Raw genomic sequence first — 224069 nt, 5'->3', positions numbered from 1 at the left:
CTTGTGCGGGGCGAGCAGCGCCGCCACGTGGTCGGCGAGGTCCGCCTCGGCGGGCGGCCTCCCGCCGTCCCGCGGCACCACCCAGGCGACGATCCGCTCGCCCAGGTCGGCGTCGGGCTCGCCCGTGACGGCCGCCTCCAGGACCTCGGGGTGGTCCAGGAGCGCGTTCTCGATCTCGCCGGCCCCGATCTTGTAGCCGCCGCTCTTGATCAGGTCGGTCGCCTTGCGGCCCACGAGCCGCACCGCGCCGTCCGCCTCGCGGACCGCCATGTCGCCGGTCCTGAACCAGTCGCCGTCGAACGCCGCCGCCGTCGCGTCCGGCCGGCCGAGGTAACCGGAGAACAGGTTCGGCCCGCGCACCTGCACCTCCCCGACGGTCTCCCCGTCGGACCCCGGCAGCACGGAGCCGTCCTCGCCCACCAGCCTCAGCTCCACCCCCGCGAGCGGCACCCCGACCGTCCCCGGCCGCGGCTCGCCGCCCGGCACCACGCTGGTGATCATGAGCGTCTCGGTCATCCCGTACCGCTCCACCACCGTCCGGCCCGTCGCCGCCGCGATCCGCCGGTGGTCGTGCACCGGCAGCGCCGCCGAACCGGAGACGAGCAGCCGCGCGCCCGCGAGCGCCGCCGCCAGAGCGGCGTCCCCGTCGAGCGCGTCCGCCACCCGGTGGTACATCGTCGGCACGCCGAACAGCATCGTCCCGCCCCCGCCCCCCAGCTCCCGGGCCACCGCCTCCACCGAGAACCCGCCCAGGTGCCGCACCTCCCCGCCCCGCCGGAGCGGCCCGAGCACGCCCAGCACCAGCCCGTGCACGTGGAACAGCGGCAGCGCGTGCACCAGGACGTCGTCCGCCGTCCACGACCACGCCCCGGCCAGCGCGTCCAGGGACGCGGCCACCGCCCGGCGGGACAGCAGGACGCCCTTCGGAGGGCCCGTCGTGCCGGACGTGTAGACGACGAGAGCGGTCGCCTCGGGGTCGTCCGGCTCCGCCACCGGCGGGCCCGCGACCCCGTCCAGCCCCACCTCGATCCGCGAAATCCCCGCCAGCCCCGCCGGCAGCTCCTCCCCGGGCCCCGCGAGCACCGCGCCCGGGGCGCTGTCGCCCAGGATGTGCGCCAGTTCCCGCTCCCCGGTCCTCGGGTTCAGCGGTACGACGGCCACGCCCGCCAGGAGCGCGCCGACCACCCCGACCACGGTGTGCGCGGTCGGCGTGGCCCAGACCGCGACCCGCTCCTCGCCCCTCACCCGCGCCGCCAGGGCCCCGGCGGCCCGCGCCAGTTCGCCGTACGTCAGGCTCTCCGCGCCGAAGCGCAGGGCGGGCCGGTCGGAAGGGTCCTCCAGGGCGGGAAGGAAGGCACTCACCGGTCGAACTCCTCGGGTCGTCGAGGGCGAAGGTCGCCGGGAGGCATTCTGCCGGGACGTCAGGACCGCCCGACCGTGACCTTCGTCGCCTCCCGCTCGGGCTCCTCACCGCCGGGCCGGATGCCGCGCATGCGCCCGTACGCGTACACACAGCCCGCGAGCGCGAGGTCGGACAGGAGCATGAAGCCGATCGAGTACGAGTCCTTGGCGCTGTAGATCGCGCCCATCACCAGCGGCGGCACGAAGCCGCCCAGGCCGCCCATCGCGCCGACGATGCCGGTCACGCTGCCCACCTGCGCCTGCGGGGTGACCTGGGAGACGAGGGCGAAGACCGAACCGCTCGCCGTGCCCAGGCCGGCCGCCATGACGAGCAGGGCGGTCGTGCCGCCCGGGTTCAGCGGCGGGTCGAAGGCCTGGACGATCGCGAACAGGGCGGCCGTGCCGAGCGCGCCGGCCGTCACGAGCGCCGGGTGGAAGCGGTCCGAGAGCCAGCCGCCGATCGGCCGGAAGATCACGGTGACCAGGGCGAACCCCGCCGCCTTGGTGCCCGCGTCCGTCGGGTCGAGCTCGTACCAGGTCTTCAGGTACGTCGGCAGGTAGACGCCGAACGCCACGATGCCGCCGAAGCCGATCGCGTACAGCGCCGACAGCTCCCACGTCACCCGCAGCCGCGCCGCCGAGCCCAGCCGGGTCGCGAGGGAGGCGGTGGGCACCGGCCGGTCGGGCCGGTCGGTGATGAGGAAGAAGGCGAGCACCGCGTACGCGGCCAGCGCGACCGCCACCACGACGAACGGCAGGTTCTCCCCGTGCTTGGCGATCCGGGGCGTGAAGTAGCCGGAGAGCGCCACGCCGCCCATGCCCATGCCGAACACGCCCAGCGCCAGGCCCCGCTTGGCCGGCGGGAACCACGAGTTCACCAGCGGGATGCCGATCGCGAAGGTCGTCCCGCCCAGGCCGAGGAGGAAGGCGACGACCAGCAGCAGGCCGTAGGTGTCCTTCACCACGATCAGCAGCAGCACGGGGATGATGGTGAGCGCCGAGACGAGCGGGAACATCCGCTTCGCCCCGTACCGGTCGGTCAGGGCGCCCGCCGGGACCCGGCCGACCGAGCCGACCAGGACCGGCACGGCGACGAGGAACGACTGCTCGAACGAGCTGAGTTCGAGCCGGTCGCCGTACCAGCTCGCGAGGGGTGCGATCAGGTTCCACGCCCAGAAGGTCAGCGTGAAGCCGATGGTGGCCATCACCAGATTGCGGTAGGCCGCCGCGGTCGGGGGCTTCGTCTCGGTGGTCACCCCACCAGTCAAGATCGGGACCAGGGGCCGGGCGCGCCGGACTGCTCCGTACGGGTGCCCCCCCAGGGCCTGTCGATCAGGCCGGATCAGGGAGCGGGGTCCGGTGCGAGCGTGCCGGGCCCCGCGCGCCCGGCACGATCGGCAAGACGCCCCCTAGGGCCACGTCACGGTCGTCGGCGGCGAGCCGTCGTCCTCGACCCGCAGCCGGAGGCCGTCGGGCGCGGCCGAGACCTCGACGGTGACGGCGGTGACGCCGGAGCGGCGGTGGGCGGCGGCGAGCGCGCCGCGCAGGGCGGCGAGGAGCCCCGCGGCCCGGTCGTCCTCGGCGAGGGTGTCGACCGCGCCGGAGAAGTGGACGGACGGCTGGAAGCCGAGGAGGACCGCGGCGCCGCCGGTCTCGCGCAGAACGCGGCCCCGGAAGGACGCGGGCGCGTCGGCGGGGGGCTGCTGGAGGGCGAAGATGGTCGTGCGGACCTCCTGGATCGTCGAGTCCAGCTCGTCGACGGCCCGGCCGAGCAGCGCGTCCTCCTCGGACGAGCCGGACGCGCGGCGGCGGGTCGACTCCAGCATCATCTCCGTGGCGAACAGCCGCTGGACGACGAGGTCGTGCAGGTCACGCGCGATCCGGTCCCGGTCCTCGTACACGGCGAGCCGCTCGCGGTCGTGGCGCGCGTCCGCGAGGACCAGCGCGAGCGCCGCCTGCGAGGCGAACTGCGAGGCCAGGAGCCGGTCCACCGCCGAGTACGGCGGGTCGCCGCGCCGCCGGGGCAGGGCGAGGGTGCCGATGAGCTTCCCGCCGCTCTGCAACGGCAGCATCATCGACGGGCCGAAGCGGGAGCGGACGGCGGTGGTCATGCGCGGATCGGTCGCCGAGTCCTCGACGAACACGGGCTCCCCGCCGAGGAGCTGGACGAGGACGGGGGAGCCGGGCACGATCGTCGTGCCGACCAGGTCGCCGGGGTCGTCGGTGGTGGAGGCGGCGACGATCTCCATGCCGCCCTCGGCGGTGGGCTGGAGGACCACACCGGCCGAGGCGCCGGCGAGGATGCGGGCCTGCTCGGCGACGGTCGTCAGCGCGTTCTCGGCGGACGCACCGGTGAGCAGGGCCGTGGTCACGGCCGCCGCCCCCTCGATCCAGCGCTCCCGCTGCCGCGCGGTCTCGTACAGACGGGCGTTGCCGATGGCGATGCCCGCCTGGGAGGCGAGCACCCGGAGCAGGGCGAGGTCCTCCCCGGTGAAGCCGCCCGTCCGCTTCTCGGTGAGGTACAGATTGCCGAAGACCTCGGTGTGGACCCGGATCGGGACGCCGAGGAAGGCGTTCGTCTCCGGGTGGCCCCCGGGCACGCCGGCGGAGCGCGGATCGGCCGTCGGGTCGTCGAGCCGGAGTGGCTGCGGGTCCTGGACGAGGACGCCGAGGAGTCCGGTGCGGCCCTCGGGAAGACGGCCGATGTACTGCCGTTCCTCGTCGGTCATGCCGGAGGTGAAGAGCTCGGTGAGCCGCCGGCGCTCGGGGTCGACGACCCCGAGCGCCCCGTAGCGGGCCCCGGTCAGCTCGGTGGCGGAGTCCACGATGTGCTGGAGGGTGGTGCGGAGTTCGAGATCCGTGCCGACGCTGAGGACCGCTTCGAGCAGCATGGGCAGACGGGGCGAGTCCTCGTCCGTTTCCTCATCCATGATCGTCATGGTCTCATTGTCGTACGAATCATACGGTTTGGCTGGTTTGCGTACGGCCGTGAGGGCGCGCCCGCTCAGTCCTCGTCGGCGAGCGGGTCCCGCTCCGCCAGCGGGTCGAGGACCATCGGCTGGACCTTGCCCTCCAGCATGGCGCCGAGGCCCAGGACCGCGCACACGTCCGGGCGTTCGGCGATGTGCACCGGCATCCCGGTGGCCTCGCGCAGCATCTGGTCGAGCCCCGGCAGCAGGGCGCTGCCGCCGACCATCATGATCCCGCGGTCCGCGAGGTCGGCCACCAGGTCGGGCGGGCAGTCCCGCAGCACCTTCCCGATGCCGTCGAGGACCGCCGTCAGCGGCGTGTGGATCGCCTCCCGCACGGCGGCGGTGTCGACGGTGACCGAACGGGCCAGGCCCGTGGCGACGTCCCGGCCGTGGATCTCCGTCCAGGCGGGACCGTGGGCGGTCAGGCCGTTGCCGCTCAGGGCGAGTTGCAGCGGTCTGACCGACTGGCTCGGCAGCATCAGCTCGTGATGGTGGCGCAGGTGCTGGATGACCGCGTGGTCGATGGCGTCGCCGCCGACCGGCATCCGCTCGGCCGTCACGATCGCGCCGAGCGACAGCACCGCGACCTGCGTCGTCGCCGCCCCGCACACCATGATCATGGTCGCGGTCGGCTGCTCGACCGGAAGGCCGCAGCCCACCGCCGCCGCGATCAGGGTGTCGACCAGCTCGACCCGGCGCGCCCCGAGACCGACGAGGGTCTCCACGGCGGCCCGCTGCGCCAGCGGGTCGCTGTCGTGAGGGGTGCAGGCGGCCGCGCGCAGCCGGGGCTTGCGGCGCAGCTGGCGGCGCAGCTTCTCGCCCAGGAGGTGGCGGAGCATCCGCTGCGCCATGTCGATGTCGACGACCGTGCCGCCCGAGACCGGGCGGACCACCCGGATGTAGTCGGGGGTGCGGCCGGTCATCTTCTCCGCCAGTGCGCCGACGGCGATCAGCGCTCCGGTACGGGTGTTGACGGCGGCGACGCTCGGCTCGTCGACGACGAGTCCGGCGCCCTTGACGAAGACCCGGGTGCGGGCGGCGCCCAGGTCGACGGCGACATGGCAACGACGCAGCTGCTCAAGGCTGACGGTCACGGCGGATCCTCCGGAGTGCGGTGCTGGCACGGGCGAGGTGGTTCGCGTTTCGCGTTCCTGTTCGCATCGTCCGGCCGTCCGGGGCGCCGCGCGCGCTGGGCTGCGCCGCCCGGGGCCCTGGGCGCGGGCGGTGACGGAGGATCCGGTGCGGGTGCGACCGGACCGGAGGCGATCCTTCCCGAAGCGGGAGAATCGCGACGCACCGCCGGCGACCTGCGGTTTCCTCACAGGATCCTCACGTACTCGCCCCCCTGTCGCCGCACGCGGCCGCATAGCCTGCGGGCCCCATGGACTACTGCCACGCGTGCCGGCGGCATCTCAACGGGGCCCTCGCCTGTGCCGGGTGCGGGACTCCTGTCGAGGAACTGCGGTACGAGACCCCCCACATACCGGCCCACCCGCCGGTTCCCACGCCGGTCCCCACCCCGGACCCCGCGTACGCAGACCGGACCTACGGCGACCACGCGTACGGCGGCGCGTACACCGACGAGGCGTACGGCGGCGCGTACGCCGATCCCGCGTACGGCGGGCCCGCGTACGCCGATCCCACGTATGCCGACCAGTCGTACGGCGGCGCGTACGCCGGCCGGGCCTACCCCGGTCACGCGTCCGATCGGCACGCGTCCACCGCCGACGCCTCCCCTGAGCGCGCCTCCACCGACCACGCCTCCGCCGACCACGCCTCCGTCGGCCACGTCTCCACCGAGCCCGCGGCGGCCGAGCCGAACGCGCCCGCGCCCGAGCACGTCTACGAACTGGACGTCGTCGAACCGCCGCGACCGGGCGCGGGCGGCCGCCGCGCCGCCCGGGCCGCCGCGCGGGGCGACGCGGAGCGGGGCCGTACCGCCGCGCGCGGGGGACGGCGGGCTCGGTCGCGCCGGGGCCGTACGGTCCTGGTCGGGACGGTGGGCCTGGTCCTCGCGGCCGGCACGCTGAGTCTGGCCCGGCTCGCCCTGGAGCAGCCGCCGGAGGACGGCGCTGCCACGGCCGTCGAGGAGCTGGACGTCACCGCCACCCCGCTCGCGCCCGAACCGCTCGACAGCACCGAGCCGCCGGACGGCGCGGGTCCGTCCCCGGTCGCCGGCGCGTCCACCTCCGCTCCGACGCGCCCCCGTCAGGTGAGCGCGGGGTCCGGAACGGGCGGCCGAGGGGGGTCGGGATCGGCGTCCGGCGCGGGATCGCTGCCCGGTACGGGCACGGGCACGGGCTCCGGTACGGGCACGGGTCCCGGTACGGGGCAGGGTGGCGGCGGCGACCCGGTCGAGGCGCCGACGGCATCCGGCTCGCCCTCCGCGACACCGTCCGCGACGGCGGGCGACCCGGCGCCGACCGGCTCGGGCACGCCCGGCGGTCCTTCGCCGTCCACCAGTGGCCCCACGCCGGGCGGCACCCCGACCCCGAGCCCCACGCCGACCTGCACCCGCTTCCTCTGGTGGTGCGTGTAGGGCCGGGGATTCGTACGGGTCCTGGGGGTCGCCCTGCCGATCAGGCCGGGCTCGCGGGGGCTGATCGACAGGACGCCCCCTACGACACCCGCTACGCCGCGCCCTCGCCGAGCATCCGCCTCAGCAGGTCCCGCAGCAGGGTCCGATCGGTCTCGGAGAGCTCGCCGAGCGGTTCGCGGGCGAAGCCGAGGGAGTCGCGCAGCCGACGGGCGGTCTCCCTGCCCTGGTCGGTGGGGACGGCGAGCTTGACGCGCCGGTCGTCGGGGTCGGGGCGGCGCTCCACCAGTCCGCGCGCCTCCAGGCGGTCGACGATCCCCGTGATGTTGGAGGGCTCGCACTTCAGCTTCTGCGCGATGCGGCGCATCGGCAGCGGGTCGAGCGAGAGCAGGCCGAGGACCCGGGCCTGGGCGCCGGTCAGCGCGTGCTGCGCGGCCGCCTGCTCGTACTCCTCGTAGTAGCGCGCCACGACGGTGCCGATCAGCTCGACGACTTCGAGGGTCAGGGGGTCCGTGCGTGAGGTGGCCATGGGGGCCAGTCTACCCAGATACTTGACAACATGAAATATCTAGGCGCATGGTTGTTTGAGGTAGTAAACCTTTTGTGATCCAAAGCTTTTCTGGAGGCCGTGCTCATGTCCGTACTTCCCGCGTCCAGCCGTGAGTGGCACCTCGTCGCCCGTCCGCACGGCTGGCCCGTCCCCGCCGACTTCGCCCTGCGCGAGACCCCGGTCACCGAGCCCGCCGAGGGCCACGTCCTCGTGCGCAACCTCCACTTCTCCGTGGACCCGTACATGCGCGGCCGGATGAACGACGTGAAGTCGTACATCCCGCCGTTCCGGCTCGACCACCCCATGGACGGCGGCGCGGTCGGCGAGGTCGTCGCCTCCAACGCCGAGGGCTTCGCCGTCGGCGACCACGTCCTGCACGGCCTCGGCTGGCGCGAGTACGCCGACGTCCCCGCCAAGGGCGCCACCAAGGTCGACCCGGCGCTCGCCCCCCTCTCCTCCTACCTGGGCGTGCTCGGCATGACCGGCCTCACGGCCTACGCCGGCCTCTTCGAGGTCGCCTCCTTCAAGGAGGGCGACGCCGTCTTCGTCTCCGGCGCCGCCGGGGCCGTCGGCAGCCAGGTCGGCCAGATGGCGCGGCTCAGGGGCGCCTCCCGCGTCATCGGCTCCGCCGGCTCCGACGAGAAGGTCAAGTTCCTCGTCGAGGAGCTCGGCTTCGACGCCGCCTTCAACTACAAGAACGGCCCGGTCAAGGACCAGCTCCGGGAGGCCGCGCCGGACGGCATCGACGTCTACTTCGACAACGTCGGGGGCGACCACCTCGAAGCCGCGATCTCCTCGCTCAACGTGCACGGCCGCGCCACCATCTGCGGCATGATCGCCCAGTACAACGACACCGAGCCGGTCCCCGGCCCGCGCAACATGGCGATGATCATCGGCAAGCGGCTGCGGCTCCAGGGCGTCCTCGTCGGCGACCACTACGGCCTGCAGGACCAGTTCGTCCAGGAGGTCGGCGGCTGGCTCGGCTCCGGCGAGCTGAAGCACCGCGAGACCTTCGTCGAGGGCATCGAGAACGGCGTGGACGCCTTCCTCGGACTCCTCCGCGGGGACAACACCGGAAAGATGATCGTCTCGGTGACCCGTTAGTCTTCCCTCAGCCGTCGCGATCGTGGGCGCGAGTCGCGGCGAACAGCAGAAGGAAGTACCCGGCATGTCCATCCAGCACTCCGACGTCCTCTACACCGCCGTCGCCACCGCCGAGAACGGCCGTGACGGCCGTGTGGCCACGGACGACGGTCAGCTCGACGTCGTCGTCAACCCGCCCAAGGCCATGGGCGGCTCCGGCGCCGGCACCAACCCCGAGCAGCTCTTCGCGGCGGGCTACAGCGCCTGCTTCCAGGGCGCGCTGGGCGTCGTCGCCCGCAACGAGAACGCGGACGTCTCCGGCTCGACGGTCACCGCCGAGGTCGGCATCGGCAAGAACGACGACGGCTTCGGCATCATCGTCAAGATCTCGGCGACCATCCCCAACGTGGACGCCGAGACCGCCAAGAGCCTGATCGAGAAGGCCCACCAGGTCTGCCCGTACTCCAAGGCGACCCGCGGCAACATCACGGTCGAGCTGGCCGTCTGACCCGCCGGCCCGCACACTGGGCGAGGGCCGCACCCCGACCGACCGGGGTGCGGCCCTCGCCGCGTTCCGTCCCCGGCGGCGGGGTCCTGGACGCTGCCCGGTCCTCGGAGGGGTGCCGCCCTCGCCGCGTTCCGTCCCGGCGGCGGGTCCTGAACGCCTCCCCGCCCTTAGGGCCGGGCGGCTGCGGCATCATGTCCGTGTCCAGCGGACGGGGGAGTCGAGTGTCGTCGCACAACGGGCCGGAGCAGGCCGGCCACGGGCTCATCGGCGGGCGGTACCGCCTGGGGGAGCGGCTCGGGCAGGGTGGCATGGGCGTGGTCCGCAGGGCCACCGACGAACTGCTCGGGCGACCGGTGGCGGTCAAGACCCTGGCGCTCGACGACGGCGCCGATCCGGCGGGCGCCCTGCGGGAGGCGCGGGTCGTCGCCCGGATCCGGCACCCCCATGTGATCGTCGTCCACGACGTCGTCCAGCACGAGGGCCGGCCCGCCCTGGTGATGGAGCTGGTCGACGGCGGGTCGCTCGCCGACCGGCTGGCCGCCGGCCGCGTGCTGTCCCCGCGGGAGACCGCGCGGCTCGGCCTCGACCTGCTCGACGCGCTCGGCGCCGCCCATGCCCTCGACGTCCTGCACCGGGACGTGAAACCGGCCAACGTCCTCCTGGAGAAGGGCAGCGGCCGGGCGGTGCTCACCGACTTCGGCATCGCCAGCCTCCCCGGCGCCACCACGCTCAGCGGGACCGGCGTCTTCGTCGGGACCCCCGAGTACACCGCGCCCGAGCGGATGCAGGGGGGCGACGCGGGACCGGCCTCCGACCTGTGGTCGCTCGGCGCGCTCCTGTGCGCGGCGGCCACCGGCACCTCGCCCTTCCGCCGGGACTCGATCGGCGCCGTCCTGCACGCCGTCGTGTACGAGGAGATCCGGCCGTCCGAGCGGATGGGGCCGCTCGTCCCGGTCGTCCGCGGCCTGCTCGAACGCGACCCGGACCGGCGCCTGGGAGCCGCCGAGGCCCGCCGGATGCTCGCCGCCTGCGCGGCGGGGGAGGAGCCGGCCGACGGTCCGGTGCCCGGGGGACCGGCGGCCGCGCGTGACGCCGGCCCCACCGGCCCCACCGGCCCCACAGGCCCCACCGGCACTCCCCGGCGGCCCTTCCCGGCGGAGGCCGCCGACGTCCACCCGCCGGCCACGCCCGCCGTCCACCCGTCGGCCACCCCGTGGCAGCCCACGCCTCCGGAGGTGCGCGCCCCCGCCGTCGGGGCCGGGCGGCGGGGCGCGTTCGCGCTGCCCTTCGTGGTCGCGGCCGTCGCCGCCTCCGTCGCGGCGGTGACGGTGGCGGTGCTGCTGGCCGGACAGGACGAGCCGTCGACGGGCGCCGGGCCCGCCTCCGGGGGACCCGCCTCCGTGTCCCCGGAGCCCGGATCCGACCCCGTACCCGCCGGGTACGCGACCGTCGAGGACGAGGCGGGCTTCACCCTGGCCGTCCCCGCCGGGGCGCGCCGCTCGACCGACGGGGAGCGGGTGTTCTACACGACGGAGGACGGGGCCTCCTGGGTCGGGGTCAGGATCAGGGCGATCCCGGCCGGCGGAGCGATCGGCGTGATGCGCGACGCCGACGCGAGCGGCCCGAGGACCAACCCGGGCTACCGCGACGCCGCGGTCGAGGAGACGCGGCACAAGGGGCTGCCCGCGGCCCGCTGGGAGTTCACGTGGGACGGCTTCACCAGCACGGAGGGGCCGCGGCGCACCGTGGACGTCTGCTGGGAGCAGGCCGGGACGCTGTACGACGTGTGGGCGTCGGCCCCGGTGGACCGGGCGGCCGAGGCGCGCCGGCACTTCGACACGGCCCTCGGCTCCTTCCGCACGTCCGGCCGCTGACCTGCCCCGGCGGCCCCCGGAGGCACCGATAGGGTGACCCCCATGCGTGATCTCGGGGTGGGTCTCAAGTACCTGGTGCAGGGTCAGAAGTGGGTGGGCCGGCACGGGCGGTGGTTCGGCTTCGGGCTGTTGCCCGGCCTGGTGACCCTCGTCCTCTACGTGGGCGCGCTGATCGGTCTCGGATACGGCGCCGACGACCTGGCCGCCTGGTCGACGCCGTTCGCCGACGACTGGACCTCGCCCTGGCTCGATCTCCTCCGCGGCACCCTGACGGCGCTCGTCTTCGTCTTCGGGCTGTTCCTGGCGGTCATCACCTTCACCGCCGTGACCCTCCTCATCGGCCAGCCCTTCTACGAGTCCCTCTCCGAGGCGGTCGACCGGAGCGAGGGCGGCGAGGTGCCCGAGTCCGGGCTGCCGCTCTGGCGCGAGCTGTGGATCTCCGCCCGGGACAGCCTGCGGGTCGTGCTGAGGGTCGCGTTCTACGGCGTCCTGCTCTTCGCCTGCGGCTTCATCCCGGTCGTCGGCCAGACCGTCGTGCCCGCCCTCGGCTTCTGCGTCTCCGGCTTCTTCCTCGCCGAGGAGCTGACGGCCGTGGCGCTCCAGCGCCGGGGCGTCGAACTCAAGGAGCGGCTGACCCTGCTGCGCGGGCGCCGGCTCGCCGTCCTCGGCTTCGGCGTACCGCTGACGCTCGCCTTCCTGGTCCCGTTCGTCGCCGTCTTCCTGATGCCGGGGGCCGTCGCGGGCGCCACCCTGATGGTCCGCGACCTGCGCGGCGAGACGGCCGCCGACGACGACCCCGAAGAAAACGATCAAGACGGCGGCAACCTTCCTTCCCCCGGTGGCGACAAGGGGGTGCACCACCTCCCCCACTGAAGAAGGAACACATGACGTCACACAAGCGGAAGACGGGCCGCCGTCGCGCGGTCATCGGCGGCCTGAGCGCCCTCGCCGTCACCGGCGCGGCCGTCGTCACCAGCACCCTGCTCGCCCCGGCGGGCGCGGCGGGCGCCGTGGCCGCCTGGCCGCAGGCGAAGGGAAGCAAGCCGGTCGCCGCCACCATCGAGGTCTCCGGCACCTACGACGGAAAGCTCCAGCGCTTCTACGGCACCGGCGACCTCGGCTCCGACGGCCAGAGCGAGAGCCAGAAGCCGGTCTTCGTCCTCAAGGACGGCGCCGTGCTCAAGAACGTCGTCATCGGCACCCCGGCCGCCGACGGGGTCCACTGCCTCGGCAGCTGCACCCTCCAGAACGTCTGGTGGGAGAACGTCGGCGAGGACGCCGCCACCTTCAAGGGCACCTCGCCGTCCGCGGTGTACGCGGTCCACGGCGGCGGCGCGAAGAGCGCCTCCGACAAGGTCTTCCAGTTCAACGGCGCCGGCAAGCTGGTCGTGACGAAGTTCCAGGTCTCCGACTTCGGCAAGCTGGTCCGCTCCTGCGGCAACTGCAAGAAGCAGTACAAGCGGACGATCCTGATCAACGACGTGGACGTCACCGCGCCCGGCAAGTCGATCGTCGGCGTCAACGCCAACTACGGGGACACCGCGACCCTGCGGAACATCCGGATCCACGGCGACGCCAAGAAGAAGATCAAGCCGTGCACCCGCTTCACCGGCAACGACACCGGCAAGGAGCCCAAGGAGATCGGCACCGGCCCGGACGGCACCACCTGCCGCTACTCGGCCGGCGACCTCTCGTACCAGTAGCCCCGAAGGCCGCGCCCGGTCCTCGGGGGCTCAGCCCTCGACGACCGGGTGCAGTTCCGGGCGGGCGTCCCACCAGCTCCGGTAGAAGGCGTTGTTGTCGACGTTCGCCAGGTAGGCGCGGGCCGCCGCCCGGTACATCAGCTCCGCGTGCCGGGCGGGGACCGCGGCCCGGTTCCAGGCGAGCCGGATCCGGCCGGTGACCGGGTCGCCCTCCAGGGGGCGCAGCACCGTGCCCTCGGCGTGCGGGGCGGTGGGCTGGCTCATCGAGACCGCCCGGCCGGCCGCGATCAGGCCGTAGTGCATCTGCCGGTCGGCCACCCGGTGCCGCAGCACGGGCGTGAAACCGGCCTTCGCGCAGGCGGCGGCGAGCGCCTCGGGGCCGCCGTCGTCGTCCTCCACCAGGGTCATCCAGGACTCGCCGGCCAGCTCGGCCAGCGCGATCCGGTCCTTGCCGGCCAGCGGGTGCGCCGCCGAGAGCCGTACGCAGAAGGGTTCCCTGGGGATCAGCGTCCGGGCCGTCGTCCCCTCGGGCAGCGCCACCTCGTGGTCGTTGACCTCCCCGTACAGGACGGCGTCGTAGCGCCCCGCGCCGAGCTGCCGGGTCAGGGTCGTCGCCGAGTGCTCGACGGTCACCGAGACGTCCTGGCTCGCCGTGCCCAGGTCCGCCATGACCTGCTCCAGCTCCCCGAGCAGCCGGTCGACGAGGACGAGCAGGATGCAGCCGAGGCGCAGCGGGGTGTGCGGGGCGACGGCCCGGGCGCCGGCGGCCAGCGCGTCCATCTCGCCGAGGACGAGGCGCGCCTTGGAGAGGACGAACTCGCCCAGCGGAGTGGGCTCCACGCCGTGCCGGCCGCGGAGGAACAGCTCCCCGCCCGCGACCCGTTCGATACGGCGCAACTGCGCGGAGAGGGCCGGCTGCGAGACCCCGAGCCGACCCGCCGCGCGGCCCAGACTGCCCGCTTCCGCTATCCGGCAGACGGCCTCGAGATGCCTCAACTCCAGCTGCATTTCAGCAGCGTACGCAGCACGGCGCGGGCGCACCATAACCCGCGTCTTATGCCGCGTGAGATGTCCCGAACTGGCCATGTCCACGCCCATACTCGGCGCGACGATCCGTCTCCCCCACGACGATCCCCACCCCGATCGGAGCAGACGTTGCACCCCACCAGACTCACGGCGACCGTGGCCGCCCTGGCCCTGTCGGCGAGCCTCGCGACCGCCCTCGCCGGCACCGCCACCGCGGCCCCGCAGGCGCAGCCCGTACCCCCGGGACACGGCAAGTCCCTCGCGCTCGCGGCCGCCGACGGCGCCGCGGCGAGCGGTCTCGACGAACTGCGGCACGGCGCCGACGAGGACCTCGTCCGGACGTCCGTCACCCCCTGGGCGAACGGCCTGTACTACGCGTCGTACGAGCGCACCTACCGCGGCCTCCCGGTCGTCGGCGGCGGCGACGCCGTCGTCGTCTCCGACAGCTCCGGCAAGGTCCGCGAGGTCACCGGCGCCCCCGCCCCGACGATCAAGGTCTCCACGCGGGCCACGGTGACCGCCGACGCGGCCCTCGCCACCGCCCGCGCGCAGCTGGCGTCGGTCGAGAGCGCGAGCACCCCCGAGCTGACCGTCCTCCTCAAGGGCGGCAAGGCCGTCCTGACCTGGCACACCCTGGTCATCGGCCGGACCGCGCAGGACGCCCCCAGCTCCCTCGACACCTACGTCGACGCGCGCACCGGGGCCGTCGCCCGCGCCACCGACAAGATCCTGCACGCCGACGGCCGCGGGTACCACAACGGCAACGTCACCATCGACACCGCCGCCTCCTCCATGACCGACACCAGCCGCGGCGGCTTCAAGTGCGGCGGCCAGAACGGCAGCGCGTACACGGGCTCCTCGCCCTGGGGCAACAACGGCGCCAACGACCTGGTGACCGCCTGCGTCGACATCATGTACGCGGCGCAGAAGGAACACTCCATGCTCAAGGAGTGGTTCGGCTACAACGGCCAGAACGGCCAGGGCGGCATGGTCCCGGCCCGCGCCGGACTCTCCGAGGTCAACGCGTACTACGACGGCACGAAGACGACCTACGGGCGGGCCCAGACCGGCTCCAACCAGCTCACCGGCATCGACGTCGTGGCCCACGAGTACGGTCACGAGATATTCGACCGGACCCCGGGCTCCGCCGGCTCGTCCAACGAGAACGGCGGCATGAACGAGTCCACCGGCGACATCTTCGGCGCGCTCACCGAGCACTACGCCAACAACCCGAACGACACCCCGGACTACACGGTCGGCGAGAAGGTCAACTTCTTCGGCGACGGCAAGCCGATCCGGAACATGTACAACCCCTCGCTCGTCGGCAACGACCCCAACTGCTACCCGCAGCTGACGTCCGGCACCGAGGTGCACGCCGCGGCCGGCCCGCAGAACCACTGGTTCTACCTGCTCGCCGAGGGCTCCAACCCGGGCGGCGGCAAGCCCAGCAGCCCCATATGTTCCGGCGGTCCGTCCTCGGTGACCGGCATCGGCATCCAGAAGGCCGGCAAGGTCTTCATGGGCGCGCTGCTGATGAAGACCTCCTCCTGGAACCACCCCGCCGCCCGCAAGGCGACCCTGAGCTCGGCCAAGAACACCTACGGCAGCGCCGAGTGCAACGCGGTCAAGGCGGCCTGGAACGCGGTCGGCGTCCCGGCCCAGTCCGGTGAGACCGACTGCGGCGGCACCACCACCCCGGACTTCTCGCTCGCCCTGAACCCGTCCTCGGGTTCGGTCCAGCCGGGCGCCTCGGTCACCTCCACGGTGAACACCTCCACCACCGGCGGCAGCGCGCAGACCGTCCAGCTCTCCGCGAGCGGCGCGCCGAGCGGCGTCACCGTCTCCTTCAGCCCGTCCTCGGTCACCTCGGGATCCTCGTCCACCATGACCGTCCAGGTCGCGGCGGGCACGGCCAACGGCACGTACCCGATCACCGTCACCGGTACGGGCTCCGCGACCCACACGGTCACCTACCAGCTGTCGGTCGGCACCACGACGCCGCCCACCGGCTGTGACGACGCCGAGTACACCTACCAGGGCACCCTGGCCTCCGGTCAGGCCCAGGCCCAGCCGGACGGCTCGTACTACTACTCCGCCACCGCCGGCACCCACGTGGGCTGCCTGCGCGGCCCGGCCGGCACCGACTTCGACCTCTACCTGCAGAAGTGGAACGGGTCGGCCTGGGCGGACGTGGCCGTCGGCGGCACGGCGAGCGCCGACGAGAACACCAGCTACTACGGCACCGCGGGCTACTACCGGTACGTGGTCCACGCGTACAGCGGCTCCGGCGCGTACACGCTGGGCCTGAGCACCCCGTAACGGGGACGGGGCGCCGTCACGGACCGGGGGTTCCGTGACGGCATTCCGGAGCCGGGCGGCCGTATGTCCCACGGCCGCCCGGCCTCCGCGCGCTCCGACCGCTCCCGTACGGTCGGGCCCGGTTCCGCGCGCTCCGGCCGCTTCCGTGGGGCCGGGTCCGCTCTCGTGGGCCGGGTCCGCTCTCGTGGGGCCGGGTCCTCTCTCGTGCGGTCAGCCGACCTCGGCGAGTACGAAGCCCGGCCCGGTCCCGCCCGCGTCGGCGATCCGCTCGCCGTCCGGGCCCCAGGCCCCGGCCCGGCCGCCGCCGACCCCGTCCTCGTTGGGGCCCAGGACGTTGCCGAGGACCACGTACAGGCCGAAGTCGCGGGCCCGCGCCGGATACACCTTCTCGAACGAGTCGTTGTCGGCGGACAGCACCGAACTCGCCAGGTACACCGCGCAGTCGTCGGCCGCCGCCCGCTCGGCCAGTTCGGGGAAGCGGTTGTCGTAGCAGGTGGCCGTGGCGAACCGGACCCCGTCGAGCGTGAACCGCCCGTCCACGGCGCCCGGTTCGAAGACCTCGGCCTCGACCCCGTACAGGTTCCGCTTGTCGTAGCGGGCGAGGAGCGAGCCGTCCGGGCCGATCACGAGCGTGGTGATCCCGGCGCCCGTGCCGCCCGGACCGCCGGTGCGCACCGGCCCGTTGACCACGGCCGCCGCGCCGGCGGCCCGGCACGCCTTCCGGACGGGGGCGAGGCGGGGGTCGTCCTCGGCGAGGACCAGACCCGGGGTGTCCCGGATCAGGGAGGGCTCGTACCCGGTCAGGCAGAGCTCGGCGAAGACGACCACGCGGGCCCCCTCCGCCCCGGCCGCCCGGACCAGACCGGCGATCGTACGGACGTTGGCGTCGATGTCCCCGGCGACCGGGGCGAACTGGGTGGCTGCGATGATCACGGCGGCCATCATCCCGCGCCCCTTTGTAAGGGTCAAGCGTGGACGGGGGGTATTAGCGCCTCGGCCGTCTCGCGCAGCACGCCGAGGAAAGCGGTCGCCGCCGCCGTCGGCGTGCCCGGCGCGGCCGCGCAGATCCGGCGGTACGGCACGTCGTCCGGGTGGATCGTCACGAGCGCGACGTCCCGGCGCACCGAGGCCGCCGCGAGCGCGGGCACGAGCGTGACCCCGAGGTCCGCCGCGACCGCCCCCAGCTTGGCGATCCAGTCGTGCGCGAGCAGACCGGTGCGCGGCCGGAACCCGGCGGCGACGGCCGGACGGAAGAGCGTGTCCTCCAGGCGCTCCTGGCCCGTGATCCACTCCTCGTCGGCGAGTTCGGCGAGCCGCACCGCCCGCCGCCCCGCGTGCCGGTGGCCCTGCGCCAGGGCCACCAGCATCGGCTCGTCGAGCAGGTGGTGCAGCGTCACACCCGGCGGCGGGGGAGCGGCGGGCGCCGGACCGACCACCGCGAGGTCCTCCTCCCCGGCCGCGACGAGCCCGAGGTGCTTGACCGACGGCCCCTCGACCCGCGTGACCACCACCCCCGGATGCCGCTCGCGGAACGCGGCCTGCGCGCGCGGCACCAGGGAGGCGGTGGCACTGGAGAAGGCCCCGAGCCGCAGCAGGCCGCCGTCGAGCGTGCGCAGCGAGGCCAGTTCGGCCCGGGCGGCGGCCAGCCGGTCCCGTACCGCCTCGGCGTGCGGAAGCAGCACCCGGCCCGCCTCCGTCAGCCGCACCCCGCGCGGCAGCCGCTCGAACAGCTCCGCCCCCATCTCGTCCTCCAGCGACTGGACCTGACGGGAGACCGCGGACTGCGTGAAGCCGAGGGCGTGGGCGGCGGCGGTGAAGGAGCCGGCGCGGGCGACGGCGAGGAACGCCTCGTACAGGCCATGCGAGACAGGCATGGCCACCATGCTAGACATTCGCTTGTCGCATGAAGGAGGCGGTCCTAGCGTCGGGGGCATGGACAACACCGCCCCGCAGAAGATCGCCTTCCTCGGCCTGGGATCCATGGGCCTGCCGATGGCCCGCCGCCTCCTCGACGCCGGACACCCCCTGACCGTGTGGAACCGCACGCCCGCCAAGGCCGACGCCCTCGTCGCCGACGGAGCCGTCCGGGCCGCCGGTCCCGCCGAGGCCGTCCGGGACGCCGACGTCGTCGTCACGATGCTCGCGGACCCGGCCGCCGTGCTCGCCGTCGCGGACCGGCTGATCCCGGCCCTGCGCCCCGGCACCCACTGGATCGACACCTCGACGGTCGGCCCGGACACGGTCGCCGCCCTGGCCGCCCGGCTCCCCGCCGGGGTCACCCTGATCGACGCGCCCGTCATGGGCAGCGTCGACCGGGCCGCCACCGGCGAGCTCCTGATCCTCGCGGGCGGCGACACCGCGCCCGTCGCCACCGTCCTCGACCTGCTCGGCGCCACCACCCCGTGCGGCGGACCCGGCACCGGCGCCGCCCTCAAGCTCGTCCTCATCAACGCGGCCATCGGCGGCGTCGCCCTCGTCGCCGAGGCCCTCGCGCTCGCCGGCGCCCTGGGCCTGCCCCGCGACCTCGCCCTCCGCACCCTCGGCGCGGGCCCCCTCGCGGGAGCCGTCGGGCGCGCCACCGCCACCGGCTCGTACTTCCCGGTCGCCCTCGCCGCGAAGGACGTCGCCCTCGCGACGGCGCTGGCGAAGCTGCCCGTCCTGGAGGCGGTCCACACCGCGCTGACCGGGGACCCGGCCCTGCTCGGCGAGGACCTGGCGGCCGTGGCCCGCTGACTCCCCTCAGGCGCCGCCGCCGCCCCGCAGCAGGCGCAGGAAGTCGCGGAAGGCGCCCGGCATGTCCACCGCCGACGGGTCCAGGAGCCACTGGTACTGGAGGCCGTCCATGACGGCGGTGAGCAGCGGGGCCGCCTGCTCCGGGGTCAGGCCCCCGGGGAGCCGGTCGCCGAACTCCAGCCGCAGCACGTCCGCCATGTTGGCCCTGACCTGCGCGTAGCGCTCGGTGAAGAAGACCCGCGCGGGGTGCCCGTCGGTGACGCTCTCGCCCAGCAGGGCGGAGAAGGTCTGCACGATCCCGGGCCGCATCGCGTTGTACTCGACGAGGGACTCCAGCAGGTCGAGCCGCCAGCCCTCCCGGTCCCGGCCGCCGCTGGTGTCCCAGCGGTCGCGCTCCTCCAGGACGGCGACGAGCAGCGCCTCCTTCGTGGGGAAGTAGTGCAGCAGTCCCTGCTGGGTCAGCCCGACGCGCTCGGCCACGGCGCCGAGGGTGGCCCCCCGGTAGCCGCGCTCGGCGATCACCTCGAGCGTGGCGCGCAGGATGTCCGCGCGCCGCTCCTCGCTCCTGGCCCGCACCATCGCCGGGGCCTCCTCTCGCAGGTTCGTCCCGACAGGACGGTACCGCTTCGCCCGCCCGCGAAAGTAACGGAGTTATAACGTCACCTACCGATCTACAGGTAGGTGGGTGCACGATGGGCGCATCGGGGTCATCGGTACGTCAACGAGGAGGTACGGCCATGGCGGAGACCAGTGCGGAGACCGTGAGGAACGCGGCCGTCGAGGCGGCGCTCGGCAAGCTCGACCTGGACGCCAAGACGGGGCTGCTCGGCGGCCAGGACATGTGGTCCCTGCCCGCCCTGCCGGAGATCGGCCTGCGGTCCCTGGTCATGTCCGACGGCCCCATCGGTGTCCGCGGCGTCCGCTGGACCGCCGACGACCCGTCCGTCGCGCTGCCGTCCCCGACCGCGCTCGCCGCCGCCTGGGACCCGGCGCTCGCCCGCCGGGCCGGCCGCCTCCTCGCCCAGGAGGCCCGCCGCAAGGGCGTCCACGTCCTCCTCGCGCCCACGGTCAACCTGCACCGCACCCCGCTCGGCGGCCGCCACTTCGAGGCCTACAGCGAGGACCCCTTCCTCACCGGAGCCGTCGGCACCGGTTACGTCCAGGGCGTCCAGGACGGCGGCGTCGGCACCACCGTCAAGCACTTCGTCGCCAACGACGCCGAGACCGACCGCTTCACCGTCGACAACAAGGTCGCCCCGCGCCCGCTCCGCGAGGTCTACCTCGCCCCCTTCGAGGCCATCGTCAGGAACGCCCACCCCTGGGGCATCATGACCGCCTACAACCAGGTCAACGGCGTGACGATGACCGAGCACCGGTACCTCGTGAACGAGGTCCTGCGCGGCGAGTGGGGCTTCGACGGCTACAACGTCTCCGACTGGATGGCCGCCCGCTCCACCACCGGCGGCATCGAGGGCGGCCTCGACGTCGCCATGCCCGGCCCCGACACCGTCTACGGCGCGGCCCTCGCCGCCGCCGTCCGCGCCGGCGAGGTCGAGGAGTCCGCCGTCGACGCCGCCGTGCGCAACGTCCTGCGGCTCGCCGCCCGCGTCGGCGCCCTCGAAGGCGCCCCGCCGGTCGTCACCGAACCCCCGGCCCCGATCGACGGCGACGCCCTCGCCCGCGAGATCGCCCGCCGCGGCTTCGTCCTCGTACGCAACGAGAACGCGACCCTGCCCCTCGCGGCCGGCCGTACCGTCGCCCTCTCCGGCGCCGCCGCCCGCGACGCCCGCGTCCTCGGCGGCGGCTCCGCACAGGTCTTCCCCGACCACGTCGTCTCCCCGCTCGACGGCCTCACCGCCGCCCTGCCCGACGGCGCGCTCACCTTCACCGTCGGCGCCGACCCCAGCGAGGAACTCGCCCCCGCCGAGCAGGGGTTCACCCTCCGCGCCCGCTGCCGCGACGCCGAGGGCCGGCTCCTCGGCGAGGGCTCCCTGCCCAACGGCCAGGTCCAGTGGATCGGCGACGACCTGCCGGCCGGAGTCACCCACGAGACCCTCGCCTCCATCGAGGTCGTCGGCACCTACACCCCGCGCGAGAGCGGCGAGCACTCCTTCGGCACCCGCGGCCTCGGCGCCTTCACCCTCTCCGTCGCCGGCGAGACCGTCTTCGACGGCGTCCAGGCGATGGGCCCCGAGACCGACCCCTTCGAGGCCTTCTTCGGCTCCCCGGTCGAGCGCGCCAAGGTCGCCCTCACCGCCGGCGAGACCGTCGAGGTCTCCCTCCTGCACACCCTCGACAAGGAGTTCGCGGCCCCGCTGCCGGCCGTCATGTTCTCCTTCGTCCACCTCGGTCCGCGCCGTGACCCCGACGAACTGATCGCCGAAGCCGTCGAAGCCGCCCGCGCCGCCGACACCGCCGTCGTGGTCGTCGCCACCACCGAGCGCGTCGAGTCCGAGGGCTTCGACCGCAAGGACCTCGCCCTCCCCGGCCGCCAGGACGACCTCGTACGGGCCGTGGCCGCCGCCAACCCGAACACCGTCGTCGTGGTCAACGCGGGCTCCCCGGTCGAACTGCCCTGGCGCGAGGACGTGGCCGCGATCCTCCTGAGCTGGTTCCCCGGCCAGGAGGGCGGCGCCGCCCTCGCCGACGTCCTCACCGGCGCCGAGGAGCCCGGCGGCCGCCTCCCCACCACCTGGCCCGTCGCCCTCGCCGACGCCCCCGTCACCGAGGTCACCCCCACCGGCGGCGAACTCGACTACGCCGAGGGAGTCTTCGTCGGCTACCGCGCCTGGGACAAGGCCGGCGCCGTCCCCGCGTACCCCTTCGGCCACGGCCTCGGCTACACCACCTGGTCGTACGACTCCCTGAGCGCGGCCCCGGACACGGTCACCGTCCGCGTCACCAACACCGGCGGCCGCCCCGGCCGCGAGGTCGTGCAGGTCTATCTCGCCCCCGTGTCCGACGCCGTGGAGCGGCCGGTCCGCTGGCTCGCCGGCTTCGCGAGCGTCGAGGCCGCCCCCGGCGAGAGCGTCGAGGCCGTGATCGCGCTGCCCCGCCGCGCCTTCGAGATCTGGGACGAGGAGAAGAACGACTGGACCCTCGTCACCGGCGCCTACGAGGTCGTGGCCGCCCACTCCCTCGCGGACGCCCGCCTGACGACCGCCCTCGACATCTGATCCCGGGCGTCCTCACGACCGGCCCCGGGGCGGCACCTGACAACCGCCCCGGGGTCCTCACTCCTTCGTGATCCGCCGGTACGCGAGTTCCGCGAGCCGCGCCTGCCCGTCCCTGCTCGGATGGAACCAGTCCCAGGGGCTCAACTGACCGCCGCCGAACCGGAAGCCGAAGACCGCCCCGCCGTCGTACCGGCAGCGCGCGTCCCCGGCGCAGACCTCCTCCAGGACCCGGTTGTACGCCACCACCCGGTCCCGCACCTCGGCCCGCCGCCGCTCCGCCGCGGGACCGAGGTCCTCGGCGTCCGCGAGCATCGAGCCGCAGATCCCCAGCTTCCACACCTGGACGCCGACCGGGCTGACCCGCCCCGTCGACCACAGGTGCCGCAGGTCGGGCACGCTCGACACGTACACCTGCGCCTTCGGCGCTCCCGCCCGCAGCCGGGCCAGCGCCGTCTCGAAGGAGGCACGGAAGTCGGCGACCGGGGTCATGAGGGCGGGCGTGGGCCGGCAGGCGTCGTTCGCGCCCATCATCACCGTCACCAGCTCGGGCTTCTCCGCCGCCGCCCCCGCCATCTGCTCCGGCAGCTCCGCCATCCGGGCGCCCGTCCGTGCCAGGTTCCAGCTGTGGGTGGCCACCTTCGCCGGGCCGAGCAGCCGCAGCGCCAGACTGTTCACCGCCGCGTCCGTCCCGGTCGCCCAGGACGCCTCGGGGCAGTCCGCCAGGACCGAACAGGCGTCGAAGGCGCGGGTGACGGAGTCGCCGACGGCCGCCACGGAGGCGGGGGAGACGTCCCACAGGGGCGCCGCCTTCGGAACCGGTCTCGCCGCGGGGGCCTTCGCCACCGGCTCCCCGGCCGTGCAGCCGCCGAGTGCTCCCGCGCACAGCAGCGCCGCCGTCGCGGCCGCGGCAGCGGTACGGAATCGGCGTCGGCCACGCATCCCCGGCCCCTCCTTCGGCGTCCTCGCGAGTGAAAGCTTCGTGTCCACCCGCCCCCGGACCGACCGTACGTCACACCGATGCCGGTGCGGCACGGTAGCTTTTCCCCCGTCGAACCAGAGGCGTCTTTGCCGACCGGCTCCGGTAAATTACATCACGTCACTTCCTGTCCCCTTTTTGGCGGTTTGTGACGTTTTACTCCTGATGCTGTTTACTGAGGCCGCTGGGAAAGGCGAACCTCGTCCCACACTGGAGGTCCCGGTGACGACACGTGGAGTCCTGTACGTACACTCCGCACCGCGCGCGCTCTGCCCGCACGTCGAATGGGCGGTGGCGGGCGTCCTCGGTGCGAGGGTCCAGCTCGACTGGATCCGCCAGCCGGCGTCCCCCGGCACCTGGAGAGCCGAGTTCTCCTGGCAGGGCCAGACCGGCACCGCCTCCAAACTCGCCTCCGCGCTGCGCGGCTGGCAGATGCTCCGCTTCGAGGTCACCGCGGAACCCTGCCCCACCGCCGAGGGCGAGCGCTACAGCGCCACCCCCGACCTGGGCATCTTCCACGCCGTCACCGGCATGCACGGGGACATCCTGATCCCCGAGGACCGGCTCCGGGCCGCCCTCGCGCGCTCCCTGCAGGGCGAGACCCAGCTGGAGGCCGAGGTCGCCAAACTCCTCGGCAAGCCCTGGGACGACGAGCTGGAACCCTTCCGGTACGCGGGCGAAGGCGCCCCCGTCCGCTGGCTGCACCAGGTCGTCTGACGGGCCCTCACCGACACGCTGTGGATTCCGCCCGGGGCGCGGGGGGCGCGCCGGAGGGGAACGCGTGACACGTGACGGCGTGACACGTGACGGTGTGTCCGGTGCCCTGTTCGGTGCCGCGACGGTCTTCACAGCGGCCGGAGTCCTCGGCGGCTCCTGGCCCACGGGCCGGGCGGCCCTCGTCTGCGCCCTCGTGTGCGCCGCCCTGGGAGCCACGCTCCTCGCCACCCGGCACGGCCGCCGCACCGCCCCGCAGATCCAGGACGCGGTGCCGCTCCCGCCCCCCGGCACCGACGACACCGCCGCCCGCGCCCCGATACGACGGACGCCGGGACCCGCGCCCCGGACACGCGAATGGCCCACCCCCGTCCGGGGGTGGGCCATTCGCGTGTCAGCGGTGGGTCAGACGGTACGGAACGCCAGGACGACGTTGTGGCCGCCGAAGCCGAAGCTGTTGTTGATCGCGGCGATGGTGCCCTGGGGCAGCTCGCGGGGCTCGCCGCGGACGATGTCCGCCTCGACGTCGGGGTCGAGTTCGTCGACGTTGATCGTCGGCGGGGCGAGGCGGTTGTGGAGCGCCAGGACGGTGGCGACGGTCTCGATGCCGCCGGCGCCGCCGAGGAGGTGGCCGGTCATCGACTTGGTCGCGGAGATCGCGACGTGGTCGAGGTCGTCGCCCAGGACCTTCCGCAGCGCCTTGATCTCGGCGACGTCACCCTGCGGCGTCGACGTGGCGTGCGCGTTGAGGTGGACGACCTCGGACGGCTTGAGGTCCGTCGAGTCGAGCAGGTTCTGCATCGCGGCGGCGATGCCCCGGCCGGTCGGCTCGGGCTGCGCGATGTGGTGGCTGTCGGCCGACAGACCCTGGCCGAGGACCTCGCAGTAGATGCGCGCGCCGCGCGCCTTCGCGTGCTCCTCGGACTCCAGGATCACGACGCCCGCGCCCTCGCCGAGCACGAAACCGTCACGGCCGGTGTCGTACGGGCGGGAGGCCTTCGTCGGCTCGTCGTTGTTCTTGGACATCGCCATCATGTTGGCGAAGGCGGCGATCGGCAGCGGGTGGATCGCGGCCTCGGTACCGCCGGCGATGACCACGTCGGCACGGCCGGTGCGGATCATCTCGACGGCGTAGCCGATCGCCTCGGCACCCGACGCGCACGCGGAGACCGGGGTGTGGACGCCCGCCCGGGCGTTCACCTCCAGACCCACGTTGGCGGAGGGGCTGTTGGGCATGAGCATGGGCACGGTGTGCGGGGAGACGCGGCGGACGCCCTTCTCCTTCAGCACGTCGTACTGGTCGAGCAGCGTGGTGACACCGCCGATGCCGGACGCGATGACGGAGCCGAGCCGCTCGGGCACGACCTTCTCGTCCTCGCCGGCCGGGGCGGTGAAGCCCGCGTCGGCCCACGCCTCGCGGGCCGCGATCAGCGCGAACTGCGCCGAGCGGTCCAGCTTGCGGGCCAGCGGGCGGGGAAGGACGTCACCGGGGTCGACGGCGGCCGTCGCGGCGATCTGCACGGGCAGTTCGGCGAACCGCTCGCCCTCCAGGGGCTTGACGCCGGAGCGTCCCGCGAGCAGACCTTCCCAGGTCGACGCGGAGTCGCCACCCAGCGGTGTGGTTGCGCCGATACCGGTAACGACCACGGTGCGATTGGTCGAGTTCACAGGAATTCGTTCTCCATGTGTGTGATGGTCGGAATACGGCGCCACCGCGGGGTGGCGGACCGAGTCAGCAGGGGCCGAATCAGGCCTGGTGCTTCAGGATGTAGTCGGCAGCGTCGCCCACGGTCTTGAGGTTCTTGACGTCCTCGTCCGGGATCTTGACGTCGAAGCGCTCTTCGGCGGCGACGACGACCTCGACCATGGACAGCGAGTCGACGTCCAGGTCGTCGGTGAAGGACTTGTCCAGCTGGACGTCCTCGACCGGGATGCCCGCGATCTCGTTGACGATCTCGGCGAGGCCTTCGACGATCTGGTCCTGGGTGTGAGCCATAGTGGCGCTCCTTCTTGCGGTTACTTCGGTAAAAGGGGGGCTTCCGGACGGATCCGGTGCCTAGGGGAGGGTAACGACCGTCGCGGCGTACACGAGACCCGCCCCGAAGCCGATGACGAGCGCGGTGTCGCCGCTCTTCGCCTGCCCGGTCGCCAGGAGCCGCTCCATGGCGAGCGGGATCGAGGCGGCCGAGGTGTTGCCGGTGGTCTCCACGTCACGGGCGACCGTGACGTGCTCCGGCAGCTTCAGAGTCTTCACCATCGAGTCGATGATCCGCATGTTCGCCTGGTGCGGGATGAAGACGTCGAGGTCGTCCGCCGAGATGCCGGCGGCGTCGAGCGCCTGCTGGGCGACCTTCGCCATCTCGAAGACGGCCCAGCGGAAGACCGCCTGGCCCTCCTGCGTGATGGCGGGGAACTTGACCTCGCCCTGCTCGTTGAGCGGCAGCTTCGAGACGTCGTCCACGCGGAAGTCGTTCCACGGGACGGTCTGCTTGATCGTCTCGGACTTGTCGCCCTCGGAACCCCAGACGGTCGGGCCGATGTGCGGCTCGTCCGAGGGGCCGACGATCACGGCACCGGCGCCGTCGCCGAACAGGAAGGCCGTCGCACGGTCCTCCAGGTCGGTCAGGTCGCTGAGCCGCTCCACGCCGATGACCAGGACGTACTCCGCCGAACCCTCGACGATCATGCCCTTGGCGAGCGTCAGGCCGTAGCCGAAGCCCGCGCAGCCGGCGGAGATGTCGAACGCGGCCGGCTTGCCCGCGCCCACCTTGTCGGCGATCTCGGTGGCGACGGCCGGAGTCTGCTTGAAGTGCGAGACCGTGGAGACGATCACGGCACCGATCTGCTCGGCGGTGATGCCGGCGTCCGCGATGGCCTTGCCCGAGGCCTCCACCGACATCGCGGTGACGGTCTCCTCCGGCGAGGCCCAGTGGCGGGTGGAGATGCCGGAGCGCGAGCGGATCCACTCGTCGGACGAGTCGATCTTCTCGAGGATCACCTCGTTCGGCACGACCCTGGTGGGGCGGTAGCCGCCGACACCGAGGATCCGCGCGTACGGGGCGCCCTTGCTGGGCTTGATCTTCGACATGCTTCTCGACACTCCTTGTCAGACGGCCGCGTGCTCAGCGATGAGCGTACGGGCCGCGTCGAGGTCGTCGGGAGTCTTGAGGGCGACGGTGGCCACGCCCGGCAGGGCGCGCTTGGCGATGCCGGTCAGGGTGCCTCCGGGGCACACCTCGATCAGCGCCGTGGCACCGAGCTCCTGGAAGGTCTCCATGCACAGGTCCCAGCGGACCGGGTTCGCGACCTGGCCGACCAGACGGGCCACGACCTCGGCGCCGTCGGTGACGACCTGCCCGTCCTTGTTGGAGACGTAACGGGTGGCCGGGGCGGCCGGGGACAGCCGCGCCGCGGCCTCCTCCAGCTTCGCCACGGCCGGAGCCATGTGATGCGTGTGGAAGGCGCCGGCGACCTTGAGCGCGACGACCCGGCGGACGCCCTCGGGCTTGTCCGCCTCCAGGGCGGCCAGCTGCTCCAGGGTGCCGGCGGCCACGATCTGGCCGGCGCCGTTCACGTTGGCCGCGGTGAGGCCGAGCTTCTCCAGATGCGGGACGGTCACCTCGGGGTCGCCGCCGAGCAGCGCGGACATGCCGGTCGCGGTGATCGCGGCGGCCTCGGCCATCGCGAGCCCGCGGGTCCGCACGAGGCGCAGCGCGGCGGTGTCGTCGAGCACGCCCGCGAACGCGGCGGCGGTGAACTCGCCGACACTGTGGCCGGCGACGACGCCGGGCGACACGTCGCCGAGCGCCGCGGCCGACAGCAGGCCGGCGGCGACGAGGAGCGGCTGCGCCACGGCGGTGTCACGGATCTCGTCCGCGTCCGCCTTCGTGCCGTAGTGGGCGAGGTCGAGCCCGATGGCGTCGGACCAGGCCGCGATGCGGTCGGCGGCGCCGGGGAGTTCGAGCCAGGGAGTCAGGAAGCCGGGCGTCTGAGCGCCTTGGCCGGGAGCGACGAGTACGAGCACCCTCACACTCTCTCTTGCGGACGGCTCCCGGCGCCCGTGGGGACAAGGACGAAGAACCGTCGGGGGAATTGTTGGTCTTCGACAAAAGTCTAGGACTGCGGATCTCCGTCAGCCAAGCGCCCCAGGATGAGGGCGATGCGCAGGGTGAAGGCCGAGCGCACGTCGGAGGGCGACCAGCCGGTGACGTCGGTCACACGTCGGAGCCGGTAGCGCACGGTGTTCGGGTGGACGAAGAGCATCCGGGCCGCGCCCTCCAGGCTGCTCGCCTGCTCCAGGTAGACACTGAGGGTTTCCAGCAGCGCCGAGCCCGCCTCCTCCAGCGGTCTGTAGATCTCCTCCACCAACTGTTCGCGCGCCGAAGGGTCGGAGGCGATCGCGCGCTCCGGGAGGAGATCGTCCGCCAGAACGGGGCGGGGAGCGTCCTGCCACGCCGAACACGCCTTGAGGCCGGCCGCCGCGGCCTGCGCGGAGCGGGTCGCCGCGAGCAGGTCGGGAACGACGGGACCGGCCACGACGGGACCCGCCGCGTACGGCCCGATCAGCGCCTTCGCCACGGCCAGCGGATTGTCGTTGCCGCCCGCGATGACGACGAGGCGGTTGCCCAGGACCCCGGTGAGGACCTGGAGCTTCGCGTGCCGCGCGGCACGCCGGATCGCCTCCACCGTGAGCTCGCTGTCCCCGTCGGGGGCGGTGCCCAGGACCACGCACACATGGTCGGGCGAGTTCCAGCCGAGCGCGGCGGCCCGGGAGACGGCGCCCTCGTCGGCCTCGCCCGAGAGCACCGCGTTCACCACGAGCGACTCCAGGCGCGCGTCCCACGCGCCCCGGGCCTCGGCGGCCTGCGCGTACACCTGGGCGGTGGCGAAGGCGATCTCCCGGGCGTAGACGAGGAGGGCCTCACGGAGCACGGACTCGTCGCCGGGGGCGGCGACCTCCTCGATCGCCGACTCCATGACCTCGATCGTGGTGCGGACCATCTCCACGGTCTGCCGCAGCGTGATCGCCCGGGTCAGCTCGCGGGGCGCGGTGCCGAAGACGTCCGTCGAGATCGCCTGCGGCGTCTCGGGGTGCCGGAACCACTCGGTGAACGCGGCGATACCGGCCTGGGCGACCAGGCCGATCCACGACCGGTTCTCGGGCGGCATCGCGCGGTACCAGGGCAGCGTCTCGTCCATGCGGGCGATGGCCCCGGCGGCGAGCCGACCGGAGGACTGTTCGAGGCGCTTCAGGGTCGCAAAGTGCGGATGGGCGGCGTTCACGGGTTCTGGCACGGGGACAAGACTGCCTTATCGGGACGCCGGCATGCGGGGTCGGGGCGGGTTCGCCCCCGGCGACGGCTACGGTGGCCACCGTGATACGCATCCAGCGCGCGGCCGAGCGGTACGCCGGGGGCGACCCGGCGGCCGGCATCGAAACCCGGCACGCCTTCTCCTTCGGGCCCCACTACGACCCGGACAACCTCCGCTTCGGCGCGCTCCTCGCCTGCAACGAGGAGCGGCTCGCGCCCGGCGCCGGCTTCGACGAGCACCCCCACAGCCACACGGAGATCGTGACGTGGGTCTCGGAGGGCGAACTCACCCACCACGACTCCGTCGGCCACCGGACGGTCGTCCGCCCCGGCGACCTCCAGCACCTCCGCTCCGCCGGCGGCGTCCGGCACGTCGAGCGCAACGACGCCGGCGTCCCCCTCGTCTTCGTCCAGATGTGGCTGGCCCCGCTGACGCCCGGCGGGGAGCCCTCGTACGGGGTGGTGCGCGGGCTCGGGGATGCGTACGACCTGCCGGCGGCGGACGCCCGGCTGCACGTCCACCGCCTCGGGCCGGGCGACCGGTCCGCCGTACCGGACGCCGATCTCGTCTACGTCCATGTGGTCCGGGGGCGCGTGCGCCTCGGCCGCGGGGAGCGCGCCGAGGCGCTCGGCCCCGGCGACGCGGCCCGCCTCACCGACGCCGGCGACCTCGAACTGGCCGCGGCGCACGACGCGGCCGCGGCGACCGCCACGGAGGGCACGGCCGGCGCGGAGGTGCTGGTCTGGGAGATGCGGGACGGGCGCAAGGCCCTGGGCTGAGGCGTCAGCGCAGGGCGCTCTTCGCCCGCCACTGCGCCCAGTTCAGGTTCCACGCCCCGTAGCCGTTGCCCTCGGCGACGACGCCCTTGGTCTCGGCGCCCTTGATCTCGAAGGGGTCGCCGACGTTCACCGAGGCGTAGAACGAGGCCGCGTCCTCCTTGCTCATGCCGATGCAGCCGGAGCTCTTGTTGGCGCTGCCGAAGTAGGCCGCGTTCCACGGGGCCGCGTGGGCGTACATGCCCGACCAGGTCAGCCGCATCGAGTAGTCGACCATCTTGTCGTAGGCGTCGCCGAGTCCGACGGTCTCCGAGTTCATGTTGATGGTGCCCTCCTTCGCCATCAGGACGGCCGTGCCGCGCCAGGACCGCTTGTCGCCACCGGGGGTGCCGCCGGAGACCGGGATGGTGCGGACCGTGCGTCCGTCCCGTACGACGGTCAGCCGGTGGGCGTCGAGGTCGACCCTGACGATCTGCGAGGCGCCGACGGTGAAGCCGGTGCGGTAGTCGCGCACGAACCAGCCGCCGCCGGAGTCGGTGCCGTTCAGGTCGGCTTGCAGGGTGACCTTCGTGCCCGGCTTCCAGTACTCCTTGGGACGCCAGTCGGCCCGGTCGCGCCCCGAGTGGTCCTTGATCCAGCCCCAGGAGCCCTCGGTCGCGTTCGAGGTGGTGACCTTGAGCTGCCGTTCCACGTCGGCCTTCCGTGTCACCGGCAGGTCGAAGACGATCGACAGCGGATGTCCGACGCCCACGGTGGTGTTCTTGCCGGGGGCGAGCGTCAGCTTGTTGACCTTCTCCGGCTCGGGGGTGGTGAAGGAGGACCGGGTCGTGGACTCCGCGCCGTCGCCGGTACGGGAGGTCACCTCCACCGTGTACGAGGTCCCCGGCACCGCCTTGCGGTCCGACACCCAGCTCGTACCGCCCGCGCCCGTACGGCCCTTGAGCGTTCCGCCCTCCGCGTCGACGACCCGCACCGCGGCGATCGTGCCGCCCGACGCGTTCACGGTCACGGGACTCCCGGCCGCCGGGGACACGACCGTCACCTTCGCCACGGGCGCCGCGGAACCGTGGTCCCGCGCCCCCGACCGGCCGCCGCCGTCCGCGGCCTGCGCCGTGCAGGCGGTGAGCGAGGCGACGAGCGCGACGGCCGCGAGGCCGGGACCGGCGGAGCGCGTACGGGCCGAACGCGTGTCGGCGGAACGAGCAGGGGCGGAACGCGTATCGGTGGAACGCGGACGGCGTGTGCGTATCGGCAGCACGGAAGACCTCCGTGGAGAGGGGAGAAGGGCGGGATGTCCGGACTGTAGGTCGGCCGCGGCGCCCGCGGGGCGCCGGACGGCCATGTGACAAGGGCTGCGGCGCAACGGTCACGGTCCGGTCACATACGACGCGCCGCCCCGTCGAATTCGGCTGTGAGCCTGCTGTGCGCCCCACCACCGAGGGGCGGAACCAGGAGGCTCCCGTTGTGTCCGCTCTGCTCGTGACGGCCGCACCCACCGACCGCCGCGCCCCCGCCGGCCCGGTCAGGATCGGCCCCGTGACCCCCGAGGTCCACCGCGCGTTCCTCGCCTCCCGGGCCGGGGCGGACGGGCCCAGCTTCCTCCAACTGCCCTCCTGGGCGCAGGTGAAGGACGGCTGGTGCCACCAGCTCGTCGGCTGGGGACCCGAGTCCGGCGGCCTCACCGGCGTCGCCCTCGTCCTCCTGCGTCCCTTCCCCGGCACCCGCAAGTACTTCGCGTACCTCCCCGAAGGGCCCGTCGCCGACTGGGCCGACCCGGACCTCGACGGCTGGCTCGGACCGCTCCTCGGCCATCTGCGGGCCTCCGGCGCCTTCGCCGTCCGCATCGGGCCCGGACCCGCCTACCGCCGGTGGAACGCCGCCACCCTCAAGGCCCGCACCGGAAGCGGGCGCCGACTGGCCGACGTGCTCGCCGACGAGGTCGACCCGCTCGGCACCGTCGTCGCCGACCGGCTCAGGGCCCGCGGCTGGCGCCGCTGCGGCGGCGACTCCGGGGACGGCGCCGACGCCCAGCCCCGGCACGTCTTCCAGGTCCCCCTCACCGGCCGCTCCGCCGACGACCTCTGGGCCGGCCTCAACCAGGAATGGCGGCGCAACGTCCGCAGGGCCCGCAAGTCCGGCGTCGAGATCACCGTCGGCTCCGCCGCCGACCTCCCCGAGTTCCACCGGCTGCTCCGCGTCACCGAGGAGCGCGACGGCTTCCGCCTCGGCCGCTCCCTCGCCTACTACGAGCGCCAGTACGCCGTCCTCAACGCCGAACGTCCCGGCCGCATGAGGCTCTACCTCGCCCGCCACGAGGGCGAGGTGCTCGCCGCCCACACCATGATCACCGTCGGCGGGCGCGTCTGGTACCAGACCGGCGCCTCGGCCGACCACCGCCGCGAGGTCCGCCCCTCCAACGCGCTCCAGTGGCGCATGATGCTCGACGCCCACGCCGCCGGCGCCGCCGTCTACGACCTGCGCGGGGTACCCTCCACCCTCGATCCCGACGACCGCGCCCACGGGCTCCTGCGCTGGAAGCTCGGCACGGGCGGACAGGTCGTCGAGACCCTGGGGGAGTGGGAGATTCCGATGCCGGGCACGACCAACCAGGCGCTCTTCCGCGCCTTCCAGGCCTATCTGGCCCGCCGATGACCGCCACGCTCACCGCGGCACCCGCCGGGCCGAAGTCCTCGGTCCTCCGCAGCGGCGCGCTCATGGCCGCCGGCTCCCTCGTCTCCCGCGCCACCGGCTTCGCCCGCGCCTCCGTCGTCGCCGCCGCCCTCGGCGCCGGATACGTCGCCGACGGCTACGCGGTCGGCAACTCCGTCCCCACCATCGTCTACATGCTGCTGCTCGGCGGCGCCCTCAACGCCGTCTTCGTCCCCGAACTGGTCAAGGCCGCCAAGGAACACGAGGACGGCGGCGTCGCCTACACCGACCGCCTCCTCACCCTCTGCGCGCTCGCCCTCACCGCCCTGACCGCCGCCGCGGTCGTCGCCGCGCCCCTGATCGTCGACGTCTACACCGACTACACGGGCACGCAACGCGAGATGACCCTCGCCTTCACCCGCGCCTGCCTGCCGCAGATCCTCTTCCTCGGACTGTTCACGCTCCTCGGCCAAGTCCTCAACGCCCGCGGCCGGTTCGGCGCCATGATGTGGACCCCCGTCCTCAACAACGTGGTCGTCGTCGCCGTCTTCGCCCTCTTCCTCGCCGTCAGCGACGGCGGCACCCTCACCCCCGGCGAGACCGCGCTCCTCGGCTGGGGCACCACCGTCGGCATCGCCCTCCAGGCCCTCGCCCTCGTCCCCTCGCTGCGCGCCGCCGGCTTCCGCTGGCGCCCCCGGCTCGACTGGCGCGGCAGCGGCCTCGCCGCCCCGCTGCGCTCGGCCGGCTGGCTCGTCCTGCTCGTCCTCACCAACCAGGCCGCCTACTGGGTCACCACCTGGCTCGCCACCTCGGCCGGCTCCCTCACCTCCGGCGGCTCCGGCCTCGCCGCGTACAACAACGCCTACCTGCTCTGGACCGTCCCGCACGGCATCGTCACCGTCTCCCTCGTCACCGCCCTGCTGCCCCGCATGAGCGCGGCGGCCGCCGACGGCGACCTCGCCGGCGTCCGCCGGGACGTCTCCCACGCCCTGCGCACCAGCGCGGTCGCGATCGTCCCCGCCGCGTGCGCGCTCCTCGCGCTCGCCGTACCGCTGATGACCCTCGTCTTCCGGTACGGCGCCACCACCGGCGACGACATCCGCTCCATGGCCTGGATCCTCATGGCCTTCGCGCCCGGCCTCGTCGCCCTCTCCGGCCAGTACGTCTGCACCCGCGCCTTCTACGCCCTCCGCGACACCCGCACCCCCTTCCTCCTCAACCTCGTCATCGCCGGGCTCAACGCGGGCCTCTCCCTCGCCGCCCACCACCTCCTCCCGCCCCACTGGGCCGTCGCCGGCATGGCCGCCGGCTACTCCCTCGCCCTCTGGGCCGGCTGGGCCCTCACGGCGTACGTCCTCCGGAGCCGACTGCGCGGCACGCCCTCCGGCGGTACGGCGCCCGCCCTCGCGCGGCTGCTCCTCGCCGCGGTGCCGGCCACCGGGTACGCCCTCTTCGCCGTCGACCTCACCGACGCGGCCGGCCCCCTCGTCTCCGGCCTCGCCGGCGCCCTCGCCCTCCTCACCACCCTCGCCCTCCTCACCCCCCTCCACCTCACCCCCCTCCCCTCCCTCCGCCCCCGCCGCTAACCCATCCCTACCGAGCCCCGCGCCCATGCCCCCCGTGCCCAGGCCCCCCCCGCGTGCCCGCGCCCACCGCCGACTGGGCCCACCGCCGGCTGGACCCGCGTCCGCTGCCGGCTGGGCCCGCGCCCGCCGTCGTGTGGGGCCCGCGCCCGCTGCCGTGTGGGCCCCCGCCACCGGGTACCCCCGGCTGCCGGGTGCGCCCCCCGCCGCCGAGCACCCCCGGCCGCCGGGTGCCCCGGCCGACTGCCGGTCCATCCCGCGCCCGCCGCACCCGTGAGCCGGGCCCGCCCCCCGCCCGGGCTGTCGCCCACCGCGGTGTGGGCCTTCGCCCGCTGCCGTGTGGACCCGCACCCACTGCCGTGTGGGCCGTCGCCCCACCGCCGTGTGGGCAATCGTCCCGCTGGGCGGGACGGGTGGGCACACGGGACGGCGCGCCTTGGCGGCGCCTCCGCCCCTTGCGCCTGGACCCGCACCGGTGGTGCACCGAGCAAAGGGTGCGGGTGCAGGCGCGGAAGCCTGGGCCCGGCAGGGGGCGCCGTCCGTTGTGCCCACCCGTTCCGCCCCAGCGGAACGATTGCCCACAACGGGCGGGGCGCAGCCCGCAACGGGCGGGGCGCGGCCCACAACGTGGGGGCGAGGGCGCAGCCCGGGGGCGGGCGCCGCCCCAGCGGAACGGTGGCCCACAACGGGGTGGGCGGAGGCGCGGGGGCGGGCGCCGCCCCAGCGGAACGGTGGCCCACAACGGGGCGGGCGGAGGCCCGGGGGTGGGCACCGCGCCGGCGGAACGACCGCCCACGACGGAGGGACTTGGGCACCGCCCAGCGGACCGGCGCCCACAACACGGGGCGCGGCCCGCAACAAGGGGGACGGCCCGCAAGGGGACCGCCCCCGCCAGGACTCGTCATCGACCTTGGGATACTCCAGACATGCCCCGCGTGCTGCTGATAGAAGACGACCCCTCCGTCAGGGAGGGCGTAGAGCTCGGCCTCCGCCGCCGCGGCCACGACGTCCGCACCGCCCCCACGGGCGAGGCGGGCCTGGCCGCACTGGGCGAGTTCAGGCCGGACCTGCTGCTGCTCGACCTGATGCTGCCGGGGATGAACGGCGTGCAGGTCTGCCGCCGGGTGAGGGAGAGCAGCCAGCTGCCGATCATCATGCTCACGGCCCGCGGGGACGACTTCGACGTGGTGGTCGGCCTGGAGGCGGGGGCGGACGACTACATCGTGAAGCCGGCCCGTACGGAGGTCATCGAGGCGCGGATACGGGCGGTGCTGCGGCGCATCGAGGAGCCGGGGCCGGGCGGCCGGTCGGCCGTCGAGTTCCACGGGGAGCTGGCGATCGACCGCGCGGGACTGACCGTCGCGAAGGCGGGTGAGCGTGTCGCGCTGGCGCCCTCGGAGCTGAAGCTGCTGCTCCATCTGACGGCCGCGCCCGAGCAGGTCTTCAGTCGGCAGCAGCTCCTGGAACACGTCTGGGAGCACAGCTACCACGGGGACGCCCGGCTGGTCGACGCCTGCGTCCGCCGACTGCGGAACAAGATCGAGGACACCCCGGGCGAGCCCCGCTACATCCAGACCCTGCGGGGCTTCGGCTACCGCTTCGGCCCGCTGTGAAGGCCTGCGTGAGCCCGGAGCCGGGTCCGGAGCCCGAGGCACGGGCGGGCGCGGGGAGGCCCGCGATACCCGGCCAGCCCGGGGCCACTGGCGCGCCCGGGGACACCAGACCCGGCAGGGACACGAGACCCGGCAGGCACACGGCGGCACCGGCAACACCGGCGGCACCAGCGACACCGACGGCACCGGCCCCCCCGACCGCCCCCCGCCGCCGCGCCAGGCCCCGCACTCCCCGCCTGCGCCCGCACCCCTTCGGACTGCGGACACGGCTGGTCCTGGCGTTCCTGCTGGTCGCGGCCGTGGGCTGCGGCACGACCGCCGCGCTGACGTACCGGGCCGCGCGGAACGCCGTCCTGGAGCAGACGCAGGACACGGCGGTCTCCGCGTTCCGCGAGCAGGTGGACGCGCTGGGCATCACGCTGCCGGTGGACGCCGATTCGCTGCGGGACTCGTTGATGCTGATCGCGCGTCAGGGCAAGCCGCGCCCCTGGCGGGTCTACGCCGAGTACGGCACCGTCCGGGTCTCCTCGACCGACCGCCCCACGTCCTCCGTGGTCACACCCGAACTGCGGGCCCGGGCGACGGCGCGGACGGCCACGGCGCACGGCAGCTTCCAGCGGGTGGTGAAGAACGGCACGCCGTATCTGACGATGGCGGTCCCGGCGGTCTTCCGGACCCATGCGACCGAGGGGGCGGCCCAGCCCACGGGCCTCGTCTTCTACGCCGTGATGGAGCTCGACGAGGAGGAGGCCAGCATCGAGGCCATGGTCGAGGCCGCCCGGGACGGCGCCCTGCCCGCACTCGCCGTCGCCCTGATCCCGGCGCTGATCGCCGCGCGCGGGGTGCTGCGCCCCGTACGGGAGCTGCGCCACGCGGCCCACAGCATGGGGCGCGGCCGGCTGGACACCCGTATCCACGCCAAGGGGCGCGACGAACTCGCTGACCTCGCCCGCACGTTCAACGAGTCCGCGGCGGCGCTGGAACGTTCCGTCGCCGAGCTCCGGGACGCCGAGGCGAGGGCCCGCCGCTTCGCCTCGGACGTCTCGCACGAACTGCGCACCCCGCTCGCCGGCATGCTCGCGGTCACCGAGGTCCTCGACGAGGACGCTGGTCTCCTCGACACCGACACGGCCCGAGCGGTCCGTCTGATCAGCTCCGAGACCGGCAAGCTCGCCGTGCTCGTCGAGGACCTGATGGAGATCTCCCGCTTCGACGCCCGTGCCGCCGAGCTGAATCCGGACGAGGTCGACGCCGCCGACTGCGTGCGCAAGACCCTCCAGCACCGGCACTGGACGGATCCGGCGCAGGTCGTCACGTATCTCGACGAGGGCATCAGGGCCCGTCTCGACCCGCGCCGCTTCGACGTCGTCGTCGCCAACCTCGTCGGCAACGCGCTGCGGCACGGCGCGGCGCCGGTGACCGTGCGGCTGTACGCCGAGGGGGACCTGCTCGTGACGGAGGTCGCCGACCGGGGACCCGGCATCCACCCGGACGTCCTGCCGCACGTCTTCGACCGCTTCTACAAGGCCGACCGGGCCCGTACCCGCTCGGCGGGCAGCGGTCTGGGGCTGGCGATCACCCTGGAGAACGTGCGCCTGCACGGCGGCACCGTGGAGGCCGCCGACGATCCCGCGGGCGGCGCGGTCTTCACCGTGCGGATGCCGCTGTGAGCCGCCGGACGGTCGCGAGGCTCCGGACGGTCGCGAGGCTCCGGACGGCCGCAGCGGCCCTGCTCGGCATCGTGTCGCTCGCCGCCTGCGGCATCCAGGAGACCGACGTCGTCGAGGCGGGTGGCGCCGCGACCGTCGCCGTCCACCCCGCGCCCGGCGGCAACCGGGTGGTGCTCTACTTCCTCGGGCCGGACGGCGGGACGCTGCCGGCCGTGCGCGACCTCGACGGGCCGTTCTTCGACTCGACGGCCGTCCCCGGTCCGGGGTCCACCCCGGACCACGCCGACGGCAGCGGTACGGGCACGGACGGGCGTCCCGGCACCGGGCGGAACGCGCGGATCCTGACCGACAAGGTGCTCGCCATGCTCGTGAACGGCCCGAGCGCCGGGGAGGCGGCCGTGGGGATGACCACCGACCTTCCCCGCGCCGGGTCCGCCCCGCACGCCGAGGCGGACACGTCCGAGGAGGTCGCCGAGGGCCGCCGCCACCTGCGGCTGAGGTCCCCGTTCCCCGTCGGGGACCTGACGGACGCGGCCGTCCAGCAGCTGGTCTGCACGACCGTCTACGCGGAGGACCCGGCGGGGCTGGTCGAGGTGTCCCTGCTCGGCCCCGACGGGGCCCTCCCCGCGGCCCGCTGCGAGGCCTGAACCGGCGCCCGGCGGCCGTCCCCGGCCCAGCGGGCGCCGGCTCAGCGGGCGCGCAGCTCCGCCAGGACCGCGTCCGTGAAGGGCGGCCACGCCTCGACCGCCCACGGCCCGAAGGGCCGGTCGGTGAGGGCGACGCAGGCGGCGGCCGCGTCCGGGTCGATCCACAGGAAGGTGCCGGCCTGCCCGAAGTGCCCGAAGGTGCGCGGCGAGGACGTGGCGCCCGTCCAGTGCGGCGACTTGGAGTCGCGGATCTCGAAGCCGAGGCCCCAGTCGTTCGCCTTCTGGCGCCCGTAGCCGGGCAGGATGCCGGTGAGGCCGGGGTACGTGACGGTCATCGCGTCCAGGACGGTCCGGGCGTCGAGCAGCCGCGGGGCCTGCACCTCTGCGGCGAACCGCACGAGGTCGTCCACGGTCGACACGCCGTCCTTCGCGGGCGAGCCCTCCAGCGTCGTCGACGTCATGCCGAGCGGCTCGAGGACCGCTTGGTGCAGGTACTCGGCGAAGGGGATGTCGGTCGCCTTGGCGACGTGGTCGCCGAGCGCCTCGAAGCCGGTGTTGGAGTAGATCCGGCGGGTGCCGGGCGCGGCCATGACCCGGTTCTCGTCGAAGGCGAGCCCGGAGGTGTGGGCGAGCAGGTGGCGGACGGTCGAGCCCTCGGGCCCGGCGGGTTCGTCGAGGTCGATCGCCCCCTCCTCGTACGCGACGAGGACGGCGTACGCCGCGAGCGGCTTGGTGACGGAGGCCAGCGGGAAGCGCTGCCCGGTGGGGCCGTGGGACCCGGCCACGGTGCCGTCCGCGCGGACGACGGCGGCCGCCGCGGTGGGGACGGGCCAGTTCTCGATCGACGCCAGGCTCGGCAAGCTGCTCATGGCGCCGAGCCTACTTGCTTCGAGTGCACTCCAACGTTTTAGCGTGGGGGCATGAGCGTGATCGCGAGCACGGACCCGCGGACGAGCGGCACCCGGGCGCACTACACCATCAGCGAGGTCGCCGCCCTGACCGGCCTCTCGGCGCACACCCTGCGCTGGTACGAGCGGATCGGCCTGATGCCGCACGTCGACCGTTCGCACACCGGCCAGCGCCGGTTCACCGAGCGTGACCTCGGCTGGCTCGCCTTCGTCGGCAAGCTGCGGCTGACCGGGATGCCGGTCGCCGACATGGTCCGTTACGCCGAGCTGGTCCGCGAGGGCGACCACACCCGTGACGAGCGGCGCGAACTCCTGGAGACCACGCGGCGCGACGTCCTCTCCCGGATCACCGAGCTCCAGGACACGCTCGCCGTGCTCGACATCAAGATCGGCCATTACGGCACTGCATGCGGAGGCACATCTTCATGACCAGCGTGACCAGGATCGACACCGTCCGGCTCGGCCAGGACGGCCCCGAGATCGGCGTCCAGGGCTTCGGCGCCATGGGCATCAGCGAGTTCTACGGCGACACCGACGAGGCAGCGGCCCGCGACACGCTCGACGCGGCCCTGGAGGCCGGCGTCACCCTCATCGACACCGCCGACATCTACGGCAGCGGCGCCAACGAGGAGTTCCTCGCACCCTTCCTCGCCGCCCACCGCGACGAGGTCGTCCTCGCCACCAAGTTCGCCATCGAGCGGCGCGCCGACGACCCGACCCACCGGGGCGTCCGCAACGACCCCGCGTACATCAGGAAGGCCGCCGAGGACAGCCTGCGGCGCCTCGGCATCGAGACCATCGACCTCTACTACATGCACCGCCGCGACCCGGGGGTCCCCTTCGCCGAGTCCGTCGGCGCGATGGCCGAGCTCGTCCAGGAGGGCAAGGTCCGCCACCTGGGCCTGAGCGAGGTCACCGGGCCCGAGCTGCGCGAGGCCCACGCGGTCCACCCGATCGCCGCCCTCCAGTCGGAGTGGTCGCTGTTCTCCCGGGACGTCGAGCGCAGCGCCGTCGCCGCCGCCGCCGAGCTCGGAGTGACCTTCGTGCCGTACTCGCCGCTCGGCCGGGGCTTCCTGACCGGGGCGTTCGCCGACGCGTCGAAGGACCTTCCGGGCGGCGACTACCGCGCCCACCAGCCCCGCTTCACCGGCGAGAACGCCGAGCGGAACGCGGCCCTCCTCGACCCGGTCCGCAAGATCGCCGCCGCGCACGGGGCGACCCCGGCCCAGATCGCCCTCGCCTGGGTCCACCACCGGGCCTCCGTCCACGGCCTCACGGTCGTCCCCATCCCCGGCACCCGCAAGCGCTCCCGCCTCCTGGAGAACGCGGCCGCCACCCGCATCACCCTCACCGCCGCCGAACTGGCCGAACTGGAGCCGATCGCCGGCCTGGTGGCAGGGGACCGCTACCCGGACATGAGCCACACGGCCGTACACCGGGAGGTCTGAGCCGCGCCGCGCCCGCCCCACGCGCCCCGTGGGGCGGGGCCGGATCACGCGAGCCCCAGGGCGAAGACCGCGAAGCCCGCCGCGAGCAGCCCCGCCGCGGTGCGGCGGGCCGGGCCGGACTTCGCCCACGGGGACTCGAAGCCCCGCGCGTACCGCCCGACGAGGACGAGGAGCCCGGCGAAGACCGGCATCCAGGCCAGCCGGGCCAGGATCCAGCCGACCGAGTCGGGCGCCCCGACGAGCCCGGGGACCTCTCCGAGGTACGAGGCCGGGATCGCCGCCGTCAGCATGGCGGTCTGGTGCCAGCACAGGATCGTCATCGCCGACAGGTTGACGATCACGACGGGTGCCCACAGCGCGGGCCGCCTCAGGAACCGGCCGAGCCGGTCGCGGAGCAGGATCGCCGCGCCGCTCTGCGCGGCGGCCAGGGCCAGCACGAGCAGCGACGGCGGGTGCGAGTTGGTGCGGGCCTCGCCGGGGACGCCGACCATCGACGCCGGGTAGCCGAAGAACACCAGGAGGGCGGCGAACAGCGCGGCCCCGCCGAGCAGCAGCGCCCAGGCGTGGCGCCGGGTGACCCGGCCCTCGCCCCACGAGACGCCGAGCTGATAGGCGAAGAGCCAGCCGGGCAGGATGTTCAGCAGGCCCAGCCAGGACGGCACGGCGTCCGCGTACGGCCCGTACCGCAGGAAGTCGACGACGGCCACCGAGCCGAGCAGCGGCGCCGCGGCCCGGACACCGAGCCTGCGGGCGGCCCGCACGCAGTACGGGGTGAGCGCGGTGACCACCGTGTACACGCCGACGAACCACAGCGGCTGGATCACCAGCGTCGACGCCGTCCGCAGGGTGTCCACCGGCACCCCGACGCCGAAGTGGAGCAGCGGGAGCAGCGCCGCCCACACGGCGGTGACCCCGAGCACCGGACGGCCCAGCCGGGCCAGCCGGCCCTTCAGCCACGCGCCCGTGGAGCCCTCGCGGCGCCGGTACGACAGGACCGAGGCGTAGCCGCCGACGAGGAAGAAGATCCCCAGCATCTGCAGGATCCAGCTGACCGGGGCGAGCCCGCCGAAGGTGCCCAGCGGGCTGGCGTTGTGGATGGCCCCGTCGGCGGAGAGCGTGAACCCGCCGAGCAGCCAGTGCCCGGTCGGCACGGCGAGCAGCGCGAGGGCGCGGAGTCCGTCGATCGCCCGGTCGCGGTGCGCGGGCGTACCGGACTCGATCCTCGATGCCGTCCTGCGGGCCGGTGTCGTCAGCATGCTCATCGGACGTCCCCCTCGGCGATCGCGGCGAAGGCGCGCAGCGAGCCGGTGCCGGCCGCGAAGTAGCCGCCGTGGCCCACGGCGTCGTCGGCCGGGATCCGGCGGGCCCCGAAGTCCGGGTCGGTGGGGTCGGCGCCGTGTCCGAGCCCCGCGAACTCGACGTTCGGGATCCGGTCGATCCAGTCGGTGGGGTCCTTCGCGGCCCAGACCCGGGCGGAGGTGCCGAGCTCGGCGACGTTCTCCGCGCGCATCCCGGGGGAGCCGAGGACGACGAGGTCCTCGGCCTTCAGGCCGTGGGCGGCGAGACCGCAGACGACGGAGCCGTAACTGTGGCAGAACACCGACGGTTCGGCCGCGCCGACGGCCGCGAGACCGTCCGCGAACCGGGTCAGCCGGTCCGCCCCGGCCTCCGCGAGCCGGCCGGTCGCCGCGTCGAGGCCGACCCCGACGGGGGTCGTGTACCCGGCCCAGGCGACGACCGCCGTGCGGCCGCCGGTCGCCCGGTGCAGCGCGGTCGCCATGTCCGCGAGCGGCCGGACGTGTCCGGCGTCGACGTCGGACCCGGGCACGATCACGGCCACGTGCTCCGCCCGCGCCAGGTCCCCGTACACCAGGGCCACCTTCCCCCGGCCGCGCGGATCGTGGGCGAGCACCCTCGCCCCGCCGAACTCCCCTCGTCCGGAACGCTCGTTGGCCTCGTACCGCAGCTCCAGCGGCGCACCGTCCAGGTTCCCGACCACCGCCGGGTACGTCCGGGCCAGTTCCCTCTGTCGTACGGGGGTCAGGCCCGCGAAGTACCGCGCCACCTCGGCCGGCCCCGTCCGCTCCGGGTCCGGCAGCCCCGCCGCCCGCCACGCCCCGGTCCCGGCCGGCGGCCCCGTCACGACCTGCTGGGCGTTCCCGGACGCCCAGCCGGCCGTCCCCGCTATCGCGGTGGCCACCAGGGCCACGGTGGTCAGGGTCCTCGCAAAGCGGCGCATGGGGTCGCCCTCCCTCTCCGGTACTCGCTCGTTCGTCGGCGAGAGGAAGGTAGGAAGACGACGGGTGACGGCACGTCACACCGCGGAGCCAACTCCCGGCTGATACCGGAGTAGGGGGTGGAGGAGCGGCCAACCCCAGGGGACGGGTGGGGTTTTCCCCCGGTGGGCGGGGCCCTCGGAGGTTCTCCCCCGGCAGGCGGGGCCCACCGGGGCTCTCCTCCCGGTGGGCGGTGGCTGCGGGTTTTCCCCTCGGTGGGGGCCCTCCTGGGCGGGGGCGGCCCTCCCCGCGGGTTTCCGCGGTCGCGCGGCCGGCGTCCGGGAAGGGCCGCGGTTTTCCGCCGTCGCTCAGCTCGCGCCCGGGGTCACCAGGCCCGACTCGTACGCGAAGACCACCGCCTGCGCCCGGTCGCGGAGGTCCAGCTTGGCGAGGACGCGCCCGATATGGGTCTTCACCGTCTGCTCGGCGAGCACCAGGTGGTCCGCGATCTCCTGGTTGGACAGGCCCCGGGCGATCAGCTCCAGGACCTCGGTCTCGCGCGGGGTGAGTCCGTTGAGGCGCAGCGCGGTGGTGTCGCGGCGCGGCGCCGGGCGGGACGCGGCGAAGTCGGCGATGAGGCGCCGGGTCACGGAGGGCGCGAGCAGCGCCTCGCCGGCCGCCACCACCCGTACCGCCGCGATGAGATCGGCGGGCGGCGCGTCCTTCAGGAGGAAGCCGGACGCGCCGGCCCGCAGCGCCTCGTACACGTAGTCGTCGACGTCGAAGGTGGTCAGCATCAGCACCTTCGGCCGGTGGACGACACCGGCCGGCGGATGCAGGATCTCCCGCGCCGCCGCGAGCCCGTCCAGCTCCGGCATCCGCACGTCCATCAGGACCACGTCCGGGTGCGTCGACCGGGCCACCGCCACGCCCTGGCGGCCGTCCGGGGCCTCGCCGACCACGTCGATGTCGGGCTGGGCGGCGAGCAGCGCGGCGAAACCGGCCCGCACCATGGCCTGGTCGTCGACGATGATCACGCGGATGGTCACTCGGGTCCTCCGGGGTCGTGGCGGTCGGCGGCCCGGGGCGCGCCGCCGGTCAGGCCGGGTCCGCGGGCGGCGCCGGTTCCGGCGCCAGGGGCAGCCGGGCGGCCACCCGGAAACCGCCGTCCGGCAGCGGCCCGGTGTCGAGCGAGCCGCCGGTCAACCGTACGCGCTCCCGCATGCCGACGAGTCCGTGCCCGGTGCCCGCCGCGCCGCGCTCCACCGCGGAACCCGGCTCCGTCGCGGGCCCGTTGACGACGAGGACCGTCAGCCATCCGCCGTCCGCCCGGACCGACACCCGGGTCGACGCCCCCGGCGCGTGCCGGACGACGTTGGCCAGCGCCTCCTGCACGATCCGGTACGCCGACAGGTCGACCGCCTGCGGCACGTCCCCGAGGTCGGCGGCGAGCCGCAGCTCGGCCGGCACCCCGGCCCGTACCGTCGCCTCGACCAGCTGCTGCACCCGGTCCAGGCCCGGCTGCGGGGTCCGCTCGCCCTCGCCGCCGTCACTGCGCAGCACGGAGAGCAGCCGCCGCATCTCGGCCAGCGACTCGCGCGCGCTCGCCGCGATCGAGGTGAACTCCTCGCGGGCCGCCTCCGGAAGCTCCGGAATGCGGTACGGGGCGGAGTCTGCCTGCACGGTGATCACCGACATGTGGTGGGCCACCACGTCGTGCAGCTCGCGCGCGATCCTGGCCCGCTCCTCCAGGAGCGTGCGCCGGGCCCGCTCCGCCTCGCTGATCGTCTCCTGCTCCGCGAGCCGCCTTTGCGCGTCGCCCCGGGCGCGCACCGCGGAGGCGAGGAGCAGCAGCACCCCGCTCAGGACCAGCAGCAGGGTGTGGATGCTGGTGTACCCGGCCGGCCCGAACGCCTCCAGGACGTACCCCGCCACACCGGTGGCGAGCCAGACGCCGAACAGCGCCCGGCGGGACTCCCGCAGGCCGAGCGCCACCATCAGCGCGCAGTAGCCGATCAGCACCGTCGGCGGCCACGGCCAGTAGTCCGCCCGCCCGCCGTCCGCGGCCAGCAGCACCAGCGCGCCCAGCACGTCCGCGACGAAGACGATCCACCAGGCCTGGAGGGGCCGGGCGACGGCCAGCAGCAGCGGCAGCGTCTGCGCGGTGCCGAGCGCCCCGGCGAGGGCCCCGTTGACGTCGTAGTCCCCGATGAACAGCACGATCGTGGAGGGGAGCAGCGCCGCGACGAACGCGAGCGCGACGACGTACGGCAGCAGCCGCACCCACCGCGACGAGGCGTCGGCCAGCAGCGGCGCCCCCGGCGTCGCCGGCGTGGTCAGCGCCGCCCCGAGCCCCTGGAACATCTCGCTCGTCCGGACGCCGAGCCGACGCAGCCACCGGTCGCCGGTGGGCGGTGCGGGGCTGTGGTCGGCGGCCGGGCGGGGCCGGTCGCCGGTGGGCGGTGCGGGGCTGTGGTCGGCGGCCGGGCGGGGCCGGTCGCCGGTGGGCGGTGCGGGCCGGTCGTCGGTGGGCGGCTCGGGCCGCGGTTCGGTAGCCATGACCCGCTCAGGGTAGGCAGCGACCCCGGCCCCCGACGTCATACCGGGGACCGGGGTCCGGGCTGATACCGGGGTATGACACCGGCCCCGGGCCGTGTCACCGCCCGGTCCTCCGGGCGGCCGCGTCACAGCTCCGCGAGGAGCTCCGCCTTCTTCGCCGAGAACTCGGCGTCGGTCACGAGCCCCGCCTGGTGCAGCTCGCCCAGGTGCCGGATCCTCTCCGCGACCGCCCCGGGGTCGCGGCTCGCACCGTCCCGCATGACCGCCGGAGCCGCGGCGGGGGCGGGAACGCGCTCGGTTGCCCGGCCCCGGATCGCGGCGAGGACCGCCGCGGCGAAGGGCAGCGACAGGTGCACCGGCCCGTAGCCGAGGCCGAAGACCACGGACGCCGGGTCCAGGTCCGGCTGAGGAGCGCGCGGCGGGCCGCCCCGGGGCACCAGGCGCAGGTACCCGTCGAGGACCTCGGGGGAGCGCCACTCCACCCCGCAGAGGTCCCGTACCGAGAACGTCTGGTCGCCCGCCTTCCACTTCTCGGTGGACGCCCCCGTCCAGGACCAGCGGAACGAGACCTCCGAGACGCCGTCGAAACTGGCCCTCCCGTCGTACGTCTTGAAGGACTGCGGCCCCTGCGGCGGCGCCACCAGGAAGCGGTCGACGGGCGTCGGGGCGGTCAGGACGCGGTCGACGTGCGCCGGGGCCCCCGCGGCCCCGACGTCCGTCAGGCCCGGGTCGACCGAGCACAGGGCGTCGACCGGACCGGTGGCGTCGATCGAGCGGGGGGCGTCGACGAAGTCCATGGTGCCGATCGGGCCGGGAGCGTCGGCGAAGCTCCCGGCGCCGATCGGGCCCGGGGCGTCGGCGAAGCCTCTGGCGCCGATCGAGCCGAGGGCGTCCACGGCGGCTCCGCCGTCCATGGTGCCCGTCGTTCCCATCGCGTCCGCCGGGAGGCACGCCCGCAGTTCGTCCCGGTAGTACTCGGCGAGCGTCTCGCGGTCCGCCGGCAGCACGAGCCGGTACGGGTCGCAGGCCTCCTTGAGCTGACCCGCGGCCGCTTCCATCAGCGGATCGGCGCCCGGTCTCGGCACGGCGTGCAGGACCACGGTGCCCCGCTTGCCGGGCGTCAGCGTCACGGACGCCAACGCCTCGTGCGGTACTCGTCGTTCGCGCAGCACACTGAGGAGCTTCGGCGTGCGGTTCCCCCGATCGAAACGGATGAGGAGGGCGTCGCTCTCGAACTCCCAGGTGGCATGATTTCCGGCCAGCACATCACCCATACGCCTCATCGTAAGCGGCGCTTGCCGCTGCGTCGCCCCTGCGAAAGGTCCGGAAATCGCGTGATCTACGCGCGTCAGGACCCTTCCGCGCCGGATATTCCGTCGTGGCAAGCGCTGTCGGCACGTGCGCAGACGAGCCTCGGGAAGGCGCCGACGCCTATCGCGGCGAAGTTCCCGAGGCTTTCGGTGCCCGGCTCGAAATAGCCGCTGTGGCCGACCGCCCCGTCCGCCGAGAGCAGGCGCGCCCCGAACTCCGGAGCCACCGGATCGGCGCCGTGCCCCACGCCGCCCAGCTCCAGGTGGGGCACGTCCGCGATCCAGTCGTCGGCGTCCCGCATCGCCCACACGCGCGCGTGGGTGGAGAGTTCGGCCGCGGTCCGCACCCGCATGCCGGGGCTCCCGGCCACGGCGAGGTCCGTCACCCGGGCGGGCAGCCGGGGCGCGGCGACCCCGCAGAGCACGGAGCCGTAGCTGTGGCAGAACAGCGCCACGCGCGCGTCCCCCGGCAGTGCCCCGGTCAGCTCCACCAGCCGTACGGCCCCGCCCTCGGCCAGCCGGCCGGTCACGGCGTCGACGCCCACCACGGCGGGAGCCGTGTAGTCGGCCCAGGCGATCACGGCGACCCGGGCGCGGGGCGCGGCCTTCAGTTCGGCGGCGTAGAGGGCGCTGGCCATGCCCTCCGGGGCCCCGTACCGGCCGTGGGTCTTCTGGAACGTGAGGAGGTTGGTGTCGACGCCGGGCACGATCACCGAGACCCGCCGGGCCCGCTCCAGGTCGCCGAGTACCTCCGCCGTCCGCCCCGTTCCGGTCGGGTCGAAGGCGAGTATCTGGCGGCCCGGCCGCAGCAGGGACGCGAAGCGGTCGAACCGGCGGCGCGCCTCGTGCCGCCCCTCCGCCGAGAGCCGGGTGTCGTCGACCCTCTCCTGCTCGGCGGCCAGCGCCCGGCCGAGCGTGATCCGGTTGGCGCCGTAGCGCAGGGCGACCGGGGCGCCGTTGAGGTTGCCGACGACGAGCGGGTGCCGTTCGGCGAGCCGCGCTCCGCGCGCGGGGCCGAGTCCGGCGAAGAACGCGGCGACGGTGCGCGCGGGCGTGGTGGCCGGGTCGGGCAGCGGGCGGTGGTCGATGCGGTCGTGCGCCCACGCGGCGAGCGCGGCCCCGCGCGACGGGCCCGGCACCGGCCGGTGCCGGATCGTCGTCCACCCGCTGGTCGCGAGGAGCACGAACACCACGCCCAGCGCCAGCAGGGCGCGCACGGCGGTCAGGGTGGGGGAGGCATCGGCTGAGGTCACGGGGCGCCACCCTACGGGGCGAACATGACGGGGAGGCTGGGGCCCCGGCCGTCCCCGGCACCGGACGCGCCCGCGTCCCGCGCTCGGTGGGCGCCACCCCGCGGGGCGGGCGGTACGGGCCCCGGGCCGTCCGGGGCGCCGGGCGTCGCCCGCGTCCGGCGGTCCGGTTCGCCGTGCTGCGGGGCGGGCGTTACGGCGCGGTGCCCGGCCCCTCGGCGTCCGGGCTCCGCCAGCGCGGGGCCAGTGCCGGGCCGAGCTGGTCGAGGTACTGCTCGGTGAGGGCGCGGATGGCGTCCAGGCTCTGGTCCGTGCCCCGGCCCCACAGCTGACCGGTCACCCGCATGACGCCGCTGAACGCCGCCACCGCGATCCGGGGGCGCGGATCCTCGTCGACGTCGAGGCCCTCGCGGTCGGCGATGATCCGGGAGATCGTCTCCTCCATCTCCGTGGAGCGGCGCAGGTGGACGGCGAGCAGCGCGGGCGTCGACTCGATCATCCGGAAGGTGCGCAGGTACAGCTCGACCGGCACGACCTCGGTGATGGCGTCGCCGATGGAGTCCCAGGCGCCGAGCACGGCGTTGCGCATCGCGTCGAAGGGCCCCTCGTCCGGCGGCCGCTCCCCGAGGGTGCGGACGAAACGCTCCTCCACCATCTGCTGGACGGCGAAGGCGGCCTCCTCCTTGGAGGAGAAGTACCGGAAGAAGGTGCGCTGGGAGACCTCGACCTCCTCGACGATCTCGTCGACGGTGGTCGCCTCGTACCCCTGGTCCGTGAAGCGCTCCAAGGCCACCCGGATCAGCGCGTCGCGTGTGCGCTGCTTCTTCCGTTCGCGCAGGCCGGGCACGGTCAAGTCAAGGTCCTCTTCTCCCGCGTTCCGTACGGCTCAGGGTACCTGTGAGCTACGTGACAGTTACCGACGCGTGAACCGCTTTGTCAATTGTCAGTGACTGTCACTAGCCTCGTTCGCATGACTAGTCAGACCACCGTGGAAAAGACCCCGCAGGGTCGAGAGGGCGTCCGGGAACCCGTTTCGGTCCCGGCGAAGGGGCTGCGCGGTCACCCGTGGCTGACCCTCTTCGGCGTCGCCGTGGGCGTCATGATGGTGGCGCTCGACGGCACGATCGTCGCCATCGCCAACCCCGCCATCAAGACCGACCTCGGCGCCACGCTCGCCCAGGTCCAGTGGATCACCAACGGCTACCTGCTCGCGCTCGCCGTCGCCCTGATCACCGCCGGCAAGCTGGGCGACCGCTTCGGCCACCGGCAGACCTTCCTCATCGGCATCGCCGGCTTCGCCGCCGCCTCCGGCGCGATCGGCCTCTCCGACTCGATCGGGGCCGTGATCGCCTTCCGCGTCCTGCAGGGCCTCTTCGGCGCCCTGCTGATGCCGGCCGCGCTCGGCCTGCTGCGCGCCACCTTCCCGGCCGAGAAGCTGAACATGGCGATCGGCATCTGGGGCATGGTCATCGGCGCCTCCACCGCCGGCGGCCCCATCGTCGGCGGCCTGCTCGTCGAGCACGTCAGCTGGCAGTCCGTCTTCTTCGTCAACGTGCCGGTCGGCGTCGTCGCGCTCGGCCTCGGCCTGCTCATCCTCAAGGACCACCGCGCCGAGAACGCGCCGCGCTCCTTCGACGTCGTCGGCATCCTGCTGCTCTCCGGCGCCATGGCCTCCCTCGTCTGGAGCCTCATCAAGGCCGGCGAGTCCTGGGGCTGGACCAGCGGCAGGACCTGGGGCTGCCTGATCGGCGCGCTGGTCCTGTTCGCGCTCTTCGCCTTCTGGGAGACGAAGGTCAAGGAGCCGCTGATCCCGCTGGGCATGTTCCGTTCCGTGCCGCTGTCCGCCGGTGTCGTCCTGATGGTCCTGATGGCGTTCGCCTTCATGGGCGGTCTGTTCTTCGTGACCTTCTACCTCCAGGGCGTGAAGGGGCTCAGCCCGGTCGACAGCGGCCTGCACCTGCTGCCCCTGACCGCGATGATGATCGTCTCCTCGCCGCTGGCCGGTGCGCTGATCACCAAGTTCGGCCCGCGCGTGCCGCTGGTCGGCGGCATGGTCTGCACGGCCGTCGCGATGTTCGGCATGATCACGCTCTCGTCCGGCACCGGCACGTTCGTCATGTCCCTCTGGTTCGCCCTGCTCGGCCTGGGCCTCGCCCCGGTCATGGTCGGCGCCACCGAGGTCATCGTGGGCAACGCGCCGCTGGAGCTGTCCGGCGTCGCGGGCGGTCTGCAGCAGGCGGCCATGCAGGTCGGCGGCGCGCTCGGTACGGCGGTGCTCGGTGCCGTCATGTCCTCCAAGGTCTCCGGTGCCTTCGCGGAGAACTGGAAGGAGGCCGGCATCCCGGTCCCGGCCGACCCGCGCCTGGAGCAGGCGGCCGAGTTCGGCATGGCGCCGCCGGAGCTGGCGAAGGCGCCGGGGATGACCCCCGACCTCTTCGACGAGATCTCCGGCGTCATCCACGACACCTTCCTCGACGGCATGGGCCTCGCCTTCACCGTCGCCGGCGCGGTCGCCGTCGTCGCGGCCCTCGTCGCCACCCTCACCAAGCGCGGCGAGAACGCGGAGGCGGGCGGCATGGGCGGTCACATCTGACGTCCGTCGGGGTTCCCGTAGGGGGCCGTCACCCGTTCGCGTGAACGGGGGCGGCCCCTCTTCCGTCGCGGGTGCGACCTCCGCCATGATCGTGATTACAGAGAGTGACGAAACGGGGGTTCATCGGCATGTACACAAAGACTCTTCTCGCCACGGCGGCCGTCCTGACCGCGACCACCTTCCTGGCGACCCCGACGGCCCAGGCGGGCCTTGCGACCCCGGCGGCCCAGGCGGGCCGGGCCTCCACGACCTCGGCGGCTCCGAAGGCGGCGGCCCCAGTGGCGGCGGCCGGGACTCTTCTCGGGGTCTGCGGTCCGGGCCGGCTCTGCCTCTGGTCCAAGCCCGACTTCAAGGGCAGGGCGCAGACCCACGAGCTGTCCACCACGGACATCGACAGCTGCGTCGCCCTGCCGGCGGGCACCTCGGCCCAGTCCCTGGCGAACCGCACCGGGCGGCCGGTCACCACGTACCAGTCCGCCGAGTGCGCGGAGGCGGGGGAGTTCGAGACCTATCCGGGCCGCGGCACCTGGGTACCGCAGGCGCCCTACGAGGTCAGAGCCTTCAAGATCTGGGAGCGGTAGGCGCGGCGAGGTCCTGGGCCGGGGCGTCCTGCACCGGGACCTCGTGCACCGGGACCTCGTGGGCTGGAGCATCGTGGGCCGGAGCGCCGTGGGCCGGGGCGCCGTGGGCGGGGGCGTCGTGGGCGGGGCCCGCCGCGGGGAGGCCCCGGGAGGGATCCGGTGCGGGCGCCCGCACCGGAACCGAGAGCCGGGCCACCTCCGCGCGCAGCTCGCGGACCTCCAGGGTCAGCGTCTCCAGGAGCTCGGTCTGCCGGCGTTCCTCGGCGTCGTCCCGGTCGAAGCGGGAGATGAACCAGGCGGCGATGTTGGCCGTGACGACACCGAGCAGGGCGATGCCCGAGAGCATCAGACCCACCGCGAGGACCCGGCCGAGACCGGTGGTCGGGGCGTGGTCGCCGTACCCGACCGTGGTCATGGTGGTGAAGGACCACCAGACCGCGTCCCCGAGCGTCTTGATGTTGCCGTTCGGGGCGTCCCGCTCCACGTGCAGCACGGCGAGCGAGCCGAACATCATCAGCCCGACCACCGCGCCCGCCACGTAGGTGGTGAGCGTTATCTGCGGGGCCATCCGGGCCCGCCGGCCGACCAGGAGGAGCGTGGACACGACCCGGAGCAGCCGCAGCGGCTGCACCATCGGCAGCAGGACCGCGAGCAGGTCGATCGGGTGGGAGCGCACGAAGGCCCAGCGGGCCGGGGCGATCGCGAGCCGGACCAGGTAGTCGAGTGCGAAGGCGGCCCACACGGCCCACTCGACGTGGGTGCACAGCCGGTGCACCCACGGGTCGGCGCCGGGAGCGACGATCGGCACGGCGTACGCGATGCCGAACGCGACGGCCAGCACCAGCAGCGGCACCTGCGTGCGTTCTTCCCAGCGATCCCTCATGCCGGGCATCGTAGAGAACGCCGAAGGGCGGCGGGACCATCGGCCCCACCGCCCCTCACCAGGCGTGATGTGCCCAGGGCTCAGGCGTCGCCGCCCGCGGCGCCGGGGTCGGCGGCCGCCACGTCCAGCAGCTGGTAGCGGTCCACGGCCTGCTTCAGGGCCGAGCGGTCGACCTTGCCCTCGCGGGCGAGCTCGGTCAGCACGGCCAGCACGATCGACTGGGCGTCGATGTGGAAGTAGCGGCGGGCCGCGCCCCGCGTGTCCGCGAAGCCGAAGCCGTCCGCGCCCAGCGAGGTGTACGTGCCCGGCACCCAGCGGGCGATCTGGTCCGGCACCGCCCGCATCCAGTCCGAGACCGCCACGAACGGGCCCTCGGCGCCCTGGAGCTTGCGGGTGACGTACGGGACGCGGAGCTCCTCGTCCGGGTGGAGCAGGTTGTGCTCCTCGACGGCCACGGCCTCGCGGCGCAGCTCGGTCCAGGAGGTGGCGGACCAGACGTCGGCCCGTACGTTCCACTCCTCGGCGAGGATCCGCTGCGCCTCGATCGCCCACGGCACGGCGACACCCGAGGCCATGATCTGCGCCGGGATGGCGCCGGCCTCGGCCGGCTTGAGGCGGTGGATGCCCTGGAGGATGCCCTCCACGTCGACGTCCGCGGGTTCGGCCGGGTGCTGGATCGGCTCGTTGTAGACGGTCAGGTAGTAGAAGACGTCCTCGGCGGCGGGGCCGTACATCCGCCGCAGGCCGTCCTGGACGATGTGCGCGATCTCGAAGCCGAACGCCGGGTCGTACGCGATGCAGGCCGGGTTGGTCGAGGCGATCAGGTGCGAGTGGCCGTCCGCGTGCTGGAGGCCCTCGCCGGTCAGCGTGGTGCGGCCGGCGGTGGCGCCGAGCACGAAGCCGCGCGCCAGCTGGTCGGCCATCTGCCAGAACTGGTCGCCGGTCCGCTGGAAGCCGAACATCGAGTAGAAGACGTACACCGGGATCAGCGGCTCGCCGTGCGTGGCGTACGCCGATCCGGCGGCGATCAGCGAGGCCGTGCAGCCGGCCTCGGAGATGCCGTCGTGCAGCATCTGGCCGGTCGGGGACTCCTTGTAGGCGAGCAGGAGTTCGCGGTCGACCGCCTCGTACTGCTGGCCCAGCGGGTTGTAGATCTTGGCGCTCGGGAAGAACGCGTCCATGCCGAAGGTGCGGTACTCGTCGGGGGCGATCAGCACGAAGCGCTTGCCGATCTCCTTGTCCCGCATGAGGTCCTTCAGGATGCGGACGAACGCCATGGTGGTGGCGATCGACTGCTGCCCGGAGCCCTTCTTGGCCGCCGCGTAGGTCTTGTCGTCGGGGAGGGCCAGCGGCTTCGCCCGCACGACCCGGGTCGGCACGTACCCGCCGAGCGCCTTGCGGCGGTCGTGCATGTACTGGATCTCCTCGGAGTCCCGGCCCGGGTGGTAGTACGGCGGCAGGCCGTCCTCCAACTGCCGGTCCGTCACCGGGATGTGCAGACGGTCGCGGAAGCGCTTGAGGTCGTGGACCGTCAGCTTCTTCATCTGGTGGGTCGCGTTGCGGCCCTCGAAGTTGGGGCCCAGCGTCCAGCCCTTGACGGTCTGGGCGAGGATCACCGTCGGCTGGCCGGCGTGGGCCTTCGCCGCCGCGTACGCCGCGTAGATCTTCTTGTGGTCGTGGCCGCCGCGGCCCAGGTGCAGGACCTGCTGGTCCGACATGCCCTCCACCATCGCCCGCAGCCGGTGGTCGTCGCCGAAGAAGTGGTCCCGGATGTAGCCGCCGGTCTCCGTCGCGTACGTCTGGAACTGGCCGTCCGGCGTGGTGTTCAGCTTGTTGACCAGGATGCCGTCGCGGTCCTGCGCGAGCAGCGGGTCCCAGGAGCGGTCCCAGATCAGCTTGATGACGTTCCAGCCGTTGCCCCGGAAGATCGACTCCAGCTCCTGGATGATCTTGCCGTTGCCGCGCACCGGGCCGTCGAGGCGCTGGAGGTTGCAGTTGACGACGAAGGTGAGGTTGTCGAGGCCCTCGCGCGCGGCGATGGAGAGCTGGCCGAGCGACTCGACCTCGTCCATCTCGCCGTCGCCGAGGAACGCCCAGACGTGGGACCTGGAGGTGTCGGCGATGCCGCGCGCCTCCATGTACCGGTTCATCCGGGCCTGGTAGATCGCGCCGAGCGGGCCGAGGCCCATCGAGACGGTCGGGAACTCCCAGAAGTCCGGCATCAGCCGCGGGTGCGGGTACGACGAAAGGCCGTTGGGGAACCTCGACCGCTCCTGGCGGAAGCCGTCGAGCTGGGTGTCGTCCAGCCGGTCCAGGAGGTAGGCGCGGGCGTAGATGCCGGGGGAGGCGTGCCCCTGGAAGAAGATCTGGTCGCCGCCGTCGCCCTCGTCCTTGCCGCGGAAGAAGTGGTTGAAGCCCACGTCGTAGAGCGAGGCGGAGGAGGCGAAGGTCGCGATGTGACCGCCGACTCCGATGCCCGGGCGCTGCGCGCGCGAGACCATCACGGCCGCGTTCCACCGGGTGGCGTTGAGGACCTTGCGCTCGATCTCCTCGTTGCCGGGGAAGAAGGGCTCGTCCTTGGTGGCGATGGTGTTGACGTAGTCCGAGCTGCGCATCTCGGGCACGGCCACGCGCTTCTCGCGGGCCCGCTCGATCAGTCGGAGCATGAGGTAGCGGGCCCGCTCACGCCCCCGCTCGTCGACGGCCGCGTCGAGGGAGTCGAGCCATTCCTGGGTCTCTTCCGGGTCGAAATCCGGGACCTGGCTGGGAAGGCCGCCAATGATGATCGGGTTGCGATCGGATCCGGGAGCCACGCTCTTCCTTCGCTGTTCGGTGGTGCCCACGGGGCCACGGAGTGGTCGGGATGTCCATCGTGTACCCAGCCGACGCCAGACGTCACACTTACCGAGGAGTAACCCCCAGGGGTGTCCTCCACCTCTCCGGGTGCGTGTTCGGGTGCGGTCAAATCGCAACCTTACGCCCAACTCGCGCATGCGTTTCGTCCGGGCGTTCGGCAGACTGAAACCGCAGAAGCCGGTAAACCGGGACGAACCATGTGTGTCTGATCACGAAGGAGGGTACGAGCCTGCCGAAAGTTGGGGCGAGACGGCCCCAAACGTCACCGTTTCGGCGGTCTCCGCGGCCCGGTACTTGCGCGATCAGCCCCGGCACGTGTGGACTACGGCCAGCGCCACGCGCCCACGCGTGGCCCACAGCATTTTCCAAATGAGCAGGAGGCAAGCCGTGAGCGCGACCGCGGACCACGCGGAGGAGCGGACCAACCCGGCCGGCAGGCTGGGGTTCGAGCCCGGACAGGTGGTCCAGGAGATCGGCTACGACGACGACGTCGACCAGGATCTCCGTGAAGGCATCGAGTCCATCATCGGGGCCGACCTCGTGGACGAGGACTACGACGACGTCGCCGACGCCGTCGTGCTCTGGTTCCGTGACGAGGACGGTGACCTCACCGACGCCCTGGTGGATTCCATCGGTCTTCTGGAGGACGGCGGCACCATCTGGCTGCTGACGCCGAAGACGGGCCGTGACGGCTACATCGAGCCGTCCGACATCAACGATGCCGCGCAGACTGCGGGTCTCTCCCAGACCAAGAGCATCAGCGTCGCCAAGGACTGGACGGGCACCCGCCTGACCGCCCCCAAGCGCTGATCACCACGCTGCGAGAAGCCCCCGCCGGTCCGCCGGCGGGGGCTTTCGTGCACAGGCCGTAGGCTGGGCCTCACCGGTTCGGCCCAAAGGACCGGGGTCCGTCGAAGGGATGCGTGACGCGATGGCCGTCGAGGTCGGCACCGAGGCGCCGGAGTTCGAGCTGAAGGACAACCACGGGCGCACCGTGCGGCTCTCGGACTTCCGCGGCGAGAAGAACGTGGTGCTGCTCTTCTACCCGTTCGCGTTCACCGGCGTCTGCACCGGCGAGCTGCGCGAGCTGCGCGACCACCTGCCGAGCTTCGTCAACGACGACACCCAGCTCCTGGCCGTCTCCAACGACTCGATCCACACCCTGCGGGTCTTCGCCGACCAGGAGGACCTGGACTTCCCCCTGCTCTCCGACTTCTGGAAGCACGGCGAGGCCTCCCGCGCCTACGGCGTCTTCGACGAGGAGAAGGGCTGCGCGGTGCGCGGCACCTTCGTCATCGACCGGGAGGGCATCGTCCGCTGGACCGTCGTCAACGCGCTGTCGGACGCCCGCGACCTCGGCGACTACCTGAAGGCCCTCGAGGCCATCTGAGCCGGTCCGGGGCCGACACCCTCGGAATCACCGGCCGAATCGACTGTTTCGACCGGGAACCCGTCACTAGGATCCAGTCGTTGATCCGATGCCAACGCACGACTGGGGCGCTGCCCCTGAAAACGTATGGAGGGACTCGTGGGAGTCAGCCTCAGCAAGGGCGGCAACGTCTCGCTGACCAAGGAGGCCCCTGGCCTCACCGCCGTGACCGTCGGTCTGGGCTGGGACGTCCGCACCACCACCGGTACGGACTTCGACCTCGACGCCAGCGCCATCCTGGTGAGCGAGGAGGGCAAGGTCCGCAACGACCAGGACTTCGTCTTCTTCAACAACCTGAAGAGCGCCGACGGCTCGGTCGAGCACACCGGTGACAACCTCACCGGCGAGGGCGAGGGCGACGACGAGCAGGTCAAGGTCAGCCTGGCCACCGTGCCGGCCGACGTGGCCAAGATCGTCTTCCCGGTGTCGATCTACGACGCCGAGAACCGCCAGCAGTCCTTCGGCCAGGTGCGCAACGCGTTCATCCGCGTCGTGAACCAGGCCGGCGGCGCCGAGATCGCCCGGTACGACCTCTCCGAGGACGCCTCGACCGAGACCGCCATGGTCTTCGGCGAGCTGTACCGCCACGGTGCCGAGTGGAAGTTCCGCGCCGTCGGCCAGGGCTACGCCTCCGGCCTGCGCGGCATCGCGCAGGACTTCGGCGTCAACGTCTGAGCCGAGCCGTTCGAACCGTCCGGCGCCGCACCTTCCGTGCGGCGCCGGACGTGCCTCATCACCACCGGGGAGGAACCGCATCATGGGCGTCACGCTCGCCAAGGGAGGCAACGTCTCCCTCTCCAAGGCCGCACCCAACCTCACCAAGGTCCTCGTCGGACTCGGCTGGGACGCGCGCTCCACCACCGGAGCCCCCTTCGACCTCGACGCCAGCGCCCTGCTGTGCCAGGCCGGCCGGGTGCTCGGGGACGACTACTTCGTCTTCTACAACCAGCTGCGCAGCCCCGAGGGATCGGTCGAACACACCGGCGACAACCTCACCGGTGAGGGTGACGGCGACGACGAGTCGCTGATCGTGGACCTCGACAAGGTGCCGGCGCACTGCGACAAGATCGTCTTCCCGGTCTCGATCCACGATGCGGACAACCGCGGCCAGAGCTTCGGCCAGGTCAGCAACGCGTTCATCCGCGTCGTGAACCAGCTGGACGGACAGGAGCTCGCCCGCTACGACCTCTCCGAGGACGCTTCCACCGAAACCGCGATGATCTTCGGCGAGCTGTACCGCTACAACGGCGAATGGAAGTTCCGGGCGGTCGGTCAGGGGTACGCGTCCGGGCTCCGGGGCATCGCTCTAGACTTCGGGGTCAACGTTTCGTAAAGCCATGTAATTTCACGATGGGGTAGACAGTGGTTCTGAAAACCTTCGGCTGGTCGTTCGCGATCACTGCGCTCGGTCTGGTCGCAGCGGTGCTCTACGGGGGGTGGGAGGCCTTCGGGATCGTCGCGATCCTCTGCGTCCTCGAGATCTCGCTGTCCTTCGACAACGCGGTGGTCAACGCCGGGATCCTGCAGAAGATGAATGCCTTCTGGCAGAAGATCTTCCTCACGGTCGGTGTGCTCATCGCCGTCTTCGGCATGCGGCTCGTCTTCCCCGTCGTGATCGTCGCCATCAGCGCGAAGATCGGCCCCATCGAGGCCGTCGACCTCGCGCTGAACGACGCCGACCGCTACCAGGAACTGGTCACCGACGCGCACCCGTCGATCGCCGCCTTCGGTGGCATGTTCCTGCTGATGATCTTCCTCGACTTCATCTTCGAGGACCGTGACATCCAGTGGCTGCGCTGGATCGAGCGCCCGCTCGCCAAGCTCGGCAAGGTCGACATGCTGTCGGTCTGCATCGCGCTCATCGTCCTGCTGGTCAGCGCCATGACCTTCGCGACCCACGCCCACCAGCACGGCGGCACGCACGTCGACAAGGCGCAGACGGTCCTGATCTCCGGCATCGCCGGCCTCATCACGTACCTCGTCGTCGGCGGTCTCTCCGGCTACTTCGAGAACAAGCTGGAGGAGGAAGAGGAGCGCGAGCACGAGGCCGAGGAAGAGGCCAAGCGCACCGGCAAGAAGGTCTCCGCCGTCCAGCTGGCCGGCAAGGCCGCCTTCTTCATGTTCCTCTACCTGGAGGTCCTCGACGCCTCCTTCTCCTTCGACGGTGTCATCGGCGCCTTCGCCATCACCAACGACATCGTCCTGATGGCGCTCGGCCTCGGCGTCGGCGCCATGTACGTCCGTTCGCTGACGGTCTACCTCGTCCGCCAGGGCACCCTCGACGACTACGTCTACCTGGAGCACGGCGCGCACTACGCGATCGGCGCCCTCTCGGTGCTCCTCCTGGTCACCATCCAGTACGAGATCCCGGAGGTCATCACCGGCGGTCTCGGCGTCGCGCTCATCGCCTGGTCCTTCTGGTCCTCCGTGCGGCGCAACAAGGCGCTCGCGGCGGCCGGGGGCGGTTCCTCGGACGACAAGACCGAGGTGCCGTCCGGGGTGTGACGCCCCGGTCCACGAGGAATGCTTCACTGCGGGGCGGCCGGTGCATCCGGCCGCCCCGCAGGCATGTGCGCGGTGGAGACGAGCAGTGGGGGGTGAAGGCGCCATGGCCTTCTGGGACAACCTTTTTCCGGGAAGGGCGGCACCGTTCGATTCGGGCAACGCCGCGTCGAACGCGATCGACCTGACGAAACGACGCCCGTCCGTGTCGCTCACCAAGCAGGGCGCCGCGACGGGGAACCTGCGGGTGAACCTCTCCTGGCGGATGCGTACCTCCGACATCGAGGGCCGCTCCCGGCAGAGCGGACGGCTGCTGAGGAACCCCGCCCAGTTCTTCAAGCCCGAGGTCGTCCAGGCCCACACCCAGGGCATGGTCAACGTCGACCTCGACCTCGGCTGCCTCTACGAGCTCACCGACGGCAGCAAGGGGGTGGTGCAGCCGCTGGGCGGCTTCTTCGGGGACCTGAACGCCGCCCCGTACGTGAAGCTGAGCGGGGACGACCGCTTCGGGGGCTCCTCCGGAGAGACGATCTTCGTCAACCTGGACCACCGCGACTCGATCAAGCGGCTGCTGTTCTTCGCGTACATCTACGACCAGACCCCGGCCTTCGACCGTACGCACGCCAAGGTCACGCTCTACCCGAGCAACGGCCCCCGTATCGAGATCGAACTCGACGAGCGCGCCCCGCAGGCCCGCTCCTGCGCGGTCTTCTCCATGGAGAACGTCAAGGGCGAGCTGACCGTCCGCCGCGAGGTGCGGTTCGTGTACGGCTTCCAGGCCGAACTGGACCGGCTGTACGGCTGGGGACTCCAGTGGGGGCGCGGCTACAAGACCAAGGCCTAGCCGTTGCCCCCGGGGACGCCGGCGGGTCCGGGGGCGTCCCCGGGACGGCCGCCGGCGCCGTCCTCAGGAGGACCTGACGAACTGCGGGCCCATCGGAGGCATCCGGAAGTCGGGCGCCGGGTGCTGCTCGGCGGCCGCCACGGGCTGCGGATAGCCGTACGCCGGGGCCGGACCCGGCGCGTGCGCGGGCGGCTGCGGGTAGCCGTAGCCGGGCGCGCGGTCCGGCACGGGCGGCACCGTCGGCTGCGGCGGCACGGGTACGGGCGTGTGGACCAGGGTCAGGTCCAGATCCGGGTCGCCACTGCCGGCGCCCTCCTGGTGGCCTGTGGCGCCCTCCTGGGCCCCCTGAGCGGCCTCCTGGGCGGCGTCCTCGTCCACCGAGATGCCGAAGTCGGTCGCGAGGCCGATCAGACCGGTCGGATAGCCCTGCCCCACCGCGCGGAACTTCCAGCCGTCCCCGCGCCGGTACAGCTCGCCGCAGATGACGGCCGTCTCCTCGCCGGTCTCCGCCGTCACGTCGAACAGGGCCAGCGGCTCGCGCTCCGGCCCCGCGGCCGCGTCGAACACGAGGATGCGGAGGTCGGAGACGGACCGGAAGGTGCCGCCGTCCGAGGAGGCCGCGATCACCACCCGGTCGATCGAGGCGTCCAGGCCCGCCAGGTCGGCCTCCACGGTGTCCGTCAGGCCCTCGGCGACCCGCTTCTTCGGCAGCCGCCGGACCAGGCCCGAAGGGTGGCGCGGCTGGTTGTAGAAGACGAAGTCCTCGTCGGACCGGACGCGGCCGGAGGCCCCGAGCAGCAGGGCCGAGGCATCCACGTCGGGGACCCCGGGGCCCGGGGTCCAGCGGAGCACGGCCCGTACGGCCGCGGTGTCGAGAGGGACGTTGGAGCCCTTCAGCATCGCGTGCGTCATGACCGTCATCCTGCCCTCCCGGCCGACCCGTGGACAACGCGGGGGCACCACCGATACCGGGCCGAGACGACGGATGCTGACGAGTTACCTGAATTTCATGCACCGTGGGAACTAGGGACACCCGCACCTACGTACTATTACCGGCCACATGTCGTCAGCGCCCAGAGAGGCAGACGGGGGACTTACATGCGTCATTTCGGGCACATCCCGTCCGCAACGCGGGCCGGGCTGTTCCACCGCGAGCCGGCCGTCTTCACGGCCGACTCACCCGCGCGCACGCTCGCCGTAGCGCTCGGTGCCACGCTCTACAGCCCGGCCACCCGGCCGCGGCTCGCCGACGACGTGCGCAAGCAGGCGGCCCGCGGAGTGGTCTCCATGGTGCTCTGCCTGGAGGACTCCATCAGCGACGGGGACGTCGAGGCAGGCGAGGCCAACCTCGTCCGCCAGTTCGCCGACCTGGCCGAAGACACCGTGACGGACGCCGACACCGCCACGGACATACCCCTGCTCTTCATCCGCGTCCGCGAACCGCGCCAGATCACCGACCTCGTCGCCCGCCTCGGCGACACGGTGCGGCTGCTGTCCGGATTCGTGCTGCCCAAGTTCACCGAGGCCCGCGGCCGCGCCTTCCTCGAAGCGCTCACCCAGGCGGAGCGGACCAGCGGCAGGCGCCTCTTCGCCATGCCCGTCCTCGAGTCCCCCGAGCTCCTCCACCTGGAGACCCGGGCCGAGACCCTCGCCGGGATCGCCTCGATCACCGACAAGTACCGCGACCGCGTCCTCGCCCTGCGCCTCGGCGTCACCGACTTCTGCTCCGCCTACGGACTGCGCCGCTCGCCCGACATGACCGCGTACGACGTCAAGATCGTCGCCAACGTCATCGCCGACGTCGTCAACGTCCTCGGCCGCTCCGACGGCACCGGCTTCACCGTCACCGGACCCGTCTGGGAGTACTTCCGGCCCGGCGAGCGCATGTTCAAGCCCCAGCTGCGCCGCAGCCCCTTCCTGGAGGGCAGCGCCGAGGACCTGCGCACCGCCCTCATCGAGCACGACCTCGACGGCCTCCTCCGCGAGATCGAGCTCGACCGCGCCAACGGCCTCCTCGGCAAGACCTGCATCCACCCCACCCACGTGGTGCCGGTGCACGCCCTCTCCGTGGTCAGCCACGAGGAGTGGAGCGACGCCCAGGACATCCTGCGGCCCGAGCAGGGCGGCGGCGGAGTGCTCCGCTCCGCCTACACGAACAAGATGAACGAAGTGAAGCCGCATCGCGCGTGGGCCGAACGCACCCTCCAGCGCGCCGAGGTCTTCGGCGTCGCCAAGGAGGACGTCGGCTTCGTGGATCTGCTCACCGCCGGACTTGCCGGCTGACGAAGGGACGTCGACGACGTGGTGTGGACCGGAACGTGGGTCGCGGAGCGACTGGGCGTCGAACTGATCGGCGACGAGGAGCTGCCGGCCCTGCTGGGCCTCGCACTGCGCCGCAACCCCAAGCGGGCGCATCTGCTGGTCTCCAGCGTGCTCGGCAAGCACGTGCCGCAGCGCCCCTCGGTCGTGTACGGCTCCGGCCTCGACCTGGGCCGGCGCGTCCGGGCGCTCCTCGGCGACGAGGAGGCCGCCCGCGCCGTCGTCCTCGGCTACGCGGAGACCGCCACCGCCCTGGGGCACGCCGTCGCCGACGGCCTCGGCCTCGCCCCGTACCTCCACTCCACCCGCCGTCCGGTGGCCGGCGTCGCCCGCGCGGGCGGCTTCGAGGAGTCCCACTCCCACGCCACCTCGCACCTGCTGCTGCCCGAGGACCCCAAGCTCCTCGCCGGCGACGGGCCCCTCGTCCTCGTCGACGACGAGTTCTCCACCGGCAACACCGTCCTCAACACCGTCCGGGCCCTCCACGAGCGCTACCCGCGTGACCGGTACGTCGTCGTCGCCCTCGTCGACATGCGCTCCGACGCCGACCTCGGCCGCCTCGACGCCTTCGCCGCCGAGATCGGCGCCCGCGTCGACCTCGTCGCCGCCGCCACCGGCACCGTCTGCCTCCCCGACGGCGTCCTGGAGAAGGGCCAGGCCCTCGTCGCCGCCCAGGAGCGGCAGGACACCGCTCCCGCGTCCCCGCCCCGGACCTCCGGCGAGCCCCCCGTACGCGTCGAGCTCGACTGGCCCGACGGCCTCCCCGACGGCGGACGGCACGGCTTCACGCCCGAGCACCGCACCTGCCTGGAGGCCGCCCTGCCCGCCCTGGCCGGCAGGATCGCTCAGGCCCTGCCCGCCCCGGCCGCCGCGTCCGGCCCGGCCGCGGTGTCCGGCCAGGCCGCGGTGTCCGGCCAGGCCGCCGCGTCCGGCCAGGCCGTCGTGTCGAGCCCGGCCGCCGCGTCCGGCCCGGCCGCCGTGTCGGGCCAGGCGCCCGCCGCGCCGCGGGTGCTCGTCCTCGGGTTCGAGGAACTGATGTACGCGCCGCTGCGGCTCGGCACGGCCCTGGAGGAGGCGGGCCACGACGTCCACTACTCCACCACCACCCGCTCGCCCGTACTCGCCGTCGACGACCCCGGGTACGCGATACGCACCCGCCTCGTCTTCCCCGCCCACGACGACCCCGCCGACGGCCCCGGCGAGCGCTACGCGTACAACGTGGCCGGCGCCGGCTTCGACGCCGTCGTCGCGGTCGTCGACTCCACCGCCGACACCCCGGCCCTGCACGCCCCGGACGGCCTGCTCGCCCGGCTCGCCGCGCACATCCCGCGCGTCGTCCTCGCCGTCGTCCCGTCGTACACGCCCTCGGCCACCCCGTACGCGCCCACGGCGACCCCGCCCACGCCCACGGGTACCGCGTACACGTCCTCGGCGACCCCGCCCACGCCCACGGGCACCCCGTACACGCCCACGGCCACCCCGCACGCGCCCACGGGCGCGCCGTACACGCCCACGGTCTCCGAAGCTCCCGAAAGGAGCTCCATGCTGCCCGAGCCCCTCCGCGGCCCCGCCTTCTCGTCGTACGCACCCGAGGAGGTCGGCTGGCTGCTCCAGGACCTCTCGGACGTCGAGTTGGAGGCGCCCACCGAGGAACGCGAGGAAGCCATCCAGAGCGGCGGCGCGCACTACGCCGAGTCGCTCCCCGTCGAGTACCAGCCCAGCGAGCGCTACCAGGAGCTGTTCCACACGGCCCTGGAGAGCTCCGCCGCCCGCATCGCCCGTGCCGTCGGCACCGTCACCGAGACCGTCCTCGCGGAGCGGCCCGGCCGCCGCCCGGTCCTGGTCTCCCTCGCCCGCGCCGGCACGCCCGTCGGCGTCCTCATGCGCCGCTGGGCGCTGGCCCGCCACGACCTCGAGCTCCCGCACTACGCCGTGTCCATCGTGCGCGGCCGCGGCATCGACGCCAACGCGCTCCGCTGGCTCGCCGCCCACCACGACCCGGCCGACGTCGTGTTCGTCGACGGCTGGACCGGCAAGGGCGCCATCGCCCGCGAACTCGCCGACGCCCTCAAGGAGTTCGAGGCGACCGAGGGGATCACCGGCTTCGACCCGGAGATCGCCGTCCTCGCCGACCCCGGCTCCTGCGTCCGCGTCCACGGCACCCGCGAGGACTTCCTCATCCCCTCCGCCTGCCTCAACTCCACGGTCTCCGGCCTGATATCGCGTACGGTGCTCCGCTCCGACCTCGTCGGACCGGACGACTTCCACGGCGCCAAGTTCTACCGCGAGCTGGCCGGCTCCGACGTCTCCGCGGACTTCCTCGACGCCGTCGCCGCCCGCTTCGACGAGGTCGCCGAGACCGTCGACACCGAGGTCAAGGAACTCCTCGCCACCGACCGCACCCCCACCTGGGAAGGCTGGGCGGCCGTCGAGCGGATCAGCGAGGAGTACGGCATCCACGACGTCAACCTCGTCAAGCCCGGCGTCGGCGAGACCACCCGGGTCCTGCTCCGCCGCGTCCCCTGGAAGATCCTCGCCAAGCGCGGCGCCGACGCCGACCTGGCCCACGTCCGCCTGCTCGCCGAGCAGCGCGGCGTACCGGTCGAGGAGGTCGACGGACTCCCGTACAGCTGCGTCGGCCTGATCCACCCCCAGTACACAAGGGGTGCGACAGGCGCCGACGGCAAGGCGGTGGTGTCCCAGTGAGCACCCCCGCGAACACCTCTGCGACCACGGCCGCGGGCACGCCTGCGACCACGGCCGCGGGCACTCCTGCGACCACGGCCGCGGGCACGCCTGCGACCACGGCCGCGGGCACTCTTGCGACCACGACCGCGGGCACTCCTGTGACCACGGCCGCGGGAACGCCTGTGACCACGGCCGCGACCACTCTTGCGACCACGGCCGCGGGCATTCCTGCGACCCCGCCGATGGGCACTCCTGTGACCACGCCCATGGGCACTCCCTCCGGCACTCCCGCGAGCACCGGGGTGGGTACGACCCTGGTCGCGAGCGACCTCGACCGCACCCTCATCTACTCGACCGCGGCCCTCTCCCTCGGCATGCCCGACGCCCAGGCGCCCCGGCTGCTCTGCGTCGAGGTCCACGAGTCCAAGCCGCTCTCCTACATGACCGAGGAAGCGGCGGACCTCCTCGCCCGGCTCACCGCCGAGACCGTCTTCGTCCCCACCACCACCCGGACGCGCAAGCAGTACCAGCGCATCCAACTCCCGGGCACGGCACCGAAGTACGCGATCTGCGCCAACGGCGGGCACATCCTCGTCGACGGCGTCTCCGACGGCGACTGGCACGCCTCCGTACTGGGCCGGCTCGCCGACGAGTGCGCGCCGCTCTCCGAGATCCGCGCCTACCTCACCGCGACCACCGACCTGTCCTGGGTGCGCAAGCACCGGGTGGCCGAGGACCTGTTCGCCTACCTCGTCGTCGAGCGCGAACGGCTCCCCGAGGACTGGCTGGCACGCTTCGGCGACTGGGCCGGGGAGCGCGGCTGGACCGTCTCCCTCCAGGGCCGCAAGGTGTACGCCGTCCCCAAGCCGCTCACCAAGAGCGCGGCCGTCCGCGAGGTCGCCCGCCGCATCGGCGCCACCCTCACCCTCGCCGCGGGCGACTCCCTCCTCGACGCCGACCTGCTCCTCGCCGCCGACCGGGCCTGGCGTCCCGGCCACGGCGAACTCGCCGACAGCGACTGGACCGCCCCCCACCTCGACGTCCTCGCGGAACGCGGCGTCGCGGCCGGCGAGGAGATCCTCCGGCGCTTCCGCGCCGCCGCCAGGAGCTGACCCCTCGGGGGCCGGCCGCGTCCCACGCCACCCTCCGCAGAACCAGCGTTACCGGGCAGCAGGCGCCGGGAACGGACCGGATCCCCGAGAGACGACCTCCCGGGGATCCGGTCCGTTCCCTTTCCGGCCGGGGTCAGCCGCAGCAGCCCCCGCCGCAGCAGCCACCGCCACCGCCGCCACCCGCGCTCCGGGCGGGGGCGGCGGTGCTGCTGCCGCCGACGGCAACGGCTGACAGCAGCTTCACGGTGTCGTCGTGCCCGGCGGGGCAGGAGGCGGGGGCGGAGGACTCGGCCATCGGACGGCTGAGCTCGAAGGTGTCACCGCAGGTGCGGCAGCGGAATTCGTAACGAGGCATGGGGACAGGCTAACGGCGGGATGCGCCCGGCATCAGTGGCCCGCGCCCCGCTCCTCCCGGATCAGGCCGACGACGTGCGCGGCGGAGGCGCGGACGGCCTCCAGCTCGGTCAGGAAGTGCCAGTAGTCCGGGTGACGGCCCTCCAGGGAGCCCACGGCCCGGTCGAGCCGGGCGACGGCCTCGTCGAGGGGCCGGGCATGGCGCGGGTCGGGCGTGTTCCGGCCCGCCATGGCCAGCCGCTGGGCGTCCCGTATCGCGAAGCGGGTGCGGTCGACCTCCGCCGTCGGGTCCTTCGCGACGGCGTCCAGACGGCGCAGCCGCTCACCGGCGGCCGAGACGGCCTCGTCGGTCGAGTCGAGCAGCGCGCGGACCGTGGACAGCAGCGAGGTCGCGTCGGGCCAGCGCTGCTCGGCCCGCGCCTTCCCGGCCTCGGCGAGCCGCTCCGTGGCCTGCCGGAGCGTTTCGCCGGCCTGCTCGGGAACGTGCTGGAGGTCCTGCCAGCAGGCCGCGGAGAACCGACGGCGCAGCTCGGACAGGACCGGTTCGATGCCACCGGTACGCGTGGTGAGCGCCTCGGTACGGGTCCGGAGGGACACCAGGCGCCGGTCGATCTCGGCGGCCCGCTCCGGCAGCCGCTCGGCCCCGGCGCGCACCGCCTCGGCGTCCCGCAGCACCCGGTCGGCCCGCTGCAGGGTCTCGGGCACGCCGTGCCGCCCGGCGCCCTCGTTGAGCCGGGTCAGCTCGGGCCCGAGCGCGGCGAGCCGCGCGGCCAGGTCATCGGCGCGCAGCCCACGCTCGCGTACGACCTCCAGGGCGCCGCTCGCACCTCGCAGCGCCTGCCGGGCCCGCTCGACGGCGGGCGCGAGCCGCGCGAGCTGGGTCTCGGCGCGCCCGAGGAGCGGGGCGAGCCCTTCCTCGAACCGGTCCAACTCGCCCTTGACGCGGTCGAGCTCCTCCTTGGCACGGGTCAGCTCCGCACGGGCCCGGGAAGCGGTACCGGCGTCGAGCTCGTCCCGATCGAGATCATGCGCGTCGACGGCGCCGATGTAGACGTGACTGACCTCGTCGATCCGCCGCCCGAGGGCCTCGAACCCTTCGACGGCCCGACGCGCCTCGGGGGAGCTGTCGACCGCGGTGATCGTCTCGATGGAGATGCGGAGTCCGCGCTGCGCGGTGTCGAGCTCGTAGAAGGCGGCGGCTGCGGCGTCCTTGGCGGCCTGGGCCTCGGCCCGCTGGCCCTCCCCGCGCCCGCCGAACCAGCGGCGGGTCCCGCCGCCCGCGACGGCGTGCGGCAGCAGCGCGCCGACCAGCAACGGCAACGCGAGGGCCAACCGGAACGCGGACACCCCGGGCGTCGATGTGCCCCTCACGTCACTCGCCGCCACGTACTACTCCCCGTGCTGTGTCCGCCGTGCCCGGTCCGGTTCATTCTCCCACCCGGTAAGGACGAACACACGGCCCGGTCAGTTCAGCGTGCGGACGGTGACATCCCCGTTGTCGCTGCGCAGGCTCACGGAGCGGGGGCTCCCGTCCCGGCGGGGCACGTCGAGACGGACGTCACCGTTGTCGCTGGAGCCGGCCACGGCGTACTCGGCCCTCGGCACCTCGACGGTGACATCGCCGTTGTCGGTGACCACGTCGACCTTGCGGGGGACGGCACCCAGGGTGATCCGCACGTCACCGTTGTCGGACCGCACGGAGAGCTCGGGCGACGTGACGGAGTCCTCGACGCGCACGTCCCCGTTGCCGCTCCCAAGATCGAGCACCCCGCCGGCCTTCCGCACCCGCACGTCCCCGTTGTCGGACCGCACCGTCAGGGGAGTGGCGAAGCCCTCGGCGGTGACGCCCCCGTTGCCGTCCTCGACGGTGACGGCGACGCGACGGGGCACCCGGATCCGGTGCACCGCCCCGCAGCCGGCCGCCACCCCGTCACACTCCACCCGCAGCGTGAGCCGCCCGTCCACCAGCTTCCAGCTCGCCTCGGGCCCCGACCCCATGAACACCCACCCGTCGACCTGGCGCTCCACCCGTACGTCCTCGATGTCAGCGGGCGTGATCACCAGCTCGGAGTTGTCCGAGTCGACGGTAAGCGCGTCCCCCTCGAACGCGAACACCCTCCGCTCCACCGGAGCCCCCTCGACACCAGCGCCCCCACACCCCGCCAACGCCAGCACAGCAACCCCACAAACGAGCACCACCCGGACCAGACGACCTGCACCCATGACGATCCACCCCCCGAAACCGACCCAACGACCCCCCGACGCTACGACCCCCCACCCCACCCCACGATCCGGCAACCCACCCTCCCCAGGTGGGGCTACCCCCCCCACCCCCCATCGGTTTGCAGCACCCACCCCCGAGCCATGTAGGCTGTTGCCTCTTCCACGGGTGCGTAGCTCAGGGGTAGAGCGCTGCTCTTACAAAGCAGATGTCGGCGGTTCGAAACCGTCCGCGCCCACCAGTGCAAAGGCCCCCAGCCGATCATGGCTGGGGGCCTTTGACATCCACTTCTGACATCAACGCGGGTGGTCACTCACGACCGGGGACGGCTCCTGAGCAGCCGATCGATGTGACTCACGGCCTCGCGCTGCGTGTCCTGGACGACGTGGGTGTAGACGTTCATCGTCACGGCGATCTGGCTGTGGCCGAGGATCTCCATCACGACGCGGGGCGGGACGCCGGCGGCGGTCAGGAGCGTCGCCGTACCGTGCCGGGCGTCGTGGAGCCGGACGACGCGGAGACCGGCGTTCTTGGCGACGCGGGTGAACGAGCGGTAGAGGTTGCGCGGCTCGATGGGCTGGCCTGTGCGGGTGGTGAAGACGTACCCGGTCTCCGTCCACTTCTCCCCGGCACGCTCGCGGGCGGCGGCCTGCTTGAGACGCTGCCACCGCAGGGGAGCGACGCAGATCGCGGGGAGGGGAAGCGTTTGCTTGCGTCGGCGCCCTTTGGGGTCGTCCTCGTACACCTCACCAGCGACCCGCTGCCGCTGCGTCCTGACCCGGATCTCCCGCTTGTCGAGGTCGACGTTCTCCCAGCGGAGGCCGACGACCTCCCCGCGGCGGAAGCCGAGGGCGATGGCGAGCACGAAGGCGGCGTACAGCGGGTCCTTCCGGGCGGCGGCGAGGAAGTCGAGCGTCTCGTCCAGGGATCAGGGGGAGAGCTCCCGGGCGGCGACGGTCGGCGGCTCGACGAGCGTCGCGACGTTCCGGCTCACCAGCTCCTCACGGCAGGCGGCGGTGAGGGCGGTGCGCAGGACGCGGTGCGACTCCTTGGCGGTGGCGGCGCTGGTCTTCTTCTCCAACTGGACGAGGAAGCGTCGGACGTCGGCGACGCCGAGGGATTCCAGCCGCTTGGACCCGAGCATCGGGACGAGGTAGAGCCGGACGTGCACCTCGTACTTGGCCGCGGTGGTCTTCTTGCGGCGCGGCTTGACGATGTTGTCCAGCCAGTACGGCAGCCACTCTGAGAGCTTCATCGAACGGGTCGGGACGGGAACGCCGTTGTCGACCTTGTCGAGGAGCGCGCGGCGCTTGGCGTCGCACTCGGCCTAGGTCTTGCCGTAGGTGAACTTCCGGGCCCGTGTGCCGTCGGGCTGGAGGACGTAGACGGCAGCCTGATAGCGGCCGTCGGACCGCTGGGTGATGGTGCCGGCCCCGTTGGGGTTGCGCTTGCGCTGGGTGGCCATCAGGCGGCCTCCTCGATCTGGTTGTCGATGAAGTCCCGGATGGCGTCGGCGGGGACGCGGCGCGACCGGCCGATCGTGAGGGAGACCAGGCGGCGGGACCGGATGAGGTCGTAGACGGTCGAGCGACCGAGCTTGAGGCGTGCCATGACCTCCGGCACGGTCAGCAGCTCAGGGGTGGCGGTGGTCATGTCGCAGCTCCTTCCAGGGCGATTTGGTCGCGCAGGGCTTCGCGGGCGGTCTCACGGTTGAGCTGGATGTCCCGGGCGATCGAGGCGGCGAGGGCGGCCTCACCGGGGGAGTGACCCTGGCCGGCGTAGGCCCAGGAGGTGAGGACGAGGACGGTTTCCGGCTCGATGTCGTCGAGGCCGCGGGCCGTGCGTTCCTGGGCGGCGCGGTAGTCGGCACGGGTCTGGCGCAGCTCGCTCAGGGTGGTGGAGTACTGCCGGGACTTGGTGGAGAAGTGGCCCCGGAAGCCGAGCATGTGAGCCCAAGCGAGGAGGCGCCGCTCCGGGTACAGCGGGTCGAGGTCGAAGCAGGCTTCGACGAGGCGGCGGGTGTGGTCGGGGACTCCGAGGAGGACGAGAGCCTCGCGGTTGCCGATGCGGCGGTCGAGGCTGCCGGTGGTCTCGGCGGCCTTGGTGGCGTACTTGGCGATGTAGGAGGCGACGGCCTGCTCGGTGATGTCGGAGCCGTCGCCGAAGGCCTTGACGGGCCGGATGTCGAGCTGGGTGCCCCAGCGGAGGCTACGTAACGGCTGATCGCCAGCGGCGGGGACGGTGACGGTCGTGTACGCGTGGGTGGCGGCGGCGCGGATGGCGTCGGTGAGGCGTTCGGTGGTGGCCCAGGACGGCGGCGGGGAGTCGGGACCGTCCGGGCCGTCGATGCGGACGACGGCGTGGAAGTGGACGGCGCCTCGCTTCTGGAATTCGGCGACCTTCCCGTACGCGATCCGAGCGACGGCCTTCAGCTCCCTCTGCGAGAGGCCGGCCGTGGCGGCGATTTCCCGGCGAAGGCGGTTCGTGAATCGCTGCCAGAGCTGTCCGGCGTGGTTGTTGAAGAGGACGGCGGCGGCGTAGTCGTACGAGTCGGGGTCGAGCGGCGTGCCGAGGGCGGTGTCGTCCTCGGAGTGGCGGGCCCCGCAGCGGCAGGGCCGGGCACCGGGGCGGTTGTGGACCGGGCCGAAGGACGGGGCGGTGAGGGTGAGGAAGACGCGGGGGTGCTCGCGGACGGTGGCGGGGATGTCCCGGGCGCTGTCTCCGGCGAGGCCGGCGCGGATGAGGTGGTACGTGTCGCCCGCGTAGGTCCAGGCGCAGGCGGGGCAGCGGGAGGCCCGGCGGTTGCCGCAGGCGATCCGGAGACGGCTGCCAGGCTCGGTGTCGGTGGAGTACCGGTGGAGGGTCTCGCCGGTGGTCTTGTCGCGGGTGAGGGTCCAGCCCTGGAGGTGGACGGGGTGGGAGCAGCCGCCGGTGCGGTGGATCTGCTCCTTCCAGCGGTCGAAGTCGGGGGATCCGGCCATCCGGAGCATGTCGCCCAGGGTGGCGGTGTCGAATCCCGCCGACGAGGCGGCTGGGACGGTCATCATGGAGTGCTTCCTTCTGGTTCTGCGAGCTGGGTAGGAGCGGGGCTTCCGGGCGGCGGAGACTTGGCGGTTGAGCCGCCCGGAGGCCCGACTAGCGGCGCCGCTGCTGGCTGTTGAGGAGCGAGCGCAGGACGACGGCGCACACGGCGACCGACGCGGCACTGATGGCGACGGCGAGGAGCATGGAGACCAGGACCGTGCCGACGACCAGGACGGCACCGGTGCCACCGGCAACGACCATGGCCAGGCCGCCCGGGGTGAGGCGCACGGCCGGGGACTGTGCGGGGGCAGGGGCAGGGGCGGGGGCGTGGTGGTGGTTGCAGGCCACCGCGTCGGCGGTGTGATGGGGCACGATCTCGGCAGTCACGGTCGGCTGGACGAGCGGGGTGACGAGGCCGGTCGGAAGCGGGTTGACCGGGATGCGCGGCTGGAACATGGCGGTTCTCCCTACTTGTTGATCGTGGTGTCGATGAGCGGGGCGAGGACGCTGTCGGCGAGGAGGTAGCCGCCGAGGAGGATCACGGCGACGAGCCACCAGGGTGGGCGGATGAGCTTGATGCCGAGGCCGCCGACGACGATCAGGGCGAGCCAGAGCGGGACGTCCATGACGCAGATCTCCTTGGGGTCAGCGGGGCTTGCAGCGGTGCGTGCGGGCGGCGAGCTGGGCGGCCGAGGAGCTGGAGTACTCGGCGGACCAGCCGCAGCCGTCGGCCGTACACACCGCGGCGTACTTGGTGCGGCCGTGACGGTCGCGGTGAGTGCCGATCTGCACCGGGCCGATCCGCATCACGGAGTGGAAGTGATCGCGAGGGGCCATGAGGGTCTCCCTTCAGGCGAGCTGGGCGGCGATGGCGTTGGCCATCAGGGGCGGGACGCCGAGGCGGGCGCGCAGGGTCTCGGAATCGATCGGGTAGCCGGTACGAGCGCGGTAGTCATCGGCGACCTTGCGGGCGTGAGCGACGAGCGCCGGCGGTACAGCGACGGGGGTGGGTTCGGGCTCTGGTACCGAGTCCGGAACTGGCTCCGGTTCTGGGAAGGGGAGGGCCGGTACGGCGTCGATCTCCGGCTCCGGCTCGGCTACGTCATCCCGCTCGATGACCGCGTCCACGGCTGGGGGCTGCTCGGTGGTGGTGCCGAGTTCGGCCTGTGCGGCAACAGCTGGATGCCCGGGGGAGTGGACAAGGAGGGTGCCGCCGAGGAAGGCGAGGGCGGGCCACCCGGCGACGAGGATGCGCAGCCAGGCGGGAACGTGGCCGAGGTCGAGGAGTCCGGCGGTGGCGACGTTCGCACCGAGCGACGCGGACAGGGCGACCATGAACCAGGTCCAGGCCGAGCGGGCAGGCTTGCCGGCGGCCCGCGAGGTCCGCAGCCGGTGCCAGGTGGCGACGAGCAGGAGATCCACGGAGACGGGGTAGGCCCACGCCTTCCAACCGGACTGTCCGGCAGCCGCAGCCAGGTCGTGGAGGTGAGCGAAGGACAGGGCGCCGGCGATCGCGGCTTGTACGAGGACGGCGTCCGGTCGGCGGATGGGACGCATCGGAGGGTCCTCCTTCGGGTTTCGGGCATGGGCGGGGTAGGGACCTGGCGTGAAGCGGTCACGCGCCGTGGAGCGAGGGGATTCAGGCGATCGCAGGAGCCGTGACGGTCGAGGGAGCCGCGGCTTTGCCCAGGGGCGGAAGGACGGGCCGGAAGGCGTCCAGCGCGAGGATCTCGGGCGTGCGGTGAGCGTGGGAGTTCGCGATGTTCACGGCTCGCCGGAGCGTGAGGTACGGGGTGCGGATGCGGACCCACCCGCCGGAGGAGTCGCCGGCGACAGCGGTGCCGGGTCGGTCGGTGCGGATTTGGACCGTGGCGAGGACGGCGTCCGGGGCGATGTCGCCGAAGGCCATGTTGGCGGAGGTCTCGTCGTTGACGCGGTGGGCGGTGCGGCCGGTGAGCTGGGCCCGGAGCATGGTGATGCCCTTGCCGAGCTCGGAGCCGAAGCGCTGCCCGCAGATTTCCAGGTAGATGCCGGCGGCGCGGCCGAGCTGGGAGAGCCGGACGAGAGAGGTGATGATCCGGTCCCGTCGCTTCTCCTCGTCCTTCGTTGCGAACAGGGCGAGTTCGGCGACCTCATCGACGAGCAGGACGATCGGGGTCGGACGCAGGTGGTTGGGGAGGTCCCAGATGTCGGCGGTGATCTCCGCATCCGGCAGGTCTGCACTCAATCTCTGCTCGCGTCGAATCAGTTGATAGACGCCCTCCATGTGCTCGACGAGGGCGTCGAGGAGGTCGGCAGCTGCATCAGGGTTATCGGCCAGGGCGGTGAACCGCCGTGCGAGTGGGGCGAGTTCGACTCCCTGCTTGCAGTCGATCCCGACGAGGGCGACATCCAGCGTGGCGAGCGCGGCGACGAGGTTGCGCTGATAGACGGACTTCCCGGACTGGGTGGCACCGACGTTCAGCGCGTGCGGGGTCTGGCGGTAGTCGCGGTAGTAGACCTCTCCGTCCTCCCGCATGGCGACCGGAACCCGCATCACCCCACCACGGGTGGCCGCAGGCATCTGCACCCGCTTGAGGACGTCGTACCCGGTCATCCGCAGCTCGACGACACCCGAACGGACCTCCCGGGCGGTGACGTTCTGCATGACGAACGAGTGCCGGAGCCGGTCCGAGGCGGCGGAGAAGTCGAACGCGTCCTGACCGGGACGCAGCTTCACCCGCAGTACGAGCCCGGTACGTGTCGGCCGCAGCCGCAGGACCCGGGGCGCCCGCGACTCGGGGATGGGCTGGCGGGTCATCCGGGCCAGCGCCAGGCGCCAGCGCGAGGGCGGGACGGTCAGCCCGCACGCGTCCATGACCGACGCGTACCGGGCGAGGATCCGCACCACGGCGAAGACGACGCCGAAGCTCATCCAGTACCAGGCCGGACGCTGCCACCGCAGCAGCAGCGCGACCGTGGCGACCAGGGCGAGGGTGACCGTTAAGGCGGTCATGGGTCAGCCGACCTTCGCGGTGGCGAGCGAGGTGACGGCGACCGCGCGGAAGCTGATGCCGTGGCGCTTCTGGCCGTTGAACTCGTTCTCCCAGGGCCGGGCGACGACCCCGGTCAGGGCGACCGGGGTGCCCATGGACAACTCCTCGGAGATGCCGGTCTTGGGCACGGTCAGGTTGAGAATCTCGGCGTTCCCGTCCATGACGAACATGACGTCGACGGTCATCAGCGGGGCACCGGTGTCCCGGTCGGTGGCGATCTCGCCGGTCTGCCGGTTCGCGATCTTCGGAGCCGGGGGCTGGGCCACCATCACCATCGCGGCGGACGTGTCGACGGGGATCTGACGCACAGTGGATCACTCCTCTATAGAGGTTGGGCTCGTTCACTCCTATATAGGAGTGACATGAAGAAGAGTGCCCCACTCCTGTACATGAGTCAACCCGCCGCGGAAGGAAACCGCAGCGGGTCGAGGGAAGTTGAGCGTGCGTCAGTCGGTCGCGGGGATCCGGTACTGGAAGACGAACTGGTCAGCGGCCATGAGCGTGTCGCAGACTTCCACGACCCGCCCCTTCTTCGTTACGGCATCTCGCAGCAGGTGCACCACGGAGGCACCAGGACTAAGGGCCAACTCCGACGCTTCGGCCTTCGAGGCAGGCCGAGCCTGAAGCGTCTCGACGAACTCGGCGAAGGTGTGGCCGTGGTCTTCGAGCCGGGCGTAGATGCCGCCGGGGCCGGGGTTCTCGGCGAACAGCTCGGGGATGTCCTTCACGACGTCCCAAGGCAGGTACGACGAGGCGGTCTCGACGGGAGTCCCGTTCCGGAAGTACAGCCGCCGTCGCGCGAGCACTTGGGTCCCGGCGTCGACGCCGAGCCGCTCAGCGATGTCCGCAGGCGCCTCCATGGGCCCGATGTAGAGGACGCTCACCTTGGCCGTGGCGCCAGCCTGCTCGGACTCGGCGAGGTAAGCAGCCTTACCGCCCCGCCGGTGAGAAGCGCGGAACCGATCCGAGGACCGAAGCCGCACAGGAGGCCGGTCCTTAACGATCGACCCCTTGCCGTGCCGGGTCTCGACGAGCCCACTGGCCCGTACCTCCACCATGGCCTTACGGATGGTCCCGCCGGCGACCCCGTACCGCTCGACGAGCTCGGACTCACTGGGCACCATGTCGCCGGCCTTGAGGACGCCAGACCGGATCTGTTGGACGATCTCGTCCGCGATCTGCACGTACCGAGGTACGGCCCTGCCAGCTCCTGCTGGAGTTCCCACAGTCCTACCCACTCTCATATGCTCCTGTACATGAGTAACGGGAGCGCGGGAACAAAGTCAACGCCACTCCACTCCGTGTCCGTGGCCGGAGCGGTAGTGCGGGAAGACGGCCGCCTCCTGGCGATCCGCCGAGCGGACAACGGCACGTGGGAACTCCCGGGTGGAGTCCTCGAACTCACCGAGGCACCGGAAGCGGGCGTAGCCCGCGAGGTCCTGGAGGAGACGGGCATCCACGTCGAGGTGGACGAACTGACGGGCGTATACAAGAACACCACCCGCGGCATCGTCGCCTTGGTTTTCCGCTGCAAGCCCTCCGGCGGCACCGAGCGAACCTCAGACGAGTCGACCGCGGTCGACTGGCTCACGCCGGCTGAGGTCGAGGAGCGCATGGCCGAGGTCTACGCGATCCGCCTCCTAGACGCCCTGGACGGAAACGGCCCCCACGTCCGCAGCCATGACGGTCGCCACCTCCTGGGGGCGTCCGCATGACCACCCGGAAGCCCATCAGCGAATGGCGCGACGTCTATGACTTCCTGGACCAGGTCCGCTTGCGGCCAGGGATGTTCGTGCGCGGCGGTTCCCTCCTGGAGCTCCAGGCGATGCTGTACGGCTACCGAGTCGCATCCGAGATCCATGGCTCCGAGGCTATGACGGACTTCGAACACCAGGGTCCGTTCGCCGAATGGTTGTGGCCGCGACTTGGCTACACCTACGCCAGCCCCGTGGGATGGGCCGTCGAGATCACGAAGGCTGCGGAGGCAAGCGGCAGGGCAGGCATCGACCTGTTCTTTGACCTGCTGAGCGAGTTCAAGGCCGAGCGAAGCCCGGAAGCGCGGTAAGACTTTCTCTACTTCATCAAGACCCGCGCACGGCGCGGGAGCGCGCCGCCTTTACGGCGGGGCCGCCGCCACTGTCTTCGCCAGCGGCGGCCCCGCCCGGCGGCGCGCTATGTGCGGCGGGCAGGCGAGAAACAACCTCCCCCTCGACCAGAGGGCCCGGGCAGGCTTGCCCCATGGAGACCCCGGCAGCACCGACAGCCTTCCGCGTCACGTTCAACGACTACCACCAGGACCCGAACGACAGCGACGTCCTGCGGCGAGCGGTGACCATCCACGCCGACCGACTCACCTTCGACAGCGACCACCTCGCCCTCTGGCTGACTGGCACCGAAGTCGGCTGCTTCCCCCTCGGCGCCATTGAGTCGATACACCCCCAGGCCGGCCCGGGCAGACAGCGGGAATCGCCGGAAGAGCTCCGCGCCCGCTACCCCAAGATGGGCCAGCCCTGGACCCAGGAAGACGACACGCGCCTCCTTGCCCTCTACCAGCAAGGAGAGCGAGACCTCGACGCCCTCGGGGAGCAGTTCGACCGCAAGCCCAGCGCCATCAGGTCACGCCTGGCGAAACTGGGCCTGGAAGCCCTCGGCTGACCCGAAGAAGCGCAGCGCGGAGGGCAGCCGCGGGTCAAAGAAGATGCCTCCAGCGGGGGCGCTCAGGCTCCGGGATGGAGGGGGCCCGTGGGCGGGTGCCGGCCGGTGGGGCGTGGCGGTGGGGACTCCCATCCCGTCTGCCGTCGACCCAGGCAGAGCCGAGCAGACACGGCACCGGGCGTCCAGGTCGTTCGTACAGTGGCGCGCTCCACCTGGACGCCCGGCACCGCGCCTGCTCCACAGGGTGTGGGTCGACGGCAGACGGGATGGCAGTCGGGGCAGTCGTGGGCACAAGCAGGAGGCTGGGTCCGACACACTCACCGTGCCGGTGCCTTAAGATGCAGAGACGCCTTCCCCAAGATGAATCTGATATAGCATCAAACCCACACAGGCCTTTAGTACTTGCTCAGCGTTTACGCTGGCTATCTCCCCCGCCCACTCTTCAAGTTGTCGTTCGTGCCTGACGTCCCAATATAGAGTTCTCTTGGTGAAAGACTGGGACTCCCGGAAGGCAATGCTTTCATCCTCCAAAGCCTTTCGGACCTTGTCGGATGTACCTTCTGACGCGGCGTTACGGATCGCATCAACCAGTAGTGCCGTGACTGTGGTCTCGTTACTATCGGCCTCGCGTGCCAAATCTTGCAGCACATACGTTGGCCAGCACACCTCTCGACGCACCATCGTCGACTTCCGCCATCCTGCAAAGTCGTTCATCTTTCACCTCCCGGTTGGTTAAACCATCAACGCTATCCGTTCGGCTCACGCTTGTCCAGACTTCGATCGGTATCGCAGTGGGTAACAAGGATGCGATCGGAAAGTAGGCCAAGGCAACCAAGATTCGGAAAGCCTGGCCCTTGACCATCTGCCAACATGGGCAAATACAACCTTGGTTCGACGTTTTCTACTTGCAAAAACCTCCCAATTTTGCTCCGCATCGTTTGTTCATCCTCGAAATCCTCGCCTGAATTACTGTCGACACTCTGCTCAAGCAGGGCTCGGGCGCCAGCGTCCAAAATTCCCTCGTCTTCCCTCGCCCACCACATCGCATCGAAGCCGATAGCGACCACGAGGTATTCGCATTGCTCCTGGCAGCCGTCAGCGAATTCAATGATCACTTCTCCCGGCCCCTCGGATATTCCCTCTACTTGCCCGCTCACCGTCTTTAGGTTCTTAGCGTTATTGACCAACTTCTTGGCCTGTGCAGGGAAAACTCCTCGAACTGCACGAGTTAGGAATGCTTCCCGCAAGCCTGAATTCATCCCTTCCCAATCGCGCGGATCCGAGTAATGCCTGTTTTCATCATGACTCTCACCGCGCGTATATACGACCCCCTGGCGGGATATTACCTTAATGTGACAGGCGGGCGGCATTCGCTTAAGTAGTGTCAGTACAACCGAAGACGCTGCACCGCCATCGCCAATTACGCAGACACTGATCCCGGACTCTGCGTCTTTAGCGATTCTGTCTATGTGCTTCCAGAAGTGCTGCGCGTCGACCATGCGGCGAGTCGAACTAGTTTGACCCTTAACTTTTTTTGGTACCCCAGGACCCGTTATGACCAAACCGTCCCCTTGGATGGGTGCGGCTAGACCCCTCAGGCTAATCTCCCATTTTCCCTCTGAAATGCCAATGCCGTCGACTGTGCCAATCTCAACGTCCGCCCCCACCTCCTTGGCGACCCACTGAAGGTAGAGAGCCCACTCTTCGAGTGCCGGGTTAGGGAGACCTCTATCAACCCAGTCAGAGAAGCTGTCCACCAAGTCATCTTGTTCAGCCACCAAGTAGGATTGCCAGCTATATCTTAGCATTAGGCGATCGACTTCTTTGTCGCTAGTGCCCCACGCGCGCGAGTGATATGGGTATCCGATGTCTTTCATCGGAGGAGTGGCCAATGCGTGACTACCATCGGTGAATCCGTAATCTCCTATCCAGTTCGCCGCCGTCTCCGAACGCTCTATTAATTTCACATCTGGCACAGGTATGTCCAAGTCGCGCAAAACCCGGGCTTTGGCTGCGAGAGCGAGTCCCTTTGGGCCGGATCCGATTACAACGATGCGCTCGTCTGGCATATCGACCTCCTATCCACCAGAGACTTAGCGGCGCTCTTACCCGGGCGACGCCTTGCATGCCAACATGGATATTTTGCTCCTTTTGAGCAGAGATGGCATCTTGGCGGGAAGGTGGCCTCCATGCACCGCGAACAGCACGTGAGGGGCTTGGAACTAATCCCGGCCTGGTGGCTGTCACATCAAGGATACGAAGCCGTTCTGGGCCACTGTGGGCGGCGACGTGCCAGTGGGTACCAGCAGCGCGCACTGTGTCCTCACATCCCCTAGGGTTGAGGGCGGGCTTCTCGTGCTGCGGCCTATTCGTGGACGGAGGACGGACGATGGATGCCCTCTAAGTCGCTAACCTGCAGCAACGCGTGAAGCGTATGCGCCCTCCGGAGCTGTTCACGGGGACAGAGGAAACGCGTAGCGGGGCCCTGGATTTAGACCCGACCCTCCACTACGGACGTGCGGATCGCCCTCGCCTGCCGCCGGCAGCCTTCGGCTCCGTCAGGAACGTGTCAGACAACTGCGGGAAGGGTTTGCAGTCTCGGGCAGTCAGGTTGACTACGGGAGGCTGCTGAACTTCTCCTGGTCCAGCCGATAGAGAGCCTCGGCATGGCGTTCCGCGAAGCCGACGATGTCCGGGACGGGACGGCGGCTCAGCTCCTCGGCGAGGCGTTGGCGGCTCGCACGCGTGGCCGCACCGCTCAAGGTGGCTATCAGAGCCCAGAAATCCGCCCAAGTCAGTCTCATGGGCGCAGGATGTCAGGGCGGTCTGACATCCAAATCTGTATCAACGATGGCGGACGGCGGCGGCCGTACGCGGCTTGCTGTGGCAGGGGTGAGCAGCAGTCCTTGCCCGGTCGGGGCACGGCGGGCGAACGCACACAGGAGATGTCGGTTCGAAGCCGTCCGCGCCCACCGGAAAAGCCCCCAGCCGATCTTGGTTTGGGGGCTTGTGACGTCAACGACGGCCAGAACCGCCCTAGCCTCTGCGTCTCCTGGACGACATGGGCGTATGCGTTCATAGTGACAGCGACCTGGCTGTGCCTAAGGATCTCCATCAGGGCCCGGGCGGGACTGCGGCGGCGGTGAGAGCATTCGTGGAGCCGGGTCTTTCGCAAGGCGGGTAAATGAGCGGTTGAGGTCGATAGGCTTGCCGGTGCGCGTAGTAGCAAGCCACCCCCCACTCCTTCACCGACGGGCATCAGCCGCCGGAACGCCTATTATTCTCCGCTTGCTGCGCGGCGAGTCGGCGCAGGACAGCGCGGTCCGCCTGCGGGATGGAGTCCATCAGGTCCATGAACCACGGTGCGATCCAGGACGAGTCCCGATGGAGCCACTCGCCTGGCGAGAGGGCGGTGCCGGAGACCCAGTCCTCGGAGGGCGGCTCGCTGCTTCTCGAGGCCGCAGCAATCCCTACAGACGGCTCCGTTTCTCCCGCAGCACGCCGCCCGAGCTGAGCTGTCACACCGATCAGCCACCACTGGATCAACCGCCCGAACGGCGACGCCGACTCCAAAGCCGCACGCACGGCCGAAGAGACGAGCCCAACTGAATTGAACGCAGCAAGCGCCAGCCCCTCCGGCGGGACCTGGTGAGACGCTGTTTCCTCAGTGACCACCAGCGGCGTGTCCGGCACCTTGGCCTCGAACGCCTCTGACACCCGCTCAATCTCTGCATACGTGTCCGCGGCGAGCTCGGCGTCCAGGAACTCTCTGACCCCGCCGAAGAAGGTTGGCGGCGTCTCGATCCTCAAGTCTGCCTGAGCCCTCCGCCTCAACTCGTCGACAAGGCTCGGCCACGGACGGGAGCTACTCGAGCCTGAGCCCCGCTCGTACCAATCCTCCTTCGTGTCATTTGATACGAACAGCACGCGGCGGCCGGTGGGCGGCAGTTGGCGAACATGCTCGATCACCTCCTCCCAAAGGAGGAAGTCGCCCGCGGACTTCAGCGGCGTGTCCTTGTCGGAGTCGGAAAATCCGGGCGGGATCTTGTTTGGGAACCTGAAGGCGGTCGCTTCCTCCAGACGCTTGCGCAGGACGTCGTCGTCCGGCTGCTCGCCGATGCCTTCCCCGTACATCTTCGCAATCCGCGGAAGAATAGGGTCTTCCGCATCGGCGGAGTTCAGAGTTAAGCCGTGGTCGGTTTTGAGCATGTTCAGGTGGCGCTTGAACTCGTGCCGGTACACGTCGAGGTGCGCATCGACGTCGGAATCCGCGACGAGTGCGTCAAGCCCCGCTATCTCCTGCTGGGCTCGTGCGTACTTGTCGAGCTGGGCACAGACGACGTTTTTGGCCTCGACGATCGCTTTACGGGCCGCCATGAGCTTCTTATTGACCTCTGACACCGCATCGGCGAGGGCCCTCTTGCGGGACTCCAGTGTGCTGCGGCGGCCGCGGACGAACTCGAGCCCGACTTGGTAGGGCATCCACAGCCGTCCTGCGGCCTGCTCGAGCGCCGACAGGACCTCCTCCCTGGAGGTCTCCGTGTACTCGTACAGGCTCAGCAGGACGTTCGTGTCCAGCACGATGATGCCGCCTGTGAAGAAGGCGCTGCGCTCGGGGTCCTGGGCCGACGGTCCGGGTTGGAGCCAGGCTGCAAAGCGCTGCAGCAGTACGGAGTCGTCCATCTCCCCCTCCGGCTCAGCGCCGTCCCCTTTTTAAGGTGATCATCTTGGCACAGGTGTCTGGCAGTTGGCGGACGCGCACGGCCTAGAGCCGTGGGTCTAATCGGCCCCCCTTGCGGCTCTTGGAGCCGCAAGGGGGGGCCGATCGCTACACCCCGTCGAAGTCGGCGAGCATGGCTGTCACCCGCGCCGGGGCTTTGTCGAGGAGGAAGTCGTCGACAAAGACCACGGCGGCGACACCGCGGCTGTCGGCTGCGGCAGCGTCCCGCACGGTGCTGATGCGGGGAGACTGGAGCAGGGCGTCAGCTGCCTCGAACGGGCTCTTGGCTGCGACCCAGACCCGCTCCTCGAAGAGGACCGCCGGGCCGGTGCCGCCCAGGTCGTCCACGAACTCGGCATCCTCGGGCGGGAAGTCCGACGCCCAGTTCCGCAGCAGTCCCGCAGCGCGGCGGCTCCGCTGGCTGCCGGCGGCGCCTGCGCCTTGGAGGATGGCCAGGAGGTCGCCGGCCAGACGCCAGTCCAGCAGGCTGTGGTACGCCATGTTGGTGTAGTCGCGCAGGCACTGGTAGCACGAGCCGCGGCAGTCGCGGCCGTGCGCGTTGTCGGCGAAGCCGGCCAGCATCCCGTTGGCGGTGGCCATGAGCTGCTCGAAGACCTCGGGTTCGGCGAGGTGCGTGCAGTAGCCGGCTCCGTTGTCCAGGGTGTCAGAGAGGAAGGCGAAGGTGCGTGCCTCGCTGCTCTCCGAGCCGGCGCCGTGGATGCCGGATGCGATCTCGTTGGGCTGCACTTGCAGCAGCGACCCCGCGGCCGTGCGCAGCAGGGCGGCCAGTGAGTACCAGGCTGCCCGCCGTCCCGAGCGGTCGTCGGGGAAGCCGGTGCTCTGCGGCACGGAGGTGAGGTTCAGGCGCAGTCCGAGCGCCGGGATCTCGGCTTCCTGGGGTCCGAGGAGGAACAGGTCCGTGTGCTGGGTGGCTCCGATGGCAGCGGTCAGCGGTTCCTCGCCAGTGGTGATGTCCTTCGCCAGCCAGGGGAACAGATCCGCCGCTCCCGTCTCCAGGTAGGCGCCCGACCAGTGTGCGGCGGGGCTGACCTTCGCGAAGCGGAACAGTCGGCCGCCGTTGTCGTTGACCGCGTACCGCTCCCCCTTACCGGCGTGTACCGCCATGCCTTTCGCCGCCATCTTCTGCGGTGCTCCGTGCTCGAGGTCGGCGGCCGTGCGGGGGGCGAGCGACCTGGCCCTCCATGCGAAATTGCCGTCGAAGTCGCGGGCCTTGCCTGCGGAGTAGAAGCCTGCGGGTTCGCGCAGTTCGATCTCGCGGTAGGAGCCGTCGGCCGCTCCGCAGGCGGGGCAGGGCTGCGGCGGGGCGTCCTGCTGCTCCGCTGGCGCCTGCACGCTGTCAGCGAGGTGGCCGCAGGCGCGGCAGATACCGATGCGGACGGGCTGCCCCAACGGCTCGTTGACGGCTCGGGGGGATCGCCCAGTCGGCTCGAACGCGACGACGCCGACCGCCGTGTGGACCTGCCCGTCTTTGACAGTCTCGGCGCCGGGAGCGAACTGCGAGATGGCGATGTCCAGCGACCGGTCGACTACCCCGGCCGGGGGCCAGGGGTAGGAGTCGTAGGGGCGCTTGGTGTACAGGTAGCGGGCTGAGGTGGGGAATCCGAACATGGGTAGCAGGCCGGACTCCGCTAGCCGCTGACTGAGTTCGTGGTGGCCGCGGGGCGCGTCCGCGATCTGGGTGACGCGGTTGGCGAGTTCCTGAGCCGCCCATGCCGCTGCCTGTTCTGGGGGCCAGGTGCTGCGGGTGCGGTCGGCGAGGGCTGCGGCGAGGCTGCGGACTTCGGGCTCGTGCGATTTGATCCATAGGCTGACCGCTTCGCTCACGGCGGGCCAGTCCGCTGTGCGGCCGAACTGGCCGTGGACGTTGCGGGTCGGGTCCGCTCCTGCGTCGTCCGCGGCTGCGCCCTGCACCGCGCCGAATGCCCTGCGCAGTACCTCCGCGGCCAGTACGCGCTGGTAGATGTCCTTCATGTCGGTGGACAGGTAGGGCGGCGGGGTCGCAGCGTTGGTAATGCGCTTGGGGTCCTGGAAGTAGTGCTCGTCATGGCTGCGGCCGCGGCACACGGTGAGGGCGAGCGCGACCGGCGAGGTGCGCCGTCCTGCCCGGCCGACGCGCTGCTGGTAGTTGAATCGGGTCGGCGGCATGTTCGCCATCAGGACGGCGGACAGAGGGCCGATGTCGACTCCGGCTTCCATGGTGGTGGTGACGGAAAGGACGTCGAGGGTGTCGGGGAGTTCGTGCTCCTTGCCGCCGAGGAAGATCCCCTGGAAGCGGGCTTGGCGGGCCTGGGCGTCCAGGCGGTCGGTCTGGCCGGTGAGTTCGGCGGCGTTGAGGCGGAAGTTACCGAACTTCCTGCGCGCCATCCAGGCGTAGTAGTCGGCGTCCGCCCCGTCGAACGGCTCAGGCGCAGCGGGCAGGGGCCGCCGGCACTTGGTGCACACCCCGACGCCGGGGTGGAGATGCCGGCGCTGGCAGACGGAGCAGGTCCAGGACACCGCTCGGCCGTGGCGCAGAGCGACGTGCTCGGGCTGGATGACGTACTTCTTGACTGCGTCCCCCCAGAGCCTCTCGACGGTCCTCTGCAGGTCGTCCGGGTCCTGGCCGAGGTGGTCGGCTGTGCTGGCCCAGAAGTCCCGCAGCTTCCTGGGCGGGTCGTCGGCGGGGCTGCGCAGTCCGGCGAAGCGGCGCATGTGGCCGAGGATGCGGAGGCTGGCCCGGGCGAGCGCGGCGTCCGAGGCCCGCTCGGCTTCGAGGGGCCACTGGTCGGTGGCGAGGGTGAGCCAGCCCAGGCCGAGGGATTCGAAGTCGCGTCCGGCGCTGCCGAACAGCCCGTTGAGCAGCTCGCTGGTGAGGGCTTCGCGGATGTCCTGGCGCAGCTGCTCCTGCCGTTCGCTCAGGACCAGGCTGGACTCTTCGCGCACGGTGCCGCCGGGCGGCTCGGGCCACCTGTACAGGGAGGTCCAGGGCTGCGGCTGGGCGCCCTTCTGGTAGCTGGTCTGCTGCAGGGATGCCTTCGGGCCGCCGGGGTTGATGCCGAGCTGGGCCAGGCGCTCGGCGACGGCGGCGCTGTGGCTGTCGAGGCTGGGCACGCGGCTGAGGCGGCTGTAGAGCGCGACCTCTTCTTCCGGGTCGGCCAGGTCGTCGTCGAGGTCGTCGAGGTCGGATACCTGGGGCTTTTGGAGCTTCTCCCAGGCGTCGTAGGTCTCCGGTTCGCGTGTGCGGAGCCGGGTGCGTGCGGCCTTGGCCGTCTCCTTGTCCACGGGGTCGCCGACGGCTTTGCGGTAATAGCCCGATACGGCTGCGAGGTCGGCGACCGGGTCGCCCTGGCCCTCGACCTCCTCGGCGAGCAGCAGGCGCAGGAGGTCCTGGTAGTGGCGCAGTCCCAGGCCTGCGGACAGCTTCGCTGCGTCCTGCCGGCTGTCGGAGAAGACCACGGCCTGCTTGTTCGGCAGCAGGGAGAGGATCCCGGTGGTCAGGACCTGGTTGACCTTCTCGAAACCGGTGCGCATCGACCTGACCGGTGTGCGCATGCGGCGCGGGTCGCTCAGGCTGAGGTGCTCGCTGCCGACCTGCTTGAGCTCCCAGTTGTCGCCGCAGTTGGGGCACTGGGTCGGAGCTGCGGGGAGGTCCTCTGCTTTGAGCCGGGCCCGTCCCTTCCTGGGCTGGGGCACGCTGGTGTGGAAGGACCAGCCGGTGTGGTCGTGGTGATTGCGCAGGATGCCGGTGCGCGGGTCGTACTTGCTGCGCTTGAACTCGAAGTCGGCGCTCAGCGTGCCCTTGTCCGAGGTGGAGCCCCACTCCTGCTTCTCTACGGCGGGGTCGTTCTTGCGCGGCCAGTAGACGATGTAGTTGGCGGCGCTCGGCCCGAGCGCAGCGGCGTCGGGCAGCGAGTCGAGGTCGGGCAGGTCCGCGAGCAGACCGGCTTCGAAGGGGCGCCCCTTCGAAGCGTTGCGGAAGGCCGAGGCCGGTGCGTAGCCACCGAGGAATGGGTCTCCGCAGTTTTGGCAGTAGAGGAGCTCGAGGACGCGCGCGTCGCAGCTGCAGCGCGGCGTGGGGCGGGAGTACAGCTTGCCGACGGTCCGCTCCCTGCCTTCCCGGCGGGGGGCGTGGGGGCACTGGGGGTCCGAGCAGGCCCAGACGCCGGGGATGTTGCGGAAGAAGAGGTGTCCGCGCAGCTTGGGGGCCTTGGGGTCGGTGGAGCGGCGCAGCGCTGCAAGGACTCCGCGCAGCGCTTTGTTCTGCGCTTGTGGGCTGGCGTCGGGGAAGAGGCGGGCGGCGACGGCGGTGTCGAAGTCGGCAATAAGCCGGTCGCCTTCGCGCAGTGCGTTGACCAGTGCCTCATCGGCTCCGGTGCCTGCCAGGAGCTCGTCGGCCTGGCCGGGCTCGGGGTCCGGGTCCAGGGCGGCGTAGGTGTCGGCGTGCTGGGAGATGTCGGTGCGGGTGTGCGGGGGCAGCACGAGCTGGCCGCCGAGGACCTCGAACCGGTTGCGGTCGACGCCGAAGAACTCCTGCAGGAAGTCCAGGTCGCGGGGGGCTTCGAGGGAGGCGGAGGCGGCGAGGATGCGGAACTTGTCCGGTCGGCCTTCTAGGCCGAGGCGGTGGCGCAGGTTGCGCAGGAGGTAGGCGATCTCTGTGCCGGCGGTGCCGCGGTACATGTGGAGCTCGTCGACGACCAGGGTGAAGCGGGCGTCGGGTACTTCTTCCAGCCAGCGGCGCGTCTTGTCGAAGATCTGCGACTCGCGCGAGCGCATCAGCATGACGTTGAGCATGCTGTAGTTCGTGATCAGGATGTCGGGCGGCGCCTGGATCATGTCCCAGCGGCATCGCATCTCGGCGCCGTTCAGCCGGGGGATGAAGTAGCGGCCGTCTCCGGGGGCTTTCTGCGCCTGGCGGGAGCGTTCCTCGGTGGAGGCGAACTCCTTGCGCAGCGTCTTCACGCCCGCCGGCGAGCCGATGTCGCCCGGGACAGGGGTCGCTCCGGTGTAGCGGCCGAAGTAGAAGCGGTGGCCGGGCCGCGACCGGGCCAGCCACGCGCGGACGCCGTCGCTGTCGAGTGCCTTGCGCAGACGCATCATCTGGTCGTCGACGAGCGCGTTCATGGGGTAGAGGACCAGGGCGCGTACCGCTGCGTGGCGGCCGGTCTCGCCTGCGCGCTGCGGCTGGTAGGGGGCGTCGGGAGAGGCCCACCAGCGGTTGGAGGGGAGCGAGGCGGCCGGCCAGGCGGCGGACTCGCGGACGAGGTCGGCCAGGACAGGCAGCATGAACGACTCGGTCTTGCCCGAACCGGTGCCGGCTGTGACGACGACGTCGCGCCCGTCCCTGGCAGCTGCGGCCAGGGCCCGGTGCTGGTGCTCGTACAGTGAGGGGACGTCCTGCAGCAGCCCGAGCTGCACCAGTTCCGCGAGGTCGGGGTGGGCTCCTGCTGCCTTCACGGATTCCGCGACGCCCGCGTTCATCTGGACGTACCGCGGGCGGACTTCCAGCAGGGGGCGGCGCCAGGCTCCGCTGTCCACATCGAACAGGGCCTGCCGCTCGCGTTCGAGGTCTTCGTCGGCGAGTCCGAACGGCGTGTTGTAGTAGCGGAAGAGCGCTTCCTTCAGGTGCTCGAATGAGCCGAGGATGTCCACGTCCCGGCTGGTGCGGCCGGGCTGCGTCGCAGCGGTGTTACTCATCGTCGTTCTCCCCCAGGTGCTGTCCGAGCGATTGCGCAATCTTGATGGCTATGGCGTAGGGCACGTTGTCGTAGGCAAGGTTCTCGGCTTGGGCGTTGATGCGGGGCGCTAGGCCGCAGCACATCACGGCCACGCGTCGGTGCAGGTCGGGCAGGGGGTATCCCCAGTCGACGAAGAGGGTCCCGAACTGCTCACGCCCGCTGTCCTTCTCAGGCCGCCAGCGCAGCACGTCCGCTGCTTGGCTTCGGGTCTCCAGCACCAGGTAGACGCCTTGCTCGTGGCTGGTCTCGTACCACTGGCCATCGCGCAGGACCTGGCATACGCGCTTGCTGTCGCGCCGCTTGAGCCGATACAGGCCGTCGCCTTGGGGCCGCGGGACGGGCCGGTATTCGCCGCGCTCAAGGTCGTATTGTTCCAGCGGTTTGCCGAACTCCGGTGCAGAGGTCGACGCTCCAGGGATCAATGGCGGTAGCAGCGCAATTCCTTGTAGCGCGAAACATGGTGTGTAGGAGACGCCGAGCTCGGCCGCCCAGTCTGCGAGCCCTGCATCGTCGTCGAACTGGACGATGAGGGACAGGGGCAAGGGGATGTCTCTGGGCGGGCGGGCGCTCGGCACCCGGAACAACTCCAGCAAGCCGTCCTGCTCTGCCTGCACTATGCGCGCGTCGAACGCGGCCGTCCGGCTCCCGGTGAGTATCGCCAGCCCCCGAGCCTGCGGCAGGCGGGTCAGGACAGGCGGGGCCGCGCACCAGCGCCGGTTGCGCCAGTCGATGTCGATGTAGGCCAGCGAGACAGCGTCGCGCAGCCAGCGGCCCGGGGCTCCCGGTTCGATGTCCTGGCTGTACTTGGCTGCCAGCCACCACATCCCCTGCTTGGCGTCGGACAGGGTGCCGGCGCCCTGCTCACTCAGCCAGCGCAGCAGTAGGCCTCCTGTATCGGCCATCAGGCGCCCCGTCTTCCGCTGATCCATTCCGCTGCCGCTACGTAGTCGAGCCAGGCGGGGTCCTGCAGGCGCTGGGCGGCGCTGAGGACGGCATACGCCCAGGCGTAGTCGTCAGGCGCCGGAGCGGGCGCGGGAATTTCTTCTGATGCTGCCAGCGCCCTGACCGACCAGCGGGCCGCTGTCCGGTAGACCAGCCAGACGTAACCGCCCGGTACCTCAATCTCAAGGCAGGGGCCGAGCGCTTGTGCAGGCAGGCGGGAGGCCATCCAGGCGGGGACCGACTGCTGCTTGGCCTGGCGCACTCCGCCGTGAGGATCGAGCAGCACGGCTTCCAGGACGCTGGAGCGGAGCAGTTCAGTCCGCGGGAGGTGGATACCGCGCGGCGCCTCCGCACCGCGGATGGCGGTCTCGGGGCCTACTGCCTCGCTCAGCTCGGGCCGGGCGGTGCCATCGCAGGGATATCCGAGCGTCCCGGTGCCGGGCGGCATTCCCTCGTGTAGCCCGTCGTACAGCGTGAAGACCTGGCTGCTGTGCGCCGTACCCACACGATGCTCTCCCTCTTCGAGGGGAATCATGCAAAGCGGAAAGGGCACCCGCGGGTCGGCGCGCAGCTTCTCGGCGCGGCCGTCGAGGACAACTTCTACCCGGCCATCGGGAGAGTCGCTGGTCGGCAGCAGGAGGTCGGGAGCACCACCGCGGAGGAAGTGGCCCGCTACTCCGGCACCCGCCCGGTACTCAGGTGCGATGCGCAGACCACCGGACAACGCAGCGCTGTGCCGGATCTGGGGTTCAAGGACGTGTGCGTGCTCTCCGCCCCGGTCGAGGGTGCGGGCAAAGGCCAGCCCATTGACCGCGCGCACGCCCTTGAATAGCTTCCACCCTGGCACCGGCGCCGACGCTTCACGGACGGTGCGGCCGCCGAGGGCATCGACCATGGAGCGCACTGCGCGGACGGCCGAGTCAGCGGCCAGAATCCAGTGCTGTTCGCCAGGCTCGAAGTACTCAGTGCTCACCCACTCGCCCAGATGCGGGTGCAACCGCAGCAGCACCACGTCCTGCGGCGCCCACTCAAGGACCAGATCGTCGCCCTCAAGGTGCAGGCCGTGTCCCAGTTGCTGCCAGGAGGGATGCAGCGACTCCAGTCCCTCGTAGACACCCCCGTACGCCTTGTGCAGTATGAACGTACGGCCGCCAGGCATAGCGACGCGGGACTCGTCGATGCCGTCGCAGGCCTCGGCGAGCCATTCCAGCCGCCTGCCTCGTTCCGCGACTACGAGCCTCAGTCCGGTGGCGCGGCGCCGGTGCTCGCGCTCCGGCTCGTGGAGGGTGCCGTCCCAGTCATCGGCGAGCCGCTTGACGAGGCTGACGATCAGGGTTTCGCCCGTATCCGGGGCGCTGGCAAGTTCTTCCATGAGCCGAGCCGACAGACGCCGGTCCCGGCCCGCCGTCCATACCCGCAGGCGCCGCAGCAGCTCGCGGCCGGAGACCTCGTCGGGGTTGTGCGGCCGCAAGCGGGTGGCGGCGAAGAACCTTGTGAGTACCTGTCGGTCCGAACCCCGCACCAGCGCCTGCGAGATGGGGAAGCCGATCTTCCAGTAGCACTCGTCGGTGCTGACCGTGCTGGTGCCATAAAGGCCACCCGTCTGCTCGAGCCAGGTGTCGAGCTCTTCCCACATCACTGCGACGTCCTGGAAGGCGTGCTCGAGCTTGTTCGCCCGGGAGCCGGAAGCCTGCTCGCCGAACAGCTGGATCCACCGCCCGTAGAAGTTGGTCTTCAGCATGCCGTCGGAGGACGCCATGCGAGTAGCCGCCAGCACGGACAGGGCCAACACCGGCAGACTCGGCGGCGGGACCGCACTCCCGTGCTGCTCCCATATCTCGCACTCCCGCTGAATGCTGCGGAACAGTGGCCTGTCCGGATCGCTCCAGTTGAGTTCACCGGCGACGGCCTGGACTAGGCCAGTTCCTATGCGCTCGGCCAGCTCCCGCTCAAATTCGTCATCGACGTACAGGACGGTGCTCCGCAAGGCGTTGCCCGCGCCGAAGAACTCTGCAGAGAGCACCTCGTGCCACTGCTTGTACTCAGACCTCATCTAACCTTTCCAGCTTTCCCACCCACAGCCGCGTGCCCATCTACGGCTGCCGACACGCGCCCCTGTTACCTGGCACCCGGCAGGACGGTTGGACCTGCCATCCGTCCAGCCCGACCAACGCTACTCACGGCGCTCCTCACTCGGCAGGCATATGCTCTTGTTCACTGCCTTGCGGCATACTGGCGCACCTGCCCGCACCTGCCCGCACCTGCCCCCGCCGAAGGCTGCCAGACGACGTCGCATGCGGCAGCAGTGACTGCAACGATGGAGGACAGTAGCGACATTCGGCGATCGAGCACGGTGTCAACCTGGGAAGGACGGTGATGCCGCGGTGGCTACGCTTTGTCAGCCGCTCACCACTGTGGCCTATGCGTGGACTAGCGCTACGCGGCGGCCCCTTATCAGCCTCCTGGCCAGGGTAATCACCAGCTCCGCACGCGCACCCGGAGCCGTGTGCAGAGAAGCCCCAGACCTTGGTTCGGGGCTTCTCTTGGCGGTGCGTGGCTGCTAGCCGAAGGCGGCTGCAGGCAGCCGAGGGCCTTCATCTTCTTCCCCGCGCGCGGCGGAGTCCGGCGCAGGGAGGCGGAGGCCCCGGCTTACGGCCACCCGGAGTGTGTCCCGCAAGGCTTCCGTGAGATCCCTCGCCAGGAGGCGGAGTTCCGTCGGCTCGGACTCCGCGTCGGCGAATACCTCCATGGCGTGCTCCAGGAGCTCTTGCCCGACGACGAGTTGTGCGGACTCGGTGGTGTCGGCCAGGCGGGATAGGCGGCTGCTGGCGTCGTCAGTGCTCAGGTAGCAGGGCTTTCCATCAGGGCCCAACCAGGGGAGGAGGCGGAGCTCGTTGTGGGCTTTCATCCTTCCGTCCCCCTCTCTTCGATCGTGTGGTGAGTGGTGAAGAGCGCTTCGGCGCGGTCGCCGGGGAGGATCAGGCGAGCCGCCTCGATCACGCGGCCTGTGATGTCGGCAGACACTCGTGTGATCGCGAGCACTGCCAGCGTCGTGCTGAGCCGGAGGGTGGAGGCCTCTTCTGGGGTAGGGAGCCGGGCGGTGACCACTTCTCGGGTCTCCGCCCGGCCGGGACGAGACCACGGCAGTTCGGCCGGCACCAGGTCGCGCGGGACGTAGATGCGGGCCAGGCTGTGCGGCCTCTCTCCCTGGTGAGTGAGGCAGAGGAACTCCGTCAGTGGGGTGCGCGAGGGGACCTTGAGTAGGGGGATGAGGTCTCCGCGCGCCCGGAGGTTGGTGGTGCGGATTGTGACGTGGAGATCTACGTCCGGGGTGAGGTGGCCTTCCGCGTACGTGAGTCTGCGGAGGGGGCGGCGGACATAGTTGCCCTTGCCGTGGATCTTGTCGATCAGGCCCTCGGCCTGGAGGAGTGCGAGGGCGTTGCGCAGTGTCGGGGTGCTCACCTTGTACTGGGCAGCGAGCCTCGGTTCCGAGGGGAGGCGGGCGCCGGCCTGCAGATGGACGGCGGTGATCTGGGCCCGTAGGTCGTCGGCGATGGTGTCTCGGAGAGACGGCATGGCGGTCACCACCTTTTGAGCACTCGTACGGCGATCAGGCGCGTACGGGTGTGCATCGTCAGGAGCTCGCCCGATTCGAAAAGGAGACGCTTGGCGCCGCCGGGCAGTTGGCGGAGGTCGGCCACTCGGCACGGCTGGCCGCCGATCTGAATCACGTCCCCGCGCTGCACCGTGGTCGTGGTGATCTCGACCGGCGAGGCAAGTGCACCGCCCGAGGGATAGCCGTTCATGAGGCCGCCTCTGGTGACGTGGTCGCGGAGTGGCAGGGGCAGGCGCACGCTTCGTAGACGACGGGGATGTCGATTGGTGCCGTCGTCGGGGAGGAGTGCGCGCACTCGTGGTGGGTGCCGATCTGGCAGGCGCTGGACCGGTAGGGCGCGGTCGCCGCCGAGGGGGCGCGGGTCATCCGTGGGCCTCCGCCGGCACGAACCAGGTGTGGGCGAGGAGGTGGGGCGGAATCGGGGCCGAGTTCTGTCTGGTGCGGTCTTCGCAGACCAGGACGTACGGGCTGACGAGGGCCGGCTCTTCGCCCGGGAGGAAGTTCGTGCGGTCTCCGAGCTGTCGGAGCAACAGCGTCAGTTCGTCGGGCGGTTTGGGCAGAGCGAGCGTCGGGCGGGTCGACGTTAAGGGCTCCCAGTGCCGGGTCCTTTGGGCGTACCGCTCTCTGGTGCGCCTGATGGAGCGACGGATACGGTTGAACATGCTGATCAGCTCCTATCGCTGATGGCCAGGTCCCCGGACATCGCCCGTCGCGGGGACCGTTTTGCTCACGGCGGCCCATAGAGTGCGGCCGCCCAGGCTGGTGGCCAGGAGACCGAATCGGTCCGCCGCAGCCACGACTTCCAGGACCTCCTGCCATGTCTCGACGGAGAGGGATTCCGGTAGCTCCGCTTCGATCGACGTGTGCCGCGGGTGCCCTTCCACGCGTGTGGTGAGCCCGACCGCTGACAACCGGGCAGCCAAGGCCTCCGCGCTTACTTGCAGGCACAGGGCAGCCTCCGTCACCGGCGATCACTTTCAGTGAAGCTAGTTAACTAGATTAGAGCTAGTGGACTAGATTTTCCATATGCCTGAGCAGCCGCCCTATCTCCGCATCGCCGACGAACTGCGGCGGCGGATCGCGGAGCACGAGTGGACCCCTGGAGACCGGTTGCCCTCTCGGGCCCAGATCGGCCAGGAGTGCGGGGTGGGCGAGAACTTCGTCCGTCGCGCCCAGGAGTTGCTGATCTCCCAAGGCGTGTTGGAGGGGCGGGCCGGGTCCGGGACCTACGTGGCCGAGCCCCGGGCGCGGGCGCGGATGGTTCGGTCCGCGGCGCGTGAGCAGCCTGAGGGGTCGCCGTTCCGGGCGGACATGAGGGCCGTGGGGCGGAACGGCGGCTGGGAGAGCCGGACTGATGCGAAGGTGCCTGCGCCGGCGGAGATCGCTGCGCGGCTCGGGATCGGTGAGGGCGAGCTGTGCGTCCGGACCGTGTACGAGTTTCTCGCCGACGGACGGCCCGTGCAGTTGTCAACGAGCTGGGAGCCGTACGACCTCACCGGCGGGACCCTCGTTGTCCTTCCCGAGGGCGGGCCGCACGCCGGCGCCGGCGTCGTAAACCGCATGGCCGAGATCGGCGTCACGGTCAGCCACGCCGTCGAGCAGCCCGAACCGCGGCAGGCCACCGCCGAAGAGGCGTCACTCCTCGGGATCCAGAAGGCCGCACTCGTCACGCACATCCGGCGGACGTACTACAGCGACGAGGGCCGTCCCGTCGAGACGGCCGACATCATCGTGCCCGCCGCCCACTGCGAGATCGTCTACGAGATCCCGATCAAGCGGTAGCTCGACTCAGTCCCGCAGGTCTGGCCAACCGTCCCGATTGGAGTAGCTCTCGACGCAGTACCGGGTCGAGCGGTCCCACTCCTCGCCGGTGGCCAGCTCGTACGCCGTGTCCGGCACGTACAGCAGCCATTCGCCGTCACGCTCGCTTGAGGTGTACGGCGTGAACTTGTCGGCGTCGAAAAAGACGCTCTCCCACACGGCCTGACCCGCGGCCACCACAGCGCAACGCGCGTACAGGAACACGTCGGACGATTGCGGGAACGGGCTGCCGAACCGGGCCGTCAGGTCGACCACCGGCAGAGTGCCGAACTTCTCCTGATCCAGGCGGTAGAGCGCCTCGGCATGCCGTTCAGCGAAGCCGATGATGGCGGAGACGGGGCGGCGGCTCAGCTCCTCGGCGAGGCTCTGGCAGCTCTCTTCAGTCGCTTCGCCGTTCAGGGTGGCTATCAGTGCCCAGAAGTCGGCCCATGTCATTCTCACGGGCGCAGGATGTCAGGCCGGTCTGACATCCACGGCTGACATCAACGACGGCGGATGCGGGCGGTCGTACCCGGCTATCCGCAGCGGCCGTCAGCAGCGCCTCTCCCCCGCCCAGGACCCCACAACCGAACTCCTAAAGCCGGGTGTTGCAGGTTCGCGTGCTGTCATGGGCGCCAAGGCAAAGCGCCTGGGACTGATCACCGTCCCAGGCCTTCTCGCGATACGCGTGCCGGCAGTCGCGCCCGCAGCCTCAGGGCTGTTGCGTCTCATCAGTTGCCGAGGCTCCTGCGAGGGCCTGCACTCGGGCCTGGGCGTGAGCGTCCAGTTGCTTCAACGCGTTTCCTGCCCTCTTTCCATGCTTACGCCAGCGCTCAATATCGACCATCAGGAACCATCCCGGGAGCATGGTGATGAACATGAGCGCGATGGCGAGCGACCAGTAGATGACTTGAGCCTGCTCCGGGGCAGCTCCGGACTCCTTGCCTGGCCCTCCGTTCTCAGACAACCATCTGAGTGCCTGCACCGTGCAGCCAGCCATAGTCATACTTAAGTAGATCCAAATGCTGTACAGGCCGAACGGTGGGAGAGGGCCTAACCACCACCGCTGTGCCAGACCCCACAGGCCTCGGGCGCGTGCCAGACTCTCCTCATTTGACGCCTCAGACATGGCTACGACGGCCTCGTTGTACCGGTGATCCCTCTCATCGGTCCAGCTCTGCATACGCTTAAGCAACTGCTGAACTTCCACGGTTCCGATTGCCCACAGCACCGGTGTGACTGCCGCAGCCGTGGCGGCAAAGCCCTCTGACATCTCCATCCCTTCATTGTGAGAGGGCAATTGGCAGGCGCGGGAGCGATTGCCGGCATCCCGCACAACGCGATCAAAGGCCGTGGCCCCGGCTTGGGTGTGCTTCCGTTTCGGCCGGCGCACGTCGTGCTCCGCTACGGGGAGCCTGATGACGACGCCGTGAGCGAGCGGGTTGAGTTCTGAGCACGCGTGCCAGATGCGTGCCAGATCGAGCGGTCAACCACGGTCACTGGAGGATCGCTGCGGCGTCCACAGCTTGTGAGAGCCGTCGCCGCGTGCAGAGGGGCTGAGCTGCCATGACGGATCAGTTGCAGGTGCCAGGCTTACAAAGCAGATGTCGGCGGTTCGAAACCGTCCGCGCCCACCAGCAGGTAGCACGACAAAGGCCCAGGTCACCGGTACTGAACCGGGAGCCTGGGCCTTGTCCGTTCCTGCATGCGCAATGCCGGGTCTCCAGAGCGGGGTGTGCGAGGGTCTGTCGGTGGGGGCTGAGAGGGTGCCCCTCGTGAATGACCGACCAGTGCCCGCGGCGGTGCGACTGAGGGAGCTGCTGGGGGAGCCGTCGTGTTGGGGTTGGGCGAGGCCGTAGTGGTGGGAGGCGGCCGAAAGGTGCCTTGGGGTGGCGCTGCCGAGGGACTACAAGGCTTTCCTTGGTCTGTACGGGGCGGGTTCTTTCGATGAGCTGTTCTGGTGCGCTCGGCCGGTCGAGGGGACGCGGGACGAACTGGAGCAGATCTGGCCGATGACAGGTCGGCCGCACCTCGACGACACGGAGTGCACTCCGTTTCCCTTCCATCCCCGCCCCGGTGGTCTGATTCAGTGGGGCGGGGACGGGGGCGGCACGCTGTGCTGCTTCCTTCCCGAGGAGGAGGACTCCGGCGGCTGGCGCGTGGTGGTCGAAGCGGGGAGGGGGAGTGGCATAAGGCCCCCGGCTCTTTCGTCGAGTTCCTCCTGAGTTGCGTCGGAGGGCCGCATCGCCTGCCCTTCCTGGGGGGGGCTACCGGCCCGGCCCGACCCTGCGCTACCACCCGGAGTCCGAGGACGGCCCGGACCGCCCCCGGTGAGCATCGTCGGGCACCTGGGCGCTCGGAACTTGCGCAAGGACTGGCCGTGGGCGGCCGTCGTCCTGCGCGGCTCTGCGAGGTCGTCGACCGGAGCCGATGAGGTGGTGGTCCGGTTCAGTCCTGTCCTGTAGGTGAGGCTGGCCCTTGCGGTGGGAGTAGCTCTTGAGGCAGTGCCGGATGGAGTGGTCCTGCTCCTTGCCGGTGGCCGGCTCGTGCGTCTTGTCCGGTAGGTGTAGCGGTTGTTCGCCGTCGTGCTTGGCGATCCGGTTTGGGTCGGGGTGCGGTGGGCGTGTTCGTAGGGCGGGTGGTGGGGGTTTGTAGTTGTTTTTGTCTGCTGGTGTGGAAGGCCCCTCGTCGGTTGTGGCGAGGGGCCTTTGGGGTGGGGCGGGGGTGGGGGTCAGGTGGGGAGTTGGGAGAGGAGGCGGAGGTCGCGGGGGGAGTGGGTGCGTTGGAGGCGGGCGTCGAGGAGGAGGCGGGCGGCGTCGGAGCGGCCGTCGGCGGTGAGGGCGTAGAGGAGGGTTTCCTCGACGACCTCGCGTTGGGCGGAGCTGCCGCCGACGCGGCGGAGGACGGGGAGGAGGGAGTGGAGGCCGAGGGCGGCTTCGTGGAAGCGTTCCTCGATCAGGGCGGTGAAGGCGTCGCAGAGGGGGGCGATGACGTCGCGCTGGACCTCGTCGGCGCCGGAGGCGTGGTCGCGGAGGCGGCGGAGTGCGGCGAGGTCGCCGGCGGCGGTGAGGGTGACGGCGGAGTGGAGGGCGGTGAAGGCGGTGGCGGGGCGTTCGAGGACGTCGGCCTCGACCGAGTCGAGGACGTCGGAGGTGGGCAGTTCGCCGCGCCAGCTGTCGCTGAGCCGGGCGCGCCAGAGGAGGGAGCCCGAGTCGACGAGGGCGCGGACGCCGGTGACGCGGCCGGGGGCGAGCTGGGCGAACCAGCGCCGGCGGACGGCGGCCGGGTCGTCGAGGGCCAGTTCGTGCAGGGCGATGTGCCAGGAGAAGTGGGCGCGGTGGACGGCGCCGCGGCCGCGGCCGGCGACCCAGCGTTCGAGCCAGTCGCGCCCTGCCTGGTGGGTGCCCGTCTCGTAGTGGACGTGGGTGAGGGCGTGGACGGCGTGACCCGAGGCGGGTTCGGCGGCGAGCGCGCGGTGGGCGAGCTCGCCGGCCTCGTGGAGGCGCCCTTGCTCCTGGCGGAGGAAGGCCAGCAGCGAGGTGTGGAACCAGTGGCCGTCGTACGCCGGTGACGTGCGCTCGACCAGACGCAGCGCGTAGGCGTCGTCGAGGTCGTCGACGCCGGAGAACGCGATGGTCGGCACGGCCGCGGCCAGCGCCAGCGCGTCCGCCGGGTGCGCTTCGAGGTGTCGTACGAGCGCGGCGTCGCCGTTGTCGCCGTGGACGCGGCGGGTGACGACCTCGACGAACGAGCGCTCCCGTTCGTCGGCCCTTTCGCGGGCGGACCGCTGGGCCTCCGCCAGCGCCCGCGGTACGTCGACGGCGGCGCCGCACTCGTGCCCGAGCAGGGCGAGTGCCGCGTGCCCCAGGGCGAAGCCGGGGTCGAGGACGACGGCACGGCGGAGCGCGTCCTCGGCGCCCGAGCGGACCTTCAGGACGCGGTCGAGGCCGGTGCGGTACGCGGCCGCCGCCTCGGCGTGCGTCGACAGGGCGAGGCCGTGCCCGTCCAGCGGCCGGCGCGTCGTACGGCGCCTCGGGGCGAGCGGCGCGAGCAGGGCCTGGGCGACCGCCGCCGCCTGGACGCGGATCTCCGGGACCGCCGTGGTCTCCCACAGCTCCCCGCGGCGCGGGGAGCCCAGCGTGTACAGCGGCAGACCGATCCGCCCCTCGGCCGCGAGCAGCCGCCCGTCGAGCGTCGCCACCCCCATGCCGAGCGGACCCGGCACCGCCGTGCCGGACGCCAGCAGCGAACCCCACAGCGCTCCGTCGGGCCGCCGCCCCGGCCCCGTGCAGTCGATCACCCAGCCCACGTTCAGCTCCCGGTCCCCGGTGAGACCGACCGACAGGGTCCCGTCGCCGAGCACGCCCGCCCGCGTCACCCTCCCCGCGTGCACGACCAGCCGCTTCGCGCTACGGGCGCGGGCCACCGCCTCCGCGGTGGCGGGCGCCATCCGGTGCCGGTGCGTGTTCCACAACGCCCCGTCACACTCGATGAGTTCGGCCCGCTCCTCGGGCGTGAGCCCCTGCCACAGGCGCGCGGTGTGCGGCCGCAGACTGTCCAGCGCCGGCCGCCAGTCACCGTGCAGGCGCACGGACCGGGCGACATGGTGGCGCACGGTGCGTCGCAACTGTTCAAGGGACGCGCCGTACAGCCCCTCCGGTGCCGCCATGGGCCCCGCCGGCGTCAGCGCGTGCGGCTGGGGCAGCAGCCCATGGCGCGACACCGCGTGCACCGTACGGCCCGGCCGGTCGAGCGTCAGGGCGAGATCGACGGCCGTCAGCCCCGTACCGACGAGCAGCACGTCCCCCTCGCCCGCCAACGGCCCGTCCAACGCCCCGCTCGCCCACGGCGAGCCGATGAAGCCCGGCGCCTCCCGCAGCTCCACCGGAGCCCAGGCCGCCGTCGGGCCGGCCGGCCCCGTGGCCAGCACCGCCGCGTCGGCGGTCAGCCGCGTACCGTCGGCCAGCCCGAGCACCACCCGTCCGTCCCCCGCGCCGGCGCAGTCCTCGGCACGCGTACGCAGCCGGTGTACCGACACCACCCCGTGCGCCCGCACGATGGCCTGCGCGAGAGTGTCGGCGAGATAGGCGCCGTACCGGTAGCGGGTCGCGAAGTCCGCCGCCTTGACCGTCGGTTCGCCGTGCCGGCACAGCCAGCGGGTGAAGTGCCCCGGGTCGTCCGGGTAGCAACTCATGCCCCCCGCAGGGACGTTCAGGCGATGCCCGGGGTCTGGAGTCGCGTACGCGACACCCCGTCCGGCCTCCGGTGCCGGGTCGATCAGGACGAGGTCGAGCGGGGTGCGGCGGCGCGTCGCCGTCTCACAGAGGTGGACGGCGGTCAGCGTGCCCGCCGCCCCCACGCCGACGACCGCCACGGTGTGCGGGGCGTTCGAGGTGGGTGAGGTGGGTGAGGTGGGTGAGGTGGGTGGGGTGGGTGGGGTGTGGAGGGTGGGTGGGGTAGGGGAGGTGGGTGGGGTGGATGAGGTGTGCGGTGTGTGCGGGTCGCGGTCTGGGCTCACGTAATCCTCCGGCATAGGTCGGCGGCGGAGCCGATGGGTAGCGCTCCGCCTTCGGGTCCTTCCGCGCTTTCCGATGGGATCGGTGGGGAAGTCATGCCGGGACAGGGATCTCACCGCGCGGTCGAGGAATGGTGGGGGTTCGGTCGCGAAGGGTGGCGGAGTGGTGACCGTACGGGGTCGGTCGGGGGTGCGGAAAGGGCGTGCGGGGCGCTTTGGCGGGAACAGGCGTCGAGTTGACGGGAGTCCGGCGCGGCGGGTCTACTCCCGGAATGGCTGAGGTGGGGGACACGCCCGAAACGGGCGTGCGGAGCGGCGAGATGACGCCGCAGCGGTACATAGAAGGACGGCTCTCGCAGTACCAGGAGTGGTACGACTCCAAGGCGACCCGGATGAAGGCGATGCATCTGCGGATGCGGACCGTGTCCGTCGTCGGCGGGGCCTTCGTGCCGGTGTTCGTGAACCTGGACCTGGTGTTCGCGCGGGTCACGGCGACCGTGCTGAGCGTGGTCGTCGTCGCCGCGGTGTCGCTGGAGAGCGTGTACCGGTACCGGGAGCAGTGGAAGAACTACCGGTCGACCGAACAACTCCTCGGTCATGAGCGGGTGTACTTCGAAACCCGAGTGGGGCCGTACCAGGACCTGTCGAAGCGCGAGGCGTTCTCCGTCCTGGTCGCCCGCGTCGAGAAGGCCATCGCCAACGAGAACTCGGCGACGCTGAACGTCATGACGCTCGGCGGGCAGGTCAACGTCGACGTTCAGCGGCACGGGATCCCGGCTGCTCGACAGGATCGGGACCAGGATCCGGAGCTGGATCCGGAGCTGGATCCGGACCTAAGGTCCGAGTCCGAGTCCGAGTCGGGGGTGGAGGCGGGGACAGGGCCGGGTCCGGGTCGGGGGCCGGGGTCGAGGTCAGGGTCAGGTCCGGGGTCGGGACCGGGGCGGTCCTGAGGCTGGGGGCCGTGGTGGTTCCCTGGCGGGTCCCGGGCTGTGTGTTCGGACCGTGGCGGGGCGAGGACCTGGAGGGGGGCGTGTTGCGGGGGCTGTGGCCGGTCGGCTTCGGCGGGGTGTCTTGCGGGGGTGTGCCGCTGGTCGGGTCGGTGGGGCCTGTTCCGGGGTTTGTGGCCGGTCTGCTTCGGTTCGGCGTGGCCCGGGGCTCGTGGCGGTGCGGCTTCGTTTCGGCTGGTTTCAGGGGGCGTTGTCGTCCGGGTCCGGCTCGGTGCGGCTCACTAGACTCGCCTCATGGCCAGCGACGCGCTGCGGATCACCGTCCTAGGGTCCGCCACCCCCTTCCCCCGGCCGGGCAACGCCTGTTCCGGCTATCTCGTCGAGGGCGGCGGGGCCCGGGTGTGGGTGGACGCGGGCAGCGGCACGCTCGGGGAGCTCCAGCGGTACGTCGATCTCGGTGACGTGGACGCCGTGTGGATCTCCCATCTGCACGCCGACCACAGCGCCGATCTCCTGACCGCCTTCTACGGGTTGGTGTACGCGGGACTCGACGTCGAGTTGCCCGTCCCGCTCTTCGGACCCGCGGGCATCGCCGACCGGCTCGCCGGCTTCCTCACCAACGGCGCCGCGCGCAGTCCCGTCGAGAAGGCCTTCGCCGTCGACGAGTTGTACGACGGGCACGTCGCCCGGCTCGGCGGGCTGACCCTGCGGTCCCGTGCCGTCGACCACGGCGGCCCCACGGCCTTCGCCTTGCGCGTGGAAGACGCGGCGGGGCGCTCGCTCGTCTACTCGGGGGACTGCGAGCCGTGCCCGTCCCTCGTCGAACTCGCCCGGGACTGCGACCTGTTCGTCTGCGAGGCCGACGGTGAGGTGCCGGGACACCACTCGGCCGCACAGGCGGGAAGGAGCGCGGCAGCCGCCCGCGCCGGTCGTCTCGTCGTGACCCATGTGGGGTCCGGCACGGAGCCCGCCGAGGCGGTCGCGCTCGCCGCCGCCGAGTTCCCCGGGGAGGTCGTCCACGCCGATCCCGGGGCGCGGTTCGAGGTCGGTCTCGGTGAGGTCGGAGCGGGGGCGGGGCCGGGCGGCGTCGTTCCCGGTGGGGCGAGCAGGTAGGGCGTCGTTCCCGGTGGGGCGAGCAGGTAGGGCGTCGTTCCCGGTGGGGCGGGCAGGTGGGGCGTCGTTTCCGGTGGGGCGGGCAGGTGGGGCGGCCGGGCAGGGCGGGGTGAGGGGGCGCCCGCGGCAGGTCGTGGGCGGAGCGCCGGAACCCCGGAACGTCGGAGCCGCCCGTATTCGAGTCGGTCCGGCGCGGACGGGGTCATGCGTCGAAGTCGTACTCCAGGACGTACGACGACGAGTCCAGCGTCATCTCGTTGAGTTCCACGGCCACGCCGGGGCCGGTGAAGGCCGTGCGGCCGATCAGGACCACCGGCGTGCCGAACTCCAGGGACAGGCGGTCCGACTCGTCCGCCGTCGGCATGCGGCAGCGGATCTCCTCGCGGAAGCGGACGGGGCGGTGGCCGAGCTCGGTGAGCCGGGCGTAGGTGCCGCCGGGGCCGGTGTCCGGCTGCGTGATCGGCGTACCGCGGACCAGCTCGGCGGAGAGGTACGAGACGGACAGCAGCACCGGTTTCGTGTCGAGGACGAAGCGGCGGCTGCGGACGCACACGGGAGCCCCCGGCACCAGGTTCAGCGCCCCCGCGACCCGGGCGCCGGCCTCCGTCTCGCCCACCTCGATCTGGTCGACGACGAGATCCCGGTCCTCCACGTCCGCCGACCAGACCGAGCGGCCGTTGCCCCACTGGTCGCCGGAGAGGCGGGGGATGCTCCGGCGGCGCACCGGGCGGAAGGCCCGGACGAAGACCCCGGCGCCCTTGCGGGCCTCGGCGAGGCCCTCGTTGCGCAGGACGGAGAGGGCCTGGCGGGCCGTCATGCGGGCCACCTCGTACGTGGTCATGAGGTCGTTCTCGCCGGGGAGCCGGTCGCCCGGCGCGAAGGCGCCTGACTGGATCGCTGTTCTCAACTCGTCGGCGATGCGCTGGTACTTGGGCCGGCGAGCGCTGTCCTGGTCAGTCACGGGTGGACCACTCCCTTCATCTGCGGGACACCCTACGGCGCACCCCCGGGCCAGGGTGCACACGCGTACGCCGTCCCGCGCGGTCGATCCATCCATCGGGGGACATCTCTAGAGATACGTTGACAGCAGGGGGCCGTGGGGCTTCTCTGGTTCTCCCCAGAATTCAGGATTCGGGACGGAGGGGATGCGTGCAGCCACTGCCCGAGGTCGGTGACCTCGTTCGCGACACCGCCACGGGGCGGGTCGGTTTCTACGTGGAGAGCGTCTCCGGGCGCTTCCTCATCCGGGCCGTCCACGGAGGCGCCGAGTGGGAGGCCGAACCCCTCGACGTCCAGCCCGCCACACCCCTCCGCGAGCTACGGGCCCGCGCCGCCGAGATCAACGCACGGAGCCGGCGAGGCTTCGGGGGGTGAGCCGGGCGATCGGGGTGATCGGGGTGATCGGGGTAATCGGGGTAATCGGGGTGATCGGGGTGGGGAGGTCTGGGCGAGCCTCGCCGGGGGTCGCTGATCGTTCGCAGGGCGTTCGCTGGGCGTTCGCTGGGCGGGTTCGGGCGGGGTGACTTCTCGGTGGTCCGGGCGGGGTGACTGCTCAGTGGTCGGGGGAGAGTGACCTTCGGTGGCCGGTGTGGGGCGACCGCTCGGCGGTGCGGGTGGGGTGACCCTCGGTGGTCGGTGGTCGGTGGTCGGTGCGTGACCTGGGGTGACGGCGGTTGTCAGTGGGGCGCGCCACACTGGAGGCATGTGCCGCAGCATCAAGACGCTTCGCCCGCCCGCGCTGCCCGAGGAGGCGACCGAGGAAGACGTTCGGGCCGCCGCCCTGCAGTTCGTCCGTAAGGTCTCCGGCTTCCGGGCCCCCGCCGCCCACAACCGGGAGGCGTTCGACCGGGCCGTGGACGAGATCGCGGAAGCCACCGCGAGACTCCTGGACGGCCTTGAGGTGCGCGGGGCGCACCCCGGAGTCAGGAGACGGGAGCCGGCGCCGGTGCCGGACGCCGTATGACGTACGCGGCGAGGCCGCCCGCGAGGAACAGCGCCAGGGTCGACACCCCCGCGCTGAACCAGGTGGCGCCCAGCCACTGACCGCCCAGCCAGCCGAGACCGACGCTGTACGACGCCCACGTCACGCCCGCGAGCGCCGACCACGGCAGGAACTCCTCGACGCGCCGCTTCGCCGCGCCCGCGCCCAGCGAGACCACGGAACGGCCGGCCGGGGCGAAGCGCGCCAGCACCACCAGGAGCCCGCCGCCCCGGGCCAGCGCCGTGCCGAGACGTTCCTGCGCCACCGACAGGCGCCGCGAGCGCGCTATCGCCCGGTGCAGCCGGGCGCCGCCCCGCCGTGCCAGGCGGTACGCGAGGAAGTCGCCCAGCACCGAGGCCGAAGCCGCGCAGAGCAGAAGCGGCAGCAGAGAGGGGACGTCCGACGAGGTCGCGGTTGCCGTCGCCGCCGCCGTCGCGGCGGTGATCACCAGGAAGCCGCTCGGCAGTACGGGCAGGAAGACGTCGAGCAGGATCGACGCCGCCACCACCGGGTAGATCCACGGGCCGGCGGTCAACGACCGCAGCGAGCCGAGGCTGTCGAGCAGATTCACAGGGCCAGAGCCTACGCGGACCCGCCCACCCACCCGCCGGGCGGGTGCCGCGATCCGACCACCGACCCACCGGCGCTCGACTGCGGGCCCACCGACGCCTGACCGCTGACCGCCGGACCGTCGACCGCCGGACCGACTGACCGTCGGCCCACCGTCTGCGGTCTGCGGTCTGCCGTCTGCCGACGCGAGACCGGCGGCGCGCTGCCGCCGACCGCGGGCCCGTCGATGCGCGATCGGCGGCCGTTGCCCCACCGACCGCCGACCGCCGACCGCCGACCGCCGACCACCGACCGCCGATCGCCGATCGCCGGCCTGCCGACGCGCGACCGGCGTCGGGCCACCAGCTGCCGACACCTGACCGTCGGTGTGCCGGCGGCACGCAGGGGACGAGCGGAGTAATCCGGCGGACGGCCGGGGGCGGGCTGGGTTGAGCTGGGTCGACGTAGCCCAGTGGGGACGGGGACCGGGGCCGGGCTGAGCTGGGTTTGGAGTACGGACGACCGTCGATCGAGCGGCGTCGAGCCGGGGCGAGCCTGGCTGACTCCGGGGCCAAGCAGCGCCCAGCGGGGCGAGCAGGGGCGGGTCGGTGGTGCCTGCTGCGGCCGGCTGGTCCCGGCCGAGGCCGAGTGGAGCTGGGCGCGGCGATTGCGGCCGTGCTGGGCGAGGGCGTCGTGCTGGGTCGAGTACGGCTGACGTGGGGTCGAGTGAGCCGGGTGGTGTGGAACTGGGGCGGGCCAGTGGTGCCCGCTGCGGCCGGGTGGTCCCGGGCGAGGACGAGTGAGACCGGGCGCGGCCGACTGGGACCGGGCTTGGCGGGGAGGCGGACAGAGCTGGGCCGAGCAGGGGACGGGCGAGGGTCTCGGCCCGCGCGGGTGTTGGAGGGCAGCTTTGCCCTGAGGGGTGAGGGCGCGCGGGTGGGGTCGCCCCGAGCGGGGGCGGGGGTCCCGGGCGGCGTTCGAGTCGTGGCTGCGGGGCGGTGGCCGGGCTCTGGGCAGTCGCGTGCGGGAAAGGCCGGAAACCGTGCTGCGGTTTCCGGCCGGTACCGGTAGGGGCTTCCGCCCAGGGCGGCTGGGCGCGTGCCCCTCGGGTCGGGATCGTACGACCAAGGCGACCGCGCGACCCCGCGACGGTCTCGCCGTGTGACTCAGAGACGAGGTGACCCCACGTTCCCGCGACGGTGGCGTACGACCCCGCGCGGGCAGCCTTACGGTCGGCAAGAGGCAGCCGTGTGGCCCCGCGGCGAGGCGACCCTGCGTCCCCGCGACGGCGCCGTGCGACCCCGGGCGAGGCAGCCCCGTGCGACCCGCGAGGGAGCAGTCGTGCGACCCCGTTGCGGGGGCAGCCGCACCCCGCAACAGGCGGCCGTGCGACCCGCAGCGCGGCGTGCACGACCCTGCGGCGGGGTCGCCGTACGCCCGCAACAGGCGGCTGTACCAACCCGCGACGGGGCGGCCGTACCCACCCCGTGACGGGGCGGCGTGCGACCGCACGACGCAGCGGCCGTACAACCGCACGCCGGAGCGGCCGTGCAACCCCGCGACGGGGCGGCGTGCGACCGCACGACGGAGCCCCTCCTCAACCCCGCGACGGGCGGCCGTAAGGCCCACGACGGACGGGTGTACAACTCCGCGACGGGCGGCCGTTCAACCTCGCGACGGGGCAGCCGCGCAATCCCGCGACGGCAGCCGGGCAACCCCCCGACGGCAGCCGGGCAACCCCGCGACGGCAGCCGGGCGCCCCGCGGCGGAGCCGCTGTACCCCCGTGACAGGGGCCGCCGGCCGCCCCCGGCGGAGGCGTCGTACCGCCCCGCACCCGCCTTCGTGCTGCGGCCGGTGCGGGGCGGTGGGGGTGTCAGGCTGCGATGGGGGTGTTCTGGTTCTGCTGGTCGTCGCGGGGGGTGGTGCTGGCGGGGGTGCGGGTGGGGAGGAGGCGGTCGAGGGCGAGGGCGCCGGGGCCGGTGAAGACGAGGAGGGCGAAGGACCAGCAGAAGAGGGCCGCGGTCTCGCCGCCGTTCTGGAGGGGGAAGAGGGACTCGGGCTGGTGGACCTTGAAGTAGGCGTACGCCATCGAGCCGGAGGCGAGGAAGGCGGCGCTGCGGGTGCCGAGGCCGGCGAGGACGAGGACGCCGGCGACGAGCTGGATGACGGCGGCGTACCAGCCGGGCCAGGTGCCGGTCGGGACCGTGCCGCCGCCGCCCATGGCGCCGCCGAGGACGCCGAAGAGCGAGGAGGCGCCGTGGCAGGCGAAGAGGAGGCCGACGACGATGCGGAAGAGGCCGAGCGCGTACGGCTGGGCCTGGTTCAGGCGGCCCGCGAGCGGGGCAGGGGTGTTCACGGGGGACATGGGGGAGAACTCCTTCGGCCTGACCCCGTTCGTGGGGAACGGGGCGTGGGGGACGGATACCGATGAGGCCGTAAGGTTAGGCACCCCTCACTAGTGCTTGCAAGTTCAACATTCAGCCACCGGGGAGTGTGTGGCGATGCTCACTCCCCGGTGGCCGGCGCTGCGGTGGCGTCCCGGTCCTCGCTGATCGAGCGTCAGGGGTGCGGTTGCCGTCAGACTTTGGGGGGCGGGTGGTCAGCAGCCGTTGAGGACGGACTGCAGGGCGCTCTTCTCGGCGGAGTCGACGCTGAGGTTGTAGTGGTACTTCACCTGCACCCAGGCGCGGGTGTACGTGCAGCGGTACGAGGTCACCGGGGGCAGCCACTTCGCCGGGTCGAGGTCGCCCTTCGCCTGGTTGACGTTGTCCGTCACGGCTATGAGCTGCGGCCGGGTCAGGTCGTTCGCGAAGGCCTGGCGCTGCGAGGTGGTCCACGAGTTGGCGCCCGAGCGCCAGGCCTCGGCGAGGGGGACCATGTGGTCGATGTCGACGTCGGAGGCGAGGGTCCAGGTGGCGCCGTCGTACGGCGAGTACCAGCTGCCGCTGGTCGCGGCGCAGCTGGAGTCGGTCACGACGTTCACGCCGTCGCGCTTGAGGACGGTCTCGCGCGTGTTGCAGGTGCCGGACTGGGTGATCCAGTGCGGGAAGAGGTCCCGGCTGTAGCCCGAGGTGGAACCTTCCGCCTTGACCGTGAGCGCGGCCAGGTAGGTGCGGGCCGTCGAGGCGCTCACGGGGGTCGGCATGGCGGCCTGTGCGGCCGGGGCCGTCGCGAGCAGGCCGGTGAGGGTGAGGGCGGCGGAGGTGGCGAGGACGGCGATTCGACGCGCGTAGATCTTGCCGACGGGCATGGGAACTCCCTTGAGGTGTGGGGACCTTGGCTGTCCGCCGTCCCCGTGGGTGCCGGGCGGCGGCCCGGTCATCGTGGCGGCGCGAGGTTTCCTTGCGGGGTGCGCCAGGTAACAGGGTGGCGACATGGGCACGTCACATCAAGGGGTCTGGCGTGCCTGATGGGGCGCCAGATTCCGCCCCGCGCCCGGGTCCTGTCCGGAAAGTCCCGCCTCGGTCGCGGTGTCCGGACAGGGCCTGGGGTGTCTTGTCGATCAGGCCGGATCAGCGGGCGGGGTCCGGTGCGTGCGATCGCAAGGCGGAGGAGGGAGCCGACGCGGAGCTCGGCGACCGACGACGACGCGGCGAGCGCCCGTGGAACCCGGCCCGTGGATCCCGGCCCGTGCTTCTGGATGTGAACGTCACCTTCGGGGCGGTCCTGACCGTTCTGCTCGCTCTCGCCGCGGTCGTCGTCGCCGTCACCCGCCTCGGCCGGGCGCGGGACACCCTCCTCGCCGGCGGCAGGGCCGCCGTCCAGCTGGTAGCCGTCTCGCTCGTGATCGGGTGGGTGGTGCGCTCCGTACCGCTGCTGCTCTGCTTCCTGCTGCTGATGCACGCGGTCGCGGCGCGGACCGCCGGTCGCCGTGTCGTCCCCCCGCCGGGACCCGGCTGGTGGTGGGCGGGCGTGCCGATCGCCGCCGCCGTGGCTCCCGTGGTCCTCGCGCTCGTCGTCACCGAACTCGTGCCGGTGAAGGGCGTCACGCTCGTCCCCGTGACCGGCATCCTCGTCGGTGGCGCGCTCACCGCCACCGTCCTCGCGGGGCGGCGCGCGCTCGACGAACTGGAGACCCGGCGGGGGATGCGGGGTGGGGCGGTGTGGCGGGTACCCGGCAGCCCGTTCGCGCGGGTGCCCGTCAGGGGGTGCGGCGCCGTGGGAGGGCGGGGAGCGGGCCCGCGCCCGGACTCGCTACGTCAGGACCGTGCGGATGATCGGTCCCTCGGGGGTGGGCTCGTTTCGCCGGGGCCGTGGAGGCGATCGGATCCCTCGGCGGTGGGTTGTTTCGCCGAGGCCATGGGGGCGATCGGGTCCCTCAGGGGTGGGATCGCCTCGCCAGGGCCGTGGAGGCGATCCGGTGCCTCGGGGGTGGGCCCGCTACGCCAGGGCCGTGAGGGTGATCGAGCCGTCGGGGGCGTGCTCGACGCGGAGGTGGGTGAGGTCGGGGACGTGGAGGTCCGGGGCGAAGGCGACGGCGCGGGGGCCGACGCCGACGATGCGCATGCCGGCGGCGCGGCCCGCCTGGATGCCGGCCTCGGAGTCCTCGAAGACCACGCAGTCCGCCGGGTCGAAGCCCAGCTCGGCCGCGCCCTTGAGGAAGCCCTCGGGGTCCGGCTTGCTGGCGCCGACGCTCTCGGCGGTGACGCGGACGGTCGGCACGGGAAGCGCCGCCGCGCCCATCCGCGCCTGGGCGAGGGCCTCGTCGGCCGAGGTCACCAGGGCGTGCGGGAGGCCGGCGATCGCGGCCATGAAGGCGGGGGCGCCGAGGACGGGGACGACGCCGTCGAGGTCGGCGGTCTCCTCGGCGAGCATGACCCGGTTGTCGGCGTGGTTCTCCGCCATCGGGCGGTCCGGGAGGAGCACGGCCATCGTCGCGTACCCCTGGCGGCCGTGGACCACCTTGAGCACCGCGTCCCCGTCGAGGCCCTGCCGGTCCGCCCAGCGTCGCCAGCAGCGCTCGACGACGGCGTCCGAGTCGACGAGGGTGCCGTCCATGTCGAGGAGGAGGGCGCGGGCGGTGAGCGGTGCCGGGGTGGTGGCGGCCATCGGGTCTCCAGAAGGGGTGGCGCGGAGAACGAAGCGGTCCCGCCCACCGGTCAGGGAGTGCGGGCGGGGCCACTTTGTTTTTCTACGATACAAAAAGGGAGGCCGACTTGGCCAACCCGTCCGCCTGTCGGGATCGGCCGCACCTCAGATCTCGGGGGTCGCCGCCTCCAGGTGGCTGCGCGTGAAGGCCCCGTACACGCCCTCGGGGTCCGTCGGGGGGTAGAGCCAGCGCTGGTACGTGGCCACCGCCTCCTCGACCTCCCGGGTGTACTTGCCGTTGATGCGACCGTCGTAGATCCACAGCGCCTGGAGCCGCAGCTGGAGCTCGCGCACCTCGGGCCCGCTGGCGCCCAGGCTCAGCGTGACCGCCGCCTCCTCCGTCTCCTGGGGCGGCTGCGCGGACGGACCGGTCGTCGTCGGCGTCGACGACGGGGCCGCCGGGGCGGTGGCCGGCGGTGCGGCCGGGCCGGTCGTCGACGGGGCGGAGCTCGCGGTGGTGCGGCTCGCGGAGGGCGTGGGGGACGGGGACGCGGACGTCCGGGTCGGGGTGGGCGAGGAGGACGACGGCTCCGGGCTCTCCGAGGAGGGGGACGGAGCCTCGGACACCTGGACGTTCAGGGACGCGCTCGTCGTCACCTCCGGCACGGCCGCCCGGTCGTCGCCCTCGTCCCCGCCGCCCAGGACCGCCGCGGCCATGGCGGCGGTCCCCGCCACGGCGACGGCCGCCACCGCGGCGACCACCAAGCCGCGACGCCGGCCCCGCGCCCGCTCCCCGCCGTGCGCCGGCGGTACGTCGCCCACGCCGCGAAGCAGCAGCGGCATCGTCTCGGAGGGGTTCCCCGCGGCGCCGGGGTACGCCGGGTCCCCCGCGGCACCGGGGTAAGCGCCGGCCGGGTACCCGTCGCCCGGGTACCCGTCGCCCGGGTGGGCATCGGCCGGGTGGCCGTCGCCCGGGTGGGTGCCAGGGCGGGTCCCGCCGGGGCGGGCGCCGAAGGGCCCCTGGCCCTCCGGTCGGATCGCGGCCAGCTGGGCGGTCGGCGGGTCCTCCGGCGCGTACGCGGGAAGGTACGCCGTCGCGTCGCCGTCCGCGCCCCCGCCGGTGTGCGCAGTGCCCGCCTCTCCGTACGGCGTCCCCGCATCCCGGTACGACGCCCCCACGCCCCCGGTCCCGGATCCGTACGGCGACGCCCCCACGCCCCCGGTCCCGGATCCGTACGGCGACGCCCCCACGCCCCCCGTCCCGGTGCCGTACGACGTTCCCACGCCCCCGGTCCCGGCGCCGGCCCCGGGTCCGTACGGCGACGTTCCCGCGCCCCTTGTCGTCGGGGGTTCGGGGTGCTGCGGGCGCGGGACCTCGGGGCCCTCGGGGGCGTCGAGCGTCACGTAGGGCCTGATCCGCAGGGGATCGAAGTCCTCGGCCGCGGCGATCGCCGCCTGGGCGCAGGCGCAGCCAGGTCTGTGTACACCGCATTCAGGACAGACGTGTCCGGTCATGATGGGTCCCCTCCCCGATACAACTGCGAGCGATTATGCAGCCCGCCCCCTTCCGGCGGGTGAACAGGCGTGCCCTTCCGCAGGCCATAACCGGACATTCACACCAGGATGGAGGGGCCGCCCACGGCGGCGGAGAAGGAGACGGAGACGCCCATGGCCCAGGAGATCCGCCCGCCCGAGCCCGCCGCGGCGCCCGCACCGGGGGAGGGGCAGAGCCGCCGCGGCGTCCTCGTGGCGATCGGCGCGCTGCTGCTCGGCATGCTGCTCGCGGCCCTCGACCAGACGATCGTGTCCACCGCGCTCCCGACCATCGTCAGCGAACTCGGCGGCATGGAGCACCTCTCCTGGGTGGTCACCGCCTACATGCTCGCGTCCACGGCGGCGACTCCCCTGTGGGGCAAGCTGGGGGACCAGTACGGGCGCAAGAAGCTCTTCCAGGCCGCGATCGTCCTCTTCCTCATCGGCTCGGCCCTCTGCGGCATCGCGCAGAACATGCCGCAGCTCATCGCCTTCCGCGGGATCCAGGGACTGGGCGGCGGCGGACTCATGGTCCTGTCCATGGCGATCGTGGGCGACCTCGTCCCGCCCCGCGAGCGCGGCAGGTACCAGGGCCTCTTCGGCGCCGTCTTCGGCACCACCAGCGTCCTCGGCCCGCTCCTCGGCGGCCTGTTCACCCAGCACCTCTCCTGGCGCTGGGTCTTCTACATCAACCTGCCGATCGGGATCGTCGCCCTCTTCGTGATCGCGGCCGTGCTGCACATCCCGGTGCGCCCCACCCGGCACACCATCGACTACCTCGGCACCTTCCTCATCGCCTCGGTCGCCACCTGCCTGGTCCTGGTGGCCTCGCTCGGCGGAACCACCTGGGCGTGGGGCTCGGCGCAGATCGTCGGACTCGCCGTCCTCGGAGCCGTACTCCTGGTGTGGTTCGTGCACGTGGAGCGGCGGGCGGTCGAACCCGTGCTGCCGCTCAAGCTGTTCCGGATCCGGACCTTCAGCCTCGTCTCGGTCATCAGCTTCGTGGTCGGCTTCGCGATGTTCGGCGCGATGACCTACCTGCCGACGTTCCTCCAGGTCGTCCAGGGCGTGACACCGACCATGTCCGGCGTCCACATGCTGCCCATGGTCCTCGGCATGCTGATCACCTCGACCGCCTCCGGCCAGATCGTCTCGCACACCGGCCGGTGGAAGGTCTTCCCCATCGCCGGCACCTTCCTCACCGGCGTCGGGCTGCTCCTCCTCCACCGGCTGACGGAGACCAGCTCGACCTGGGAGATGAGCGTCTGCTTCTTCGTCTTCGGCGCCGGGCTCGGCCTGGTCATGCAGGTCCTCGTCCTCGTCGTGCAGAACGCCGTCGCGTACGAGGACCTCGGCGTCGCCACCTCCGGAGCCACCTTCTTCCGCTCCATCGGGGCCTCCTTCGGCGTCGCCGTCTTCGGCACCGTGTTCACCAGCCGCCTCACCGGCGAACTCGACGACGTCTTCGCCGCCGCGACCGCCGCCGGACAGGCGCCGCCCCCGGGGGTCGGCCCCGAGCAGGTCGCCGCCGACCCGCGCGTCATCACCGCACTCCCCGCCGAACTGCGGCCCTCGGTGCTCCACGCGTACGCCACGTCCATCACCGACGTCTTCCTGTACGCGCTGCCGGTCGTCCTCGTGGCCTTCGTCGTCGCCTGGTTCCTCAAGGAGGACAAGCTGCGGGCCTCGGTCACCGCGCCCGACCCGAGCCAGACCCTCGCCTCCAACCCGGTCGAACGCTCCTCGTACGAGGAGTGCGCCCGTGCCCTGTCCCTCCTCGGCTCCCGCGAGGGACGCAAGGCGGTCTACGTGAAGATCACCGACCGGGCAGGGCTCGACCTCCTGCCCGCCGCGAGCTGGCTCCTCCTCCGGGCCCGCCGCCACGGCACCGTCGAACCCGCCCGGCTCGCCGAGACCACGCCCGTACCCCTGCGGGTGATCACCGAGGCCTCCCGGCAGGTGGAGGAGCGTCGCCTGGTCAGCCGCGAGGGCGTCCAGCTGGCCCTCACCGCGGACGGCGTACGAGTGGCGGGGGCCCTCGCCAAGGCACGGGAGGAGTCCCTCGCCGAGCTCCTCGGCGACTGGTGGGGACCGGACCGGCCCACCGACCTGGTGAAACTCGTGGAGGAGCTCACGGCCGAGCTCTGTGGCTCGGACGGGGAGCGGCCCGACACGCCCGAGCCACCCCGCGACCACCGCGGGTGAGCCGCCGGCGGGGCTCAGAGCTCCTTGCCGTACCAGATCTCCATGTACGGGCCCGAGCAGTACGCCGGGATCTCCTCGTACCCGTGCCGCGTGTACAGGGCGCGCGCCTCCACGAGGTCGAGCCGTGTGTTGAGGACCGTCCGGCGCGCGCCGAGCGACCGGGCGGCGTCCTCCAGGCCGTTCATCAGGAGGTCGGCGCCGCCGAGGCCGCGGAACGCGTGGCGGATGAACACCCGGGTCAGCTCGGCCCGTTCGTCGTCCAGGAGGATGACGCCGCCGCACGCGGCCGGCTCGCCTTCGTGGCGTCCGACGAGGAACTGCCCGGCGGGCGGGGCCAGCAGGTCGAGCCCCTCGTTCAGCATCTCCTCGTCGTACTCGTCCTCGGTCACGGCGCGCCGGAAGTAGCGGCCCGCCACATCCCCGTAGTAGTCGCGCCGCAACGCGGTCGCGTCCGGGGTGTCCACGCGTTCGGGAGAGAAAGTCCAGGTCATGCGGGTCATTCTGCGACCCGCACGACCGGCCGCGCCTCCCGGTTTCCGACCGGCCGCGCTTCCCGGTTTCCCGGCTGGTGGCTCCTCCCGGTTTCCGACCGGCCGCGCCCCCGGTTTCCGGCGGATGCCCCGGCGGCGCCTGCCGTACGGCCTCGAACCCGGGCGGCTACTTCGGCGACGCCTGCTGCACGACCTCGAACGACCACAGCGTCGAACCGGACGCGGCCGGCTTGGGGCGCTCGCCGCCCTCGCCCCCGCCCTGGTGCGCCGCCTGCATGGAACCGCTCATCCACGCCTGGAAGTCCTCCTCACTGCGCCACCGGGTGTACACCAGGTACTGGTCCGTCCCCTCCAGCGGCCGCAGCAGCTCGAACCACTCGAACCCGTCGGACCCCTCCACGGCCCCGGCCCGGGCCGCGAAACGCTGCTCCAGCACCTCACGCTGCTCGGCGGGAACGGTCAGGACGTTGATCTTCACGATGCTCATAGGGGGCAGGATATGACTCACGGACCGGCCGTCCTTCCGGCACGCGCGACCCACGCGGTACGGGCGCTGGCCGCGCGCTGGCTGGGGCGCCTCGGGGACGGGGACTTCGTGGTGTCGCCGGTGGGGCTGTGGTCGGCGCTGGGGGCGGTCGCCTCCGGGGCGCGGGGGCGGACCGGGGCGGAGCTGCGGGAGTTGCTGGGGGTGGAGGGCGAGGAGGCCGCCGAGGCGGTGACCCTGGTGGGGCAGCGGCTCGCGGCCGAGGGCGGGGTGGCGGCGGCGACCGGGGTGTGGAGCAGGGTGCCGGTCCTCGACGGGTTCAGGCGCGCGCTGCCGGGTGTGCGGTTCGGGGTGTTGCCGGGGGCCGCGTGGTTCGCCCTGCCCGGCGACGCGTCCGGGGCGACCGACGGCATGTCGCCCGGGGGCGTCCCGGACGCGCAGGCGGAGCTGGACGCGTGGGTGCGGGAGGCGACCGGCGGGCGGATCCAGAGGCTGCCGCTGGACCTGGACGGCACCGAGGACCTGGTGCTGCTCGACGCGCTGGCCCTCAAGGCGTCCTGGCGGACGGCCTTTCCGGGGCACCTCACCCGCGACGAGCCGTTCACCGACGGATACGGCGACACCCGGCCGGTGCCCACCATGCGCCAGCGGATCCCGGCCTCGTGGGTCTGGTACGCGGACGGGGCCACCGTCGTGGAACTGCCCTGCGCCGGGGCGGACGGCGAGGGCGGCGGACCCCTGGTGCGGTTCGTGCTCGGGGCGGAGGGAGCGGGGCCCGGGGAGGTGCTGCCCGCCGCCTGGGCGGAGCCCGCGGAGCGCACGGGGCTCGTGGCCGACTCGGCGGACCTGGTGCTGCCGCGTTTCACCCTGCGCACGAAGACCGACGCGAAGGGGCACCTGGCCGCGCTCGGCCTCGACCGGGCGCTGCGGCCCGGTGCGGACTTCTCGGGGCTCTCGGCGGCGGACCTGTACATCGGCAAGGTGGTGCAGGAGGCGCTGGTCGAGGTCGCCGAGGAAGGGGTGGAGGCGGCCGCCGTCACCCAGGTGACGATGACCCGCGGCGCGGCCCCGCCGCGTCGCACGGCGGTGGAACGGATCGTGTTCGACCGGCCGTTCGGGGTCGTCGTGCTCGACGGTGCGGGCGAACTGCCGCTCTTCGCCGGGTGGCGGTCGAGTGCGCCGGGGGAGCCGGTGGCGTCCGCCTGACGAAGGGCCCTTCCCGGGCGCGTCCGGTGGGTGCGGTGCGGTGCGGTGCGGTGCCGGGCCGGGCCTTCGGGTCCCGGGCCGGACCCGGGACCCGAGGGTTCCCGGCGCGTCAGTCCGTGACGCGGGCGAGGAGCAGGCCGTCGTAGCCCTTGGTGCCGACCGTCTGGAAGGCCGTGGCGTCCAGGCGCGGTTCGCGGGCGACCAGGTCGAACATGTCGCGGGTGCCGGTGACGGCGGGGTCGTCGGGGTGCGGGGTGGCGATCCTGCCGTTGCGCACCACGTTGTCGACGATGATGACCGTGCCCGGGCGGGAGAGCTTGAGGGCCCAGGTCACGTAGTGCGGGTTGTTGACCTTGTCGGCGTCGACGAAGACGAGGTCGAAGGGGCCGGCGCCCTCCGCCTCCAGCTGCGGGAGGGAGTCGAGGGCCGCGCCCGTGCGGACCTCGACGAGCTTGTCGAGGCCGGCGCGGGCGATGTTGGCGCGGGCGACGTCCGCGTGGGCGGGGTCGTACTCGAGGGTGACGAGGCGGCCGTCGGCGGGCAGGGCGCGGGCCAGCCAGATGGTGCTGTAGCCGCCGAGGGTGCCGATCTCCAGGATGTTCCGGGCGCCCTGCATCCGGGCGAGCAGGTGGAGGAGCTTGCCCTGGTTGGGGGCGACGGCGATCTCGGGCAGGCCGGCGGCGGTGGAGTCGGCGAGCGCGGCCGTCAGGACCTCGTCGGCCGGGGCGATCGTGTCGGCGAAGTAGTGGTCCACTTCGCTCCATTGAGGGTTCGTCATGCGGTCGAACGTACACCGGCGGTGCGGCGTGACCGGCGACTTCTGGCCCGTACGGCCAGGAGCGCGGCGAGTGCGGCGACGAGGAGTCCGCCGCCCACCGCGAGGAGCCAGGCGGGGATCCCGTCGCCGACCGTCAGCAGGCGGTCGGTGTAGACGACCTCGCGGTACGGGGTGTCGGCGACGGTCCGCAGGTGGTGGTCGTCGTCGATGCGCTCGGGGCGGGGGAACTCCTGCTCCAGGGCGGTGAGGTGGACCGGCCTGCCGCCGGTGAGCAGGGCGAGCGCGTGGCTCTCGTCGCCGTCGATCCGGCCCGCGAAGGTGACCTCGGGGCGGTCGCCGCCGATGGAGGAGCGGGGCTCCATGCGGTGGTCGGCGAGGACGTACAGGCCGAGTGTCTGCGGTGTGGTGGCGAGACGGGAGAGCCGCATGGGGTAGACGAGTTCGGCGGAGGCGAAGCTGATCCGCAGCGGGGACAGCCTGCCGTGGAGGGCCGCGCCCTTCTCGTCGGGGGCGAGGCGGACGGCGACGTACTCCCACTTCCGCTCGACGTACGGCTGGAGGGCGCCGGGGAGCCGCTCGGGCAGCTCGAAGCCGTTGGTGTGCAGCCAGTCGCCGAGTGCCTCGGGGTCGGTGGCGGTCAGCCGGGCCACGTCGAACGGACCGAGCCGCGCACGGCCGACGACGCCGACACCAGGCCCCGGGGCGGACGGGGCGGCCCCGGCCGAGCCGTCCCCCCAGGGGTCGTCGAACGGCCAGTCGCCCTCGCGCGGCCAGAAGTGGTACCGGTCGCGTTCCTCGGGCGCGGTGAGCGATTCGAGCGCGTCGAAGAGGGCCGGCTCGCCGAGGGTGACCTCGGCGCGGCTCGGAACCGGCATGATCCAGGCGGCCTTCCGGGCGTTCCCGTGGACGTGGAACCGCATGACGACGGTCTCGGTGCGGCCGTCCCAGTGCACGGCCGACTCCTCGCGGTCGACGCCGATGCGCTGGGACTTGTCCGGGATCATCGCGCCGCAGCCGCAGGCGTACGCCGGTGCGACCAGCGAGCCGAGCTGGAGCATGAGCAGCGCGACGAGCGTGGTCAGGATTCTGGTGGCCGGATCGCTTCCGTGTGTCCCCCGCATGTCGGCTCGGACGCGCCCGGGGGCCGTCCGGTTCCGGGCGCGGGCGGGAGTCCGCGGGGCGAGGCGGGCGGGAGTCCGGCGGGGGTGGGGCGGGAGTGAGTCGCCGGGGGCGGGGCGGGCGTTTGCCGGGGGTGGGCCGGGAGTGAGTCGGCGGGGTGGGGCGGGCGGGAGGTCGCCCCACCCCCCGCGGGGGCCCGGGCGGGGCGGGGCCGTGGGTCAGGCGGACGTCGTCCGGACCCGGAGCTCCTTCACCCCGTTGAGCCAGGCGGCTCGCAGCCGGCGCGGTTCGCCGGCGAGGGTGAGGTCGGGCAGGGCGTCGGCGATCGCGTTGAAGATCAGCTCGATCTCCTTGATCGCGAGGGACTTGCCGAGGCAGAAGTGGGGTCCGCCGCCGCCGAAGCCGAGGTGCGGATTGGGGTCGCGGGTGATGTCGAAGCGTTCGGGGTCGGTGAAGGCCTCGGGGTCGTTGTTGGCGGAGGAGTAGAAGAGACCGACGCGGTCGCCCTTGGCGATCTTCTGGCCGCCGATCTCGGTGTCCTGGGTCGCGGTCCGCTGGAAGGAGACCACGGGGGTCGCCCAGCGGACGATCTCCTCGGCGGCGGTCGCGGGGCGTTCCCGCTTGAAGAGCTCCCACTGGTCGGGGTGGGTCAGGAAGGCGTGCATGCCGTGGCTGATGGCGTTGCGGGTGGTCTCGTTGCCGGCGACGGCGAGCAGCAGCACGAAGAAGCCGAACTCGTCGGAGGACAGGTTGCCCTGTCCCTCGGCGGCGACGAGTCGGCTGACGATGTCGGCGGCGGGGCACTCCTTGCGGGCGGCGGCCATGTTCATCGAGTAGCCGATGAGCTCCATGGCGGCCTCGGCGCCGATCTCCTCGGTGATGGCGTACTCGGGGTCGTCGTACGCGACCATCTTGTTCGACCAGTCGAAGATCCGGGAGCGGTCCTCCTGGGGGACGCCGATGAGTTCGGCGATGGCCTGGAGGGGCAGTTCGACGGCGACGCGGGTGACGAAGTCGAAGGTGCCGTCGGCGTCCGCGCCGCGCTTCGCCTCGGCGACGATGGCGTGGGCGCGGTCGCGCAGCGCGGTCTCCAGGTTCCGGATCGCGCGGGGGGTGAAGCCGCGCTGGACGATCTGGCGGACCCGGGTGTGCTCCGGCGGGTCCATGTTGAGCATGATCAGCTTCTGGACCTCGATCTGGTCCCGGCTGATGTGCTCGTTGAAGCGGATGACGGCGGTGTTCTCGTTCGAGGAGAACAACTCGGGGTGCGTGGAGACGTACTTGACGTCCGCGTGGCGCGTGACGGCCCAGTACCCGCTGTCCTCGAAGCCGGTGACGCCGGCCGGCTGGGGGCACCACCAGACGGGGGCGGTCTGCCGCAGCCGGGCGAACTCCGGGAAGGGGACGCGGTCGCGGAGCAGGTCGGGGTCGGTGGCGTCGAACCCCTCGGGGAGCCCTTCGGGGAGATGGGGGCAGGGCATCGGCAACACTCTCCATATCTGATGGACCATCAGAAGTTGCCGGGAAAGTTAGTAACGAGTTCTACAAGTAGCAAGGGTCCGGGCGGGAACTGTTGCGTCCCGGACCCTTGCGTACCGGCGGTAGCAGTCATAAGACTGCACTCAGAACTAGAACGCGTACTAGTTCCCCCGTGACGCCGACCGACCGGGGTGCCGGGACACCCCGTCCGGTCGAGGAGAGGACGAGCTCATGGCCGCGGAACCCGTCATCGTCGAAGCCGTACGCACCCCCATCGGCAAGCGCGGAGGCGCGCTCGCCAACCTCCACCCCGCCTACCTCCTGGGCGAGACCTACCGGGAACTCCTCGGGCGCACCGGCATCCACGCCGACTGCGTCGAACAGATCGTCGGCGGTACGGTCACCCACGCCGGCGAGCAGTCCATGAACCCGGCGCGCACCGCCTGGCTCACCATGGGCCTGCCCTACGAGACGGCCGCCACCACCGTCGACTGCCAGTGCGGCTCCTCCCAGCAGGCGAGCCACATGGTCGCCAACATGGTCGCGGCCGGCGTCATCGACATCGGGATCAGCTGCGGCGTCGAGGCCATGTCCCGCGTCCCGCTCGGCTCCGGCTCCAAGCACGGCCCCGGCAAGCCGTTCCCCGACGAGTGGAACGTCGACCTGCCCAACCAGTTCGAGGCCGCCGAACGCATCGCCCGCCGCCGCGGCCTCACCCGTGAACGCGTCGACTCGCTCGGCCTCCTCTCCCAGGAGCGCGCCGCGATCGCCTGGTCCGAGGAGCGCTTCAAGCGCGAGACCTTCGCCGTGCAGGTCCCCACCACCGAGGCGGAACAGGCGGCCGGGCAGGGCATGTGGCGGCTCGTCGACCGCGACGAGGGCCTCCGCGACACCACCATGGAGGGCCTCGCCCGGCTCAAGCCGGTCATGCCCGCCGCGATCCACACGGCGGGCAACTCCTCGCAGATCTCCGACGGCGCCTCCGCCGTCATGTGGGCCTCCAAGCGCATGGCCCGCGCCCTCAAGCTCCGCCCCCGCGCCCGGATCGTCGCCCAGGCCCTCGTCGGAGCCGACCCGCACTTCCACCTCGACGGGCCGGTCGACGCGACCCGCGCCGTCCTCGGCAAGGCCGGGATGAGCCTCAAGGACATCGACCTCGTCGAAATCAACGAGGCCTTCGCCTCCGTGGTGCTGAGCTGGGCGCAGGTCTTCGACCAGGACCTGGAGAAGGTCAACGTCAACGGCGGCGCCATCGCCCTCGGCCACCCCGTCGGCGCCACCGGCGCCCGCCTCATCGCCACGGCCCTGCACGAACTGGAGCGGTCGGACAAGGAGTTCGCGCTCATCACGATGTGCGCGGGCGGTGCGCTCGCCACCGGGACGATCATCCAGCGGCTCTGAACGGCCGGCCGCGGGAGCGGGTTCGCCGGGAACCTGCTCCTGCGGGCCGCCCGCCGTGAATCTGCTCTCGCGGACGGTCCGCCGCCGATCTGCTCCCGCGGGCCGCCCGTTCCGGGGCCGTCAGCCGGTGGCCTTGAGCGTCTGTTCCACGAGGGCCGAGAGGTACGCGGCGGCCGAGGGCGACTCCTGGGCGAGCGCGGCGGCCTGGCCGGCCCAGAGGTTCACGTACTCGGGCCGGCCCTGCTCGGCGGCGGCGCGGCGGATCGGCTGCATCAGCGTGTTCTGTACGGGGTACGGGGGCACGTGCTCCTCGTGGGCCGCCATGTCCCGGACGAAGCCGTTCGGGATGCCCCGCGCCGTGCGGCCCGAGAACAGCCGGGTCAGCACGGTCGTGCGGGCCTGCGGGGCGCCGAGGGCCCGGCGGTGGACGTCGCTCGCCCCCGACTCGCGCGCGGCGAGGAAGCCGGTGCCGATCTGGACGGCGTCCGCGCCGAGCGCGAGCGCCGCGGCGACCCCGCGCCCGTCGGCGATCCCGCCCGCCGCGACCACCGGGACGGACACCGCGTCCGCCACCTGCGGTACGAGCGAGAAGGTGCCGACCAGGGACTCCCGCACCGGCCGCAGGAAGGCGCCGCGGTGGCCGCCCGCGTCGCTGCCGGAGGCGACGACCGCGTCCACCCCCGCCCGCTCCAGGGCCACCGCCTCGTCGACCGTGGTCGCCGTGCCGACCAGCACGATCCCGCGCCGCCGGGCCTCCGCGACCAGGCGGCCCGGCGGCGGGCCCATGACCAGGCTGATCACGGGCGGGGCCGCCGCGAGCAGGGCGTCGAGCTGCTCGTCGAAGTCCGGCAGGGCCCGTAGGTCCTCCGCGTCCGGGGCCCGTACGCCCAGCTCCTCGTAGTACGGCCGCAGGCGTTCGACGTGCTCGGCGAGCGCGGCCGCCGGCGGTTCGCGCTCCTCGTCCTCCAGCGGCACCCAGAGGTTCACGGCGAACGGGCGGTCGGTGGCGGCGTGGAGCCGGGCCACCAGCGCGGTGATCTCCTCGGGGGTGTGGATGTGGGCCCCGTACGAGCCGAGGCCGCCGCCCTCGGACACGGTCGCGGCGAGCTCGACGGAGGACAGCCCGCCGCCGAAGGGGCCCTGCACGATCGGCAGCGGCACGCCGACGAGCTCGCCGAACCGGCCGGGGGGAAGGGTGGGGAGCGCTGACACGGACGACCTCCGGAGTCGCGGCGGGAGCGTGGGGTCCGCCGATGCCGGGAATGCTAGACGACCGGTCTACTAAAAATCCACCGACGGAAAGACGAAAGGAAACGGAGGCGGGGGAGGGGGCGCGGAGACGCCGCAGGCCCCGCCCCTCCGAGCGGAGGGCGGGGCCTTGCGGATGCGCTGTGCGGCGGGTCTCTTAGTACCAGCCGTTGGCCTGCCAGAACGCCCAGGCGGCGTTCGGGGAGCCGTAGCGCTCGTTCATGTAGTTCAGGCCCCACTTGATCTGGGTGGCCGGGTTGGTCTTCCAGTCGGCACCGGCCGAGGACATCTTCGAGGCCGGCAGGGCCTGGACCAGGCCGTAGGCGCCGCTGGACGAGTTGGTCGCGGTGTGGTTCCAGTGCGACTCGTGCTCGACGATCTTGCTGAAGGACGCGTACTGCGAGGCGGGGACGATCTCACGAGCGAGCTCCTGCGGGCTGGCGGCCGAAGCCGAGCCCGTCGTGCCGAGCACCGCACCCGACGCGCCCAGCAGCACGGCTGCGGTGGCGGCGAAGGTCTTCTTGCGGGCAACGACACGAGTGGTGAGCGAGCTGATCAACGTATCTACCTAACGTCGGTGACAAGGGCCGCGCCAGGCGATTTCGGCAAGCCGGAACCAGAGCCCGGGAGACCCGGGAACTGGAGGGAACCGGCCGTCCGAGGCGCTGCGGTGAGCACCGGCTGCCTGGCGACGTCCACCAGACAAGCAGGGCCTCCCGGGCCGGGGCAAGGACCCCGTGTACGAGGCGGGTTCGGACGTCAGGGCAAAGTCCCGGGGTAGGGGTGTGGGGCGTTTGCGCAGGTCGTGACCGGGTGTGGGGTGCTTTGTGCGGGTGCCGTCGGTCTACTATTCCGGCTCGTACGTGACGTAGGTCCTGTGGGGCGCCTCACCCGCGGCGGGCCCTCAGAGGCCCCGGAATGTGACCTGGGCCTCGAAGTTCGCCCGCCTCGTGGCCCGCCGCAGCGCCCGGAGCAGCGTGCCGCCGACGGTGAGGGTCAGGACGACCGTGAGGGCGGCGCGGCCGAGGTCCCAGCCGAGCGAGGTGGCCAGCACGTACGCCAGGAACCGGACCAGGTTCTCCGGCAGCGGGGCGCCCGGCTGGAAGGACACCCCCGAGCCCAGGCCCTGGAGCAGGACCCAGCCCTGCAGGTTCATGACCGTGCCGTACGCGAACGCCGCCACGAAGCCGTACACGGAGAGCATCAGCAGCTCGCCCCGGCCCCGGAGGCGCCCCGCGCCCGGCAGCAGACCCGCCCCCATCGTGAACCAGCCCATCGACAGCATCTGGAACGGCATCCACGGCCCCACCCCGCCCGTGAGCAGGGCCGACGCGAACATCGTCACCGCACCCAGGACGAAACCGAACCCCGGGCCCAGGACCCGGCCGCTCAGCACCATCAGGAAGAACATCGGCTCCAGACCGGCCGTCCCCGCGCCCAACGGGCGCAGCGCCGCCCCCACGGCGGCGAGCACCCCCAGCATCGCCACCGCCTTCGCGTCCATCCCGCAGTCCGCGATCGTCGCGACCACCACCGCGACCAGCAGCGGCAGCAGCGCGGCGAACAGCCACGGCGCGTCCCCGGCGTGCGAGGTGACCGCCGAACCGGCGTCCGCGAACAGCGGCCAGCAGAACGCGATGACCCCCACCGCGGACACCAGGACGAGCGCGGTCACGGAACGCGCTCCGAGGCGGACCGGGCGAGCGCCCCCGGGCCGGCTGCCCGCGGCCTCGGACTTCGTCGGCCCCGCGCTCACAGCGCCGCCTCCACCTGTTCGACCGTGAGCCACGGCTGCGGGGCCAGGATCTTCGCGACCTGCGGCGAGAACGCCGGCGACGAGACGACGACCTCGGCCGTCGGACCGTCCGCCACCACCTCGCCGTCCGCGATGACCACCACCCGGTGCGCCAGCTCCGCCGCCAGCTCCACGTCGTGCGTGGCCAGCACGATCGCGTGCCCGCCCGCCGCCAGGCCCCGCAGATGGGCGACGAGGCGCGCCTTGGCCGCGTAGTCCAGGCCGCGGGTGGGCTCGTCGAGCAGGAGCAGCGGCGGGCGGCCGGTCAGCACCACGGCCAGGGCGAGCGCGAGGCGCTGCCCCTCGGAGAGGTCGCGGGGGTGCGTGTCGTCCGCCACCCCCGGCAGCAGCTCCTCCACCAGCGCGCGGCAGGTGCCGGGCTCGGCGTCGGTGTCCGCGTCCGCCGCCGCGCACTCGGCCGCGACGGTGTCCGCGTACAGCAGGTCCCGCGGCTCCTGGGGGACCAGGCCCACGTGGCGGATCAGCTCGCGGGGGGCCGTGGTGTGCGGGGTGCGGCCCGCGACGCGGACGGTGCCGGTGGTGGGGGCGATCATTCCCACGAGGGCGGACAGGAGGGTGGACTTGCCGGCGCCGTTGCGGCCCATCAGGGCGATGGTCTCGCCGGGGGTGACCCGGAGGTCGACGCGGCGGAGGGCTTCCACGCGGCCGCGCCGTACGCCCAGGGCGGCGACCCGGACCAGGGGGTCGGGCTCGGCGGGGCGGGCCGGGGCGGTGCGGCGGCGCCGGAAGAGGGAGAGTCCCCCTCCCCGGCCCCCGGGCCCCCGCGCATCCAGCGCCGGCGGGGCCGTGTCTCGCCGCTCGTCCGACGGGAGGAGCACACGGGGTCCGTCCGGGAGCGCCGCGGGCGCGCGCCCCTCCAGCCGCTCCTTCAGCCCGCCCGACCTCCGCCGCGCGTCGCGCACCGTCAGCGGAAGCGGGTCCCAGCCCGCGAGGCGGCCCAGCGCCACCACCGGAGGGTGCACGGGCGAGACGGCCATGATCTCGGCCGGCGGGCCCATCACGGCCTCGGGGAGCAGGAGGACCTGGTCGGCGTACTGGACGACGCGCTCCAGGCGGTGTTCCGCGAGGAGGACCGTCGTGCCCAGGTCGTGGACGAGGCGCTGGAGGACGGCGAGCACGTCCTCCGCGGCCGACGGGTCGAGCGCGGAGGTGGGTTCGTCGAGGACGAGGACCTTGGGGTGGGGGGTGAGGACGGAGCCGATGGCGACGCGCTGGCGCTGCCCGCCGGAGAGGGTGGCGAGGGGGCGGTCGCGGAGCTCGGCGAGACCCAGGAGGTCGAGGGTCTCCTCGACGCGGCGGCGCATGACGGCCGGGGGGAGACCGAGGGACTCCATGCCGTAGGCGAGCTCGTCCTCGACGGTGTCGGTGACGAAGTGGGCGGACGGGTCCTGGCCGACCGTGCCGACGAGGTCGGCGAGCTCGCGCGGCGGGTGGGTGCGGGTGTCGCGGCCGTCGACGGTGACGCGGCCGGTGAAGGTGCCGCCGGTGAAGTGGGGGACGAGGCCGGAGACGGCGCCGAGGAGGGTGGACTTGCCGACGCCGGAGGGACCGACGAGGAGGACGAGTTCGCCTTCCGGGACGGTGAGGTCCACGTCGCGGAGGGTGGGTTCGGCGGCGTCCTCGTACGTCACGGACACCTTGTCGAAGCGGATCACGTGCTCTCCTTGGGGACGGGCGCGACGAAGGCCGGGAGGAGGCCGACGAGGATCGACGCGGCCGGCCAGAGCGGCAGCTCGGGTGCCTCCAGGGGGACGACGCCGGGGTGCAGGGCGTCGGGCGCGTAGGAGTTCGCCCGGATCATGAGGACCGCGACGGCCACGCCGGAGCCGGAGACCAGCCAGGCGCGGACGTCCCAGCGGTCGGGCCGGTAGCGGGTGCGGAGGGTGCGCCGGCCGCCGAGACGGAGACCGGCCAGGGCGGCGAGGAGTCCGGCGCCGAGGAGCGGGAGCCCGTAGCCGGCGCCTTCCGCGGCGAGAAGCCCGTACGAGCCGGCGCAGACGCCCAGCAGGCCGCCGAGGGTGAGGACGTTCGTGGTGCGGCGGACGGAGGCGGGGACGTGGGCCGTCCGGCCGTAGCCGCGGGCGTCCATGGAGGCCGCGACGGCGATCGACCGCTCCAGCGCGCCTTCGAGGACCGGCAGTCCGATCTGGAGGACGGCCCGCACCCCGCCGGTGGGGCGGCCGCGGAGACGGCGGGCGGTGCGCAGCCGGACGACGTCGGCGACCATGTTCGGCGCGAAGGTCATCGCCACGACCACGGCGACCCCGGCCTCGTAGAGCGCCCCCGGCAGCGACTTGAGCAGGCGCGCCGGGTTGGCCAGGGCGTTCGCGGCGCCCACGCAGATCAGCAGGGTCGCCAGCTTGGCGCCGTCGTACAGCGCGAACACCAGCTGCTCGGCCGTGACCCGGCCGCCGATCCGGACGCCCCGCGCCCACTCGGGCAACGGCACCTCGGGCAGCGTGAACAGGACGTGCGTGCCGGGGATGGGGGAGCCGAGCAGCAGCGAGAAGACCACCCGCAGGGCGACGACGAACAGGCCGAGCTTCACGAACGCGCCGTACGAGCGGGCCCAGGGCGCGTCCGTGCGGCGGGCCGCGACGACGTATCCGGCGACTCCGACGAGCAGGCCGAGGAGGAGCGGGTTGGTGGTGCGGGAGGCGGCGACGGCCAGGCCGAGCGCCCACAGCCACCAGGCCCCGGCGTGCAGGGCGTTCGCCCGGCTCGCCGAGGGCGCCGCGAACCGGGCACCCGGGGCCGACCGGGCCGTGGCGGTGGAGCGGTCCGTGCCGGTGGAGCGGTCCGCGTGAGTGGGTCGGTCCGCGTGAGTGGGTCGGGCCACGCCGGTGGACCGGTCCTTGCCGGTGGACCGGTCCGTGTCGGTGGGCCGGTCCGGGTCGGTGGACCGGTCCGTGTCGGTGGGCCGGTCCGGGGGAGTCGAGCGGGTACGGGCGGGGCTCATCCGCGACGGCGGGCCTTCCAGATCGCCGCGCCGCCGAGGGCCAGCACGGCCGCCCCGCCGGCGAGCACGCCGAAGGACGGACCCCCACCGCCCTGCCCGGGGGCGGCGGCGGGCGCCGGGCCGGTCGGGGCGGCGGACGCCGGAGCCCGCTCGTCGACCTGCTCGCCGCAGCCGCGCGCCGGATACCCGGCGATCCCGCACAGCATGGCCGCGCTGTCGTACCGCAGCGGCTTCGCCACCGCGGCCAGCGCCTCCGCGCCCGTCGCCTCGTCGCGGACCTCCGCACAGCCGACCTCGACCGGCTTCGCCGGCGGGGTCTCGCCGGGCGGAGCGTCCAGCGGTCCGCCGAAGTCGACCACGACCGCGATCCGCTTGCTGCCGTCCTTCTTCTCCACGCCCCCGCAGATCCCCGCGAAGTCGGCGGCGGCCGACGGCCGCGAGGTGTCGCTCGTGCCCTGGCTGAGCGCGAAGCGGAAGCCGATCGCGTCGCCGTCGGCGGGCCGGGCGGTCGCCGGGCCCTGGGTGGCGTACGCCCAGGGCTTCCCGTCCGCGCCCTCCCAGAACGACCAGTAGCGGTACCCGGCGGCCTGCGCCGGGGCGGCCGCGACGACGGTCAGGGTCAGCAGCGCCCCGGCCGCGGCGCCCGCGACCCGGAGGCCCGCGGCGCGTATGCCGACCGCTGTCCGGAACCCCGCGGCGCGGGGTTCCGTCCTGCCGGTCGCGCTCACTTCTTGCGGCCGCTCACGAGGAAGCCGATGCCGACGCCGACGACCATGCCGATGCCGATGATCCACCAGATGTCGAAGCCGGAGTCCTCGTCGTCGCTGGTGGAGGAGGCGGAGGTGTCAGGGGTCTTGGGGGCGGGGCCGGTGGCGTTGAGCTGCTCGACCAGGTCCGCCGTGCCGAACTCGCGCGGGTCGGTGTCCGTGGCGCGGGCGGCCAGGATCAGCTGCGCGTACGCGGCGGGTCCGCTCTCCTTCGCCCAGGCGGCGGAGTTCTTCTCCAGCCACTCCAGGGCGGGCTTGGCCTCCTTGGCGGCGCCGGCCGCGGCGAGGGCGACGACCGCGTCGGCGGTGTTGCCGACGTCCGGCTTCTCGGCCGTGTCGGTGGCGCCCGGCATCGGCGGGGTGGTCAGGTGGCCGGTCTTCGCGAGGGCCTTCGCCAGGTAGGAGGCGCCGTTGAGGGCGGCCCGCTCGGCGGTCGGCTTCGTCAGGTCGGTGCAGGCCGGGGGCTGCTCGGGGGAGGCCTTGGTGGCGGTGATGCCCTTGCCGAGCCCGGCGAGGGTCGCCGCGGCGGTGGCGTCGGCGTTCGCGAGGAGCTTGCCCGCCTGGTCCGGCTGGTACGCGAACGCGCCGGCGCCCTCCTTGTCGGAGCAGGGCAGGGCGAAGGCGAGCAGCGCGTCGTACGGGGTGCGGCCGTCGGCGGAGGCGTACGAGCCGGGCTTCACACCGGTCGCGGCGAGCGCGCCGACGACGATCGAGGTGGAGTTGGCGTCGCTGGCGCCGCCGACGCCGTAACCCCAGCCGCCGTCCTTGTTCTGTACGGTCCGCAGCCAGTCGGTGCCGGCCTTGACGGCCTGGTCGACCTTCTCGGGCGCGGCGGCCTGGCGGCGGACGGCGCCGAGGGCCTGGACGGCGACGGCGGTGGCGTTGGTGTCCCGCATGGTCTTCGCGGCGCAGGGCGTGGCGGCGGACGCGCGGTACGAGGCGAACGAGCCGTCCGCGCACTGCTGGCCGAGCAGCCAGTCCACGGCCTGGTCGGCGGGCTGGTAGCCGGTGGCGCGCTGGGCGAGGAAGGCGAGCGACTGCCGCCAGACGCCGTCGTACGTCGGGTCCTTCGTGCCGTACAGGCCCGCCGGGAGCGCGCCGGCCGAGGGGGTCGGGGAGGGCGCGGCGGCGGCCGGGAGGGCTGCGGCGGTGCCGAGTACGACTGCGGCGGCGGCGAACGCGGCGGCGCCGCGGCGGACGGTGTTCATGGGGCCCTCTCCTGCGGCCGGGCACCGGCACGCCTCAGGGGCACCAGGCTCCGGCTCCGTATTCCTCGACGGTGCCGGCGGTCACGTCCCGGGCGGGGCATTCCGACTCGCCGTCCCCGAGGGGGACGGCATACACGGCTGCGGGTCAGTGCCGGATTCGCACCGGTCTTTCCCCCGTACGGGCATGATGACGACCCGCTCACTCTACCGGCCCGTACGGCCCCGGGCCCGGGGGTGCGAGGCGCCTCACAGCCCCGTGTGACCGGCTACGTCGCGATGTACGCCACCGGGTCCGTGCCGGCGACCGCCTCCGCCCGGCCGAGCTTCACCAGCCGGCGGACGTGGGCCTCGGCCTCGCTGACGGCGATGTTGCGGGAGCCGTGGGGGATCCGGTCCCACGGGCGGTTCCACTCCATCCGCTCGGCGAGCTGCCACGGCGTGAGCGGGGCGGCGAGGAGCCCGAGGAGGCCGGTGAGGCGTTCCTCGTGGTGGTCGAGGAGCTCGCGGACCCGGCCGGCGGCGTCGGCGAAGGCGTACTGGTGGGCGGGGAGGACCTCCGCGACGCCGAGGCGGCCGACGCGTTCGAGGGAGTCGAGGTAGTCGCCGAGGGGATCGGTCGCGGTGGCGTCGTCGGGGTCCTCGTACAGGCCGATGTGGGGCGAGATCCCGGGCAGCAGGTGGTCGCCGGAGAACAGCCGGCCGTGGCCGGGCAGACCGGCGGGGTGCTCCTCCTCCAGGTGGAGGCAGACGTGGCCGGGGGTGTGGCCGGGCGTCCAGACCGCGCGCAGCCGCCGGCCGGCCAGGTCGAGGAGCTCGCCGGGCACGATCTCGCGGTCGGGCAGTGCGGAGCGCAGGCCGGGCAGGGTCCGCATGCGGCCGGAGGCGCGGGCGGCCCGCAGCGGTGCGATGTGGTCCTCGGGGGCGCCCACGGCGGCCAGTTTGCGGGCGAGGTAGTCGAACCACGTGCCCGGCTCGGCCTCGCGGGTCCGGCGGACCACGGCCGTGTCCGCGGCGTGCATGGCGATCCAGGCCCCCGACTCCTCGCGGACCCGCCCGGAGAGCCCGTGGTGGTCGGGGTGGTGGTGGGTGACGACGATCCCGTGGATCTCCCGCACGGAGAGCCCCAGCGCCTCCAGGCCCCCGCCGAGCTCCGCCCACGACGCCGGGTCGTCCCACCCCGTGTCCACCAGCACCGGCCCCCGGTCGGTGTCGAGGACGTGCACCAGGGTGTGCCCGAGCGGATTGTCCGGAATGGGAACCCGCAGCGACCAGACGCCTCCACCGTGCTCGGTCACCTGGGTCATGAGCGTCCTCGTCTCTGTGTGCCGGTACGGCCATTGCCCACCATAACTAGAACTGGTATCAGTTCTGAAGCATCGTCAGGAACTCAGGGGCAATTCCATCTCCTCGGGAGGCAGCGGTCATGACCGAGCTTGTGGAGCACGGAAGGCTGTTCATCGGCGGGGAGTTGACCGAACCGCTCGGCACCGGTGTGATCGAGGTGATCTCGCCGCACACCGAGGAGGTCATCGGACGCGTCCCGCACGCGTCGGAGGGCGATGTCGACCGGGCGGTCGCGGCCGCGCGCCGGGCGTTCGACGAGGGGCCGTGGCCGCGGATGACGGTCGAGGAGCGGATCGCGGTCGTCACGCGGATCAAGGACGCGATCGCCGTGCGGTACGAGGAGATCGGCCGGGTCATCAGCGCGCAGAACGGCTCGCCGTACTCCTGGTCCGTCCTCGCCCAGGCGCTCGGCGCGATGATGGTCTGGGACGCGGCGATCACCGTCGCGCGGGACTTCCCGTACGAGGAGCGGCGCGGCGGGGTGCTCGGGCCGCTGCTCGTACGGCGCGAGCCGGTCGGTGTCGTCGCGGCGGTCATCCCGTGGAACGTGCCGCAGTTCACCGCCGCCGCCAAGCTGGGGCCCGCGCTGCTCGCCGGCTGCACGGTGGTCCTCAAGCCGTCGCCGGAGGCGCCCCTCGACTCGTACCTCCTGGCGGAGATCGCCACCGAGGCCGGACTGCCCGAGGGCGTCCTCAGCATCCTGCCCGCGGACCGCGAGGTCAGCGAGTACCTCGTCGGTCACCCGGGCGTCGACAAGGTCTCCTTCACCGGCTCGGTCGCCGCCGGCCGGCGGGTCATGGAGGTCGCCTCGCGCAACCTCACCCGCGTCACCCTCGAACTCGGCGGGAAGTCGGCCGCCGTGATCCTGCCCGACGCGGACACGGCGACCGCCGTCGCCGGGATCGTCCCGGCCGCCTGGATGAACAACGGCCAGGCGTGTGTGGCCCAGACCCGCATCCTCGCCCCGCGCTCGCGGTACGAGGAGATCTCGGAGGCCTTCGCCGCGGCGGCCGGCGCGCTCGTCGTCGGCGACCCGCTCGACCCGGCCACCCAGGTCGGCCCGCTCGTCGCCGAGCGCCAGCGGCAGCGCTCCCTCGACTACATCGCCATCGGACAGCAGGAGGGCGCCAAGATCCTCGCGGGCGGCGGCCGTCCGGCCGGTCTCGAACGCGGCTGGTACGTCGAACCGACCCTCTTCGGCGGCGTCGACAACTCCATGCGGATCGCTCGCGAGGAGATCTTCGGCCCGGTCATCTGCCTCCTGCCGTACGAGGACGAGGCGGAGGCCCTGCGCATCGCCAACGACTCCGACTTCGGGCTCAGCGGCAGCGTCTGGACCGGCGACGTGGAGCACGGCATCGACTTCGCCCGCCGGGTCCGCACCGGCACCTTCAACGTCAACACCTTCAGCCTCGACATGCTCGGCCCCTTCGGCGGCTACAAGAACTCCGGCCTGGGCCGGGAGTTCGGCCCCGAGGGCTTCGGCGAGTACCTGGAGCACAAGATGATCCACCTGCCCGCCGGCTACGGGGACGCGTGATGGGCGACCGCTGGCGCGTCGAGGTCGACCGGAGCGTCTGCATCGGCTCCGGCCTGTGCGTCAACCACGCCCCGGACGGCTTCCGCCTCGACACCGCCCGCCAGTCCCACCCGCGGGAGCCCGAGGCGGACGCCGGCGAACGCCTCCTCGCGGCCGCCGAGGGGTGCCCGGTGGAAGCCATCCTCATCACCCTCGCGGACGGTGGCGAACCGGTCTATCCCCCCGAGGAGTAGCCGCCCCGGCCCGTGCCACACTGCTCCCTCGATCACGGGGCGCCCAGTCCCGTGACCTGGGAGGGGATCACCGTGTACGGGAAGAGGGGGGCCGCCGCCGCGGTCCTGGCCATGGCGGTGGCCGTCGGCGCCACGGGCTGCGACGGGAACACGAGCGGGGCCGGAACCGGCCAGGGCGAAGTCCAGGCGACGGCGTTCGACAAGGTCTGCGCGAAGAAGGCCGGCCTCGACCAGAACCCGATGGGCTGACCATGCGTATGAGACACATGACGGCGGTCGCCGGTGTGATGGCGGCGGTGCTGTTCGGCGCCGGGTGCGGCGCGGAGGGGTCCGGGGCCGGGGGCTTCGGGCGTGAGGCGGCGCAGGCCGACATCCGCACGGCCGTGGCCGGGGCGGGGCTGCCGAAGTCCGAACTGCCGGAGCCGGGGCAGGTGACGGCCACGGCGACGCCGGCGGACGAGCGGGAGCGGATCGCCCGGCGGGCCGCCGCCTGCACGGCGGCCTGGCAGTACATCGGCCCCGTGGTGGACGGGGCGCGGGCGAAGTTCGACCGGACGGTCGACGCGCTCGTGCGGAAGGGGTGGACGGCCGGGAAGCGGGTCGAGGAGAAGCTCGACGACAAGGGCGGAACCCTGGTCGGCCTCACGCTCAAGAAGAGCGGCTGGTCGCTGTTCGCCCGTCAGAGCAACTCGAAGACGGTGGCGATGGACGTCATCTCCTTCCAGGCGTCCGAGGACGCGTGCATGGACGCGTTCACCGAACGGGAGAGGGACCTGCTGCTCGGGGAGGACCGCGAACGACCCTGACGTGAGGGGCCGTTGCGTCCGGCTGTCGTTCCCACGTGCAAAACTGTGCCCTTGTCAACGGGGGCAAGGGGCCTTCGTGCGTGCGTATTCGGGAGTGTTGTGCGCAAGGCGATGTGGGTGGCCGCGGCCGCCGGTGTGGTGCTGCTGGTCTCGGGTTGCGGCGGCGGGGGCGGCTCGGACAAGGGCGGCTCGGCGTCCGGCGGTTCGTCCTCGGCCGGTTCGTCCGCGACGGGCGGCTCGGGCGGTTCGGGCGACGGGAAGCTGGACGGTGCCGCGGTCACGAAGGAGCTGACGGACGCGGCGACGGGGGCCGGCTTCACGCAGGACGCCTCGGGCGAGCAGATTCCGGCCGAGGCCAAGAACTGCATGGTCAGCTGGACGGCCGACGCCGAGAAGGCGGCGGACCCGGCGAAGTCGTACACGGACACGGTCGCGACCCTGACCAAGGGTGGCTGGAGCGAGGAGCGCAGCTCCGGCGCGGGCGGCTCGGTCATCAAGTCGCTGAAGAAGAGCAGCTGGCAGCTCCAGGCCAGCAACCACTCGGCGGGCCCGCTGAAGCTGGTGATGTTCGTGGCCGTGGACGGCAGCCCGGAGTGCGCGGCGGCCATCGCCGCGAGCAACGCCAAGCCCCAGGGCTGACCCGGCGCCGCCCGCGCCGCCGGCGGCCGGACCGCCGGGGGCGCGGGCGGGCCCCTCAGGCCGTGCCCGGTTCCGGGGCCGTGAGGTCGATGAGCCGGCAGACCGTCTCGATGTCGATCTTCACCTGTGCGATCGAGGCCCGTCCGGACAGCCAGGTGATCAGCGCGGAGTGCCAGGTGTGCTCGATCACCCGGACCGCGGAGAGCTGCGAGGGGGTGGGGTTCTCCGCTCCCATCGCGTCGAGGATGATCGCGGTCGTCAGCCGCGAGACCGTGTCGACCTCGGGGCTCACGCTGCGGTCGGCGAAGGTCAGCGCCCGCACCATCGCGTCGGCCAGCTGGGGTTCCCGCTGGAGCGCGCGGAAGGCCCGCATCAGGGTCTCCGCGACCCGTCCGGCCGGGTCCGAGCCGGCCGGCGGCCGCTTCCGCAGGGTGGAGTGCATGTGCTGGAGCTGGTCCTGCATGGTCGCGACCAGCAGGTGGATCTTGGAGGGGAAGTAGCGGTACAGCGTCCCCAGGGCCACCCCGGCGGCCTCGGCGACCTCCCGCATCTGCACGGCGTCGAAGCCGCCCCGCGCCGCGAGCTGGGCGCTGGCGTTCAGGATGCGGCGCCGGCGCGCCTCCTGGCGTTCCGTGAGGGGCGGCGACGCGGGTCTGTGGTCCGCTCTGCTCTCTGCGGTCATGAGGTCCCGTTCCGTGCGGTGGGGAGCGACAGTAGCGGTGCCGCCGCCGTGGCGCGAATCACCTGTTCCGGCTCTCACGGCGGAGCTACCTGCCGGTAGATTCTGCCTCCTCGAAGGATCAAGAGGGCTGACGAGGCGACGGGCGAGAAGATCCCGGACGATCAAGTCTGTAACTTGTTCTAGATTAGCGCGAGCGGTTACGCTCCGGCGAAACGCACGCTCGAAGGGGGTCGCGCATGACCGCTGAGGCCATAGAGGCAGGCCCCCGACAGGGCGTCACCGCCGCCGGTGACGGACCGTTGCGGATCGCTCTCCTCACGTACAAGGGGAACCCCTTCTGCGGGGGCCAGGGCGTCTACGTCCGGCACCTCTCCCGCGAGCTCGCCCGGCTCGGCCACACCGTCGAGGTCATCGGCTCCCAGCCGTACCCCACCCTCGACGAGGGCGTGCCGCTCACCGAGATCGCCAGCCTCGACCTCTACCGCTCCCCGGACCCCTTCCGGACCCCGAAGCGCGAGGAGTACCGGGACTGGATCGACGGCCTCGAGGTCGCCACCATGTGGACCGGCGGCTTCCCCGAACCGCTCACCTTCTCCCTGCGGGCCCGCCGCATGCTCGCCGCCCGCCGCGGCGACTTCGACGTCGTCCACGACAACCAGACCCTCGGGTACGGGCTCCTCGGCGGCCCCCGGGCCCTCGGCGCGCCGCTCGTCGCCACCATCCACCACCCCATCACCGTCGACCGGCAGCTCGAACTCGACGCCGCCGCCGACTGGAAGCGCCGCGCCTCCGTCCGCCGCTGGTACGCCTTCACCCGCATGCAGAAGCGCGTCGCCCGCCGCATGGAGTCGGTGCTCACCGTCTCCGGCACCTCCCGCCAGGAGATCGTCGAACACCTCGGCGTCCGCGAGGACCGCATCGGGGTCGTCCACATCGGCGCCGACACCACCCTCTGGTCGCCCGACCCGGCCGTCGCCGAGGTCCCCGGCCGGATCGTCACGACCTCCAGCGCCGACGTCCCCCTCAAGGGCCTCATCCACCTCGTCGAGGCGCTCGCCAAGCTCCGCACCGAGAACCCCGACGCCCACCTCGTCGTCGTCGGCAAGCGCGCCGAGGACGGCCCCGTCGCCGCGGCCATCGAGCGGTACGGGCTGGAGGGCGCCGTCGAGTTCGTCAAGGGCATCAGCGACGCCGAGCTCGTCGACCTGGTGCGCTCCGCCCAGGTGTCCTGCGTGCCCTCGCTGTACGAGGGCTTCTCGCTGCCCGCCGCGGAGGCCATGGCCACGGGGACGGCGCTCGTCGCGACGACGGGCGGCGCGATCCCCGAGGTCGCGGGCCCCGACGGCGAGACCTGCCTGGCCGTGCCGCCGGGCGACGCGGGGGCACTGGCGGCCGCGCTCGGGCGGGTGCTGGGCGACCCCGAACTGCGTGTCCGGCTCGGTGCGGCGGGCCGCGCCCGGGTGCTCGCGAGGTTCACCTGGGCCCGTGCGGCGCAAGGCACGGCCGAGCTGTACCGGGAGGCCGTCGCCCGCCAGGGCGCGGGAGTCCGCCGGTGACGGCGCACCGCCGTCGCCGGGCGCGGTCCGGTGGGTGGGTCGTGCCCGCCCGTCCCGCCCCGGCGGAACTGCCCACACCCTTCGTCAACCCCGAAAGCAGGATCTCGTGCTGACCGTCGATTTCACCCGCTTCCCGCTCGCCGCCGGCGACCGCGTGCTCGATCTGGGCTGCGGTGCGGGTCGGCACGCGTTCGAGTGCTACCGGCGCGGGGCGCAGGTGGTGGCGCTCGACCGGAACGGCGAGGAGATCCGCGAGGTCGCCAAGTGGTTCGCGGCGATGAAGGAGGCGGGGGAGGCGCCCGCCGGGGCGACGGCGACCGCCATGGAGGGCGACGCCCTCAACCTGCCGTTCCCCGACGAGTCCTTCGACGTCGTGATCATCTCCGAGGTCATGGAGCACATCCCGGACGACAAGGGGGTGCTCGCCGAGATGGTCCGCGTCCTCAAGCCGGGCGGCCGGATCGCGATCACCGTCCCGCGCTACGGCCCGGAGAAGGTCTGCTGGACGCTCTCGGACGCGTACCACGAGGTCGAGGGCGGCCACATCCGCATCTACAAGGCGGACGAGCTCCTCGGCAAGATCCGGCAGGCCGGCCTGCGGCCGTACGGCACCCACCACGCGCACGCGCTGCACTCGCCGTACTGGTGGCTGAAGTGCGCCTTCGGCGTCGACAACGACAAGGCGCTGCCGGTCCGCGCGTACCACAAGCTGCTGGTCTGGGACATCATGAAGAAGCCCGCCCTGACCCGGGTCGCCGAGCAGCTGCTCAACCCGGTGGTCGGCAAGAGCTTCGTGGCGTACGCGACCAAGCCCCACCTCCCCAAGGCCGACGCGAAGTGACGTCTCCCGAGCGGATCGCGGAGCACCTCGTCCTGCCGGGGGTGCTCACGGCGGAGCAGGCCGCGGAGACCGTCGCGGGGATACTCGCCGGGCAGCGCGAGGACGGCGCCATCCCGTGGTTCCGGGGCCACCACCTCGACCCGTGGGACCACATTGAGGCCGCCATGGCCCTGGACACGGCCGGCGAGCACGCCGCCGCCGCCCGCGCCTACGACTGGCTCGCCCGGCACCAGAACGGCGACGGCTCCTGGTACGCGGCCTACCACGACGGCGAGGCGGACCGGGTCACCGACCGGAGCAGGGAGTCCAACTTCGTCGCGTACATCGCGGTCGGCGTCTGGCACCACTACCTGTCCACCGGCGACGACGCCTTCCTCGACCGGATGTGGCCCGTCGTCTACGCGGCTGTCGAGTTCGTCCTCGAACTCCAGCAGCCCGGCGGCCAGATCGGCTGGAAGCGCGAGCCCGACGGCACACCGGTGAACGACGCGCTCCTCACCGGCAGTTCGTCGATCCACCAGGCCCTCCGCTGCGCCCTCGCCATCGCCGAGGCCCGCGAGGAGGCGCAGCCCGACTGGGAGCTGGCGGCCGGGGCCCTCGGCCACGCGATCCGCCGGCACCCCGAGCGGTTCCTCGACAAGTCCCGTTACTCGATGGACTGGTACTACCCGGTCCTCGGCGGCGCGATCACCGGACCCGAGGCGCAGGCCCGCATCGACGCCGACTGGGACACGTTCGTCGTGCCCGGCCTCGGCGTGCGCTGCGTCGTCCCGAACCCGTGGGTCACGGGCGGCGAGTCCTGCGAGCTGGCGCTCGCCCTGTGGGCGATGGGCGAGTCAGACCGGGCCCTCGCGGTCCTCCAGGACATCGGCCACCTGCGCGCCGAGAACGGCATGTACTGGACGGGGTACGTCTTCGAGGGCGACGAGGAGACCGACAAGGCCGTCTGGCCCGAGGAACAGACCGCCTGGACCGCCGGCTCCCTGCTGCTCGCGGTCGCCGCCCTCGGCGGCGAGGAGGCCACCGTCGCCGTCTTCGGCGGCGAACGCCTGCCGAGCGGACTGGAGCCCGACTGCTGCGGCTGAAGTCTCCGCCGATCCTGGCTTGATATGTGCTTGACGCACGCATATCCAAGTGCGCGAAGCGCCCATGGAGGCGCTTTAGGATGTGCGCGTCCATGAGTGGCATGGACACGCACGGTGCGGGGGAACAGGGTTCAGTGGACCGTCAAGGGTCTGTCACGAGAATGACCACGGCCTCGGCCGAGGAGTTGGCGAGCGAACTGCTCGCACGGAAGAAGGCGTCGGGTCTGAGCTTCGCCCAACTCGGTGAGAAGACCCACTACGCGAAGTCGTCGTGGGAGCGCTGGGTCAACGGGAAGCAGTTCCCGCCACGGGCCGCCGTGGAGAGCATCGCCCGCCTCGACGGGAGCGACCCGGCGGTCCTGCTCGCCCTCTGGAGCCGGGCGGACGAGGAACGGGCGTCGGAGGGCGAGGCGGAACCCGACGGCCCGCAGGAGGTCACGGCCGACGAGGCGGCCGAGCCCGCGCGGCCCGGGCGCCGGCGCGCGCTGTGGATCTCGGCCGCCGTTGCCGGACTCCTCCTCGCCGCGGGAGCCGCCGTGGCCTCCGCGACGTACTTCGGCGACGAGCCGGAGCCGCGCCCCGAGGTCGCGGGCCCCGCCACGGGCTGCACCGGCAGCGGGTGCGAGGGCCGGGACCCGAAGAAGATGAACTGCGGCGCCGACGCGGTCACGGTGCGCACCGGCTCCATCCCCAAGGACCTGGTGATCGAGCTCCGCTACAGCAAGGCCTGCCAGGCGGCGTGGGGCCGTATCTCCTTCGCCGAGATCGGCGCCACCGTGGTCGTCAACAACTCGGACGGCGCCGCGCAGGCCGACGTCGTGCACTACGACAGAGACGTCTACACGCCGCTGATCGCGGCCCCGGACGACGGCTCGGTCTGGGTCTGCGCCGCCCTGCCGAAGGACGGGCAGCGCAGCTGCACCGGCCGCTTCATCCCGAGCCAGGAGAAGTAGCGGCCAGGACCTCGCGCGACTCCCGCTCCTGGCGGGCCGTGAGGCTCTTCCAGTCCTTGGCGACGGCCGGATTCCGGTCCAGCCACCGCTGCTGGACGGCGGCGAGCCGGGTGTAGGCGGTGTCGAGGTAGCCCGTCTCGTCCTTGCAGCGCAGATCCGCCTCCAGAGCGGGACTGGCCGCGCGGGCCTCGGCGGTGCGCAGCGATCCGAGGAGCCGTGCGGGATCGGGTTCGGTGAACCCGGCCCGGTCCATGCACGCCTGCCACCGCGCCGTCGCGGCCTTGAACGCGGGATCCTTCTCGACGTCCGTACGCGCCTGCTCCTGCACCTCGAACAGCATGATCCGCACCTGGAGCCACCGCATCCGGCCGTCGCCGAGGATCCGCGTCTCGGCCTCGGCGAGACAGCCGTCGCCCGGCCGGGACACGCTCATGCGGATGCCCTTGGCGGTGACGCGCTTGCTCGGGTCCCCGAACAGTGCCCGCCGGTACGCCTCGGTGCTCTCCGGGCTGCCCGGCTTCGGCGGCGTCTCCTCCACCGGCGGGGCGGGCTCCGGGGCGGGCGTCGCCGACTCCAGGCCGAACGGCCGCGGCAGCTGGTCGCCGGCCTCCCCCGAAGCCCCGGCGGTGGGGGCGTACCGGAATCCCCGCTTCGCCATGCAGGTGATGGCGAACTGCCGTTGCGCCTCGAAGCTGCGGGTGTTCGGAGTGAACAGGAGCTCGGTGGCCGGCGGCCGCCGGTGCAGTTCGGCCGTGTCGCTCCGGGTGGCGGCGGCGGTCCGGTGGTCCGGTTCCGGCGTCGTGCCGCACCCGGAGAGCGCCGCCGCGCCGACGGCCAGGCCGAGCGCGAGTACGCGCGTGTTCCGCATTCCTGCTGCCCTTCGGGTGCGTGGAGGGGGTCTACGGGGCCCGGCACACCCCCGTGTTGCCGGGCCCCGGTCATGCCGGGTGTGGATCAGAAGCAGGGGACGGTGGTCGTGGAGCGGACCTTCAGGGAGCTGGCCTGGCCCGCCTGGCCATCCCAGTCGTGGTTCAGCTGGTAGTCGTCGACCGAGCTGCCCGGGTTCACGCAGAAGAGCAGCCCGCCCTGGTGGTTGATGTCCCGGTAGTAGTGGCTCTCGTAGCCGCTGTTGCTGGAGTTGCTCGCGGAGTGCACCCCGTCGTTCACCCAGCTGCCGTCGTCGAAGTAGTCGTTGGTGAAGTCGAGGTCGGTGTTGAAGAACGCGTGCTTGTTGTTCTCCTGGATGGTGCCGGAGAAGACGCAGTGGTAACCCGAGGGGCAGTTGGGGCCGGCAGCGGCCGTACCCGCCGTCGCCACACCGGCCGTGACGATCAGCGCCGTCGCGCCGAGGACGGCCGCGGCCCGCTTGCGGAACCCAGTGGTGCTGCTCATCGTCTGATCCACCTTCGTGTCGTGAGCGACCCGGCGGGTCGCGCGCGCAGACAGGCTGACACCTGCCGCACGGCCTCGTATTGGACAAAAACGCACTGCGCGCGGCCGCCCGTTCAGCCGGCCAGCCACGCGCTCGCCCCACTCCGGGCCGCCAGGAAGCGGCCCGGCGGCATCCCCGTCATCGCCGTGAAGTCGCGGCTGAGGTGGGCCTGGTCGTAGAACCCGCAGGCGATGGCGACGTCCGCGGCCGCGCCCCCCGTGGCCAGCAGCCGGATCGCACGGTTCAGCCGCAGGACGCGGGCCAGGCGCTTGGGGGTGAGGCCGATCTGCTCGCGGAAGCGGTTCTCCAGGTGGCGCAGGCTCCAGCCCGTCCTGGCGGCCAGCTCGGCGATCGGCAGCGAACCCCCCGTACGGTCGAGGAGCCGCCACGCCTCCAGGACGGCGGGGGACGGCTCATGGGACGCCGCGGCGCCGGTCGCCCAGCGCAGCAGGGCCTCGTCGAGCAGGGCGAACCGCTCCCGCCACCCCGGGGCCGCCTCCAGGGCCGCGCCGAGCTCATGGGCCCGGGCGCCCAAGACGTCCGCCGGGTCCGTGACCGTCTCCGCGAGCTCCCCCAGGGAGGTGCCGAAGAGCCGGTACGCCGCCCAAGGGGCGAGGGAGAGCTCCACCCCGTGAAGGTCTCCCTGGTGCTCGAGCACCCTGGCCCGGGTGTGCAGACCGGACACCACCGACGTGTGGGACGGCACCGCGGCCCCCGCCTCGCCACGGCCCGTCCGGCCGAGCCGCATCTCGCTGCCGAACCCGATGAGCAGCGACACCCTCCCGGTCGGCACCACCAGCCGCTCCTGCGGCATGCCCGCCGTCGACCGGAACCCGCGGTACGCGCCGACGCCCGGCCGGAGCCGGGCATCGGGCCTCGCATAGAACCACTGGCAGTTTCCCGTTGCGCACACGCGGCGTCTCACCGTCACACCCTTCCGGGCCCGGAACGATCCCGGACCGACCTTCACGACCACTGTCGGATCGGGGCGGACGGGGGGCCAGAGGCGTCGGCGTCCCAGGGACGGGAAGGGACGTCCCTCGTCGCTGACCTGCGGAGATGTCGGCGGAAGGGGATGCGCGGACAGAGTGCTGAGCCCGTACGGAGTCGCCCGGGTGGCGGGTCGCCGGGGGCCGGGTGAGGCTGGCGCCACAGCCCCCAGGGAGGTTCCGTCTTGTCTGTCGTGCCCAGAACCGTCTCGCGTGGCGTCGTGGCGCTGCTCCTGTCCTGCACCCTGCTCCTGACGACCGCCGCGTGCGGCGGCGACGACGAGGCCCAGAACACGGGCGCCGCCGCGACCCCGACGAGTACGGGCACCTTCGAGCAGCAGAAGCTGGCGAAGACCCGCTTCGTGGCCAACGCGGGTCTGGCGGCGGGCGCCACGTACCAGTGGATCGTGAAGCCGTACCGCGCGGGCAAGTTCCAGAAGGGCGCCGAAGGCCGTACCTTCGCGCTGGTGAAGGCGGGCCTCGCGGGCGCGTTCGCCTACAACCGGCTCAAGGCGGCCGTGAACAACGCCAAGGGCGACCCGCTGCTCTCGAAGGCGGTCGCGCCGCTCTCGGCGGGGATCGAGTCGCTGAAGGACCTCGGGACCAAGCTCCGCAAGGGCGAGGCGGGCGCCGCCGACGTCGGAGCCTTCGAGAGCGTCATCAACAGCGTCAAGGACGCCGGGAAAAGCGCCGGCGCCGAGGTCGTCGACAAGGTGCCCAGCGCCTCACAACTGGGCGGGTAGGGACACCCTCAGGCGTTGAGTTCCGCGAGGACGCGGAGCGTGGCGGGGTCCGGTGACGTGACGAGGAGGTCCGTCACCGGGCCCCGCCGCCACGAGTCGAGCCGTTCGGCGATGCGGGCGCGCGGGCCCACGAGGGAGATCTCGTCCGCGAAGGCGTCCGGCACGGCGAGCACGGCCTCCTCGCGCCGCCCGGCCGCGAAGAGCTCCTGGATCCGCCGGGCCTCCTTCTCGTACCCCATCCGTCCCATCAGGTCGGCGTGGAAGTTGCGGGCCGCGTGCCCCATGCCGCCGATGTAGAAGCCGAGCATCGCCTTGACGGGCAGCAGGCCGGCCGCCACGTCGTCGCAGAGCCGCGCCCGGACCATGGGGGCCACCAGGAAGCCCTCCGGCAGGCGCTCGGGGAGCGCGTAGACCTCGGCCCAGCGGTCGGGCGTCCAGTACAGGGGGATCCAGCCGTCGGCGACGGCGAGGGTCTGCGCGATGTTCCTCGGCCCCTCGGCGCCGAGCAGGACGGGGACGTCGGCCCGCAGCGGGTGGGTGATCGGCTTGAGCGCCTTGCCGAGTCCGGTGCCGTCCTCGCCCGCGTACGGGTGGGAGTGGTGCCGTCCGTCGAGCCGGACGGGCCCCTCCCGGCGCAGGACCTGCCGGACCACGTCCACGTACTCGCGGGTCGCGGTCAGCGGGGAGCTGGGGAAGGGGCGGCCGTACCAGCCCTCGACGACCTGCGGCCCGGACAGGCCGAGCCCGAGGAGAAGGCGCCCGCCCGACAGGTGGTCCAGGGTGAGCGCGTGCATCGCGGTCGTCGTCGGCGCGCGCGCGGCCATCTGCGCGACGGCCGTGCCGAGCCTGATCCGGCTGGTGTGGGCGGCGATCCAGGTCAGGGCCGTGAAGGCGTCGGAGCCCCAGGCCTCCGCCGTCCACACGGAGTCGTAGCCGAGCCGCTCGGCCTCGCGGGCGAGTTCGAGGTGGGCGGGCGAGGGGCCGCGGCCCCAGTAGCCGAGCGCGAGTCCGAGTCGCATGCCCCGCAACCTTTCTGACGATCCGTCAGGTAGTGCGGGCACTGTACGGCAACGGCCCCCCGCCCGGAAGGGATTCCGGGCGGGGGGCCGTTCGCGCGAGGCGTGCGCGGGGACCGGGTCCGGTCCGCCGCGAGCCGGGCGGGACCTTGCGGACGGACCTAGCCGCGCTGGATGCCCGTGGTGTCCTGGAGGACGCCGCGGCGGCCGTCCTGCGTCTGGGCCACCAGGGCCGGACCGCGCTGCTCGACCGCCAGGTACCAGGTGCCGGGCGCCAGTTCGGCGATCGGCGCCTGCGAACCGTCCTCCGCGTACAGCGGACGGGCGACTGGCACCGCGAACCAGAACGGCGCGAAGTCGGCCGCGGGCGCGGCCGGCTGCGGAGCCTGGGCCTGCGGCTCCGGCTGCTTCGGGGCCTGCGGCTGCGGTGCGGCGGCCTGCGCGCCGAACGGCTGGCCCGCGCCCTGCGACGGGTCCTGCGGACCGCCGTACTGCGGGTGCTGCGCGCCCGGGTAGCCGTAGCCGCCGGGAACGCCCTGCTGCCCCGGCTGGCCCTGCTGCATGCCGTACGGGTGCGGGGCCTGCGGGCTCGGCGCGCCGACCAGCGGGGCCTTCAGCGCGGGGACCAGCGGACCGGCCACCGCGGCACCGGCCGCGACCAGGGCGGCGATCAGGCCGAGGATCAGGCCCGCGCCCGCGTTCGACGCCTCGAAGACCCACATCAGCAGGGTCCACGCGGAGGCGACGGTGAACGCGGCGCCGACCTGGTTCAGCTCCAGGCCGACGACCTTGCGCTGCTGCGGCAGGCCGTGGGAGAGGACCACGAGGGCGACGCCGGCGATGCCCAGGAGGAAGGAGCCCCAGCCGAGGGGCGACACCTCCCAGGAGTTCGGGGTGTCGATCTGGTCGCAGATCGAGGCCGGGCCGTCGCAGCTGGCGTAGCCGAGGAACGAGGCGATGAACAGCACCACCGCTGCACCGATCAGCACGCCATCGCCTCGGGTGAGGGAGCGGATATTCACGTAAGAGTCCTTCGTCGTTCGTCGGTCGTCGCGTCGGGGGTGGCACTCGGGGCCCGTGGCACGGGGGCGGCCCCATCGTACGGAGCGAATCTATCGCCCGCCGGTTCTACCCCTCGAGGTAGGTCGCGATGCCGTCCGCGATCCCCTGTGCCGCCTTCTGCCGCCACGCCGATGACGTGAGCAGCCGCGCATCCTTCGGATCACGCATATTGCCGCATTCGACGAAGACCTTGGGCACGGTCGAGAGATTGAGGCCGCCGAGATCGCCCCGTACGTCCAACCCCGTACCGTCGCCGAGGTAGTTGGCGGGCGACGTTCCGGTCGCGCGCCCGAACCGGTCGGCGATCCGCTCGCCCAGCGTCCGGGACGGCCCGACGATCGCGGCGGTGTCCGCCGAACCGCCGCGCACCCGTGCGGGCAGGATCACATGGAAGCCGCGGTGGCCGACCGCCGAACCGTCGGCGTGCACGGAGACCACGGCGTCGGCGCGGGCCGCGTTGCCGATGCGGGCCCGCTCGTCGATGCACGGGCCCCACGGCCGGTCGGCGTCGTGGGTGAGGACCACCTTCGCGCCCCGGGCCGTGAGGAGGTCCCGCAGCCGGTGCGAGACGTCGAGCGTGAACGACGCCTCCGTGTACCCCGCGTCGGTGGAGGTGCCGGTGGTGTCGCACTCCTTGCGGGTCGTCCCGATGTCCACCTTCTGGTTGATCTCACGGAAATGACCGAAATTGCCCGAGTTGTGACCCGGGTCGATGACGACGGTCCGGCCGGCGAGGGAGCCGCTCCCCCCGGAGGCCGGGAGGGGCGACCGGGTCGGCGTCGGGGCGGCGGAGGCGAGCGGGGGGCGGGACTGGGCGCCCCGCGCCTGCTCGGTCGCCTCGGCCCGCCGGGTCTCCTGGGCCTTTCCGGAGGCCTGCGAGGCCTGCGAGGCCCCGCATCCGGCGAGTACGGCGCAGCAGCCCGTGGCGGCGAGGGCGAGGGCGAGAGCACGGCGGGCGGTGTTCCGGTGGTCGTACGGCACCCAGCGACTCTAGGCCCTGGGTGGCGCGAATTCCCGCAGGGCGAAGGTCGCAGGTTTGTCACCGCTTCCCGGAACGGCGGACGCGTGTGCGCAGACGGTGAAGGGTAGGTGAGAAGAGCGGCGGTGGGGTGTCACCGCGCATGGACCACGAGGGGGAACCGTGGTGGGGGAAGAACCGAACGACGCCCGTCCCGGACCGAACGACGCCCGTCCCGGACCGACGGACGCCCGTCCCGGACCGAACGATGCCGGTCCTGGGCCGATGGGGGGCGGTGCTGGATCGACGGGGGGCGGACCGAACGATGCCGGCCCTGGGCCGATGGGGGCCGGGCCCGGACCGGGTGGCGCCGGGCCCGGACCGTTGGACCCGCGGACCCCGGCCCCGGTCCCGACCGGGCCGCCCGTACCCGAAGGTCCTCCGCGGGTCGCCGAACCCCCGTGGACGGCGCCGCCCGCTCACGGGACGCCGACCCTCGCGTTCGGCCCGCCGCCGGGGGCGCCGTCGGGCCCGCCGCCCGGTCAGCCGCCCACGGCACCGCCCGGCTACGGACCGCCGCCGGGGAACGGCCCGGCCGGGTACGGGCCGCCGCCGGGCTACGGGCCGCCCCCCGGGTACGGGCCGCAGCCGTCGGGGGAGCCGAGGGGTGAGGCGAACGGGGCGCAGGCGGCGATGATCGGCCTGCTCAACCTCTCCTGCCTCGGGCTCGGTTACGTGCTGCTGCGCAACTGGGTCGGTGCCGCTCTCTGCTGGCTCGCCACGGCCGCGCTGCTGGTGTTCGCGCTTCCGGCGGACGTCGACGGCGTGCCCGTGGGCGTGCTCGCCGGATACGGCGTGATCCTGCTCGCCGCTGCCGCGGACGGGGCCCGGCGCGGCCTGCGGGCCACGCTCCGGGTGGGCGCGTCGGTCCGGCGCCTCGCGCTGCCGCTCGCCCTCGTGCTGCTCGTCGTGCCGGCGGGCGGATCCCTGGCGTACGGGGCGGCGCGCGACGAGGCGAAGGAGGAGGCGCTGCTCGCGCGGCTCGCGGCGGCGGACGCGCTCGTGGAGTCCGCCGACGGCCTCGCCTTCGACAAGGCAGAGCCGACGTTCCGCGAGGCGCTCGCCGTCTACCAGGACCTCGGCACGAAGCACGCGGGGTCGCGGGCCGGGAAGCTGGTCCCCAAGCGGCTCGACGCCTACTACGCGACGGTCTCCGCCCCGTACGGGAAGAAGCAGTACTGCGAGGCCGTCCCGCCGCTGAAGCACCTGCGGGGGCTGGCCGGCACCGTCGACAAGCGGCTGCTCGGCTCACGGCCCGCCAAGACGGACGATCCGCTCGCCGAGTCCCTCTACGAGTGCGGGACCGCCGCGCTCGGCGTGAAGACGGCCGACCCGACGGCCAGCGAGAGCCTCGACGAACTCCTGAAGACCTTCCCGAAGTCGAGCCACGCGACCCGCGTGGAGCCGGCCGTCCGCGCGGCGATCAAGACCAGGACGACCGCGCTGAGCGGGGGCTCCGCGCCCTGCGACACCACCGAGGAGCTGCGCGCGCTCCGTTCCTCGCTCGACAACATGTCGGACCCGTCCCTGCAGACGGCCACGAAGGAGGCGGCCGACGCGGTCCGGACGGGCGAGTTCACCTGCGGGACCGACCAGTTCAAGAAGAAGGACTTCACCGCCGCCGTCACGACCATGACCGAGTACGCCAAGGCGTACCCGAGCAGCCCGCAGGCGGCGCACGCCCGATCGATCGCCATCGCCGCCGAGATCGCCGACGAGGAGCCGGCGGCCGGCAGGAGCCTGCCCCGGGCGGACGTCCCCGACGGCGCCCGGATGGTCATGGTGGTGAGCAACGACGGCCCCGGTGAGGTCGAGCTGCTCTACACCGGCCCGCTGACCGGCAAGGTCACCCTCAAGGCGTGCGGCACCTGCACCAAGTACCCGGGCCCGATCTTCTCGAACGGAAAGAAGGCCAAGGCCTGCACCGGGCCGTCCTCGAAGTACCCGAAGGCGACCCTGCTGCTGCCGGTAGGCGACTACCACTTCCTCCAGAAGCGCCTGTCCGGCGGCTCGGCCTCCGGCGACACCAAGTCCAGCACGGCGAAGATCGAACCCGGCTACAGCTACACCAACTGCCTCTACGTGACCTCCGGGTACTGACCCGGCGCGACCGGACGGGCCCGAGCGTCGGCCGGTGACCGGTGACCGGTGACCGGTGACCGGTGACCGGTCACCAATCACCAATCACCGGTGGCTTGTGGCTGGTGACTGCCGCCGTCAGCCGTCAGCCGTCAGCCGTCAGCCGTCGGTCGACGCCGACAGCCGGCGATCGACGCCGACAGCCGGCGATCGACGCCCGGCGGCCTCAGCCCACGCGGCGGAGCACCCGCAGCGAGTCGGTGACCGAGACCTCCTCGAAGTCGCCCGACTCCAGGGCGCGGAGGTAGATCCGGTAGGGGGCCTGGCCGCCGTCCTCCGGGTTCGGGAAGACGTCGTGGATGACGAGCAGGCCCCCGGGGGCGACCTTGGGGGCCCAGCCCTCGTAGTCGTTCGTGGCGTGCTCGTCGGTGTGCCCGCCGTCGATGAACACCAGGCCGAGCTGTCCGCCCCACACCTTCGCCACCTGCGGCGAACGACCGACCACCGCCACGACGTGGTCCTCGAGGCCCGCCTGGTGCAGGGTCCGGCGGAACGTGGGCAGCGTGTCCATGAGCCCCACCTCCGGGTCGACCACGGTCTCGTCGTGGTACTCCCAGCCGGGCTGCTGCTCCTCGCTGCCCCGGTGGTGGTCCACGGTCACCGCTACCGTGCCCGCCTGCCGCGCCACGTCGGCCAGCAGGATCGTGGACCGCCCGCAGTACGTCCCGACCTCCAGGAGCGGCAGCCCGAGCTTCGCGGCGCCGGTGGCGGCGTCGTACAGCGCGAGCCCCTCCACCACGGGCATGAAGCCCTTCGCCGCCTCGAAGGCGGCAAGGATCTCGGGGGTGGGCTCGGCGGCCATGGGCGGGTCCTCCTACTGGCGGGTACGCGGGTACGCGGGCCCATCGTGCCCTACGCGCCGCCCTCGAACCACACCCGTCCCGCCGCTCCGCGTCACGCCCCCGCCAGGACCGCCCGGAGCTTGCGGACCCCTGCCTTCCACTCCTCGCCGTCCGACTCCTCCCAGAGTTCGAGCAGCTCGGAGGGTTCGGTGAGGATCCGGTCCAGCGCCGCCACGGCGTCCGGGCGCAGGTCGCCCGGGAGGGGCGGCAGGGGGTCCTTCGGGCCGTACGAGGTGGTGACCGGCTCGCCGCCCGGGCACTGGGCCGCGAGCAGCGCCGCCGAGGCGATCGCCTCGTCCGCCAGGTCCGCGTCCAGGTACGCGTCGCCGGTCCCGATCACCTCGCGGAAGGCCGTGCGCAGCACCTCCGCCTTCTTCTCCGCCGGCGCCTCGTCCACCCGGTACGAGAAGTCGGCGGCGGTGTCGTTGTCGAAGGGGCCGATGTCCCAGGTACCCATGGCGCGCTCGCTCTCACAGTCGTCTGCCCGTCTGGAACGACAGCCTGTCAGGCACCACTGACAACGGCCGGTGTGCGGCGGCGTCGCCTCCGCCCGGGCCTCATGTCGCCGCCGCGCGGCTCGGTTCCGCGGTGGTCCTCACCGCGCCGAGGTCAGAGGCCGGGGCCTTCGAGGTTCTCGATCATGCGCTTCAGGACGCGGACGGCGGTGCGGTACTCGACCGGTGTGCTGTCGGCGACGGAGCGGGTGCGCAAGTCGGTGATGTGGGCCGCGACTTCGGTGAGGCGGCGGGGATCGTCGGACGTGAGGAGGAGCCCCCCCCGGGCACTGGCGGGGTCGGCGGGGTCAGCGGTGGGCGGGAGCGGGAGCGGGAGCGGGAGTCGGTGTCGGTGTCGGTGTCGGTGTCGGTGTCGGCGTCGGCGTCGGCGTCGGCGTGAGTATGGCGTTCCAGTCCTGGGTGTGGGCCCAGGTGGGGAAGGTGTGCCAGCCGATGTCGGGGAAGTCGCGGTGGAGGGAGGCGATGTCGACGTCGAGGCCGGAGGTGGTGAAGTAGGCGAACATCGCGGCCAGGTCGGCGGAACGGGTGCGGACGTAGGCGAGGGGGACCTCCTCGTAGGAGACCGGGCGCCCGAGGGCGGTGGCGAGGATGCCGGTCATCTCGCCGGGGGTGCGCTCGTCGGCGGCGATGTCGACGCGCAGGCCGGTGAAGTCCTCGCGGCGCTGGAGGGCGAGCGCGGCGAAGGCGCCGATGTCGCGGGAGGAGATGAGGGCGAGCGGCCGGTCGGCCGGCATCGGCCAGGCGAAGGTGCCCGCGCGGAGCCCGTCGGCGGTCCAGCCGCCGGCGTAGTTGTCCATGAACGCGGCGGGGCCGATCACCGTCCAGGGCGTGCCGGAGGCGCGGAGGTGCCGCTCGATCGTCCGCTTGCTCTCGTAGTGCGGGACGCCGGTGTCACGGTCGGCGTGGGCGACGGAGGTGAGGACGACGTGGCCGAGGCGGGCGGCGGCCGCCGCGTCGACGAGGGCCGTGCCCTGCCGGACCTCGACCTCGCCGCCCGCCTCGAAGGCGGTGACGGCGAAGAGGGAGTCGGCGCCCGCGAGGGCGGCGTCGAGCGAGGAGCGGTCGTCGAAGTCCGCGAACCGCACCTCGGCGCCGAGGGCGCGCAGGGCGTCGGCCGCAGGCGAGTCGGGACGGCGGGTGAGGGCGCGCACCCGGTGGCCGGCGGTGAGGAGGCTGCGGGCGGTGGCTCCGCCCTGGGCGCCGGTGGCCCCGGTGACGGCGACGGTGAGCATGGGATTCCCCTTCGGTAGTGACTGCGCAGCGCATTCTCTGTGCTACACAGAAGACTCTACCTCGATTTCCCCTGCGTCATGCAGGCTTTTCTCGACTCGTTTCTGACCTTCCGTCAGAATGGAACGTGTTCTAGTCTGCGCCGCATGGGCATCGCCATCACGCACGAACAGCGGGAGCTCGCCCGATCCGTCCGGGGCTGGCTCACCCGCGCCGTACCTCCCGAGGAGGTCCGCAAGCACCTGGACGTCCCCGACACCGCCACCGGCCGGCCCGTCTACTGGGACGCCGCAGCCGGACAGGGGCTCCTCGGGCCGCACCTGCCCGAGGAGTCCGGGGGTGGGGGCGGCGGACTGGGGGACCTCGTCGTCGTCGTGGAGGAGGCGGCCCGGGCGCTGCTGCCCGGGCCGTACCTGCCCGCCGTGCTCGCCGCCGAGATCCTGCACCGGACCGGCCGGGCCGGACCGGCCGGGGAGATCGCCCGAGGGGAGCGGATCGGGGTCGTCGCGCTCGGCGGGACGGGGACCCTGACCGCCGTACGGACCGCGAGCGGGTACCTCCTCGACGGCACCGCGCCGCCCGTGCTCGGGGGCGCCCAGGCGGACCTGGTGATCCTGCGGGCGGCCACCGCGGACGGAAGCGTCTGGCTCGCCGTCGACACCGACGGCCTCGCCGTCCGTCCCCACGAGAGCGCCGACCCGACCCGGCCGACCGCCGAGATCACCGCCCGCGCCACCCACGTCCCCGCCGCCCGCGCACTCGCCCGGGACGAGGGAGCCGAGACCCTCACCGGCCTCGTACGGGACCTCGCCGCCGTCCTGTTCGCCGCCGACGCCTGCGGCACCGCCGCCCGCGCCGTCGAGACCGCCGCCGAACACGCCCGCACCCGCCAGCAGTTCGGGCAGCCCATCGGGCGCTTCCAGGGCGTCAAGCACCTCTGCGCCGACATGCTCGTGCGGCTCGAACAGGCCCGCGCGCTCACCTGGGACGCCGCCCGCGCCGCCGCCGGGGACGACGAGGGGCGCCCGCTCACCGCCTCGCTCGCCGCGGCCACCGCCCTCGACGCCGCGTACGGCTGCGCCAAGGACTGCATCCAGATCCTCGGCGGCACCGGCTTCACCTGGGAGCACGACGCCCACCTCCTGCTCCGGCGGGCGCTCGTCGCCCGCCAGCTCGTCGGCACGGGGGACCACCACCGGCTGGCCGCCCTGCGCCACGCGGCCGACGGAGTCCGGCGGGGGCTGCGGCTCGACCTGCCGCCGGAGGCCGACGCGTACCGGGCCGCGGCCCGCGCGGCCGTCGCACCCGCCGCCGGACTCGACCCGGCCGCCGCCCGGCGCGCCCTCGCGCCCACCGGCTACGCGGCACCGCACCTCCCGGAGCCGTACGGACTGGGGGCGGGACCGCTCCAGCAGCTCGCGGTGCAGCGGGAGCTGGACGAGGCGGGCATCACCGTCTCCGGGCTCGGGATCGCCACCTGGGTCGTACCGTCGCTGCTCGCCCACGGCACCCCCGCGCAGCAGGCCGAGCACCTCGGGCCGACCCTGCGCGGGGAGCGCCTCTGGTGCCAGCTGTTCTCCGAGCCCGGTGCGGGTTCCGACCTCGCCTCCCTCCGCACCCGCGCCGAGCGCATGGAGGACGGGCGCTGGCGGATCAACGGGCAGAAGGTGTGGACGAGCGCGGCCCAGTGGGCCCATCACGGCATCCTGCTCGCCCGCACCGACCCCGCCGCCCCCAAGCACCAGGGGCTCACCTACTTCCTCGTCGACATGCGGAACACCCCCGGGATCGACGTCCGGCCGCTGAAGGAGATCACCGGGGACTCCCTCTTCAACGAGGTCTGGTTCGACGACGCGGTCCTCCCGGCCGACGCCGTCGTCGGCGAGGTGAACGACGGCTGGCGGGTCGCCCGCAACACCCTGGGCAACGAACGCGTCCACATGGCCGACCAGGTCGCCTTCGACACCGGCCTCGAAGCGCTCATCGCACCGGCCGCGCGGGAGGACGGTTCGGTACGCGTCCGGGTCGGGGGTCTCCTCGCCGAGGCGCACGCCCTCGCGTGCATCGGCCTGCGGACCACCCTGCTCCAGGTGTCCGGCCTCGAACCGGGCGCGGGCGCCAGCGTCCGCAAGCTCGTCCAGACCCTCCACCAGCAGAAGCTCGCCGAGCTCACCCTCGAACTCCTGGGCCCCGGCGGCGCGGTGCGCGAAGGCCCCGGCGAACGGGCCGTGCACGGCCTGCTCATGTCCCGCTGCCTCACGATCGCGGGCGGCACCACGCAAGTACAGCTCAATGTCGTCGCCGAGCGCCTGCTCGGACTGCCGAGAGACTGAGGGGGACCAGAAGATGGGCAAGGCGTACGTCGTCGGTGTCGGGATGACGAAGTTCGAGAAGCCGGAGACCCGGGACTGGCAGTACTGGGACATGGCCAGGGAGGCCGGTACGGCGGCCCTCGCCGACGCGGGCGTCCCCTACGCGCGCGTGGAGCAGGCCGCCGTCGGCCACTGCTTCCAGGCGTCCACCGCCGGACAGCGTGCCGTGTACGAGCTCGGGCTCACCGGCATCCCCGTCTACAACCTCAACAACAACTGCGCGACCGGCTCCACCGCCCTGATGACCGCCCGCCAGTTCGTCGAGGGCGGCGTCGCCGACTGCGTCCTCGCCCTCGGCTTCGAGAAGATGACCAGGGGCGCCCTCGGCGGCGGATCGGGCGCCGGGGACTTCGCGACCTCGCCCGTCGCCCGGCACTACGGGATCATGGCCGCCGCGCACGGCTTCGAGATGTCACCGCCCACCGCCCAGATCTTCGGCAACGCGGCCCGCGAGCACATGGAGCGGTACGGGACGACCGAGGTGCAGCTCGCGGCCGTCGGCGCCAAGAACCACCAGCACTCGGCGAACAACCCGAACGCCCAGTTCCAGGACGTCTACACGGTCGGCGAGATCCTCGCCGCGAAGACCGTCCACCGGCCCCTCACCAAGCTCCAGTGCTCGCCCACCTCCGACGGCGCGGCGGCGGCCCTCGTCGTCTCCGAGCGCTTCCTCGACGCACACGGGCTGCGGGGCAGGGCCGTGGAGATCGCCGGCCAGGCGATGACCACCGACACCGGGGATTCCTTCGCCTCGGGCTCCTGCATCGACGCCGTCGGCCGGCCCATGTCCCGGGCCGCCGCCCGCCTGGCGTACGAACGCTCCGGGCTCGGCATCGAGGACGTCGACGTGGTCGAACTCCACGACTGCTTCTCCGTCAACGAGCTGCTCACCTACGAGGCGCTCGGCATGTGCGAGGAGGGCGCCTCCGGCAAACTCGTCGAGTCCGGGGCCACCACCTACGGCGGCCGCTGGGTCGTGAACCCCTCCGGGGGCCTCATCTCCAAGGGCCACCCGCTCGGCGCGACCGGCCTCGCCCAGGCCGCCGAACTCGTCTGGCAACTGCGGGGCGAGGCGGGCGCCCGGCAGGTGGCCGGCGCGCGGGTCGGACTCGCGCACAACATCGGCCTCGGCGGCGCGGCCGTGGTCACCCTGCTGCGGAAGGCGTAGGGCCGCGCCGCAGGGCGTAGGCCTCATGCCGTATGTACGGCGGCGAAGCCGGTCGGCGACCATGACACACATGCCGCAGACCGACTCCGCCGCCACGAGCACGTCCGACAGTCCTTCGACGGCCGGGCGGGTCCGGCCCTGGGCGGTCGTCCTGATCGCCTGCGCGGGCCAGTTCCTCGTGGTGCTCGACGTCTCCGTGGTGAACGTCGCGCTGCCCTCGATGCGGACCGGCCTGGGGCTCTCGGAGCTCGCGCTCCAGTGGGTGCTCAACGCGTACGCGATCGCCTTCGCCGGTTTCATGCTGCTGGGCGGGAGGGCCGCCGACCTGTACGGGCGGAAGGCGATGTTCCTGCTGGGACTCGGGCTGTTCACCGCGGCCTCGGTCGCGGGCGGGCTCGCCCAGGAGGGCTGGCAGCTGGTCGCGGGCCGGGCGGTGCAGGGGCTGGGCGCCGCCGTCCTCGCGCCCGCCACCCTGACGCTGGTCACGGACGCCGTGCCGGCCGGCGCGGCGCGGACGCGGGCCATCGGCACCTGGACGGCGGTCGGGGCGGCCGGCGGCGCGGCCGGCGGCTTCGTCGGCGGCCTCCTCGTCGACCTGCTCTCGTGGCGCTGGGTCCTCCTCGTCAACGTCCCCGTCGGCGCCCTCGTCCTCGCCGGCGCGCTGCTCCGGCTGCGCGAGAGCCGCACCGGCGCCGGGCGCCGGCTCGACCTGCCGGGCGCCCTCCTCGTCACCGCCGGACTCGCCACCCTCGCGTACGGCATCGTCCGGACGGAGGCGGCGGGCTGGGACGACCCCGCGACCCTGCTGACGCTCCTCGGCGGCCTCGCCCTCCTGGGCGCCTTCGTCGTGGTCGAGGCCCGCACGGCCGCCCCGCTCATGCCGCTGAAGATCTTCCGTACGCGTGCGGTGGCGGCGGCCAACGTGGCGATCCTGCTGTGCGGTTCGAGCTCCTTCGGCATGTGGTTCTTCATGACGGTGTACGCGCAGAACGTCCTCGGCCACACCCCGCTCCAGGCGGGCCTGGCCCTGGTCCCCAGCTCCCTCAGCGTCATCCTGGGCTCCAAGCTCGCCCCGCGCCTCATCCCCCCGGTCGGCGCCCGGAACCTCGCGGTGCTCGGCGCCCTCGTCGGTGCGGCGGGGTTCGCCTGGCAGTCGACGATGACCGCCGACGGCACGTTCCTGGGGACGATCCTGGGCCCCGGCGTCCTGATGATGGCCGGCATCGGCCTCGCCACCACTCCGCTGGCCACCCTCGCCACGTCGAGCGCCTCCCCGGACGACGCGGGTCTCGTGGCCGGTCTCGTCAACACCTCCCGCACGATGGGCGGCGCCCTCGGTCTGGCCGCGCTCTCCACCGTCGCCGCGGCCACCACCGGCGCCGCCCACGACCCCGAGGCCCTCACCGCCGGTTACGCGGCCGCCTTCCGCGTCTCGACGGCGATCCTCCTCGCCGCGGCCCTGCTCATGCTCCTCTGGCTCCCGAAGAAGGCCCCGCGCCGGGGTCCGCGGCGGCGAGGGCCGGGTCGATGACGGTCTCGCCCCGCAGCGCCTTGCGGACCGCCTCGGCGAGTTCCCCGACCGGTCCGTCCTTGACCAGGAAGCCGACCGCGCCGGCCTCCATGGCACGGCGCAGGTGGCCGGGCCGGCCGAAGGTCGTCAGGACGAGGACCCGGCAGTCGGGCGCCTCGTCCCGCAGGTCGGCCGCCGCGTCGAGGCCCGAGCGGCCGGGCAGCTCGGTGTCGAGGAGGGCCACGTCGGGCCGGGAGAGCAGCGCCGCGTCGACGATCTCGTCGCCGCGCCCGACCTGTGCGACGACCTCGATGTCGGGCTCCATGCCGAGCAGCAGCGCCAGCGCGCCGCCGCGCATCGTGCCCTGGTCCTCGGCCAGCAGGACTCTGATCATTCCGTCGGCTCCCCCTCGTGCGGGCCCGGGGCCTCCACGGGGATTTCCGCGGTGACCTGGACCCGCCCCGGGGGACAGGTCCCGAGACAAGGGTGCCGTCTGCGGCCGCGCCCCGCTCGCGCAGGCCGCCGCCCGGGGCGGCGGGGAGGATTCGCGGCCGTCGTCGGTGACGGCGATCCCTGACGCATCGTCAGCAGTCTGCCGCCGGAAGGGTTCCCAACTCCTCACGGCTGGGCTATACATGGGGTCCACCGACCTAGAACGCGTTCTAGAACGGCGCGTTCGGGGAGGTCCCGCACGGCCTCGGCGTGACCGACGGTGCGGACGGTCGCGCCGAGGTCTTTCACCGCCACGAGGAGCAGCAGCCCGATGCCCATCGACCCCGCCAAGGCCGTCGCCGCCGAACCCCGCAGCGCCGAGATCTCCTGGGACCACAAGGACGTCCAGCTCTACCACCTCGGCCTCGGAGCCGGTTCGCTCCAGGGCAAGCCCCACCCCGCGACGGACCCCGACGAGCTCCGCTACACACTGGAGTCCCGGCTCCACGTCCTGCCCAGCTTCGCCACCGTCGCGGGCGCCGGCATGGGGGTGGTCGGCGGGCTCTCGGCCCCCGGCATCGACATCGACCTCGCCGCCGTCCTGCACGGCGGCCAGTCGATCACCCTCCACCGGCCCGTCCCCACCGGCGGCCGGGCCGTCTCCACCTCCCGCGTCGCCGCCGTGTACGACAAGGGCAAGGCCGCCGTCCTGGTGCTGCGCACCGAGGCCGCCGACGACGACGGACCGCTCTGGACCAGCGACGCCCAGATCTTCGTCCGCGGCGAGGGCGGCTGGGGCGGCGACCGCGGGCCCTCCGAACGCCTCCCGGTCCCGGACCGGGAGCCCGACGCCGTCGCCGAACGGCCGATCCGCGAGGAACAGGCCCTGCTCTACCGGCTGTCCGGCGACTGGAACCCGCTCCACGCCGACCCGGAGTTCGCCAAGCTCGCCGGCTTCGACCGGCCGATCCTGCACGGCCTCTGCTCGTACGGCATGACCCTCAAGGCCGTCGTCGACACGCTGCTCGACGGGGACGTCACGCGCGTCCGCGCCTACCGCACCCGCTTCGCCGGCGTCGTCTTCCCCGGCGAGACCCTCCGCGTCCGGATGTGGGCCGGCGAGGGCGGCGTCCAGGTGACCGTCACCGCCGTGGAGCGCGACGACGCCCCCGTACTCGCCGACACCGTCGTCGAGCACTCCTGACCCGTCTGATTGGAGCCGCACCATGCGCGCAGCCGTACTGCACGAGATCGGCCAGGACAAACTCGAAGTCCTCGACGACGTCGAGGCGGTGGGCTTCGGCCCCGGCAAGGTGCGGATCCGCGTCCGGGCCACCGGCCTCTGCCACTCCGACGTCTCCGCCATGAGCGGAGTCCTGCCGCAGCCCGCCCCCTTCATCCCCGGCCACGAGGGCGCGGGCGAGATCCTCGACGTCGGCGACGGCGTCACCGGGCTCGCCCAGGGCCAGCGGGTCCTGCTCTGCTGGCTGCCGGCCTGCGGCAGCTGTCCCGCCTGCAAGCGCGGCCAGACCCAGCTCTGCCTGGCCGGCTTCATGAACGCCGGAGTGCCCAACTTCAAGCGCCCGGGCGGCGACGTCTTCGGCTTCGCCGGCACCGGCACCTTCACCGAGGAGGTCGTCGTCGACGCGGGCTGCGCCGTCCCGATCCCCGACGACGTGCCCTTCGACATCGCCGCCCTCATCGGCTGCGGCGTCACCACCGGCCTCGGCGCCGCCATCAACACCGCGAAGGTGGAGGCCGGTTCGTCGGTCGCCGTCATCGGCTGCGGGGGCGTCGGCATCTCCGCGATCCAGGGCGCCAAGCTCCAGGGCGCGGCCCAGGTCGTCGCCGTCGACCCCGTCGAGTCCCGGCGCGAGGCCGCGCTGCGCTTCGGCGCCACCGAGGCGGTCGCCCCGGACGCGCTCGCCGACGCCAAGCAGCGGATCACCGGCGGCGAGGGCTTCGACTACGTCTTCGAGGTCGTCGGCCGGTCCGCCACCGCCCGCACCGCCTACGACACGACCCGGCGCGGCGGCACCCTCTGCGTCGTCGGCGCGGGCGCCCTCGACGACAACCTCCAGCTGAACATGTTCGAGCTGTTCTTCGACGAGAAGCGGATCCTGCCCTCCATGTACGGCGGCGGGGACGTGCTCCGTTCGTACGAACGGGCCATCGCGCTCTGGCGGGCGGGCCGCATCGACCTGGAGTCGCTCATCACCCACCGCGTGCCGCTGGCGGGCGTCAACGAGGCCCTGGAGCAGATGCGGACCGGCGTGGCCCTCCGCACCTGCATCGAGATCTGAGAGGACCACCGCGAGATGTCACTCCCCCTGGAAGGACTGAGCGCGATCGTCACCGGCGCCGGCCGGGGCCTCGGCCGCGCCGAGGCCCTGGAGCTGGCCCGGCTGGGCGCGGCCGTCGTCGTCAACGACTACGGGCAGCCCGGCCGTGACGGCTCCGGCGCGGCCTCCGCCGCGCCCGCCGAGGAGGTCGCCGAGGAGATCCGCGCGGCCGGCGGGCGGGCGGTCGCCCACCTCGGCGACGTGTCCGACTTCGAGACGGCGCGGTCCCTGGTGGACCTGGCGGTGTCCGAGTTCGGCAAGCTGGACGTCCTGGTCAACAACGCGGGCATCCTGCGCGACCGGATGGTCTTCTCGATGACCGAGGACGAGTGGGACTCGGTCGTACGGGTCCACCTCAAGGGCCACTTCAACACCACGCACTTCGCCGCGGTGCACTGGCGGGGCCGTTCCAAGGCGGGGGAGGCCGGCGTCTACGGCCGGATCGTCAACACCTCGTCCGAGGCCTTCCTCGCCGGCTCGGCAGGCCAGCCCAACTACGCGGCGGCCAAGGGCGGCATCGTCGGCCTCACCACCTCGACGGCCCTCGCGCTCGCCCGGTACGGGGTCACCGCGAACGCCATCTGCCCGCGGGCCAGGACCCGGATGACGGAGGACGTCTTCGCGGGCTTCGGGGAGCCGGAGGAGGGGCGGCTCGACCCGCTGTCCCCCGAGCACGTGGCGCCGCTCGTCGGCTATCTGGCGTCCCCCGCGGCGGCCGGGGTCAACGGCCAGCTGCTCGTCGTGCACGGCGGGATGGTCGCGGTCGTGGACCGGCCGCGGGTCTCCGCCAAGTTCGACACCGCCAAGGAGGCGTTCACGTACGAGGAGCTGGACTCCGTCCTGACCCCGCACTACGCCTCCCGCCCGGCGGGCGAGACCTTCGCGGCGGCGGAGGTGCTGGGGCTGAAGAAGGGCTGAGCCACGGGGTGGGGAAGCCGGGCAGGGCGGGGGAGGGCCGAGCCACGGGGTGGAGAAGGGTCGAGCCACGGGGGCGGGGGAGCCCGGCACGGTGGGGAAGGGCCGAGCCACGGGGTGGGGAAGCCCGGCAGGGCGGGGAAGGCGAAGGGCCCCGGGGGAGACCCCGGGGCCCTTCGCCCGTCCCTCACTACCGCGCGCGGGTGTCGCCCTCGCGGCGGTGCCGGCCGTGCGGCGAGGACGCGGAGTCCTCGGACGGCGACGCCTTACCGCGGTGCTTCCCGGAGCCGTGCGGCTCCGTACCCTCCGTGCTTGCTTCCGACATGCTCGAACTCACCCCGTACGTCTCTTCCGTGCTGTGCGGCCAGTGAGTCTAACGAGTGGGCCCACGGTCCGTCAGAGGTGCCTGCTGCAAGGGCACCGGACGGCATACCCGGGGCTCCTCGGCGCCGACGACCGGCTCGGGACGGGGCTCGGGCGGGGGTTCCAGACCGGCGAGACCGCACGGCACCTCGGCCGTCGCGTACGGCAGCCGCAGCAGGCCCTCGGGCGTCCACAGGCCCGCCCCGGCCAGCCAGCCCGCGGGGGCGGCCAGTTGGCCCATCCGGCGGGACGAGGGACGCCAGGTGCCGACCCAGCTCCCGGCCGCCGAGTCGATCCGCAGGGCCACCGCGCAGCTCTCCGGCATCAGCACCTGTCCGGGCTGCACCGCGAACGGGGTCACCGCGGCGTCGTCGAGCCGCAGGCACTCGGGGAACCGCACGGGCAGCAGACTGCCGAGCACGCCCCAGCCGAGCCGGTCGTGCCCCGGGGAAGGAGCGTCGGAGCGGATCAGCAGCAGCCCGCTGTCCGCGTCCGCGAGGAGCAGCCGGTCGTCGCTCTCCTCGGTGATCTGGAGCAGCGGCGTCACCTCCCCGCCCCGCTCCAGGTCGACGGCGACGGCCTTCACCGGGCCGTCGCCGAGCCGCCGGTCGAGCGCGAGCATCCGGCCCGCCCGGTCGAGCCACACGCCGCCCGTGCAGCGGCCCCTGACCTCGGCGACCTGCTGCGGGCCGAAGGCCCCGCCCGCCACCAGCCACAGCGTGGTCGTGTCGGGGCCGACGCACATCGCGTAGGCGCGGATGCCGTCGGGCGCGGGCGGCAGGAGTCGCAGGCGCTCGGAGCCGGGCGCCTCCACCGCGCCGAGCTGGAGCTCGCCGGTGGCGGGGCCGGTGGGGTAGAGCAGGGAGAACGTGTTCCGCCGTCCGTCCACCCGGCGGCCGACGAGGACCCGGCCGTCCGCGAGGGGCAGCAGCTGGGTGCCCGGCTCCTCCGGCTGGCCGAGGGGGAGCGGCACGGCGTACGGCTCCGGGCCGTCGAGGGTCCACCGCTCCACGTACAGGGCGTTCCCGGCGCCCGCGAGCCTGGCCGCGTACGCGCCGTTGGCCGTGATCGTGAACCCCGTCGGCCAGCCGGCGTCCCCGCCGCGGTCCGTGTCGCGGTCGTCGTCCTCGGCCGCGGTCTCGATGGCACACGCTGTCATCGACTCGTCACCTCCGGCCACGAAGCTAGTTTTCGCACTTCCAGCCGAACAACACGAGCCGGGTCACTTCACACATAAGGGTGGACGTGCGGCGGTTCGGCTGAGGGTGAGGGGGCGGTTGTGCTGGAGTGACCCGTGGTGAGTAAGGTAAGGCGACCCTAAGCGGAGGCTCGGCCTCCGCCAGGACGACCCGTACAGGAGCCTTCTCATGTCCCTCCGCCGCCGCGGCACCGCCGCCGTCGTCGCCCTCGCCGCCACGCTCTCGCTCGCGGCCTGCGGAGGGGGCGACGGGTCCGCCGGCTCCACCGAGAAGGGGGACGCGGCCAAGAAGAAGGACGTCGCCACCGGCGGCAAGGACTTCGGCGACGCCGCCGCCAAGACCGCGGCCATGGGCACCGACGCGCGGCCCGGACAGTTCCCGCGCACCCTCACCCACGCCCTCGGAAAGACCGAGCTCAAGGCCGCCCCCAAGCGGGTCGTCGTCCTCGACGTCGGCGAGCTCGACAACGTCGTCTCCCTCGGCGTCCAGCCCGTCGGCTACGCCCCCTCCGAGGGCGACGACGGCATCCCCGGCTACCTGAGGAAGGACGCCGGCACGCCGAAGTCCGTCGGCACCATCAACAACCTCAACCTGGAGGCCATCGCCAACCTCCAGCCCGACCTCATCCTCGGCAGCCAGCTCCGCGCCGCCGACAAGTACGACGAGCTGTCGAAGATCGCGCCGACCGTGTTCTCCATCCGCCCGGGCTTCACCTGGAAGGAGAACTACCTCCTCAACGCCGCCGCGCTCGACAAGACCGCCCGGGCGAAGGAGAAGCTCGCCGCCTACGAGGCCAAGGCCGAGCGGCTCGGCACGGACATCGGCCCGGAGAAGCCGACGATCTCGATGGTCCGCTACCTCCCCGGCAAGATCCGCCTCTACGCCAGGGCCTCCTTCATCGGCACCATCCTGGAGGACGCCGGCCTGCCCCGGCCCGCGAACCAGCGGATCGACGAGCTCGCGGCCGAGATCAGCCCCGAGAAGATCGACGAGGCCGACGCCGACTGGATCTTCACCGGCGTGTACGGCGACGCCAAGGCCACCAAGAAGGACACCGCCCAGGCCAACCCGCTCTGGAAGAACCTCAAGGCCGTCAAGGCCGGCCAGGCCAAGGACGTCCCGGACGAGACCTGGTACCTCGGCCTCGGCGTGACCGCCGCGAACAGCGTCCTCGACGACCTGCGCGCCGACCTGGTCAAGTAACGCGGGGTTGTCCACAGGCCAGGACGACGGGGCACGGGGGCCAGGTAGCCTTTCCCTCGTGCCCCGTCTGTCTGAAGTCATCGCCGAGCTCGACGCCCTCTGGCCGCCCGAGCGGGCCGAGTCGTGGGACGCCGTCGGCACCGTCTGCGGCGACCCCGACGCCGAGGTCACCCGCGTGCTCTTCGCCGTCGACCCCGTGCGGGAGATCGCCGACGAGGCGATCGCCCTCGGCGCCGACCTGATCGTCACCCACCACCCGCTCTACCTGCGGGGGACGACGACGGTCGCGGCCGGGCACTTCAAGGGCCGCGTCGTGCACACGCTCATCAAGCACGACATCGCCCTCCACGTCGCGCACACCAACGCCGACACCGCCGACCCCGGCGTCTCCGACGCCCTCGCCGGCGCGCTCGACCTCCGGGTCACCGGGCCCCTCGTGCCCGAGAACAACCTCGGCCGGATCTGCGAGCTCGACCGCCCCGAGACCCTCGCCGAGTTCGCCGCCCGCGCCGCCAAGCGGCTGCCCGCCACCGCGCAGGGCATCCGGGTCGCCGGCGACCCCGACATGATCCTGCGCCGGGTCGCCGTCAGCGGCGGCTCCGGCGACAGCCTCTTCGACGCCGTACGGGCCGCGGGCGTGGACGCCTTCCTCACCGCGGACCTGCGCCACCACCCCGTCTCCGAGGCCACCCAGCACGCCACCGGCTCCGGGCCCCTGGGCCTGGTCGACGCCGCCCACTGGGCGACCGAATGGCCCTGGTGCGAGCAGGCCGCCGCCCAGCTCGACGAGATTTCCGACCGCCACGGCTGGGACCTCCGCGTCCACGTCTCGAAGACGGTCACCGACCCCTGGTCCTCCCACCACACCTCTCCTGGAGCCCCCAACTGAACGCCGCGCCCGCCGACCAGATCCGCCTCCTCGACCTCCAGGCCCTGGACGTGCGCCTCCAGCAGCTCGCGCACAAGCGCCGCTCGCTGCCCGAGCACGCCGAGATCGAGTCGCTGACCAAGGACCTCACCCAGCTGCGCGACCTGCTCGTCGCCGCGCAGACCGAGGAGAGCGACTGCGGCCGCGAGCAGACCAAGGCCGAGCAGGACGTCGACCAGGTCCGCCAGCGTGCCGCCCGCGACCAGCAGCGGCTCGACTCCGGTGCCGTGTCCTCCCCGAAGGACCTGGAGAACCTCCAGCGCGAGATCGTCTCCCTCGCCAAGCGCCAGGGCGACCTCGAGGAGATCGTCCTGGAGGTCATGGAGCGCCGCGAGTCGCTCCAGGAGCGCGTCGCCGAGCTCACCGAGCGGGTCTCCGCCGTGCAGGCCAAGAGCGACGACGCCACCGGCCGCCGCGACGCCGCCCAGGCCGAGCTGGACGCCGAGGCCGCCACGGTCACCAAGGAGCGCGAGCTCGTCGCGGGCTCCGTCCCGGCCGACCTCCTGAAGCTGTACGAGAAGCTGCGCGAGCAGCAGGGCGGCGTCGGCGCGGCCCGGCTGTACCAGCGCAAGTGCGAGGGCTGCCACATCGAGCTCAACATCACCGAGCTCAACGAGGTCCGCTCCGCCGCCAAGGACACGGTCCTCCGCTGTGAGAACTGCCGCCGCATCCTCGTCCGCACCTCGGAGTCCGGTCTGTAATGACGTCTTCGCGTGAGCTGATCGTCGAGGCGGACGGAGGTTCCCGGGGCAACCCGGGACCCGCCGGGTACGGTGCCGTGGTCCTGGACCCGGCCACCGGCGAGACGCTCGCGGAGACGGCCGAGTACATCGGCGTGGCGACGAACAACGTCGCCGAGTACAAGGGCCTGGTCGCCGGTCTGAAGGCGGCCCGGGAGCTCTTCCCGGACGCCACCGTCCACGTCCGCATGGACTCCAAGCTGGTCGTCGAGCAGATGTCCGGCCGCTGGAAGATCAAGCACCCGGACATGAAGCCGCTCGCGGCCGAGGCCGGCCGTGTCTTCCCGTCCGGTCGCGTCCGCTACGAGTGGATCCCCCGCGAACGCAACAAGCACGCCGACCGCCTCGCCAACGAGGCCATGGACGCCGGCAAGCTCGGCCGGCAGTGGGAGCCCTCCGCCTCCACGGCCGGCCTGGACGCCTCCGCCGCCCGCAACGCCGCGACCCCGCCCCCGGCGGGCCCTCCCGGCGACGCGGCCGCAGGCGCGGCCCGCGCGCGCTCGGCGCTGGCCGCTGTCGGTACGGGTACGACGGCCCGGGACCCCGCCCCGGGCGGTACGGGCTCGGGCGCCTGGCCGGGCGGCGCGTCCCGCCCGTCGATCCCGCACACCGGCCCGGACGACGGCCTGTTCGCCGCCGAGGACGCCCTGGCGACGGCCCCGGGCCACGGCCTCGGAACCCCGGGCGGCGCGACGACCCCGGGCGACGGCCTCGGAACCCCGGGCGGCGCGACGACCCCGCGTGACGGCCTCGGAACGCCGGGCGGCGCAGAGGCCTCGGGGGACTTCGAGGCCGAGGCGGGGGTCCTGGCCCCGACGGCCGGCTCGGTGACGCTCGCCGAGTCCGCGCGGTCGGCCGCTCCTGCCGTCACGCCCACCGCCACCGCGCAGCCGCAGGGCTGGGCCGGACCCGACATGGGGGCACCGGCGACGTTCGTGCTGCTGCGGCACGGGGAGACGGCGCTCACGCCCGAGAAGCGGTTCTCGGGGAGCGGGGGAAGCGATCCGGAGCTGTCGGCGGCCGGGCTGCGCCAGGCGGAGGCCGTCGCCGCGGCGCTGGCCGCCCGGGGCACGATCCAGGAGATCGTGAGCTCGCCGCTGACCCGCTGCCGCCAGACCGCGGCCGCCGTCGCCGCCCGGCTCGGGCTCGACGTGCGGATCGAACAGGGGCTGCGCGAGACGGACTTCGGCGCCTGGGAGGGCCTGACGTTCGGCGAGGTCCGGGAGAAGTACCCGGCGGACCTCGACGCCTGGCTGGCCTCGGCGAAGGCCGCGCCGACCGGCGGGGGCGAGAGCTTCGCGACCGTCGCCCGGCGCGTGGCCGCGACCCGGGACCGGCTGGCCGCCGCGTACGCGGGCCGGACCGTCCTCCTGGTCACCCACGTCACGCCCATCAAGACCCTGGTCAGGCTGGCCCTCGGTGCCCCGCCGGAGTCGCTCTTCCGGATGGAACTGTCGGCGGCCTCGATCTCGGCCGTCGCCTACTACGCCGACGGCAACGCCTCCCTACGCCTCCTCAACGACACCTCGCACCTGCGGTAAGAGGCCCGGTCCGGCAAACCGGTGGCGCGGGTCCCGTGCCCCGTACCACCATCCCGTCATGACCTGGCACTTCACCGAGGACGCCGCCGCGTTCCGCACCGCCGCCGCGCGGCACCTGGCCGCCGAGCCGGTCCGCAACACCGCCGTGCTGACCCTGATGGACCGGGCGGACCGACTCGGCTGGTGGTCGGAGCCGGACGGGCGGGTCACCGGCGTGCTCGCGTTCTCCCCGTCCACGGGCCTCGACCTCGGCGCGACGACCGGGGAGGCCGCCCGCGCCCTCGCCTCCCCGGCCGACGCCCTCGGCGGGGAGCCGGTCGCCCTGGTGCGAGGCGAGACGGTGACGGTCGAGGCGTACGCGGAGGCGTGCGGACGTCCGTGGAGCGTCACCGGACGGATGCGGCTCTTCCGGCTCGGCGAACCGACCCCGCCGGACCCGGCGCCGGCCGGCCGGGCCCGGGTCGCCGGGGAGACGGACGTGCCGCTCGTGGCCGCCTGGACGAGGGAGTTCGCGGTGGCGATCGGCGACGAGCCCGCCGAGGACTACACCGGCTTCGTCATCGAACGGATCACCGAGGGCCGGCTGCACCTCTGGGAGGCCCCCGACGGCCGCCCCGTCTCGATGGCGGCCGTCTCCCGCACGATCGAGGGCCAGGCCCGCGTCCACCTCGTCTACACGCCGCCCGCCGAGCGGGGCAACGGATACGCGGCGGGTGCCACCGAGGCCGTCGGCCGCGCCGCCTCCGACGCCGGCACCGCCCGGGTCCTGCTCTTCACCGACCTCGCCGACCCCACCGGCAACGCCCTCTACCAGCGCCTCGGCTACCGCCCGGTGACCGACCACCTGCGCGTGGAACTCGAACTCCCCACCGTGTGATCGCGGCGATGTGAGGGGAGGTCGTGCGGCGCGCCCTACCGGCCGCCCAGTGCCGCCGCCCCGCGCGCCAGCGCCTCCACCCGGGCCCAGTCGCGGGACGCGAGGGCGTCGGGCGGGAGCATCCACGTGCCGCCGACGCAGCCGACGTTGGGGAGGGACAGGTAGGCGGGGGCGGAGGCGGGGGAGACGCCGCCGGTGGGGCAGAAGCGGGCCTGGGGGAGGGGGCCCGCGAGGGACTTCAGGTACGGGACGCCGCCCGCGGCCTCGGCGGGGAAGAACTTCATGTCCCGCACCCCCCGTTCGAGGAGGGCCACGACCTCGGAGGCCGTCGAGACGCCCGGCAGGAACGGGACGCCCGAGTCCCGCATCGCGTCGAGCAGCCGCCCGGTCCATCCCGGGCTCACCAGGAACCGTGCCCCGGCGCCGACCGCGTCCGCGACCCCGGCCGGCGAGACGACCGTGCCGGCGCCGACGACCGCCTCCGGCACCTCGGCGGCGATCGCCCGCAGGGCGTCGAGCGCCGCGGGGGTGCGCAGCGTGACCTCGACGAGCGGCAGCCCGCCGGCCACCAGGGCCCGCGCCAGGGGCACGGCGTCGGCGGCGTCCTCGATCACCACCACCGGGACCACGGGGACGTCAGGGGCTGCCGGGGCAAGGCCGAACATGCTCGTCATGGGCGTCATCCTGCCCAGGGTGAGCGTCACCCGCAACGAGCGTTGCGGAGGGTGCAACATGCGTCAGTGGATCTCGTCCACCAGCACGTCCAGCGCCCCCGCCTTCCCGCCGTCCTCCACCACGTACCCCAGGTCCCGCAGCGCCTCCGTCAGCTCCACCGGCGACGAGGGCTCCGCCCCCGCCTCCAGGAGGCTCCGCACGATCCGGCCCTTCGTCGCCTTGTTGAAGTGGCTGACGACCTTGCGGGTCGGCGCGTGCAGCACGCGCACGGTCGCGGTCCGCGCCGCGACCTCGCCCTTCGGCTTCCACGCCGACGCGTACGCCGAGGAGCGCAGGTCGAGCACGAGACCGTCGCCGGCCGCCTCCGGCAGCACGGACGCCATCGCACCCCGCCAGTGCGCGCCGAGCGCGCCCAGACCCGGCAGCCTGACCCCCATCGAACAGCGGTACGACGGGATCCGGTCCGTGACCTTCACCACGCCCCACAGACCGGAGAAGACGAGCAGGGAGCGCCCCGCCCGCTTCCGGGCCGCCGCGTCCAGGGTCGCCAGGCCCAGCGCGTCGTACAGGACACCCGTGTAGATCTCCCCGGCCGGGCGCGCGCCCGCCGTGCGCAGCTCCACGTTCTTGGCGACCTCGCCGCGCAGTCCCTCGCTCAGGCCGAGCACCTCGCGTGCCTTCTCCTCGTCGGCGGCGCACAGCTCGACCAGCTCGTCCAGGACCGCCGCCCGCGCCTCCGCGAGCCCCGGCAGGGCCAGCGACTCCGGCTTGAGCGGCGCCCCGCGCCCCGAGGAGGCCTTGCCTTCGGAGGGCGGCAACAGCACGAGCACGGTGGTTCTCCTTCGTCCGTACGGGGTGGGGATGCGGCCCCGGCCGTCCAGCCTACGAGGTGCCGCACCCTGCCCCAGCTCATACGCTCGGTCCATGCCCCGCCGCCACATTCACGTGACCGGCGCAGCCGAGGCTCCGCTGCGGGCCGCCCTGCGCGCACTCCGTACCGAGCTCGCGATCCCCCCGGACTTCCCGCCGGCCGTCCTCGCCGAGGCCGAGGCCGCCGCGAAGCACCCCCGCCTCCCGGCCTACGACGCCACCGACATCCCGTTCTTCACGATCGACCCGCCGACGTCGACCGACCTCGACCAGGCCATGCACCTGGCCCGCAGGGCCGACGGGGGGTACCGCGTCCACTACGCGATCGCCGACGTCGCGGCCTTCGTCGCCCCCGGCTCCGCGATCGACGTCGAGGCCCACCGACGGATCCTCACCCTCTACTTCCCCGACGGCAAGGTCCCCCTCCACCCGCCCGTGCTCTCCGAGGGCGCCGCCAGCCTGCTGCCCGGCGAACCCCGCCCGGCCCTCCTCTGGCGCATCGACCTCGACGCCCAGGGCCGCCGGGTCGCCACCGACGTCCGCCGCGCCCTCGTCCGCAGCCGCGCCAAGCTCGACTACGCGGGTGTCCAGCGGCGGATCGACGACGGCACGGCCGAGGAGCCGGTGGCCCTGCTCCGGGACATCGGGCGGCTCCGCGAGGCCCTCGAGGCCGAACGCGGCGGGATCTCCCTCAACGTCCCCGAGCAGGAGATCGTCGAGACCGACCACACCTACTCCCTCGCCTACCGGGCCCCGCTCCCCGCCGACGCCTGGAACGCCCAGATCTCCCTGCTCACCGGCATGGCCGCCGCCGACCTCATGACGGCGGCGGGAACCGGCGTCCTCCGCACCCTCCCCACCGCCCCCGACGGCGCCGTCGCCCGCCTCCGCCGCTCCGCGCAGGCCCTCGGCGTCGACTGGCCGCACCACGTCTCGTACGCGGACGTCGTCCGCTCCGCCGACCCCTCCGACCCGCGCCAGGCCGCCTTCCTCCAGGAGTGCACCACCCTCCTGCGCGGCGCCGGGTACACCGTCTTCACCGACGGCCACGTCCCCACCCCGGCCGTGCACGCCGCCGTCGCCGACGAGTACACCCACTGCACCGCGCCGCTGCGCCGGCTCGTCGACCGGTACGCGGGCGAACTCTGCGTGGCGGCGGTGGCGGGCGACGAGCCGCCCGAGTGGGTACGGTCCGCCCTGCCCGGCCTCCCGGACGAGATGGCGGCCGGCTCGCGCCGCGCCAACACCGTCGAGCGCGAGAGCGTGGACATCGTCGAGGCGGCGCTCCTGCGGGACCGGATCGGCGAGGTCTTCTCCGCGTACGTGATCGACGTCAAGGAGCGCGAACCCGCCGTCGGCACCGTCCACCTGGAGGACCCGGCGGTCGTGGCCCGGATCGCGGGCGGGGACTCCCGCCTGCCGCTGGGGGAGTGGCTGCGGGTCAGGCTGGCGGAGGCGGACCCGGGATCGGCGAAGGTGCTGTTCGCGCCCGCGTGACCTCCCGTACGAGACTCCGCGGGTCGTCGGCGTGCAGCCGGATCAGCCGGACGGGGCGGGGCGCGCCGAGCAGCCGGGGCGCGTCGACCGGCTCGGTCAGCTCGATGGTGACGGAGGTGTGGGAGCCGACCGCGAGGTTCAGCTCGCCGTCCCGCTTCTCGTGCGAGTAGGCCGACTCCCGGCGGACGGCCGCGATCCGGGCGAGCGGGACGCGCACGTCGACGTGCGCGGCCTGCCGGACCCGCAGGACGTCCCCGGTCAGCGTGTGCGGACGGGTCGCGGACGCGGCGTGCAGCCCCAGGACGAAGAGCACGGTGTAGACGTCCAGGACGAGCACCACCGCGTGGACGAGGGGCCAGTCGGCGAGCAGGTACGACATGCCGACCGTCTCGACCACGCACACGAACGCGAAGCCGTACATCAGCGCCGCCTGGTCCCGCGCGTGCGGGAAGACCCCGGCCGCGCCCGCCACCCCGTGCGGCCGGCGCGCGACCCACCGCCCGAGGCTCGCCATGAGCCGCAGTTCGTGCCCGATCAGTCGCACGACGGCGTCGGGCACCAGCTCGGCCAGCGCCTCCCGGGCGGAGAGCCCGCGCCGCCGGAGACGGCGGAAGACCAGCGCCTCGGCGGCGAGGAGCCCCAGCACGAGCAGCTCCCCGGTGAGGAGCACGGCCTCGGGTATCCGTACCCCGGCGAGCAGACAGACGAAGAGCACGGCCTCGGCGGGGAGCGCGGCGTACGCGACCGCGCGCAGGCACCGCAGCACGCGATCGCGCGGCTCACGGGCGGTGGTGTCCCTCATCGGTCCGCTCCCCCTCGGTCCGCTTCCCCTCGGTCCGCTTCCCCCTGGTCTGCTCCCCCGCGGTCCGCTTCCCCTCGGTCCGCTTCCCCTCGGTCTGCTTCCCCTCGCTCCGCCCGTCCCTGCCGGGCCGTCACCAACCGCACCGCCCGCCGCACCGCCGACGACTGAGCCGGGGCGAGGTCCGCGAAGAACGTGTTGGCGAGACCGCCGGCGCCCTCCGGAGGCAGCTCCACCGCCATCCCGTCCGGCAGGACGGCGGCCAGGGCACGGGCGGCGGTGTCCACCCGCGGATCGTCCGCCTCCGCGTCCGCGAGGGCGTCCAGGAGTCCGTACAACTCCCGCGCGCTGCCGGCCGCCCCGCGCATGAGCTCCATCAGCCGGGCCCGTTCCGCCTCGGGGGCGACGGTGTCGAGGAGAAGCAGGATCTCCCGGTCCTTCGCCGCCATCGGGGACTCGGGGAGCTCCCCGAGACCCGCGAGCAGCGCCGTGAGCTCCGGCGAGACGGGGCCCTCGGCGGGGAGGCGTCCGGCGCGGGCCTCGGCGAGGAGCGGGGCGAGGCGTTCCCGGCGCGCCCGGATCACCGCCTCCTGCCGTGCCAGGTCCTCCGCCAGCTCCTCCAGGACCTCCACGAGCCCCCGCCCCTCGTCGTCGGCGAGCACGTCCCGCACCTCGTCGAGGCCGAGGCCGAGCTCGGTCAGCCGCCGGATCCGCGCGAGGAGCACGGCGTCCCGGACCCCGTACTCCCGGTATCCGTTCGCCCGCCGGGCGGGCTCGGGCAGCAGCCCCGACTGGTGGTAGTGCCGCACGGCCCTGGGGGTGACCCCCACGAGCGCGGCGATCTCGCCGATACGCATGCGGCCCAGTAGAAACCCTGACGCCGCGACAAGGTCAAGCACCCGGCCCCCGGCGGGTAGCATGGTCGGCACGGCAGACGAGCCGGGCGGACGGCCGCGTGGAGATCCTCGGATCTTCCCGAGGAACGTCCGGGCTCCACAGAGCAGGGTGGTGGCTAACGGCCACCCGGGGTGACCCGCGGGACAGTGCCACAGAAAACAGACCGCCGGGGACCTCGGTCCTCGGTAAGGGTGAAACGGTGGTGTAAGAGACCACCAGCGCCTGAGGTGACTCAGGCGGCTAGGTAAACCCCACTCGGAGCAAGGTCAAGAGGGGACACCCCGGTGTCCCTGCGCGGATGTTCGAGGGCTGCTCGCCCGAGTCCGCGGGTAGACCGCAGGAGGCCGGCGGCAACGCCGGTCCTAGATGGATGGCCGTCGCCCCGACGACCGCGAGGTCCCGGGGCACAGAACCCGGCGTACAGCCCGACTCGTCTGTCGGCCGTCGTGAGAAGGGCCCCCGACCACCGGTCGGGGGCCCTTCCGCGTGCCGTCGTCAGGAGCGGGGGCGCCCGACCTCGAACAGGAAGCAGCCGTACTCGACGGCGCGGACGTGCACGAGGGCGACGGCGGGATCGGCGAAGGCCTCCGCGAAGGCCCGGTCGAGGGCTTCGCCGGCGGCCTCGGGGAGCTCCAGGAGACGGCCGCCGACGATGCGGCCGTCCCCGTCGTAGCGGCGCAGGGCCCGCAGGGCGCCGGGACGGGCGAAGGGGTACGTCTCCGACGGCGCGGGGCCGCCGCAGTCCTCGGCGTGGACGAAGACCGGGCCCTGTTCGTCGTACGCGCCCGGCTCGGCCCCGCTCGCCGCGGCCCAGCGGCGCAGCGGCGCGTACGACACGAGGGCGATCCGCTCGCCGGGGTCGGCGTGGCGCAGGCAGCAGCGGAGGGGCTCGCCGTCCCCGGTGGCGGGGTGCGGCACCGGGCTCCGGCCGGCGTCGTCGGCGACGCGCAGCCGGGCCAGGGCGTCGGGGTGGATGGGGCGTGCGGTGAAGGTCGCCGTGTCGGTGTTCATACGGCCAGCGTCGCGGGCGGGGGCGGCCCGGTGCTGGCGGCATTCGGACGCCGCGTTCCCGAGGGCGAGGCAGGACCGTGAGCGAGGGCGAGGCAGGACCGTGAGCGAGGGAGAGAGCCCGTCCGGGGCCGGTCCCGGACGGCTGTCGGGGGGACCTCGCGGCCGGGGCGTACGGGCGGGGAGGTCCTCCGGGTGTACGGGTGGGGGATGACGCTTTCCGTGAACCAGCTCAGTGTCCCCGCCGTGCGCGCCTTCGTCACGGCCCTCAACGCCAACGACCAGGAGGCCTTCCGGGACGCCCTCGCGCCCGGCGCGACGATGTCCGACGACGGTTCCGAGCGCGACCTGGAGTCGTGGACGGAGAAGGAGGTGTTCTCCTCGCGGGGACACATGGAGGTCGAGTCCGAGAAGGGCGACGGGCTCGTGCTCGTCGCCCGCTACCGCAACGACACCTGGGGCGAGATGCGCACCAAGTGGCACTTCACCGTCGACGGCGGGAAGGTCTCCCGCTTCGAGACCGGCCAGGCCTGACGGCCCGGAGCGCCGGCCGGGCCCCGCCCCGGCCGGCCTCCGGGGGGCGTCGGGTCCCGGGACCTGTCTAGCCCCGGCCGATGTAGGGCATGGCCGTCGCCATGACCGTGGCGAACTGGACGTTGGCCTCCAGGGGGAGCGCCGCCATGTGCACCACCGTCGCCGCGACGTCCGCCGCGTCCATCACAGGTTCCGCCGCGAGCCGGCCGTCGGCCTGGAGGATGCCGGTCTGCATGCGGGCCGTCATCTCGGTCGCCGCGTTGCCGATGTCGAGCTGGCCGCAGGCGATGCGGTACGGGCGCCCGTCGAGGGACAGCGACTTGGTCAGGCCCGTCATGGCGTGCTTGGTCGCCGTGTACGCGATGGAGTGCGGGCGCGGCACGTGGGCGGAGACGGAGCCGTTGTTGATGATGCGGCCGCCCTGCGGGGTCTGGTCCTTCATGGCCCGGAAGGCGGCCTGGGCACAGAGGAAGGCGCCGGTCAGGTTGACGTCGACGACCGCGCGCCAGGTGTCGGGGTCCAGGTCCTCGACGGGGACGCCGCCGCCCGCGAAGGTGCCGGCGTTGTTGAAGAGCAGGTCGACCCGGCCGTAGCGGTCCCGTACGGCCGCGAAGAGGGCCGTGACCTCCTCCGCCGAGGTCACGTCCGTGGGGACGGGCAGGAAGTCGCCGGACGGCAGGGCCGCGGCCGTCTCCGCCAGGGCGTCCGCCCGGCGGCCGGCGAGGGCCACCGACCAGCCGGCCTCCGCGAGGGCCAGAGCCACGCTCCGCCCGATGCCCGATCCCGCTCCCGTCACCACTGCGATGCTCATGGGCGCGCAGCGTACGCGAGACGCGTGCTCCGTGAACTCATCCGTCCGACACGTGGATGTCCCGTACGCGGCCGGACACGTCACCGCACGGCCCGAGGGTCTGGACCATGCCGGGCGAGCTGAGAGCATAGGCAGGGTTTCGAACGAAAGGGAGCAGGCAATGCCTGAGAGCGACCAGAAGACGACAGAAGGGCACATAACCGGAGCGGTCCCCACCGTCCCGGCCGCCCGGCGCGCGGGACTGCTCCTCGTGCTCGTCCTGGGCGGCCTCACCGCCCTGCCCCCGCTCTCCATGGACATGTACCTGCCGGCCCTGCCGGAGGTCACCGGCGCCCTGCGCGCGCCCGCCGCCACCGTCCAGCTCACCCTCACCGCCTGCCTCGCCGGCATGGCCCTCGGCCAGCTCGTCGTCGGCCCCATGAGCGACAAGTGGGGACGCCGCCGCCCGCTGCTCGTCGGCATGATCGTGTACGTCCTGGCCACCGCCGTCTGCGCCTTCGCGCCCACCGCCGAACTCCTCATCGGGTTCCGGCTGCTCCAGGGCCTCGCCGGCGCCGCCGGCATCGTCATCGCCCGCGCCGTCGTCCGCGACATGTACGACGGCGTCGAGATGGCCCGCTTCTTCTCCACCCTCATGCTGGTCTCCGGCGCCGCGCCGATCGTCGCCCCGCTCATCGGCGGCCAGATCCTGCGGATCACCGACTGGCGGGGCGTCTTCCACGTCCTCACCGTGATCGGCGTCCTGCTCACCGCGGTCGTCTGGCGGTTCCTCGACGAGACGCTGCCGCCCGGCCGCCGGCAGCAGGGCGGCGTCGGCGCGGCCCTGCGCACCATGCGCGGCCTCGTCGCCGACCGCGTCTTCGCCGGGTACGTGCTGGCCGGCGGCTTCGGCTTCGCGACGCTCTTCGCGTACATCTCGGCCTCGCCGTTCGTCGTCCAGGAGATCTACGGCGCCTCGCCGCAGACCTTCAGCCTGCTCTTCGGCCTCAACTCGGTCGGCCTCGTCGCCCTCGGCCAGATCAACGGCAAGCTCCTCGTCGGCCGCGTCAGCCTCGACAAGGTGCTCGCCTGGGGCCTCGGGACGATCCTCGCCTCCTCGCTCGCGCTGCTCCTCATGACCAGCGGTGCCTTCGGCGAGGTCGGACTCCTCCCCGTCGCCGCCGGTCTGTTCGTCCTGATGTCCGCGATGGGCATCGCCCTGCCGAACACCAACACGCTGGCCCTGATGCGCACCCCGCACGCCGCCGGATCGGCCTCCGCCCTCCTCGGCACCACCTCGTTCCTCGTCGGCGCCGTCGCCTCCCCCCTCGTCGGCATCGCCGGCGAGCACACCGCCGTCCCCATGGCCGTCGTCCAGGTCGTCTGCGGCACCCTGGCCCTGGCCTGCTTCCTGGGCCTCTGCCGCCCGTGGCGGACCTCCCGCGCGGGGGGCTGACCGGCGGCCGGCGCGGCCGGTGTGGCACCGGCCGCGCGCCCGTCCCCGATGTGACGATCTGCGGCATGTGCCACTACTGCGGATGCCGTGAGATCCCCCTGATCAAGGAGTTCATCGCCGAGCACGAGGCGATCACCGACCTCGCCGGGGACGCGGTCCGCGCGCTCGCCGCGGGGGACCGGGACCGGGCGCGGACCCTCGTGGAGCGGATGGCCGCGCTGCTCCTGGCCCACTGGGTCGGCGAGGAGCGCGGCCTGTTCGCCGTCATGCGCGAGAGCGAGGAGTACACGGCGTACGTCGACGCCCTCGCCCGCGAGCACCGGGAGCTCGCGGCCTTCCTGGCCGCCCTCGACCTCGACTCGGCCGACCGGCGGGCCGCGTTCCTCCGCGCCGTCGATGAACTCCACGACCACATCGCCAAGGAGGAGGACGGCCTCTTCCCCGCCTCCCTGACCGAACTCACCGGCGACCAGTGGGACCGCTCCATCGACGCCTGGAAGGCGGTCCACGCCGGCCGGCCCGGGCCCACCGGCGGCCGCCCGGAGCCGGAAGGCCCACCGGGCCCGGCCGCCTAGACTGTCTCGGTGAACGTCTCCCCTCCCTCCGCCGAGTCCCTGCGCGCGGCCCTCGCCGGGCTCCTCGACGGGCTGCCGCCCAGCCAGACGGCCAAGGCCGTCGAGCGGCTGATCGCCAACTACCGGGGGACCACCCCGACGGACGCCCCCGTGCTCCGCGACCGCTCCGACGTCGCCGCGTACGCCGCGTACCGGATGCCGGCGACGTTCGAGGCGGTACGGGGCGCGCTGGACGCCCTGCGGGAGGCGGCGCCCGACTGGGAGCCGCGTACGCACACCGACGTCGGCGGCGGCACCGGAGCCGCGAGCTGGGCCGTCGGCGAGGCGTGGCGGGAACAGCCGCCGCGCACCACCGTCCTGGACTGGGCGGAGCCCGCCCTCGCCCTCGGACGGGAGCTGGCGGCCGGGGTACTGGACGCCGAGTGGCGGCGTGAGCGGATCGGCGCGGCCCTGCGCCTCCCCGACACGGACCTGGTCACCGTCTCGTACGTCCTCAAGGAGCTGACCGAGGCCGACCGGACGGCGCTCGTGACCGAGGCGGCGCGGGCGGCCCGGACCGTCGTGATCGTCGAGCCCGGCACCCCCGACGGCTACGAGCGGATCATCGCGGCCCGCACCCTGCTCGTCGACGCCGGCTTCACCGTCGCCGCGCCCTGCCCGCACAGCGGGGCCTGCCCGATCGCGCCGGGCACGGACTGGTGCCACTTCTCCGCCCGGGTCAGCCGCTCCTCGCTGCACCGGCAGGTGAAGGGCGGCTCGCTGCCGTACGAGGACGAGAAGTACAGCTACGTCGCCGCGACCAGGTTCCCGGTGGCCCCCGCCGTCTCCCGCGTCACCCGCAGGCCGCAGATCCGCAAGGGCCAGGTGCTGCTCGACCTCTGCGGTCCCGACGGGCTGGTCCGGGACACCGTCACCAAGCGTCACGGGCCCCTGTACAAGCAGGCCCGTGACGCGGAGTGGGGCGACCCGTGGCCGCCGGAGGACCTCGGCCAGGCGCCTTCCGGACGGCCCTAGGGGCGCAGCTCCTGGGTGCAGCACTTCACGCTGCCACCGCCCTTGAGGAGTTCGCCCAGGTCCATGCCGACCGGTTCGAAGCCGCGGCGGCGCAGCGGCTCGAAGAGGCCGACCGCCGCCTGCGGCAGGAGGACGTGGAGGCCGTCGCTGACCGCGTTGAGGCCGAGGGCCGCCGCGTCCTCGCCCGTCGCGACCAGGGCGTCGGGGAAGAGCCGGGCGAGCACCGCGCGGCTGCCGGGGGAGAAGGCGTCCGGGTAGTACATGATCTCGTCGCGCGCGTCGTCCAGGACGCACAGCGCCGTGTCCAGGTGGTAGTAGCGCGGGTCGACCAGCTCCAGGCCGATCACCGGGCGGCCGAAGAACTCCTGCGCCTCGTCGTGGGAGAGCGGGCTGGAGCGGAAGCCGCGGCCGGCCAGGATCCAGGAGGCGGTGACGGCGAAGTCGCCCTCGCCCTCGTTCACGTGCTCCGGCACCCGCACGGCGTCGTCCGCCCAACCGTTCCGGAGGAACCACGCCACGTGCGCGTCGGCCTCCCGGGCCCGCTCGGGGTGGGCGAACTTGGCGCCGAGGACCCGGCCTTCGACCACCGTGGCGCCGTTCGCCGCGAAGACCATGTCCGGCAGCGCCGGGTCGGGCCGCAGGAGCTCCACGGTGTGGCCGAGCGCGCGGTAGCGGTCGCGCAGGTCCTCCCACTGGGCGAGGGCGAGCGGCAGGTCGACCGGTTTGGTGGGGTCCATCCAGGGGTTGATGGAATACGTCACCGTGAAGTGCGCGGGTGGGCACATCAGATAACGGCGGGGCGAGGACGTGCGCGGAGTGGGGCGCAATGAGGGCTCCTCACGGACGGGTGGACGGAAGAACCGAAGATCGGTGGACCCCATGGTCCGCCCTCGGCGCCCTTCGCGCAGTGGACCGTTCGGGTGGTTCGGCATCGCCCTGGCGTGCGATTCACGGCGAGACGTCACGTCTCGTACGCTGCTAGATTGGGGCCATGTCCGAGCCCAGGCCCGCCAAGGCCGCCCCCGACGCCTCCCGCCGCAGCGAGCGCTCCCGCCGCGCCATCTTCGACGCCGCCCTCGCCCTCGTCTCCGAGACCGGCTACGCGAAGACCACCATCGAGGGCATCGCCGCCCGCGCCGGAGTCGGCAAGCAGACCATCTACCGCTGGTGGCCCTCCAAGGCGGCCGTCCTCCTCGACGCCTTCCTCGACCTCGCCGCCCGCGCCAACGAGGCCCTCGGCGGGGACGCCCGGAGTGAGATCCCCGACACCGGGGACCTCGCCGCCGACCTCAAGTACGTCCTGCGCGCCACCGTCGACGAGATGAACGACCCCGCCTTCGACACCCCCGCCCGGGCCCTCGCCGCCGAAGGGATCGTCGACCCCGAACTCGGCGCCCGCTTCACCGAGGCCCTGCTCGAACCCCAGCTCGGCTACTACGCCCGCCGCATCGAGGCCGCCCAGGCGGCGGGCGACGTCGACCCCGGCGCCGATCCGCGCCTCGCCCTCGAACTCCTCGTCGGCCCCCTCCACCACCGCTGGCTCCACCGCACCCTGCCGCTCACCCACGCCTACGCCGACGACCTCGTCGACCTCGTCCTGCGCGGCCTCGCGCCGCGGGCCTGACGCCTCCGGGACATCTCGCGGGCACCCCGGTTCCGCACTCCGGTCACCCGGGGCGCAGGATGGTGGGACCATGGGCAGAGCCGAACGGGCGAGCATGAGGTGTGAGGGGATAGATGGGCGACGGCATCGGCCGCTACCGCGGCACGGAGAGCAGGCTCGCACAGTGGCTGCGCAGGCGCCCCAAACGCACCGCGGCCGACGACGGGAACGGCCGCGAGAAGCTGCTCCTGGCCACCGCCGCCGCCGGGCTGCCCCTGGCCCCCGCCGCGTACCCCGTGGGCTACAGCTGCTCCTGTGAGCGGATCGGCTGTCCGACCCCGGCCCGGCATCCCGTCTCCTTCGCCTGGCAGACACAGTCGACCACCGACCACGCGCAGATCGAGCGCTGGGCCAGGAACGAGCCCGAGGCGAACTTCGTCACCGCCACCGGCATGGTCCACGACGTGCTCGACGTGCCGCTGGCCGCAGGCCGCGCCGCCCTGGAGCGCCTGCTCGCGGAGGGCGTCGAGGTCGGCCCGGTCGCCGAGTCCGCCGACGTCGACACCGTCGGCGGGCGCATGCTCTTCTTCACCGCCACCCGAGGCACCCCCGAGGACGAGGACGAGTGGTGGCCGTGTGAGCTCGACTGCCACCCGGAGACCATGGACGAGCACCCCGGGCTGCGCTGGCACTGCCGCGGCAGCTACGTGCTCGTACCGCCGGCCCGGCTCCCCGGTGACGAGGACGCCCACCCGGTCGTCGCCTGGGTCCGCGGCCCCGAGCACCCGCTGCCCGACCCGCTGAACCTCCTGGAGACCCTCCAGGACGCCTGCGCGCGCCACGCGGCCGAGCGCGGTGCGGACGGCGACGGCGACCACCCCGCCCACGAGATCGCCTGGCCGCTGACCCGCTGACCCGCTGACCCGCTGACCCGCGGAGCCCTCGGCGCTCCGACACTTCGGGCGCCCGGCCCGACGTCCCGTTGGCGCTCCGGCCCTTCGGGCCCCCGGCCCGACGTCCCCTCGGGCCCTTGGTCCGCCGCCCCTTGGGCTGCCGGTCCGCTGAACCCTGCCGGGCCGGAGGCTACGAGCCCACCGCGCCCACCACGCCCTGGAGGCGGCTCGTGACCGTGACGGAGTCCCGGTCCGCGCCCGCCGGCCTCACCAGGACCGTCTGGCTCGACACCCACTCCCGGGTGACCGTGTTCTTGATCTCGCCGGTCAGCAGCGCCTTGACGTCCGGGCCGACCTTGGGCCGGTAGCCCGGCGCCGTCGTCTGCCGCTCGAAGTGCCGCGTCGCGAAGAAGACGAGCGCGCCGCCGTCCCGCGTCCGCAGCCCGAGCGGCGCGAAGTCGCCCTGGTCGGTGGTCCGGTCGACGTACTGGGTGGCGAGTCCCGGCCGCTTGGCGGCCTTCTCCCGCTGCGCCCGCCACTCCGTGGTGTGCGCGCCCGGCGCGAACGGGCCCTGCCCGCCCTTGAGGTAGGAGACGTACTCCTTGCCGAGGCTGCGGGGCGCGACGGCGAGCGCGGCGTCGTCCGCGGCGACCGGCACCGCGTACCCGGCCTCCTCCGCGAACTCGGGCACCCCCTTCTCGTCGAGGATGCCGAGGTAGGCGACCTCCCACAGCTGCTGGGGCCCGTTGCGCACGAAGACCAGGAGCCAGCGCTGGTCGGCGGAACCCCCGTCGACGTCCCGGTTGGAGTCGGTGTCGGCGACGAACCAGCGCGGCCAGCCGGCCTTCCGGGGCAGCACGAACCGGGTGTCCGTGAGTTCGAGGGGCTTGTGCTCCTTGTTGCCGCCGGGAGTGTTGATCGACCGCGCGCGCAGCCCGGCCTGGTTGATCTCCCCGAGCGGACCGGTGACCCGGCCCGCGTCCAGGGCCGGGTCGTACGCCTTGTCGGCACGGTTGTAGGCGACGGTGAAGTCCGCGACGGCCTGCGCCGCCTCGGCCTTCGTCGCCGGCGGCAGCAGTGCCGTCTCGCCGTGCACCGTCACACAGCCGCTCGCGGTCAGGGCCAGGGCGGTCGCCGCCGCCGTCGCCGCCAGTAGCTCAACCGGCCGTCTCGGCGCTCGCCGCAGCCTCAGCCTTCTCATCGGTCGCCTTCTGCTTCTTCACCCGCACGGACGGACCCGACCCTATCGGGGCCAGGAACAGAACGAGCGTCGGGATCAGGTACAGCGCCCACACCGTGACCTGAAGGACCGTCGGATCCGGCTGGAAGTTGAAGACGCCCTTCAGGAGGGTGCCGTACCAGCTGTCCGGCGGGATCGTCGCCGAGACGTCGAAGGCCTTGTCCGCGAGGCCGCCGAGGAAGCGCGCCTCCTGGAGGTCGTGCACGCCGTACGCGAGGACGCCCGCCGCCACCACGACGAGCATGCCGCCGGTCCAGGTGAAGAACTTCGCCAGGTTGATCCTCAGCGCGCCCCGGTAGAACAGCCAGCCGAGGAGGACGGCCGTCAGCAGGCCGAGGACGACCCCGGCCAGCGGCTCGTACGTGCCGTCCGACGAGGCCCGGACCGACGCCCACACGAAGAGCGCCGTCTCCAGGCCCTCGCGGCCCACCGCCAGGAAGGCGGTGGCCACCAGCGCGCCCGTGCCCATCCGCAGGGCCGCGTCCAGCTTGCCGTGCAGCTCGGCCTTGAGGTGCCGGGCCGTGCGCCGCATCCAGAAGACCATCCAGGTCACCAGGACCACGGCGACGATGGACAGCGAGCCGCCGAGCAGCTCCTGCGCCTCGAAGGTCAGCTCCTGGGAGCCGAACTCGAGCCCGGCGCCGAAGGCCAGGGCGACCGTGACGGCCACGCCGATGCCGATCCAGATCGGCTTCAGCGCGTCACGGCGGCCGGTCTTCACCAGGTAGGCGATGAGGATGCAGACGACCAGGCTGGCCTCGAGGCCCTCGCGCAGGCCGATCAGATAGTTACCGAACACGTCGGTGCCCCTTCTCCGTCAGCTCCGTCAGGAGAACAGCGTCCGGCCCCACCAGTCGTCCTTGTCGCGGACGCCCGGCGGGACGGCGAACAGCGCCGAACCCACGTGCTGGATGTATTCGTTGAGCGCGTCGGAGGCGAGCGAGGTCTGCACCGGGATGAAGCCGGTGCGGACGTCCTTCTGGTACGCCAGGAAGAACAGGCCCGCCTCCAGGCGGCCGAGGCCGTCCGTGCCGTCCGTGAAGGAGTAGCCGCGGCGCAGCAGCGTCGCCCCGTTGTTGCTGTCCGGGTGCGCGAGCCGGACGTGCGAGTCCGGCTTCATCGCCTTCAGGAACGGCTCGTCGTGCTCCTTGGCCTTGCCGACCGGAGCGCCCTCGCGCTTGTCGCGCCCGAAGATGTCCTCCTGCTCGGCGAGCGGAGTGCGGTCCCAGGTCTCGACGTTCATGCGGATGCGGCGGGCGACGAGGTAGGAGCCGCCGTCCATCCAGGCGGCGCCGCCCTGGGCGTCCTTGCCGGAGACCCACACGTGCCTGGCGAGCCGCTCGGTGTCGGTGCCCGCGATGTTGCGGGTGCCGTCCTTGAAGCCGAAGAGGTTGCGCGGGGTCTGGGCGTCCGGGGTCGTCGAGGACGTCTTGCCGAAGCCGAGCTGCGACCAGCGCACCGCGACCTTGCCGAATCCGATCCGGGCGAGGTTGCGGATGGCGTGCACGGCGACCTGCGGGTCGTCCGCGCAGGCCTGCACGCAGATGTCGCCGCCGCTGCGCGCCGGATCCAGGTTGTCGCCCGGGAACTTGGGCAGATCCACCAAGGCCCCGGGTCGCTTGTCCTTCAGCCCGAAACGCCCGTCGAAGAGCGAGGGGCCGAAGCCGATCGTGAGGGTGAGGCGGGAGGGCTTGAGGCCGAGGGCCTCGCCCGTGTCGTCTGGCGGTGCCTCCGGCAGGCCGCCGTACGCGCCCTCGCCGACCTCGGCGCCGGCCGTCATCCGCTCGGCGGCCCGTGTCCAGTCCTTGAGGAGCTGGACCAGCTCGGCGCGGTCCTTCGTCTTCACGTCGAAGGAGGCGAAGTGCAGCCGGTCCTGTACGGCGGTGGCGATGCCGGCCTGGTGCGCGCCGTGGAACGGGACGGCCGCGCCGCTGTCGGCGACGGGCACGGCGGTGTCGCCGTCCCGGGTCAGCGCGACGGCGCCGCCGGCCGCGGCGGCACCGAGCGCCAGCCCGGCACCGCCCCAGCCGATCACCTTGCGGCGGGAGGGCGCGGCGGCCTCGGCCGCCGTCTGCTCCTGGGTCTCCTCGGACATGTCCCTGGTCCCGTCCCTCGTGGTCCGACGACTACTTGACGACCGCGGCGGCGAGCTTGGAGAGCGGCTCGGCCAGCGCGTTGACGCCGTCGGAGAGCTCCTTGCGCTCGGCCTTGCCGACCTTGTCGTACGAGGTGAAGACGTAGCCGGTCTTGTCGGCGCGGTACTTGTCGAGCAGCGTGTTCAGCGCGGCGAACTGCTTGTCGAGTTCGGCGACGAGCTTCGGGTCGTTCTTCGTGGCGACCGGCTTGAGCAGCTCGAAGGACTTCTGCGCGCCCTCGACGTTCGCCTTGAAGTCGACGAGGTCGGTGCGCGAGTAGCGCTCCTCCTCGCCGGTGACCTTGCCGCTGGCGACCTCGTCGAGGAGCTCCTTGGCGCCGTTGGCCATCGAGGTCGGGGTGATCTCGGCCTTGCCGACGCGCTTCACCCAGTCCGCGAGGTCCTTGTCGAGGAGGTCGGCGAGCTGCTTCTCGCGGTCGCCGATCTTCTTGTCCTGCCAGAGCGCCTTCTCCAGGCGGTGCCAGCCGGTCCAGTCCTTGGCCGGGTCCTGGCCCTCCTCCAGGCCGTCCTCGCGGACGTCGACCTTGGGGTCGATGTCGCCGAAGGACTCGGCGACGGGCTCGGTGCGCTCCCAGCCGATGCGGGACTCGGCGTAGGCCTTCTTCGCGGCCTCGACGTCACCGGCGCGGACGGCGTCGGTGAAGACCTTCACCTTGGGGAGGGTGGCGTCGGCCTGCGCCTGGACGTACTGGCGGTAGGCGGCGACGGCCGCGTCCATCTCGGGGGAGCGCTTGGCGGTCGCGGTGTCCTTGCCGGTCGCCTTGACCTGCTGGCGGATGCCGTCGCCCTTCATGCCGGGCTTGCAGGCGATGGCGTAGTCGCCGGCCTTGATCTCGGCGGTGATGGTGGCCTTGGTGCCGGGGCCGATGTTCTCGCGCTCGGTGACGATCCGGTCGTCCGGGAAGAGGACGTAGACCTCGGTGACCTTGGAGCCGCGGTTCTCGACGGCCAGCTTCACGTGGCCGGCGGGGAACTCCTTCTGGGAGACCTCGCAGGAGTCGTCCTTGGCGACGACCGTCACGGTGCCGTCGTCGGCCTTGGAGTCGCTTTTCTCGGCGCAGCCCGTGACGGCGGTCAGGGCGGCCGCCGTCACGGCGGCGGTGGCGACGGACAGGCGAACGGCTCGCATGAGGGCTCCAGGAACGGGGGGACGTGGGTGAGGCGGACCTAACTTAACCGAGGCTTACCTCAGCGATACCCACCCGTCCAGTGATTCAGCTCTCAGGCCCGGCGAACCGGACACGGCCCGGTCACAGGGTCCTCACGGGGCTCTCATGGCTTGGTCAAGGACAGGTCAAGCAGGGGGAATTGTCCCCCTTTGGTTTACTCCTCGGTACGTGTCGGCGCCACGGGCCCCGCGCGGTCCGTCGCCACCACCACCGCGAACCGTGGCGACCGGCGGGGCGCCCGTCCGCGGATGCGGGAACACCTCCGCCGGCTGCCGGCACACCCGGCTCGGCAACTCCGCGCCAAGCGCCTCCGAAGGAGGGTCGGCCGGCGCGGGCGCGGCGGTCGTCATCGCCGTACGCCGCCGGACCGCGGGCTCCTGACCAGCCGCCCTCCCCGCGGACGGGGCGCGACCGATCGCCGGTCCCGGCCCCGCCGCCGTACCGGCGGTGGTTGAATTCCGCCATGAACACGACCGCCACTGACATCGACGTCCTCCGCGTCTTCTGTACGGGCGACGGCCGGCACGGCAACGCCCTGGGAGTCGTACGGGACGCCCGCTCCCACCCCGACGAGGCCGCCCGGCAGGCGCTCGCCAAGGAACTCGGCTTCAGCGAGACGGTGTTCGTCGACGACCCGGAGCGCGGGCTCATCGACATCTACACGCCCAGCGTGCGACTGCCCTTCGCCGGGTACCCCCTCATCGGCGCCGCCTGGCTGCTCGACCTGGAGGTCGTCCGCCCGGCGGCCGGCGAGGTGTGGGTGCGCGGGGACGGGGAGTTCACCTGGATCGAGGCGCGCGCCGACTGGGCGCCGCCCCGGACGCTGCGCCAGTACGGCTCCGCCGCCGAGGTGGAGGCGCTCGACGTGCCCGAGCCGGGCGAGTGGATCTACGCCTGGGCCTGGGAGGAGGAGGCGGCGGGCCGGATCAGGGCGCGGGGCTTCCCGGGGCGCGGTGACGGCATCGACGAGGACGAGGCGACCGGCGCGGCCGCGCTGCTCCTCACGGCGGAGCTGGGGCGCGCCCTGAACATCACGCAGGGCCGGGGTTCGCAGCTGCTCACCGCGCCCGGCCCTGACGGCATCGTGGAGTTGGGCGGACGGGTCCGCCTGGAGGGAACGCTCACGCGCTGAACCCCGGCGGCGGGCGCCCGCGCGGCGGGCACCCGGTCGCCGGCCGGTCAGGCGCTGAGCGGGAACTCGCCGCCCAGCTGGTGGAAGATCGCGCTGTTGAAGTGGAAGGCGCGCTTGCACTCGTCGACGATCCGCTGCTTCTCCAGGTCGTCGGCGTTCACCCCGTCGAGCAGCTCGCGGTACGTCCGCTTGAACGCGGCCGGGTTGGAGATCTCCTCGAAGACGTAGAACCGCACGCCGTCGCCCTTGCGGGCGAAGCCCCAGGTCCGCTCCGCCTTGTCGCGGATGATCTGACCGCCCGACAGGTCGCCCAGGTAGCGCGTGTAGTGGTGGGCCACGTAACCGGCCGGCCAGTCGCGGGCGCACTCGGTGACCCGCTCGGCGTACGCGACGGTCGCGGGCAGCGGGGAGAGCCCGGCGCGCCAGTCAGGGCCGCGCAGATGGGCGAGGTCCTGCTCCAGGGCGGCCGTGCGGAACAGCTCGGGCTGTATGAACGGCCCGGCGACCGGGTCGTCGCGGAGCGCCTCCGCCCCCTCCTCCAGGGCCTGGTACACGAACCAGAGCTGCTCGGTGTACCGCGCGTAGGCGTCGACGGCCAGGCGTCCGCCCAGCAGGTCTCCCATGAAGGACGACGTCTCCGCCTCCGTGTGCTGCTCGTGCGAGGCCGTACGGATCAGGGTGGAGAAGGGCGTGTCCAAGGCGTGCCTCCGAGACCGATGGAACGGGAACCAGTGACGATCCTGCCGAGTTAGGCTTGCCTAAGTCAACTGGTTCCCGACGTCCTGTCGGTAAAAACGTACCCCTTCGCGCGGTCAGGGCAACGTAAGGATTTCGGCCCCGTTCTCGGTCACGACGAGCGTGTGCTCGAACTGCGCGGTCCGCTTGCGGTCCTTGGTCACCACGGTCCAGCCGTCGTCCCACATGTCGTAGTCGTGGGTGCCGAGCGTCAGCATCGGCTCGATCGTGAAGGTCATGCCCGTCTTGATCTCGGTGGTGTGGTGGGGGGAGTCGTAGTGCGGGACGATCAGACCGGAGTGGAACGACGAGTTGATGCCGTGTCCGGTGAAGTCGCGGACGACGCCGTAGCCGAAGCGCTTGGCGTACGACTCGATCACCCGCCCGATGATGTTGATCTGGCGGCCCGGCTTGACCGCCTTGATCGCCCGGTTCAGGGACTCCCGGGTCCGCTCGACGAGCAGCCGCGACTCCTCGTCGACGTCACCGCACAGGTAGGTGGCGTTGTTGTCGCCGTGGACGCCGTCGATGTACGCCGTCACGTCGAGGTTCACGATGTCGCCGTCCCGCAGCACCGTGGAGTCCGGGATGCCGTGACAGATGACCTCGTTGATCGAGGCGCACAGCGACTTCGGGAAGCCGCGGTAGCCGAGGGTCGAGGGGTAGGCGCCGTGGTCGCACATGAACTCGTGGGCGACCCGGTCGAGCTCGTCGGTGGTGACACCGGGAGCGATGTGCTTGGCGGCCTCCTCCATCGCCTGGGCGGCGATGCGGCCGGCGATCCGCATCCGTTCGATGGTGTCGGAATCCTGCACCTCGGGCCCGGTGTACGGGGCGGGTGCGGGCTTCCCGACGTACTCGGGGCGGCGGATGGAGCCCGGAACGGAGCGGTGGGGGGAGAGCTCCCCCGGTACGAGAAGCGACTGGCCAGACATGCCAGCGAGTCTAACGACCGGGCGTGGGGCAGCATGGTCTCGGAGGAAGGAGCCGACGACGATGGCCCTGTTCAAGAAGCGCACCGTGGGCAAGCCGGGCGAGTGGTACTACTGCCTGGAGCACAAGAAGGTCGAGGAGGGCCCCGAGTGCCCCGCCAAGAACCGGTTCGGCCCGTACGCCAGCCGTGAGGAGGCCGCCCACGCCATGGAGACCGCCCGCGAGCGGAACCTGGAGTGGGAGACCGACCCGCGCTGGCACGACGAGGCCGGGAAGGACCGGACGCCGGACGAGTGACCGCGCCCGGGCCGCCGGGACCGCTCACACGGTCCCGGCGGCCCCCTGGCGGTCCTCCCGCTCGGCCTCCTGCCGCCGGACCTCGTCCTGCCGGGCCTTGCGGCGCAGCGAGTCCTCGTCCGTGTCGGAGTCGTACGTCAGCAGCTTGGGCAGCGCCAGACAGAGCAGCCCCACCGAGGCGACGCAGGCCACGCCACCCGACCAGACCGCCGCACGGGTGCCCGTCCAGCCGGCCATCACACCCGCCCGGACCTGGCCCAGCTGCGGGCCGACGCTGTAGGAGAGCACCTCGATGCCGGCGAGCCGGCCGCGCAGCTCCTCCGGGACCGTCTGGTTCCAGATCGTGGCCCGGCCGAGCCCGCTCAGCATGTCGCCCGCGCCCGCGAAGGCCAGGCAGAGCAGCACCGCCCAGACGTTCCCGAACCAGCCGGCCGCCGCGATCGCCAGACCCCAGCCCGCCGCGCCCCCGACCACCAGCAGCCCGTGCCGCCGCACCTTCGAGGTCCAGCCGCTGGTCAGCCCGAGCACCAGCGAGCCCACCGAGCCCGCCGCGTACATCAGGCCGAGCGACCAGTCGGCGTCCAGCTCGTCGGCGAGGAACGGGAAGATCGTGTTGGGGAAGGCGAAGAACATCGCCGCCAGGTCGATCGCGTACGTGCCCAGCAGCACCGGCCGCGACCAGGCGTACCGCGCGCCCTCCGCGATGCCCCGCAGCGACGGCTTCTCCGCGTCGTGCGCGGCGGGCGCGGGCGACAGACGGCGGCACATCAGGACCGAGACCGCGAAGCCGGCGATCGTCACCCCGTACGCGGGCGCGTGCCCCGCGTACGCCACGACGAGACCCGCGATCGCCGGACCCGCGATCGAGCCCATCTGCCAGCGCAGCGAGTTCAGCGCGGCCGCCGCCGTCTGCTGCTCGTGCGGCACGATCCGGGCGAGCAGCGAGTCCAGCGCCGGACGCTGGAGCCCCGCGAGCGCCGAGACCCCGGCGGCCACCACGTACAGCGGCCACAGCATCGGATCCGGCAGCAGTGCGTTGAGCAGCAGCAGACCGGCCAGGACACCGAGCCCCGCCTCCGTCCCCAGGATCACCTTGCGCCGGTCCACCGCGTCCGCGAGCGCCCCGCCGTACAGGCCGAACACCACCAGCGGCACCAGCTCGACCGCGCCCATCGCGCCGACCGCGAGCGGCGAACCCGTCAGCTCCTTGATCTGCAGCGGCAGGGCGATCATCGCCATCGCGCTGCTGAAGTACGTGACGAGCCCCTGCACCCACAGCAGCCGGAAGTCGGGGGACGACCGCCACGGCGCCGTATCGGGCAGCAGACCGGAGAGCTTGGAAAGAAGGGGGGAGGACACGAGGGGCCATGCTCCGTCCGCCACCTGCCGGGGGCAACCGAATTACGGCCCCGCGGGCCCCGGCCCGGGCCCCGCTACCAGCGGGCCGGCGGCGGGGCCGTCAGCCGGTCCGCGAGGTCGGAGAGACGGTCGCGCAGGCGCCGGCCGCCGCGGGGGGACGGCAGGCTGTTCTCACCGGCCGCCGCGCTCACCAGGTGCTGCACCGTGTCCAGGTCCACACCCGCGTCCCGCGCCACCGTGAGCGCCTCATGGGCGAGCCCCCGCACCTCCGCGTCGCCGCCGTCGAGGGAGAGCACCGTCGCCCCCGCCCGCCGGGCGTCGTGCACCCGCTGGAGCAGGCCCGCGTCCGGCCGGTCCGGCGCCACCATCAGCAGCGTCACCCCGCGCCCCGCCGCCTCCAGGCGGCCCAGCCCGACCGCCAGGTGCGCCGGATCACCGGGCCGCACCCGGTGCCGTACCAGCGTCGGCGCCAGCTCGGGGAGCCCCGACCAGGCGGACTCGTCGACCAGGTGCGCCGCCAGGTGCCAGGGCTCGTACTCCTCCGTGCCCACCAGGAGCAGCCCGCCCCGGTGCGGGACGACCGACGACCTGAGCGCCCCCGCGAACCGGCGGGCCGCCGCCGGCCACTCCGTCCCGGCGAGCACTTCCCGCAGCAACGCGACCCGTACGGCATCCATGGGCCCGCATCCTGCCCCAGCCACGCCCGCCGCGCGGCCGGTTGCCGACCTTCCACCCGTACGGGAGCCCCCGGCCCCGACCGGTCGGTAATGTCGGGGCCATGACTACGACTGACAGCAAGCCCGCCCCGAAGGACCCGTGGGACCTCCCCGACGTCTCCGGTCTCGTCGTCGGCGTGCTCGGCGGCACCGGCGACCAGGGCCGCGGCCTCGCCTACCGGCTCGCCAAGGCCGGCCAGCAGGTGCTCATCGGCTCCCGGGCCGCCGACCGCGCCCGCGACGTCGCCGCGGAGATCGGCCACGGCGTCGAGGGCGCCGACAACGCGGAGGTCGCCCGCCGCAGCGACGTCGTGATCGTCGCCGTGCCGTGGGACGGGCACGCCAAGACCCTGGAGTCCCTGCGCGAGGAGCTCGCCGGCAAGCTCGTCGTCGACTGCGTCAACCCGCTCGGCTTCGACAAGAAGGGCGCCTACGCCCTGAAGCCCGAGGAGGGCTCCGCCGCGGAGCAGGCCGCCGCGCTGCTCCCGGAGTCCCGGGTCACCGCCGCCTTCCACCACCTCTCCGCCGTCCTCCTCCAGGACGCCTCCCTGGAGGAGATCGACACGGACGTGATGGTCCTCGGCGAGGAGCGCGCCGACGTCGAGATCGTCCAGGCCCTCGCCGGCCGCATCGCCGGCATGCGCGGCGTCTTCGCCGGCCGGCTGCGCAACGCCCACCAGGTCGAGTCGCTCGTCGCGAACCTCATCTCGGTCAACCGCCGCTACAAGGCCCACGCGGGGCTGCGGGTCACCGACATCTGAGCCGCCACCGCCGGGCGCGGAGCCGGAGACCGGACGCTTCCGGGCATGGGGGACACTGGACGGGCACCATCAGCCGTACCCGGACAGGAGCCGTCCCCCATGCCCCGCCTCGCCCTCTACGCCCTCGTGGTCTGCGCCCTGGCCGTCGCCGCGGCCGTCGTCTCCTTCGTCCAGGGCAACTTCCTGGGCGTGATCTGGGTCCTCCTCGCGGGCCTGTCCTCCAACATGGCCTGGTACTACCTCCGCCGCGCCAAGGCCGAGAAGGCGTCCGCGGCCGCGGACGCCTAGGAGCCGTTTGGCGACCCCGGCCCGGAGCCGTCCGGCGACCCCGGCCCGAGCCCTGACCGGGCCCTGGGCTCAGACCTGGCAGGACTCCGGGGTCTCTTCCCAGAACCGGAAGAGCTGCGAACCGCAGTAGCGGCTCGCCTCCGGCACCCCGAGCGAGCGCATCAGCGCGTCGATCGTGTCGAAGAACGCGCCGTTGACCGCCGGCACGAACAGCAGCGCGATCACGATGAAGAAGCCGTACGGCGCGTACGGCTCGATCTGCCGCTTCACCTTGTACGACAGCCAGGGCTCGAGCACCCCGTAGCCGTCGAGCCCCGGCACCGGCAGCAGGTTCAGGAGCGCCGCGGTCACCTGGAGGAACGCCAGGAACGCCAGCGCGAACCGGAACGCGACCGGCACGCCGTCCAGCGCGTCCAGCCAGAACGGGGCCGTGCAGACCAGCGCGAACAGGACGTTCGCCAGCGGGCCCGCCGCCGAGATCAGGCTGTGCTTCCAGCGGCCCTTGATCCGGCCCTGCTCGATGAAGACCGCCCCGCCCGGCAGACCGATGCCGCCCATGATCACGAAGAGCACCGGCAGGACGACGCTCAGCACCGCGTGCGTGTAGGCGAGCGGGTTGAGGGTCAGGTACCCCTTCGCGCCCACCGTGATGTCCCCGCCGTGCAGCGCCGTACGGGCGTGCGCGTACTCGTGGAGACAGAGGGACACCACCCACGCCGAGGTCACGAAGAGGAAGACCGCCAGGCCGGGCAAGGCGGCGAAGTCCGTCCACACCGCCCAGCCGGTCACGGCCATGACGGCGAGGATCGCCAGGAACACGGGGCTGATCCGCCGTTCGTGGCGCCGGGTGGTGGCCGTGGTCATCGCGGAACTCCCAGGGACGGAGGGCTGGTCTGCGGGGGAAACGTACCGGGTGACGGGGCGAGTTCCTCGGCCGGGGACCGTCTCACGGAGAATGGGGCCCGTGCGCTACTCCGTGCTCGGCCCCACCCTCGCCCACGCGCCCGACGGCACCGACGTCACGGTCGGCGGCCCGCGGGTCCGCGCGCTGCTGACCGTCCTCGTCCTGCGGGCCGGCCGGACGGTGCCCGTGCCGGACCTCGTCGACGAGGTGTGGCACGGCGACGAGCCGCCCGCCGACGCCGTCGCCGCGCTCCAGGCCCTCGTCGGGCGGCTCCGCAAGGCCGTCGGCAGGGACAGGGTGGTCTCCGCCGACGGCGGTTACCGGCTCGACGCCCGCCCCGAGGACGTCGACGCCCGCCGCTTCGAACGCCTCGCGGCCGAAGGAGTCGCCGCGCTCGGCGCAGGCGACCCCGCACGGGCCGCGGCCGTCCTCGACGAGGCCCTCGGACTCTGGCGCGGGCCCGCCTGCGCCGACCTGCCGGACCGCGAGGCCGAGGCCACCCGCTGGGAGGCCCGCAGGCTCGACGCCCGCCGCGCCCGGCTCGACGCGGCCCTCGCCCTCGGCGGGGCGTCCGCCGCCCTCCCCGAGCTGACCGCCCTCTGCGCCGCCCACCCGCTGGACGAGCTCCTCCAGGCCCTGCGGATCCGGGCCCTCAGGGACACCGGACGGGCCGCCGAGGCGCTCGCCGCGTACGAGTCGGTCCGCCGCGCCCTCGCCACCCGTCTCGGCACCGACCCGTCGCCGGCCCTGCGCGCCCTCCACGCGGAACTGCTGGCACCGGACACCGCACCGGACACCCGGGCGGGCCGGGCGCGGGGAGCCGACGCCCACGCCCCCTCGCAGCCCGGTTCCGGGCCCGCCGCGGCCCCACGGGTCGCCGGCCGTCCCGGGAACCTCCGGGCCCGGCTGACCAGCTTCGTCGGGCGCGACGACGAGATCGCCGCGCTCCGGGAGGACCTGCGCGGCGCACGGCTCGTCACCCTGCTCGGGACCGGCGGGGCAGGGAAGACGCGGTTGTCGCAGGAGGCGGCCGAGCGCGGCGCCGGAGCGTGGCCGGACGGGGTCTGGGTCGCCGAGCTCGCGCCCGTCCGCGACCCGGAGACCGTGCCCGAGGCCGTCCTCGCCGCCGTCGGCGCCCGCGAGACCGTTCTGCGCGGCGCCGGGGCCGAGGAGCTCCGCGCCGGTGACGACCCGCTCGCCCGGCTCGTCGAGCACTGCGCCGGGCGCCGCATGCTGCTGCTCCTCGACAACTGCGAGCACCTCGTCGAGGCCGCCGCGGGCCTGGCCGAGACCCTCCTCGCCCGCTGCCCCGGGCTCCGCGTCCTGGCGACGAGCCGGGAGCCGCTGGGGGTGCCGGGCGAGGTGCTGCGCCCGCTGGGACCGCTGCCGGCCGAGACCGCGCTGCGTCTGTTCGGGGAGCGGGGCGCGGCGGTCCGCCCCGGCTTCCGGACCGGGGAGGACCCGGAGGCGGCGGCCGAGATCGTCCGGCGCCTGGACGGGCTGCCGCTGGCGATCGAGCTGGCCGCGGCCCGGCTGCGGATGCTGACCCTGCGCCAGATCGCGGACCGGCTCGACGACCGCTTCCGGCTGCTGACCTCGGGGGCCCGGACCGTGCTGCCCCGCCAGCAGACCCTGCGCGCCGTCGTCGACTGGTCCTGGGACCTCCTCGACGCGCCCGAACGGGCCGTCCTGCGCCGCCTGTCGGTGTTCACCGGCGGCTGCGAGCTGGACGCCGCGGAAGCGGTCTGCGGAGCCCCCGACGCAGGAGCCGGAGCGAGCGTCGGGGCCGGGGTCAGGGCCGGTGCCGGCGTCGGAGCCGGGGCCGGAGCCCGTGCGGGCGCCATCGCCGACGCCCGCACCGACGCCCACGCCCGTGGCTCCCTCCCGGCCCCCTCCGACGCCCACGCCCGTGGCTCCCTCCCGGCCCCCTCCGACGTCCTCGACCTGCTCGGCTCCCTCGTCGACAAGTCCCTCGTGGTCGCCGCGCCCGGGGAGGCCGGCATGCGCTACCGGCTCCTGGAGACCGTCGCGGAGTACGCGGGGGAGCGGCTCGACGAGGCGGGGGAGCGGGCGGCGACCGAGCACCGCCACCTCACGTACTACCGCGAGCTGGCCCGTCGTACGGACCCCGAGCTGCGCGGTGCCGGGCAGGTCGAGGCCATCGCCCGCTTCGGGGCCGAGTACGGCAACATCCGCACGGCGCTGCGCCGCGCCGTCGCCGCCCACGACGAGGACGAGGCGCTCGTCCTCGTCCACGCGCTGCTCTGGTACTGGCAGATGCGCGACCTGCGCGGCGACGCCCTGCACTGGGCGCGGGCCGCCGCCGCCCTGGGCCCGGACCCGTTCGCGCCGCCCGCCGCCCCCGTCGTACCCCTGCACGAGCCGTGCACCGCCCTGCCGCCGCCGCTCTCCGAGGAGCAGCGCTGGGAGGCGAGGCGCGGAGTGCGGCTGGTCGAACTCCTCAACATGGACCACGAGACGGCGCGCTGGACCACCCCCGAGGGGGTGCGGCGGCTGAGGGAGATGACCGCCGTCTACGAGCCGGGCCTGCCCCAGACCTGCCGGCTGCCCGGATCCTTCGGGATCTTCGCGGTCCTCATCATCGGCGAGGCCGGCCGGCTGCGCGAGCTCCTCGACGCGACCGTCGACGCCTGCCGCCGGCACGGCTACGACTGGGAGCTGGCCAACGCCCTCCAGATGCGCGCCAACATGTTCGCCAACCGGTCCGACTGGGCCGACAAGGCGGGCGCCGACGCCGAGGAGAGCCTGGAGATCTTCGTCCGTCTCGGCGACGCCTGGGGCGCGGCCGAGGCGCTGTCCTCCCGCGCCGAGGCCCGTGAGCGCCGGCTCGAATTCGAGGGCGCGGCCGAGGACTTCGCGGCCGCCATCGGCTACGCGGAGCGGATCGGCGCCCAGTCGCAGATGGCGCTGCTGCGGGCCCGGTACGCGGGCACCCTGGTCGAGACCGGACGGCTCGACGAGGGCGAGGCGATCCTGCGGGAGATCGTGGACGGCGGTCACGAGTGGGGGCACGAACCCGTGCTCGGCGCCCGGCTGTTCCTCGCCCTGGCGCTCGGCCGCACCGGCCGGACCGCCGAGGCCCGGGAGCACCTCCACCTGCTGCGGGGCGAGTTCGACTCCGCGACCCTGTCCATCTTCGAGGGCTTCGCGATCGGCAGCCTGGGCTGGCTGGACAACCTGGACGGCCGGTACGGCTCGGGGCTCGACCTCGCCGCGTCGGCGTACGAGCGCTCCCTCGGCGCGCTGTCGATGATGGTCGCCCCGCAGATGCCGGCGATCCATCTGGCCAACGCCGCCTGGGCGCTGGCGGGGCTCGGCGGGCCGGAGGCGGCGCGGACCGCGGCGGTGCTGCTCGGTGCCCGGGACGGCCTGGTGCCGCCGGAACACCTGCCGCCGCCGCTGGAGCGGGAGAACCTGGACCGGGCGACCGCCCTGGTCAAGACCGTGATCGGCGAGGACGAGTTCGCGGTGGCGCACGCGGAAGGCGGCGGCCTCTCCCTGGAGGAGGCCGCCGCCCTGCTCGGTCGCGCCGCCGACGCGATCAGTGAGCGCGCCGAGTCCTGAGCCCCCGCTCCGGGTCAGGTCTTCTTGCGGAACTTGGCGACGGCCAGCGGCGCCGTGACGACGGTGATGGCCAGGGCCCAGCCGAGGGTCATCCACACCGAGTGGGCGACCGGGCCGCCGTTGATCAGGCCTCGTGCGGCGTCGGCCAGGTTGGACAGCGGGTTGTAGTCGGTGAAGGCCTCCAGCCAGCCGGGCATCGAGGTCGGCGGGGCGAAGATCGAGGAGCCGAACTGGAGCGGCATCAGGACGAGCATGGCCATGCCCTGGACCGCCTGGGCCGTCTTCATGGTCAGGCCGAGCAGGATGAAGATCCACATCAGCGAGGCGCCGAACACCACCGACAGGCCGATGGCGGCGAGCAGTTCGACGAACGAGGTCTTGATCTCGAGACCGAGCAGGAAGCCCGTGCCGAGCAGGATCGCGGTGGCGATCATCATCCGGCCGACCTCGACGACGATCTTGGCGACGAGGACGGAGGAGCGGGCGATCGGCATCGTCCGGAAGCGGTCCATCACCCCCTTCTTGAAGTCGTCGTTGATGCCGACCCCGACGCCCATGGCGATGTTCATGCCCATCATCGCCATCAGGCCGGGGGTCACGTAGTTCACGTACGCGTCGTTGTTGCCCTTGCCGGCGATCGCGCCGCCGAAGACGTACACGAACAGCAGGATGAAGATGATCGGCATCAGGACGGCGTCGAACATCGACTCCGGGTCCTGCTTGATCTGGAGGGCGTTGCGGCGGGCCAGCGCGCCGATGTGGCGCAGGTTGGCCCGCAGGCCGATCCGGCCCTCGCCGGAGACCTTGCGCGCCGGCGCCGGGCCGGGCCCGGGGGCGTCGACGGGGGACTCGGACAGCTGGGTGGTGGTCGTGGTGGCGCTCATGCGGCGACCTCCTCGGGAAGCGTGTCGGACACGGTCGACTTCTGGCCGGTGATCGCGAGGAACACCTCGTCGAGGCTGGGCAGGTGGGTGCCGATGTGGGCGATGCCGAAGCCGCGCGCGCCGAGCAGGCCCACGACGGCGGTCAGCTGCTGGTCGGTGAGGATCGGCACGTACAGCGCCCCCTCGTCGGGCACGACGGTCGAACCGGCGACGCCGTCGAGCCCCGTCTCGCGCAGCGCGGCCGCCATGGGGCCGAGGTCGGCCGGGTCCACGGCGCGGATCTTCAGGGTGCGGCCGCCGACCTTGGCCTTCAGCTCGTCGACCTTGCCGTTGGCGATGACCCGGCCGCGGTCGATGACGGTCAGCTCGTTCGCGAGCTGCTCCGCCTCCTCCATGTACTGGGTGGTGAGCAGGACGGTGACGCCTTCGGAGACCATCCGCTGGACCTCGTCCCAGACCTCGTTGCGGGTCCGCGGGTCGAGGCCGGTCGTCGGCTCGTCCAGGTAGAGGACGGCGGGCTTGCCGATCATCGACGCGGCGAGGTCGAGCCGGCGGCGCATGCCGCCGGAGTAGGTCATCGCGGCCCGCTTGGCGGCCTCGGTGAGCGAGAAGCGCTCCAGGAGCTCGTCGGCGCGGCTCCGGGCGTCCTTGCGGGAGAGGTCGAGCAGGCGCCCGATCATGTAGAGGTTCTCGAAGCCGGACAGCTTCTCGTCGACCGAGGCGTACTGGCCGGTGAGGCCGATGGTGCGGCGGAGCTGGCGGGGCTGCCGCACCACGTCGTAGCCGGCGACGGTGGCGGTCCCGGAGTCCGGGGCGAGCAGGGTCGACAGGCAGCGGACGAGGGTGGTCTTCCCGGCGCCGTTGGGGCCGAGGACTCCGAGGACCGTACCCTCCCGTACGTCGAGGTCGACCCCGTCGAGGGCCTTCGTCTCGCCGAAGTGCTTCACGAGGCCCCGGACCTCGACGGCGTTGATGTGTGATCGCGTCATGGTCGTCACTAGACCAGGCGCCACCGACAGTCCTCCTACAGAAGGCCTACAGCCCGCCGATGGGGGATGTCGGCGGGCTGTAGGTGGTGCCGCAGTGGCTCGTGCCGGTTCGTCCGGTCCTGTGCCGTCACGGTCCGGACCGGACGGTCCGGGGAGGGCTAGTGGAAGGTGTGCTCCTCGGCGGGGAACGCCCCGCCGGACACGTCCTCGGCGAAGGCGCGCGCGGCGTCGCCGAGCGTCTCGCGGAGGTTCGCGTACTGCTTGGTGAAGCGCGGGACCTTGCCGCCGGTGAGGCCGGCCATGTCGGTCCAGACGAGGACCTGGGCGTCGGTGCCGGCGCCGGCACCGATCCCGATGGTCGGGATGTGCAGCGAGCGGGTGACCTCGGCGGCCAGTTCGGCCGGTACGAGCTCCAGGACGACGGCGAACGCGCCCGCGTCCTGCGCCGCCTTGGCGTCGCTGAGCAGCCGGTGGGCGGCCTCGTCGCTGCGGCCCTGCACCCGGTAGCCCATGGTGTTCACGGACTGCGGGGTCAGGCCCAGGTGGGACATGACGGGGATGCCGGCCTGGACGAGCAGCTCGGTCTGGGGCAGCGAGCGTTCGCCGCCCTCCAGCTTGACCGCGTTGACGCCCGCGTCCTTGACCAGCCGGGTGGCGTTGCGCAGGGCCTGGACGGGCCCTTCCTGGTACGAGCCGAAGGGTAGGTCGCCGACGACGAGGGCGCGCCTGGTGCCCCGGACGACGGCAGCGGAGAGGATCGTCATCTCGTCCATCGTGACGGGCACGGTGGTGTCGTAGCCGAGGTGACAGTTGCCCATGGAGTCCCCGACGAGGATCACCGGGATGCCGGCCTCGTCGAAGACGGAGGCGGTCATGGCGTCGTAGGCGGTGAGCATGGGCCACTTCTCGCCGCGGACCTTGGCGGCGGCGATGTCGTGGACGGTGAGGCGGCGCGAGCCCTTGCCGCCGTACAGCGCCTTGCTGCTGTCGGCGGGCGTCTTCTGGGCAGCCTGAAGCGTCATGGTGAACGGCTCCTTGTTGTGTCATCTCGAGGCGCCCTCACGGCGTCCCCGGACCACATCCATGGTGGCACTTCGCCGGGCGGCCGGGGAAGTGGGCGCGAGTGGCGCTGTTCACACCGGCGCAACGTAAAGCCTCGGTCAGGTTTTTCGATACGAGACGGTCTCGTATCGAAATTCCTCTAGGGTGGTGGACATGTCACCGCAGCCCGCCCCGTCCCGCGTGCCCGAGGCCGTCCACCGGCGCCGCTGGGCCGTCCTCGGCGTCCTCATGCTCAGCCTGCTCATCGTCGTCCTCGACAACTCGATCCTGAACGTCGCGGTCAGGACGATCGCCGCCCCCGCGCCCACCGGCATCGGTGCCACCCAGAGCGAGCTGGAGTGGTCGATCAACTCCTACACGCTGGTCTTCGCCGGACTCCTCTTCACGTCCGGCCTGCTCGGCGACCGCCTCGGCCGCAAGAAGGTGCTGCTCTTCGGCATCACCGTCTTCGGCATCGGCTCGGCCCTCGCCGCCTTCTCCGGCTCCCCGGGCGAACTCGTCGCCTACCGGGCCGTGATGGGTCTCGGTGCCGCGTTCGTCATGCCGGCCACCCTCGCCGTCCTCATGAACGCCTTCGAGCGCGACGAGCAGCCCAAGGCCATCGGCATCTGGGCCGGCAGCGTCGGCCTCGCCATCGCGATCGGCCCCATCACCGGCGGCATCCTCCTCGAACACTTCTGGTGGGGATCGATCTTCCTCGTCAACGTGCCCGTCGTCGTCCTGGCCTTCGCGCTGATGCTCTGGCTCGTCCCCGACTCCCGGGACCCCGAGCCCGGCCGGATCGACATACCGGGCGTGCTGCTCTCCGTCGTCGGCCTGGTCCTCCTCGTGTACGGCATCATCCGCGGCGGCGAGCTGGCCGACTTCACCGACGTCACCGTCCTCGCCCCGGCCCTCGGCGGCCTCGCGGTCCTCGCCGGCTTCGTGCTGTACGAGAAGCGCAGCGACCACCCCGCCATCGACATGAGCCACTTCCGGAAGCCCGCGTTCTCCGCGGCCGTCGCCGCGATCGCGCTCGTCTTCTTCGCCCTCATGGGCGTCACCTTCTTCTCCGCCTTCTACCTGCAGAGCGTCCGCGGCTACAGCGCCCTGCAGTCCGGGCTGCTCATCCTGCCGCTCGCCGTCGCGCAGATGGTCTTCGCGCCCCGGGCCCGGCTCGTCGTGGAGCGCTTCGGCGCCAAGGCCGTGTGCACCGGAGGCATGCTGCTCGTCGCCCTCGGACTCGCCGCCTTCGCCCTGTTCGACGCCTCGACGCCGGTCTGGGTCCTCGAGGTCGTGTTCTTCCTCCAGGGGGCGGGCATGGCCCACATCATGCCCCCGGTCACCGTCTCGATCATGCAGGCGCTGCCCCGCGAGAAGGCGGGCTCCGGCTCGGCGATCAACAACACCTTCCGGCAGGTCGGCGGCGCGCTCGGCGTGGCCGTCCTCGGCTCGGTGCTCTCCTCCACCTACCGCGGCGAGATCGAGGGGCACCTCGGCGCCGTCCCGGCCGCCCTGCGCGCCACGGCCGGCGAGTCCGTCGAGGCCACGCTCGCCGTCGCGGAGAAGCTCGGCCCGGCCGGCCGCGGCCTGGTCGCCCCCGCCTACGACGCCTTCCTCGACGCCATGCACGTCACCGCGATCGCCTCGACCGTCATCGCCCTGGCCGGTGCCGCCGTGGTCGCCGCCTTCCTCCCGGGCCGTACGCCGACGGACCCCGGCGCCGGCGACGCCGGGCGGGACTCGGTACCCGCGCCCGGCGGCGAGGCGGGAGAATCGGCCCGACGGTAACCGACCAGGCCACCAACCGGACGAGAGGCGGAGCGCACGTGTCGCTGCAGGACGGCGGGACCCCGGACCCCCGCGACGAGGGGCGCCCACCCGTGACCGGCCCCGCCGACCCCGCCGAGCCCGCGACCCGGCCCGAGGCCGCCCCCGCCCGCCGGGGGCGGCCGCGCAGCGAGGCGGTGGAGCAGGCCATCTTCGACGCGGCGACCGGACTCCTGGACGAGGGCGTTCCGCTCGCCGACCTGTCCGTCGAGCGGATCGCCCGCACCGCCGGTGTCGGCAAGGCCACCATCTACCGCCGGTGGGCCGGCAAGGAGGAGTTCTTCGTCGACCTGGTCCGCTCGCTGGAGCCCCCGGACCCGGCGCTGCCCGGCACCTCCGTGCGGGACGACCTCGTCGCGCTCCTGGAGTCGCTGCGGCGGCGCGGCCTCGCCAAGCGGAGCTCCGCCGTGCTGCACCACGTGTTCTCGCAGATGCAGGGCTATCCCAAGCTCTGGGACGCGTACCAGAACACCGTCATCGAACCGCGCAGGAAGCTCGGCCTGGACGCCGTGCGGCGCGGCATCGAGCAGGGGGAGATCCGCGACGACCTCGACGTCGAGTTCGTCAACGACCTCCTCACCGGCCCGCTGCTGCTGCGCACCGTCATCCGTCCCGGCGCCACCCTGGACCCCGGCCTCGCCGAACGGGTCGTCGACGCGGTGCTGGAGGGCCTGCGCCCCCGCGCCTGATCCGAAGCGGTACGAAGGTGCCGAGTCGCGCGAAAGCGCCGAGCCGCGCGAATGTGCGCGTTCTGTCACAGGGGCGACGCCCGCGCCACCTGCAGGAACCCGCCACGCCCCTGTGTCGTCCCTGGGGGAGTACGACGGACCCGGGATCGCCTAGTGTCGACACCGGGTCACGCAAGACGGCAAGGCAGCAGTGAGGACAGTGCGATGGCGCGGGTGGACATGACGGAGACCGAGCACGGCGACGCCGGGGACGGGCGCTCCGGGTCCCGCTTCGGGGCCGCGCTCGACCGGCTGCGCCGCGATCCGGGCATCTGGCGCCGCGGCATCCTGCTCGCCCTCGCCGCGGTGGCGCTGACCCTCCTGATGGTGTTCCACTCCGACATCCCCAACAGGATCGGCAACCTCGGCAGCCTCACCGAGACCTTCCTGCCCTGGATCGGCCTCTTCCTGCCGCTGCTGCTCGTCCTCGCCCTGGTGCGCCGCTCCGCCACCGCCCTGATCGCCCTGCTGCTGCCGGCCGTGGTGTGGCTCAACCTCTTCGGCGGCCTCGTCGCCGACAAGTCGACCCCCGGCGGCGACCTGACCGTCGCCACCCACAACGTGAACGCCGACAACCCGGACCCCGAGGGCACCGCCCGCGACCTCGCCGGCTCCGGCGCCGACGTGCTGGCCCTGGAGGAGCTCAAGGGCGACATGGTCCCGACGTACGAGCGCGGCCTCGCGGAGGCGTACCCGTACCACTCCGTGCAGGGCACGGTCGGGCTCTGGAGCAAGCTGCCGCTGCGCGCCGCGCAGCCCGTCGACATCCGGATGGGCTGGACCCGAGCGATGCGGGCCACCGTCGTCGCCCCCAGGGGCGAGGTCGCCGTGTACGTCGCCCACCTGCCGTCCGTGCGGGTCAAGATGAACGCCGGCTTCACCGCCAACCAGCGCGACAGCAGCGCCGACGCGCTCGGCGAGGCCATCGCCGACGACCGGCACGAGCGGATCGTCCTCCTCGGCGACCTCAACGGCACCATGAACGACCGCGCGCTCAACGCCGTCACCTCGCAGCTGCGGTCCACCCAGGGCGCGGCCGGCGACGGCTTCGGCTTCAGCTGGCCCGCCTCGTTCCCGATGGCGCGGATCGACCAGATCATGGTGAAGGGCGTCGAGCCGGTGTCCTCCTGGGCGCTGCCGCGGACGATGAGCGACCACCTGCCGGTCGCCGCCCGCGTGAAGCTCTGAAACCTCCCCTTCACGCCCCGGTCGCCGACAGGAAGAAAACACCTGGGAGGCTTTGTTCCGTCGAAGAACTAACTTCCGGAAAGGCCTTCCCCATGCCCCTGGCGCTGCTCGCGCTCGCCGTCTCCGCCTTCGGCATCGGCACCACCGAATTCGTGATGATGGGCCTCCTCCCGCAGGTCGCCGACGACCTCGGCACCTCCGTCCCCACCGCCGGACACCTCGTCTCGGCGTACGCGATCGGGGTGGTCGTCGGCGCCCCGCTGCTCACCGCGCTCGGCTCGCGGATACCCCGCAAGCGGATGCTGCTCCTGCTGATGGCCCTCTTCACGGTCGGCAACCTGGCCTCCGCGCTCGCCCCCGGCTTCGGCTGGCTCGTCGCGGGCCGGGTCCTCGCCGGCCTCCCGCACGGCGCGTTCTTCGGCCTCGGCGCGGTCGTCGCCGCCCGGCTCGTGCGCGAGGACCGGCAGGCCCGGGCGGTCGCCACGATGTTCCTCGGCCTCACCGTCGCCAACATCCTCGGCGTACCCGCCGCGACGCTGCTCGGCCAGCACCTCGGCTGGCGGGCCACCTTCCTCGTGGTCTCCGCGATCGGCCTGCTCGCCATCGCCGCCCTCGCCCGCCTCGTCCCGCACGTACCCGTCGACGAACGCCAGGGACTCGGCCGCGAGCTGCGCGCCCTCGGCCGGCCCCAGGTGCTGCTCGGCCTGCTCACCGCCGTCTTCGGCTTCGCGGGCGTCTTCGCCGTCTACTCCTACCTGGCCTCGATGACGACCGAGGTGATGGGCTTCGGCGACTCCACCGTCACGATCGTCCTCGCCCTCTTCGGCCTCGGCATGACCGGCGGGGCGCTCGCCGCGGGCCCGCTGACCGACCGGGCGCTCCGCCCGACCCTCTACGGCTCGCTCGCGGCCCTCGTCCTCGCCCTGGTCGCCTTCCGCTTCACCGTCCACGTGCCCTGGCTGGCGCTGGTCACCGTCGTCGTGCTCGGCGCGGTCGGCTTCATGACCACCACCCCGCTCCAGATGCTGGTCATGAACAAGGCGAAGGACGCCCCGACGCTCGCCTCCGCGTCCAACCACTCCGCCTTCAACCTCGCCAACGCGGGCGGCGCCTGGGCGGGCGGGGCCGCGGTCGCCGCCGGATGGGGCTGGACCTCGCCGGCCCTGGTCGGCGCGGGCCTCACCGTCGTCGGCCTGGTGATCGCGGCGGTGGCCGGCCTCCTCGACCGCACCGGTACGGGGAAGGGGGCCTCCCGCGTCGTCGCGGGAAGCCCCCTCACGGCGGACGGGCCGGCGGTCAGCCGGCCGTCGTCTCCCGCCAGCGGTTCGTGACGGGCAGCCGGCGGTCCTTGCCGAAGCCCTTCGCCGAGATCTTGGTGCCCGGCGGGTACTGGCGCCGCTTGTACTCCGCCGTGTCCACCAGCCGCAGCGTCCGCGTCACCAGCTCCTCGTCGAACCCGGCGGCCACGATCTCGTCCCTGCCCCGGTCCCGGTCCACGTACAGCGCGAGGATCGCGTCGAGGACCTCGTAGTCCGGCAGGGAGTCCGTGTCGACCTGCCCGGGGCGCAGCTCGGCGCTGGGCGGCTTGGTGATCGAGCTCTCCGGGATCGGCGGCGTCTGGCCGCGGTCCTCGGCCGCCCGGTTGCGCCAGCGCGCGAGCCGGAAGACGTCCGACTTGTACACGTCCTTGATGGGCCCGAACGCGCCGACCGAGTCGCCGTACAGCGTCGAGTAGCCCACCGCCAGTTCGGACTTGTTGCCGGGTGCGAGGACGATGTGCCCCTCCTGGTTGGAGAGCGCCATCAGGGTCGTGCCGCGCAGCCGGGACTGGAGGTTCTCCTCCGCGAGGCCGGTGAGGTCGAGCGACCCCGTGTACGCGTCGAACATCGGCTCGATCGACACCGTCCGGTAGTTCAGCCCGGTGCGGCGGGCCAGCTCGGCCGCGTCGCCGCGCGAGTGGTCGGAGGAGTACTTCGAGGGCATTGAGACCCCGTACACGTTCTCCGCGCCGAGCGCGTCGCAGGCGATCGCGGCGACGAGCGCCGAGTCGATGCCGCCCGACAGGCCGATCAGGACCGAACGGAAACCGTTCTTCGCGGCGTACGCGCGGACGCCGATCACCAGCGCCGAGTACACCTCCTCGTCGTCCTCGAGCCGGTGCGCGTACCCGCCCGTCAGCTCCGGCTCGTACGCCGGGAGCGGCTCGTCGGACAGCACCACCCGGTCGATCCGCAGCCCGTCGTCCACCAGGCCCTCGGGCGCGTCGGCCCCGGCCGCCGGCAGCTCCAGGTCGAGGACCACGCTGCCCTCGACGAACTGCGGGGCCCGCGCGATCACCTCGCCGGCCGCGTCCACGACGATCGAGTCGCCGTCGAACACCAGCTCGTCCTGACCGCCCGTCATCGCCAGGTACGCGGTCACGCACCCGGCCTCCTGGGCCCGCTTGCGGACCAGTTCGAGCCGGGTGTCGTCCTTGTCCCGCTCGTACGGCGAGGCGTTCACCGACAGCAGCAGCCCGGCCCGCGCCGAGCGCGCCGCCGGCACCCGGCCGCCCTCCTGCCAGAGGTCCTCGCAGATCGCCAGGGCCACGTCCACGCCGTGGACGCGGACGACCGGCAGCGTGTCGCCCGGCACGAAGTAGCGGTACTCGTCGAAGACGCCGTAGTTGGGCAGGTGGTGCTTGGCGAACCGCAGCGCCACCTCGCCGCGGTGCAGCACGGCCGCGGCGTTCTCCGGCGACCCGGCCGGCCGGCCGAGGCGCGGCTGCGCCCGCTCCGAGCGGTCCAGGTAGCCGACGACCACCGGCAGCTCCCCGAACCCCTCCTCGACAAGGCGCCGGGCCAGCCCGCGCAGGGCCTCCCGGGACGCCTCCACGAAGGAGGAGCGCAGCGCGAGGTCCTCCACGGGATATCCGGTCAGCGCCATCTCGGGGAACGCCACGAGATGCGCGCCCTGTCCGGCGGCGTGCCGGGTCCAGTGCACGATCGCCTCGGCGTTCCCGGCGAGGTCTCCGACAGTCGAGTCGATCTGATTCAGGGCGAGGCGTAGTTGAGGCACCCCTCCAGTGTAATCGTCAGACCGACGCTATGTCCTGGGATCCGGCGCCGGGTGTCCCGGGAACCGGGCCGTCGTCCCCGGGGCGCGGGCCTGCGTCCCCGCGTTCCGAGCGGCCGGCGCCTACTTCACCGGTCCGGTCCAGATCACCCGGTCGTACTCCAGGAGCTTCGGCGCCAGCTCCAGTTGGAGCTCGCCGTCCGCGTCCGCCGGCAGTGAGAACGCGTAACCCGCCTTGGCCTGCTTGCCCGGGAGGACCGTGCCCCGGAACATCTCGGTCGCCCGGCTGCCGTCGAAGACCGTCCTCGCCGGAGCGCCCTGCGCGTCGCGCGCGTCCGGCAGCGCGGTCGTGACGTCGAGGGCCCGGTCGCTGCCGTTGACGATCGTGATCGTCACCCGGAGCGCGGTGTCGCCCTTCTCGTACCCGGCGGCGAATCCGTCCGGCCGGTAGGGGACGGGCACCGAGACGGTCACCTTCACCCCGTCCGCGTACGTGTGGGTCCGGCCGAACGCCAGCGGCGCGGGGGCGGTCGGCGACGGCGTCGTCGGCTCGGGCGTGGGCACATCGGCCTCCGGCACGGCGGCGGCGCTCTCCCGCTCGCGGACCCGGTCGTCGACGCGGTCCACCGCCTGCGCCGCCATCAGCAGGACCACCGGCCACACCGCCGACACGACGATCGTCGCCGCGCCCAGCACGATGCCGGCGACCGCCTGGCCCCGGTCGGTCGTCTCGCCCCGTGAGGCGCGGCCGTACCCGACGACGCCGAGGACCAGCGCCAGGACGCCCATGATCCCGCCGAGCCAGAAGAGGAACGGGATCAGCCCGAACAGCAGCCCCACGACGCCGATGACGAGCGCGCCCACCCCGAGCCCGGTGCGGGCGGGCGGCACGGCGTACGGCGGCATCCCGGGCATCCCCGCGCCCATCGGCATCCCGGCCACCGGCGGCATTCCGGCCACCGGCGGCACGCCCGGTCCGTGCGCCCGCACCTGCCCGTCCGCCGGTACCTGCCGGTCCGTCAATACCCGCCCATGCGCCGGTACCTGCCCGTCCGCCGGCATCGGCCCTTCGGCGGTCTTCGGTCCCTCGGGCCGCCGGTCCGGCGAAGGCGGAGCCCAGGGGTTCATGGCGGGCTGGTCTGCGGGCGTGGTCATGCGGGGTCCTCCGAGCTGATCCGAAGGGCCGACGGTAGCCGAAGGAGAAGCTCTGGCCAGCGGTTTTTCGGTCGGTGGGGGCGGTCGGCACCCGTCCGTGACCCGCGCCGCCGACCCGCGCCCCCGCCCCCCTCCCCCCGCACCGACATGCGGGGCCGGCGGGCCCCGCTGATCACGACCCCATGAAGACCACTGACGACCACTGGCGACCACTGGCGACCACTGACGACCCGGCGGAGTCGGCACCCTCCACCGCGACCGACGGGGGCGTCGTCAAGTTCCGCAGGATCCGGCCGGACGCCGAACGCGGCTTCCGCGTCCGGCCGTCGAGTGGGTCGCCGGCATCGGCTTCGTCGCCCCGGTCGTCGCGCTCGTCATCGGCTTCGTCCCGCCGGACCGGTTCGGCGACCAGCCGCTCCGGCGCCACCTGATGGTCGTCGGCGGCGGCCTGCTGCTCCTCGGCGTCGTGATCCCGGCGACGCTCCCCAAGTACCGCAAACCAGGCTGGGTCCACCCGGACCACCGGGAACCTTCCTCCCTGCCCCAGCCGTTCGACCACCATGCCCCGGAGTGTCACGCGCGCGGCCGCCGTCCTGCTGGCCCTCGGCGCGCTCGCGTACACCGCCTGGGTCCTCGAAGTCCTCGTGCGGACCGGGCTCGACCCGGTCCGCACGTACGTCTCCGAACTCGCCGCCGCCGACCAGCCGCTCGGCGGCCTTTTCCGCGCCACCGACCTGACGGCCGGCCTCCTGGTCCTGGCGGGTGCGGCGGCCGGACTCGCCGCCGCGCTCGCACGCGGACGCGAGCCCGCCCCGGAAGCGACCGGCACCGACGGGGCCGGGGGCGGCGGGACCGACGGCGGCGAGGCGCGGACCGACGGGGCCCGGCCCGGCGGGACTCTGCCCGGCGGGGTTCGGGGCGGCGGAGTGCGCACCGACGGGGCGCGGACCGGCGGGGCGCGGACCGGCAGGGCGCGGACCGACGGGGCCCGGGGAGGCGGGGCCCGGGGAGGCGGGGCCCGGGGAGGCGGGCGGCCCGGGGCGGCGCGGGAGCGCTGGGCCGTCGGCGGGTGGGTCGCGCTCGCCGTGTTCGGGGCCGCGACCGTCGTCGACTCGCGGCTGCCGCTCAGCTGCGCCCCCACCGCGGACCCGGAGTGCGCGGCCCGCGAGACCGCCGGACTCGTGCCCGCCACCCATACGGCCCACGCCGTCAGTTCGAGCCTCGCCATGACCGGCGCCCTCGCCGCGATGGTCGCCCTGACCGTCGCCGCACGCCGCCACGGCCACTGGCGTCCGCTGGCCGGAACCGGCCCCGCCCTCGTCGTCCTGGAGCTGGCCGCCACCGCGTGGACGCTCACCGCCGTCGCCGCCTTCGAGGCCGGAAAGGGCGTCTGGTCGCTCGGCGCCGGGCAGCGGCTCCAGGTCCTCCTGGTGGCCGTCTGGCTCGCCGTCCTCGCGTACTCCCTCGCCCGGGAGGAACGATGACCTTCCTGCGGATCGGGGGAGTGCCCCACCACGTCGTGGTCGAGGGCTCAGGACCCGTCTGCGTCCTGAGCGCCGGCCTCGGCATGAGCTGGTTCGACTGGGACCCCGTCGTCCCGCTCCTCGCCCCCCACCGCACGGTCGTCCGCTTCGACCGCCCCGGCCACGGGCTCTCCGCCCCGGCCACGGCCCCGCCGACGGCGGCGGGCGAGGCCCACCGGATCGCCGCGGTCCTCGACGGCCTCGGCCGGCCCGGCCCCGTCACCGTGGTCGGGCACTCGATCGCCGGGTTCCACGCGGAGGCCTTCGCCCGGCTCCACCCGGACCGCACGGCCGCCGTCGTCCTCGTCGACCCGTCGGTGGAGGAACACCCCCGCCCCTCCCGTACGGCCGCCGCGTCCCGTGCCGCAGGCGCCGTCCTCTGCGCCGCCGGGGCCCCGGCCGCGCTCGGCCCGGCCGTCCGCCGGCTGGCCGTCCGCCGCGACCCGACGCCCACCGCGCTGATCCGGCGCGTCTACGGCACCTCGCGCGTGCTGCGCGGCGCCCTCCTGGAGAACGCCCACTACGGCGCCGTCGCCGCCGGGCTCCTCGCTCTCAGGGAGGACCGGCCCCTCCCGCCGGGCGTGCCCGTCACCGTCCTCGCCGCCCCCGACGGCTCGGCCCGCTGGGAGCGCCGCCAGCGCGCGCTGGCCCGGGGGCTCGGCGCCCGCTACGAGGCGGTCGAACCCTCGGGCCATCTGGTCATGCGGGACCGCCCGGACGCGGTTGCCCGGGCGGTCCTCGGAACGTCTCAGGAAGCGGCGTAGACGCTCGCGCAGAACGCCTTGAGCTCCTCGTCCGACAGGTGCTGGGCGAGGTCGGCCTCGCTGATCATGCCGACGAGCCGCTTGTCCTCGATGACGGGCAGGCGCCGGATCTGGTGGCTCTGCATCTCCTCGAGGACGGCGCCCACGTCCGCGCCGGAGTCGATCCAGCGGGGCGTGCCCTGGGTGATCTCACCACAGGTGATCCTCGACGGGTCGTGGCCCATCGCCACGCAGCGCACCACGATGTCCCGGTCCGTGACGATGCCGCAGAGGCGTTCGTTCGCGTCGGCGACGGGGAGCGCGCCCACGTTCAGGTCCCGCATCAACTGCGCCGCCCGGTCGAGCGTCTCGTGTTCCGGGATCCAGCGGGCCCCGCTGTGCATGATGTCCTTCGCCGTGGTCATGGGGTGTGAACCTTTCGTCGAACGTCGTCGTACGAACTCCCCGAGCCCACTCATTGTCGACGCGGGGCCCGGCGCCCGCGACTCGTCGGCGCCCACTCCGGTCCGCGCGCCCGCCCCGGTCCGCGCGCCCGCCCCGGTCCGCGCGCCCGCCCCGGTCCGCCCACCCACCCCGGTCCGCGCGCCTGCCCCGGGCACGGCGACGGCCCCGCGACGGCCCCCGGGTGGGCGCGGCCCCTGGTACGCCACGACCTCCGGGCAGGCGCGGCCCCCGGTATACGCCGCGGCCCCCGCGACGTGCGAAGGGTCACGGGGGCCGTGTGGGGCCGTGTGGTGCCTTGTGGGGCAGCGCGCGGGGCCTCGTGGTGGGGTGCGGGGCCGTGTGGGGCCTCGCGGTGCGCCGCCCGGGGTGTCAGGCCCCGCGCTTCCTCAGCATGTCCGCCATCAGGGCGATCTCGGACTGCTGGGCGTCGACCATGCCCTGTGCGAGGTTCCGCTCGATGTCCACGGAGCACTTCGAGACGCAGCCCTCGGCCATGTGGACCCCGCCCCGGTGGTGCTCGGTCATGAGCTTCAGGTACAGGACCTCGGCCTCCCGGCCACTGGCCCCGCGCAACTCGTCCAGCTGGGCGTTGGTCGCCATGCCGGGCATCAGCGCCCCGTCCAGCGGGCCGGTGTCACCGGAACCGCCCATGCCCATCCAGGTCATCGGCTCGACCCCGGCCTGGACCTTGGGCAGCCCCCACATGTCCAGCCAGCCGAGCATCATGCCCCGCTGGTTGGCCTGGGTGTTGGCGATGTCGTACGCCAGCCTGCGGACCTCCTCGTCCTCCGTCCGGTCCCGGACGATGAACGACATCTCGACGGCCTGCTGGTGGTGGACCGCCATGTCCCGCGCGAAACCGGCGTCCGCCGAGGCGGAGTCGGGGGTGCGCGGAGCCTCGTCCCGGTCGGCCGACGCGACGGTGACCGCGCCCCCGGCGAAGAGCAGCGCCAGGGCGACGGCGGTGACCGCCGCGCCCTGCGTACGGTTGAGCCTCACTGGCCCATCCCCGCACCGCCGGCGCCGTCCGCGCCGATCCCGCCGGTGCAGGCCGCGCCGGGCTCCGGCGTCTGCGGGCCCTGCACGTACTTCGTGAAGAACGCGTCGACCCGCGGGTCGTCCGCGCCGTCCACGGTCACCTGCTTGCCCCAGGCGGACAGCATGATCGCCCCGGCCTGGTCGTCGACCGGGCTCATCAGCGTGTACTTCGTCTTGCCGACCTTGTCGGCCAGCTGCTTCACGTCGGCCTGGGAGGCCGACTTGTTGTACGTCACCCAGACGGCGCCGTGCTCCAGCGAGTGCACGGCGTTCACCTCGGCGATCTTCTCCTTGTAGACCACGCCGTCGCAGTTCATCCAGACCGGGTTGTGGTCACCGCCGACCGGCGGCTTCATGTCGTACTTCACGGCCGTCTCGACGTGGTTGCGGCCGAGCTTCTTCGGGTCCCAGGACTTCTCGGCCGAGATGGGGGCCTTGGCGGCGGCGTCCTTCGCGTCCTGCTCTTCGGACTTCTTCATCAGCACGACGGTGCCGAAGCCGACGAGGCCCAGGACGACGACCCCGGAGACGCCGATGGTGATCAGACGGTTGCGGCGCTCACGGGCCTGCTCGGCGCGGCGCATCTCCTCTATTCGGGCGCGGCGGTCGGCGTTGGCGGAGCGGGTGGCGGCCATGGTGGTGTCGTCCTTCTTCAGGGGGGTGGGGTGGAGTTCGGGGTGGACGTGCGGGGGCGGTAAGCCCGCCGCCGTCACGTCCGGAGAACTTGAAGGACGTGCAGGTCCGGAGCGCGCGGCTGGGCGCCGGAGCGGCGCGCCGGGCCGTCACCCGGGGGCGCCGCGAGCCGCTGGGGCCCGCCCGCCGCGTCCAGCGGCGGGTCGAGCGGGGGCGCGCTGAGCACCGCGGGGGAGAGGGACGGGAAGAGGGAGCAGCCACCGCGGTCGTACGGGCAGACGTACTCGCCCACGACCGTCACGGCCCGCAGGCTCTCGCCCGGCCCGTGGTGGGGGTCGTCCCGGTCCGGCCCGGGCACCGGACAGAGGAAGAGCGCGGCGAGGAGCGTCGCCACGGCACTCGCCAGTGCCATGGGACGCGCGTCTCCGGACAGGCGTACGAGCCGTGGGGCCCCCATGGGCGCAGATCGTAGTGGGCGCGAGGCCCTCGTGGGCCGAACGGGGTACCACCGGGTGGCCGGGGAACGGACGCCGGACGGGCGAACAGGCACCCGGAATCGGCCGCTCCCCGTTACCTGTGTCACACCCGAGCAGGCACTATGGGTGTGCAACGTGCGCGAAACCATGTGGTGGGATGCTCAGGTGCCCCCCGATGTACCCGAGGCGGTGGGAGCAGGCGGCCTGACCAGCGAGGATGGGTGTGGAAATGGACAAGCAGCAGGAATTCGTGCTCCGTACGCTCGAGGAGCGCGACATTCGCTTCGTGCGCCTGTGGTTCACCGACGTGCTCGGCTTCCTCAAGTCGGTGGCCGTGGCACCCGCCGAGCTCGAGCAGGCCTTCGACGAGGGCATCGGCTTCGACGGCTCCGCGATCGAGGGCTTCGCCCGCGTCTACGAATCGGACATGATCGCCAAGCCGGACCCGGGCACCTTCCAGATCCTGCCGTGGCGCGCCGAGGCCCCGGGCACGGCCCGCATGTTCTGCGACATCCTCATGCCCGACGGCTCGCCGTCCTTCGCCGACCCGCGCTACGTCCTCAAGCGGGCCCTGGCCAAGACCTCCGACCTCGGCTTCACCTTCTACACCCACCCCGAGATCGAGTTCTTCCTCCTGAAGGACAAGCCGCTCGACGGCAGCCGGCCCACCCCGGCCGACAACTCCGGCTACTTCGACCACACTCCGCAGAACGTCGGCATGGACTTCCGCCGACAGGCCATCACCATGCTGGAGTCGATGGGCATCTCGGTGGAGTTCTCCCACCACGAGGGCGCGCCCGGCCAGCAGGAGATCGACCTGCGCTACGCGGACGCCCTCTCCACCGCCGACAACATCATGACCTTCCGCCTGGTCATGAAGCAGGTGGCCCTGGAGCAGGGCGTGCAGGCCACGTTCATGCCGAAGCCGTTCTCCGACTACCCCGGCTCGGGCATGCACACCCACCTCTCCCTCTTCGAGGGCGACCGCAACGCCTTCTACGAGTCGGGCGCCGAGTACCAGCTCTCCAAGGTCGGCCGCTCCTTCATCGCGGGCCTCCTGCGCCACGCGGGCGAGATCTCCGCCGTCACCAACCAGTGGGTCAACTCCTACAAGCGCATCTGGGGCGGCTCCTCCCGCACCGCCGGCTCCGGCGGCGAGGCCCCCTCCTACATCTGCTGGGGTCACAACAACCGCTCCGCCCTCATCCGCGTCCCCATGTACAAGCCCGGCAAGACCGGTTCCTCCCGCGTCGAGGTCCGCTCCATCGACTCCGGCGCCAACCCCTACCTCACCTACGCCGTCCTCCTCGCCGCCGGCCTCAAGGGCATCGAGGAGGGCTACGAGCTCCCCGCCGGCGCCGACGACGACGTCTGGGCCCTCTCCGACTCCGAGCGCCGCGCGATGGGCATCGAGCCCCTCCCGCAGAACCTCGGCGAGGCCATTGCCCTCATGGAGAAGAGCGAACTGGTCGCCGAGACCCTCGGCGAGCACGTCTTCGACTTCTTCCTGCGCAACAAGAAGCAGGAGTGGGAGGAGTACCGCTCCGAGGTCACCGCCTTCGAGCTCCGGAAGAACCTGCCGGTGCTCTGAGGGAGACGGTCGTCCCCCGACGTCCTGCGGGCACGGAGTCCGTGCCCGCAGGACGGACGACCGGGTGGCCGACACGGCGGCGCCGGAGAATTCCGTTGCCGGGGGCGCGGTGTGCGGCCGACACTGCGGCCGTGAAGATCGAGACCGTCGCCACCGAGCGGCTCCAGCTGCGTCCCCTCACCGTCGAACAGGCCGAACGCATCGTCGGCCGAGTGCCCGGCCCGGGCGACCTGTGGGGCGAGGGCTACCCAGGCGCCGGGGACGTCCGGACGGCCGACGGTTTCCTGCGCGGGGTCGTCGAGCGCGGTGACCCTGGCGTGTTCCGCACCTACGAGATACGGCTCGACGGCGTCACCGTCGGCGGCATCGGGTTCCACGGCCCGCCGGACGAGATCGGGGTCGCCACGGTCGGATACGGGCTGCTGCCGCACGTCCGCGGCAACGGGTACGCCTCCGAGGCGCTGCGGGCCCTCGTCGAGGTGGCCCGCGTGGCCGGCGCCGCCGGGGTCAAGGGCGACGCCGACCTGGACAACCCGGCCTCGCACCGCGTGATGGAGGCCGCCGGGATGCGCTGCGTGGCGGAGAGCGAGAAGCTCCGCCACTTCTACCTGGCGCTCTAGGGCCTGCCGATCAGGCCCCGCGAGCTCGGCGCGATCGGCACGATCCCCCAAGGGCCGTCCGGGCAGGAGGGCCAGGAGGCCCCGTCAGCGCTCCGAGAGCTCCGAGGGGGCCTCCTGGACGACCCAGCCGTTGCCGTCCGGGTCCTCGAAGGTCATGAAGGAGTTCCAGGTCCCGCCCTTGCCGTCCTCCCAGCCGGTCGCGCCGACGTGCATCACCGGGGAGACGTCGACACCCCGCTCGACGAGCTCCGCCCGGGCCGCCTCGATGTCCGTCACGCAGAGCTGGAGGCCGTGCAGGGTGCCGGGGGCCGTCTCCTTGGTGCCGGGCATCGGCGGCATGCCGTCGAGCAGGGCGATCGAACAGCGGGAGCCGGGCGGCGTCGCCTGGATGATCCGCGTGCCGGGCGCCACCTCGTCGTCCAGGTCGATCTTGAAGCCGCACCTGTCGCCGTAGAACTCCTTGGCCCGGTCCATGTCGGTGACGGGGACGGGGACCACTTCCAGTGTCCAGTTCATGGGGGTCACCCTCCCGCACGGCAGGGCGTCACGCACCCGGAACGGGCCGACGGGGAGCGGGAGTCCAGTGCAGCCGGCCGTCGAGGCCGATCGCCGCGACCCCGTCCGTCCCCGCGTCCGGCGCGCCCGCGAAGAGGAACTTCTCCAGCGTCCACTCCGGCGGCGCCCCGGCCGACCGGCCGTGCGGCGCCGTCGCCAGGAAGCCCGTCCGGGACCGGACCGCGAGGAGCCCGTCGCCGCCGCTGACCGGGCCGAAGCCCGCGACGCCGGAGCCGGGCAGCTCGGTGACGGGGGAGACCGGGCCCACGCCGGAGAAGTCGGCGCTCCGCAGGTCGCCGGAGGCCGGCTTGCGGAACCAGAGGCGCACCCCGTCGCCGTCCGGTGCGGGGACCGCGCTCAGCGCCAGCGTGGTCGGCGGCAGACCGGTCCGCACCGGGCCGGTCAGGGGGCCGCCGGGCCGCCGCTGAGCCCAGGTCAGGACGGTGCTCGGGGTGCTCGCGAAGACGTAACCGCGGCCGCTGCCGTCGGTCGCGGCCACGGGGTCGCCGTACACGTCCCCGCCGCCGAGCGTCCGCCACGGCCCCCAGCCGCCGTCGGCGCGCTGCTCGCGGGCCGTGAGGCGGTGGCCGCTGTCCCGCAGGAGCACCGTCGCCAGGCCCGCGCGGTCCACGGTCACGGCGGGCGCGCTGATGTCCGAGGTGCCCCCGGCGTCGTCCCGCTCGGGCGTGCCGAGCGAACGCCACGGGCCGAAGGCGCCGCCGGGCGCGGTCTGCGCGGTGGTCACGACCTCGCGGCCGTACGCGGAGGCGCCGCCGCCGAGCGTCGTACGCGTGCCGAAGACCGCCATCCGGCCGTCGGGCAGGGCGACGGAGGTGACGCCGCTGTCGAGACCGCCGCCGGGCAGCAGCACCGGCCCCTGCCACGCGCCGGCGCCGGCGGGCTTGTGCCAGGCGGCGAGCCGCCCGTCGAGGACGGAGAAGGCGTGGAGCCCGCCGTCGCGGTCGCGCTGCACCCAGGAGGTGGAGGTGGAGCGGGCGTACCGGACGGTCTGCGTCCAGCCCCGCCCGCCGGGCCGCGCGGCCACCTTCAGGTCGCCGCAGCCCGCGGCGGTCCCGCAGTCGTTGACCCCGTCCGTCCAGGCGTACGTCCTCATGGTCCGCAGCTTCGCGCCCGCCGTCTCGGGGTCGAGCGTGTGCGGCAGCGTACTGGTCGGATAGCCCAGGTAGTTCTGCACGCCGACGTGCGGATGCCCGGGCCGGTCCGCGTACCGGGCCAGCGCGGCCTGGACGAACCGCGCCCCGTAGAGGTGGTCCTGATGGTCCCGGAGCTTCACCGCCCCGGCCCCGGCTTTGGCCCCGGCCCCGGTTCCGGCTTTGGTACCCGCCCCGGCTCCGGGCGCGGATCCCGCGCCGGCCCCGGCCCCGTCCCCGGTCTTCGCCCCGTGCCTCGTCCCGGCCTCGGTTCCCGACCCGTGGCCGGTCCCGGCCTGGGTCCCCGACCCGTGGCCGGCCTCGGTCTTGGTCTCCGCCCCGTGCTTCGTGTCCGGCCAGGTGCCCGGGGTCGGGTCCTGCATGCGGACGAAGGTCGGCCGGAAGCGTTCGAGGAGCCCGGTGAGGGTGGTGACGACCTGGTCCTTGGTGTACGTGAAGTCGGCCGCGACGGGGGTGCCGGTGGCGCGCTGGGAGGGCAGCGCGTGGATCCGGTCGTGCCAGAGGCCGTTGAGGCTCTGCGGGCGGTCGCCGCTGATCGAGCCGGCCTCGCGCAGCTGCAGCCACACCAGCTTGACCTGGGGCTTCGCGCGCAGGGTGTCCATCTCGGCCGACGCACCACCGGCCGTGGGTATCGCGGTCCGGTCCCAGGCGCCGGTCCGGCTGCCGGTCGCCATCTCGGCGTACGCGGCGCGTATGCCGTTCTGCCGGGCCTCGGCGTAGCCGGCCTTGTCGGGCTCGGCGCCGGCGGCGTCGCCCGGGCGGGCGTTGACGCCGTCCGACTCGCCGGCGGTGAGGTAGACGGAGGTCAGCGGGCTGCCGGAGCGCAGCGACTGCGAGACGTCCGGGTTCATGAAGAACAGGTCGTCGTCCGGGTGCGCCACGATCTGCATCACGGACGTGGCGGCCTGCGGGGCCCGCACGGGCTTCGCCGCCGTCTCGGCGGGCGCCTTCCCCGCCGCTTTCGCCTCGTGCCCCTGAGCCGGCACGCGGGGCACCTGCGGCTTCGCCGCCGTCACCGAGAGGAGCCCGGCGAAGGTGCCGCCGACCAGGACGGTCGCGACGGACGCAGAAACGATTCTGCGACGGGAGGGACGACGGGGACGGACAGACATGTTCGGCGACGCTTTCACTGACGGGCTGGCTGGGCGGGGCTGGGCGCGGCTCGGCGGGACGGGGCGGGCTCGACGGTCCCGCGGCGCCGCGGGAGGCGGCTCGGCCGGGCCCCGCGGGAGCGCCGCGGGGGTCCGGTCCGGCCGCCTCCCGCGGGGGTCGCCGCGGGGGGTACGGCTCGGCGTACGGGGAAGCCCCCGCACGCGTGAACGAGCGGGAGCGTCCCAGTACATCAAGACGGATCTTCCAGATTTACGGTTCATTCGCCCCGAAAGGGATCTTTGTGCGGGATCTCACGCGCCGGACGCCGTGTGATGCGCCACGTCTCCGCCGGACCGGACGTCCGTCCGGCGCGACGTGACCGGCGGTCGGGGGCGCCCCCGGCCCCCGCGCCGGATAGGCTCGGCCCTTGGGGCTGACCTGCTCGGAGGGAGCGGCGGAATGACGGTGCCGGGACGCAGGAGCAGCACGTTCTCACGGCTGCTGCGGCACGGGTTCACCGACCCCTCGGGAGCCGAACAGCTCCTCGACGCGCCCGAGCTGTCCGCGCTGCGGGACGACTCCGTCCTCCTGGACGCCCTGGGCGTCACCGCCGACCCGGACCTCGCCCTGCGCGGCCTCGTCCGGCTGGCCGAGGCCCAGCCCGAGACCGAGCGGCAGACGTTCACGGCCACACTGCTCTCCGCCAAACCGTTCCGGGACCGGCTCCTCGGCGTGCTCGGCGCCTCCGAGGCGCTCGCCGACCACCTGGCCCGGCACCCCCGCGACTGGGAGTCCCTCGTCACCTACGAGGCGGTCGACCTGCACCCGGGGGTCGCCGAGTTCGAGCAGGGCCTCGCCGAGGCCACCGACGCGGTCTCGCTCCGGGTCGCCTACCGGCGCTGCCTGCTCGCCATCGCGGCCCGTGACGTGTGCGGCACCACCGACGTCGCCCAGGCCGCCGCCGAGCTCGCCGACCTGGCGACGGCGACCCTGCGCGCCGCGCTCGCCATCGCCCGTACCGCCGCCCCCGCCGACGCCGCCCAGTGCCGGCTCGCCGTGATCGCGATGGGCAAGTGCGGCGGCCACGAGCTCAACTACGTCTCCGACGTGGACGTGATCTTCGTGGGGGAGCCGGTCGAGGGCGCCGACGAGGGCAAGGCGATCCAGGCGGCGACGAGGCTCGCCTCGCACCTCATGCGGATCTGCTCGGAGACCACGGTCGAGGGCACCATCTGGCCGGTCGACGCCAACCTCCGCCCCGAGGGCCGCAACGGCCCCCTCGTCCGCACCCTCTCCTCCCACCTCGCCTACTACCAGCGCTGGGCGAAGACCTGGGAGTTCCAGGCCCTCCTCAAGGCCCGCGCGGTGGCCGGCGACCCGGACCTCGGCGCGCAGTACATCGACGCCGTCTCCCCGCTCGTCTGGCAGGCCGCCGAGCGCGAGAACTTCGTCCCCGACGTCCAGAAGATGCGCCGCCGGGTCGTCGACAACATCCCCGTCGCCCAGGTCGAGCGCGAGCTCAAGCTGGGCCCCGGCGGCCTGCGCGACGTCGAGTTCGCCGTCCAGCTCCTCCAGCTGGTGCACGGCCGCAGCGACGCCGGCCTGCACAGCGGCACCACCCTCGACGCGCTGGCCGCGCTCGCCGCCGGCGGCTACGTCGGCCGGGCCGACGCGGCCCAGCTCGACGAGGCCTACCGCTTCCTGCGGGCCATGGAGCACCGCATCCAGCTGTACCGGCTGCGCCGCACCCACCTCGTCCCGGAGGACGAGGCCGACCTGCGCCGCCTCGGCCGCTCGCTCGGCCTGCGCACCGACCCGGTCGCCGAGCTCAACAAGGAGTGGAAGCGGCACGCGGCCGTGGTCCGCCGGCTGCACGAGAAGCTCTTCTACCGGCCGCTGCTCGACGCGGTCGCCCAGCTCGCCCCCGGCGAGATCCGGCTCAGCCCGAAGGCGGCCGGGCAGCGCCTGGAGGCGCTCGGGTACGACGACCCCGCCGCCGCCCTGCGCCACCTGGAGGCGCTGGCGTCCGGCGTGAGCCGCAAGGCCGCGATCCAGCGGACCCTGCTCCCGGTGCTCCTCGGCTGGTTCGCGGACTCGGCCGACCCGGACGCCGGCCTGCTCGGCTTCCGCAAGGTCTCCGACGCCCTCGGCAAGACGCCCTGGTACCTGCGGCTGCTCCGGGACGAGGGCGCCGCCGCCGAGAACCTCGCCCGGGTCCTCTCCGCCGGACGCCTCGCCCCCGACCTGCTGCTCCGCGCCCCCGAGGCGGTCGCGCTCCTCGGCGACCCGGAGGGCCTGAAGCCGCGCGGCCGCGACCACCTGGAGCAGGAGGTCCTGGCGGCGGTGGGCCGCGCGGGCGACGCCGAGCAGGGGGTCGCGGCGGCCCGCGGAGTGCGCCGCAGGGAGCTGTTCCGGACCGCCGCGGCCGACCTCATCGGCTCGTACGGCACCGAGGACAACCCCCGCGAGTCCGATCCGGGCGCCCTGGTCGACCGGGTCGGGGAGGCCGTCACCGACCTGAACGCGGTGACCATCGCCGGCGCCCTGCGGGCCGCCGTGCGCGCCGAGTGGGGCGACACCCTGCCCACCCGCTTCGCGGTCATCGGCATGGGCCGCTTCGGCGGCCACGAGCTGGGGTACGGCTCCGACGCGGACGTCCTGTTCGTGCACGAGCCGCGCGAGGGCGTCGACGAGCAGGAGGCCGCCCGCGCCGCGAACCGGGTGGTCGCCGAGATGCGCCGGCTCCTCCAGCTCCCCACCGCCGACCCGCCGCTGCTGATCGACGCGGACCTGCGGCCCGAGGGCAAGAGCGGCCCCCTGGTCCGCACCCTCAAGTCGTACGAGGCCTACTACCGCCGCTGGTCCCTGGTCTGGGAGAGCCAGGCCCTGCTGCGCGCCGAGCCCATGGCGGGAGACCGGGACCTGGCGGACCGGTTCGTCGAACTCGTCGACCCGCTGCGCTACCCCGCCGAGGGCCTCGGCGACGACGCGGTCCGCGAGATCCGCCGCCTCAAGGCCCGCATGGAGTCCGAGCGGCTGCCGCGCGGCGCCGACCCGACGCTCCACGCCAAACTCGGCCGCGGCGGCCTCAGCGACGTCGAGTGGACGGTCCAGCTCCTCCAGATGCGGCACGGCTGGGCGGAGCCGGGGCTGCGGACGACCCGCACCCGCGAGGCCCTGGCGGCCGCGCACGCCGTCGGCCTGATCCCCACCGAGGAGGCCCAGACCCTGGACGAGGCCTGGGTCCTCGCCAGCCGCGTCCGCAACGCGGTGATGCTGGTACGGGGCCGGGCCGGCGACACCTTCCCCTCCGACCCGCGCGAACTCGCCGCGGTCGGGCGGTACCTGGGATACGGCCCCGGCCACGTCGGCGAGATGGTCGACGACTACCGCCGCATCACCCGCCGGGCCAGGGCCGTCGTGGAGGAGCTGTTCTACGGGGCGTAGGAGTCGCCGTCCCGGGTCCGCGCGGTGTCGGCGCGGTCCCGTCAGCCCTTGAGATAGGGCTCGAGCAGGGTGCCCCAGGCCTCGTCGATCTGCTGGAACTCCTCGGGGCACCGCTCGGCCCGGCTCGCGGGCAGCGGCCCGTCGGGGTTGTCCTCGGTCTGCACGGCGCCCTGGAAGACGCTCGGGTCGGAGCCGTACAGCCAGCAGATGGCGTTGTAGTAGCGCTGTGCGTCGAGCGAGTGGTCGTCCGGGAGCTGCGCGTCGACGTCGTCCTGGGCCGCGGCGTCGGCGAGGGCTCCCCAGGCCTCGATGGCGCTCACCGCGTACTCCTGGTGCACGGTGTCGCCCGCGAGGAGGAGGGTGGCGAGCTGGTCGGCCGCGTCCTCCTCCCGGCCGGTGACCGGCAGGTCGTAGATGTCGATGAGGGCGTGCGCGAACTCGTGGAAGACGACGCTGTTGGAGATGCCGATGAGGTCGTCCTCGGTGGCCCGGCTCCGCTGGGCCTCGGTGCCGGTGGTGTTCAGTTCGTCGAAGACGCTCCGGTAGTACCCCACCAGCTCGTAGCAGTAGCCGATGCCCTGGTTCTCGGGATCCCAGAAGGCGTTGGCCTCGCCGCAGCTCAGCGCCGTCACGGGAACGTCCTGCGGAAGTCCGATCAGGGCGTTCGCGTGCGCGGCCGCGCCTTCGAGGACCTCGTTCTGCTCCAGGAACGTCTGCTCGGTCCGGTCCTCCGCCGTCTCGGCGGGGGCGTACCCCGCGACGAGGACCCCGGGTCCGGGAGCGGCCGGGGCGGCGGTGACGGTGGAGGCGCCGAGCGTGACGAGGGCCGCGGAGGTGAGGGTGGCGGCCCATTTCCGGTGGAATCGCATCCTGTGCCTCCCGCTCGGGATGAGGAGTGCGTGCGGGTGCCGCCGGAGCCGTGGGAAGCCCAAGGTCTACAGCCTCAGGATAGGCCCGTCCACCGGCCGGTTCACTTGGAGGAACCGACCGGCCGTTCCACGTCGCTCTCGCGGTCCGCGTCCGCGTCCGTGTCCGCCTTGGCCTTCGCCCCGGCGACCGGGGGCGGGCCGCCGTGCGCGACGGCTCCCGCGGGCTCGACCAGACGCGGCAGCCGGTGCGGCCGGGAGCCGTACCAGCAGTAGGAGACGCCGAAGCCGAAGGCCAGGCAGATCATGCCGCCGACCGCGTCCAGCCAGAAGTGGTTGGCGGTGGAGACGATCACGACGAGGGTGGCCGCCGGGTAGAGCAGGCCGAGGATCTTCGCCCACGGCGCCTTGGCGAGCAGGAAGACGGTCAGTCCGCACCAGAGCGACCAGCCGATGTGCATCGACGGCATCGCCGCGTACTGGTTCGACACGTGCTTCAGGTTGCCCGAGGCCATCGAGCCCCAGGTGTGGTGGACGAGCACCGTGTCGACGAAGTCCTGGCCGTTCATGAGCCGCGGCGGCGCGAGCGGATACAGGTAGTAACCGACCAGGGCCACACCGGTGGTGGCGAACAGGACGGTGCGGAACGCCGCGTAACGGCCCGGGTGCCGGCGGTACAGCCACACCAGCACACCGATCGTCACGACGAAGTGCAGCGTGGCGTAGTAGTAGTTCATCGACACGATCAGCCACGTCACCGAGTTCACGGCGTGGTTGACGGCGTGCTCGAAGGCGAGCCCGAGGGACTCCTCGGCCTGCCAGATCCAGTCGGCGTTCTTGAGCGCCTGGGCCTTCTGCTCCGGCACCGCGTTGCGGATCAGGGAGTACGTCCAGTAGCTCACCGCGATGAGCAGGATCTCGAACCAGATCGTGGGGCGCCGGGGCGTCCGCGCGCGCAGGCGCGACAGCCTGCCGTCGGCCACTGTGGGTGACGACGGGGTCGTCCGGTCGTCCAAACTCTTCACGGTCGTTTCACCCATGGGGAGAGAGTCTGCCAGATCCCTACCTCCCGACCGATCATCCCCCGGTCGGGTTCCGGGCGCACCCCCTCCGTCTCAGGAAGGAGTGCGCGCGGGGGACGGCGCCGAGGCCGTCGAACCGCGAACGACCAGCTCAGGCATGAAGACGAACTCGGAGTGGGGCGCCGGGGTGCCCCCGACCTCCTCGAGCAGCGCGCGGACCGCGGCCTGCCCCATCGCCTGCACGGGCTGGCGGATGGTCGTCAACGGCGGGTCGGTGAACGCTATGAGCGGAGAGTCGTCGAAGCCGACGACGGAGACGTCACGCGGCACGTCGAGGCCCTGCTGGCGGGCGGCCCGGATCGCGCCGAGCGCCATCATGTCGCTCGCGCACACGATGGCCGTGCAGCCGCGGGAGATCAGCGCCGCGGTCGCCGCCTGCCCGCCCTCCAGGGTGTAGAGGGAGTGCTGGATCAGCTCCTCGGACTCCTCGGGAGCGAGCCCGAGCCGCTCCTCCATGCCCTTCTGGAAGCCCTCTATCTTGCGCAGCACCGGCACGAACCGCTTCGGTCCGACGGCGAGGCCGATCCGGGTGTGCCCGAGCGCGGCCAGGTGCGTCACGGCCAGCACCATCGCCGCCCGGTCGTCCGGCGACACGAAGGGTGCCTGGACCTTGGGGGAGAAGCCGTTGAGGAGGACGTACGGGACGCCCTTGCCGCGCAGCTGGTCGTAGCGCGTCATGTCGGCGGTGGTGTCGGCGTGCAGCCCGGAGACGAAGATGATGCCGGCGACACCGCGCTCCACCAGCATGTCGGTGAGCTCGTCCTCGGTGGACCCGCCGGGGGTCTGGGTGGCGAGCACCGGCGTGTACCCCTGCCGGGTCAGGGCCTGCCCGATGACCTGCGCGAGCGCGGGGAAGATCGGGTTGTCCAGCTCGGGGGTGATGAGGCCGACGAGACCCGCGCTGCGCTGGCGGAGGCGTACGGGACGCTCGTACCCGAGCACGTCGAGCGCGGCGAGGACGGACTCGCGGGTGGCCGCCGCCACGCCGGCCTTGCCGTTGAGCACCCGGCTGACTGTGGCTTCACTGACCCCCGCCTGGGCTGCGATGTCGGAGAGCCGCGCGGTCATGGGAAAGGACTGTACCGGTCACAGCGCGTATTTCCCACCGGTTCCCCGCACCGGGACCGGACCACAGGATTCGAGCCGTTGCGCAAGGTCTTGCAGTGCTTGCGGCCCCTTTTCGTGGGGAAGGTGACCCCTCGCGGGGTGGTTCCGGGTGCGAGATGCCCGATACGGCCCCTGTCAAGCGGCCCGTCGGCAACCTTCGGGACACGTGGATGTAACGATCGCCGGTCCTTGCAGAAATTCGCCGCAAGCTCTTTCGGCTCGTTTTCATCCCTGTTACGTTCCTGGCAACCCGGAGCGCCGCGAGGGAGCGGTCGCATGAGGAAGGTTCCAGCCCCTCGTCTCCCCGGGATCACTGAAGGAGTTCACATGCGGCGTGGCATAGCGGCCACCGCGCTGGTCGCGGCCCTGGGCGTGACCCTGGCGGCGTGCGGCGGAAGCGACAGCGGTTCCTCCAACGGCGGCGCGAAGAGCTCGGGCGAGCTCTCCGGCACCGTGACCTGGTGGGACACCTCCACTGTCGGCTCCGAGGACAAGGTCTTCAAGAAGGTCGCCGAGGACTTCAAGAAGAAGCACCCCAAGGTCACGGTCAAGTACGTCAACGTGCCCTTCGGTGAGGCCCAGAACAAGTTCAAGAACGCCGCCCAGTCCGGCTCCGGCGCGCCCGACGTCATCCGCTCCGAGGTCGCCTGGACCCCCGAGTTCGCCGACCTCGGCTACCTCGCGCCCCTCGACGGCACCCCCGCCCTCAAGGACGCCGACGACTTCCTCAAGCAGGCGTCGGCCTCCACCCAGTACAAGGGCAAGACCTACGCCGTCCCGCAGGTCATCGACTCCATGGGCATCTTCTACAACAAGAAGATCTTCAAGGACGCCGGCGTCGAGGTCCCCAAGACCATCGCCGAGCTGAAGACCGTCTCCGCCACGATCAAGCAGAAGACCGGCAAGACCGGCCTCTACCTGCGCGGCGACGACGCCTACTGGTTCCTCTCCTTCCTGTACGGCGAGGGCGGCGACCTCGTCGACGCCGACAAGAAGACGATCACCGTCGACAGCCCCGCCGGCGTGAAGGCCTTCAAGACCGTCAAGGACCTGGTGGACTCCGGTGCCGCCAAGACCGACGCGACCGACGGCTGGAACAACATGCAGACGGCCTTCAAGGACGGCAAGGTCGCCATGATGATCAACGGCCCGTGGGCCGTCGCCGACACCTACGCCGGCAAGGAGTTCACGGACAAGGCCAACCTGGGCATCGCCCCGGTCCCGGCCGGTTCCGCCGGCCAGGGCGCCCCGCAGGGCGGTCACAACCTCGCCGTCTACGCGGGCTCGAAGAACCTCGACGCCTCCTACGCCTTCGCCGAGTACATGACCTCGGCCGAGACCCAGGCGACGGTCGCGAAGGAGCTCAGCCTCCTCCCGACCCGCCAGTCCGTCTACATCAAGTCGGACGTCGCGACCAACGAGATGATCACCTTCTTCAAGCCGGTCGTCGACAAGGCCGTCGAGCGCCCCTGGATCCCGGAGACCGGCAGCCTCTTCGCGCCGCTCGTCACCGAGTACACCAAGGTCCTGACCGGCCAGACCACCCCCGAGGCGGGTGCCAAGGCGACCGGTGACGGCTACCGCAAGCTCCTGAAGGACTGGAAGTAGCAGGAAGAGGAAGGAAGGCAGGCCGGCTGATGGCTGTGGACACCCCCAGCCAGTCGGTGGTGAAGGCCGCGGGCGACAGCGCCCGCGGCCGGAGCCGCGGAACTGGTAAGCCCCGGGGCGCGGCGAAGCGCTCCCTCGCCACCCACTGGTACGCCTGGGCGATGGTCGCCCCGGTGACCGTCGTGATCGCCGTGATCATCGGCTATCCGCTGGTCCGCGGCATCTTCCTGTCGCTGACCGACGCCAACGAGCGCAACGTCGAGCGTTCCATCGGCGTCAACCACATCCCGGCCAGCTACGAGTTCGTCGGCCTGGACAACTACGCGGACGCGCTGACGGGCGGCCAGTTCCTCTCCACCCTGGGCTGGACGCTGGTGTGGACGGTGGCCTGCGTCTCGGTGACCTTCGCCCTCGGCCTGGCCCTCGCCAACATCCTCAACCGCCAGATCGCCGGCCGCGGCGCCTACCGGCTGATGCTGATCCTGCCGTGGGCCGTGCCCGGTTTCGTCTCCGTCTTCGCCTGGCGCTTCCTCTACAACCAGGACAACGGCCTCCTCAACAAGGTCCTCGCGGGCGGCGGCATCGACGCCGTGCCGTGGCTGAACGACCCCACCTGGGCCAAGTTCTCGGTCATCCTCGTCAACGTCTGGCTCGGCGTGCCGTTCATGATGGTCGCCCTCCTCGGCGGGCTCCAGTCCATCCCCGGCGAGCTGTACGAGGCCGCCGAGATGGACGGCGCCAACGCCTGGCAGCGGTTCCGGCACATCACCATGCCCGGGCTCAGCTCGGTGTCGACGACGGTGATCCTGCTCTCGACCATCTGGACCTTCAACATGTTCCCGGTGATCTTCCTGCTCACCCGGGGCGGGCCCGGCGAGGCCACCCAGATCCTCGTCACCCAGGCCTACAAGTTCTCCTTCGAGGTCAGTCCGCGCGACTTCGCCCAGTCGTCCACCTGGGGCGTGCTCATCCTGGTCCTCCTGATGCTCTTCGCCGCGGTCTACCGGCGAGTCCTCCGCAAGCAGGGAGAAGTCTGGTGACCACCACGACCCCCGCCCGTCACGCCGCGCCCGCGAACACCCCGATCCGCGGCCGCCGTTCGCCGCTGGCATCGGTCGCGCTGCACGCCACGCTGATCGTCGCGTCCGTGATCGCCGTCTTCCCGGTCCTCTGGGTGCTGCTGACCTCGCTGAAGCCCGCGAAGTACGCCATCACCACGGACTTCTTCAAGGAGACGACGCTCGAGAACTACACGAACCTGCTGCGGGACACCCCGTTCCTCACCTGGTTCGGCAACTCGCTGCTCGTCGCCGGCCTCACCACCGTCGTCGGCGTCTTCGTCTCCGCCACCACGGGCTACGCCGTCAGCCGCTTCCGCTTCCCCGGCAAGCGCGGACTGATGTGGACGCTGCTCATCACCCAGATGTTCCCGGTCGCCGTCCTCATCGTGCCGATCTACAACATCATGGCGTCGATGGGGCTGCTCAACCAGCCGGTCGGCCTGGTCGTCACGTACCTGACGATCGCCGTCCCGTTCTGCGCGTGGATGATGAAGGGGTTCTTCGACACCATCCCGCGCGAGATCGACGAGTCGGGATACGTCGACGGCCTCACCCCGTTCGGCACCTTCTGGCGGCTGATCCTGCCGCTCGCCAAGCCGGGCATCGCCGTCACCGCCTTCTACTCCTTCATCACCGCCTGGGGCGAGGTCGCCTACGCCTCGGCCTTCATGGTCGGCGACGAGAACCTGACGCTCGCCGGCGGACTGCAGAAGTTCGTCAACCAGTACGGCGCGCAGTGGGGCCCGATGGCAGCGGCCTCCGTCCTGATCGCCGTCCCCGCCGCCCTGGTGTTCCTCTTCGCCCAGCGGCACCTTGTCACCGGCATGTCGGCCGGTGCCGTCAAGGGCTGACGGCCCTGAGCACCCCGCCCGAACGCACCTCCTTACCTCCCAGGGAAGACATGACCCAGCATCTCGCCACCCCGGCCGACGTCCCCACCACCGGCACGCACACGGGCTGGTGGAGAGACGCCGTGATCTACCAGGTCTACCCGCGCAGTTTCGCCGACGGCAACGGCGACGGCATGGGCGACCTGGAGGGCATCCGCAGCCGCCTGCCGTACCTGAGGGACCTCGGCGTGGACGCCGTCTGGCTCTCCCCGTTCTACGCCTCGCCGCAGGCCGACGCCGGCTACGACGTCGCCGACTACCGGGCCATCGACCCGATGTTCGGCTCCCTCCTCGACGCCGACGCGGTGATCCGCGACGCCCACGAACTGGGCCTGCGCATCATCGTCGACCTGGTCCCCAACCACTCCTCCGACCAGCACGAGTGGTTCCAGCGCGCCCTGCGCGAGGGCCCCGGCTCGGTGCTGCGCGAGCGCTACCACTTCCGCACCGGCAAGGGCGAGAACGGCGAACTGCCGCCCAACGACTGGGAGTCCATCTTCGGCGGCCCCGCCTGGACCCGCACCGAGAACCCGGACGGCACCCCCGGCGACTGGTACCTGCACCTCTTCGCCCCGGAGCAGCCCGACTTCAACTGGGAACACCCCGCCGTACGCGACGAGTTCCGCTCCATCCTGCGCTTCTGGCTGGACATGGGCGTCGACGGCTTCCGCGTCGACGTCGCCCACGGCCTGGTCAAGGCGGCGGGCCTGCCCGACATCGGCGCCCACGACCAGCTGAAGCTGCTCGGCAACGACGTCATGCCCTTCTTCGACCAGGACGGCGTCCACGCCATCTACCGCTCCTGGCGGCAGATCCTCGCCGAGTACGACGGGGAGCGCATCCTCGTCGCCGAGGCCTGGACCCCGACCGTCGACCGCACCGCGAACTACGTGCGCCCCGACGAGATGCACCAGGCCTTCAACTTCCAGTACCTGGGCACCCACTGGGACGCGGCGGAGCTCCGTACGGTGATCGACGCCTCGCTCGACGCGATGCGCCCGGTCGGCGCCCCCACCACCTGGGTGCTGTCCAACCACGACGTCACCCGGCACGCCACCCGCTTCGCCAACCCGGCGGGCCTCGGCACCCAGCTCCGCGAGGCCGGCGACCGCGAGCTCGGCCTGCGCCGCGCCCGGGCCGCCACCCTGCTGATGCTGGCGCTGCCCGGCTCGGCGTACGTCTACCAGGGCGAGGAGCTCGGCCTGCCCGACGTCACCGACCTGCCCGACGAGGTCCGCCAGGACCCGTCGTTCTGGCGCGCCAGCGGCCAGGACGGCTTCCGCGACGGCTGCCGGGTGCCGATCCCGTGGACCGTCGAGGGCACGTCGTACGGCTTCGGGGCCGGCGGCTCCTGGCTGCCGCAGCCCGCGTCCTGGAGCGGGCTGAGCGTCGAGGCGCAGACCGGCGACCCCGGCTCCACCCTGGAGCTGTACCGCAGCGCGCTCGCCGTGCGCCGCGAGCGCCCCGAACTCGGTGCGGGCGAGACCGTCGAGTGGCTGGAGGCACCCGAGGGTGTGCTCTCCTTCCGCCGCGACGGCTTCGTCTGCACCGCCAACACCACCGGCCGGGCCATCTCCGTCCCGCTGCCCGGCCGGTATCTCCTCTCCAACGAGGAAGTCAGGATCGTCGACGACGAGGCGGAAGTGCCCGCCGACACCACCGTCTGGTGGGCGGTGTGACGATCCCCCTGCCGCGGGGGGGGGGGGGGGGCCCCCCCCCCCCCCCCGCCCACCCCCCCCCCCCCCCCGGCCACCCCCCCCCCCCCCCCCCCGCCCCGCCCCCCCCCCCCCCCCCCCGGCCGCAGCACACCGGCACCGGCCACCCCACCGCCACGCCCACGT

General features: G+C 72.8%; 199 protein-coding genes, 1 tRNA gene, 1 other RNA gene and 6 pseudogenes (1 of these 207 running past the window's edge). 92 read left to right on the top strand and 115 right to left on the bottom strand.

Annotated features, from left to right (window positions below):
- The 4 genes from AC067A_RS10275 to mreB form a co-directional block, all read right to left on the bottom strand.
- On the bottom strand, positions 1 to 1362 hold the 5' portion of the coding sequence (locus tag AC067A_RS10275; RefSeq protein ID WP_478617225.1) for an acyl-CoA synthetase. Its footprint begins 87 nt before the window's first position; 1362 of the gene's 1449 nt are visible here — the first part of the coding sequence; the start codon lies at positions 1360 to 1362; its stop codon lies beyond the left edge, outside the window.
- A 59-nt stretch (positions 1363 to 1421) separates the two neighbouring features.
- Positions 1422 to 2606 carry a nitrate/nitrite transporter gene (locus tag AC067A_RS10270; protein ID WP_478617812.1) on the bottom strand — a complete coding sequence of 395 codons (1185 nt, stop codon included), beginning with the start codon at positions 2604 to 2606 and terminating at the stop codon, positions 1422 to 1424.
- Between the two features lie 204 nt (positions 2607 to 2810).
- Entirely contained in the window at positions 2811 to 4340 is a 1530-nt protein-coding gene (locus tag AC067A_RS10265) for a GAF domain-containing sensor histidine kinase (protein WP_478617222.1), read from the bottom strand.
- A 65-nt stretch (positions 4341 to 4405) separates the two neighbouring features.
- Positions 4406 to 5467 carry a rod shape-determining protein MreB gene (mreB, locus tag AC067A_RS10260; RefSeq protein WP_478617219.1) on the bottom strand — a complete coding sequence of 354 codons (1062 nt, stop codon included), beginning with the start codon at positions 5465 to 5467 and terminating at the stop codon, positions 4406 to 4408.
- A 287-nt stretch (positions 5468 to 5754) separates the two neighbouring features.
- On the opposite strand from mreB, the gene AC067A_RS10255 reads away from it, so the two are divergent.
- Complete coding sequence (locus tag AC067A_RS10255) at positions 5755 to 6912, top strand: SCO2400 family protein (protein WP_478617217.1); 1158 nt, start codon at positions 5755 to 5757, stop codon at positions 6910 to 6912.
- A gap of 91 nt (positions 6913 to 7003) precedes the next feature.
- On the opposite strand, the gene AC067A_RS10250 is transcribed toward AC067A_RS10255, so the two are convergent.
- Entirely contained in the window at positions 7004 to 7438 is a 435-nt protein-coding gene (locus AC067A_RS10250) for a MarR family winged helix-turn-helix transcriptional regulator (protein WP_478617215.1), read from the bottom strand.
- A gap of 105 nt (positions 7439 to 7543) precedes the next feature.
- Between AC067A_RS10250 and AC067A_RS10245 the strand changes: the two genes are divergently transcribed.
- The 5 genes from AC067A_RS10245 (at position 7544) to AC067A_RS10225 (ending at position 12627) form a co-directional block, all read left to right on the top strand.
- On the top strand, positions 7544 to 8563 hold the full coding sequence (locus AC067A_RS10245; protein WP_478617213.1) for an NADP-dependent oxidoreductase: 1020 nt from the start codon (positions 7544 to 7546) through the stop codon (positions 8561 to 8563).
- A gap of 64 nt (positions 8564 to 8627) precedes the next feature.
- Entirely contained in the window at positions 8628 to 9050 is a 423-nt protein-coding gene (locus AC067A_RS10240; protein WP_030693363.1) for an organic hydroperoxide resistance protein, read from the top strand.
- A gap of 221 nt (positions 9051 to 9271) precedes the next feature.
- The gene (locus tag AC067A_RS10235; RefSeq protein WP_478617210.1) at positions 9272 to 10924 is read left to right on the top strand and encodes a serine/threonine-protein kinase; all 1653 of its coding nucleotides are present in this window, start codon (positions 9272 to 9274) and stop codon (positions 10922 to 10924) included.
- 42 nt (positions 10925 to 10966) lie between these two features.
- Positions 10967 to 11797: an EI24 domain-containing protein gene (locus tag AC067A_RS10230; protein WP_478617207.1), complete on the top strand. Its 831-nt coding sequence runs from the start codon at positions 10967 to 10969 to the stop codon at positions 11795 to 11797.
- Between the two features lie 11 nt (positions 11798 to 11808).
- On the top strand, positions 11809 to 12627 hold the full coding sequence (locus tag AC067A_RS10225; protein WP_478617204.1) for a pectate lyase: 819 nt from the start codon (positions 11809 to 11811) through the stop codon (positions 12625 to 12627).
- 30 nt (positions 12628 to 12657) lie between these two features.
- Here AC067A_RS10225 and AC067A_RS10220 read toward each other — a convergent pair whose 3' ends face one another.
- Positions 12658 to 13635, bottom strand: a complete 978-nt coding sequence (locus AC067A_RS10220; protein WP_478617202.1) for a LysR family transcriptional regulator — start codon at positions 13633 to 13635, stop codon at positions 12658 to 12660.
- A 147-nt stretch (positions 13636 to 13782) separates the two neighbouring features.
- Here AC067A_RS10220 and AC067A_RS10215 point away from each other — a divergent pair, with 147 nt between their 5' ends.
- On the top strand, positions 13783 to 15972 hold the full coding sequence (locus AC067A_RS10215) for a M4 family metallopeptidase (protein WP_478617200.1): 2190 nt from the start codon (positions 13783 to 13785) through the stop codon (positions 15970 to 15972).
- Positions 15973 to 16182: 210 nt separating this feature from the next.
- Here the strand turns inward: AC067A_RS10215 and AC067A_RS10210 are convergent, their stop codons facing one another.
- Both AC067A_RS10210 and AC067A_RS10205 read right to left on the bottom strand, forming a co-directional pair.
- The gene (locus tag AC067A_RS10210) at positions 16183 to 16914 is read right to left on the bottom strand and encodes a carbon-nitrogen hydrolase family protein (RefSeq protein WP_478617809.1); all 732 of its coding nucleotides are present in this window, start codon (positions 16912 to 16914) and stop codon (positions 16183 to 16185) included.
- Positions 16915 to 16937: 23 nt separating this feature from the next.
- Positions 16938 to 17855 (bottom strand): LysR family transcriptional regulator, encoded by a 918-nt coding sequence (locus AC067A_RS10205; protein ID WP_478617198.1) that lies wholly within the window; start codon positions 17853 to 17855, stop codon positions 16938 to 16940.
- Positions 17856 to 17904: 49 nt separating this feature from the next.
- Here AC067A_RS10205 and AC067A_RS10200 point away from each other — a divergent pair, with 49 nt between their 5' ends.
- Entirely contained in the window at positions 17905 to 18705 is an 801-nt protein-coding gene (locus AC067A_RS10200) for an NAD(P)-dependent oxidoreductase (protein ID WP_478617195.1), read from the top strand.
- Positions 18706 to 18711: 6 nt separating this feature from the next.
- On the opposite strand, the gene AC067A_RS10195 is transcribed toward AC067A_RS10200, so the two are convergent.
- Complete coding sequence (locus AC067A_RS10195) at positions 18712 to 19284, bottom strand: TetR/AcrR family transcriptional regulator (RefSeq protein WP_478617192.1); 573 nt, start codon at positions 19282 to 19284, stop codon at positions 18712 to 18714.
- A gap of 158 nt (positions 19285 to 19442) precedes the next feature.
- Between AC067A_RS10195 and AC067A_RS10190 the strand changes: the two genes are divergently transcribed.
- Positions 19443 to 21881, top strand: coding sequence for a glycoside hydrolase family 3 protein (locus tag AC067A_RS10190; RefSeq protein WP_478617190.1), 2439 nt, complete (start codon positions 19443 to 19445; stop codon positions 21879 to 21881).
- 57 nt (positions 21882 to 21938) lie between these two features.
- On the opposite strand, the gene AC067A_RS10185 is transcribed toward AC067A_RS10190, so the two are convergent.
- Positions 21939 to 22820, bottom strand: a complete 882-nt coding sequence (locus AC067A_RS10185; protein ID WP_478617187.1) for an SGNH/GDSL hydrolase family protein — start codon at positions 22818 to 22820, stop codon at positions 21939 to 21941.
- 259 nt (positions 22821 to 23079) lie between these two features.
- Here AC067A_RS10185 and AC067A_RS10180 point away from each other — a divergent pair, with 259 nt between their 5' ends.
- Positions 23080 to 23574, top strand: coding sequence for a DUF3145 domain-containing protein (locus AC067A_RS10180; RefSeq protein WP_033205972.1), 495 nt, complete (start codon positions 23080 to 23082; stop codon positions 23572 to 23574).
- A 402-nt stretch (positions 23575 to 23976) separates the two neighbouring features.
- On the opposite strand, the gene fabF is transcribed toward AC067A_RS10180, so the two are convergent.
- From fabF to fasR, 5 genes are all read right to left on the bottom strand, one after another.
- Complete coding sequence (gene fabF, locus AC067A_RS10175; protein WP_478617184.1) at positions 23977 to 25239, bottom strand: beta-ketoacyl-ACP synthase II; 1263 nt, start codon at positions 25237 to 25239, stop codon at positions 23977 to 23979.
- Between the two features lie 79 nt (positions 25240 to 25318).
- Positions 25319 to 25567: an acyl carrier protein gene (locus AC067A_RS10170; protein WP_376486879.1), complete on the bottom strand. Its 249-nt coding sequence runs from the start codon at positions 25565 to 25567 to the stop codon at positions 25319 to 25321.
- A 60-nt stretch (positions 25568 to 25627) separates the two neighbouring features.
- Positions 25628 to 26659 carry a beta-ketoacyl-ACP synthase 3 gene (locus AC067A_RS10165; RefSeq protein ID WP_478617179.1) on the bottom strand — a complete coding sequence of 344 codons (1032 nt, stop codon included), beginning with the start codon at positions 26657 to 26659 and terminating at the stop codon, positions 25628 to 25630.
- Positions 26660 to 26677: 18 nt separating this feature from the next.
- Positions 26678 to 27595: an ACP S-malonyltransferase gene (locus AC067A_RS10160; RefSeq protein ID WP_478617176.1), complete on the bottom strand. Its 918-nt coding sequence runs from the start codon at positions 27593 to 27595 to the stop codon at positions 26678 to 26680.
- Positions 27596 to 27684: 89 nt separating this feature from the next.
- On the bottom strand, positions 27685 to 28866 hold the full coding sequence (gene fasR, locus AC067A_RS10155; protein WP_478617174.1) for a fatty acid biosynthesis transcriptional regulator FasR: 1182 nt from the start codon (positions 28864 to 28866) through the stop codon (positions 27685 to 27687).
- A gap of 71 nt (positions 28867 to 28937) precedes the next feature.
- On the opposite strand from fasR, the gene AC067A_RS10150 reads away from it, so the two are divergent.
- The gene (locus AC067A_RS10150; RefSeq protein ID WP_478617172.1) at positions 28938 to 29663 is read left to right on the top strand and encodes a pirin family protein; all 726 of its coding nucleotides are present in this window, start codon (positions 28938 to 28940) and stop codon (positions 29661 to 29663) included.
- 4 nt (positions 29664 to 29667) lie between these two features.
- Here the strand turns inward: AC067A_RS10150 and AC067A_RS10145 are convergent, their stop codons facing one another.
- Positions 29668 to 30909: a L,D-transpeptidase gene (locus AC067A_RS10145; RefSeq protein ID WP_478617807.1), complete on the bottom strand. Its 1242-nt coding sequence runs from the start codon at positions 30907 to 30909 to the stop codon at positions 29668 to 29670.
- Between the two features lie 215 nt (positions 30910 to 31124).
- On the opposite strand from AC067A_RS10145, the gene AC067A_RS10140 reads away from it, so the two are divergent.
- The 5 genes from AC067A_RS10140 to AC067A_RS10120 all read left to right on the top strand — a co-directional run bounded on the left by AC067A_RS10140 (position 31125) and on the right by AC067A_RS10120 (position 37822).
- Positions 31125 to 32312: a lipid II:glycine glycyltransferase FemX gene (locus tag AC067A_RS10140; protein ID WP_478617169.1), complete on the top strand. Its 1188-nt coding sequence runs from the start codon at positions 31125 to 31127 to the stop codon at positions 32310 to 32312.
- A complete protein-coding gene (gene murJ / locus AC067A_RS10135; protein WP_478617166.1) occupies positions 32309 to 33895 on the top strand; it encodes a murein biosynthesis integral membrane protein MurJ in 1587 nt (528 codons plus the stop codon). The genes AC067A_RS10140 and murJ overlap by 4 nt, the downstream gene beginning before the upstream one ends.
- A 923-nt stretch (positions 33896 to 34818) precedes the next feature.
- Positions 34819 to 35505, top strand: coding sequence for a response regulator (locus AC067A_RS10130; RefSeq protein ID WP_478617163.1), 687 nt, complete (start codon positions 34819 to 34821; stop codon positions 35503 to 35505).
- 299 nt (positions 35506 to 35804) lie between these two features.
- Positions 35805 to 37175, top strand: coding sequence for a sensor histidine kinase (locus AC067A_RS10125; RefSeq protein ID WP_478617161.1), 1371 nt, complete (start codon positions 35805 to 35807; stop codon positions 37173 to 37175).
- A complete protein-coding gene (locus tag AC067A_RS10120; RefSeq protein ID WP_478617159.1) occupies positions 37172 to 37822 on the top strand; it encodes a hypothetical protein in 651 nt (216 codons plus the stop codon). Before AC067A_RS10125 ends, AC067A_RS10120 begins: the two co-directional genes overlap by 4 nt.
- 41 nt (positions 37823 to 37863) lie before the next feature.
- On the opposite strand, the gene AC067A_RS10115 is transcribed toward AC067A_RS10120, so the two are convergent.
- Positions 37864 to 38691, bottom strand: a complete 828-nt coding sequence (locus AC067A_RS10115) for a serine hydrolase domain-containing protein (protein WP_478617156.1) — start codon at positions 38689 to 38691, stop codon at positions 37864 to 37866.
- A 51-nt stretch (positions 38692 to 38742) separates the two neighbouring features.
- On the opposite strand from AC067A_RS10115, the gene AC067A_RS10110 reads away from it, so the two are divergent.
- Complete coding sequence (locus tag AC067A_RS10110) at positions 38743 to 39159, top strand: MerR family transcriptional regulator (RefSeq protein WP_478617153.1); 417 nt, start codon at positions 38743 to 38745, stop codon at positions 39157 to 39159.
- Positions 39156 to 40178 (top strand): aldo/keto reductase, encoded by a 1023-nt coding sequence (locus AC067A_RS10105; RefSeq protein WP_478617151.1) that lies wholly within the window; start codon positions 39156 to 39158, stop codon positions 40176 to 40178. The genes AC067A_RS10110 and AC067A_RS10105 overlap by 4 nt, the downstream gene beginning before the upstream one ends.
- Before the next feature lie 44 nt (positions 40179 to 40222).
- Here the strand turns inward: AC067A_RS10105 and AC067A_RS10100 are convergent, their stop codons facing one another.
- The 7 genes from AC067A_RS10100 to AC067A_RS10070 all read right to left on the bottom strand — a co-directional run bounded on the left by AC067A_RS10100 (position 40223) and on the right by AC067A_RS10070 (position 48366).
- Positions 40223 to 41440 carry an acyltransferase family protein gene (locus AC067A_RS10100; RefSeq protein WP_478617148.1) on the bottom strand — a complete coding sequence of 406 codons (1218 nt, stop codon included), beginning with the start codon at positions 41438 to 41440 and terminating at the stop codon, positions 40223 to 40225.
- The gene (locus tag AC067A_RS10095) at positions 41437 to 42417 is read right to left on the bottom strand and encodes an alpha/beta hydrolase (RefSeq protein WP_478617146.1); all 981 of its coding nucleotides are present in this window, start codon (positions 42415 to 42417) and stop codon (positions 41437 to 41439) included. Before AC067A_RS10095 ends, AC067A_RS10100 begins: the two co-directional genes overlap by 4 nt.
- A gap of 345 nt (positions 42418 to 42762) precedes the next feature.
- A complete protein-coding gene (locus AC067A_RS10090) occupies positions 42763 to 43443 on the bottom strand; it encodes a response regulator (protein ID WP_478617144.1) in 681 nt (226 codons plus the stop codon).
- 49 nt (positions 43444 to 43492) lie between these two features.
- A complete protein-coding gene (locus tag AC067A_RS10085; RefSeq protein WP_478617141.1) occupies positions 43493 to 44953 on the bottom strand; it encodes a sensor histidine kinase in 1461 nt (486 codons plus the stop codon).
- Positions 44954 to 45078: 125 nt separating this feature from the next.
- Positions 45079 to 46236 (bottom strand): DUF4429 domain-containing protein, encoded by a 1158-nt coding sequence (locus AC067A_RS10080; protein WP_478617140.1) that lies wholly within the window; start codon positions 46234 to 46236, stop codon positions 45079 to 45081.
- Positions 46237 to 46301: 65 nt separating this feature from the next.
- Positions 46302 to 47516, bottom strand: coding sequence for an alpha/beta hydrolase (locus AC067A_RS10075; RefSeq protein ID WP_478617138.1), 1215 nt, complete (start codon positions 47514 to 47516; stop codon positions 46302 to 46304).
- Positions 47517 to 47706: 190 nt separating this feature from the next.
- Positions 47707 to 48366: a TetR/AcrR family transcriptional regulator gene (locus AC067A_RS10070; protein ID WP_478617135.1), complete on the bottom strand. Its 660-nt coding sequence runs from the start codon at positions 48364 to 48366 to the stop codon at positions 47707 to 47709.
- 117 nt (positions 48367 to 48483) lie between these two features.
- On the opposite strand from AC067A_RS10070, the gene AC067A_RS10065 reads away from it, so the two are divergent.
- Together AC067A_RS10065 and AC067A_RS10060 are read left to right on the top strand one after the other, a co-directional pair.
- Positions 48484 to 50106, top strand: coding sequence for an MFS transporter (locus AC067A_RS10065; RefSeq protein WP_478617132.1), 1623 nt, complete (start codon positions 48484 to 48486; stop codon positions 50104 to 50106).
- Between the two features lie 128 nt (positions 50107 to 50234).
- Positions 50235 to 50687, top strand: a complete 453-nt coding sequence (locus tag AC067A_RS10060; protein WP_478617130.1) for a peptidase inhibitor family I36 protein — start codon at positions 50235 to 50237, stop codon at positions 50685 to 50687.
- Here AC067A_RS10060 and AC067A_RS10055 read toward each other — a convergent pair.
- Both AC067A_RS10055 and aceE read right to left on the bottom strand, forming a co-directional pair.
- Positions 50668 to 51570, bottom strand: a complete 903-nt coding sequence (locus tag AC067A_RS10055; RefSeq protein WP_478617127.1) for a potassium channel family protein — start codon at positions 51568 to 51570, stop codon at positions 50668 to 50670. The two genes, AC067A_RS10060 and AC067A_RS10055, sit on opposite strands and share 20 nt — an antisense overlap.
- An 80-nt stretch (positions 51571 to 51650) precedes the next feature.
- Positions 51651 to 54383 carry a pyruvate dehydrogenase (acetyl-transferring), homodimeric type gene (aceE, locus tag AC067A_RS10050; protein ID WP_478617125.1) on the bottom strand — a complete coding sequence of 911 codons (2733 nt, stop codon included), beginning with the start codon at positions 54381 to 54383 and terminating at the stop codon, positions 51651 to 51653.
- Positions 54384 to 54813: 430 nt separating this feature from the next.
- Here aceE and AC067A_RS10045 point away from each other — a divergent pair, with 430 nt between their 5' ends.
- From AC067A_RS10045 to AC067A_RS10020, 6 genes are all read left to right on the top strand, one after another.
- Positions 54814 to 55236, top strand: a complete 423-nt coding sequence (locus tag AC067A_RS10045; RefSeq protein ID WP_366302618.1) for a DUF3052 domain-containing protein — start codon at positions 54814 to 54816, stop codon at positions 55234 to 55236.
- Positions 55237 to 55357: 121 nt separating this feature from the next.
- Positions 55358 to 55816, top strand: coding sequence for a peroxiredoxin (locus AC067A_RS10040; protein ID WP_478617804.1), 459 nt, complete (start codon positions 55358 to 55360; stop codon positions 55814 to 55816).
- Between the two features lie 138 nt (positions 55817 to 55954).
- A complete protein-coding gene (locus tag AC067A_RS10035) occupies positions 55955 to 56530 on the top strand; it encodes a TerD family protein (protein ID WP_026058190.1) in 576 nt (191 codons plus the stop codon).
- 82 nt (positions 56531 to 56612) lie between these two features.
- Positions 56613 to 57188: a TerD family protein gene (locus AC067A_RS10030; protein WP_478617121.1), complete on the top strand. Its 576-nt coding sequence runs from the start codon at positions 56613 to 56615 to the stop codon at positions 57186 to 57188.
- A gap of 29 nt (positions 57189 to 57217) precedes the next feature.
- A complete protein-coding gene (locus tag AC067A_RS10025) occupies positions 57218 to 58360 on the top strand; it encodes a DUF475 domain-containing protein (RefSeq protein ID WP_478617118.1) in 1143 nt (380 codons plus the stop codon).
- Between the two features lie 103 nt (positions 58361 to 58463).
- Positions 58464 to 59201, top strand: a complete 738-nt coding sequence (locus AC067A_RS10020; protein WP_478617115.1) for a TerD family protein — start codon at positions 58464 to 58466, stop codon at positions 59199 to 59201.
- Between the two features lie 63 nt (positions 59202 to 59264).
- Here AC067A_RS10020 and AC067A_RS10015 read toward each other — a convergent pair whose 3' ends face one another.
- On the bottom strand, positions 59265 to 60122 hold the full coding sequence (locus AC067A_RS10015; RefSeq protein WP_478617113.1) for a TerD family protein: 858 nt from the start codon (positions 60120 to 60122) through the stop codon (positions 59265 to 59267).
- Between the two features lie 177 nt (positions 60123 to 60299).
- Here AC067A_RS10015 and AC067A_RS10010 point away from each other — a divergent pair, with 177 nt between their 5' ends.
- The 3 genes from AC067A_RS10010 (at position 60300) to AC067A_RS10000 (ending at position 65320) form a co-directional block, all read left to right on the top strand.
- Complete coding sequence (locus tag AC067A_RS10010) at positions 60300 to 61484, top strand: HpcH/HpaI aldolase/citrate lyase family protein (RefSeq protein WP_478617110.1); 1185 nt, start codon at positions 60300 to 60302, stop codon at positions 61482 to 61484.
- Between the two features lie 18 nt (positions 61485 to 61502).
- Positions 61503 to 64226, top strand: coding sequence for a phosphoribosyltransferase (locus tag AC067A_RS10005; RefSeq protein ID WP_478617107.1), 2724 nt, complete (start codon positions 61503 to 61505; stop codon positions 64224 to 64226).
- A 248-nt stretch (positions 64227 to 64474) separates the two neighbouring features.
- Positions 64475 to 65320: an HAD family hydrolase gene (locus tag AC067A_RS10000; RefSeq protein WP_478617802.1), complete on the top strand. Its 846-nt coding sequence runs from the start codon at positions 64475 to 64477 to the stop codon at positions 65318 to 65320.
- A gap of 133 nt (positions 65321 to 65453) precedes the next feature.
- Here the strand turns inward: AC067A_RS10000 and AC067A_RS09995 are convergent, their stop codons facing one another.
- The 3 genes from AC067A_RS09995 to AC067A_RS09985 form a co-directional block, all read right to left on the bottom strand.
- The gene (locus AC067A_RS09995; protein ID WP_478617104.1) at positions 65454 to 65675 is read right to left on the bottom strand and encodes an FmdB family zinc ribbon protein; all 222 of its coding nucleotides are present in this window, start codon (positions 65673 to 65675) and stop codon (positions 65454 to 65456) included.
- Between the two features lie 32 nt (positions 65676 to 65707).
- Positions 65708 to 67021 (bottom strand): coiled-coil domain-containing protein, encoded by a 1314-nt coding sequence (locus AC067A_RS09990; RefSeq protein WP_478617799.1) that lies wholly within the window; start codon positions 67019 to 67021, stop codon positions 65708 to 65710.
- 117 nt (positions 67022 to 67138) lie between these two features.
- Positions 67139 to 67789, bottom strand: coding sequence for a DUF4097 family beta strand repeat-containing protein (locus tag AC067A_RS09985; protein ID WP_478617101.1), 651 nt, complete (start codon positions 67787 to 67789; stop codon positions 67139 to 67141).
- Positions 67790 to 68061: 272 nt separating this feature from the next.
- Here AC067A_RS09985 and AC067A_RS09980 point away from each other — a divergent pair.
- Positions 68062 to 68136 (top strand) — tRNA-Val (locus AC067A_RS09980).
- 72 nt (positions 68137 to 68208) lie between these two features.
- Here the strand turns inward: AC067A_RS09980 and AC067A_RS09975 are convergent.
- From AC067A_RS09975 to AC067A_RS09930, 10 genes and pseudogenes are all read right to left on the bottom strand, one after another.
- Positions 68209 to 69360 (bottom strand): annotated as a pseudogene (locus tag AC067A_RS09975) (tyrosine-type recombinase/integrase).
- Positions 69360 to 69548, bottom strand: a complete 189-nt coding sequence (locus tag AC067A_RS09970) for a helix-turn-helix transcriptional regulator (RefSeq protein ID WP_478617098.1) — start codon at positions 69546 to 69548, stop codon at positions 69360 to 69362. The pseudogene AC067A_RS09975 and the gene AC067A_RS09970 overlap by 1 nt, the downstream one beginning before the upstream one ends.
- Positions 69545 to 70942 (bottom strand): replication initiator protein RepSA, encoded by a 1398-nt coding sequence (gene repSA, locus AC067A_RS09965; RefSeq protein WP_478617095.1) that lies wholly within the window; start codon positions 70940 to 70942, stop codon positions 69545 to 69547. Before repSA ends, AC067A_RS09970 begins: the two co-directional genes overlap by 4 nt.
- A gap of 88 nt (positions 70943 to 71030) precedes the next feature.
- Positions 71031 to 71375, bottom strand: coding sequence for a SpdD-like protein (locus AC067A_RS09960; RefSeq protein ID WP_478617092.1), 345 nt, complete (start codon positions 71373 to 71375; stop codon positions 71031 to 71033).
- A gap of 11 nt (positions 71376 to 71386) precedes the next feature.
- Complete coding sequence (locus AC067A_RS09955; protein WP_093876298.1) at positions 71387 to 71545, bottom strand: hypothetical protein; 159 nt, start codon at positions 71543 to 71545, stop codon at positions 71387 to 71389.
- A gap of 19 nt (positions 71546 to 71564) precedes the next feature.
- Complete coding sequence (locus AC067A_RS09950; RefSeq protein ID WP_017239105.1) at positions 71565 to 71756, bottom strand: mobile element transfer protein; 192 nt, start codon at positions 71754 to 71756, stop codon at positions 71565 to 71567.
- Between the two features lie 12 nt (positions 71757 to 71768).
- Entirely contained in the window at positions 71769 to 72476 is a 708-nt protein-coding gene (locus AC067A_RS09945; protein WP_478617089.1) for a DUF2637 domain-containing protein, read from the bottom strand.
- Positions 72477 to 72558: 82 nt separating this feature from the next.
- On the bottom strand, positions 72559 to 73914 hold the full coding sequence (locus tag AC067A_RS09940) for an FtsK/SpoIIIE domain-containing protein (RefSeq protein WP_478617086.1): 1356 nt from the start codon (positions 73912 to 73914) through the stop codon (positions 72559 to 72561).
- Positions 73915 to 73917: 3 nt separating this feature from the next.
- Entirely contained in the window at positions 73918 to 74262 is a 345-nt protein-coding gene (locus tag AC067A_RS09935) for an SCO3933 family regulatory protein (protein WP_123451908.1), read from the bottom strand.
- Between the two features lie 138 nt (positions 74263 to 74400).
- A complete protein-coding gene (locus AC067A_RS09930; RefSeq protein WP_478617082.1) occupies positions 74401 to 75198 on the bottom strand; it encodes a GntR family transcriptional regulator in 798 nt (265 codons plus the stop codon).
- Between AC067A_RS09930 and AC067A_RS09925 the strand changes: the two genes are divergently transcribed.
- From AC067A_RS09925 to AC067A_RS09915, 3 genes are all read left to right on the top strand, one after another.
- Positions 75199 to 75669, top strand: coding sequence for an NUDIX hydrolase (locus tag AC067A_RS09925; protein ID WP_478617079.1), 471 nt, complete (start codon positions 75199 to 75201; stop codon positions 75667 to 75669).
- Positions 75666 to 76019, top strand: coding sequence for a hypothetical protein (locus tag AC067A_RS09920; protein ID WP_478617077.1), 354 nt, complete (start codon positions 75666 to 75668; stop codon positions 76017 to 76019). Before AC067A_RS09925 ends, AC067A_RS09920 begins: the two co-directional genes overlap by 4 nt.
- A gap of 173 nt (positions 76020 to 76192) precedes the next feature.
- Positions 76193 to 76609 (top strand): hypothetical protein, encoded by a 417-nt coding sequence (locus AC067A_RS09915; RefSeq protein ID WP_478617074.1) that lies wholly within the window; start codon positions 76193 to 76195, stop codon positions 76607 to 76609.
- A gap of 746 nt (positions 76610 to 77355) precedes the next feature.
- Here the strand turns inward: AC067A_RS09915 and AC067A_RS09910 are convergent.
- The 10 genes from AC067A_RS09910 to AC067A_RS09865 all read right to left on the bottom strand — a co-directional run bounded on the left by AC067A_RS09910 (position 77356) and on the right by AC067A_RS09865 (position 92572).
- The gene (locus AC067A_RS09910) at positions 77356 to 78678 is read right to left on the bottom strand and encodes a SidA/IucD/PvdA family monooxygenase (RefSeq protein ID WP_478617072.1); all 1323 of its coding nucleotides are present in this window, start codon (positions 78676 to 78678) and stop codon (positions 77356 to 77358) included.
- Between the two features lie 546 nt (positions 78679 to 79224).
- Positions 79225 to 79413 (bottom strand): DUF4240 domain-containing protein, encoded by a 189-nt coding sequence (locus AC067A_RS09905; protein WP_478617069.1) that lies wholly within the window; start codon positions 79411 to 79413, stop codon positions 79225 to 79227.
- 454 nt (positions 79414 to 79867) lie between these two features.
- Positions 79868 to 81292 carry a PIN-like domain-containing protein gene (locus AC067A_RS09900; protein ID WP_478617066.1) on the bottom strand — a complete coding sequence of 475 codons (1425 nt, stop codon included), beginning with the start codon at positions 81290 to 81292 and terminating at the stop codon, positions 79868 to 79870.
- 145 nt (positions 81293 to 81437) lie between these two features.
- On the bottom strand, positions 81438 to 87023 hold the full coding sequence (locus AC067A_RS09895) for a DEAD/DEAH box helicase (protein WP_478617063.1): 5586 nt from the start codon (positions 87021 to 87023) through the stop codon (positions 81438 to 81440).
- Positions 87016 to 87993, bottom strand: coding sequence for a hypothetical protein (locus AC067A_RS09890; RefSeq protein WP_478617061.1), 978 nt, complete (start codon positions 87991 to 87993; stop codon positions 87016 to 87018). Before AC067A_RS09890 ends, AC067A_RS09895 begins: the two co-directional genes overlap by 8 nt.
- Entirely contained in the window at positions 87966 to 90059 is a 2094-nt protein-coding gene (locus AC067A_RS09885) for a hypothetical protein (RefSeq protein WP_478617058.1), read from the bottom strand. The genes AC067A_RS09890 and AC067A_RS09885 overlap by 28 nt, the downstream gene beginning before the upstream one ends.
- Positions 90060 to 90910: 851 nt before the next feature.
- Positions 90911 to 91582, bottom strand: a complete 672-nt coding sequence (locus AC067A_RS09880) for a GntR family transcriptional regulator (protein ID WP_478617056.1) — start codon at positions 91580 to 91582, stop codon at positions 90911 to 90913.
- A gap of 5 nt (positions 91583 to 91587) precedes the next feature.
- On the bottom strand, positions 91588 to 91812 hold the full coding sequence (locus tag AC067A_RS09875; RefSeq protein WP_478617053.1) for a hypothetical protein: 225 nt from the start codon (positions 91810 to 91812) through the stop codon (positions 91588 to 91590).
- The gene (locus AC067A_RS09870; protein ID WP_478617050.1) at positions 91809 to 91988 is read right to left on the bottom strand and encodes a hypothetical protein; all 180 of its coding nucleotides are present in this window, start codon (positions 91986 to 91988) and stop codon (positions 91809 to 91811) included. Before AC067A_RS09870 ends, AC067A_RS09875 begins: the two co-directional genes overlap by 4 nt.
- Before the next feature lie 308 nt (positions 91989 to 92296).
- The gene (locus AC067A_RS09865; RefSeq protein WP_478617796.1) at positions 92297 to 92572 is read right to left on the bottom strand and encodes a hypothetical protein; all 276 of its coding nucleotides are present in this window, start codon (positions 92570 to 92572) and stop codon (positions 92297 to 92299) included.
- A 76-nt stretch (positions 92573 to 92648) separates the two neighbouring features.
- Here AC067A_RS09865 and AC067A_RS09860 point away from each other — a divergent pair, with 76 nt between their 5' ends.
- A complete protein-coding gene (locus tag AC067A_RS09860; RefSeq protein WP_478617047.1) occupies positions 92649 to 93404 on the top strand; it encodes a GntR family transcriptional regulator in 756 nt (251 codons plus the stop codon).
- 6 nt (positions 93405 to 93410) lie between these two features.
- Here AC067A_RS09860 and AC067A_RS09855 read toward each other — a convergent pair whose 3' ends face one another.
- A complete protein-coding gene (locus AC067A_RS09855) occupies positions 93411 to 93878 on the bottom strand; it encodes a DUF4240 domain-containing protein (RefSeq protein ID WP_478617793.1) in 468 nt (155 codons plus the stop codon).
- Between the two features lie 256 nt (positions 93879 to 94134).
- Positions 94135 to 94701: a hypothetical protein gene (locus AC067A_RS09850; protein WP_478617045.1), complete on the bottom strand. Its 567-nt coding sequence runs from the start codon at positions 94699 to 94701 to the stop codon at positions 94135 to 94137.
- A gap of 598 nt (positions 94702 to 95299) precedes the next feature.
- On the opposite strand from AC067A_RS09850, the pseudogene AC067A_RS09845 reads away from it, so the two are divergent.
- Positions 95300 to 95647, top strand: a pseudogene (locus tag AC067A_RS09845) (SMI1/KNR4 family protein); the annotation flags it as partial.
- A gap of 506 nt (positions 95648 to 96153) precedes the next feature.
- On the opposite strand, the gene AC067A_RS09840 reads toward AC067A_RS09845, so the two are convergent.
- Positions 96154 to 98796, bottom strand: coding sequence for an FAD/NAD(P)-binding protein (locus tag AC067A_RS09840; RefSeq protein WP_478617042.1), 2643 nt, complete (start codon positions 98794 to 98796; stop codon positions 96154 to 96156).
- A gap of 413 nt (positions 98797 to 99209) precedes the next feature.
- Between AC067A_RS09840 and AC067A_RS09835 the strand changes: the two genes are divergently transcribed.
- Together AC067A_RS09835 and AC067A_RS09830 are read left to right on the top strand one after the other, a co-directional pair.
- A complete protein-coding gene (locus AC067A_RS09835; protein WP_478617039.1) occupies positions 99210 to 99887 on the top strand; it encodes a DUF4231 domain-containing protein in 678 nt (225 codons plus the stop codon).
- A 291-nt stretch (positions 99888 to 100178) separates the two neighbouring features.
- Positions 100179 to 100997, top strand: coding sequence for an MBL fold metallo-hydrolase (locus AC067A_RS09830; RefSeq protein WP_478617036.1), 819 nt, complete (start codon positions 100179 to 100181; stop codon positions 100995 to 100997).
- Positions 100998 to 101199: 202 nt separating this feature from the next.
- Here the strand turns inward: AC067A_RS09830 and AC067A_RS09825 are convergent, their stop codons facing one another.
- Positions 101200 to 101958 (bottom strand): GntR family transcriptional regulator, encoded by a 759-nt coding sequence (locus tag AC067A_RS09825; protein WP_478617033.1) that lies wholly within the window; start codon positions 101956 to 101958, stop codon positions 101200 to 101202.
- A gap of 188 nt (positions 101959 to 102146) precedes the next feature.
- Between AC067A_RS09825 and AC067A_RS09820 the strand changes: the two genes are divergently transcribed.
- Complete coding sequence (locus tag AC067A_RS09820; protein WP_017239080.1) at positions 102147 to 102371, top strand: hypothetical protein; 225 nt, start codon at positions 102147 to 102149, stop codon at positions 102369 to 102371.
- 328 nt (positions 102372 to 102699) lie between these two features.
- Entirely contained in the window at positions 102700 to 102960 is a 261-nt protein-coding gene (locus AC067A_RS09815) for a DUF2277 domain-containing protein (RefSeq protein ID WP_478617029.1), read from the top strand.
- On the opposite strand, the gene AC067A_RS09810 is transcribed toward AC067A_RS09815, so the two are convergent.
- The 3 genes from AC067A_RS09810 to AC067A_RS09800 all read right to left on the bottom strand — a co-directional run bounded on the left by AC067A_RS09810 (position 102920) and on the right by AC067A_RS09800 (position 106778).
- On the bottom strand, positions 102920 to 103543 hold the full coding sequence (locus AC067A_RS09810; RefSeq protein ID WP_478617790.1) for a DedA family protein: 624 nt from the start codon (positions 103541 to 103543) through the stop codon (positions 102920 to 102922). The two genes, AC067A_RS09815 and AC067A_RS09810, sit on opposite strands and share 41 nt — an antisense overlap.
- A gap of 1858 nt (positions 103544 to 105401) precedes the next feature.
- Positions 105402 to 105893, bottom strand: coding sequence for a DoxX family protein (locus AC067A_RS09805; RefSeq protein ID WP_478617026.1), 492 nt, complete (start codon positions 105891 to 105893; stop codon positions 105402 to 105404).
- A gap of 234 nt (positions 105894 to 106127) precedes the next feature.
- Positions 106128 to 106778, bottom strand: a complete 651-nt coding sequence (locus tag AC067A_RS09800; RefSeq protein ID WP_478617023.1) for an HNH endonuclease family protein — start codon at positions 106776 to 106778, stop codon at positions 106128 to 106130.
- A 380-nt stretch (positions 106779 to 107158) separates the two neighbouring features.
- Here AC067A_RS09800 and AC067A_RS09795 point away from each other — a divergent pair.
- Positions 107159 to 107614, top strand: a pseudogene (locus tag AC067A_RS09795) (ABC transporter permease); the annotation flags it as partial.
- A 294-nt stretch (positions 107615 to 107908) separates the two neighbouring features.
- Here AC067A_RS09795 and AC067A_RS09790 read toward each other — a convergent pair.
- Both AC067A_RS09790 and AC067A_RS09785 read right to left on the bottom strand, forming a co-directional pair.
- Positions 107909 to 108577, bottom strand: coding sequence for an HAD-IA family hydrolase (locus AC067A_RS09790; protein WP_478617020.1), 669 nt, complete (start codon positions 108575 to 108577; stop codon positions 107909 to 107911).
- 144 nt (positions 108578 to 108721) lie between these two features.
- A complete protein-coding gene (locus AC067A_RS09785) occupies positions 108722 to 109735 on the bottom strand; it encodes a peptidoglycan-binding domain-containing protein (protein WP_478617017.1) in 1014 nt (337 codons plus the stop codon).
- A gap of 489 nt (positions 109736 to 110224) precedes the next feature.
- On the opposite strand from AC067A_RS09785, the gene AC067A_RS09780 reads away from it, so the two are divergent.
- Positions 110225 to 112294: an MDR family MFS transporter gene (locus AC067A_RS09780; protein WP_478617014.1), complete on the top strand. Its 2070-nt coding sequence runs from the start codon at positions 110225 to 110227 to the stop codon at positions 112292 to 112294.
- Positions 112295 to 112308: 14 nt separating this feature from the next.
- On the opposite strand, the gene AC067A_RS09775 is transcribed toward AC067A_RS09780, so the two are convergent.
- Together AC067A_RS09775 and AC067A_RS09770 are read right to left on the bottom strand one after the other, a co-directional pair.
- Positions 112309 to 112794 carry a GNAT family N-acetyltransferase gene (locus AC067A_RS09775; RefSeq protein ID WP_478617011.1) on the bottom strand — a complete coding sequence of 162 codons (486 nt, stop codon included), beginning with the start codon at positions 112792 to 112794 and terminating at the stop codon, positions 112309 to 112311.
- A 157-nt stretch (positions 112795 to 112951) separates the two neighbouring features.
- Positions 112952 to 113272 carry an antibiotic biosynthesis monooxygenase family protein gene (locus AC067A_RS09770; RefSeq protein WP_033207291.1) on the bottom strand — a complete coding sequence of 107 codons (321 nt, stop codon included), beginning with the start codon at positions 113270 to 113272 and terminating at the stop codon, positions 112952 to 112954.
- A gap of 12 nt (positions 113273 to 113284) precedes the next feature.
- Here AC067A_RS09770 and AC067A_RS09765 point away from each other — a divergent pair, with 12 nt between their 5' ends.
- Complete coding sequence (locus AC067A_RS09765; RefSeq protein ID WP_478617006.1) at positions 113285 to 114475, top strand: serpin family protein; 1191 nt, start codon at positions 113285 to 113287, stop codon at positions 114473 to 114475.
- 109 nt (positions 114476 to 114584) lie between these two features.
- Here the strand turns inward: AC067A_RS09765 and AC067A_RS09760 are convergent, their stop codons facing one another.
- The 3 genes from AC067A_RS09760 to AC067A_RS09750 all read right to left on the bottom strand — a co-directional run bounded on the left by AC067A_RS09760 (position 114585) and on the right by AC067A_RS09750 (position 117853).
- Entirely contained in the window at positions 114585 to 115253 is a 669-nt protein-coding gene (locus tag AC067A_RS09760) for an O-methyltransferase (RefSeq protein WP_478617004.1), read from the bottom strand.
- On the bottom strand, positions 115250 to 116374 hold the full coding sequence (locus AC067A_RS09755) for a DUF2330 domain-containing protein (protein WP_478617001.1): 1125 nt from the start codon (positions 116372 to 116374) through the stop codon (positions 115250 to 115252). The genes AC067A_RS09760 and AC067A_RS09755 overlap by 4 nt, the downstream gene beginning before the upstream one ends.
- A 216-nt stretch (positions 116375 to 116590) precedes the next feature.
- Positions 116591 to 117853 carry a cytochrome P450 gene (locus AC067A_RS09750; RefSeq protein WP_478616998.1) on the bottom strand — a complete coding sequence of 421 codons (1263 nt, stop codon included), beginning with the start codon at positions 117851 to 117853 and terminating at the stop codon, positions 116591 to 116593.
- A 229-nt stretch (positions 117854 to 118082) separates the two neighbouring features.
- On the opposite strand from AC067A_RS09750, the gene AC067A_RS09745 reads away from it, so the two are divergent.
- Positions 118083 to 119252, top strand: coding sequence for a steroid 3-ketoacyl-CoA thiolase (locus AC067A_RS09745; RefSeq protein WP_478616995.1), 1170 nt, complete (start codon positions 118083 to 118085; stop codon positions 119250 to 119252).
- A gap of 120 nt (positions 119253 to 119372) precedes the next feature.
- Here the strand turns inward: AC067A_RS09745 and AC067A_RS09740 are convergent, their stop codons facing one another.
- From AC067A_RS09740 to AC067A_RS09705, 8 genes are all read right to left on the bottom strand, one after another.
- Positions 119373 to 120464, bottom strand: coding sequence for an NAD(P)H-dependent flavin oxidoreductase (locus AC067A_RS09740; RefSeq protein ID WP_478616992.1), 1092 nt, complete (start codon positions 120462 to 120464; stop codon positions 119373 to 119375).
- Between the two features lie 193 nt (positions 120465 to 120657).
- Complete coding sequence (locus AC067A_RS09735; protein WP_478616989.1) at positions 120658 to 121059, bottom strand: aggregation-promoting factor C-terminal-like domain-containing protein; 402 nt, start codon at positions 121057 to 121059, stop codon at positions 120658 to 120660.
- A 345-nt stretch (positions 121060 to 121404) separates the two neighbouring features.
- Positions 121405 to 122256 (bottom strand): ECF transporter S component, encoded by an 852-nt coding sequence (locus AC067A_RS09730; RefSeq protein WP_478616986.1) that lies wholly within the window; start codon positions 122254 to 122256, stop codon positions 121405 to 121407.
- Positions 122253 to 123971: an ABC transporter ATP-binding protein gene (locus AC067A_RS09725; RefSeq protein ID WP_478616983.1), complete on the bottom strand. Its 1719-nt coding sequence runs from the start codon at positions 123969 to 123971 to the stop codon at positions 122253 to 122255. The genes AC067A_RS09730 and AC067A_RS09725 overlap by 4 nt, the downstream gene beginning before the upstream one ends.
- Positions 123968 to 125275 carry an energy-coupling factor transporter transmembrane component T gene (locus AC067A_RS09720; protein WP_478616980.1) on the bottom strand — a complete coding sequence of 436 codons (1308 nt, stop codon included), beginning with the start codon at positions 125273 to 125275 and terminating at the stop codon, positions 123968 to 123970. The genes AC067A_RS09725 and AC067A_RS09720 overlap by 4 nt, the downstream gene beginning before the upstream one ends.
- On the bottom strand, positions 125272 to 126003 hold the full coding sequence (locus AC067A_RS09715) for an SCO2322 family protein (protein ID WP_478616977.1): 732 nt from the start codon (positions 126001 to 126003) through the stop codon (positions 125272 to 125274). Before AC067A_RS09715 ends, AC067A_RS09720 begins: the two co-directional genes overlap by 4 nt.
- Positions 126000 to 127250, bottom strand: coding sequence for a prenyltransferase/squalene oxidase repeat-containing protein (locus AC067A_RS09710; RefSeq protein ID WP_478616975.1), 1251 nt, complete (start codon positions 127248 to 127250; stop codon positions 126000 to 126002). The genes AC067A_RS09715 and AC067A_RS09710 overlap by 4 nt, the downstream gene beginning before the upstream one ends.
- Positions 127251 to 127516: 266 nt before the next feature.
- Complete coding sequence (locus tag AC067A_RS09705; protein ID WP_478616972.1) at positions 127517 to 128554, bottom strand: MBL fold metallo-hydrolase; 1038 nt, start codon at positions 128552 to 128554, stop codon at positions 127517 to 127519.
- Between the two features lie 119 nt (positions 128555 to 128673).
- Between AC067A_RS09705 and AC067A_RS09700 the strand changes: the two genes are divergently transcribed.
- From AC067A_RS09700 to AC067A_RS09680, 5 genes are all read left to right on the top strand, one after another.
- Entirely contained in the window at positions 128674 to 130134 is a 1461-nt protein-coding gene (locus tag AC067A_RS09700; protein ID WP_478616969.1) for an aldehyde dehydrogenase, read from the top strand.
- Positions 130134 to 130367, top strand: a complete 234-nt coding sequence (locus AC067A_RS09695; RefSeq protein ID WP_478616966.1) for a ferredoxin — start codon at positions 130134 to 130136, stop codon at positions 130365 to 130367. The genes AC067A_RS09700 and AC067A_RS09695 overlap by 1 nt, the downstream gene beginning before the upstream one ends.
- A 72-nt stretch (positions 130368 to 130439) precedes the next feature.
- Positions 130440 to 130616: a hypothetical protein gene (locus AC067A_RS09690; protein WP_478616963.1), complete on the top strand. Its 177-nt coding sequence runs from the start codon at positions 130440 to 130442 to the stop codon at positions 130614 to 130616.
- Between the two features lie 8 nt (positions 130617 to 130624).
- Complete coding sequence (locus AC067A_RS09685; protein WP_478616961.1) at positions 130625 to 131173, top strand: hypothetical protein; 549 nt, start codon at positions 130625 to 130627, stop codon at positions 131171 to 131173.
- Positions 131174 to 131272: 99 nt separating this feature from the next.
- Positions 131273 to 131812 (top strand): hypothetical protein, encoded by a 540-nt coding sequence (locus AC067A_RS09680; protein WP_478616958.1) that lies wholly within the window; start codon positions 131273 to 131275, stop codon positions 131810 to 131812.
- Positions 131813 to 131867: 55 nt separating this feature from the next.
- Here the strand turns inward: AC067A_RS09680 and AC067A_RS09675 are convergent, their stop codons facing one another.
- Positions 131868 to 132494: a TetR family transcriptional regulator gene (locus tag AC067A_RS09675; protein ID WP_478616955.1), complete on the bottom strand. Its 627-nt coding sequence runs from the start codon at positions 132492 to 132494 to the stop codon at positions 131868 to 131870.
- 236 nt (positions 132495 to 132730) lie between these two features.
- Between AC067A_RS09675 and AC067A_RS09670 the strand changes: the two genes are divergently transcribed.
- From AC067A_RS09670 to AC067A_RS09655, 4 genes are all read left to right on the top strand, one after another.
- Positions 132731 to 134050: a glycosyltransferase family 4 protein gene (locus AC067A_RS09670; RefSeq protein WP_478616951.1), complete on the top strand. Its 1320-nt coding sequence runs from the start codon at positions 132731 to 132733 to the stop codon at positions 134048 to 134050.
- Between the two features lie 106 nt (positions 134051 to 134156).
- Positions 134157 to 134891: a class I SAM-dependent methyltransferase gene (locus tag AC067A_RS09665; protein WP_478616949.1), complete on the top strand. Its 735-nt coding sequence runs from the start codon at positions 134157 to 134159 to the stop codon at positions 134889 to 134891.
- Positions 134888 to 135976 (top strand): prenyltransferase/squalene oxidase repeat-containing protein, encoded by a 1089-nt coding sequence (locus AC067A_RS09660; protein WP_478616946.1) that lies wholly within the window; start codon positions 134888 to 134890, stop codon positions 135974 to 135976. Before AC067A_RS09665 ends, AC067A_RS09660 begins: the two co-directional genes overlap by 4 nt.
- 161 nt (positions 135977 to 136137) lie before the next feature.
- A complete protein-coding gene (locus tag AC067A_RS09655) occupies positions 136138 to 136929 on the top strand; it encodes a DUF2690 domain-containing protein (protein WP_478616943.1) in 792 nt (263 codons plus the stop codon).
- Here AC067A_RS09655 and AC067A_RS09650 read toward each other — a convergent pair.
- From AC067A_RS09650 to AC067A_RS09640, 3 genes are all read right to left on the bottom strand, one after another.
- The gene (locus AC067A_RS09650; protein WP_478616940.1) at positions 136907 to 137797 is read right to left on the bottom strand and encodes a hypothetical protein; all 891 of its coding nucleotides are present in this window, start codon (positions 137795 to 137797) and stop codon (positions 136907 to 136909) included. The genes AC067A_RS09655 and AC067A_RS09650 overlap by 23 nt on opposite strands.
- A gap of 86 nt (positions 137798 to 137883) precedes the next feature.
- Positions 137884 to 138321 carry a hypothetical protein gene (locus AC067A_RS09645; protein WP_478616938.1) on the bottom strand — a complete coding sequence of 146 codons (438 nt, stop codon included), beginning with the start codon at positions 138319 to 138321 and terminating at the stop codon, positions 137884 to 137886.
- A 113-nt stretch (positions 138322 to 138434) separates the two neighbouring features.
- Positions 138435 to 139274 (bottom strand): helix-turn-helix domain-containing protein, encoded by an 840-nt coding sequence (locus tag AC067A_RS09640; RefSeq protein ID WP_478616936.1) that lies wholly within the window; start codon positions 139272 to 139274, stop codon positions 138435 to 138437.
- A 270-nt stretch (positions 139275 to 139544) separates the two neighbouring features.
- On the opposite strand from AC067A_RS09640, the gene AC067A_RS09635 reads away from it, so the two are divergent.
- Positions 139545 to 140093 (top strand): hypothetical protein, encoded by a 549-nt coding sequence (locus AC067A_RS09635; RefSeq protein WP_478617787.1) that lies wholly within the window; start codon positions 139545 to 139547, stop codon positions 140091 to 140093.
- A gap of 8 nt (positions 140094 to 140101) precedes the next feature.
- On the opposite strand, the gene AC067A_RS09630 is transcribed toward AC067A_RS09635, so the two are convergent.
- The 3 genes from AC067A_RS09630 to AC067A_RS09620 all read right to left on the bottom strand — a co-directional run bounded on the left by AC067A_RS09630 (position 140102) and on the right by AC067A_RS09620 (position 143152).
- Positions 140102 to 141112 carry an LLM class F420-dependent oxidoreductase gene (locus AC067A_RS09630; RefSeq protein WP_478616934.1) on the bottom strand — a complete coding sequence of 337 codons (1011 nt, stop codon included), beginning with the start codon at positions 141110 to 141112 and terminating at the stop codon, positions 140102 to 140104.
- Positions 141113 to 141270: 158 nt separating this feature from the next.
- Complete coding sequence (locus tag AC067A_RS09625) at positions 141271 to 142131, bottom strand: DUF5336 domain-containing protein (protein WP_478616931.1); 861 nt, start codon at positions 142129 to 142131, stop codon at positions 141271 to 141273.
- Between the two features lie 106 nt (positions 142132 to 142237).
- On the bottom strand, positions 142238 to 143152 hold the full coding sequence (locus tag AC067A_RS09620) for an N-acetylmuramoyl-L-alanine amidase (RefSeq protein ID WP_478616928.1): 915 nt from the start codon (positions 143150 to 143152) through the stop codon (positions 142238 to 142240).
- 670 nt (positions 143153 to 143822) lie between these two features.
- Between AC067A_RS09620 and AC067A_RS09615 the strand changes: the two genes are divergently transcribed.
- Positions 143823 to 145289 carry a hypothetical protein gene (locus AC067A_RS09615; RefSeq protein ID WP_478616925.1) on the top strand — a complete coding sequence of 489 codons (1467 nt, stop codon included), beginning with the start codon at positions 143823 to 143825 and terminating at the stop codon, positions 145287 to 145289.
- Between the two features lie 205 nt (positions 145290 to 145494).
- Here the strand turns inward: AC067A_RS09615 and AC067A_RS09610 are convergent, their stop codons facing one another.
- The 3 genes from AC067A_RS09610 to AC067A_RS09600 all read right to left on the bottom strand — a co-directional run bounded on the left by AC067A_RS09610 (position 145495) and on the right by AC067A_RS09600 (position 147917).
- On the bottom strand, positions 145495 to 146130 hold the full coding sequence (locus tag AC067A_RS09610) for a class I SAM-dependent methyltransferase (RefSeq protein ID WP_478616921.1): 636 nt from the start codon (positions 146128 to 146130) through the stop codon (positions 145495 to 145497).
- Positions 146131 to 146222: 92 nt separating this feature from the next.
- Positions 146223 to 146627, bottom strand: coding sequence for a DUF4259 domain-containing protein (locus AC067A_RS09605; protein WP_478616918.1), 405 nt, complete (start codon positions 146625 to 146627; stop codon positions 146223 to 146225).
- A gap of 345 nt (positions 146628 to 146972) precedes the next feature.
- A complete protein-coding gene (locus tag AC067A_RS09600) occupies positions 146973 to 147917 on the bottom strand; it encodes an NmrA/HSCARG family protein (RefSeq protein ID WP_478616914.1) in 945 nt (314 codons plus the stop codon).
- Between the two features lie 144 nt (positions 147918 to 148061).
- On the opposite strand from AC067A_RS09600, the gene AC067A_RS09595 reads away from it, so the two are divergent.
- The 3 genes from AC067A_RS09595 to AC067A_RS09585 all read left to right on the top strand — a co-directional run bounded on the left by AC067A_RS09595 (position 148062) and on the right by AC067A_RS09585 (position 152986).
- Positions 148062 to 150248, top strand: a complete 2187-nt coding sequence (locus AC067A_RS09595; protein WP_478616911.1) for an acyl-CoA dehydrogenase — start codon at positions 148062 to 148064, stop codon at positions 150246 to 150248.
- 13 nt (positions 150249 to 150261) lie between these two features.
- Positions 150262 to 151455 (top strand): lipid-transfer protein, encoded by a 1194-nt coding sequence (locus AC067A_RS09590; protein WP_478616908.1) that lies wholly within the window; start codon positions 150262 to 150264, stop codon positions 151453 to 151455.
- Between the two features lie 70 nt (positions 151456 to 151525).
- Positions 151526 to 152986 carry an MFS transporter gene (locus tag AC067A_RS09585; protein WP_478616905.1) on the top strand — a complete coding sequence of 487 codons (1461 nt, stop codon included), beginning with the start codon at positions 151526 to 151528 and terminating at the stop codon, positions 152984 to 152986.
- Here AC067A_RS09585 and AC067A_RS09580 read toward each other — a convergent pair.
- Positions 152940 to 153359: pseudogene (locus tag AC067A_RS09580) on the bottom strand (response regulator); the annotation flags it as partial. The gene AC067A_RS09585 and the pseudogene AC067A_RS09580 sit on opposite strands and share 47 nt — an antisense overlap.
- 369 nt (positions 153360 to 153728) lie before the next feature.
- Here AC067A_RS09580 and AC067A_RS09575 point away from each other — a divergent pair.
- The 3 genes from AC067A_RS09575 to AC067A_RS09565 are packed head-to-tail and all read left to right on the top strand — an operon-like array spanning position 153729 to position 156657.
- Complete coding sequence (locus AC067A_RS09575) at positions 153729 to 154601, top strand: MaoC/PaaZ C-terminal domain-containing protein (protein WP_478616902.1); 873 nt, start codon at positions 153729 to 153731, stop codon at positions 154599 to 154601.
- Between the two features lie 22 nt (positions 154602 to 154623).
- A complete protein-coding gene (locus tag AC067A_RS09570) occupies positions 154624 to 155700 on the top strand; it encodes a Zn-dependent alcohol dehydrogenase (RefSeq protein ID WP_478616899.1) in 1077 nt (358 codons plus the stop codon).
- A 15-nt stretch (positions 155701 to 155715) separates the two neighbouring features.
- Positions 155716 to 156657, top strand: coding sequence for a 3-oxoacyl-ACP reductase (locus AC067A_RS09565; RefSeq protein WP_478616896.1), 942 nt, complete (start codon positions 155716 to 155718; stop codon positions 156655 to 156657).
- Between the two features lie 370 nt (positions 156658 to 157027).
- On the opposite strand, the gene AC067A_RS09560 is transcribed toward AC067A_RS09565, so the two are convergent.
- Positions 157028 to 158176, bottom strand: a complete 1149-nt coding sequence (locus tag AC067A_RS09560; RefSeq protein WP_478616893.1) for a hypothetical protein — start codon at positions 158174 to 158176, stop codon at positions 157028 to 157030.
- Between the two features lie 208 nt (positions 158177 to 158384).
- Between AC067A_RS09560 and AC067A_RS09555 the strand changes: the two genes are divergently transcribed.
- Genes AC067A_RS09555 through AC067A_RS09535 form a run of 5 tightly spaced genes read left to right on the top strand, consistent with a single transcriptional unit; the run spans position 158385 to position 163505 of the window.
- Positions 158385 to 159419 (top strand): ABC transporter substrate-binding protein, encoded by a 1035-nt coding sequence (locus AC067A_RS09555; RefSeq protein ID WP_478616890.1) that lies wholly within the window; start codon positions 158385 to 158387, stop codon positions 159417 to 159419.
- 58 nt (positions 159420 to 159477) lie between these two features.
- The gene (locus AC067A_RS09550) at positions 159478 to 160308 is read left to right on the top strand and encodes a Nif3-like dinuclear metal center hexameric protein (RefSeq protein ID WP_478616887.1); all 831 of its coding nucleotides are present in this window, start codon (positions 159478 to 159480) and stop codon (positions 160306 to 160308) included.
- Positions 160305 to 161048 carry a zinc ribbon domain-containing protein gene (locus tag AC067A_RS09545; protein WP_478617784.1) on the top strand — a complete coding sequence of 248 codons (744 nt, stop codon included), beginning with the start codon at positions 160305 to 160307 and terminating at the stop codon, positions 161046 to 161048. Before AC067A_RS09550 ends, AC067A_RS09545 begins: the two co-directional genes overlap by 4 nt.
- Complete coding sequence (locus tag AC067A_RS09540) at positions 161048 to 162628, top strand: bifunctional RNase H/acid phosphatase (RefSeq protein ID WP_478616884.1); 1581 nt, start codon at positions 161048 to 161050, stop codon at positions 162626 to 162628. The genes AC067A_RS09545 and AC067A_RS09540 overlap by 1 nt, the downstream gene beginning before the upstream one ends.
- A 58-nt stretch (positions 162629 to 162686) precedes the next feature.
- A complete protein-coding gene (locus AC067A_RS09535; RefSeq protein ID WP_478616881.1) occupies positions 162687 to 163505 on the top strand; it encodes a GNAT family N-acetyltransferase in 819 nt (272 codons plus the stop codon).
- Positions 163506 to 163540: 35 nt separating this feature from the next.
- Here the strand turns inward: AC067A_RS09535 and eda are convergent, their stop codons facing one another.
- Both eda and yaaA read right to left on the bottom strand, forming a co-directional pair.
- On the bottom strand, positions 163541 to 164179 hold the full coding sequence (gene eda, locus AC067A_RS09530) for a bifunctional 4-hydroxy-2-oxoglutarate aldolase/2-dehydro-3-deoxy-phosphogluconate aldolase (RefSeq protein ID WP_478616878.1): 639 nt from the start codon (positions 164177 to 164179) through the stop codon (positions 163541 to 163543).
- Between the two features lie 63 nt (positions 164180 to 164242).
- Positions 164243 to 165010, bottom strand: a complete 768-nt coding sequence (yaaA, locus tag AC067A_RS09525; RefSeq protein ID WP_478616875.1) for a peroxide stress protein YaaA — start codon at positions 165008 to 165010, stop codon at positions 164243 to 164245.
- Between the two features lie 94 nt (positions 165011 to 165104).
- Between yaaA and AC067A_RS09520 the strand changes: the two genes are divergently transcribed.
- Positions 165105 to 166547 (top strand): RNB domain-containing ribonuclease, encoded by a 1443-nt coding sequence (locus AC067A_RS09520; protein WP_478616872.1) that lies wholly within the window; start codon positions 165105 to 165107, stop codon positions 166545 to 166547.
- Here the strand turns inward: AC067A_RS09520 and AC067A_RS09515 are convergent.
- Together AC067A_RS09515 and AC067A_RS09510 are read right to left on the bottom strand one after the other, a co-directional pair.
- Positions 166492 to 167349: a hypothetical protein gene (locus AC067A_RS09515; protein WP_478616869.1), complete on the bottom strand. Its 858-nt coding sequence runs from the start codon at positions 167347 to 167349 to the stop codon at positions 166492 to 166494. The two genes, AC067A_RS09520 and AC067A_RS09515, sit on opposite strands and share 56 nt — an antisense overlap.
- Entirely contained in the window at positions 167346 to 168203 is an 858-nt protein-coding gene (locus AC067A_RS09510) for a MerR family transcriptional regulator (protein WP_478616866.1), read from the bottom strand. Before AC067A_RS09510 ends, AC067A_RS09515 begins: the two co-directional genes overlap by 4 nt.
- Positions 168204 to 168281: 78 nt before the next feature.
- Here AC067A_RS09510 and rnpB point away from each other — a divergent pair.
- An RNA gene (rnpB, locus tag AC067A_RS09505) (RNase P RNA component class A) lies at positions 168282 to 168680 on the top strand.
- A gap of 58 nt (positions 168681 to 168738) precedes the next feature.
- Here the strand turns inward: rnpB and AC067A_RS09500 are convergent.
- Complete coding sequence (locus AC067A_RS09500; protein ID WP_478616863.1) at positions 168739 to 169254, bottom strand: DUF1203 domain-containing protein; 516 nt, start codon at positions 169252 to 169254, stop codon at positions 168739 to 168741.
- 207 nt (positions 169255 to 169461) lie between these two features.
- Between AC067A_RS09500 and AC067A_RS09495 the strand changes: the two genes are divergently transcribed.
- Positions 169462 to 169785: a nuclear transport factor 2 family protein gene (locus tag AC067A_RS09495; RefSeq protein WP_478616860.1), complete on the top strand. Its 324-nt coding sequence runs from the start codon at positions 169462 to 169464 to the stop codon at positions 169783 to 169785.
- A gap of 67 nt (positions 169786 to 169852) precedes the next feature.
- Here AC067A_RS09495 and AC067A_RS09490 read toward each other — a convergent pair whose 3' ends face one another.
- A complete protein-coding gene (locus tag AC067A_RS09490; protein WP_478616857.1) occupies positions 169853 to 170596 on the bottom strand; it encodes an SDR family oxidoreductase in 744 nt (247 codons plus the stop codon).
- 160 nt (positions 170597 to 170756) lie between these two features.
- On the opposite strand from AC067A_RS09490, the gene AC067A_RS09485 reads away from it, so the two are divergent.
- The 3 genes from AC067A_RS09485 (at position 170757) to AC067A_RS09475 (ending at position 173620) form a co-directional block, all read left to right on the top strand.
- Positions 170757 to 172031 (top strand): Bcr/CflA family multidrug efflux MFS transporter, encoded by a 1275-nt coding sequence (locus tag AC067A_RS09485; RefSeq protein WP_478616854.1) that lies wholly within the window; start codon positions 170757 to 170759, stop codon positions 172029 to 172031.
- Positions 172032 to 172096: 65 nt separating this feature from the next.
- The gene (locus tag AC067A_RS09480; RefSeq protein ID WP_478616851.1) at positions 172097 to 172606 is read left to right on the top strand and encodes a hemerythrin domain-containing protein; all 510 of its coding nucleotides are present in this window, start codon (positions 172097 to 172099) and stop codon (positions 172604 to 172606) included.
- Between the two features lie 9 nt (positions 172607 to 172615).
- Positions 172616 to 173620, top strand: coding sequence for a small ribosomal subunit Rsm22 family protein (locus tag AC067A_RS09475; RefSeq protein WP_478616849.1), 1005 nt, complete (start codon positions 172616 to 172618; stop codon positions 173618 to 173620).
- Here AC067A_RS09475 and ddaH read toward each other — a convergent pair.
- Positions 173617 to 174447, bottom strand: coding sequence for a dimethylargininase (ddaH, locus tag AC067A_RS09470; protein ID WP_478616846.1), 831 nt, complete (start codon positions 174445 to 174447; stop codon positions 173617 to 173619). The genes AC067A_RS09475 and ddaH overlap by 4 nt on opposite strands.
- A 164-nt stretch (positions 174448 to 174611) precedes the next feature.
- On the opposite strand from ddaH, the gene AC067A_RS09465 reads away from it, so the two are divergent.
- Together AC067A_RS09465 and AC067A_RS09460 are read left to right on the top strand one after the other, a co-directional pair.
- Entirely contained in the window at positions 174612 to 175244 is a 633-nt protein-coding gene (locus AC067A_RS09465) for a TetR/AcrR family transcriptional regulator (protein ID WP_478616843.1), read from the top strand.
- A gap of 113 nt (positions 175245 to 175357) precedes the next feature.
- Positions 175358 to 176137, top strand: a complete 780-nt coding sequence (locus AC067A_RS09460; RefSeq protein WP_478616840.1) for a bifunctional DNA primase/polymerase — start codon at positions 175358 to 175360, stop codon at positions 176135 to 176137.
- A gap of 169 nt (positions 176138 to 176306) precedes the next feature.
- On the opposite strand, the gene AC067A_RS09455 is transcribed toward AC067A_RS09460, so the two are convergent.
- Genes AC067A_RS09455 through efeO form a run of 4 tightly spaced genes read right to left on the bottom strand, consistent with a single transcriptional unit; the run spans position 176307 to position 180640 of the window.
- Positions 176307 to 177317, bottom strand: coding sequence for an SCO2278 family lipoprotein (locus AC067A_RS09455; protein WP_478616838.1), 1011 nt, complete (start codon positions 177315 to 177317; stop codon positions 176307 to 176309).
- Entirely contained in the window at positions 177274 to 178155 is an 882-nt protein-coding gene (gene efeU / locus AC067A_RS09450; RefSeq protein ID WP_478616835.1) for an iron uptake transporter permease EfeU, read from the bottom strand. Before efeU ends, AC067A_RS09455 begins: the two co-directional genes overlap by 44 nt.
- Before the next feature lie 27 nt (positions 178156 to 178182).
- A complete protein-coding gene (gene efeB, locus AC067A_RS09445; RefSeq protein WP_478616832.1) occupies positions 178183 to 179451 on the bottom strand; it encodes an iron uptake transporter deferrochelatase/peroxidase subunit in 1269 nt (422 codons plus the stop codon).
- A gap of 31 nt (positions 179452 to 179482) precedes the next feature.
- Positions 179483 to 180640: an iron uptake system protein EfeO gene (gene efeO, locus AC067A_RS09440; protein ID WP_478616827.1), complete on the bottom strand. Its 1158-nt coding sequence runs from the start codon at positions 180638 to 180640 to the stop codon at positions 179483 to 179485.
- Positions 180641 to 181143: 503 nt separating this feature from the next.
- On the opposite strand from efeO, the gene AC067A_RS09435 reads away from it, so the two are divergent.
- Positions 181144 to 181812, top strand: coding sequence for a PhzF family phenazine biosynthesis protein (locus AC067A_RS09435; protein ID WP_478616824.1), 669 nt, complete (start codon positions 181144 to 181146; stop codon positions 181810 to 181812).
- A gap of 47 nt (positions 181813 to 181859) precedes the next feature.
- Here AC067A_RS09435 and AC067A_RS09430 read toward each other — a convergent pair whose 3' ends face one another.
- Both AC067A_RS09430 and map read right to left on the bottom strand, forming a co-directional pair.
- The gene (locus AC067A_RS09430) at positions 181860 to 182510 is read right to left on the bottom strand and encodes a biliverdin-producing heme oxygenase (protein WP_478616822.1); all 651 of its coding nucleotides are present in this window, start codon (positions 182508 to 182510) and stop codon (positions 181860 to 181862) included.
- 114 nt (positions 182511 to 182624) lie between these two features.
- Complete coding sequence (map, locus tag AC067A_RS09425) at positions 182625 to 183482, bottom strand: type I methionyl aminopeptidase (protein ID WP_478616819.1); 858 nt, start codon at positions 183480 to 183482, stop codon at positions 182625 to 182627.
- Between the two features lie 61 nt (positions 183483 to 183543).
- Here map and AC067A_RS09420 point away from each other — a divergent pair, with 61 nt between their 5' ends.
- On the top strand, positions 183544 to 183777 hold the full coding sequence (locus AC067A_RS09420) for a hypothetical protein (protein ID WP_017238958.1): 234 nt from the start codon (positions 183544 to 183546) through the stop codon (positions 183775 to 183777).
- Positions 183778 to 183801: 24 nt separating this feature from the next.
- On the opposite strand, the gene AC067A_RS09415 is transcribed toward AC067A_RS09420, so the two are convergent.
- Positions 183802 to 185136, bottom strand: coding sequence for an MFS transporter (locus tag AC067A_RS09415; protein ID WP_478616815.1), 1335 nt, complete (start codon positions 185134 to 185136; stop codon positions 183802 to 183804).
- 74 nt (positions 185137 to 185210) lie between these two features.
- The gene (locus tag AC067A_RS09410; RefSeq protein WP_478616812.1) at positions 185211 to 185813 is read right to left on the bottom strand and encodes a hypothetical protein; all 603 of its coding nucleotides are present in this window, start codon (positions 185811 to 185813) and stop codon (positions 185211 to 185213) included.
- Positions 185814 to 185914: 101 nt separating this feature from the next.
- Here AC067A_RS09410 and npdG point away from each other — a divergent pair, with 101 nt between their 5' ends.
- Together npdG and AC067A_RS09400 are read left to right on the top strand one after the other, a co-directional pair.
- The gene (npdG, locus tag AC067A_RS09405; protein WP_478616809.1) at positions 185915 to 186613 is read left to right on the top strand and encodes an NADPH-dependent F420 reductase; all 699 of its coding nucleotides are present in this window, start codon (positions 185915 to 185917) and stop codon (positions 186611 to 186613) included.
- A 45-nt stretch (positions 186614 to 186658) separates the two neighbouring features.
- The gene (locus AC067A_RS09400; RefSeq protein WP_478616806.1) at positions 186659 to 186901 is read left to right on the top strand and encodes a hypothetical protein; all 243 of its coding nucleotides are present in this window, start codon (positions 186659 to 186661) and stop codon (positions 186899 to 186901) included.
- A 69-nt stretch (positions 186902 to 186970) separates the two neighbouring features.
- On the opposite strand, the gene AC067A_RS09395 is transcribed toward AC067A_RS09400, so the two are convergent.
- Positions 186971 to 187765, bottom strand: coding sequence for a site-2 protease family protein (locus AC067A_RS09395; RefSeq protein WP_478616803.1), 795 nt, complete (start codon positions 187763 to 187765; stop codon positions 186971 to 186973).
- 91 nt (positions 187766 to 187856) lie between these two features.
- On the opposite strand from AC067A_RS09395, the gene AC067A_RS09390 reads away from it, so the two are divergent.
- On the top strand, positions 187857 to 191390 hold the full coding sequence (locus tag AC067A_RS09390) for an AfsR/SARP family transcriptional regulator (protein ID WP_478616801.1): 3534 nt from the start codon (positions 187857 to 187859) through the stop codon (positions 191388 to 191390).
- 14 nt (positions 191391 to 191404) lie between these two features.
- Here the strand turns inward: AC067A_RS09390 and AC067A_RS09385 are convergent, their stop codons facing one another.
- From AC067A_RS09385 to panB, 3 genes are all read right to left on the bottom strand, one after another.
- Positions 191405 to 192274 carry an ABC transporter permease gene (locus tag AC067A_RS09385; protein ID WP_478616798.1) on the bottom strand — a complete coding sequence of 290 codons (870 nt, stop codon included), beginning with the start codon at positions 192272 to 192274 and terminating at the stop codon, positions 191405 to 191407.
- Positions 192271 to 193263, bottom strand: coding sequence for an ATP-binding cassette domain-containing protein (locus AC067A_RS09380; protein ID WP_478616794.1), 993 nt, complete (start codon positions 193261 to 193263; stop codon positions 192271 to 192273). The genes AC067A_RS09385 and AC067A_RS09380 overlap by 4 nt, the downstream gene beginning before the upstream one ends.
- Before the next feature lie 158 nt (positions 193264 to 193421).
- Positions 193422 to 194285 carry a 3-methyl-2-oxobutanoate hydroxymethyltransferase gene (gene panB / locus AC067A_RS09375; RefSeq protein ID WP_478616791.1) on the bottom strand — a complete coding sequence of 288 codons (864 nt, stop codon included), beginning with the start codon at positions 194283 to 194285 and terminating at the stop codon, positions 193422 to 193424.
- A 193-nt stretch (positions 194286 to 194478) separates the two neighbouring features.
- On the opposite strand from panB, the gene AC067A_RS09370 reads away from it, so the two are divergent.
- The 4 genes from AC067A_RS09370 (at position 194479) to AC067A_RS09355 (ending at position 199381) form a co-directional block, all read left to right on the top strand.
- Complete coding sequence (locus tag AC067A_RS09370; RefSeq protein ID WP_478616788.1) at positions 194479 to 196095, top strand: MFS transporter; 1617 nt, start codon at positions 194479 to 194481, stop codon at positions 196093 to 196095.
- Positions 196096 to 196133: 38 nt separating this feature from the next.
- Positions 196134 to 196823 (top strand): TetR/AcrR family transcriptional regulator, encoded by a 690-nt coding sequence (locus tag AC067A_RS09365; protein WP_478616785.1) that lies wholly within the window; start codon positions 196134 to 196136, stop codon positions 196821 to 196823.
- A 204-nt stretch (positions 196824 to 197027) separates the two neighbouring features.
- Positions 197028 to 198050: an endonuclease/exonuclease/phosphatase family protein gene (locus tag AC067A_RS09360; protein WP_478616782.1), complete on the top strand. Its 1023-nt coding sequence runs from the start codon at positions 197028 to 197030 to the stop codon at positions 198048 to 198050.
- Between the two features lie 92 nt (positions 198051 to 198142).
- Entirely contained in the window at positions 198143 to 199381 is a 1239-nt protein-coding gene (locus AC067A_RS09355; RefSeq protein ID WP_478616779.1) for an MFS transporter, read from the top strand.
- On the opposite strand, the gene AC067A_RS09350 is transcribed toward AC067A_RS09355, so the two are convergent.
- The 3 genes from AC067A_RS09350 to AC067A_RS09340 form a co-directional block, all read right to left on the bottom strand.
- A complete protein-coding gene (locus AC067A_RS09350; RefSeq protein WP_478616776.1) occupies positions 199347 to 201107 on the bottom strand; it encodes an NAD+ synthase in 1761 nt (586 codons plus the stop codon). The two genes, AC067A_RS09355 and AC067A_RS09350, sit on opposite strands and share 35 nt — an antisense overlap.
- Before the next feature lie 120 nt (positions 201108 to 201227).
- Positions 201228 to 202259, bottom strand: coding sequence for a DUF4190 domain-containing protein (locus tag AC067A_RS09345; protein ID WP_478616774.1), 1032 nt, complete (start codon positions 202257 to 202259; stop codon positions 201228 to 201230).
- A 172-nt stretch (positions 202260 to 202431) separates the two neighbouring features.
- Entirely contained in the window at positions 202432 to 202821 is a 390-nt protein-coding gene (locus AC067A_RS09340; RefSeq protein WP_478616771.1) for a hypothetical protein, read from the bottom strand.
- On the opposite strand from AC067A_RS09340, the pseudogene AC067A_RS09335 reads away from it, so the two are divergent.
- The 3 genes and pseudogenes from AC067A_RS09335 to AC067A_RS09325 all read left to right on the top strand — a co-directional run.
- A pseudogene (locus AC067A_RS09335) lies at positions 202820 to 203050 on the top strand (DUF998 domain-containing protein); the annotation flags it as partial. The gene AC067A_RS09340 and the pseudogene AC067A_RS09335 sit on opposite strands and share 2 nt — an antisense overlap.
- 255 nt (positions 203051 to 203305) lie before the next feature.
- Positions 203306 to 203743: pseudogene (locus AC067A_RS09330) on the top strand (DUF998 domain-containing protein); the annotation flags it as partial.
- Positions 203740 to 204546 carry an alpha/beta fold hydrolase gene (locus AC067A_RS09325; protein ID WP_478616768.1) on the top strand — a complete coding sequence of 269 codons (807 nt, stop codon included), beginning with the start codon at positions 203740 to 203742 and terminating at the stop codon, positions 204544 to 204546. The pseudogene AC067A_RS09330 and the gene AC067A_RS09325, both read left to right, overlap by 4 nt.
- On the opposite strand, the gene AC067A_RS09320 is transcribed toward AC067A_RS09325, so the two are convergent.
- From AC067A_RS09320 to AC067A_RS09305, 4 genes are all read right to left on the bottom strand, one after another.
- Positions 204531 to 204950, bottom strand: a complete 420-nt coding sequence (locus tag AC067A_RS09320; RefSeq protein ID WP_478616766.1) for a CBS domain-containing protein — start codon at positions 204948 to 204950, stop codon at positions 204531 to 204533. The two genes, AC067A_RS09325 and AC067A_RS09320, sit on opposite strands and share 16 nt — an antisense overlap.
- 409 nt (positions 204951 to 205359) lie before the next feature.
- Positions 205360 to 205989 (bottom strand): DUF305 domain-containing protein, encoded by a 630-nt coding sequence (locus AC067A_RS09315; RefSeq protein WP_478616763.1) that lies wholly within the window; start codon positions 205987 to 205989, stop codon positions 205360 to 205362.
- Complete coding sequence (locus tag AC067A_RS09310; RefSeq protein WP_478617781.1) at positions 205986 to 206663, bottom strand: DUF3105 domain-containing protein; 678 nt, start codon at positions 206661 to 206663, stop codon at positions 205986 to 205988. The genes AC067A_RS09315 and AC067A_RS09310 overlap by 4 nt, the downstream gene beginning before the upstream one ends.
- A gap of 74 nt (positions 206664 to 206737) precedes the next feature.
- Positions 206738 to 207073: a hypothetical protein gene (locus AC067A_RS09305; protein WP_478616760.1), complete on the bottom strand. Its 336-nt coding sequence runs from the start codon at positions 207071 to 207073 to the stop codon at positions 206738 to 206740.
- A gap of 293 nt (positions 207074 to 207366) precedes the next feature.
- Here AC067A_RS09305 and AC067A_RS09300 point away from each other — a divergent pair, with 293 nt between their 5' ends.
- Together AC067A_RS09300 and AC067A_RS09295 are read left to right on the top strand one after the other, a co-directional pair.
- Positions 207367 to 208728, top strand: coding sequence for a glutamine synthetase family protein (locus AC067A_RS09300; RefSeq protein WP_190157267.1), 1362 nt, complete (start codon positions 207367 to 207369; stop codon positions 208726 to 208728).
- A gap of 131 nt (positions 208729 to 208859) precedes the next feature.
- On the top strand, positions 208860 to 209348 hold the full coding sequence (locus AC067A_RS09295; protein WP_478616757.1) for a GNAT family N-acetyltransferase: 489 nt from the start codon (positions 208860 to 208862) through the stop codon (positions 209346 to 209348).
- 84 nt (positions 209349 to 209432) lie between these two features.
- On the opposite strand, the gene AC067A_RS09290 is transcribed toward AC067A_RS09295, so the two are convergent.
- Both AC067A_RS09290 and AC067A_RS09285 read right to left on the bottom strand, forming a co-directional pair.
- Positions 209433 to 209864 carry a VOC family protein gene (locus AC067A_RS09290; protein ID WP_478616754.1) on the bottom strand — a complete coding sequence of 144 codons (432 nt, stop codon included), beginning with the start codon at positions 209862 to 209864 and terminating at the stop codon, positions 209433 to 209435.
- Between the two features lie 28 nt (positions 209865 to 209892).
- The gene (locus tag AC067A_RS09285; protein WP_478616752.1) at positions 209893 to 212187 is read right to left on the bottom strand and encodes a PIG-L family deacetylase; all 2295 of its coding nucleotides are present in this window, start codon (positions 212185 to 212187) and stop codon (positions 209893 to 209895) included.
- A 439-nt stretch (positions 212188 to 212626) separates the two neighbouring features.
- Between AC067A_RS09285 and AC067A_RS09280 the strand changes: the two genes are divergently transcribed.
- Entirely contained in the window at positions 212627 to 215614 is a 2988-nt protein-coding gene (locus tag AC067A_RS09280) for a bifunctional [glutamine synthetase] adenylyltransferase/[glutamine synthetase]-adenylyl-L-tyrosine phosphorylase (RefSeq protein WP_478616750.1), read from the top strand.
- Positions 215615 to 215655: 41 nt separating this feature from the next.
- Here the strand turns inward: AC067A_RS09280 and AC067A_RS09275 are convergent, their stop codons facing one another.
- From AC067A_RS09275 to AC067A_RS09265, 3 genes are all read right to left on the bottom strand, one after another.
- Positions 215656 to 216483, bottom strand: coding sequence for a DUF4344 domain-containing metallopeptidase (locus tag AC067A_RS09275; RefSeq protein ID WP_478616747.1), 828 nt, complete (start codon positions 216481 to 216483; stop codon positions 215656 to 215658).
- A gap of 101 nt (positions 216484 to 216584) precedes the next feature.
- Complete coding sequence (locus AC067A_RS09270) at positions 216585 to 217520, bottom strand: phosphatase PAP2 family protein (RefSeq protein WP_478616744.1); 936 nt, start codon at positions 217518 to 217520, stop codon at positions 216585 to 216587.
- Between the two features lie 75 nt (positions 217521 to 217595).
- On the bottom strand, positions 217596 to 218630 hold the full coding sequence (locus AC067A_RS09265; protein ID WP_478616742.1) for a LacI family DNA-binding transcriptional regulator: 1035 nt from the start codon (positions 218628 to 218630) through the stop codon (positions 217596 to 217598).
- 366 nt (positions 218631 to 218996) lie between these two features.
- On the opposite strand from AC067A_RS09265, the gene AC067A_RS09260 reads away from it, so the two are divergent.
- From AC067A_RS09260 to AC067A_RS09245, 4 genes are read left to right on the top strand one after another with little or no spacing between them, the layout of a single operon-like run.
- Complete coding sequence (locus AC067A_RS09260; RefSeq protein ID WP_478616740.1) at positions 218997 to 220277, top strand: extracellular solute-binding protein; 1281 nt, start codon at positions 218997 to 218999, stop codon at positions 220275 to 220277.
- Positions 220278 to 220306: 29 nt separating this feature from the next.
- The gene (locus AC067A_RS09255; protein WP_478616738.1) at positions 220307 to 221317 is read left to right on the top strand and encodes a carbohydrate ABC transporter permease; all 1011 of its coding nucleotides are present in this window, start codon (positions 220307 to 220309) and stop codon (positions 221315 to 221317) included.
- Entirely contained in the window at positions 221311 to 222189 is an 879-nt protein-coding gene (locus tag AC067A_RS09250) for a sugar ABC transporter permease (RefSeq protein ID WP_478617778.1), read from the top strand. Before AC067A_RS09255 ends, AC067A_RS09250 begins: the two co-directional genes overlap by 7 nt.
- Positions 222190 to 222239: 50 nt before the next feature.
- Positions 222240 to 223907 (top strand): glycoside hydrolase family 13 protein, encoded by a 1668-nt coding sequence (locus AC067A_RS09245; RefSeq protein ID WP_478616735.1) that lies wholly within the window; start codon positions 222240 to 222242, stop codon positions 223905 to 223907.
- The last annotated feature ends 162 nt before the right edge of the window (positions 223908 to 224069 follow it).

It is taken from the genome of Streptomyces sp. NPDC043176 (assembly GCF_056436715.1).
Note: the sequence above shows the minus strand (reverse complement) of the source record. Positions and strands in the feature narration are given on the sequence as shown.

Excerpts from the sequence above, each read along its gene's own strand:
- AC067A_RS10270 (WP_478617812.1), bottom strand. The coding sequence starts at position 2,606 with ATGGCCACCATCGGCTTCACGCTGACCTTCTGGGCGTGGAACCTGATC.
- AC067A_RS10265 (WP_478617222.1), bottom strand. The coding sequence starts at position 4,340 with ATGACGATCATGGATGAGGAAACGGACGAGGACTCGCCCCGTCTGCCC.
- AC067A_RS10255 (WP_478617217.1), top strand. The coding sequence starts at position 5,755 with ATGGACTACTGCCACGCGTGCCGGCGGCATCTCAACGGGGCCCTCGCC.
- AC067A_RS10250 (WP_478617215.1), bottom strand. The coding sequence starts at position 7,438 with ATGGCCACCTCACGCACGGACCCCCTGACCCTCGAAGTCGTCGAGCTG.
- AC067A_RS10245 (WP_478617213.1), top strand. The coding sequence starts at position 7,544 with ATGTCCGTACTTCCCGCGTCCAGCCGTGAGTGGCACCTCGTCGCCCGT.
- AC067A_RS10240 (WP_030693363.1), top strand. The coding sequence starts at position 8,628 with ATGTCCATCCAGCACTCCGACGTCCTCTACACCGCCGTCGCCACCGCC.
- AC067A_RS10230 (WP_478617207.1), top strand. The coding sequence starts at position 10,967 with ATGCGTGATCTCGGGGTGGGTCTCAAGTACCTGGTGCAGGGTCAGAAG.
- AC067A_RS10225 (WP_478617204.1), top strand. The coding sequence starts at position 11,809 with ATGACGTCACACAAGCGGAAGACGGGCCGCCGTCGCGCGGTCATCGGC.
- AC067A_RS10220 (WP_478617202.1), bottom strand. The coding sequence starts at position 13,635 with ATGCAGCTGGAGTTGAGGCATCTCGAGGCCGTCTGCCGGATAGCGGAA.
- AC067A_RS10210 (WP_478617809.1), bottom strand. The coding sequence starts at position 16,914 with ATGGCCGCCGTGATCATCGCAGCCACCCAGTTCGCCCCGGTCGCCGGG.
- AC067A_RS10205 (WP_478617198.1), bottom strand. The coding sequence starts at position 17,855 with ATGGTGGCCATGCCTGTCTCGCATGGCCTGTACGAGGCGTTCCTCGCC.
- AC067A_RS10200 (WP_478617195.1), top strand. The coding sequence starts at position 17,905 with ATGGACAACACCGCCCCGCAGAAGATCGCCTTCCTCGGCCTGGGATCC.
- AC067A_RS10195 (WP_478617192.1), bottom strand. The coding sequence starts at position 19,284 with ATGGTGCGGGCCAGGAGCGAGGAGCGGCGCGCGGACATCCTGCGCGCC.
- AC067A_RS10190 (WP_478617190.1), top strand. The coding sequence starts at position 19,443 with ATGGCGGAGACCAGTGCGGAGACCGTGAGGAACGCGGCCGTCGAGGCG.
- AC067A_RS10185 (WP_478617187.1), bottom strand. The coding sequence starts at position 22,820 with ATGCGTGGCCGACGCCGATTCCGTACCGCTGCCGCGGCCGCGACGGCG.
- AC067A_RS10170 (WP_376486879.1), bottom strand. The coding sequence starts at position 25,567 with ATGGCTCACACCCAGGACCAGATCGTCGAAGGCCTCGCCGAGATCGTC.
- AC067A_RS10165 (WP_478617179.1), bottom strand. The coding sequence starts at position 26,659 with ATGTCGAAGATCAAGCCCAGCAAGGGCGCCCCGTACGCGCGGATCCTC.
- murJ (WP_478617166.1), top strand. The coding sequence starts at position 32,309 with ATGACCGCCACGCTCACCGCGGCACCCGCCGGGCCGAAGTCCTCGGTC.
- AC067A_RS10130 (WP_478617163.1), top strand. The coding sequence starts at position 34,819 with ATGCCCCGCGTGCTGCTGATAGAAGACGACCCCTCCGTCAGGGAGGGC.
- AC067A_RS10115 (WP_478617156.1), bottom strand. The coding sequence starts at position 38,691 with ATGAGCAGCTTGCCGAGCCTGGCGTCGATCGAGAACTGGCCCGTCCCC.
- AC067A_RS10110 (WP_478617153.1), top strand. The coding sequence starts at position 38,743 with ATGAGCGTGATCGCGAGCACGGACCCGCGGACGAGCGGCACCCGGGCG.
- AC067A_RS10105 (WP_478617151.1), top strand. The coding sequence starts at position 39,156 with ATGACCAGCGTGACCAGGATCGACACCGTCCGGCTCGGCCAGGACGGC.
- AC067A_RS10100 (WP_478617148.1), bottom strand. The coding sequence starts at position 41,440 with ATGAGCATGCTGACGACACCGGCCCGCAGGACGGCATCGAGGATCGAG.
- AC067A_RS10095 (WP_478617146.1), bottom strand. The coding sequence starts at position 42,417 with ATGCGCCGCTTTGCGAGGACCCTGACCACCGTGGCCCTGGTGGCCACC.
- AC067A_RS10085 (WP_478617141.1), bottom strand. The coding sequence starts at position 44,953 with ATGGCTACCGAACCGCGGCCCGAGCCGCCCACCGACGACCGGCCCGCA.
- AC067A_RS10080 (WP_478617140.1), bottom strand. The coding sequence starts at position 46,236 with ATGAGGCGTATGGGTGATGTGCTGGCCGGAAATCATGCCACCTGGGAG.
- AC067A_RS10065 (WP_478617132.1), top strand. The coding sequence starts at position 48,484 with ATGACTAGTCAGACCACCGTGGAAAAGACCCCGCAGGGTCGAGAGGGC.
- AC067A_RS10060 (WP_478617130.1), top strand. The coding sequence starts at position 50,235 with ATGTACACAAAGACTCTTCTCGCCACGGCGGCCGTCCTGACCGCGACC.
- AC067A_RS10055 (WP_478617127.1), bottom strand. The coding sequence starts at position 51,570 with ATGAGGGATCGCTGGGAAGAACGCACGCAGGTGCCGCTGCTGGTGCTG.
- AC067A_RS10040 (WP_478617804.1), top strand. The coding sequence starts at position 55,358 with ATGGCCGTCGAGGTCGGCACCGAGGCGCCGGAGTTCGAGCTGAAGGAC.
- AC067A_RS10030 (WP_478617121.1), top strand. The coding sequence starts at position 56,613 with ATGGGCGTCACGCTCGCCAAGGGAGGCAACGTCTCCCTCTCCAAGGCC.
- AC067A_RS10020 (WP_478617115.1), top strand. The coding sequence starts at position 58,464 with ATGGCCTTCTGGGACAACCTTTTTCCGGGAAGGGCGGCACCGTTCGAT.
- AC067A_RS10015 (WP_478617113.1), bottom strand. The coding sequence starts at position 60,122 with ATGACGGTCATGACGCACGCGATGCTGAAGGGCTCCAACGTCCCTCTC.
- AC067A_RS10010 (WP_478617110.1), top strand. The coding sequence starts at position 60,300 with ATGCGTCATTTCGGGCACATCCCGTCCGCAACGCGGGCCGGGCTGTTC.
- AC067A_RS10000 (WP_478617802.1), top strand. The coding sequence starts at position 64,475 with ATGGGCACTCCCTCCGGCACTCCCGCGAGCACCGGGGTGGGTACGACC.
- AC067A_RS09995 (WP_478617104.1), bottom strand. The coding sequence starts at position 65,675 with ATGCCTCGTTACGAATTCCGCTGCCGCACCTGCGGTGACACCTTCGAG.
- AC067A_RS09970 (WP_478617098.1), bottom strand. The coding sequence starts at position 69,548 with ATGACCACCGCCACCCCTGAGCTGCTGACCGTGCCGGAGGTCATGGCA.
- repSA (WP_478617095.1), bottom strand. The coding sequence starts at position 70,942 with ATGATGACCGTCCCAGCCGCCTCGTCGGCGGGATTCGACACCGCCACC.
- AC067A_RS09960 (WP_478617092.1), bottom strand. The coding sequence starts at position 71,375 with ATGTTCCAGCCGCGCATCCCGGTCAACCCGCTTCCGACCGGCCTCGTC.
- AC067A_RS09955 (WP_093876298.1), bottom strand. The coding sequence starts at position 71,545 with ATGGACGTCCCGCTCTGGCTCGCCCTGATCGTCGTCGGCGGCCTCGGC.
- AC067A_RS09950 (WP_017239105.1), bottom strand. The coding sequence starts at position 71,756 with ATGGCCCCTCGCGATCACTTCCACTCCGTGATGCGGATCGGCCCGGTG.
- AC067A_RS09945 (WP_478617089.1), bottom strand. The coding sequence starts at position 72,476 with ATGCGTCCCATCCGCCGACCGGACGCCGTCCTCGTACAAGCCGCGATC.
- AC067A_RS09940 (WP_478617086.1), bottom strand. The coding sequence starts at position 73,914 with ATGACCGCCTTAACGGTCACCCTCGCCCTGGTCGCCACGGTCGCGCTG.
- AC067A_RS09930 (WP_478617082.1), bottom strand. The coding sequence starts at position 75,198 with ATGAGAGTGGGTAGGACTGTGGGAACTCCAGCAGGAGCTGGCAGGGCC.
- AC067A_RS09925 (WP_478617079.1), top strand. The coding sequence starts at position 75,199 with ATGCTCCTGTACATGAGTAACGGGAGCGCGGGAACAAAGTCAACGCCA.
- AC067A_RS09920 (WP_478617077.1), top strand. The coding sequence starts at position 75,666 with ATGACCACCCGGAAGCCCATCAGCGAATGGCGCGACGTCTATGACTTC.
- AC067A_RS09915 (WP_478617074.1), top strand. The coding sequence starts at position 76,193 with ATGGAGACCCCGGCAGCACCGACAGCCTTCCGCGTCACGTTCAACGAC.
- AC067A_RS09910 (WP_478617072.1), bottom strand. The coding sequence starts at position 78,678 with ATGCCAGACGAGCGCATCGTTGTAATCGGATCCGGCCCAAAGGGACTC.
- AC067A_RS09905 (WP_478617069.1), bottom strand. The coding sequence starts at position 79,413 with ATGAGACTGACTTGGGCGGATTTCTGGGCTCTGATAGCCACCTTGAGC.
- AC067A_RS09900 (WP_478617066.1), bottom strand. The coding sequence starts at position 81,292 with ATGGACGACTCCGTACTGCTGCAGCGCTTTGCAGCCTGGCTCCAACCC.
- AC067A_RS09895 (WP_478617063.1), bottom strand. The coding sequence starts at position 87,023 with ATGAGTAACACCGCTGCGACGCAGCCCGGCCGCACCAGCCGGGACGTG.
- AC067A_RS09890 (WP_478617061.1), bottom strand. The coding sequence starts at position 87,993 with ATGGATCAGCGGAAGACGGGGCGCCTGATGGCCGATACAGGAGGCCTA.
- AC067A_RS09885 (WP_478617058.1), bottom strand. The coding sequence starts at position 90,059 with ATGAGGTCTGAGTACAAGCAGTGGCACGAGGTGCTCTCTGCAGAGTTC.
- AC067A_RS09880 (WP_478617056.1), bottom strand. The coding sequence starts at position 91,582 with ATGCCGTCTCTCCGAGACACCATCGCCGACGACCTACGGGCCCAGATC.
- AC067A_RS09875 (WP_478617053.1), bottom strand. The coding sequence starts at position 91,812 with ATGAACGGCTATCCCTCGGGCGGTGCACTTGCCTCGCCGGTCGAGATC.
- AC067A_RS09870 (WP_478617050.1), bottom strand. The coding sequence starts at position 91,988 with ATGACCCGCGCCCCCTCGGCGGCGACCGCGCCCTACCGGTCCAGCGCC.
- AC067A_RS09860 (WP_478617047.1), top strand. The coding sequence starts at position 92,649 with ATGCCTGAGCAGCCGCCCTATCTCCGCATCGCCGACGAACTGCGGCGG.
- AC067A_RS09855 (WP_478617793.1), bottom strand. The coding sequence starts at position 93,878 with ATGACATGGGCCGACTTCTGGGCACTGATAGCCACCCTGAACGGCGAA.
- AC067A_RS09850 (WP_478617045.1), bottom strand. The coding sequence starts at position 94,701 with ATGGAGATGTCAGAGGGCTTTGCCGCCACGGCTGCGGCAGTCACACCG.
- AC067A_RS09835 (WP_478617039.1), top strand. The coding sequence starts at position 99,210 with ATGGCTGAGGTGGGGGACACGCCCGAAACGGGCGTGCGGAGCGGCGAG.
- AC067A_RS09830 (WP_478617036.1), top strand. The coding sequence starts at position 100,179 with ATGGCCAGCGACGCGCTGCGGATCACCGTCCTAGGGTCCGCCACCCCC.
- AC067A_RS09815 (WP_478617029.1), top strand. The coding sequence starts at position 102,700 with ATGTGCCGCAGCATCAAGACGCTTCGCCCGCCCGCGCTGCCCGAGGAG.
- AC067A_RS09805 (WP_478617026.1), bottom strand. The coding sequence starts at position 105,893 with ATGTCCCCCGTGAACACCCCTGCCCCGCTCGCGGGCCGCCTGAACCAG.
- AC067A_RS09800 (WP_478617023.1), bottom strand. The coding sequence starts at position 106,778 with ATGCCCGTCGGCAAGATCTACGCGCGTCGAATCGCCGTCCTCGCCACC.
- AC067A_RS09790 (WP_478617020.1), bottom strand. The coding sequence starts at position 108,577 with ATGGCCGCCACCACCCCGGCACCGCTCACCGCCCGCGCCCTCCTCCTC.
- AC067A_RS09780 (WP_478617014.1), top strand. The coding sequence starts at position 110,225 with ATGGCCCAGGAGATCCGCCCGCCCGAGCCCGCCGCGGCGCCCGCACCG.
- AC067A_RS09775 (WP_478617011.1), bottom strand. The coding sequence starts at position 112,794 with ATGACCCGCATGACCTGGACTTTCTCTCCCGAACGCGTGGACACCCCG.
- AC067A_RS09770 (WP_033207291.1), bottom strand. The coding sequence starts at position 113,272 with ATGAGCATCGTGAAGATCAACGTCCTGACCGTTCCCGCCGAGCAGCGT.
- AC067A_RS09765 (WP_478617006.1), top strand. The coding sequence starts at position 113,285 with ATGACTCACGGACCGGCCGTCCTTCCGGCACGCGCGACCCACGCGGTA.
- AC067A_RS09760 (WP_478617004.1), bottom strand. The coding sequence starts at position 115,253 with ATGACGAACCCTCAATGGAGCGAAGTGGACCACTACTTCGCCGACACG.
- AC067A_RS09755 (WP_478617001.1), bottom strand. The coding sequence starts at position 116,374 with ATGCGGGGGACACACGGAAGCGATCCGGCCACCAGAATCCTGACCACG.
- AC067A_RS09750 (WP_478616998.1), bottom strand. The coding sequence starts at position 117,853 with ATGCCCTGCCCCCATCTCCCCGAAGGGCTCCCCGAGGGGTTCGACGCC.
- AC067A_RS09745 (WP_478616995.1), top strand. The coding sequence starts at position 118,083 with ATGGCCGCGGAACCCGTCATCGTCGAAGCCGTACGCACCCCCATCGGC.
- AC067A_RS09720 (WP_478616980.1), bottom strand. The coding sequence starts at position 125,275 with ATGAGCCCCGCCCGTACCCGCTCGACTCCCCCGGACCGGCCCACCGAC.
- AC067A_RS09710 (WP_478616975.1), bottom strand. The coding sequence starts at position 127,250 with ATGAACACCGTCCGCCGCGGCGCCGCCGCGTTCGCCGCCGCCGCAGTC.
- AC067A_RS09705 (WP_478616972.1), bottom strand. The coding sequence starts at position 128,554 with ATGACCCAGGTGACCGAGCACGGTGGAGGCGTCTGGTCGCTGCGGGTT.
- AC067A_RS09700 (WP_478616969.1), top strand. The coding sequence starts at position 128,674 with ATGACCGAGCTTGTGGAGCACGGAAGGCTGTTCATCGGCGGGGAGTTG.
- AC067A_RS09695 (WP_478616966.1), top strand. The coding sequence starts at position 130,134 with ATGGGCGACCGCTGGCGCGTCGAGGTCGACCGGAGCGTCTGCATCGGC.
- AC067A_RS09685 (WP_478616961.1), top strand. The coding sequence starts at position 130,625 with ATGAGACACATGACGGCGGTCGCCGGTGTGATGGCGGCGGTGCTGTTC.
- AC067A_RS09675 (WP_478616955.1), bottom strand. The coding sequence starts at position 132,494 with ATGACCGCAGAGAGCAGAGCGGACCACAGACCCGCGTCGCCGCCCCTC.
- AC067A_RS09670 (WP_478616951.1), top strand. The coding sequence starts at position 132,731 with ATGACCGCTGAGGCCATAGAGGCAGGCCCCCGACAGGGCGTCACCGCC.
- AC067A_RS09655 (WP_478616943.1), top strand. The coding sequence starts at position 136,138 with ATGACCACGGCCTCGGCCGAGGAGTTGGCGAGCGAACTGCTCGCACGG.
- AC067A_RS09650 (WP_478616940.1), bottom strand. The coding sequence starts at position 137,797 with ATGCGGAACACGCGCGTACTCGCGCTCGGCCTGGCCGTCGGCGCGGCG.
- AC067A_RS09645 (WP_478616938.1), bottom strand. The coding sequence starts at position 138,321 with ATGAGCAGCACCACTGGGTTCCGCAAGCGGGCCGCGGCCGTCCTCGGC.
- AC067A_RS09630 (WP_478616934.1), bottom strand. The coding sequence starts at position 141,112 with ATGCGACTCGGACTCGCGCTCGGCTACTGGGGCCGCGGCCCCTCGCCC.
- AC067A_RS09615 (WP_478616925.1), top strand. The coding sequence starts at position 143,823 with ATGATCGGCCTGCTCAACCTCTCCTGCCTCGGGCTCGGTTACGTGCTG.
- AC067A_RS09610 (WP_478616921.1), bottom strand. The coding sequence starts at position 146,130 with ATGGCCGCCGAGCCCACCCCCGAGATCCTTGCCGCCTTCGAGGCGGCG.
- AC067A_RS09605 (WP_478616918.1), bottom strand. The coding sequence starts at position 146,627 with ATGGGTACCTGGGACATCGGCCCCTTCGACAACGACACCGCCGCCGAC.
- AC067A_RS09600 (WP_478616914.1), bottom strand. The coding sequence starts at position 147,917 with ATGCTCACCGTCGCCGTCACCGGGGCCACCGGCGCCCAGGGCGGAGCC.
- AC067A_RS09595 (WP_478616911.1), top strand. The coding sequence starts at position 148,062 with ATGGGCATCGCCATCACGCACGAACAGCGGGAGCTCGCCCGATCCGTC.
- AC067A_RS09590 (WP_478616908.1), top strand. The coding sequence starts at position 150,262 with ATGGGCAAGGCGTACGTCGTCGGTGTCGGGATGACGAAGTTCGAGAAG.
- AC067A_RS09585 (WP_478616905.1), top strand. The coding sequence starts at position 151,526 with ATGCCGCAGACCGACTCCGCCGCCACGAGCACGTCCGACAGTCCTTCG.
- AC067A_RS09575 (WP_478616902.1), top strand. The coding sequence starts at position 153,729 with ATGCCCATCGACCCCGCCAAGGCCGTCGCCGCCGAACCCCGCAGCGCC.
- AC067A_RS09570 (WP_478616899.1), top strand. The coding sequence starts at position 154,624 with ATGCGCGCAGCCGTACTGCACGAGATCGGCCAGGACAAACTCGAAGTC.
- AC067A_RS09565 (WP_478616896.1), top strand. The coding sequence starts at position 155,716 with ATGTCACTCCCCCTGGAAGGACTGAGCGCGATCGTCACCGGCGCCGGC.
- AC067A_RS09560 (WP_478616893.1), bottom strand. The coding sequence starts at position 158,176 with ATGACAGCGTGTGCCATCGAGACCGCGGCCGAGGACGACGACCGCGAC.
- AC067A_RS09555 (WP_478616890.1), top strand. The coding sequence starts at position 158,385 with ATGTCCCTCCGCCGCCGCGGCACCGCCGCCGTCGTCGCCCTCGCCGCC.
- AC067A_RS09540 (WP_478616884.1), top strand. The coding sequence starts at position 161,048 with ATGACGTCTTCGCGTGAGCTGATCGTCGAGGCGGACGGAGGTTCCCGG.
- AC067A_RS09535 (WP_478616881.1), top strand. The coding sequence starts at position 162,687 with ATGACCTGGCACTTCACCGAGGACGCCGCCGCGTTCCGCACCGCCGCC.
- eda (WP_478616878.1), bottom strand. The coding sequence starts at position 164,179 with ATGACGAGCATGTTCGGCCTTGCCCCGGCAGCCCCTGACGTCCCCGTG.
- AC067A_RS09520 (WP_478616872.1), top strand. The coding sequence starts at position 165,105 with ATGCCCCGCCGCCACATTCACGTGACCGGCGCAGCCGAGGCTCCGCTG.
- AC067A_RS09515 (WP_478616869.1), bottom strand. The coding sequence starts at position 167,349 with ATGAGGGACACCACCGCCCGTGAGCCGCGCGATCGCGTGCTGCGGTGC.
- AC067A_RS09510 (WP_478616866.1), bottom strand. The coding sequence starts at position 168,203 with ATGCGTATCGGCGAGATCGCCGCGCTCGTGGGGGTCACCCCCAGGGCC.
- AC067A_RS09500 (WP_478616863.1), bottom strand. The coding sequence starts at position 169,254 with ATGAACACCGACACGGCGACCTTCACCGCACGCCCCATCCACCCCGAC.
- AC067A_RS09495 (WP_478616860.1), top strand. The coding sequence starts at position 169,462 with ATGACGCTTTCCGTGAACCAGCTCAGTGTCCCCGCCGTGCGCGCCTTC.
- AC067A_RS09490 (WP_478616857.1), bottom strand. The coding sequence starts at position 170,596 with ATGAGCATCGCAGTGGTGACGGGAGCGGGATCGGGCATCGGGCGGAGC.
- AC067A_RS09485 (WP_478616854.1), top strand. The coding sequence starts at position 170,757 with ATGCCTGAGAGCGACCAGAAGACGACAGAAGGGCACATAACCGGAGCG.
- AC067A_RS09480 (WP_478616851.1), top strand. The coding sequence starts at position 172,097 with ATGTGCCACTACTGCGGATGCCGTGAGATCCCCCTGATCAAGGAGTTC.
- AC067A_RS09465 (WP_478616843.1), top strand. The coding sequence starts at position 174,612 with ATGTCCGAGCCCAGGCCCGCCAAGGCCGCCCCCGACGCCTCCCGCCGC.
- AC067A_RS09460 (WP_478616840.1), top strand. The coding sequence starts at position 175,358 with ATGGGCGACGGCATCGGCCGCTACCGCGGCACGGAGAGCAGGCTCGCA.
- AC067A_RS09455 (WP_478616838.1), bottom strand. The coding sequence starts at position 177,317 with ATGAGAAGGCTGAGGCTGCGGCGAGCGCCGAGACGGCCGGTTGAGCTA.
- efeB (WP_478616832.1), bottom strand. The coding sequence starts at position 179,451 with ATGTCCGAGGAGACCCAGGAGCAGACGGCGGCCGAGGCCGCCGCGCCC.
- efeO (WP_478616827.1), bottom strand. The coding sequence starts at position 180,640 with ATGCGAGCCGTTCGCCTGTCCGTCGCCACCGCCGCCGTGACGGCGGCC.
- AC067A_RS09435 (WP_478616824.1), top strand. The coding sequence starts at position 181,144 with ATGAACACGACCGCCACTGACATCGACGTCCTCCGCGTCTTCTGTACG.
- map (WP_478616819.1), bottom strand. The coding sequence starts at position 183,482 with ATGTCTGGCCAGTCGCTTCTCGTACCGGGGGAGCTCTCCCCCCACCGC.
- AC067A_RS09420 (WP_017238958.1), top strand. The coding sequence starts at position 183,544 with ATGGCCCTGTTCAAGAAGCGCACCGTGGGCAAGCCGGGCGAGTGGTAC.
- AC067A_RS09410 (WP_478616812.1), bottom strand. The coding sequence starts at position 185,813 with ATGGATGCCGTACGGGTCGCGTTGCTGCGGGAAGTGCTCGCCGGGACG.
- npdG (WP_478616809.1), top strand. The coding sequence starts at position 185,915 with ATGACTACGACTGACAGCAAGCCCGCCCCGAAGGACCCGTGGGACCTC.
- AC067A_RS09400 (WP_478616806.1), top strand. The coding sequence starts at position 186,659 with ATGGGGGACACTGGACGGGCACCATCAGCCGTACCCGGACAGGAGCCG.
- AC067A_RS09395 (WP_478616803.1), bottom strand. The coding sequence starts at position 187,765 with ATGACCACGGCCACCACCCGGCGCCACGAACGGCGGATCAGCCCCGTG.
- AC067A_RS09390 (WP_478616801.1), top strand. The coding sequence starts at position 187,857 with ATGGGGCCCGTGCGCTACTCCGTGCTCGGCCCCACCCTCGCCCACGCG.
- AC067A_RS09385 (WP_478616798.1), bottom strand. The coding sequence starts at position 192,274 with ATGAGCGCCACCACGACCACCACCCAGCTGTCCGAGTCCCCCGTCGAC.
- AC067A_RS09380 (WP_478616794.1), bottom strand. The coding sequence starts at position 193,263 with ATGACGCGATCACACATCAACGCCGTCGAGGTCCGGGGCCTCGTGAAG.
- panB (WP_478616791.1), bottom strand. The coding sequence starts at position 194,285 with ATGACGCTTCAGGCTGCCCAGAAGACGCCCGCCGACAGCAGCAAGGCG.
- AC067A_RS09370 (WP_478616788.1), top strand. The coding sequence starts at position 194,479 with ATGTCACCGCAGCCCGCCCCGTCCCGCGTGCCCGAGGCCGTCCACCGG.
- AC067A_RS09360 (WP_478616782.1), top strand. The coding sequence starts at position 197,028 with ATGGCGCGGGTGGACATGACGGAGACCGAGCACGGCGACGCCGGGGAC.
- AC067A_RS09355 (WP_478616779.1), top strand. The coding sequence starts at position 198,143 with ATGCCCCTGGCGCTGCTCGCGCTCGCCGTCTCCGCCTTCGGCATCGGC.
- AC067A_RS09345 (WP_478616774.1), bottom strand. The coding sequence starts at position 202,259 with ATGACCACGCCCGCAGACCAGCCCGCCATGAACCCCTGGGCTCCGCCT.
- AC067A_RS09340 (WP_478616771.1), bottom strand. The coding sequence starts at position 202,821 with ATGGTGGTCGAACGGCTGGGGCAGGGAGGAAGGTTCCCGGTGGTCCGG.
- AC067A_RS09325 (WP_478616768.1), top strand. The coding sequence starts at position 203,740 with ATGACCTTCCTGCGGATCGGGGGAGTGCCCCACCACGTCGTGGTCGAG.
- AC067A_RS09320 (WP_478616766.1), bottom strand. The coding sequence starts at position 204,950 with ATGACCACGGCGAAGGACATCATGCACAGCGGGGCCCGCTGGATCCCG.
- AC067A_RS09310 (WP_478617781.1), bottom strand. The coding sequence starts at position 206,663 with ATGGCCGCCACCCGCTCCGCCAACGCCGACCGCCGCGCCCGAATAGAG.
- AC067A_RS09305 (WP_478616760.1), bottom strand. The coding sequence starts at position 207,073 with ATGGCACTGGCGAGTGCCGTGGCGACGCTCCTCGCCGCGCTCTTCCTC.
- AC067A_RS09300 (WP_190157267.1), top strand. The coding sequence starts at position 207,367 with ATGGACAAGCAGCAGGAATTCGTGCTCCGTACGCTCGAGGAGCGCGAC.
- AC067A_RS09290 (WP_478616754.1), bottom strand. The coding sequence starts at position 209,864 with ATGAACTGGACACTGGAAGTGGTCCCCGTCCCCGTCACCGACATGGAC.
- AC067A_RS09285 (WP_478616752.1), bottom strand. The coding sequence starts at position 212,187 with ATGTCTGTCCGTCCCCGTCGTCCCTCCCGTCGCAGAATCGTTTCTGCG.
- AC067A_RS09280 (WP_478616750.1), top strand. The coding sequence starts at position 212,627 with ATGACGGTGCCGGGACGCAGGAGCAGCACGTTCTCACGGCTGCTGCGG.
- AC067A_RS09275 (WP_478616747.1), bottom strand. The coding sequence starts at position 216,483 with ATGCGATTCCACCGGAAATGGGCCGCCACCCTCACCTCCGCGGCCCTC.
- AC067A_RS09270 (WP_478616744.1), bottom strand. The coding sequence starts at position 217,520 with ATGGGTGAAACGACCGTGAAGAGTTTGGACGACCGGACGACCCCGTCG.
- AC067A_RS09265 (WP_478616742.1), bottom strand. The coding sequence starts at position 218,630 with ATGACCGCGCGGCTCTCCGACATCGCAGCCCAGGCGGGGGTCAGTGAA.
- AC067A_RS09260 (WP_478616740.1), top strand. The coding sequence starts at position 218,997 with ATGCGGCGTGGCATAGCGGCCACCGCGCTGGTCGCGGCCCTGGGCGTG.
- AC067A_RS09255 (WP_478616738.1), top strand. The coding sequence starts at position 220,307 with ATGGCTGTGGACACCCCCAGCCAGTCGGTGGTGAAGGCCGCGGGCGAC.
- AC067A_RS09245 (WP_478616735.1), top strand. The coding sequence starts at position 222,240 with ATGACCCAGCATCTCGCCACCCCGGCCGACGTCCCCACCACCGGCACG.